Below are 177,951 nucleotides of genomic sequence, written 5' to 3'. Positions count from 1 at the left end.
GGGTGTCATTGCAATACCTTATTGTGTTTATTTTTGATCTAAGCGAAACATAAAATGCAACAAGACACACAGAACGATGCTGCTTTAGCAATTGGTCAACGACTTGCGGAAATCAGAAACGGCAAAAGCCAAGGCGCCTTTGCGGAAGAACTAGGCATTCACAAAAATTCGCTTGGTCACTACGAACGCGGAAACAGAGTTCCCGACGCAGCGGTATTGTTGAAGCTTGTAGAAATGGGATTCAGTGCTAACTGGGTTTTAACCGGCGAGGGAACCAAAGACGCCAAAGGATCTGGGGAAGCTTTAACCCAAGACATCGAAAAACTCAGAAAGCTAGATGAGGAATTTGCGCTGATACCTGGTTACAACGTGCAGGTTGCAGCTGGTCACGGCTCCCTCGCAGAGGACGAATCACCAACTAGGGAATTGGCGTTTAGACGAAAGTGGCTCCGATACCGGGGACTTCATGAGCAGGACCTAGCGCTGGTATTTGCCAAGGGTGACTCAATGGAGCCCACGATTTCAGATAATGAAACTGTAATGGTGAATACCAGTGAAAAAAAGCTTCGCGATGGACATATTTATGTCATTCGGAACGGAGACCACTTGCTCGTTAAGAGAATTCAAACGTTGTGGAATGACGGCGTACAGTTACTTAGTGACAACAAAGAATATCCACCGCAAGAAATTTCAAGTTCTAATCTAGAAAATCTTGAAGTAATTGGGAAAGTGGTTTGGGTAGGTAAGGATTTATAAAATGAAAAATAAACCGAACACAAAAACGAGCAGCCAAAAAAACATATTAGAGAATTTTAGATTAAATGTTCAGATATTATCTTTTTTGGGACTTGGAATTGTTCTAATACTTCTTGGAAGTAACGCCCCGGAAATACATAACTTTATTGTAAATGATCTTGGAATAAACAAAAATTCTAGTCTTTCAGAGCTAATAGAAAGCTATCTGGGGGAGGCTAAATGGGTAGGATGGACCATATTACTCAGCTCCATTATTGTTTATTTTATAGCTGCAAGCATAGAGAAATTTTTCCATACAAAAATTTCACCAATCGTCACAACACATGTAGACAGGCTTTCTGAAGAATTAAATGAAGTCGGCACCAATACACGAAGACTGCTCAGCGCCAAACTATTAGACAACTTAATATCAGCGTCTCCAAGAGATGAGATAAGGTCAAAACTGAAACTTATCCATGAAAGAGCATATGGTCCGCATTGCGCACATGAGCTAGGTTTATATTCAGCAGTCTCAGAAAAGCTTTCACCATTCCTTGAGCCAGAGACACCTCATCGCTCAGACTATCATCAAACCGTTACGGTAATGGAGAATGGGAAGGACAGCATTATTTGGCACGAAGTGTGCAGCTATAAGATACACACCATTTGCCTAGAACCCGGCTATGAAAATAACGAAGAAGAAGATAGCTCGACGCCTGAACCAAAGTGCATTAAACACAACGTTAAGTTTTCTTCGATTGTTAAGGTTGCAGAGCTATCATTCGATGGAGACAACCCAAAGTATCAACTCTCAATTTCAGTCGACCACGAAGAAGTTTTTAATTCTTTAAAGCACCTATACCTAGACGGAAAAACCGTTAAATTAAAAGCTGAAGCTGATGGAATATCAGTTACTCACAAAGGAAGCACTCTTGAAATAAGGCTCAACAAGGAACATACAATCGACAAACCATGGACAGACATTGAGATAAAGGAAACGTCGACCATTTACGATGATTATTTTATAAGTAGCAGAAATGAACCTACATGTGGCGCAAAAATAACAATGAATCTTCCGGATAATTGGAGTTTTGAGCTGATTAGATTTGGGCACTCGGAAGACTGGACTATCCACCAACACCCTACTAACACCTTATCTGCTTGGACAACAAAATGGCTGATGCCAGGAATAACTTTCTTCTGTAAATGGCAACGCCCCGAGGGACAGCAACTTGAATTGGTCGATGAAGGAAGCGCCGAGGCCGAGACTCAAGGTTGAAAAATTAAACTCAGGCAATAAAAAAGGGAGGCAAAGCCTCCCTTTTTCTACATAAGACACCGATCAGTTGTCAGTCACCTTATCTAGAGTGCATTTGTTATCTGTAACTTTTAACAACGCAAACTTATTGTCGGTAACTTTCATAACAATCTCCACGTTTTAGTGTCTATCGAGTGCATCCGTTCTTTCTTCAAACAATAGAACTCGTAACTATGAAAGTCAACGAATTGCACTCAATTTTTAGACCATAGCACCAAAATGTAAGCTTCTATGACTACGAAACTGGGCCAATCATTGTACAGAAACCTCAAAATGTACTCAACCTAAAACCCCACTTTTCCAATCACCGGACTCAACCGGAGAGCAATCAACCAAAACAGTAAAGTATAACTCACTGTTTTAACAGGGTTAATAACCGAAACTTCCTCTAAATAGTACGTACTACCCTGAAAAGCAGATCACAAAAAGAGCACTTCACCTCCCGGATAGATGCAGACTCTATCTAAGTTGCTGTACGCCGGAGCGATAGGGCGCCCAACTTGATAGCTTGCTAGGCAAGCAAGCAAGCAAGCAAATACCATACAAGTCTTTGAAGAGTTTAAAACTATAGCAAGAGAAACGCCCAATCCAGTCGTAAATGCTCTCACCTTCCGATCCGCGATTTCAATCCGGCTCGATTCGTTCCGCTTGGCCTGTTTGTTCTAGGGTCGCGGGTGATTTTATGGACTCTACCAAGAGTGGTTGCCGGATTCGGGTTTTGAGTAAGTCCTGGAATGGGTCTGTGTTGGTCAGGCTTGGGTCCAGCCACATGTCGAAGTCTTCACTGTTGAGCATGAGCGGTATGCTTTTCGGGTGGATGTGGCTGAACCTGGGGTGTGGTGGCAGGGTGATGATGGTGAACGACGGTACCACTTCTTCCTGGTAGTCCCACAGCTCATACAGGCCGGCAAAAGCGATGGCGCTTTCGGCCGGGTGGATGTTGTAGCACTGCTTGTGGCCTTTCTCACCTGTCCATTCATGGAAGCCGCTGGCCGGTATGATGGCCCGCTGGCTGTGAAAGCGTTTTTTCCAGAGTGGGCTGGTGCCCAGGCTGCCCGATCGGGCGTTGAAGGTGCTGTACTTTGGCGAGGGGCGGTAGCCGGTGCCGTCTGGTTTGCGTTCTATGAGCAGTGACCAGATGGCGTCCTGCAGGGTGCGGCCCTGGTGGGTTTCGTAGACGATCTGGGCTTTGGCTCCGGGGGCGATGTTAACGCGGGGCTCTATCCGGAGCGGGATGCCGAGTTCATCCAGGAGGCCCTGGACTAAGGGGTCGTCGGATACGTTGAATCGGCCGCACATGAAAACCTCCGTATCAGGTTATCACTTCCGCAAGCACTCCCAAGCCCGCTTACTGGAGACCTCTCGCCTTTCTGCTCTCCAACGGTTGCCCTGGGAGTTAGAGTAACCTCCGGCACGCAAGCGGTTATCAATCCATTCAATACGATCCTTGTAGCGCTTGCAAACGGCGGCCTTGCGCTTTTGATCCTGCTTCTTCTGAGCATTCGCCCTGGCGCGACTGGACGAAGATGAACTACGCCGCTCCCCTTGGCCAAGACGCTCTATCGCCCTCTGAGCGCCAACATTACTCCCCATTGGAACAATCGTCATACCAGGAGGGATGACTCGCTTGGCACGCTCATCTGACCTTGAGTCCGAGTAATGAGTCACCCCATTTTCGTCCACCCACTTGTACATGGCTTGAGCCTGGGCAGTTAAAGGGGCTGTGCTTAGAAGGTACAACAAGCAAATAAAGCTTCTGCGAAGAAACATCATCCACTCCTTTGAATGTTACCTAGCAAGCTTAACGAATCTGTCGCTAAAGTGGTAACAAAAGCAGCTGCTCAAAAGTGTCCACAAAGTGTCAACGCAACTGTGTTTTTGAGTGGTTATTTGTGGAATGCCGTTTTTGTAAGCGGCTGTTTTATGGAGCATTGTGGTTTTCTGTGGGCGTGAAAATAGGTGCGGCATCGGGTTCAATTCCCGCCGTCTCCACCACCTTGCAAGAGAAAAGCCCCTGATTTCAGGGGCTTTTTTCGTTTCTGGATTCCTGTTTTTTCGATTGTTGCCAACATTTTGCCAACATAGGGCCATGTTTGATGGCATCCTTTAAGTGATCCGGTGCCAAATGCGCATAGCGCATAGTCATATTGATGGTTGAATGACCCAGGATCTTTTGTAACGTCAGAATATCCCCACCGTTCATTACAAAGTGACTAGCAAAGGTATGCCTAAGAACATGGGCAGCCTGCCCCTTGGGCAACTGAATACCTGACTTAACCAAAGCACGGCGAAATGCAGAAAGGGAAAAACTGAACTGACCATACTCCTTTAAATGCACCTGGATCTCCGCGAACAGTTCCGAGCTAACCGGCACGCTCCTGGACTTACCGCTTTTCGTGTTCACAAAGGTCAACTTGCCTTTCTGAACGTGTCGGGGCAGCAAATTCTCAGCCTCGCCCCAACGGGCTCCAGTAGCAAGGCAGATTCTTGTCAACAAATGGACGTGCGGGTTCTGACTGAACCCCTCAATTGTTTCCAACAGCAGGCCGATCTGCTCTGTGGTTAACCAAGATAGCTCGATCTCATCCAGCCGGATCATCTGGATATTCCGGAGCGGGTTATCAAAGTCAGTTTCACCCAGTCGTTGCAGCTCGTTATAGACAGCGTTCAGGTAACCAAGGTGGTTGTTCAACGTCTTCTCACTTGTACCTTCCTGGAGCTTATAAGACCGATAAGCCAAGAATTCAGATGGGCGGAGATTACGGGCTACCGGATTTCCTAACCAGGCAGCCATTGAATCCAGGCATCGCTTACGCCGCTCGCCATCTTTCAGGTGAACACCTTTGGCATTGAACCAGAGCCGCACCAACTCTATCAGTCGCCGGTTGTCTTTCTTGGATGGGTTCCAGTCTTTGGTTTTCTCTTTCTGGCCCAGAATATATGCCTCAAAGCGCCTTGCTTCGATCTTGCTAGCGAACCGTTTTCGAATACGACGAGAACCACGTCCATCGAGGAGTACGTCTACCTGCCATCGTCCCGATGGTAGCTTTTTGATCATGCCGCCACCTTCGTTAACAGTCGTCGTTTCGTGAGTCCGTCCTGGACGAGCTGGAACAGCTCGTTTTCGTAGATCTCCCGTCGTCGGTAGTAATTACACAAGTCCTCCCAGAGTCCGGATTTCTTGAGGCAATCCCAAGCCTGTCGGGCGTTGAATCGGTTGCGTGCATAGATGCTCAGGAGATTGCCGAACGCGAGAGATACGTTCTTTTCGTTGCCGCAACCGGGTTCCTTTTTTGCGCGTTTGTACATGAGATCCGGGGCTGTGTAGCCAAAGCCGATATCGTCCCGCAGTTTCGTCCAGATGGGGTGCACCCACTCGCGTTTGACTTCGTAGCGGTTGGATTTCAGAGCGTATTGCCACAGGCCAGTCAGGTGCGGTACCGCATCCATGTAGGTGTAAATCGGTTTCATGCCACTGGTGCCCTGGGAGATCTCGTTGACGATCCGGTGATGAAAGCGGATTTCCAAACGCCAGACGGGCTTTTCAGGGTCATAACAGGTATCCGGGAAGGTATGTTCATTCACTGCGCATTCCCAGATGGATTCCATGAAGGCGCGCTTGTCGCTGACGTCAATTTCTTTGGACTTGTCGTACAGGCAGACCTGCAGGCTGTTGGCTTTTCCGAAAGTGTAGGTCTCACCCCGTCCGTTGATGGTACTGCCATCCAGACCTTTGAAGATGAGGTCACTCAGGCCGTTGTGGACGCTGATGGTTTTGGCGCGGGTGACGAAGTGTTGCGCAAAGTCCTGGGGCGGTTCCCAGCCCTGAAAATCCACCGCGAGGTGTAGCGCAATGCCAACGGGTTTGATGCCTTTGAGGAAGAACATGCCCCACTCTGCCAGTTCGTCATGTATCTGCTGGCTGGAACGCTCATAAAGCCATCTGGGGGAGGTTTCGATTTTGAGGTGGGTGCCGGGGTTCTCTGCATCGGCATAGAAGCTCTGCAGGAGGATGGTTAGCCCATATTCCCGGTTCTGCAGGATGTATTTGAAGCCACCGCGTCTACCGGACTGGACTTTGAACTCTACCCCTTTGACCGTGATAGTAGCGTCATAGCTTTCATTATAGGCTTCGACGATCTGGGCCAGCGGTTCCGGTTTCAGACGTCCCTCGAACAGTTGGCGCACGGTGTCCACGCCAGTCCAGAGGACATCCACGCCTTGTAAATTGATTTGTTGACCCTCAGGCCCGATGAACAGGTCCCCTTTGCCTGTTTCACCAGTTGTAATGTCGAGTCTCTCAAAATCTTTGATTTTCATCTGTGGCTCACTGTGGGTCTGTGTGTTCCAAAATCGACTTCCGTCGTTTTCTATGAGACGTGTTACAGGGACGTCTCTCGCCTGCCGGCGGCGTGTGGCTGGGGCAAGCCTTCCACCCACACGCCACCGCCGGCCCTCCGCTGGTCATGGGGCTTAAAACTTCAATGCCTGGGTTTCTGCACGGATCTGGAGGGCTTGCAGGGTGCGTTCGTGCGCACTGCTGGACTGCGTGTTTTCCGCGCCCTGGTTGTTACCTGCCCGAGCAACTTGGCTCGGTTCCCGGGTCGGGTCCCAATACCCGTTAGCCACTATCTGGCGGCACTGATCCTCTGGAACGTCCAGGGGCGTGGCTTGCTGGGTATAGCACCGGCATTGGCGGGTTTTCTCGCGTAGGAGGCACTGTGGCCTAGGGAAGTCGCGCACTTCATACACGTCATCATAGGCCGGTGCAGAGTGCGGGATGCCTTTGACCCTGGGTGACCACCGTTCCAGGTACTGTTCCCGTGTGATGGGCCCCTCTGCCTGGCGTTTCGGGGCCGGGCTGAACGTGGTGACCGCTTTCTGTATCGGGCTTTCTTCTGAGGGCTTCTGGGAGGCGCTGCCGAATCCGGTTATGGCGGTATAAAACAGGGTGCCGGTCACGAGGACCATTCCGAGCAGTCCCCAGACGAGCCAGGGGATTTTGCGTTTATGGGTGTGTACTTCGGCGCTCTTGTAGAGGCCATAAAGTTTCTTGTTAAAGCGTTTCCGGGTTTTCGTCGCGGCTTTCTGAGCAAAGTAGTCGTTGGGGTCGTCCGCGCATTCCTGGAAGGTGAAGCGAGTGGCAGACTGGAGACCGAATTGACGCTTGAAGTGGAAGTGCTGGCCAACGAGGCGCCTCACTTTAGTGTCGATCAGTTTGGGGTGCTGGGTGATCAGTACGAGGTCGATGCCCAAGTGCCGGTGGGTGTTCAGCTGCCGGATATGCTCGGGCACTTTGCTGCCGAATTTCTCTGGTGGGAACAGGTCCTGGCATTCGTCCAGGATGATGACGGACCCATGGGGCAAGTCATACCAGGCTTTCGCCTGTTCCAGGTCGAGGGTTTGCCAACCAAGGGCTTTGCCGGGTTCAAGCAACGTGATGTTGTAGACGTAGACCGCCCGTTCCTGGAAGGCGGGATCATTCAACACCAGGTCGATGGCGTTGAGCGTTTTGGAGGCTCCGGGGGTGCCGGTGATAAGAGTTATCATGGGCAAAGCTCCAGCGTGTCCAGATATGTGACGGTGTCAATCATGCCCTGGGCGTAGGCCAGCTCGGCAACAACCCAGCACAGCAGGACGGTGGGGGCGACGTCGGTCACCAGCCACCACGCGATGTTTTCAAGTCGGTGTCGAAGTTTCATGGTCACGCCTCGAAGGGTCCGGGTTTTTTCCAGACGGGTTTGCGCAGTCGATCCCCGGTTCCGGCGTTCTTCAGGACCAGCGCCGCTGCAAAGGCTGCAAACAAGATTTTGATACCCTGAGGAAATCCGGCGATGGCGAGAATCTGATACAGCTCGGTACCGAGGTTGTTGAAGCGGTCAAAGATGAACTGTTCCGCTTGCTCAACGCCCAGGGAGAGGCCTACATAGGTCACAAACCCGAGGCCGATGGCTCTCATAAGCTTGCTGACCACCCAGGGGATGGCAGATACGATGATGGCCCAGATAAACTGAATCAGTGGCATGGGTTCTCCTTATGCGGTCAGTGTGCGAGCGATGGCCATGCCACCGATGAAGGTGAACAGAAACAGAACCAGGGGGTTGAGTTCTTCGGCCAATTCACAGAAGGGGTCGTATTGCAGCTGGTAGGTGCCGAGACTTAACCGGAGTTCACGGGGCTGTGGGCACTGGCCCTGGGCGGGATTGGATACGTTGGTCCAGTCACCGAGTTTTTCCGCCACGTTGATTTCGCCAAGGTCATCGGTCAGGTCGAGGCTTTCATCCCCCAGATTCCCCACACCCTGGGTGTTCTGGTTGAGGAAGCCTTCGGCTTTTTCGCTGGCCTCGTGGATCAGGCACCGGTTTTCCCAGACTTCACGGACAATGCCGCACTGGATGGCGTCGCCGCTGCAGGTAGGAGGGCTTTCACAGGCGTTGGAGCCGTACTCGCCCTGGTCTTCTTCGCCGTCGCCATCCCCGGTACCACCTCCACCACCGCCGCCATTTCCATCACCGTCACCAGACCCATCACCGCCCGATCCGTCCCCATTACCGCTTCCAGATCCATCGCCTTCACCTTCGCCACCACCACCGCTTTCGGATTGGTTACCACCCTGTCCATCAGGGCCTTTGGTGCCCGCATCTAATCCATCCGTCGGGGTGCTGGATGGAACACAAACGTTAGTGCCATTAACTTGCCCATAGGTGGTGCCGGTGGGGCAGCTGCCGCCGTCCTGTTTATCCATGTCCAGGCAGTTGCCCTTGCTATCTTTGACATCGCACTGTTCTGGGGGATTTTCGTAGTCAGCAGGATCTTCAGACGTCCAGGGTTGGCCAAGCCCTGTGCACTCCTGAGCGTCATACATGGACGTTTGACCATCCAATTTTGAGAAGTTAATGCCACAGGTGTAAGCACAGCTGTTCACGTTGTAGACGCCAGCACCACCACCCACCGCACCGCCGGAACTCATGATTGAACCGCCGGGTATGGTGTCTGTTTTACAATCGGGCGGGATTCCGCAAACCATCTGGCCGCTAAGTGGATCTTCATAAAGCGTATTTGGAGGCTCACACTCTGGCGGTGGGTCGTAATTCCAAGCTGCACCAGTCTGTTCCACGCCCAAATTGTTACGGATAACCTCAACAATAGCGGGCTGTCCATTGGAGAGTTGATCCACGCAGGAAAAGGTATAACTAGGGTGCGACTGTTTAGGGGCAATGTAGTTTTGACATGCGGTGAGAGCTTCTGATTTAGTTCGGGCGCTGGCCTCAAAAGAGACCAAGCAGAGAAAAAGAAGAAAGGTTCGTTGCAGAGTGAATCGCATAGAGCCACCAATAAAAAAGGGCCGCATAAAACGCCTACCCAGTCGCCACCCACAAACAAGCAATAAGAGCCAACAAGGCCAGGTAATACGGATCATTGAAGAACACACCGGTTTTCTCCCTGTCATGATCAAAAAAGGCGGGCCGTGGCCCGCCCTTCTGGGTGTGGTTGCCCGCTTCGGATTAACCGAAGAAGGTGGCCTTTACCCATTTAATGCCCACTGCGATAACGGCCAGGCCGATCAGGGCACCGCCTACCAGGGTGATATCAGCACCCACGGCGTCCATATCGGTCTGAAAATCCGTGGGCAGGATCGACGCCTGTGCGGTGAGGGTTGCGCCAGTCGCCACGATGGCTGTTCCCACTTTGGCGGCGGTGCGGCCAAAACGGCTACGGGCCATTGCCCAGGCTTTGCCGTCCGGTTCTTTCTGCATGTCGATGATGCGGGACATGGTGGTTTCCTCTCTGGATTGAGTTCAGGTATTAAACATGCGGCGGATGAGGCGAACCCCAAACGCCACCACAAACCACATCACGAAGGTCCCAGACAGGTCGCTGAACTCCTCACGTGACATGGTGAACGCCTCCCGGTATTGGGTGGCGAACTCGGCGACCTGGACGACTTGCCATGAGCCACTGCACTGGGGGGTGCCGCCGCTTTGGCTGATCAATCCGTCGCAGGTCAGAATTTCCATCGTTAATGAGCCCTCAAGCTGATGTTCCCAGCGCATGGCACCGGTATGTGGAGCTTTTGGGCTTTCACCTGGTTGGCCTTCCTCTCCTTCCTGGAAGGCAGTTCGGCGTAACAGGCTTTGCAGGGCTGCTGGAGCACGCCACGGCTGCTGTAAAAGAACTCGCTGTCTTCCGGCCAGTAATCACCGCATTTGCTGCAGCGCCGTTCTTTTCCCAGTTCGGTGTGGATGGTCTTGGCAGCCATGCTTTTTACTCCTCAACAACCTGAGCCGGGCAGCCGTGCTGTTCCAGGTATTTGACGACGTCCTCCTCAAGGTCGTGAGTGATGTAGAGCGCTCCCAAAAGGAAGCTCAACACCATGAACAGGGCGATAAGAACGGACCGGTCAAACACGGAATACACGGTGCCCTACTCCTTTACGCGGTCGGTTTCTTGGTTTGGTCCTGGGGTTTCAGTTCCAGGGCTTTGAACGTGATCTTGCCGCCCTGGCCGGCTTTCATCTGGGCTTTCACGGTGAACATGGCTGGCAGGCGGTCGGCGTGGTTGCGCAGTTGGTCGATGTGCTTGTAGTCGCAGGCGATTTTCATCACTTCGTTGCCTACGCGGTTTTCGTCGTCGGCTTCTGCAGGGGCATAGGCCCACAAGGAGCCCCCTTTGTTGCCGTCGATGTCGTAGCGGGTAGCGCCGATAACCATCAGGTGAAGGTAGTTTTCCATGGTTTCTGTCCTCTTGGTTTCGTTTGGGTGTTGCTGTTTTTTCGGTTGTGTTGTCCGGCTGGGCCGGGGGTTTAATTCAGTCGTTTCTAGCGTTGAGGATCAGGACAACGAGAAGTCCTATCCCGACGCCAATCAGGTATTCAGTCATGGGTTGCGACCCCTTCGGGGCGGGCTCTACTCGCAAAGCTCCTGGCCACTAAGGTGGCCACCCTTACGGGTAACGATCCCTCTCGCCTGCCGCGCTCCGCTTGCCTCCTGTGCTCATGACTCGGAATCAAGGGGCGGCCGTCCTCCCCCGGCACCCTCACCACTCTTTCGGCGCACTGTGGGTCACTCAGTGACCGCCACAAGGCCAGGGGGCCACGGGCCCTGGCGCTGCGCGCCAGCCTTGCAGCGCTCACTGAGCGCCCCCCTTTTTGTGCGCGAGTGGTGACGATGACGGGGGCGGACTCGATGGCTCTTCAAGGGGGGCTTGAGGCCCAAAATTCGGGCACCCGGCCTCTAACCAACTGCGTAGGACGTTGCCTCCCAAGGTCCACAGGTCGGTGCCTCGGTGGATGGCTTCCTGTTGTAGTTGCAGGTAGATGGAGGACGGGGCGCTGACGTAGAAACGGCGCTCTTTGTCTTCCACCTGGTCTTTTCTCGGCGGTATGTAGCTCATCAAAGGGTCTCCGTGACGTTGGGTAAGTCCAGTTGGCCGCAGTCCCACGCGTCCCTCAGTTGGATGAGGCGGTCAAACGCCGGGCTGTGGTAGCCGCTGGCTTCCAGCTCCTGAATCAGAGCGTCGGTAAAGCCTGCTTTGCAGCGGGCTATGTAGTCGCACGGGTAGTCGGTGCGTACTTCCTGCAGGTGGCTCAACCTCTGCAGGAGGGTGGATAAAAGGCCTTCCAGGGTCGCTGGGGTGAGTGCAGAGGACGGGCGCGGGCCCTGGAAGGCAAAACTGGCTGCTTTGGTGGTCGGTGACAGGGTCATGCCGTGCCCTGGCTTCTGATATCGGGTCTTGATCATTGGATGCTGGCCTCCATCCGGACGGTGTGCATGAACGGGCTGATGGCGCGGGTCTGTGCGTAGGTGACGAAGGCGGATTCGGCCAGCTTGGCGTAGGCACAGAGCACGTTATCCAGCTGTTCAAAGGCGGCCGTCATGCCCTGGATCTTGATCAGGCAGTCGAAAGCGGTTTCCCGGTCGCCGTTGTCCAGCAGCTGCACGGCCACGTTAAACAGGGTGCGGACCTGGTGCTTTTTGAGTTCGCGAATAGAGGACGTCATGCGGCAGCCCTCAGTGCGTTGCAGGCCTGACCAACCGCCCAGGTGTTGAAGTCGCGGGTGTCTTCTTGCAGCAGGAATTCACTCCAGACATTGCTCAGGCGGATGCCGTACCAAAACAGGTCGGAGTCAATGCTCCGATAACGACGGGTCATCTCGGAAACCTGGCTGGCGCGGTCGATGGCCAATTCATAGTCGCCAACGCTCCAGGCGTCGCAGGCTTGCTGAAAGCGCTGACGCAGGTGGGTTTGCTTCTGGTTGTGAACGGCTGGTGTCATTGCCAGTCCTCCTGCTCCAGTGCGCGCTGCGACAGGGCGGCGATGTTCACCATCCGCACGCGGCCAATCTTGAGTGACGGCAGGTGGCCCTTTTCGATCTGGCCCCTTACCTGCCCTTCCGTGAGCCCGGTGAGCTGGGCGTAACGCTCCTGGCTCATCACCGGTGTGGCTATCAGAATGATCTGTTTTTGCTCGTCCACTGTTTTGCACTCTGCTACACTGATTTACACACAAAACGACACCGAAACAGAACACTTTCGTGTGTCAACGAGACCAATATAACACTTTAGGGTGTCATTGCAATACCTTATTGTGTTTATTTTTGATCTAAGCGAAACATAAAATGCAACAAGACACACAGAACGATGCTGCTTTAGCAATTGGTCAACGACTTGCGGAAATCAGAAACGGCAAAAGCCAAGGCGCCTTTGCGGAAGAACTAGGCATTCACAAAAATTCGCTTGGTCACTACGAACGCGGAAACAGAGTTCCCGACGCAGCGGTATTGTTGAAGCTTGTAGAAATGGGATTCAGTGCTAACTGGGTTTTAACCGGCGAGGGAACCAAAGACGCCAAAGGATCTGGGGAAGCTTTAACCCAAGACATCGAAAAACTCAGAAAGCTAGATGAGGAATTTGCGCTGATACCTGGTTACAACGTGCAGGTTGCAGCTGGTCACGGCTCCCTCGCAGAGGACGAATCACCAACTAGGGAATTGGCGTTTAGACGAAAGTGGCTCCGATACCGGGGACTTCATGAGCAGGACCTAGCGCTGGTATTTGCCAAGGGTGACTCAATGGAGCCCACGATTTCAGATAATGAAACTGTAATGGTGAATACCAGTGAAAAAAAGCTTCGCGATGGACATATTTATGTCATTCGGAACGGAGACCACTTGCTCGTTAAGAGAATTCAAACGTTGTGGAATGACGGCGTACAGTTACTTAGTGACAACAAAGAATATCCACCGCAAGAAATTTCAAGTTCTAATCTAGAAAATCTTGAAGTAATTGGGAAAGTGGTTTGGGTAGGTAAGGATTTATAAAATGAAAAATAAACCGAACACAAAAACGAGCAGCCAAAAAAACATATTAGAGAATTTTAGATTAAATGTTCAGATATTATCTTTTTTGGGACTTGGAATTGTTCTAATACTTCTTGGAAGTAACGCCCCGGAAATACATAACTTTATTGTAAATGATCTTGGAATAAACAAAAATTCTAGTCTTTCAGAGCTAATAGAAAGCTATCTGGGGGAGGCTAAATGGGTAGGATGGACCATATTACTCAGCTCCATTATTGTTTATTTTATAGCTGCAAGCATAGAGAAATTTTTCCATACAAAAATTTCACCAATCGTCACAACACATGTAGACAGGCTTTCTGAAGAATTAAATGAAGTCGGCACCAATACACGAAGACTGCTCAGCGCCAAACTATTAGACAACTTAATATCAGCGTCTCCAAGAGATGAGATAAGGTCAAAACTGAAACTTATCCATGAAAGAGCATATGGTCCGCATTGCGCACATGAGCTAGGTTTATATTCAGCAGTCTCAGAAAAGCTTTCACCATTCCTTGAGCCAGAGACACCTCATCGCTCAGACTATCATCAAACCGTTACGGTAATGGAGAATGGGAAGGACAGCATTATTTGGCACGAAGTGTGCAGCTATAAGATACACACCATTTGCCTAGAACCCGGCTATGAAAATAACGAAGAAGAAGATAGCTCGACGCCTGAACCAAAGTGCATTAAACACAACGTTAAGTTTTCTTCGATTGTTAAGGTTGCAGAGCTATCATTCGATGGAGACAACCCAAAGTATCAACTCTCAATTTCAGTCGACCACGAAGAAGTTTTTAATTCTTTAAAGCACCTATACCTAGACGGAAAAACCGTTAAATTAAAAGCTGAAGCTGATGGAATATCAGTTACTCACAAAGGAAGCACTCTTGAAATAAGGCTCAACAAGGAACATACAATCGACAAACCATGGACAGACATTGAGATAAAGGAAACGTCGACCATTTACGATGATTATTTTATAAGTAGCAGAAATGAACCTACATGTGGCGCAAAAATAACAATGAATCTTCCGGATAATTGGAGTTTTGAGCTGATTAGATTTGGGCACTCGGAAGACTGGACTATCCACCAACACCCTACTAACACCTTATCTGCTTGGACAACAAAATGGCTGATGCCAGGAATAACTTTCTTCTGTAAATGGCAACGCCCCGAGGGACAGCAACTTGAATTGGTCGATGAAGGAAGCGCCGAGGCCGAGACTCAAGGTTGAAAAATTAAACTCAGGCAATAAAAAAGGGAGGCAAAGCCTCCCTTTTTCTACATAAGACACCGATCAGTTGTCAGTCACCTTATCTAGAGTGCATTTGTTATCTGTAACTTTTAACAACGCAAACTTATTGTCGGTAACTTTCATAACAATCTCCACGTTTTAGTGTCTATCGAGTGCATCCGTTCTTTCTTCAAACAATAGAACTCGTAACTATGAAAGTCAACGAATTGCACTCAATTTTTAGACCATAGCACCAAAATGTAAGCTTCTATGACTACGAAACTGGGCCAATCATTGTACAGAAACCTCAAAATGTACTCAACCTAAAACCCCACTTTTCCAATCACCGGACTCAACCGGAGAGCAATCAACCAAAACAGTAAAGTATAACTCACTGTTTTAACAGGGTTAATAACCGAAACTTCCTCTAAATAGTACGTACTACCCTGAAAAGCAGATCACAAAAAGAGCACTTCACCTCCCGGATAGATGCAGACTCTATCTAAGTTGCTGTACGCCGGAGCGATAGGGCGCCCAACTTGATAGCTTGCTAGGCAAGCAAGCAAGCAAGCAAATACCATACAAGTCTTTGAAGAGTTTAAAACTATAGCAAGAGAAACGCCCAATCCAGTCGTAAATGCTCTCACCTTCCGATCCGCGATTTCAATCCGGCTCGATTCGTTCCGCTTGGCCTGTTTGTTCTAGGGTCGCGGGTGATTTTATGGACTCTACCAAGAGTGGTTGCCGGATTCGGGTTTTGAGTAAGTCCTGGAATGGGTCTGTGTTGGTCAGGCTTGGGTCCAGCCACATGTCGAAGTCTTCACTGTTGAGCATGAGCGGTATGCTTTTCGGGTGGATGTGGCTGAACCTGGGGTGTGGTGGCAGGGTGATGATGGTGAACGACGGTACCACTTCTTCCTGGTAGTCCCACAGCTCATACAGGCCGGCAAAAGCGATGGCGCTTTCGGCCGGGTGGATGTTGTAGCACTGCTTGTGGCCTTTCTCACCTGTCCATTCATGGAAGCCGCTGGCCGGTATGATGGCCCGCTGGCTGTGAAAGCGTTTTTTCCAGAGTGGGCTGGTGCCCAGGCTGCCCGATCGGGCGTTGAAGGTGCTGTACTTTGGCGAGGGGCGGTAGCCGGTGCCGTCTGGTTTGCGTTCTATGAGCAGTGACCAGATGGCGTCCTGCAGGGTGCGGCCCTGGTGGGTTTCGTAGACGATCTGGGCTTTGGCTCCGGGGGCGATGTTAACGCGGGGCTCTATCCGGAGCGGGATGCCGAGTTCATCCAGGAGGCCCTGGACTAAGGGGTCGTCGGATACGTTGAATCGGCCGCACATGAAAACCTCCGTATCAGGTTATCACTTCCGCAAGCACTCCCAAGCCCGCTTACTGGAGACCTCTCGCCTTTCTGCTCTCCAACGGTTGCCCTGGGAGTTAGAGTAACCTCCGGCACGCAAGCGGTTATCAATCCATTCAATACGATCCTTGTAGCGCTTGCAAACGGCGGCCTTGCGCTTTTGATCCTGCTTCTTCTGAGCATTCGCCCTGGCGCGACTGGACGAAGATGAACTACGCCGCTCCCCTTGGCCAAGACGCTCTATCGCCCTCTGAGCGCCAACATTACTCCCCATTGGAACAATCGTCATACCAGGAGGGATGACTCGCTTGGCACGCTCATCTGACCTTGAGTCCGAGTAATGAGTCACCCCATTTTCGTCCACCCACTTGTACATGGCTTGAGCCTGGGCAGTTAAAGGGGCTGTGCTTAGAAGGTACAACAAGCAAATAAAGCTTCTGCGAAGAAACATCATCCACTCCTTTGAATGTTACCTAGCAAGCTTAACGAATCTGTCGCTAAAGTGGTAACAAAAGCAGCTGCTCAAAAGTGTCCACAAAGTGTCAACGCAACTGTGTTTTTGAGTGGTTATTTGTGGAATGCCGTTTTTGTAAGCGGCTGTTTTATGGAGCATTGTGGTTTTCTGTGGGCGTGAAAATAGGTGCGGCATCGGGTTCAATTCCCGCCGTCTCCACCACCTTGCAAGAGAAAAGCCCCTGATTTCAGGGGCTTTTTTCGTTTCTAATTTTGAAAAAATTGCTAACGTGTCGACCAAGTGTCAACGCAACTATTTAACCGCCTTGCCGGAATCCTCAGAAGAACTCGCAGACAGCAGCCTTTTTAGTTGCTGAGTATTTTCCCAAGTCATGACGCAGAGTAAAGAGAAGGCTGAAAAAAATAGTGACTGCAGTGCGAGCCCAAATCCTACTGATATCCAAAACGGATCAGCCTGCTTTTCAGCAGAGTAAGGGCCTTCAACAAAGCCAAGCTTCGCTATAACAACAATTCCAGCCACCAGACCCAAAAAACCGAAAATGTAGGCGATGAACTTAACAAAACCTGGAATAGTGCTCTTTGCGGGATCTTTTGTTGCTGCATCGGAGGAATCGCCGTAGCCTTTTTTAATATGTCCTTCTCCCGCTCCAGCCGATTACAGCGGGCTTCCAGCTCTTGGATACGGCGTTGCTCCGGGGTTAGGGCCTTGCCCTTCAGGGTGATCCCTTCGCGCTCATCCGTTAGCTGCTGAACCCATCGCCGGAGGACGCTTTCCCCCACTCCCAGGGACGTACTCGCTTGGGCAATGGTGTAATCTTGATCCAGCACCAGGCTGGCTGCTTCCTGCTTGAATTAAGGGGTAAAGGAACGTCGCTTTCTGGTCATCAGACACCTCGTTGATGGTGGCAATATTACCACCTACGTTGGTGTCCAGAATCATTGAACCACTACACTTGCCCACGGTTCTGACATTATTTTTTCAGAACGAGGAAACGCTGGGTGGGTAATCAAACTAAATGTAGGACGACCTACATCACTCTTGAATTCCTCGGCAAAGCTCAGCACATTTCTACCGCCTTGAAAGCCAGCCAAATAGCCAACCAGCCTTTCGTGCAAGCTCAGCTTGAGTACGTTTATTTCATCGACTTGGGCTTCGCTCATGATTCATCCCCCAGTAAACCCTGCCATGGATCATCTGAAAGACTTTTCTTTGCATCTTCTTTTGCGGTTTTTTTCGCCTGGGACACATGCGCTTTGCCTGGCTCGGAACTCTCCTGTTCAAGCAGCGCCATAACAGCGCCAAGCTTTTCCTTTGGTATGAGCATTAGTTCGCTATTCAGGCCCTTCGCGATCAACTCCAAGGTGTCGAGCCTAGGGTTTCCTTTGGACTCCAGGCGCTGATATTGCTGACGAGATACGCCTACACGCAACATCATGTCGCTCTGTTTGAGGCCGAGTGTCAGTCGCCGCTGCTTTATTTGGTGGAGTATCGAATTCATCATAGTAAACACATATGTTGCTTTTACGGCCAATAGCAACACATTAGTTGCTCGAGACTCAAAAGGCAACTTATTCGTTGCTTTTACATGGTTCACCACACCAGAAGTAGAAAAAGCAACGCAAGTGTTGCTTTTGGGTTGTTTGCGGGAGGCCATGAACGCTTGTAGCAGGAAGGGTTGCAAGCTATTTAGGGCATTTGCAGGCAAGGGTTTGGCTCAGGTGAAAGCGCCGGGTTAATGGACCAATTCAGTTCCCGTTTTGGGAGTTGAATCCGCGTCCTCCAGCACCACCACCTTGCAAGAGACTTTTCTTTGCGTCTTTTCCGCTCCCTTGATCTCCACACCCGCGGCACCATAACAACAGTACGCAACACTCCCAATCCGTGGAAAAGGAAGTCCAACGATGAACCAGCCAGACGATCCGGAGAGCCTGACTGAACTGATTAGCCGCATTCGGGCAACAACGAGGGATCAGGACCGGGTATCCGTTGGCGACCTGATGGCGGCGGTCGGAGAGCGCTCTTTTGGCCCTTTGGTGCTCCTTGCAGGCTTGATCACCGTGGCACCGTTAATCGGAGACATTCCGGGGGTGCCCACAATTCTTGGGCTTCTGGTGTTGCTCACACTGGGCCAATTGCTGTGCCAGCGGAGGTCCATCTGGATTCCTCGTCGGATGGCGGAACGAGGCGTGGCCAAAGAAAAGTTGCTCACAGGCCTTCGTTGGGCCGACAAGCCTGCCGCATGGATCGACCGCTGGACGAAGCGGCGCTTTTCCTGGCTGGTAACCGGCCTTGGTCAGTATTTGATGGCCCTGGTTTGTATGGCGGTTGCGGCAGCCATGCCGTTGATGGAGCTGATCCCCTTCAGTGCCAACGGAGGCGGGCTATCCCTGATGGCGTTCGGGCTCGCAATCGTGGCCCGGGATGGTTTGCTGGCTCTTCTGGCCGTGGCAGCCACCTGCGGAACCGGTTGGGTGGTACTGACGAATCTCCCATGGTGAGCCAGCGACACCCAAACCTGTCACCAAATGATACAAAGCGGATAACGATTGGCGCACTGCAAAACTGCTACTATTGCAACAACACCTTTGGTCGCGGGAACCCACCCGCACCGCGCCTTTGGCGCTCCGTTCAATACCCCAGCCTCTTAATGGAGCCTGGTTCCGTTGCAGGGATCGTTCTATGTCCAGCAAAGCAAAACAGTCCCAGAAACTCTTGCTGTTCCGACTGTTCGGCTCTCGGTTATTTGGCATTGGCACCCTGAAGATCCGGGAGATTCTCCCGTTTCAGCGCCTGACAAAGCTTCCGCACAGCCATCATGCGGTGATTGGGACAGCCACTTTTCGTGGAGCTGCGGTGCCGGTCATCGATATGTCTGCGGCGGTGGGCTATCCGGCGCTAACGCGGGAAGAGCAGGAGAAGGCTTCCATTATCGTTACCGACATCCAGCGACAGGAAATCGGTTTTCTGGTACGCGGTGTTCAGCAAATCATCGAAACAGACTGGAAAAGCGTTATGCCCCCGCCCAAGGCGCTGGGCAGCAACGCGTTTATTACCGGTCTGCTGGACGTAGAGGGCGATATTATCCAGTTGCTGGATGTTGAGCTGCTGCTAGCCCGAGTCTACCCGGAATCCCTCGAAACCGAAGAGGTCACACTCTCGGATGTACAGAGTGAAACCCTCCGCTCGCTCAACATTCTGCTGGTCGACGACTCCAGGGTTGCCCGCAAGCAACTGTGCGATGTTCTGGACAGCAAAGGCATCGGATACCAAGTGACTGAGAGCGGAGACCAGGCCTTGCAGATGCTAATGCAGGAACACGAACAGGGTCACCCCATCGACATTCTGGTCAGCGACATTGAAATGCCGGGGCTGGATGGCTATGAACTGGCGTTCAACCTACGGGACAACGCCCAAGTGAAACAACCTTACATCATCCTGCACACCTCACTGAACAGCGAGATGAGCCTCAGCTACGCCAACCAGGTCGGGGCCAATGAGGCCCTGACCAAGTTTGATGCCGAGGAACTTTTGCAGGCGATGCTTCGTGGTGCCAAACAGGCGAAATAAGCTGCGCCACCCCGCTCGCTCCCCGGCTTACTGAGCCGGCAGCTCGAATTTGTCCGGGTCGTTGAACAAATGCGCCCCTGCATCCAGCCATTCAGCAATCAGACGCAGCTCGGCCTGAGTGAGCATGCCCTTGTGGCTTTGCCGGATCTCAGCAGTTTCTGCGGTCTCGACCTCGTATTCGTCGTCATCCGGATCGCTATCAAACAGGCTGAAAAACCTCGCGCTGGCGATGGCGCCACGGGCGCTCATCAGCCGCCGGGAAAAACACACCCCCGGGTCTGGCAAGACCGTCATGTCACCCTGAATCCCTTCCGGGCATTCAGCTTCCAGATTCGTCTTGTCTACTTCGACCCACTCACCGGATGCTGTCTCCCGGATGTAGTAGTCGGGCTCAAACAACTCAACGTAGGATTCAAGGCGGCGCCCGTCCCAGGAGGCATTGCCGCTACCCAGAAGCAGGTTGGTGCTGGCTCCGCCGCCACCTACACCATCCGGGCAGGATTTACCCTCAGCGGCCCGGTGACAGTTCTGGCAAGACGTCACTACGTTCCGGTTCGGGTCCACTCGACAGGCATCCCAGATCGGCTGGATGTGTTCCTGGTAATTGATCGTCGCCTTGCAATCCGCCGTCCAGTTAGTGAGACAGCCCGGATCGGTGACCGGCGCCGGCGTGTTCAATCCGTCATAGCGCACTTCAAAGGCGAGTAAGGGATCGGGAGGGTTGCTCCAGAAATCCTCATAAGACACCCGGTCAGCCCAGGTAGCCTGCAGCTCCCGGAGGGAATCCACCAGCGCCTGGGCCATGGTGTCTTTCCACGCCACCGCCCGGATCTTCGGGTTGGCATTCGGGAATGGCATACCATCGCCCGGAGCCCCCGGATTGGCAGACGCCAGCTCAACATCCGTGCGGGCATGCGGAATATCAACTTCCGGGTCATGACAACCGTAACACTTGAGCTTTTCACCCTCTTCCAGCCGCAATGGCTGTGGGTGCTGCATCAGATAGTTATAGTTGTAATCTGGCCGGGCAATCAGGTCCACGCGCTTACCGTACTTGTTCACCACCTCGAAGCTGAAGTTGGTGTCGGCGGGCACCTTCACCAACGCTGAGCCATCCGGCTCAACCATGGCATATGACAACACGTCGTAAAGCGTGCGGTTGCCTGAACCTACCAGAGGCGTCAGCCCCAAGGGCGGCAACGGTCCTTCCGCCGGGTTCAGAATCTCGTTGGTCAGGATGGACTGCTCCAGCTCTGGGGGTATCTGGCGAGTCCCCACTACCCGGATAAACCGTTCCGAGCGGTCATCTGGCCGGGTTTGGCCCGGATCGCGACGTGTCTCGATCCCGCCGTCGTACAGGGCGGCCATATCGGCCCCATCCATGTCGTAGATACTTCGGATTTCGAACAGTGCGGTGTTGTCTTCCAGTTGCAGGTCGTGCCGCTCACCGGTATAGGGCTTAGCCAGTTCGTTGGCATCTGCAATCGCGATGTCGGTATAGAGCGCCCGCTCGTGACCACGAACCACTGGGAGCCGGGTGTTCTGCTGCGGGTCCACCATCCAGATGCCGTACTGCGGATCTCCCAGATCCTGAGTCGTTGCGCTGCCTTCACAGGGCAAGCTGGTATCGCCATCAGAGGTCAGGCACTGGGCCCAGCTGGCCAGTAACCGGCCGCTGCCATCGTTGTAGGGGCCTACCGCGCTGTACCATCCATTAGGAGACACCTGTCTTGGGTAAAAATTAACGAGGCCTGGTGTCATGGATTCTTCTGCCTCGCCGATCACGCTTTCATCTACAGGCTGGTCCACGGCAAAGAACAGTTTGCTGTTGATCTTGACGACATCACCACCGTAGACCGGGTTGTAGATATGGCGCATCGTCGTCAGCAGATTACCGTCATCCAGGGGGATAGGGTCCATGTAATGGATGAACGACGCATCGGAGAACTCTTCGCTCAGGCTTCCGAAGTAGCGATGCACATTTCCGCCCGCCGGAGTAATCCGGTACAGACTCAGCACATCTTCCACAAACACCCGCTCGTCTTCCGTCTCACCGGCCAGAGACGCACCGCACTTATCGTCTTCGGTCCAGTCTTTTGGATCTTCAAGCCCGGGAGGGAATCCATTGCCGTTGCCCTGCCCATAACCGCCCCCGTGGGGGTGCTGGTTAAAGTTGGGGTCGTCGATGTTGTCCAGGGTACAATCCGTCAACGTCTCATAGAGTCGTCCGAAGCGGATAAAAACCACGTGGCCGTCGTTCATGGTGCTCGGCTCTATGTCGTGGAACTCACCGAAGGTAATCTGCACCAGTTCGCTGCCATCCGGTTTAACGGAATGCAGCAGAGAGGCCGGCTCCTTGAAGTCTTCCAGATACTCCCTCAGGTCCAGAGTCTGCCAGTCACCCCGGGAGTGCTGACGACTGGAGGAAAAGACAATACGCCCCTCGTTGGTGTAGGTGGGGTTGGTGTCGTGCCCCGAATTCGCCACCAGATCGTCTTTGAAAATCCGGCGTACCTTACCCGTTGCAAAGGTGTATTCAAAAATATTCCAGGTAAAGTTTGTCTGGCTGCCAGCAGGGCCATGTGCCGCAAACACCATGCGTTCACCATCCGGAGACACATCCAGGTCCTTGACGTCGTAGGCGCCGCCGAAATAGCCGGCCAACGCGTGGTGCTCGCCGGAGTTCAGGGCTATCCGGTCGCGCACCATCAGCCGGGCTCCGGGCTCAAACGCGTAGGGCGCGCGCGGGTCCAGAGGTGGCCGGATGTTGATCGTCGCGGTTTCCCCCATCTCCGGGTAGTCCCGGACCACATAGGCAAATGGCCGGTCAGACAGGATCTCCTCCTGCCCATCGCTGATCTTGCCTTCAAAACATCCGGTCAGCCCCGTCATACTGAGGCCAACCAAAGCTATGAGGCGCATTCCGCTGCGTAATCTGATCATGATGTGTTTCTCCTACCCGAACACCTGATGTGCCAGGCCCGTCAACACGAGCCCGGCACCATCATCAACCAGGCATGAAATCGAACTTGTAATTCACCGGGGTGGCGGCCACGTCTTCCGGACCAAACGAGATCATCTGGATACGCGCCAGCAGTTTCAGTTCCAGGCGCTGATCCCCGAGCTGGCTGTCCACCAGATTAATGCTGGAAATACTGCCGTCCGGTTCGATCACGATGTGGAAAACAAACTTGCCCTGCAGGCCGGGATCGCTACGCAACGCCCGGTTGTAGAGCGCGTAGATGGCCCCCTTGTGCTGCTCAAAAGTACGGCGAATAGACTCCATGTCCCGACCACCCGCCACCGTCGAGCGGTGTGAGCCGCCGCTGCCACTGGCACCGCTGCCACCACCGCCAGAGCCACTGCCAATCGGGCTTTCAACCGCGGTTGAGCCCTTGCCTGCCAGTTGCGTGCCCGAGCCGGTATCGTTCATCACCGAGCTGTTCACACCACCACTGGTTTTCGTGGCAGAGGTTGCCCCCAGTACCGACCGGGCCGCTTTCGCCGCAGCCCCGGTTTTCACGTTGGTGTTCTGAGCCTGTAGCTTGGCCACATCCAGCGAGCTGCGCAGAGACGACAACTCCTTGGAAAAGGCTGCAACCCCCATCGTGGACACCTTGTCTCTTGCCTTCTTCACTTCTTTGGCCGGGGCTGGCTCCGGGACGGCTTTTTTCACCTCGGTGGGCTCCGTTTTCTGCTCCTGTTTCACCGGCTCAGGCGGCGGTGGTGGCGGAGGCACCACCTTGCGCTGCTCAATCAGAACCTTCGCAAGCGTAGGCGGAATCCGTTCTTTTTCTTCCCGCTCAATCTCCGGCAAAGGCAGCCATGGAAAAACGACCGCCAGAAGCATCAGCAGCAGTAACAGTCGCTTAAGGATGCGTTTGAAGCGGCCGTCTTCCTCGCGACTGGCGTCCCAGGGCAGAGCAAAATCAACGGGTGTTGTGGTTATCGCAGTCATCAAACCCTCCTGTTATGCGCCACTGCTGCTGGCAACCCGGGAAACTGCCATGGAGAGATCACGATAGTCTGCCTTTGCGCAGGTCAGCATCACCCGCTTCAACAACTCGTACGGAATCTCCTGGTCCCCCAGAACGGTCACCGCACGGCCCAGGCTTTTCTCCCGTTCGGTCAGCTCCGTGCGCTTACTGGCCAGAAAGGTCAACTCTTCCATCAGGCCATCAATCAGCCCATTGGACGTGATCACTTCGTTGATGGTCGCAACCGGGCGGCCATCCACCAGAATGTCCTCTTCCGTGATCGTCACCACAGTGGTTTCTTTCGGCCGCTCTTCAGCCGTGGAATCCGGAAGCACCACGTCGTTCACTTTGATCAGCTGGTTGCTGCCAGAGTTAAGCAGCAGGAAGAACACCAGGATCGTAAAGATGTCCATCAGCGAGACCAGATTCAGCTTGGCCGGCTTCATGAAGGTCTTGGCGCTGCCCTGCAGGCCAAACGATGTCATCTGTTCACTCATGACTTACCTCCCTTAGCCGGTGCATCGCCCAGAGAAATGTCCGGGAACAGCTGCACTTCCACCACATCGGCCACCACCACGGTCTTCGCGACTCGCAACGTATCCATCGTGGACACCAGAGCCTGGTAGGTCACACCGGGTTCGGACAACAGCAGTGCATCGCTCTTGGCAATGCTCTTGGCCGCCAACTGACGCTTAATGTCCTGAAGCACCGTCGACAGGGTCCTGAAGTCGTGACGCGACTCTTCGCCCTCTTCCTCTGGTTCAAGCTGGTCAATCCGCTTCACCAAACGGCCACTGGGAAAATAGACCTCGATTCCGGATTCCCTGACCACCACTTCCAACTGCCGGTTTTCTTCGGCACTGGCCGTCTGGGCGCCAGTCAGGTCGGGCAGGTTGAGTTCCAGAATAGAGATATGGTTAAACACCATGCTCATCAGCAAAACCGGCACCAGCACAATCATCAGATTCATGAAGGCCGTTATGTCGATGTCTGCTTCTTCCAGCTCTCTTCGTTTTACAAACATATCGAATTACCCGCTGTGATCAGGCGTCCGAAGCGCGCGTGTTAACAGAGCTGCGATTGCTCCGAACAATGGTGTTCAGCGCCTTAACGCCCGCCATTTCAATGCTTTCGACAATTTCCAGGGTCTTGCTCTGCAACAGAGAGTGGATCAGGAGCAGCGGAATAGCGGCAATCAGACCGAAAGCGGTGGTGTTCATGGCCACCGAGATGGACTGCGACAACAGGGTCGCCTTATCGGCCGGATCGGCATTGGCAACCGCGGTAAAGGCGGCGATCAGACCAATGATGGTGCCAAGCAGCCCCAACAGCGTGGAGACATTCGCCAGGATCGACAGATAGTTCGTGCGCTTGGCTAGCCGTGGAATGCTCTCCATCACACCTTCCTGCATGGCGGCATGAATGTCATCACGACGGGGCGAAGCACGCATGGTGTCCAGGCCAACCGCAATCAGTCGGGCGATGGCAGAAGAACCGGACTCTGCGGCCTTCTCTGCCTGCTCAAACTTGTTCTCATTCATCAGCGGCAGCAACTCACTGTAGGCCGCCCGGTTGCTGCGGTACGCCCGCTTCAGGAACAACCAGCGTTCAACGGCAATCGCCAGACCGATGATCAGTACCAAGGCAATGGGGAACATGAAGGCGCCGCCTTCCTGAAAAAAAGAAACAATGCTTGTGTAGACATTCATGGGTGGTTCTCCAGACAGTTCTGTTCTTGGTTCGTCAGTTGGGGTCTTGCCCTGAGACCCCAACCGGGTCCTCGAGGGAAAGTTCGTCGTAGAAGCGCATGGATCGGGCGTGCACGTCCCGATCCACCACTTCAAATACCCGCCCGGATACAGACGTAATCGAGCGGTACAGGTTTTCGGGGCCCTCCGGCGGCTTCCAGGGGATGAAGTAACTCACCGACGGCTGCTCTTTATCACCTACAAACGTACTTTCGAGATCGACGGCCTCTTCGGCACCTGCAGCGATAGCGAATAAACCGGTCAGCGTCAGCGCAGCAAGCTGGCGTGTGATGTGATCAGACATGTCCTAGCCCTGTTCTTTCGATGAATCGGAGGAAGCCTGTGGGCCTTCACTCTGGGCAGTCTGGCCCGCCGGGGCATCCGGCAATTCCGGAACAGAGGGCGGGTTATCAATGAAGCTGGTCTCAATGCCGGTACGGCGACGGATCTCGATCAACCAGTCCGCAACCCGCACATCGTCCTCTCCCCGAAGGAAGTGGTAGGCCTCATAATGGGGTTGAGCCTGCTCCGGCTGATTCATGTAAAGGTCATAGAGAATGGCCAGGTTGAGGTGCGCCTCCGGAAAGTCCTTCCACTGCTCCAGAGCCGCGAGATAGGCCGCCCTTGCGCGGGCGAATTCGCCCTGGCGCCGCTCAAAGACCGCCTGTTCCAGGTAGGCGTTCACATTGGACGGGTTAACAGCCAACGCTTTCTGATAGTACTCACGAGCTTTCTCCGGCTTTTCCCGTCGCTCGGCCAGCGCCGCCAGCTTCACCCAGGGCCCGGACAGTCCGGGATAAGCCTTGGTCATGGCCCAGAACCCCTTACGAGCCATACGGAAATCACCCGATGCCATCAACGCCTGGGCATCGAGAAATGCCGCCCGCGCTTCCGCCGCCACCGGGGCAGCTTCCCGGGTGTATGGATTCGGCGACGGCACATAGGGAATCTTTTGGCCCTGGGCGCTGTAGGCCTGTTTCGGGAGATAGGCTTTGCCGTCACCCCTCACAGTGTTGAGGTGTTCTTCCGATGCCCCTGAGTTCACCCCGTCGGTTGCCGTGTCAGCGGGGCTCATCGGAAGCACCGCTCCACATCCGGAGAGAACCATCAACGTCAGCAAGACTGAGGAACGAAACGCGTTACCGGATACCATCGCCATAAGCCACCTCAACTTCCTGCTTGTCGAACCGGGCTGGGTTCAGCTTGGCCATTGCCTCAAAGCTGCGCTCGATCCATGGATTAAATGTGCCGCTCCATGAGCGCTCGATATTGGCCTGATGAACTTCAATCGCCAGGTCTTCAAATGGAATGGCTTCCTCTTCCAGAACCAGTTCGTACTGCATGGCTTCCAACTGACTGAGCCCCCCCGGTCGCGGTGCATCCATCAATTCACGGGCGAACTGGCCGTAGAGGTCTGCAATATTGAAGGTCGCCCGGGTGGTCTGATCCATCACGCCATACGCAGCGGCTTTCTGGTATCGATCAAGTGCGTTCTTCAGCTTCTCGTTCTTGCGTGGGATGCTGCTGTTTAATGGGTGTTTCAGGCGCACGCGATCAAATTCAATCCGCCAGTAGTCCCCATATTTGTTGTTCGCCCAGGCGGCCAGCCACTGCGAACGCTCGGTTTTCCAGTCATCCGGCGCTTTGTTGTGGCCATCAATCACCCGACGCAACCAATACAGATGGCGGTGATAATCCTCCATCCGCTCATAAAGGTCCGCCACGTGATAACGGGCTTCCATCCGGGTATCAAACGGCTCTTCGTAATCGAAGGCCCATTTCTTGAAATAGGCCAGAGCCTGCGCGTCATCACCCGCTTTCTCGAACAGCTCCGCGGCCAGGAACAGAGCATCCCGGCGGACATCCGCACGTTGGTCGGTGCGATAAAGCTGCTCGTACTCGGTCGCTGCCTGCAGCCATTGCTCATCCTGTTCATAAGCCCAGGCAATCTTCTGGGACAGGTCCGTAGCCAACTTGTGGTGAGGGAACCGTCGACGCAACTCAAGCATTTCCGCAAGCGCCGGGTCCCACTCCTCCAGCGTCATCAAATGCGTTGCTGCATCAAACTGGGCGATCACCCGGACATCGGTGTCTGGAGCCACGGTTTTAATCCGCAAGAACTGATCGACCGCCCCCTGAAGATCAGACACCGCCAACGCCTGCTCGCCCTGCTTGTAGATGGTGACCGCCATGCGCTCTGTAACGGCTTGATGATCCGCATCGCGGATATCGATGTACTGCAGCTGGCTCCGGTAGCCGTTCTCCGCCGCAGCGAAGTCGCCCAGCTCATACTGGCTGTGTGCAATCACCCCCCAGGCGGTACGATTGAGTTCCCGGTCCACCGCCCCGGTGCCACTGACAATGCCCGTCGCCACCTCCAGCGCCTTCTCATAGCGCCCAAGGGCAAACAGCTCTTCCGAGATTTTTGCCAGCACAGCACCCGAACGCTCATCATCCCGGAAGGTCTGAACAAAGCGCAGCTGGCTTTCCACCCCTTTGCTGCGCCAGTCACGAAGGCGATCGCTGTTCTCCCCGGTGCTGCCCATGAGCCGTTCGGCTTCTTTCTGATAGGCAATGATGGCGGCATAACCGGAATCTGCGCCGAACTCCGGGTTCCTGAACTCATAGGCCGTGCGCTCGTAGTGAGTAATGGCCGTTGAGTAATCACCACCGTCAAACGCGGCTTCGGCGCGCATGTACACCATTTCCGGCACTTTCGGATCGTTCGGGAAGGTTTCCTCAAACTCACCGTAGAACTGGGCTGCCTTCAGGAAGCTGGTCAGTCGATGAGCCTCAGTGGCTGCCACCGCACCGTTTTTCAACGAACCATCGGCAAGCTCCCGGGTCAGGCGCTGCCCCGTCGCATGGTAATGACGCGCCAGTTCATCAATGTAGAGTTTCAGGTTCGGGATGACTTTCGCCTTGAGATCCGCAGGCTTGCTTTGCCAGAACTCAGAGCCCACGCCATAGCGACGCACGTAGTTCTCCTTCTCCGGAAGCACCTGCTGCGAGAACTCGCCGTCGACGTAGGCCCGGATCATCTCGGCGTGCATTTCCGGCGCGCGCTCAGAATCCGGATTCTGAGCAACGAAAGCCCGGAACGAGGAGGCCGAATCTTCGTATCGTTCCTTTTCGAGATAATGCTGACCCAGACTGGAGTACAGGATCCAGGTGTACTTTCCTGCCTCCGGACGGTTGGCGAACATCGCATCGATCTTGCTGGCGCCACCGGCATAGGCCAGGCCGACACTCATGATGCGTAAGGTGTCATCCACCAGCGACCGGTTGACCTTGTCCAGAGCTTCCACTTTGCCATCCCCTGGTACCAGGCGATCCAGTACCCGGGAAAACGACAACAGGCTCTGGTCATAGTCCGACAATTTGTACTGCGACCAGCCCAGCAAGTACCAGGAATTATTCAGGAACGGCGATTCGTCCCCGATGGCAACCACAGCACGGTAAGCCTGTTCCGCCTCTTCGTATTCTTCATGACGGAAGTGGATATCGCCCTTGCGGAAATAGACCTCCGCCAGGCGCTTTGAATGGGGGTGCTGAATGATAAAGTCTTCCAGCACCACCTTGGCATCCTGGTCCCGGCCATCGAGATCATAGGCTTTGGCCAACTGATACATGGCCTCCGCGTTACGCTCAGAATCCGGATACTTGCTCAGCAACTGGTGGTAGGCCGAAATCGCCTCAGGGAAGTACCCGTCGTCACCGGGCAGAGCCCCACGCAACTGGTCGTAATCGCCTTCGAGCATATGAACGCTGGCAATGCGGCGTTCGATCTGTTCATACAAGCGCCGGTCTTCGATGGTTTTCAGCAGTTCCTGATACTCGCGCCGGACATCCTCGTGCATCACCCTGGGCAGTGGAACATCCTCCAGCGGGCTCCGATCCTTCTGAAGACCGGCAATCGTAGACGGCCCCTGGAATGCCCCACAGCCACTGACCAGAACCCCGAACAACAGAAGACTAGATCGCTTCATCATGATCGCCCTCCTGCCCGGCCCCGGTGCCTGCCGCTGCGTCATCCTCAGGTTCGAGCGTTTGCAGCGATCGGTCCAGAATGCGCACCTTCGCCAGTTGTGCCTCAACCTGATATTGCTCAAGCCGGCCCTGATGAATATTGAGTTCAGTGGTTACCAAGGCCAGCATCACGTCCTCCAGGCGTTTTATCAGCCCGTCGGTCCGGACAAGCTCTGCCGCCACTGAAGCCATCATTCCGTTCACTTCCTGTTCAAAATAAGCATTACTGGAAAGGCTTTTACTGCCCTGAAGCGCCGACAAAGCGGCTTCAGCCCGCGCCAACTCGAAGTTCAGGTCGTCTTGCAGCCAGGCGAGTTTTTCCCGCTCATCAGCCGGCTGCGCGGCCAACTGTTCCGCCAAACGCTGGCGCTCCTGCTGCAGAACCGCCATCCGGCTCTGTATCTCAAAAAGACGATCCTCCTGGCTGGCGCCATCGCGCTTGCCCACCCGGGCCGCCAGAATCGTGCTGAAATCCGAGCGGCGGTTTTGCCAACGCTTGAGGTTGTTACGGATGGCATACAGATCTCTCAGGTCTTTAAGAACCGACTGAAAGGTGTGCTCAGACATCAGCTCAACCAGAAAAGGAGAAAGGCGATTCACCGCTACCGATGGCGCTTGTCCAAACCAGTCGCTTTGATCGAGGACGTCCTCGAGATTGCGAACGAAGAGCTCAAGCACATCGGCCTGGGCCAGAGTTTCCCGGGCCTCTGTCAGTTGCCTGAGGGTATGGCGGAACCGATGGTCTGCGTTAATAAAGCCCCTGGCTGCCCGGCCCTCCAGCCCAAGACGCTCATACACATGCGGCCGCAGCAGAATGGCTTCCTGCACCTCCGGCAAAGCTACCGACCGGCTTGTCAGCACATCCAGCGGAGCCAGCGCCTGTCGATAGTCGCCCGCATTGATGGCCAGCCAGCTCGCCCCCAACAGCCCCCGATTGGAGTAGGCTCCACGGGTATTGATATTCGCGAGCTGCAGCCCCGCGTTCGGCATGTCATCGTGGCTGGCATAGAGATGCGCCAGCGCCATCCGGGCACGATCAGCCAGTCGCTGCCGTTCCGCAGAGCCATCGTCGAAAGCCAGAACGCGTTCCAGAGACTCAACGGCGTCCGCCGTTCGCCCCTGCCGTTCCAGCGATATCGCAAGGTTGAAGTAAAAATAAGGCGCAAAGGGGCTGCCAGGCTGAATGCTTTCCGCTACGTTTTTTCCGGCGTCAAGATAGCCCAGCTTCACATTGACCAGCGCCGCCAGATACCGATATTCAGCATCCACCTGAGCTGGCATCCTGCCCTGAATCTGATTGAGGTTTCGGGCCGCGGTTGCCGTCTCCCCTCTCAGGTACTGCATCTTGCCAAGGTAGAACCTCGCCCGGTTGCGCACCGGCTCGCTCAGGTTGCTGTCAGCCAGCCGGTCAAAAATACCCTCGGCCTGCTCGTCCAACCCATAGGACAAACTCACCCCACCCTTAAGCAGCTCGGGATACGTTCCATGGTTGGCAATACCGCCGTGCTCTTCAGCCCAGGCGTACTCCACCAGGGTTTCGAAGTAATTCTGCTGAAAATACTGGAACAGAACGGCACCGTATTTCAGGTCCCGAGCTTCGGTTTCATCGCCTTTGGCCGTGGTGGCAAGGGGCAACATCAGCACCACCAACACCCAAAGACATCGTATCTGCGAGGAAGACCACCGGAGCCACATGCCTTACCACTCCCGAACCGAAAACTCAGGCTGCTGACGCGCCTCAGAATCCGCAATCGCAAGCTCGACAAACTTGGGCCCCTGGGTCTTGGTGAACTTCAGGCTGCTGCCGCGTTTGTATTCACGCCCGTTTGGACCCAGGCCCACAAAAAACGCAGACAACGTGTGCTGCCCCGGGCTCAGGTTACCGAGGTAGATCTGATGCTTACCGCCACGGGCTAACGCCTGACGCTCTTCGCGGCTGTACAGATAACTGGTCACCACCTCGTTATCCAGGCGCACCTCGACCCCTTCCAGCGCAAAGTACTGGCCAACGTTCAGCGACACGAACACGTGGAAACGGGTATTTGCCGGGAACAGCAGATCCTCCTCCAGCACCCGAAGATCTCTGTTCAGACTGACCACCGTCTGCTTAAGTGACTGGATATCCCGGGACAGTTCATTCACCGCCCGCCGGGCCTGCTCACGACTTTCACGAACCGAGAACGGCGTCTCGATGATCCGCTCAAGAGCAGCCCCGATTTCAGCACCGGCTTTGTGCTCAGCGCTCTCCGCTTCGTCGGCTTTCACCTGCCCGACAACCAGCACAACACACGTCAACAGCCAAGCCATCCACCCTCGAGAAAACACACCGGGGAAGCCGCTTGTTCCATTTTTCTTTTGAAACGCCACCATCCTGCTCCTTCACCGGCCACCGACCAAGGGGACCGACGAGTCTGTTGAACATTCAGGGGACTGACTTTTGGGGCGTCTGACTCATGCTTGCCGGCTCTTTTCAGTGGCCGTTCTTAAAAGCGGTCAGATTCATTTTTTGGATGATTCAAACGTCAAATATTGTTAAATACGCTAGCACAGGTTCTCAATTCTGAAACATACCTTTTGACGCCAGCTTCAATTTATGAGCACTCCATCTCAAAAACACGAAGCGACAGTTGCCTAACGACGAACCTCCCCCCAAAGTTCCCAAGATTTTTAAATTTTTCATAAAAAACATCTGGTTACATTGATTAACATGATTTTACATTTGAGGTGGACTCTCCTTGCTCTGGCCGTTTCAGCAACGAGCCCGGCATTGCAGGCAGACGAACAGGCGCCAACCCTTGAAGTGGCCGACCCGTACATCGAGGTGCACACGGCACCCGGCCGGGGCTACCCGATCTTTCACGTGATCGAGAAAGGGGAAGAGGTCGAGCTGCTGAAACGCAAAACCAACTGGTACAAGGTGCGCGCAGCCTCCGGAGAGACCGGCTGGACCAAAGCAACACAACTTGGCCGAACTCTGGAACCAACAGGGCTTCCGGCAGACCTGCCGGAAATCGGCCACGGCCAGTATCTTGAGTCCAGCTGGCGGGTTGGGTTTACCGCCGGCCAGCTGGAGCAATCACCCAGCTTCAGCCTGACCGTTGGCTACCGCCCCCTGACATGGCTGGGGGCAGAACTGGAGGCGGGCAAAATTTATAACCAGTCAGTCACCAGTGATTACTATGGCGCCAATCTGATCATCGAGCCGCTGCACGGAATGGCCCTGACCCCCTACGCCCTCGCCGGCGTCAGCCAGTTTTCCTTTGATGCACGCCAAAAGGTTCTGCTCAGTGAGCTCGGCGATGCCGATGGCATCACCTTCGGCGGCGGTATGGGCTACTACGTGGGGCGCAACTTTCTTATCCGTGCCGAGTACCGGGTGTACTCGGTCTCGTCCAATTCTGACAGCACAGGTTTAAACGAATGGAAAATAGGGCTGAACACTTTCTTCTGAAGACGCGCCGGCTTATCGCTCACCGTCGCTTACTGGCCGCCAGCGCGCTCTCTCTGGCCTGCCTCTCGCCCGCCCAGGCAGAAGAGCCCGCCACACACGCCCCGGTGCAGGTGATTGAACCCGACATCAGCCCACGCAGTATCAGCGAAGCGGATCTTGATACCGAGTTCTTCGAGGTGGGCGCCTTTGCCGGCGTGCTGTCCATTGACAACTTCAGCACCGAACCGCTCTACGGCATCAGCGCGGCCTTTCACGCCACGGAAGACTTCTTTCTGCAGTTTAACTTTGGCATGAGCGAAGCCGGGTTAACGTCCTTCGAGGAACTCAGCGGCTCCAATGTCAGACTGCTGACAAGCGAGGATCGGGACTACAGCTACTATGACTTTCTGGTGGGCTACAACATCTTTCCGGGCGAGATCTTTTTCAGTGATTCACTGACGTTCAATTCGGCGTTTTACATTGTGGGCGGGGTCGGGAACACGGAGTTTGGCGGCGAAAGCAACTTCACCACCACTCTGGGTACCGGCTTCCGGATTGTATTGCTGGACTGGCTGACGGTGCACATCGACTTCAGGGATCACATGTTCAACAGCGACCTGATCCGCGAATCTCAACTGACCCACAACATTGAGCTGTCTTCCGGTATCACGCTGTTCTTCTGACTCAGAAACACGATCACAGCCCTCTGAAAAGCGGGCTGTGATCGTGTTCAGATCAGGAATCGAGACCCAGCTTCAACGTCGACAGGGTTCGGGCGCGAACCGCGTCCAACAGCTCAGCATCGTCGACCAGCGATTGGCCATAGGAGGGCACCAGCGCCTTCATACGAGCCTGCCACTGTTCGGAGCGGATCTTCTCAGGGAAGCAGCGTTCCAGCACATCGATCATCGCATTGGCAGCAGTAGAGGCGCCCGGAGAAGCCCCCAGCAAGGCAGCCAGCGTGCCATCTTTGGCAGCCACAATCTCGGTGCCAAACTCCAGCTTGCCGCCCCCTTCTTCCGTCTGCTTGATGATCTGCACTCGCTGGCCGGCCATCTGCAGCTTCCAATCACCTTCCTGAGCATCCGGGAAGAAGTTCCGCAGAGAGTTCACCCGGTCAGCATGAGACTGGAATACCTCACCAATCAGGTAACGCGTCAGATCCATATTGCTCTTGCTAACCGACAGCATCGGGCGAAGGTTCGTGGCCCGCACAGAGCCAATCAGATCAAACACCGAACCCTGCTTGAGAAAACGCGTGGTAAAACCGGCAAACGGCCCAAACAACAAAGCCGGCTCCCCGTTTATGATGCGGGTATCCAAATGCGGAACCGACATGGGAGGCGCTCCGATAGGCGCCTTGCCATACACCTTGGAGTGATGCTTCTGGACAATGTCCGGCTTCTGGCACACCAGCCACTGCCCGCTGACCGGGAATCCACCGTAGCCACGAGCCTCATCAATCCCGGACTTCTGCAACAGAGGCAATGCCCCACCACCAGCGCCGAGGAATACAAATCCAGCTTCCAGCTTGGTCAACTCACCCGTTTTCTGATTCTTGACCCTGAGCTTCCAACGGCCATTATCCCGCTGATCGATGTAGTGCACGGGGCTGCTGAGCATCAACTCAAAGTTTGGCTGAGTTTCCAGCCATTTGACCATACTGCGGGTCAGGGAACCGAAGTCGACATCAGAACCGTGCTTGATTCGGGTTGCGGCCACCCGCTGCATGGGATCCCGATGGTGTACCACCAGAGGCATCCAGGCTTCCAGCTCCTCCGGGTTTTCGGTGTATTCCATCTCCCGGAACAGGTGATGTGCGCTCAACCGCTCGTAACGACGCTTGAGGAAAGCCACGTCCTTTTCCCCCCAGACAAAACTCTGGTGCGGGGTACGGTTAATAAACGAAGAAGGCTCAGGCAGGATGCCCTGCTCAACCAGGTACGACCAGAACTGCAACGAAACCTCAAACTGGGCATTGATCTTAAGCGCCCGCTCAATCGCAACATCGCCATCGTCGGTTTCGGGGGTGTAATTCAACTCACAGTACCCGGCGTGACCGGTCCCTGCGTTGTTCCATCCGTCTGTGCTCTCATGGGCAACGTGGTCAAGACGTTCCAGCATGACGATGTCCAGGGACGGGTCCAGCTGCCTGAGCATCATGCCGAGGGTGGCGCTCATGACGCCCCCACCGACCAGCACTATATCTGCCTGTCTAACGGCCATTGGTTTTCACCCTAGCTTAGTGTTGAAGCTTGCTGCCACTTCACGATCAGCAAAGTGGCCTTTCGGAAGCCGAATTGGCGCGAGGTAGACGGCGCTACCGAGAGCTTCCGGTCTGAAATTGAGAGCAATTATCCCGATTTTCGCTGAAAGAATAAATTGCGATTATCAATTGATGCGTGTCGACTGCGGGCACTACTGATACGGCTGGCCTGAAAAACGCGTGCCTTGGCACGGCGCCCGTCCTTTTATCATTTTTCCGAGATTGTCTCGCGTTTTGTTAACAATATCAGCGCCACTTTAGTCTGATACCCGACTATCCGGCCGACGGATCACCCCCAGACGCTGTGTCTGACGCATTGCGTTGCTGACCCACGCCCACTTTATACGGTATCTTGTGCGCCGGATATCCGGCACCGATGAGTCAAGAGGTGCCCCCACGCTAATCTGGTTGAGGTTTTACTATGTTAATGGCAATCGGCGCCGTTATTGCCGGTCTTATTCTGCTGGTCTGGAGTGCAGACAAGTTTGTCGATGGTGCCGCCGCGACGGCGAAGCATCTGGGAATGCCTACGCTGCTGATCGGGATGGTCATCATCGGCTTTGGCACCTCGGCACCAGAGCTGGCCGTTTCTGCTATGGCCGCCTCCGACGGCAATCCGGGGCTGGCTCTTGGCAACGGCTATGGTTCCAACATCACCAACATCGCCCTGATTGTCGGCCTCACGGCCCTGATCGCTCCGATTGCCGTGCACTCTCAGGTCATACGGAAAGAACTCCCGCTGTTGGTCGTGCTCACCCTGATTGCAGGCGCCCAACTGATTGACGGCGAGCTGAGCCGGCTGGATGGCTGGGTGCTGCTCGCGGTGTTTGCCGCCGTAATGGGCTGGTCTATCTATCAGGGGTTTCAGGGCAAAGACAACGATCCTCTGGGCGGAGAGACCGAAGCGGAGATCATCGCTCACCCGATGCCAATGAAAACGGCTTTGATATGGCTCGTGGTCGGGCTGGTCCTGCTGGTTGTCAGCTCCCGCCTGCTGGTCTGGGGCGCCGTATCCATTGCGCAAAGCCTTGGCGTCAGCGATCTGGTTATCGGCCTGACCGTTGTCGCGATTGGCACCTCCCTGCCAGAACTGGCCTCTGCCATCGCGGCCGTAAAGAAAAACGAACACGACCTGATTCTGGGCAACATTCTCGGGTCTGGGATTTTCAACACCCTGGCAGTGGTCGGGCTTGCCGCCGTCATCCAGCCTCTTTCGGTTGCTCCGGAGGTGCTCTACCGGGACTGGACCCTGATGCTTGGCCTGACCCTGGCGCTTCTGGTCATGGGCTTTGGCCTGACGGGCTGGCGAAAGCTGATATCCAGAGTGGATGGCACCCTGCTGCTCACCACGTACGTCGCCTATACCGGGTATTTGCTGTGGACGGTGGTTGGACCCACCGCCTGATGCGGTAACGGCGAAGCCGATTATTCGGCCTCGCCGTTACCCAGCAACTCAATCAGGTTGCTGCGGACCTCGTCCATCAGCTGCCCGAGGTCTTCCCTGGTTTTTCCTGCCGTATCAACGGGGTTCCCCACACGGACATCTACAGGCTGCCCCAGGTTAATCTGCCAGGTTCGGGCAGGCAGCACCCGATGAATGCCCCGGATGGCTACCGGAACGATCACCGCCTGAGTTTCAAGGGCCAGGTGAAAACAGCCTTTCTTGAACGGCAAAAGCTGACCATCCGGTGAACGCGTCCCCTCAGGAGCCGCCCACAGCACAATACCACTCTCCATCATCTGCCGCGCCTTCTCCAGATCTCTGACCGCACGAGTCCGGTGCGCCCGGTCCACAGACGGAAACTCTGCAGCGCGCATGGCCTGGCCAAGCAACGGGATACGGAACAGCTCCTTTTTTGCCAGCATGCGAATAGACCCTGGAAGCGACACGAAACTGACCGGAATGTCGTAATGGCTGGCGTGAGTGCACATGATGATATACCGGCGGCCATCATTAAAATCCGGCACCTGCCCCCGGACACTCAGACTGGCACGCACCAGCCGCAACAGGGCCGCCGACCATTCGCGACAATATTTGTCGACAATCGAGCGATTCAGTTGTCCAAACAAGGCGCGCACTAAAACCAGCAGCGAGTAAAGCGCGGTAAGCCCTACAGAGCCCACCACTACGCCCGCCCGGCGCAGCAGAGTGGCTGATTCAGTAAGAGGGCTCAGATTCAGTCGCTTCATCGTTGATTACCTTATGAGCATCCCGGCCTGACATTCGGGGGCCGGATAACGTCTCCGGATTATAGCGACTTGGCCTGCCCCTGAATAATACCGCCACATTTGATCAATTATTGAACAGGCGCTATAGATAATTAGGTTGTACATGCGCAAACCCGTTTGCGCCCCGGCCCTCCGTGAACAAGATCAACGACAGGAGACCGAACATGACCAAACTCAAAAACCAACTGCAATCGCCGGGATCGGTCGCCCCTGATAATCTCTCCCGGCGACGAATTCTGATCGGCAGCGCAGGGGCCATGGCAGCTGTCAGCCTGCTGGGGTTCAGTCGGCTGGGAACCGCCGAAGAACCCAAATCCCTTCCGGATTACGCCGCCTGGAAAGAACGCAGCGCCCTGATCGTGCACAGCGCCAACACGATGGAAACCCAGCGGGGGGCCATCGGCAGTGGCGTCATTACCCCCAGTGATCGCCTGTTTGTGCGTAATAACCTGCCACCCCCACCCGCCAGCGTAACCATGGATCCCGACGCGTGGGAAATCCGGTTCGAAGGGGTGAACAACCCGAAAACAATGACAGTCGGGGAACTCAAATCGATGGGGGTCACCACCGTTGCAGCGGTACTGCAGTGTTCCGGCAATGGCCGTGCCTTCTTTCCTCACGGCGCCAGTGGCACCCAGTGGTCTGTCGGTGCGGCCGGGTGCGTCATGTGGACAGGCGTACCCCTTCGGGATGTCATCCAGGCCCTTGGAGGCGCGGTTGACGGCGCCCGCTATGTCACCGGGGCCGGAGGAGAAACCCTGCCGGACGGGCTAGACCCGGCATCCATTATGGTGGAGCGATCCATTCCCACCCGGGCGCTGGACAGCGCCATGCTCGCGTGGGCGCTCAACGATGAGCCCCTGCCACGAACCCATGGCGGCCCGCTACGACTGGTCGTGCCGGGCTACTATGGTGTCAACAATGTCAAATACGTGAAGAAAATAGCGATGACCGACAAGCAGACCGGAGCCAAGATTCAGGCCTCCGGTTATCGGGTACGGGACGTTGGCATGAAGGGCGCCCCGGACCAGCCCTCCATGTGGGAGATGAACGTGAAGTCGTGGGTGACGGCGCCACTGCAATCCAGTCAACCGGGGCGCAACCTGATTTACGGCGTTGCCTTGGGAGGTGCCGTAGGCCTGAAGGCCGTCGAGGTCTCCATCGACGGTGGCAAAACCTGGAAAACCGCCCGGTTTCTGGGGCCGGATCTGGGCCCGTATGCCTGGCGGCCGTTTGTTCTGGCAACCGATCTGCCCTCTGGAAGCTACCGGATTGTCAGTCGCGCAACCGATGTGAACGGCAACCGCCAGCCAGAAGGTCGCGTCGATAACGAGCGTGGTTATGGACACAATGGGTGGAGCGACCACGGAGTAACGGTCGCCGTTGGCTGATTCGCCGCGGGCGGCGCACGGATGCCTGCCGCCCGCACTTCATGGTGCGGGCATCATGAGAACAATGCGTCTGATCATCGTCGCCGGGGGGCTGACGTTTGCCTCCACCGTGCCTGCGGGCGACAACATGGGGCGCCAGGTTTTCACCGAACTGGCTCAGCCCTCCTGCACCTTATGCCATACCCTGGCCGATGCTGACGCTGCAGGCACCATCGGCCCGAATCTGGATGAGCTGCAACCTGACCGTGAACGGATTGTGCGGGCCGTCACCAGTGGCGTGGGCGTGATGCCTTCATTTGAGGCCTCACTGACCGCCGCTGAGATTCAGGCGGTCGCCGATTACGTTGCCTCCGTTACCCGGCAGCCCAGATAACCCAAGCAACGCCCGCCCGTTTCACTCAGCGCCATGAAACTCCATGGCAATGGAGTTCAGACAATACCGCTGTCCGGTGGGAGGAGGCCCATCGGGAAAGACATGCCCCAGATGACTGTCGCAGCGCGGGCAACGAATCTCGGTACGAGTCATACCCAGGCTGCTGTCCTCCAGATACCGGATGTGGTCAGGATCAAAAGGCTGGAAGAAGCTGGGCCAGCCCGTGCCCGAGTCAAACTTGGAGTCCGAACTGAACAGAGGCAGATCGCACAGCCGGCAATGGTAGGTGCCGGCCATTTTGTTATCCAGCAAGGTGCCACAGAACGGGCGTTCCGTCCCGTGGTCAAGCAATACCCGGCGCTCCTCAGAGGACAGTTGTCCGGCCAGGGTTTCAATCTTTTCCGGAGTTAACGGCGTCAGGTCGTAACCTGCTGCAGATACACTCATTGTTGCCTCCTCAGGCCTGGTCTGGGTCGTCGTTACGGTATTCCGATTTCAGGCGGTCTGGCCAGGTGCTGGCCAGTTTCTCCATCTTCGGCGCGGCAACCGCCATAATGTAGGGCTGCCAGGGGTTCCGGGCGGCGAAGTTCTGGTGATGCTCTTCGGCCGGGAAAAATGCTTCCAGAGGCTCCAGAGTCGTGACGATAGGGTGTTCATACACGCCGGCGGCGTCCAACTGCCGGATATACCCGCTGGCTACCGCCTTCTGATCCGGGCTTTCATAGAAAATCGCCGAGCGGTATTGAGTACCCACATCATTCCCCTGCCGGTTCAGCTGAGTCGGATCATGAGCAACGGAGAAAAACAGCTTCAACAGTTGGCCGAAGCTGACCACGGCGGGATTGTAGCGCACCTCCACCACTTCAGCATGGCCCGTCTGCCCGCTGCAGACCGCGTCATAATTGGCCGTTTCAGCCGCGCCCCCGGCATACCCCGAAGCCGCCTGGGTCACGCCATCAACGGCCAGGAAAACCGCTTCCACACACCAGAAACAACCACCGGCGATGACAAGCCGGGCATCGTTACCCTCCTCTGGCAAGTCCTGCTCCGGATCGGGAAAGCGACTCCGGGGCACACTCAGGCCGGGCAGATTACAGGCATCAGGCATGGGATACTCCATTCTCGGGACGTCATCGTGTAATTTCTGATTGTGGCGCTTCAACCACAAAAAGCCAAATCGCCCGCGGTAATTTGCACAACCCAAGGCAGCAACCATAATAAAGACAGGAGTCACCGATAAGACTCCGCTCGGCATCAGGGATATCAGAATGACCGCAAGGGTTCGCGTACCGGAAGATCAGGAGGAGTTGCTCTATTATCGCCTGAGTCTCAGGCTGGGGCCCGTGCACGCCCGGCAAAGACTGGGTATAGAACGGGAAACCGAAGCCCGGGTATTCGGTCGTGACAAGCGCTCCTTTCACCTTGAGAACCTGACCAACGCCCCGGGCCTGATACGTTTCTGCCTGAAGGCCGTCGGTCTGCTAGGCCGGGCCCAGGCCAACAGCCTCAGGCTGAATACCGTGAACAACACCTTCGTGCTGCCAGATCTTCCGGTAGCATTTGAGGGCTTTCGCATTCTTCACCTCACCGATCTCCACGTTGACATGGATGAGCAGAATCTTCAGGCGGTGATCCGTGCGATCTCGCCTCTGGATTACGATCTGTGTGTCCTGACCGGCGACTACCGGCAACGCACCTGGGGCCCGATCGACAACGCTCTGGACGGCATGGCCAGGCTTCGCGACGCCATTCACGGCGACGCCTGTGCAGTTCTTGGCAATCACGACAGTGTGCGCATGGTGCCCGCCCTGGAAGACATGGGGTATCGGCTATTAATGAACGAAATGATCCCCCTGGAGCGCGGCGAAAGCCGACTCTATCTTGCCGGAGTGGACGATGCGCATTACTACAAAGTCCACAATCTGCACCGGGCCGGTGACGACATCCCCACAGGCGGAATCAGCCTTCTTCTGAGCCACACCCCCGAGATATGGCGCGAGGCCGCCCACGCCGGCTACGACCTGTTTCTCTGTGGCCATACTCACGGGGGGCAGATCTGCCTGCCCGGCGGCATTCCTCTGACTCTGGATTCGGACTGCCCAAGAAAGCTGGGCCGGGGCCTCTGGCAGGTAAACGGCATGCAGGGATACACATCTCCCGGCGCAGGCACTTCAGTCCTGAATGTGCGCCTCAACTGCCCCCCGGAAGTGACCGTTCACACGCTCACCCGAGGGCCAGCGGGCTGACGTCAGTGAGGCTGTTTGCGAATACCCAGGCGGAAAAACAGGGGGGAAAACAACATATTCGATAACGCGAACAACAGCGCTACAGCCAGCGCTTCCCAAAGCGGCAGTTCCAGCCAGTACCAGGCCAGCGCCATGGGCAATAACGCTTCCGGAAGCTGATCAAGCCAGACCGCCCGGGCGCTGGAGGCCAGCCCCATCCGGCGTTTGATAAAGCTGCTGACCATGTCGCCCAACAACGCCAGAAAGCCGAAGAATGCGCCGAACAGCCAGCCCAACCCAGTCCAAAAGGCAAACAGCGCACAGGTGACTACCCCGGAAAACAGGCCTCGCCAGGTCTTGCTTGACCCAAGCAGAGGTCTGCCGTCCATCCACAGCCTGCCGCCATCAATCGGACAGTTACCCCGATGATGCAGCATCCTCGCCACCACCACCGGAGACCCGTTCGCCAGCACAAGCATTACATACAACTCAAGAGACAGCAGCACCCTCGCCCCCTCATTTCACAGTCGACCCGTCAGGTCAGGCCTCCCCGTGTCAGCTTCAGCGGGTCCATCAGTTCCTCAAGCCGTCGCCGGCTCAACCCGCTTCGCTCTTCGGCAACCTCGATAACCGGTCGTCCGGTACGATACGCTTCCTTGGCAATATCCGCCGCCAGCGCGTACCCGATTTCCGGATTCAACGCGGTAACCAATACAGGATTACGACCAACGCCATGGTCCAGATTGCTGGCATTCACGGTAAAGCCTTTCAAGGCCTTATCTGCCAACAAACCCGTGGCGCTGGTCAACAGATGGATCATATCCAGCAGATTGGCCCCCACCAGGGGCAGCATCACATTCAACTGAAAGTTACCGGACTGCCCGGCTATGGCAACGGCAGTGTCCAGCCCCATCACCTGAGTACAGACCATGGCGACAGATTCCGGCACAACCGGATTCACCTTGCCAGGCATAATGCTACTGCCCGGCTGCAAAGCGGGCAGACTGATTTCCGCAAGCCCATGAATCGGCCCACTGTTCATCCAACGCAAATCGTTGGCGATCTTGGTCAGCACTACCGCAACACCGCGTAACTGGGCCGACAACGCGACAGGCGCATCCACCGCGCTCTGGCCAACAAACTTGTGCTCCATGGATCGGAACGGGTAGCCCGTGTTGTTCTTCAGAAACTTCACGAATTGTCCGGCAAACTCGGAAGCCGCATTAACGCCGGTGCCGACCGCCGTCCCACCCTGGGGCAGAAAAGCCAGATCCGCCATGGCGGTCTCCAGTCGCCGCTCCGCCGCCGCGATCTGTTCACGCCAGGTTCGAAGTTCCTGCCCCAGAGTGACCGGCATGGCGTCCATCAGGTGGGTGCGTCCGGTCTTCACCTGGCTCGATAATTCGGCTTCCCGGCCGTAGATCACACCGCGCAGGTGAGACAGGGCCGGCAAAAGCTGCGTTTTCACCGACAACAACGAACTGACGTGAATCGCCGTTGGAATCACATCATTGGAACTCTGGCTCATGTTTACGTGGTCATTGGGATGCACATCACGGCCTTGCTGACGAGCCAGCGCTGCGATCACCTCATTCACATTCATGTTGGTGCTGGTGCCGGAACCCGTCTGATACCGATCGACCGGGAACTGGTCGGCAAACTCGCCGTTCAGTAGCCTCTGGCAGGCGTCGCAAACCGCATCCCGCAGCTCCGGGGCCAACAGTCCCAGCGAGGCATTGGCCTGGGCCGCGGCGCGCTTAACCTGAACCACGGAAGAAATAAACGCCGGAGGCATGGGATGCCCGCTCACCGGAAAATTGTCCACCGCTCGCTGCGTCTGAGCCCCCCAAAGCGCCTCTTTCGGCACCCGAACCTCACCAAGGCTATCTTTCTCGGTTCTGAACTCAGTCACTGCCCTCTCCTTTTAAATGGTGCTTGACGCTTCCCCCAACACGACATCAGGTGTCGTTGTTGCGGGACCTCAACCGGACATGGTCGCAGATGCCGGTCACTTGCTCAAAGTTCAGAATGAGAGTTTGAACCGTGTTGGTGTAGGTATCGTGAAGGTGAAACTTGAACCGGCTCTGTTTCTCGCCCTGAAGAAAGGCATCGTACTGCCGGACCAGCTCTCTCACATCGCCACCGGAATCCCGGGTCCAGGTCGCATTAAACGGCCCCAGCACAGCCCCTCCGGCAAGGCAGATCGTTACCTCATGATTGGTCAGATTATTCTCTTGAGTTGTCATCTCGCCTACCTCCTGATCACTAGAACTAAGTGTAGTCGTTCCCTCAAGGCAGGGGAGGCGATGATTACAGAGCGGTCAGAACGATGATGAGGCGACCAGACTGGTTAACAAAGCCCGGAGCCGGTTTGGCTTGACCGGTTTGTTGAGTACGGGCAGATACTGGGCCCGGAGCAATGCCCGGGTCTCGTCACTTCGGTCGGCGGTGATAATCGCACTGGGCAGATCCATCCCCAGATACTTGCGCACACCGTGAATGGCATCAAACCCGGTCTGGCCATGGTCCAGGTGGTAATCCGCCAGCACCGCCTGCGGTGTCAGCTGTTCTTCCTTCAGGGTGGCCAGCGCATGTTCACGACTGTATGCCGCCACAACACGGCAGCCCCAGCGTTCGAGCAGCATCTGCATGCTCTCAAGCACCGCCGGTTCGTTATCGATCACCAGCACCACAGCCCCCCCAAACCCTTTGTCCAGTGACTCAGGCATTGAGGGGCGAGCAAATGCCTGAAACGTGGGGACGGAAGCTCTGGGCAACACCAGGCGAAAGCGTGATCCCCGCCCCGGCCGAGAGGCTACTTCGATCCGGTAACCAAGAACCCGAACCATGCGTTCAACAATGGCCAGCCCCAGCCCAACCCCTTGCCGTCCCCCGCTCCCCTCAGGCAGGATCTGATGAAACTCAGTGAATATGTCGTCCAGCTTGGCCGAATCGATACCCACACCGGTATCCCACACTTCGAGGCGAACCTCGTTCTCCCAGACACGCACCGCCAGCATCACTCCCCCCGTCCGGGTGTAACGGAAGGCATTACTCATGAGATTTCGGAGGATGCGGGTCAGCATGCGCTGATCCGTGTGCACCATGGCAGGCGCTGACCGGACCCGAAATGCCAGGCCGGCGTTTACCGCCACGGCCTCAAATTCCGCCCCAAGCCCCCGAGCCATCTCATCAATATCGGTGTAGATCAGATCCGGCTTCATCGCCTGCTGATCGAGTTTGGAGATGTCGAGGAGGTCGGCAAGCAGGTCCTCTGCCCCTTCCAGAGCCCGGTGCGCCTGCCGGACCATTCGGCTTTCCTGGTCTGGCAACTCACTGTCCTGAAGGGCAGAAATCATCAGGCGGGCGGCATTCAGCGGCTGGAGTAAATCGTGGCTGGCGGCCGCCAGATATTTATCCTTGCTCCGGTTTGCCTCTTTCGCGGCGTCCACTGCCACCACCAGTTCCTGCTCAACCTTTTCACGCTCTTCAATCTGGTACCGAAGATCAACATTAGCGTTCTGCAGGGCTTCCGTGCGCTCTTCCACCCGTTGTTCCAGCTCCGCGTTCAGTTGCTCCAGCTTCTCCCGGGCCTGAACCCGATCCGTAATATCGGCAACAAACGCCTCCACCACCTCTGGCCCCAGATCAGGCCGGCGGAGCATGGTCACTGCCACATGCACCGGGGTTTGATCGGCACGACGAAAGCGGGTTTCACGCGCACTGAGACTGCCATAATCCAGCAGCTCCTGGCGGATAACATCAAACTCAGCGGCACTGAAAAACAACTGTTCCCGAAGCCGGATCAGCCGTTGCTGAAGCTGTTCCGGGGTCTGGTAACCGCAAATACGGGCCATGGCCGGATTGCAGGCCAACAGGCCACCACGAAGGTTCGCCTGGAAAATACCGTGCAACGCGTTCTCAAACAGCCATTTGTAGCGGTTTCGTTCCTGTTCCAGTTCGTCGATTCGTTCCTGCAACGCCGGGTAATAATTCTTGCGGACCGACTGGCTCCCAAGGCCGAGGAGATCGCCAATCCCGTACCCGCTGTCAGAAGGCTTCTTCATACACCACCTGAACATCCCGAAGCGACGACTTCCTTGGGTTGGTCAGTATGCAGGGGTCCTTCAATGCATAACCGGAAAGGTGAGGAATGTCGGACGTCGTAACCCCCAGCTCCTTGAGCCGTGCTTCCAGCCCGACCGTTTTCTTGAGGGTAATGATCCGCGCCATAAGGTGTTTCTTGACCTGAAGATTGGTCATCCCCCGGGTGTCGATGTCCATGGCCTCGGCCACGCGCCGGAACCGGTCCTCCGCGAACGGGAAGTTGTAGGCAACGACGTGCTCCAGCAACAGAGCATTGCAAAGTCCGTGGGGCAGATCCAGAAAACCACCCAGACTGTGAGACATGGCATGGACGGCTCCGAGAATGGCGTTGGAGAACGCCAGACCAGCCTGCATGGAAGCCAGCATGATCTGCTCACGCAGCCGGGGGTCTGATGGGTTCGCGACCAGAGGCTCAAGGTTTCGGTTGATCAGGCGAATCGCTTCCAGAGCATGGGTATCCGTTAACGGTCCGCACCCGGTAGAAACAAAAGCCTCAATGGCATGCACCAGAGCATCCACGCCCGTGCAAGCCGTCAGGTATGACCCCATCGTTTCTGTAACTTCCGGGTCAATCAGCGAGACATCCGGCACCACGGCTTTGCTGATGATCGAAAACTTGAACCGCCGATTCGGGTCGGAAATGATGGCAAACTGGGAAACATCCGCCGATGTTCCGGCGGTGGTGGGGATCAGGATCATGGGCGGTGGCGGATTGACAATGGTATCCACCCCCTCGAATTCCAGAATGCTACGCCCGTGAGTGGCCACAATCCCGATCCCTTTGGCGCAGTCCATGGGGCTGCCTCCGCCAATGGCAACAATCACGTCACACTCGTTGGCCTGATACTGATCAGCCCCCGCCATAACCTCATCCACCTTCGGGTTCGGGGAAATGGCAGTAAAGGTCGTGCACTCGAGGCCCGCGCCTCTCAGCAACCCTTCAATTTCGCCAACCCAGCCCGCGGCTTCAACGCCAGGGTCTGAAACCAGAAACACATGCCGGGCACCCAAATTACTGGCAAAGTTGGCCACCGAACGGCGAGAACCGGCCCCGAACACGATTTCCGGGGAGACAAACTTTCGCAATGAAGAAATGTCGTAACTCATGAGGGGCCTGGCACATCAGATTGTTGTTATAGGAGTAACTGACATACTACCCCAACTTGCCGAACGCTTCATCGACCTTTTGGCTAACCTCCGTCACCCTGAGGCCAGGCGATGATAAAAACGCCAGAGTGACTCAAGAACCAGCGTCTGATGCTCCAGCGAGCGGAAACCGTGCCCTTCCTCATCAAACCACACCAGTTCCGCAGACTGACCCGCTCGCTTCATGGCATCGACCATGGTTCGGGTCTGCTGCGGGACTACCACCGGATCCTGCCCTCCCTGAAAGAACAACCCGGGGCACGAAATACTGCTCGCAAGGCGCGCGGGTGTCCGTGAGTGCCAATAACGCCCTTCCGGGCCTGGCGGCCCCAACAGCCAGTCCAGATACCCCGATTCGAAACGATGAGTCGCAGCCTTCAGTCGCAGCGGGTCAGTCACCCCAAACAAGCTGGCCAACCCCCGTATCCGGTGATCCGTCCGGGTTGCCGCCATCAACGCGGTATACCCGCCGGAGCTCCGCCCCTGAATAAACACACGATGCGGATCAATCAGCCCCTTTGCCGCAAACGCCTCTTTCATACGCATCATGTCAGCCACATCGGCCCGCCCCCACTGGCCAGCCAGCGCCTGACGGAAAGCCCGGCCAAAACCGGTACTGCCGGTGTAGTTCACCTCTGCAACCGCAAAGCCCCGCTGACACCAGAACTGGGTCTGGGCATTGAAAGTGGCGTAGGCTGCAGAGGTGGGCCCCCCGTGCGCCACGAGGATAAGCGGCGGGGCCTTACGGGATTGTTCCGGGTGGTACAGGAACGCTTGCAGCCCATGCGGGTGGTGGTCGTCTGGCGGCAGTACCAACGATTCCGGCCAGACGCAGGGGGCGCCCGACAGCGGTGATGGCGCGGCCGCCAGCGCGCCCGCCCGCCCGGTCGCCAGATCAATCCGGAGGACGCTGTCCCCCTGATCCGGCCCGCGGGCAATACAAACCAGTTCGTTGTCCCGTACCACCAGGTGACGAAAATCACTGCAGGTCCCGGCGACCCTCAGGTGCCGCCCGAGACGTTCGAGCCACAACTGCCCCCAGCCCTGGACATAACGTACGCGGGCCCAGCCGCCATCCGGCAACGGACAAGCATGCCGCTCCGCCAGTTGCCAGGGTGCATTGGCATGATCGGCACTCTCAGCCTGCTCCGGCTGCCAGCGTAAAACCCCTTGATCCGGCACAACCCGGACGGGCTGCCACCAGCCCCGGTGATCCGACAGCGCCCAAAGCTGCTCGCAGACAAACTGTGGCTGCTGCACCGAGCCGCCCCCTGGCGGGGCCCCGGTCATTCGCCCGATCAGTTCCCCCGCATTGTTGAACCGGGCACAACACAGCTGAGACTGGTCCCACGGCATGTGAGGCAATTGCCAGGTGACCCAGGCCACCTGATCGTTCCGGCTGATGACCGGAGCCCCATAGAAATCAAAGCGGTCATCAAGGACCGCAACGTCACCCTGGCAGCCAACGGCCACCAGGGCCTGGTGCCCCTGAGTTTCACGAACCGCCAGCCAGCGCCGGCGGCGGGGGTCTGCAACGACCCCTCCCCAGGCCACCCCGGGAACGTCCACCAGGCACGTTCTCCGCCCCTGAGTCAGGTCCATCATCCACAGGCTCTGATCATCAGCAACCCAGCAGATAAGCCCCGGCATGACCGCATAAGACCCGCCACCGTACCCATTCAGTCGACTGCGCACACTGGCGCCGGTATTCAGCTGCCGCGTACCCGCCGCATCCGACTGCCACAGACCCACGTTCCCCGTTTCTGGCTCGGAGGCCAGCCAGAAGACCGCGCGACCACAGGCCTGGAGTTCTGAAAATTGCCGGGCCTGAAGGCAGGCGTCCCTGGCCGAGAGCGGCTCAGCTACGGCAGATAACACGAGAGTTCCGGGCGTTGCGAAAGATCAGTTCCTCAAGGCCCGTGGTCGCGTGGTCGGCCGCCGTCCGGGCTGCCAGAATCCGGTCATGGTGAGGCGACTTCCCACAAACCGGGTCAGCATTGTCCGCGTTGCCGGTCAGCAGATAGGCCTGACAGCGGCAGCCGCCAAAGTCTTTGCCCTTCTCGTCGCAGGACCGACAGGGTTCAGGCATCCACTGATCGCCCCGGTAGTGGTTGAACCCTGGGCTTCGGTACCAGATGTCTTCCAGCGACTGCTCCGTCACATTCGGGAAGTCAATCGGTAACAGTCGGGCACTGTGGCATGGCAGCGCGGTGCCATCCGGCGCAACGGTGAGAAACAGACTCCCCCATCCGTTCATGCACGCCTTCGGGCGCTCTTCGTAATAATCCGGCGTCACAAAAATAACTTTCATCGGGTGCTCACGGCTGAGCAAATCAGACCGGTACCGGTTTACCGTGGCTTCGGCCTCAACAAGCTGCGCCTTTGAGGGCATCAGCCCTTCCCGGTTGGCAAACGCCCAACCGTAATACTGGCAGGTAGCCAGCTCGACATAATCCGCTCCGAGGTTTTCACACAGAGCCAGAATGTCCGCCATCTGATGAATGTTGTGGCGGTGGATTACGAAATTGAGCACCATCGGATAACCCGCGTCTTTCACGGCCCGGGCCATAGCGAGTTTCTGATCAAACGCCTTCCGGGAACCGGCTACCGCGTTGTTCAGCTCGGGGTCTGAAGCCTGAAAGCTGACCTGGATGTGATCCAGTCCAGCGTCCGCGAACGCCTGAACCTTGGCTTCGGTCAACCCCAGCCCGGACGTAATCAGGTTGGTGTAGTAACCCAGCTCCCGGGCACCGGCGATCAGCTCTGGCAGGTCTGTGCGCACCAACGGTTCACCGCCGGAGAAGCCAAGCTGGGCGGCCCCCATGGCACGTCCCTGACGGAGGACATCGAGCCATTGCTCAGTTGACAGTTCCCGGTCCTGATCCGCGTAATCCAGCGGGTTGGAGCAGTAAGGGCACTGAAGCGGGCAGCGATACGTGAGTTCGGCCAACAGCCACAGGGGTGGGCCAACCCCATCCTGTGCGCCGTTCATGGCCATTCAATCCAGTGTTGACGGGTGGCCTCAGTCAGGAATTCGTCGACATCGCCGGCCAGGGAACCGGCCTCCGGGAACTGCCGCTCCAGGGACTCAATGATCTCTGCCCGGCTCCGGGCCCCGTTGACTTCCGCCAGAATGGCCCCTGCGCTGCCATTCAGCCGGACCATCCCTTCCGGATAGAGCAGAACGTGGCTCTGCTGGGCGGGCTCCCACTGAAAACGGAAGCCTCGACGCAATCGTGGAATGTTCGACATCTCGGTCTCCTCACACCCCACGGTGCCATACCTGCTGGTCTGTAACCGTGTGGTACGGCGGGGTGTTGTGCACATAAGCCATGGTCATGGCATCCAGCATGCTCCACAGGATGTCCAGTTTGAACTGTAGTATCTCAAAAGCCCTCTGTTGCTGGGCTGTTGAGGTAAAGTGATCAAGGGTAATGTCCAGACCATGCTCAACATCCCGGCGGGCCTCAGACAAGCGCTTGCGGAAATAGCGATACCCTTCAGCTTCAATCCAGGGGTAGTGGTCCGGCCAGCTGTCCAGCCGGGACTGGTGAATCTCCGGGGCAAACAGTTCCGTCAGAGACGAGCAGGCAGCCTCCTGCCAGGACACCCGGCGGGCAAAATTGAGATAGGCATCAACCGCAAAGCGCACACCGGGCAGCACGTGACGCTGGTCAATCACTTCCTCCCGGCTAAGCCCGACCGCCTCGGCCAGCAACAGCCAGGCTTCGATTCCACCGGCGTCATCGTCATGGCCGTCATGATCCAGAATACGCTGAAGCCATAACCGACGAACCGTCGCATCCGGGCAGTTGGCCATGATCGCGGCGTCTTTCTGCGGGATATTGATCTGATAGTAATAGCGATTGGCCACCCAGCCACGAATTTGCTGCGGTGAGCAAGCGCCGCTGTACATGGCACGATGGAACGGGTGATGGATATGGTAATAGGCGCCTTTCGCACGCAGCGCCTTTTCGAAGTCGTCCCGGTTCAGGGGCAGATTGGCTTTGGCGTTCATGACCGTTCTCACAGATGAATGTGCATGCCATCCCACGACACTTCTATACCGTGCTCAGCCAGCTCGGCGCGCTCCGGCGAATCTTCGTCGAGGATCGGGTTCGTGTTGTTGATATGAATGAGAATCTTGCGGGCCGCTGGCAGCGTATCCAGCAGCTCGATCATGCCTCCCTGGCCGGCCTGGGCCAGATGCCCCATCTGCTGCCCGGTTTTGGTTCCGACTTCCTGACGAATCATTTCATCGTCGTGCCAGACGGTGCCATCCACCAACAGCACATCGGCTTTGGCCATCCAGGCCTTGATACGCTCATCCGGTTGCCCCAACCCCGGCGCGTAAAGCAGAGTCTGGTTGCTGGCAGCATCCCGAATAAAGATCCCGATGTTATCGCCAGGATGCGGCTGATCACGGCGCGGTGAATATGGCGGCGCATTACTCAGAAGCGGAATCGCCGTGAATTCCAGCGAGGGGGCACTTGGTATCCGGAACGCGTGCGCTTCGTCAGGCTCAATGGCACACCAGTTCAGCCCTCCGTTCCAGTGCCGGAGCATATCAAACAGCGGGAAACCGGTACTCAGATCCCCATGCACCTGAGGCGTACACCAGACATCCAGTGGTAACCCCTCCCGAAGGGACAACAGCCCCGTAGTGTGATCCACCTGACTGTCCATCAGGACAATGGCTGAGATGCCGGTATCCCGGAGCGCCCGGGCGGGCTGTAGGGCTGGAAAATCCATCAGTTGGGAGCGGATGTCAGGCGAAGCGTTGAACAACACCCAGCGCTCGCCATCATCACTGACCGCGATGGACGACTGGGTGCGGGCACGGGCATTCAGCGTGCCCATACGAAAGCCGGAACAGTTGCGGCAATTGCAGTTCCACTGCGGAAAACCACCGCCTGCACCCGACCCCAGAATACGAATCTGCATGGGGACCTCCGGAACAGAAAACAAACAGCCAGCCCGGAGGCTGGCTGTTCAGTGTTCAGCGATTTGCGAAGTACATAGTGACTTCAAAACCGATGCGCAGGTCTTCATAAGCTGGTTTGGTCCACATGATGCTCACCTCTTGTCATGATTGTTAGTGCTTGGCATTTATGGGCACCGCAGGCAACGGCCCACGATGACTTTTATGCTAATCACAGCGGCAGCGCCCCCATATGGTACTTTGGAACCGTTTTTGGCCGCCTGAAAGTAGCAGGCCTTTGGCCCGGAGGTTGAATTGAGCGAAGGCCGCTGCTCTCTAACATGAGAAAGATACAATAATAAAGTCAGGAGACGTCTCATGCTTCGGCGCCTGTTGTTCATGGTTTTGCTGGCATGGCCGCTGTCTGGTTACAGCTCAGAACTGCCCGATGAAACCCGGGAAGTCATCCAGGCACTGTTTCCATCCGCGACCGTCATTGAAAACAAACTGCCCGATCTTCCGGTGTATCCGGTGTACCAGTTGCAGGAACTGCTGGGCTACGCCTACCTCTCCACCGACTTCACCCGACTGCCGGGGTTTGCCGGCAAACCGATCACTATGATGATCGGGCTGGACACCAAAGGCCGGTTCACCGGCGTCAAGGTGCTGCATCACCATGAGCCCGTGTTTCTGCATGGACTGGGCGAAGAACCTCTGACGGAGTTTGTGGCCCAGTACGAAGGGCGATCCCTGACCGAACAGATCATTGTTCAGGCTTCCAGTCGATCAGCCCGGAATGCTACCGACAACCAGGTGTATTTTGACGGCGTCAGCAAGGCAACCGTCTCGGTGCTGATCATCAACGACACCGTGCTGTCGTCTGCCCTTCAGGTCGCCCGAAACAAACTTGCCGGTTTCGCCCAGGCCGCTCCCACCAAAGCCAGACAGGACTTCTATGAGCCTCTGAGCTGGCAACAGCTACTCGACAGAGGCTACCTTCTGAAAGCCCGGCTGTCGGCTGCTGACGTTGAGGACAAACTCGGGCGCCCGCTTTCCGACTACCCCGTAGATCTCGAGCCGCTGCCAGGCGAACCGTTCACCGAGATCTATTTCGCCTACATGAACGCCCCCATGGTCGGGCGGAATCTGCTTGGCGACCAACGCTACCAGGCCTTCATGGAGCGTCTGAATGGCCGTGGAAAAGTAATGATGCTGATGTCCCGGGGGACATTCCCCCACGTAAGCGCGGACTTTGTGCCCGGCAGCACACCCAGCCGGATCGGGCTCCACCAGGGCCAGCTTGCCATTGAAATGCGGGATCTGAACTGGCTTGAGCCCGGGCAAGCCATCGCCGCCTCCGGGGCCCCGCCCCTCGAGATCATGAACCTGTTTCGGGTCGGCGGAAATGCCGGACTCAACCCCGGGTCAGAATCCACGTTTCACCTGGATATTTCTCTCCCCAGGAACCACCTTGTGACCGACAACGCCCGATTCACCGTCCCTGTGCGCTTCTCAGACGACCTGTTCGAGGCGGTGGAGGTACAGCCCGGACACCAGAGTAACAGAGAGCCGATGTGGGTGGGGCTATGGAAGGAACGGTGGTGGCAAATCGGCGTTCTGGTCGCAAGCCTGACGCTACTCACGATTGTCTTTGCCCGACAGAAAACGCTCACCCGCCACCCGAAACTGGTTCATCGATTCCGTTGGGGGTTTCTGCTGTTCACGCTGTTTTTCATCGGCTTTTATGCCCAGGGACAGCTGTCTGTGGTGAACATCTACACCCTGTTCCTGGCCCTCTGGGATGACTTTTCGCTAAACGTGTTTCTGCTGGACCCGGTCATTTTCATCCTCTGGTGCTACACCTTTGTCACCTTGTTTATCTGGGGGCGAGGGCTGTTTTGCGGCTGGCTCTGCCCGTTCGGAGCACTTCAGGAAATGACCTCCTGGCTTGGCCAGCGGCTGGGACTACGCCAGGTTAAGGTTCCGGAGCGCTGGCACCGTCGGCTCATCCTGCTGAAGTACCCGATACTGGCCGGGTTGGTGGCAACCGCTTTCTACTCCCTGACCCTGGCTGAACAACTGGCCGAAGTGGAGCCGTTCAAAACCAGCATTACTCTGTATTTTGTACGTTACTGGCCCTTCGTTATCTATGCCCTCGGCCTGCTAGCCATTGGCCTGTTCATTCACAAGTTTTACTGTCGTTATCTGTGTCCTCTCGGAGCAGGGCTGGCCATTCTTGGGCGTTTCCGCCTGTTTAGCTGGCTAGAGAGGGTCAAACGATGCGGGCAGCCATGCCAGCATTGCAAGAATGAGTGCGGCATCAATGCCATCCGCAAGGATGGCCGGGTGGATTACGACGAGTGTATCCAGTGCCTGGAGTGTGTGGTCATTCTCCGCGACCAGAACCAGTGTGTGGACGCCATTGTTCAAAATAAGCAACGGCAGAAACAGACCCGGATTCTGGCCACGGACGCAGCCGGGGCATGAAGCCCCGGCGCTCATCGGCCCAGCGAATAGAACTCAGGGTTTGCCCGCATGCTGGTGGCATTCGCCATACGATTGGACAAGCCAAAAAATGCCGTGATACCCACGATATCCCAGGCATCTTCATCGGTAAATCCGTGGGCGTGCAATCGCGCGTAGTCGTCATCACTCACCGCGTACGCAGATTGTGAGACTTTCACGGCGAAATCCAGCATGGCTTTCTGCCGATCTGTAATATCCGCTTTCCGGTAGTTCACAGCCACCTGATCGGCAATCAGCGGGTTCTTCTCCCGAATCCGCAGAATCGCTCCGTGGGCCACCACACAATACTGGCATTGATTCAGGTTGCTGGTGGCCACCACAATCATTTCGCGCTCGCCCTTGGAGAGCCCGCTGTCTTTTTCCATCAACGCGTCGTGATACGCAAAGAAGGCCCGGAACTCATCCGGGCGATGAGCCAGAGCCAGGAACACATTCGGGATGAACCCCGATTTCTCCTGCACCCTCAGTATCCGATCCCGGATATCCTCAGGCAATGCATTCAGGTCTGGCACCGGGAACCGGCTTATGGGCTGCTCTTTCAATTCTGACATACAGCGTCCTCTGTCTTATTGTTGGTTGGTAAACACCGGCATCAACCGGCGACCGGAATAACGATGCGCCCCCGAAGCTTGCCATCCATCAACTGACCGGCGGCCTCAATGGCGTCCTCAAACGCTACCTCAGTGATCATGCTATCCAGCAAATCGGGCGAGAGATCCTCAGACAACCGCTTCCAGGCGTAAAGACGATCCGCCTTGGGCGCCATCACACTGTCCACACCGCACAGGGTTACACCTCTCAGAATGAATGGGGCAACCGTGGCCGGGAAATCCATGCCGGCCGCAAGGCCACAGGCGGCGACAACGCCTCCATACTTCATCCCGGCACAGACGTTCGCCAGCACCTGACCTCCGGCAACATCAATGGCGCCCGCCCAGGTCTCACGGGCTAAGGGTTTACCCGGCCCGCTCAGCTCAGCACGGTCCAGAATCTGCCTGGCGCCGAGCGACTTCAGGTAGGCCGCTTCTTCCGACCGCCCCGTCACCGCTGTGACGGAATAACCCAGCTTGGCCAGAATCGCGATCGCAACACTACCCACACCACCCGTTGCCCCGGTGACCAGAATGTCACCGGAATCCGGCGTTACTCCGTGTTTCTCCAGAGCGATCACGCACAACATCGCGGTGTATCCCGCCGTGCCAATGGCCATGGCCTGGCGAGGGGTGAACGGCGCCTGAAGGGGAATCAGCCAGTCCCCCGACAACCGGGCCTTCTGAGCCAGCCCTCCCCAGTGCTTCTCTCCGACGCCCCAACCGTTCAGCACCACCTGATCCCCGGCACTGAAGGCCGGATTGGTGGACTCTGTGACCGTCCCCGACAGATCAATGCCCGGAACCATGGGGTAGGATTTGGCAATCGGCGCCCGGCCGGTAATGGCCAGGGCATCCTTATAGTTCAACGTGCTGTAGGCCACCTCAACCGTTACATCACCTTCTGGCAACTGAGCTTCATCGACCGATGCCAGGGAAACCTGCTGATCCCCCCGGCTGCCTTCCATCAGAATAGCTTTGAACATAAACCCTCCGGTCATCCGTCTACATGAATTGAACTGCTTGCATCAGGCGCGCACGAGCGCCATGAAACCTTGGGCGAACTGGCCCAGTGGCCGAGAGGACTGCTCCAGTTTTGCCCTAAGTACCGCACCTTCCCAGCCGATCCAGAAGAACCGGGCCTGCAGTTGAGTCTCTGCGTGAGCCGGGATCTCTCCCGCCTGCCGCGCCTCATCCAGCACCCGGGCAACCCGGGTTTCCCAGTCCACAAACGTCTCACGCAGCAGCACCCGAAAACTCTCAGGCAACGCGCTCATCTCCTGCCCCAGATTGCCAATCAGGCAACCACGCCGATACCCATACTTCTCCATTCCGGCTTTCGCGCCTTCAACGAATGCGTCGATGCGCGCCAGAGGGCTCAGAGAGGCATCCGAAAAGGAGCGCTCCAGCTTGCGAGCAAAGAAACGCCCATAAGCCTCGATCAGGTCACGACCAAACGCTTCTTTGTTCTCAAAGTAATGGTAGAAGGACCCCTTTGGCACACCGGCACGGCGCAGAATTTCATCCAGCCCGGTATAGCAATAGCCTTTCTCCGTCAGCACGGCCAGGCCCGCGTCAATCAGAGCCTGACGCGTGTCCTGGTATCCGGCGCCCTGATGCTTCGGAGGGCGACCGCGTTTGCGTTTTACCGTTTTTTCGTCCATCACCTCGCCCTATTTAGACCAGTCGTCTACAAAAACATAAAGCAACTTTAGACCACTCGTCTAGAAAAAACAAACAGGCACAAAAAAAGGCCCTGGGAGGGGCCTAAGGAGAGTGGTAGAACATCCCGCGCTCCGTGAGGAGCAACCCGGCAAGTACCGGGCTCAACAGATGCACGGTCCCTGTGCGGTCACACGAAAAGGGGCTCGTGTGGGGAGCCCCCGACGCTTGCAGATCAGAAGAATCCGAGCGGGTTGGTGTCGTAGCTCACCAGCAGGTTCTTGGTTTGCTGGTAGTGATCCAGAGCCATCTTGTGGGTTTCACGCCCCACACCCGAACGCTTATAACCACCAAACGCGGCGTGAGCCGGGTAGGCGTGATAGCAGTTCATCCAGACCCGACCGGCCTGGATCGCCCGGCCCATGCGATACGCACGGTTGGTATCCCGCGTCCAGACGCCAGCGCCCAGACCAAATTCCGTATCATTGGCGATGGCCAGCGCTTCTTCTTCGGTTTTAAAAGTGGTCACACCCACCACTGGCCCGAAGATTTCCTCCTGGAAGACGCGCATTTTGTTATCGCCTTTGAACAGGGTCGGCTGGATGTAGAAACCGTTGTTGAACTCGTCATCCAGGTGTTCCCGGTCACCGCCGGCCAGAACAACCGCACCTTCCTGCTTGCCAATTTCCATGTACGACATGATCTTGTCGAACTGTTCCTTCGATGCCTGAGCGCCAACCTGAACTTCGGTATCCAGCGGGTTACCGCGCTTGATGGCCTTGGTGCGCTCGACCACCTTCTGCATGAACGCTTCAAACATGTCTTCCTGAACCAGTGCACGGGACGGACAGGTGCAGACCTCGCCCTGGTTGAAGAAGGCCAGAACCAGACCTTCAACGCACTTGTCGATGAATTCCGGCTCGGCTTTCATGACATCGGAGAAGTAGATGTTCGGCGACTTGCCTCCCAGCTCAACGGTGGACGGAATGATGTTCTCAGCCGCACATTTCAGGATGTGAGAACCCACCGGAGTCGATCCGGTGAAGGCAATCTTCGCGATGCGTTTGCTGGTCGCCAGCGCCTGACCGGCCTCAATGCCATACCCGTTAACAATATTGAGAACACCCGGCGGCAGAAGATCACCGATGATCTCCATCAGCACCAGAATGCTGGCCGGCGTCTGCTCCGCAGGCTTGAGCACAGTACAGTTACCGGCAGCCAGACAGGGGCCCAGTTTCCAGGCGGCCATCAGCAGCGGGAAGTTCCAGGGAATAATCTGACCAACGACACCCAGCGGCTCATGGAAGTGATAGGCCACGGTGTTGTGGTCAATTTCACCCATATGACCTTCCTGGGCCCGGATACAGCCAGCAAAGTAGCGGAAGTGGTCTGCCGCCAGCGGGATGTCCGCATTCAGGGTTTCACGAACCGCCTTGCCGTTATCCCAGGTCTCGGCCACAGCCAGTTTTTCCAGGTTGGCTTCAATGCGGTCGGCAATTTTCAGGAGGATGTTAGAGCGCTCGGTGGGGGAGGTCTTGCCCCATGCCGGTGCGGCCTTGTGTGCAGCGTCCAGTGCCAGTTCAATGTCTTCCGCCGTCGAACGGGGAATCTCACAAAAAGCCTCGCCGGTGACAGGCGTGATGTTCTCGAAATACTGGCCCTTAACCGGTGCTACCCATTCGCCGCCAATGTAATTTTCGTAGCGGGATTTGAAAGAAACAACGGAACCTTCCTTTCCTGGTTGTGCGTAGATCATGACATTGACCTCATTGTTGTGTTTGTCGCTTGCCAACGCGGCCTTTCGCGTTTACCTATTCAATGTAGTCGTCAAACCAGGATTGGTGAATGATCCCATGGGGGTGAAAAACTCATCCCTTGGTAGTAAATGGCGGGGCGATCATGACGGGGGAATGACAAGAGGGGGGCACGGGGCTCCGCAACGAGCCCCGCGTCAGTCTGAAGCAGGTTATCCAGTGCTCAGACGTTCCTGAGATCCTTACGAAGAATCTTGCCCACATTGGACTTGGGCAGCTCATCCAGAACCCGAATTTCCTTGGGTACTTTGTAACTGGCCAGACTCTGACGGCAGTGACGGATCAGCGCCTCCTCATCAATGTCCGCACCAGCCACCGGGGCCACAAACAACCGGATGCGTTCTCCGGTTTTTTCATCAGGTACACCAACGCAGGCCGCTTCGCTGACCGACGGTAACTCGGTAGCCACGGCCTCCACTTCATTGGGATACACGTTAAAGCCCGACACGAGAATCATGTCTTTCTTACGGTCAACAATCTCGAACTGCCCGTCCGGGTGCATAACGGCCACATCGCCGGTCTTGAAGAATCCGTCGCGGGTGAACGTGGCTTCACTTTCCTGTACCCGGTTCCAGTATCCTTTCATTACCTGCGGCCCACGGGCGCACAATTCCCCTGGCGTTCCGACCGGGACTTCCTGCTCGTTCTCATCAATCACCCTGACTTCGGTTGACGGCACCGGGTAGCCCACGGTTCCGCTGAAACTTTCCTGCCCCATCAGGTTCAGGGTCAGAATCGGCGCCGTTTCCGACAGGCCAAAACCTTCGACAATATGAGCGCCGGTGCGCGCCTTCCAGGCTTCAGAGGTACTCGGGAAAATCTTGGAGCCACCGCCAAAGGCGACTTTATAGCGGGACAGATCAATGTCCTTGAACAGCGGATGCTTGGTCATTCCCGCGTATAAGGTATTCACGCCACCAATCACCGAGAACCCGGAATCCTTGATGGCGCCCAGGTAGGCATCCATATCCCGGGGGTTGGGAATCAGGATGGATTTTGAGCCAATGGCTGCATACGCAACGTAAATCATCAGGCCGAAAATGTGATACATCGGCAGAGCGAGCACCACCACTTCATCTCCGGGTGCGTTGGCCGCCGGTATGAAGCTGCGGAACTGCAACGTATTGGCAATCAGGTTTCGATGGGTCAGCGTGGCACCTTTGGACGGGCCCGTTGTGCCACCGGTGTACTGAAGAAACAGAACATCGTCTCCGGACAGAGGTACGTTTTCAGGCTGTTTTCCGGCGTACTGTTCAAGCAGGTCCGCCAGCGGGGTATGCTGGCCGAGCTCAGCCGAAATATCTCCTCCCGGAATGGCAAGCCCTGCACCGTCGCCCGGATTAACAGTGATGACTTGGGCAATTGACGTATTGTCACGGATAGCGGCCAGCGAGGGCGCTGATCCGGAGTAAATGAGGATGGTCTCTGCGCCCGAATCGTTGAGCTGATGCTCCAGTTCCCTCGGCGTATACAGAGGGTTCACGTTAACCTGAATGGCCCCGGTTTTCAGCACCGCCAGCAGGGCGATGGGATACGCGAAAATATTGGGCAGCATCACTGCAATGCGGTCACCCTTTCTTACGCCATACTGGCTTTGTAACGCACATGCCAAAGCGTCAGACTCTTTGTCCAGCTCCCGGTAGGTCAGGGATTTTCCAAAACACTCCAACGCCACATGTCCGGGAAACTTCTGTACAGCATCCTCAAACAGGCCAAGAACAGACGGGTAGGCATCTGCGTTAATGGTGTGGGGTACATCACTGGGGTAGGAATCAAGCCAGGGTTTCATGTTTATTCCTGTAGGGTTTTATAAGTTGTTATGCCAATGGCCGGTGACGGCCATTTTGAATCCTCGCGCACCCCACAACCACAAACCTGATAGAAGGCGCCCAAAACTTGATAATTTGCGACAATAAAGACCAGAGACAATGAATAACTTTGCACCTGACGCCAGACCTTGATTACTTGCGCCAACCCAGACAGACTGGGCGCATAACAACACCAAGCACCAGACCGAGAACATGAACGGAACCAACCTTTCCAGAGCCTCCACCCTGACGAAGCTCGACGAATTCTGTAGCAGATATCAACTGGACTACCGGGAGGCGCTGGCCCAGGCGGGCCTGCCTCAGGATACACTGACGCAGCCGGACAACCTGATTCCCTACTCCCGGATGGCCCAGCTTCTGGAGATCTGTGCCCGGGAATCCGGCAACCCCCTGTTCGGACTGGAGTACGGTGCCTTTCAGGGTACCGCTGTCTTCGGAAGACTCCTTTATCTGTTCAAAAACGCCAATACGGTGGGCGGTTCGCTGAGCGAGCTCACCCACTACTACCACCTGCATTCCAGCGCGGCCGAGGTCGCCACCTCTGTGGAAGAGGGCATGGCCGTTCTCACCTATGAGCCGGCCCTGGAGGATGGCGTCCCCAGCCGTCAGATCGTTGAACTGGCAATCGGGGTTGGCAAGTCACTCATGAAAATGCTGATGGGGTCGTGCTGGAAACCTTCCGGCGTTCACTTCAGGCATGGTGCCGGCAGCCCCGCTCATACCTATGCCCGGATCCTCGGCGTAACTCCCCAGTTCAACAGCACAAGCAATGGCTGGGTATTCGACGCCCAGTTGCTGAACCTGCCCCTGAGCGATTCCGACCCTGAGCTGCACGCACTCATACGGGAACATCTGGAAAAGATGGACGCACTCACCGTACGAGAGCTGCCGGATTATGTCCGGCGCCTGATGCGGAGCTTCCTGCCCAATGGCCAGGCCACCATTGAGCTCATCGCCGACTACATGATGCTCAGCCCTCGATCACTTCAGCGATACCTTGCACAGGAAAACACCTCCTTCCAGAAACTTTTGAATGAAACCCGCCAGAGTATGGCCGAGCGTTACCTGAAGGAGTCAACCATCAGTCTGACCCAGCTGTCTGGCATTCTGGGCTACTCGGATCTCGCCGCATTTTCACGGGCCTTCCAGCGGTGGTATGGGGCAAGTCCACGCCAATGGCGCAAAGAACGCGGCATTGCCGCTCGCCCGAGACTGCTGCCCCCACGCAGAAGGACGCCCGCCTGGCTGACCTGACCCGGCAAGATCCATTAATCCAGTGTGCGGATATACGCTTCCAGCGCCTCCGGTGAAGACAACGTAATCCGCCCGTAATCCAGGGTAACGAACCCCATCGTTTCAAGTTCCCTGATGCGGGCATGCACACCCTGCCGGGTCATTCCCATCATGTTGGCAAGCTGCTCACGCGTGAGCCGGATGGTCACCGCCCCACCAGAATGAGCCCCCTGAATATCCGCCAGAAACAAAAGCCGTCGGCCAATGCGCGCCACCACCCCCCGCAGCGCATCGTCTTCGATAATGGACATGGCCGACCAGAGCCGTCGGCTGACCAGATCCAGAGCCCGCGGATAACTCTCCGGGTATTTCGCCATCAACTGGCGGAACCCCTCACCGGGCAACTCCAGAATGACCACCTCCTCATGGGCCGTGACACCGAACACACGAGGCATTCCGGGAGAAAAGACCGTATCGCCAAACCAGGACCCGGCATTGAAGATGATCAAGGTGGCCTCTCGCCCCGCCGCGTTCACCGATGTGATACGTACCGTGCCACTGGCAATCACACAGAGCGTGGATTGCATTGAGCCCCGGTCATAGATCGGATCTCCGGCCCGGAATCGCCGGATTCTGGTCATCGCGGCCACCTCCCGGAAGGCCGCTTCCGGGAACCCCTCCAACAACAGACAGGACCTCATCACCGCCCGAACATCGGGTATCGACATTGATCACCTCGGGAACTCAAAGACAATGGAACACCACTAAATGTAAACGATTTGACAGTCTGTTGGCCATTGATCGTCCTAGACTCGGAACCGATCCATTCCAACAACAATCGGATTCCCCGAGGTTATGAGCATGTCTGCACCATTGAACATTCCGTCGAAGCAATCTCAGGTCAGTGCGCAAGAGTGGCAACTCCGCGTTGACCTTGCGGCCGCCTACCGTCTGATCGCAATGTACGGATGGGATGACCTGATCTTCACCCATATTTCAGTTCGCATTCCCGGCCCGGAACATCACTTTCTGATTAACCCTTACGGCATGATGTTCGATGAGATCACGGCCTCCAGCCTGGTTCGGATTGACCAGCACGGAAACAAACTCAATCCCGATGACTTTGATGTAAACCCCGCCGGCTTCACCATTCACAGCGCCGTGCATTCCGTTCGGGAAGACGCCGCCTGCGTCATGCATACCCACACCACCGAAGGTGTCGCGGTCTCAACCCAGAAGCACGGTCTGCTGCCGCTGTCCCAGCAGAGCCTGTTCCCGCTGTCGAACCTTGCCTACCATGATTACGAGGGCGTGGCCCTGCGCGAAGATGAAAAAGCCCGTCTGCAGGCAGACCTTGGCACCAACAACTTCATGATTCTGCGGAATCACGGCTTGCTGACCACCGGCACCAGCGTCGCTGAGGCGTTTCTGGGCATGTACATCCTGCAAAGAGCCTGTGAAATCCAGCTTCAGGCCATGGCTTCAGGAGATACCCTTGTCCACATTCCGGATGACATCCTGAGCACCATTCAGGCCCAGGCCAAACAGGTAACCAAAGGGATGGGGGGGCAACTGGCCTGGCCCGGCCTGCTGCGAAAACTCGACCGCACAGACCCGGGCTTCCGGAACTGATCAGGAGAACAATCATGAACCAGAGCACCATGCCCAAAGCACAGTTTCATCACATGAAAGACGGCACCGCCGAGGACTGGCACCTCATCGCCAAACAGTTCGGTGAGTTTGCCCGGGAACTGCCAGACCGCATTCTGGATCACCTGCGCCTTCTGGACGGTGACTTCGGCGGTTTTCCCGTTGACAGACTGACCCATTGCCTGCAAACCGCCACACTGGCGCACCGGGATGGCAAAGACGACGAGTATGTGGTCTGCGCCCTGCTCCACGACATCGGGGACACGCTCGGCAGCTACAATCACGCCGATGTGGCCGCGGTTTTGCTGGAGCCGTTTGTCAGCGAAGCCAATCACTGGATGATCAAGCACCATGCGATTTTCCAGGGCTATTACTTTTTTCACTACCTCGGTATGGACCGCGATAAGCGCAATCACTACCGGGATCATCCCCATTTCAAACGTACCGTCGAGTTCGTCAGCAAGTACGACTCGCCAGCGTTCGATCCGGATGCAGAGACGCTGCCTCTGGATTACTTTGAGCCCATGGTCCGGAAGGTGTTTGCCAAGCCGGTCCGGTCGCTCTATAAAGATGCCGAGTCAGCCATGGAGTAACCTCAGGCCCGGCAGGCAAAAAAAAGGTCGCCCGGGGGCGACCTTTTTTCACGCAGTGCAGATCAGTTACTAGCCAACCGGTCTTTGGGCAACTTGAACGTCCAGACCATACCGCCCTGGTTGAAGTCCTTGACCACCTTGGCAACTTCGCCACCCCAGAGTGGCACCGCGCCGCCCCAGCCGGAAGCCACGGAAACGTACTGCTCGCCATCCATGGTCCAGGTTACCGGAGTGCCCACAACACCGGAGCCGGTATTGAAGCGGTAGAGTTCTTCACCGGTTTTCGCATCAAATGCTTTCAGGTGGCCTTCAGGGGTACCGGTAAAGACCAGCCCACCCGCCGTGGCCATCACACCACCCCACAATGGCGCGGTGTTCTCATAACGCCAGACTTCCTTACCGGTTTTCGGGTCCATAGCCCGAAGCACACCGATGTAATCCTCATTGGCCGGCTTGATGGTAAAACCAGCACCAAGGAACGCCGCGCCCTTCTTGTAAGAGACCGGTTCGTTCCAGATATCCATGGACCACTCATTCGAAGGCACGTAGAACAGGCCTGTCTGCTGGCTATAGGCCATAGGCATCCAGTTCTTGCCGCCCAGGAACGCGGGCTGTGCAACCACCGTCTCGCCTTTTTTGCCATCCATATCTGCAGGATTACCCGGGCGCCCACCGTCGGCGTATATTGGCCGGCCGGTTTCAGGGTCCAGCCCCTTGGCCCAGGTGATCTTGTCGACGAACGGGAAACCGCGAATGAAATCACCGTTTTCACGGTTCAGAACGTAAAAGAAGCCGTTACGATCTGCCGTCGCCGCCGCCTTAACGGTTTTACCCTTTTCTTTGTAATCGAAGGAGATCAGCTCGTTAACACCATCATAATCCCAGCCGTCGTTCGGGGTGGTCTGGAAGTGCCATTTGATGCTGCCATCATCCGGATCAATCGCCAGCCGGGATGACGAGAACAGGTTGTCACCCGGGCGCAAATGCGAGTTCCAGGGTGCCGGGTTACCAGTGCCGAAGAACAGCGAATCGGTATCCGCGTCGTAGGTTCCGCCAAGCCATGTGGCAGCACCACCGTTTTTCCACATTTCACCGGGCCAGGTTACTCCGGCCTTACCTCCGGAAATGCCGTTCTCAATTTTTTTGCCGTCTTTGTACACGTAGCCCATGTGGCCTTCCACCGTCGGACGGGTCCAGACCAGGTCACCGGTGTTCGCATCGTAGGCTTCCACCTTACCGACAATCCCGAATTCACCCCCGGAAACGCCGGTAATTACTTTACCCCTGACGATGATCGGCGCCGCCGTGATGGCATAACCCGCCTGGTAATCGGCGACTTTCTTGATCCATACCGGCTTGCCAGTGTCTTTGTTCAGGGCAACCAGCTTGGCGTCCAGAGTCCCGAAGATCACCTTGTCACCGTAGATGGCTGCACCCCGGTTGACCACGTCGCAGCAAGGCATGATGCCATCTGGCAAACGGGCATCGTACTGCCAGATTTCCTCGCCTGTCCGGGCGTCTACGGCATAGATACGGGAGTAGGATGCTGTCACGTACATGACCCCATCCTTGACCAGCGGCTGAGACTCCTGGCCACGCATTTTTTCACTGCCAAATGAGAAAGCCCAGGCCGGCTGCAGGTAGCGCACGTTGCGGGTGTTCAGATCTTCCAGCGTACTGTAGCGCTGGCCCTGGGTTCCCATGCCGTAACTGACGATATCTTCCGGCGTTTTGTGGTCGTTGATGATGTCTTCGTCGGTTACCGCATAGGCCCCGTAGGATACGGCCATCGCCAGGGCACTGGCTGCGATGCGAATACCGAACTTGTTAGTTCTCATGGTTGCGCTCTCCAAGTCTCTTGTTTTCGGTTTCTCGGCGAACCGGGAACTTTTCCCGCCTCTGGAGAGATTCTTTGCCCTGAGACGAAAAGCAACAATTGCCCCGCAGCACAGGTTTTCTCATCACTTGGTATTACTACCCGAAAAAAGCCCGCCATTGGCGGGCTTTCCTGCTACCGGCTGCCCTCTGCCCGGGCAATAGCCTCCTCATCCAGAAAGTTCCGATAGTACCCCGGCACACTGTAACGAAGATTCAGGCCGGCCATGAGTTCGTTCATTTCACCACTTTTAACCAGCTTGTCGACAATGGCTTCCAGGGCATACCCCAACTGGCGGTGCGTGTGTTTAATGGCCAGTCCCACATCCCACACCTGTTTGCCAATACCCGGAAAACCATTACTCGCGGCCCGGAACTTCGAGTTCTCCGCTTTCGCCAGTTCATGGTCAATTTCCGACCGCATGCCCATCACCGCACTGACCTCGCCGCTTCTCATCGCCCGAAACGCATCCTCAACGCTTTTAAAATGACGCACCTGCTCGCGCATTCGCCCAGCCAGTGCCGACGTCAGATAAAAATCCGGAAGGGTATCGATCTCTACACCAATCCGGTTGTATTGAAAAACAGCCACGGTCTCGACCGAATCCAGCCGGGCCGGATCGAAGGCGATCTGCCAGGTTTCCTGCTGGTAAGGCCCAAACAACACCACCTGTTCGTTGATGTACTCGCCGGTTGAGTCCTGCATATAGGCATAAGTTTTATCGTAAGGTACCCGCAACATCACATCCGCGAGCCGTCGCTTGGCCAGATAATGGCCTTTCCAGACGTTGTTCCTCAGGTCATCCCCAAGATTCTCATCCGGCACAATCCAGTGAACCTTGAACTCAACCCCCATCTCCTGGGCGATTCTCCGGCCAAGCGCCACATCAACCCCCATCGGCTCGCCATCCACCTCGTAGGAATAGGGGGGGAAATCCTGATACATCCCGACCTTCAGGTAACCGGATTCCAGAATAATGTCGTAGGTCCGGTCCGCTGGCCGGTTTAGCAGACGATCTCCGTCGTCCACCTCCTGGGCGATAACGATCTGGGTAAACAACAGCAGTGCAAGAACGCGCGCGAGTCTTCTCATTGTTTTTCTCCCAACGACGACGGGCCGGCACAAGGCCAGCCCAAATCATTCATTCTCAACACGATAGGTGAGTCATCACTCCGGCTTGGGCAGTGATTCCACATAGCTCCGGATCGCCCACATGGCATTCTGGTCCAGCGTGTTTTTCCAGGAAGGCATGCCGCGATCCGTCCCATTGCGAACGCGGTTGATGAAGTACTCATCGTCCCACTCAGTGAGTTCCCGCAAGTCGGGTGTCAGCCCGCCAGACATGGCACGAATTCCGTGACAACCGGCACAGTTACCGGCGTAGGCGCTTTCGCCGATCTCAACGGCCTGGCTATTCATCTCGCCAAACTCATTGCCTTCCCGGAACGGATTCTCCATCCGCACCTCATCTCCGAGCGTCGGCAGGTTGCCCGTATCCACTTCCTGTGGTGTAACGTTCCCGTGCGCAAACACCAGCCCGGCCAGGCCAAGCATGGACGCAGTCACCAGTGCTTTGAGTGAAAAGGACATCGCCATTGTTGTTACCTCTGTTATTGAATTCCCCTTGGTTGGCTATTGGATTTATCGGTTGCCAACGTTCTGCCTTCCAGTCTAAAAACCCCCACTGCCAGACCGAATGCCACTTTGGGGGTTTTGGCTTAGTTCCTTGGTAGTAGACGCTGAGAGCGAAGGCCAAAGCATGAGACACAGGCTCGCCCACCCAAAACGCGCCGGTTATCATAAAGAAAGCAACCAACCGGGAAGTTTTCCCGGTTTTTCGAGACTTTTTCCCGATCTCCGCGCGACTTTTTCCGTCGCTACTTCTCCTTACCCGGGCCAATACTCGGGGGCGTCGATGCCATGAGCAAGACGATGGTTACAACAAAAACCAAGGGGAAAACTATGAACATCAGAACTCGCAAACACCCGCTGCTGCGGGGCATAGGTCTGGCCCTGGCGCTGGGGTCTACGGCCGGAATGGTCAGCCTGGCCCACGCCAAAGACGTCACCTGGGAAGACATCGCCAATGACGCCCAAACACCTGAAAACGTGCTCGGCTATGGCATTGGCCCCAAGGCCCAGCGTTACAGCCCGATGACCACCATCAACCGGGATAACGTGGAGCGCCTGGTACCGGCCTGGTCTTTCTCCTTTGGCGATGAAAAACAGCGGGGGCAGGAGTCCCAGGCGCTGGTTCATGACGGTGTCATCTACGTGACCGGTTCTTACTCCCGTCTGTTTGCTCTGGATGCGAAAAGCGGGGAACTTCTCTGGGAATACAACCATCGCCTGCCGGAAGGTATCCGCCCTTGCTGCGACGTGGTCAACCGCGGGGCAGCCATCTTTGGTGACAAGGTATTCTTTGGCACTCTGGATGCGGGCATCGTTGCCCTCAACAAGGATACCGGGAAGATTGCGTGGCGTGAGAAGTTTGGCGACCACGAAGCGGGCTACACAATGACCGGCGCCCCAACTCTGGTGAAAGACCAGAAAACCGGTAAGGTTCTGCTGATTCACGGTTCCTCTGGCGATGAGTTCGGGGTGGTCGGCAAGTTGTTCGCCCGCGACCCGGATACTGGCAAGGAAGTCTGGATGCGGCCATTTGTCGAAGGCCACTACGGCCGCCTCAACGGTGAGAAGAGCACACCCACTGGCGACCCCCGGGCACCCAGCTGGCCAGACGATCCGAACACCGAAACCGGCAAGGTCGAGGCCTGGAGCCACGGCGGTGGCGCCCCCTGGCAGAGCGCCAGCTTTGATGCCGAGACCAACACCATCATCATCGGCGCTGGCAACCCGGCGCCCTGGAACACCTGGAAACGCACATCCCCTGGCGGTGATCCCGCGGACTACGACAACCTCTATACCTCTGGCCAGGTTGGTGTTGACCCGACAACCGGCGAAGTGAAGTGGTTCTATCAGCACACACCGAACGATGCCTGGGACTTCTCCGGCAATAACGAACTGGTGCTGTTCGAATACGATGAAAATGGAAAAACCGTGAAGGCCACCGCCCACGCAGACCGAAACGGGTTCTTCTACGTGGTGGACCGGGAAAACGGCAAGTTCAAGAAAGGCTTTCCGTTCGTAGACAACATCACCTGGGCCACAGGCATCGGTGAAGATGGCCGCCCAATGGAAGTGGAAGGGCAGCGTCCACCACCCGTTCCTGAGGGCGAAACCCGCGGCGAGTCCGTTGAGGTTTCACCACCGTTCCTGGGCGGTAAGAACTGGAACCCGATGGCCTACAGCCAGGATACCGGCCTGTTCTATGTACCGGCCAACCACTGGAAAGAAGACTACTGGACAGAAGAAGTCACCTACAAGAAAGGGGCGGCTTATCTGGGCCAGGGCTTCCGGATCAAACGCATGTACGACGATCACGTCGGCATCCTGCGCGCCATGAACCCCATCACCGGCGACATCGAGTGGGAACACAAAGAGAAAATGCCACTCTGGGCGGGCGTGCTTGCAACCAAAGGTGGCCTGGTGTTTACCGGTACCGGCAACGGGTACCTCAAAGCCTTTGATGCCGAGACCGGCGAGGAGCTCTGGAAGTTCCAGACCGGCTCCGGAATCATCTCCTCCCCGATTACCTGGGAGATGGACGGTGAACAGTACATTGGCGTGGCCTCCGGCTATGGCGGTGCGGTTCCACTCTGGGGAGGCGACATGGCAGAGCTGACCAAACCGATTTCTCAGGGTGGGTCATTCTGGGTCTTCAAGATGCCTTCCTGGGCACAAGCTTCGCGCTGAGTTTCCGCCGGACTGGGCCTGGCGCATCGCCGGGCCCCTTTTTACCACCCCTACTTCCGGAGTCCCCTATGAAACCTGTCGTTACTGCATCAATGCTGATGTTCCTGAACCCGGCCCTGGCCGCGGACTACATGGCCGGCGAGGACCAGACACCGGTAATCAATGGCTGCACACTGGAGCGGGAAGCCGACTGTGCCGGTGCCGACCTCAGAGGCGCCAACCTGTCCAACCTGGACCTGCGATCCGCCAATTTCCAGGGGGCTAATCTGTCCGGAGCCAATCTGAGCCACACCAGCCTCCGGGGCGCCAACCTTGATGGCGCTAACCTCGACAACGTCACCGGATTTCGGGCACAGCTCTACCGGGCGAGCCTGCGGGGCGCCTCCGTTCGGAATGCCCGCTTGCAGGGAATGCAGGCAGAATATCTGTTCGCCCAAGGCGCTGACTTCACTGGCAGCGATCTGACCGGCGCCAATTTCGATTTTTCACGGTTTTCCGGCACCACCCTCCGGAACACCAATCTGTCCTACAGCAGTTTCGAGATTGCCTGGCTCCCCAAAGCCAATCTTGAGGGAGCCAACCTGACCGGCGCCAATCTGCAGGAGGCCAAAATGGGGCTGGCAAACCTGGCAAACGCGGACCTTTCCGGAACCCGCATTCACTACGCCACATTTGAGGGCACCCACATGGAAGGGTGCACGGCCTGCCCGTTCGACTGGTGAATCAGAGGCGGGCTCAGACCCGCCTGCTCTCCTCAAGCTGACCATAACGAATCAGCCCGGCATCCACCGCCAGGTGTATCAGTTCAACGGAAGAAGCCACCTGCAACTTACTTTTGAGCCCTGCCAGATGGTTTGACACGGTTTTGTTACTCACGCACAGGCGCTTGGCAATGCCTGTCACACTCTCACCACGAACGTACATCAACAGCACCTCCATTTCCCGCTGGGTCATGTCTTTGAGCCGGTGATCCACCGGTCGTTCGCGATTCATCGCCAGGCGAGTGGCAATCGGGTGCTCAATGTAGGGCTGCCCGGCAGCGACCCGCTTCACCGCTTCCGCCAACTCCTCCGGCGCGCAGCTCTTTGAGACAAACCCCAGGCCGCCGACATCCAGAGCCTGGCGCACCATAGGCAGTTCATCGTGCATGGTGAAAAACAGAATAGCGGCACCACGCCAACGCTGGCGAATACGGCGGCCGACTTCCAACCCGGAGATGTCCGGCAAGCCAACATCCAGCAACACGACGTCTGGGCGCAGCTCACCGTATCGTGCTACTGCTTCCTGCCCGTTTTCAATCTCGGTAATCGCCACCGCAGGAAGCAACGACCGCAGGAGATTGGCAATGCCCTGGCGGACCACCTGATGGTCATCCACAATCATCAACTTCATATTACCCCTCCCGTGGTTACAGCCAGACCGGGCAGTGGCACCGCCAGCCTGACCCGTGTCCCTTCCCCAAGACGACTCAGAATCTGAAACTCTCCGCCCAGGCAGCGAGCCCTCTCACGCATGGAGCGCACCCCCAGGCCAGCATTTCCGGGCAGGCTATCACTGCCCACCCCATCGTCCCGGACTTCAACACTCAAGGCCTGATCAACACTGGCCACCGACAGAGTCGCCTGCGACGCCTGAGCATGTCGCGAGACATTGTTCAGCGCTTCCTGCAGAAAACGGTAGAGATGCGTTTGCTGCTCCCCGCTGAACGCCGGTAACTGCTCATCCATCGACAAGTGGCATTCCAGACCGCTGAGTTGCTGCCATTGTTCCGCCAGATGACGGATCGCACTGGCAAGCCCTAACTGCTCCATCACCAGAGGATGCAGGTCCTGCAGCAGGTGACGAAAATGTTTCTGAACCGTCTCACAGTGCCCGGCAAGATCCCGGACCCGGTTTTTCTGCGCCTCTCCCAGCTCCGGATCGTAAAGCAGGCTAAGGGACTGGGCCCGGATTCCGGTCAGGTACTGGCCCAGATCGTCGTGCAGAACCCGGGCAATCTGCTCTCGCTCCCGATCCTGTAACTGCAGAAGTTCGTTCAGCAGCCGACCAACCGTTTGCTGCTCGCGCTCCAATGCCTCCGCCATGGAGTTGAACCGCCACACCAGAGCGTCAAGCTCGCGCTCTGGCCGGGGCTGGAGACGTGACGTCAATTGCCCCTCAGAGACATCTTTCATGGCCTCAGCCACTGTCGACAGCGTTCGGAGACCGCTGCGCACCATCGCATACAGGGCGACAAAACAAAGCGTCATACCAACCGCGTAGGCCAGTGACACAAGCACAAACCCTTCCCAGATTTCCTCAATTTCATCGGCCGGATCTACCTGCCAGCCGTTCACCACAAAACGCTCCGGCTCCCCGGCCATCAACGCAGAAAACCAGCCGGGAACGCCTGGCACCCGGCCATTGACGCCGTCCGCCACAGGTTTTAAATGGCGCACCCCGGACACCACTGAGGCCAGCAGGGTCGAGGGCTCCCCCAGCGAAGAAGCCAGGCCCGCAACGCCTGCCATTTCACGTGCAACGTCGTGTCTTGCCTGTTGCAGATACAGGAGCGCTCCCAGCAGGTAAACCACCACAAACACGGCCAGCATCGACAGGGAAATTTTCCGGTATACCGTCATTCTTGTTGTCTCGTCGTCGTTTCCGGTCTCGGTCTGACCATGCTAAAGCCGCCAGCTCCCACCGGAATAGTTCTTTAGTACCGGCACTTTCCTACTTTCTGAATATTCCCGGGAATTGTTCCCTTCACTAAGCTGGAATCACAACAATAAATCGGAGACCGTCATGCCTTTGTTATCCCGGATGGCCTTTGCATCTCTGCTCTCGATGAGCGCTGCGGGTTCCCTCCACGCCAACACGGTGGATGTGCAGATCGGCTACCTTCAATGGGGTCCCGACCAGGGCCCGGTGCTGTCCAACGTCATTCCCGAACCGGAAGACGCCGGGCTTCGGGGCGCCGAACTGGCCATTGAAGACAACAGCACAACCGGCAAATTTCTGGGTCACCGGTACTCGCTCCAGGCCGAAGTCTCGGATTCTGAGGCCGCCGCACTCGCGGCCTTCGAAACGTTGCAGCAAAACGGAACCAACCTGTTCGTGGTGAACGTACCCGCAAGCACGCTTCAGGCAATGGCAAACAAAGCAGAGGATCAGACCCTGATTTTCAACGCTGGCGCCAAGGACGATGCGCTGCGTACCGGGCAGTGCCACGTTAACCTGCTGCACACCACTCCCAGCTACGCCATGCTCACCGACGCCCTTGGCCAATGGCTGAACCAGCGACGCTGGAAAGAGGTATTCCTGATCACCGGCCCCACCGGGGAGGACAAAGCCTGGGCCGATGCCTTCCGCCGTTCCGCCAAACGCTTTGGACTGGACATTGTTCAGGACAAGCCCTGGACCTTTGATGCCGATCTGCGCCGGACCGCCGCCAAGGAGCTGCCAGCTTTTACCCAGGCCAGAGATTACGACGCGGTGGTGGTTGCCGACGTCCGCGGCGATTTTGGTGAATACGTGCCCTTCAACACCTGGCTGCCACGGCCGGTGGTTGGCACCCAGGGAATGACGCCTGTGACCTGGCATCGGGTGGTTGAAAGCTGGGGTGCGGCACAACTTCAGAACCGATTCCGCGAGCTCGCTAACCGCAACATGAACAGCGAAGACTATGCTGCCTGGGCCGCGATCCGCGCCATTGGTACGGCCGTTACCGCGCTCAGTAGTGCGAGTACCGACACCATTCGCCCTTACCTGTTCAGCGACAAGTTCCAGCTTGCCGCCTTCAAAGGCCGCAAGCTCACCTTTCGGGAATGGAATGGCCAGCTCCGGCAGCCCATTCCCCTGGTTCACCCCAGAGGGCTGGTGGCACGAGCCCCGTTCGAAGGCTTCCTGCACCCCAACACGGATATGGACACCCTCGGCTTCGACAGGCCGGAAAGCCAATGCCGGATCAACGACTGAGCCCGAGGCTCAGCCCGTTTAAAAACAAAAAGGAGTTACCTGATGAAATCGCTGTTCAAGCAGACCGCCCTGGCCGCCATGATCGGCCTGTCGACACCCGCGCTGGCCAGCCTGGCGTATGTCTCCAACGAGAAGGACAACACGTTGTCGATCATCGACACCGACACTCACGAAGTGGTGGAAACCATTGATGTCGGCCAGCGGCCCCGGGGCATTCTGCTCTCAAAGGACTACACCAAACTGTACATCTGCGCCAGCGATGACGACACGGTGCAGGTGTTTGACCTTGCCACCCGCAAGATTGTCGACACCCTGCCTTCAGGCGAAGATCCGGAGCAGTTCGCCCTGCACCCGAACAACAAACACCTGTACATCGCCAATGAAGACGACGCCATCGTGACGGTGGTCGATGTGGAAACCAAAGACGTGCTGGCCCAGATCGACGTGGGCATTGAGCCGGAAGGCATGGCGGTGAGCCCCGACGGAAAGTGGGCAGTGAACACCTCCGAGACCACCAGCATGCTGCACTGGATCAATACCGAGACCTTTGAAATCGAGAAAAACATTGTGGTGGGCCAGCGCCCGCGCCATGTGGAGTTCAGCAAAGACAGCAAGATTGCGTGGGCTTCTGCCGAGATCGGGGGGACTGTCCACATCATTGATGTGGATAATCTGGAACAGATTCACGAGATGACCTTCAAGGTGCCCGGTGTAAACCAGGACCGGGTCCAGCCCGTCGGCATCGAGCTGACGTCTGACGGCAAATACGCTTTCGTCGCTCTGGGCCCCTCCAACCATGTGGCTGTTGTCGATGCCAAAACGTATGAGGTGCTGGACTACCTGCTGGTGGGCGCCCGGGTCTGGCAACTGGATCTCGATAAGGATGAGAAGCACCTGTACACCACCAACGGTGTGTCCGGCGATGTCTCGATCATCGACATCAACGATATGAAGGTGATCAAATCCATCAAGGTTGGCCGCTACCCCTGGGGGGTGGTCATCGATCCGACTTCATGACCGTCGAAGCCGGTAACCTCAGCTTTCGCTACGGCGACAAGCCCGTATTGCGGGAGGTCAGCTTCGCGCTGACCTCCGGCCGCTTTCACGCGCTGCTGGGCCCCAACGGGGCGGGCAAGTCCACCCTGTTCGGCCTGCTGACCCGACTGCTCGCCCTGCAACAGGGGGATATCCGGCTGGCTGGCCAGTCACTCCGGAAACAACCCGCCGAGGCCATGCGAAAGATCGGCGTTGTGTTCCAGCAGAATGCGCTGGATCTGGACCTGACCGTGCGCCAGAACCTTCAGTACCACGCGGCCTTACATGGGTTATCCCGACGGGAAGCCCGGGAGCGGGGTGACCGCGAACTGGCCCGGTTCAGCTTGCTGGAGCGTGCCAACGACGCCGTGCGCACACTCAACGGCGGCCATCGTCGTCGGGTGGAAATCGCCCGCGCGCTACTTCACAACCCCTCCCTGTTGCTGCTGGATGAACCGACGGTGGGTCTGGACGTTGCCAGTCGCAAGGCACTGAATGATCACGTCCGCACCCTGTGCGAATCGGAGGGGCTTACCGTCCTCTGGGCAACGCACCTGATTGAAGAGGTGCGGCAGGACGACCGGGTGCTGATCCTCCATCAGGGTCAACTGCTGGCCAATGGCGACGGACACTCCATCTGCGAAGCCGAGGGCACGTCAACACTGGCAGAAACCTTCCATTCCCTGACGGGAGCCGGGGCCTCATGAAACCCGCACATTACTGGCACTGCCTTATCGGTATACAGACCCGGGAGTGGCTGCGCTTCTGGCAGCAACGCACCCGGTTTGCCAGCGCTCTGGTCCGCCCCCTGTTGTGGCTGGTTGTATTCGCTGCCGGCTTCCGGGCGGTACTGGGTATTTCCATCATTCCACCCTATGAGACTTACATTACCTACGAGACCTACATTGCGCCTGGGCTGTGCGGCATGATCATCTTGTTCAACAGCATGCAGGGCGCGCTCTCGATGGTGTACGACCGGGAGCTGGGCAGCATGCGGGTTCTGTTAATGAGCCCCCTGCCCAGGCCCTTTCTGCTGGTTACCAAACTGTTCGCCATGGGCGTGGTGTCCATCGGCCAGGTGTACGTATTCCTCTTGATGGCCTTGCTGGTGGATGTGGAACCACCTCTGTGGGGCTACCTGGCCGTCTTGCCGGCGCTGATCCTGAGCAGCCTGATGCTCGGTGCTCTTGGCCTGCTCATTGCCACTTGGATCAAACAACTGGAAAACTTCGCCGGAGTGATGAACTTTGTCATCTTCCCGATGTTTTTCATGTCCTCTGCACTGTATCCCTTGTGGCGCATGAACGAAGCCAGCCCCTGGCTGTACTGGATCTGCCAGTTCAATCCGTTCACCCATGCGGTAGAAGCCATCCGGTTCTCGCTGTATCTGGAGTGGAACCCTATGGCCTACGGCATCACCACGGCCGTGACGGTGGTACTGGCGTTACTGGCTACCGCCGGATTTCGCCCGCAGCGCACGAAGATTCTGGGCAGCAAGCCCACGTAAAGCCAAAAACCAGATCAGCGCCATGGCCAGGGTCACGACGACAATCGTTGGCCCGGCTGGCACGTCCCAGACCACCGAACAACCAATCGCCGCCAGATGCCCGGCAATCGCACAGCAGACGGCCAGAGCTGGCCGCTCCCCCAAACACGCTCCCAGAATCAAAGGAGTTATAATCAGCGTGGCAAACACCACATAGATGCCCGCCAACGAAACCGAATAGGTCACCGCCACTGCGAACACAGGCAGAAAGGCAACGCCGCTCATCCACGCGGAGCGCCAGCGTCCCAGCATCCAAACCAGGGTCGCAAGCATGGCGGTAGCCACCACCACAGGCCGGCCGGCCCAGAGCAGATCACCCGACGCCGCTCTCTGCAGCGCCTGAGCGCCATGGGGATCACCACTGACCAGCAACACCGCAAAACTCGCCCCAACGACATAAAGAAGACCAATCCACGCTTCTTTAGCCTCTCCCAGCCGCCGGAAGATCAGATGTACGACCCCGGACGCCAGCAACGCAAAGATCAGGCTGCTCAGCGGCGCACCAGCCAGGGCATAGGCCGGCAGCAATGCCAGGCCAGCCAGAGTGCCGAGCGACGCCCACTGGGCAATGGCCAGATCCGCGAAGATCACCCCCCGGGCAATCACCTGATAGCCCAACGGAACCAGCAGCAGGCAGAGCATCGCACTGCCCACTGCCGGCAGGATCAACCATTCATAGGCGTTCATGGGGTGGCTCCGGATTCACCCAGCTCAATCTGTCGGAGGATCCCGGTAATCAACCCACCCAGGGTTTCCGTCGGCGCCGTGCCAGTAACCGTTCCCGGCACAACCAGCACCGGCAGCCCGGTGTGCTCCGCCAGCCACTCCGCAGGCTGCGGGTCCTGGTGGCTGGCTATCAGGATGGCCCGCGCGCCCGCAAGCTCCGGCTTTTCAAGCAACTGGCTCAGGTGCCGGGCACTCGGTGGCAGCCCTGGTTTCGGTTCCAGGTCGGCGGCAATACCCAGGCCCAGCCATCGCAACAGGTAATTGAAACTGGCGTGCTGCACCACCACTGTCTGGCCCTGAAAGTCCTGTGCGCGGTCCCGCCACCCCGCGCGCAGTTGGTTCCAGTGCCCGCGCCAACGAATGTACCGGCCCAGAATGTCCGCGGACGATTCTGGCGCAAGCTCCCCAAGACGCTCTGCCAGCGCGCCGGCAATCTCCGGCAACTCATCCGGCGACAGATGCACATGCGGGTTACCTTCCGGATGAACATCCCCCATGCTGCGATCCACATGCTCATGAGGTGCGTGCAGCCGGGCGTGATCCGCCGCAAAAAACAACCCAGGGCGCCCGCGCTGTATTGCCGGATTGGCCGCTCGCTCCAGCAGCATCGGTAACCAGCCGGCTTCCAGCGACGCGCCGGTGCAGACCGCAAGATCTGCACGCCTGGCCGCCGCGATCAGGCTGGGCCGCGCTTCAATGTAATGAGGGTCCTGCAGGTAGCTGGTGGCCGTGGTCACTTTGGCGTCTGGTACCAGCTCACGAACCAGCGCCGCCCACTCGGGCTCACACGTAAACACGGTGAGCCGGGCCTGCACCGGGAGTGCCGCCAGCACAAGCAGGATCGTCAGGAGCCCCTTTCTGTAGATCATCTCAGAAACCATGGGCACCGTGTGCTCCCAGAGACATCACGTACTGCACCATCACCGTGTTGTCGGCATTGCTAAAGCCGGTTGCATCCTGATGCGTGTACTGCAACCGCACCGTGGAAAAATGCGAACGAGACCAGGAGAGCATCACATCGGTCTCCTCCAGCGTCTGGCCGTGAAAGTGGTCGCCATGAGCTTCCAGCAGGTCTGCCTCACCATAACGAAGCCCCGCCGACCATTGCGGTGCAAACTGATACACGCCGGAGATGTACCAGCCTTTGTGGGTGTCATCAGAGTCTGCGAACGAATTCAGTTCATCCGCGTACAGGTACTCCCCACTGAGCGTCAGTTGCTGTTGTCGGGTGTTACCGTCCGGAGCCCACTTCCACACCAGATCCGCAATATAGAGGTTTTCACCGGTGTAACCCGCACCATGGCTGTGATCGTGTCCATCCCCGTGATCATGACCATGATCGTGGCTGCCGTCGCCGGTATCGGCGTCTTTTGCGTGGCGATTACGGAGCCACGACAGCCCCAGCTGCCAGCTTTGTGACAATGAGATATCCCCACCAAACCGGGTATTGACCGTATAGACACCAATGTCCTCATCGCCTTCCGTCATCTGGTCGCCACTGAAAGCTTCTGCGCCCAACTGCCAGAAAAAAGGCGCTGGCAGCAGCATATTCACCCGCGCACCGGTATCGTAGTAATGACTCCCCAGAAGCGCGCGATACGCGGCAGGGCGTTCGACAAAGTCGTCCTCATGTAAATGGCGACCGTTGAGATAACCTACCTGCGACAAGAACCGGCCAGCCCGGACGCTCAGAGCCAGCGGCAGCCCGTTGGTCTGCAGATAAGCTTCCTCAACCAACACCTCCGTCTCACCGTGGTGCTCTTCAAACACCGCCGTCAAACGGCCAGAGAACAGGTCATCAATCGGTGAGGACAATGACAATTCGGTATGGCCAAGGCCGAAGCCCTGATCGCGATGAGACAAGGCGGTTTCATTCTGTTTGTAGTAACCATCCAGCGTGACGCTGACATCCGGGTTCAGTTCGCTGGCACTGGCATTCACCGCCACCGCGGCGAGCACCGATGGCAGCCAGAACCTGAGAGATCGGGTTTGCATAACAACTCCAGTCGAGAGACGTCGACAGGGCCAGGCGTTGATCCGCCCGACCCTGGTCTTGGCAAGGGTTTCAATCAACACACAACTCAGTGTTCGTGCTCATGGTTGTGGCCGGAGTCCGTCAGCCCCAGCCAGGCCAGCGATGACGCCGGGAAACCGACATCCAGGGTGCGAACAACACGACCCTCGGTTGTGTCTACCTCAATAACGGCCTGATTGGGAGCATCCGTCACGTACAGCCGGTCCTGACTGGCAGACGGGGTAAGCGCCGGTTTGGAAGAGGCTTCTGTCAGCGGTGCCACGACGGAAACCGTCGATACCAGAGCCCAGCCATTGGCCGGATCAAACAGACGCAGGGCGCCATCATCACCCAGCACATAGAACACCTCGCCGTGGGTGGTGAACCCCTGGGCTATGCGACCAACAGAGCCGCCCAGATCCAGCTCGGTGTATGGCTGGGCCGGTGACTCAGCGTCGATAACGAATAACTGATCGCCAGCAATGCCCACCAATGCCTCAACATCGTGATTGGCCACCAGCGTGCCAATTCGTGCGCCATCGGGCAGCCCTTCGGGGTTAGCGAACTTACGGGCGGGGTAACCCGCTTCATCCAGATCAATCACCAGCACTCCATCGCTGCAGCCGAAAGCAAGCTCATGGCTGTTGGCAGCCGCCCCGTGGAGTTTCGGGCAGGGTTCGCTATAACGCGCCTCAAACTCAAAACGAGTGCCGTCCAGGTGATAGCGTTCCACCGCCGCTGGCAGCGTGGTGTCGGTGATGGAAGCATCGCGATACGTCACGAACAGGTGCCCGTCAATCAACTTTGCGACGCCATGCATGCTGTTCTCCAGATCCAGGCTGGCAACCGCGTCGCCATTGCCCAGACTGGCATCGGAAAATGCAGTGACTTTGGACCGGGCCGCATCACCACCATCAAAGAAGACCACTCCGTGTGCCTCGCCCGGCGAGTAATGAGTTGGACGATGATCGTTGAGCGTCAGCGCCAGCAGGCTTGGGGTCTCGGCGTAATCGTGCATGTGGTCGCCGTGATCCTCGGTATACAGGCCACCATCCACGAAAGACACCCGGTCATCCGCCCGCTGAATGGCAACCGCATAACGGTACCCAGGCGAGGCGACAAGAGTCGGTGCCGCCCCGCTCAGAGCCAGGCTCGACAGCACGTCCCCGTGATCGAGATCCACAACCTTGATCGCCGAGGAATCCGCATCATACAGCGCCAGTCGCCCCGCGCTCTCGATGTCGGTGTGGTCATGGCCATCGGCTGAATCACTTGAACTGCTGGAACCGCCACAGGCGGCCAACAGGCCGGCCGAGACCAACAGAATCGACACCGCCAGCGGACGGCGGGATTGAGCGAACATCCTCATACACAACTCCTTTATATGTTATAACATTTCAACAAATGCAACTCGGGAAAGCCTGCTCCCTGGGGCCAGCCCTATCCACGGCACCCAGATAACTCACTTTTAACATTTTTACCGGCCAGAAATGTTATGTTATAACATAATCAATGTAAAGCCGCCGCGAAGGCAGGCTTCCATCCAACAGGAGCAAGACCATGACACACCCAGCCCCCCGCCTGCCTGTGACGGTGCTCTCCGGTTTTCTTGGCGCCGGAAAAACCACCGTTCTCAACCACATCCTCAATAACCGGGAGGGCAAACGCGTGGCCGTGATCGTGAACGACATGAGCGAAGTGAACATTGATGCTACCCAGGTTCAGCAGGAAGTCAGCCTCAATCGTGCTGAAGAAAAACTGGTGAAAATGAGCAACGGCTGCATCTGCTGCACACTCCGGGAAGACCTCCTGCTGGAAGTGCGCCAGCTCGCCTCAGAGGGGCGTTTTGATTGTCTGGTGATTGAATCCACGGGCATTTCAGAGCCTCTGCCAGTTGCAGAGACATTTACCTTTGCTGACGAGGATGGCGTGAGCCTCGCCGATGTCGCCCGGCTGGATACCATGGTGACGATCGTCGATGCCGTGAACTTTCTGAACGACTACGAAGAGGCCCGCTCCCTGCCGGAAACCGGCGAGAGCCTTGGCGAAGAAGATGAACGCAGCGTCTCAGATCTTCTCGTGGACCAGGTTGAATTCAGCGACATTCTACTGATCAGCAAAACAGACCTGATCTCCCCCGATCAACTGGATCGCTTAAAAGGCATTCTCCGCAGCCTGAACACCGAAGCCGACATAATCCCGATCCGACAGGGGGCGGTGCCCGTCGACAAAGTTCTGAACACCGGCCGTTTCAGCTTTGAACGCGCCCAGCAAGCCCCGGGCTGGCTCAAGGAAATGCGAGGAGAACACATTCCGGAAACCGAGGAATATGGTATCTCCAGCTTCGTCTATCGGGCCCGCCGCCCTTTTCACCCGGCCAAGTTTCACGACTTCCTGCATCAGGGCGTATCCGCGGGTAAACTGATACGGTCAAAAGGATACTTCTGGCTCGCCACAAGACCGGAGTTTGCCGGGCACTGGAGCCAGGCCGGCGGTATCGCCAGGCACGGCGTTGCAGGCATGTTCTGGAAAGCCGTACCTGAGGAAAACTGGCCCCAGGACCCGGACTACCGAAAAGCGATCATGGAAAGCTGGGTGGAACCGTTCGGGGATATGCGTCAGGAACTGGTGTTCATCGGCCAGAACCTTGATCCGGTGCACCTTTCCCGACAACTGGATGAATGCCTGCTGGATGAACAGCAATTTCTAGCCGGGAAGACCTTCTGGCAGACGCTCAACGATCCTTTTCCGTCCTGGGATTAATGGTCACAGACAAAGCCAAACAGGGATCTGACAGCTTGCCCGGCGGGTCATAGAGTCTGGACAACCTCCCGGGCAACGCACTAAGGTAGCAGCCTGATCAGGAGCCCCCGGAAAATGAAACCACCGAAAACGTTTACAGCCCGCCATAAAGTCCTGTCTGCCATGGCAGTGATCTCCCTTTTGGCTGCGGGCCTGCTGCCATTGCAAACGTCGTCAGCCCTGACCGAACCTTCGTCCTCCAAGGCCGAGCCGCAGACGGCCAACGCCTCGCCCGGGCCGGAAATTCCGGGCCTATCAGCCGAATCTATCCATGATACTGGGGAGCCCGCCTCGGACACCGCCCGAGAGATAGAGGTCCGGGAAGGCGATACGCTGAGCGAAATCTTCCAGGCAAACGGGGCGCCCCTGAGCGATCTGCACCGCATTATGGAAGCCGATGCAGAGTTCCTTGCCCTGGAAACGCTGAAACCCGGCACCCGGCTCTCTCTGCATTTTAATCAGGAAAACCGGTTTTCAAAGCTGACGCTCCACCTTGATCCCGCCAGGGAGGTGGTTTATCTGAAACGGGAAGACGGTTCGTTCGAGCACCAGCAATATGAAGCCGACACCCGATGGGTGACAGAAGTCATCCGCGGAAGAGTGGACGGCAGTTTCTACGCGTCCGCCATCCAGGCAGGCCTGAATCGCGCTCAGATCCAGCTGATTGACCAACTCCTCGGCAACCAGCTGAATTTTCGTAAAGACCTGCGAGTGGGCGATGAATTCCGCGTGATCGTCGGACATGAAATGGCCGGAGAAACCAGCACGAACAATACCCGACTGCAGGCGGTTACTCTCCATCGGGCCTCGAAAACCCATTATGCTTTTCGATTCCACGATGGAAACTACTACGATGAGGATGGCAACAGTGTATCGCCGGCTTTCCTGCGCTGGCCAACGTCCAAGCGTTATCGAGTCAGCTCGCCGTTCAACAAAAACCGGCTGCACCCCGTCACAGGGCGCCGCCGGCCTCATAATGGCGTGGATCTGGCCACTCCCTCCGGGACACCGGTTCTCAGCACCGGCGACGGCATCGTCCGGAGAGTGGGCAATCATCCCTATGCCGGACGCTATATCGACATTGATCACGGAGGGGCGCACACGACCCGCTACCTTCACCTGAACAAGGTTCTGGTAAGATCCGGTGCACAGATTCAACGCGGGCAAAAAATCGCCCTGTCCGGAAACACCGGGCGAAGCACCGGCCCTCACCTCCACTTCGAGTTCCACATCAAGGGCCAGCCTGTTGACCCGCTCACCGCCGACATCCCAACCGCTGCGGCGATTCCCAAAGCCGAGCTTGCCGCTTTCCAGCGCAAGGTGGACGAGCAACTGGTGGTCATGAAATACGCCGGCAGCCGATCGGAACTTCTGGTGTCCAAGGCGCCGTCCCTGTTTGACCAGAACACGGCCCGGGTCAGACAGCCTTTGCTACGCCACGCAACCGACTCATCAACGCGCTAGTGCTGGCCTGAGAATGGACAGCGCCGTCCCACCGCAGACGGGCCGGCCTGCCCTCCAGATACCACAGGCGATTTGCCAGAGCGGCGGCGTCGTTACCATCGTGAGTCACACAGATCATGGCCATCCCCGGCCGATCCGAAAGGATGGCCGAAATCCGTGCTTTCAACTCACCCACTATCACCGGATCCAGGGACGCAAAGGGCTCATCCAGTAGCAACAGGTCTGGCTTTACCGCCAGGCAGCGGGCAAGCGCTGCCCGCCTGGTCATACCCAACGACAACTGGTCGGGCAGGTAGTGGCCGTAACCGGATAACCCCACCTGAGACAAAAGCCGTTCGGCCTCTCGCTCACTGGCCCCTGCCAGTTTCAGGTTGGCGTTGAGCGTGCGCCATGGCAAAAGCCGATGCTCCTGAAACAGGTAACCCACCCGGAGCCGGTCGCGGCCGAGAATGGACTCCTCCGCCATGGAGTGGTCCAATCCCGCAATGGCGTTCAACAACGTTGTTTTGCCGGTACCGGACGGCCCCAACAGACAGATTCGGTCCCCCGGTGCTACGGATGCCTGGATGTCCCCCAAAATCGAATGCCCAGACGCCTCCCGCCGGATCCGTATCTCAAGCATGGGCCACCTCCCGCTGACGCCAGCGGGACGCCCGCCTCTCCAGTGGTTGCAGTAACGCCAGTTCAATCAGTTGCACGACGGCCACAAAGGCAAGACTGTAGGCCAGAATCGCAGCTACATCGAACACCTGAAACGCCAGGTGTAACTGAAAGCCAACGCCATTGGAGCGCCCCAACAACTCAACCACCAGAACAATCTTCCAGATCAGTGCCAGCCCGCCCCGGGTCGCCGCCATCAGATACGGAAACAACTGGGGCGCCCAAACCTCCGTTAACCGTTGCCAGCGACTGAATCTGTACACGGTCGCCATTTCCTCAAGCCGGTGATCAAGGCTTCTCGCGCCCTCACGAATCGTCACCGCGACGTTAGGCACCTTGTTAATCACCACCGCCATTACCGCAGCCACTTCCACCAGCCCAAACCACACGTACATCAGAATAATCGTAACCAGCGCTGGCAAGTTGAGCAGCAGAACCAACAAAGGATCAAACAGCGCGTTGGCTCTGAGGGATCGCCCCATCACCAGGCCAATGACCGTTCCCAGCCCCATAGCCAAGACAAAAGCCACCAGCACACGCGCCAACGTCGCCCCCAAGTGTCGCCAAAGCTCACCGGATGCAGACTCCTGCATAAGCGTTTCAAGCACTGTCATCGGTGATGGCAGCAACGAGGAGTTCAAACCCTGGGCAATCACCGCCCAAAGCAGGAGCAGAGTGGGCAGAACAACCCAGTAACTCCAGACGGGCGGACGCTCAGATCGGCGCCTCACGGCTGCCACCGATAGAAAAGCTCATCGCGCATCAGCGCAGTCGGGGCTGCCCCGGTCAGCACCAACAGGCGTTTCAGGTCTGCGATACGCCTATCCGTCTGCACATCCGGAAAACCATCCAAAAACCCCTGCCTGAGCGCATCGAACGCTCCTTCGCCAGGGTTTCCCATCAGCTGACGTAGCCTTTGCCAGGCCGCCCGGTCTGTTGCAAGCCCGCTTTTGGCCTGGGCCAACGAGTTGGCAAACCGGTCTACCAACGCCGCGTGCTGGATGGCCCAAGCCTCCGGAAAGACATACCCCAGCACGGGCAACCGACGGTCCAGCCCCAGCGTCGCCAGCAAATCCTCCATCTCGAATGCCGAGCGCCAGCCACCCTCTCCACGCAGACGTGCCGCGAAGTGCCAATAGGTGACAATCGCATCCAGCTGCCCCCGTCTGAGGGCCTGCCCCAGCAACGGAGGGGCGGCGAACTGAATGGTGGAAGACGCAGACAGGTCCAGGCCTTGCTGCTCAGCCACTTTCCGCAGCAAAATCCATCCCTTACTGCTGGGCCCTCCGGCAATACCAATGCGCCGGCCGACAAGGTCGGAGACCGTCCGAATATCAGAGGTCTCGGCCACCATGACGTCACCAAGCTGCGAAGAGAAAGGCAGGTAGAGATAAGGCGAGCCAGCCTGAAAACGGGATTGCACCCACAAGAGATCGGCCACAGCTGCATTGGCCGAACCCGAGGCAACAGCCAGCCGGGAGGCCGGCAGATTCGCCACCGGCATCAGCTTCAGATGATACCCGTTGGCCTCATCCAGGCCCCGGCTTACAAGGTAATCAAGTTCCCAGTGCGCGGTGCCATACTGCAGAACGCTAACGGACAATACCGGGGCGTCGTCCTGCTCGGCCTCAGCCAGCAAAGGCAGAATCAACATCAGCCACATCAACCCGCAACCACGCCACCTCGCGGATGAGAGGCATCGGGTAACTCGCGGTGCTTTGGTTCGTTGTTGGCTCATCCCCCAACAATACGAACCCGGTTCCAGCGCAAGAATACTACTTTGGTGCCTGTTTTTTGGTGCGATGGTCTCATTCAACCCGAGACCAACATCGCGTGTAATGAGACCATCACAATAATAAACAGAGAGTCCAACCCCGATCCGGGCGCTCTCTGCACAGGAGGCCGCCATGCTGAACGAGCCCGATGCCGCACTCTCTTCAGAAAACCGCTATCATGACTCAGAGTCCAACCCTGACAACAACCAGACGGAATCATCCATGGAGCCGGTTTACAAGATCCTGATTGCCGATGATCATCCACTGTTCCGCGAAGCCATCAGCAGCGTAATTGCCTCAGGTTTTGAAGGCAGCGAGATTCTGGAAACGGATGATCTGGACAGCGCTCTGGAAATCACCCGCGACAACGACGACCTGGACCTGATCCTGCTGGACCTGAACATGCCCGGCATGCACGGCCTGAACGGACTGATCTCGCTCAGAAACGAAGCCCCCACCATTCCCGTAGTCATCGTCTCCGCAGAGGAAGACAAGCAGGTGGTGCTTCAGGCGATCACCTACGGTGCCTGCGGTTTCATCACCAAGTCGTCCCCACGCGCCCAAATGACCGAAGCCATCCAGCAGATCCTGAATGGCAATGTCTACCTGCCGTCAGACATCATCCGGACCGGTAAGGAAAGCAGCCAGCGACGGGTTCGGAGCGATGAGAACCCGATTTCACCCGAACTGCTGAACTCCCTGACCCGGCGACAACTGCTGGTTCTGGAGCGAATGGCGAAGGGCGAATCCAACAAGCAGATTGCCTACAACCTGAACATCGCCGAAACCACTGTTAAAGCGCACGTCTCCGCAATCTTGCGAAAACTCGGCGTCCACAACCGGGTACAGGCTATCCTGTCGGCCGGTGATGTGGACTTCAATCAGTACCTGAAACGCTGACCCCCGGGGACCCGACAGGCCGGGCTGCCAGAGGTCACCGGCCCGGTTCCCGGCTCAACGCCGGATGACGTGGGTCAGAACACTTCTCAGTTTCAACGGCTTCACCGGTTTGTTCATCAGCAGGTATCCGAGTTCCCGGATATGCTGCTTCAGCTCATTCGAATAATTGGCCGTGATCATCAACACCGGGGCCGGCTGTGAGCGCTGCCCATTGATAACAGCAACCGCATCAACGCCGTTCTCATCATTGTCGAGATGGTAGTCCGCCAGAATCAGGTCCACCGGCGCCGTCGCCACCGCAACCCGGGAAGCAAGGTCTTCGGCCGAGACCGCGGTCACCACACGGCAATCCCAGCCTTCCAGCAACGTTTTCATGCCCTGGCAGATAGCCAGATCATTATCGATCACCCAGACCCGGGCACCGGAGAGCCCATTGTCCGGGGAGCCAGGCACCTCGTTGTGGGGCAACGGCAGAGACGGCTGCAATTCACCCAGCGGCACCCGGACACTGAAGACCGAGCCCTTCCCTTCCACCGAAGAAACCGCCACGTCGTGCCCCAGCATGCGCGCAATCTTGTCCACAATCGCCAGCCCCAGCCCCAGTCCCTTATCAGCCTGAGCGCCTTTGGGCCGGATGCGTTTGAACTCCTGAAAGATTTCCGTCAGCTTGTCCCCGGGAATGCCCGGGCCGGTGTCCCAGACCTGCAGAAGCACATGATCAGACTGTCGGCGGCACCCGAGCAGAATCCGGCCCTGGCCCGTATAACGAATGGCGTTGGTCAGGAAATTTCGTAAGATCCGGGCGAGCAGTTGTGAGTCTGAGCGAACCACGGCCGACGACGGCACAAAATCCAGGCGCAGGCCTTCAGCCAATGCCATCTGCCGGAATTCCCTGGCAATGTTATTCAACAGGTCCCGAAGATCGAAAGCCGTCACATCCGGCGTAATCACCCCGGCATCCAGTTTCGAGATATCCACCAGAGTGCCCAGCAGGTTTTCAACGTCATCCAGCGAGGTGCTGACCGAGCGCACCAACCCTTCCGCCTTGGGTCCAAAGCTCTGTTCCAGCAACGCGCTGGTGAACAGACGGGCCGCATTCAGCGGCTGCAAAAGATCGTGGCTGACCGCCGCCAGAAACTTGGTTTTCGACAAGTTGGCCTGCTCTGCCTCCCCTTTCGCTTCCCTCAATCGGGCCTCTACCGCAGAACGCTCGGCAATCTCCTGCCGCAGCTGCTGATTAAGCCCCGTCAGAGCCGCCGTGCGCTCACGAACCCGGTGCTCCAGGTCATCGTAGGCACGCTCCAGTGCTATGGCAGTTTTCCGGCGCTCCGTGATGTCCCGGATCAAGACGAAAAACCCGGTTACCTCTCCCGTTTCGTCACGGTTGGGCACATAGGAGCGCAGCATGTAACGCTGATCCCCCCGCTCTCCGGTCTCTTCAAACTCAAACGTGACGCTGTGGCCATCGAGAACTTCCAGAATCTGGGGCAGCAGGCGCTGATAGAAATCATCAGAGTGCACATCCTCCAGATGTTTGCCCAGAGGCGACACTCCGTTACGCCCGTACCATGCCTGATAGACCTTGTTGCAGAACTGAACCGTCAGGTCTGCTCCCACATAGGCAATCAGAGCCGGTACATGGTCCGTGACCACACGAATCCAGCGCTCGCTCTCTTCCAGTGCTTTTATACGGCGGGCCATTTCGCTGTTTTTGACATCGGTAATATCGGAATAGAGCACCACCCGACCACCCTCGCGGGTGGTGCGTTCCGTCATTTGCACCCACCGGCCATTCGACAGGAGGAACACCGCTCCCTCCGCCTCTTCATGGCTGTGTTCTTCAACAATCAGCCCGGAGCTGACGGCCAGGGCCTTAACCGTCTCGATGTGCGCACCCGGCGTCGGCACCGGCACGCCCGCATGACGCCAGTAGCTTCGAAAACGACTGTTGGTCTGGATCAGACGATGATCACGGTCAAACAGGACAAAGCCGTCGGCAATGCTTTCAATTGCATCGCTCAATCGCTGTCTTGACGTTTCCGCCTCTTCCCTGGCCCGGCTGAGAGCTTTGTTGCTCGCCTTGAGTTCATCCATGGCAAGATTCAGCGCCTCCGTGCGCTCCCGGACCTGCTCCGCAAGAATGACCGAGTGTTCGAAGGCCGCATACGGGGCAGGCTTGTGGCTTGCACCGGATTCCACCCGCACAATCAGGGCATCCCGGATACTTCTCAGCCGCTGGTTCTCAGCCTCAAGCTCCGCGATCCTGGCATCCTTGTCGGTACCGGCTTTTAGACCTGTCAGATCAGGTGCTGGGTTCAGGCTGGCCAATGACCACCCCCGTGAAGGTCTGATTGATGTGCATTCCGTTGAACTGTTCGCCATAGGTATTAAAGCCCACAACCTTATGCCTCCTGAGGAAATCCGAAACGGCGTCCACCTGCCCGGTCAACTCCGCTTCAAGGCGCCGAAGGAAACAGTCACAGGCCAGCGTCACCAGCGGCTTGCCAACCACGCGTTCAGAGGCTTCGATCTGAGCCCGGACACTCTCCAGCAGAGACCCCGGACTCATCGCCGTCATGACAATGCCGGTTTCAACGGCACAATAAAACGTGAGGCTGCCATCGGCGTTGACCCGCTGGATGGAGCGGACAAAATAGTTCCCGCCGACCCGCACTCCCAGAGGCTGCAGGGCGAACACCCGCCGATCCAGCTCTTCAACCGGCACCCCAACGGTTCGTGCATAGACATCCGCGGCTGGTTCGGCGTTCAGCTCAAAAACCGTCCGGCTCTCGGAGCAGGCTCGGGTAACCACCAGCTTTTCACTCTGTTCGCGCATGTGGTGGGTCGAAAACACACGGAAATCCAGTGGCGTATTCACCAGCATCACTGTGGCGGCCGCGCTGTGAAACTGACCATCGTAGAAGACATGAGTATCCGCCAGGCGCTCATCATCACCGGCAGACCCACCAAACTGAGGAATGGTACCCAGCGCCGCATTCAGAGTGGCCAGCACCAATTCTTCCCGGCTCGACAGGCCGTCCAGCATCGTGATAGCAAACGTATTGCCCTTGACCGGGGCCAGCCGTGCTTCGCGGCAGGTGGTCAGCAACCCGTCGATCACCTGCTGCGCATCCTGCAGGGTGAAACTTTCCAGCTCATTGATCAGGGCACAATCAATGGCAAAGTAACGGGCATCAAACCCCAGCGCACTGATGCAGCCCCGGCCATACCCGTGCTCGGTGATCTCACCAGCGGACGTGCACCCATACACCCGGGTATCAGGAAACTCCGCCTGCAACGCCGGGCCCAGCCGTTCCAGGTCAAACTCAACGGAGCAGAAAAAGAGAACACACCCCAGGTGGTCATGCTGAAGCTGCCGGGCCAGTTCCGCTGCCGCCAGTTCCGGCTCCCGGACACTGGCACTGGCAACCCGGACTGCGGTTCCTGGGTTGTCTGAATTCATGGGTACAGCCCTCGGACGACTCGGTACAACTGTCGATTCTACGCCGATGCTGTTGGAGGAAAATGCGACTTCGGTGCTTTTTATTGGCGCGCCAAATGGGTGATAACTCATTGATTATAAAACCTCGGAATCAATGACCGGCAACGAGGCCTGGTTTTGGCGCAAACAAACCGGCACTTTAGTCTGAGACGATCACCGCAGAGGGAGCAGGCTCTGACTCTGCGATGACGCCAAGGGTTGAATCAGAACATGACAATCGCGCCAACAGCGAGCGTATCAGCGTCGGCCGCGCGTGTACCCGAAGACTTGATCTCCTGCTCAAACATGTTGTATTCAGCGACAAGTTTGAAGTTGCTGTTCACGTCATGGAACACGGCAAACGAGGTGTTCTCGGTTTCAAAATCCCCCTGATCCGAGTCGGTCTCGCCGTATGACACCACAAACCGGTTGGCGCCCAGGGTGTAGGAACCCTGAACCAGATAGCCATCAGCATCTTCTTCAGACGCAAGGGCCCCATCACTGATCAGCACAGGCACATCACCTTCTGAAGTGAACCCCGTCGCCGTGACCGAGAAGCCAGCCACGGATGCCTTCAGACCATACCCCAGGCCCTGGCTGTCGATTTCTGTGGTGGAGTTTTCGGAACTCTGGTGACGACCATTCAGCCAGGCCGTCAGAGCCACGCCCTGCAGATCGGTACTGTAGGTCAGCTCTGCCTCAAAGCGAGGCGCTGACTGCTCGGAATCTGCCCCGGGCGTGGTATCCGCAGGCTCAAAGATACCGGCTGCGACTTTAAACCCTGACAAATCCGGAGAACGGTAGGTAATCTGCGCGGAAGGGTTCGGGTACGGATAGCCCGTCCGGATATTTCCGAAGGACACCCCGGTTGCTGCACCAGGAGAACCAAATCCCATCAACAACTCATCCAGAAAAATATTGGACCGGGCGTAAAGGCCAAAATCCTTACCAATCAATACCTGACCAAAGTCGCCATCCACCGTGGCATACAACTGACGGACATCGATGCTGGTATCGGTTGGAGACTGTAGGCTGTCGTTAATGGTCGTCCAGAACGAAGACCGGCCACCCAGCGTCAGCTCTCCCATTTCCTTGCTGAAGTTGAACCCGATGGTGTTGGGAAGAAAGCCCATTTTCACATCCGAGTTCCGAACGTCACTCACCTTGTCATCACGATTCACGTAGAACGCATTGAAGTAACCGTCAACGGAGAAACTGGTTCCATCCTCGTTATACACCTCAACAGCCGCCTGAGCCCCGGCACTGCCCCCCATGATGACCGCCACGGCAAACGCCAACCCCGACCTTTTAACGTTGTTTTTCATACTTCCCCCGGTTGTTATTTGAAATCTGGGATAAAGGGCTCCGGACAACTCCGCGAACCCCATGGCGCAATCTGAGCGCCTGAAGTTCATGGTCAGCCAATGAAAAGGAAGGGAGTATTAGTCGTGAGAGCAGATTGCCTGCTCATTTAGGAGGCACTGGATATCAAACTTTGGGACTACGACCGGCCCGGAAACTGGTCAAGCTCGTTAAGACAGTCGTCAAGAAACGCCGAGGGGTCGGGCAAAACCGATTCATCCGCCACCACCCCAAACTGCACCTGGCCGCCGTAACTGACGATACTGACCCCCAGCCCGATATCGCCGGCCTGGGGTACCCAGAACATCTGTTCGGTAATGGCACAACCGGCGAGATACCGGGTTTCCGGGGTCCCTGGCACATTGGACACCACCGCTGAGGCTTTGCGGAAGAAGAGATCGGCCAGAGGCCTCCGGCCGGGTTCCGGAATCAACGAGGCGCAACTCGTCAGCCCCCAGGCCAGCCCGGGTTGCCAGCTTTTTTTCAGTTTCCGGGTCTCGTGCTTGACCCGGAACAAACGTTCCAGAGCACTGTGACCATCCACCGGCAAAGGAACAAACACCGTGCCAAAGCAATTCCCCAGAGCCCCATCCTCCGGCTGAACCCCCTCCGGTAACTGGGCACGAATATCCACAGGAACCGCCGCATGGAGAACGGCGTCCTCCAATTGCTCCGGCGTCATCCCAAGACGAGGCTTGACCGCAGCCGCCACACAGGCCAGCAGCACGTCATTGATGGTCGTACGGGTCGCCCGGGCAATGTCACGAAAATGCGCCAGAGGAACGGGCGGTGACCACCGGCAGTTTCGTCGCCCCAACAGCGGGCGCTTCAGATCGGATGGTGTGTCATCGGGCGAAACAAGCAACTCGCTGATGTCATGAACCAGACGCGTGCCGGTTTCAAACACCTTGCCCACACGCCCTTTTCCCGGGGGCTCAGGGTCATCCGTCGAGCCAGAGACCACCGGAGCAACCTCGGCCACACAAGCTTCCAGCCAGGCCTGGGCGGAGGAGAACCAGCGTCCCAGTTCAGGCGCCTCCCGGGCACCATAAACCGCGGGGTACTGACGAGGGGAGGCCGGGCACAGTTGATCGAACACCCCCAGCAATGACAGGCCATCGGCATAACAGTGGTGCAACCTCAGCAATAATGCGGCGCCACCACGGGCATTCGGCGCCAGCCAGAACTTCCAGCGGGGGCGGTACAGCGGAAGAGGCTCATTCAGGCGCTCAGACACCCAATTCTGCAACTCCCCCGGCTCAAACCGGTCAAGTGCCACATCCAGGTGTTTTGGTGGAGCAAAGGTCGGGTCTTTCTCCCAATACCAGGCTGGAGCACGCCAGACCGGTCGGCACCGAAAACGCTCCCAGGCCAGCCAGTACACCTCCAGAAACTCCCGGAAGCGCCCGGGGGTCAGGCCATCGACCCGAAGCATAATGGTAATGGTCATGGGATTGTCGGGCCGTTCCAGAGCCAGCCAGGCTGAATCCGAAGGCAGCATGAGATGCGATTGCTCCTGGCTCAAACCTGATATTCCCCGATCAATAACGCGCCCTTCTTTTAAAAAACCAATCCGGCATTGTGCCAGAGTCCGGATAACGGCTCCATCCTTCAGCATGAGCGCTGCGTTACAAAAAGCTACACGTCAGCAAAGGTTCAAACCTATACTGGGTATATGACCCGGTGCGATGGTTATATATGCCTGTCAGGCACCGAGCAATTGGCCCCAGAACACCATTTTCAAGGGCACTGGTGCCACTTAACCCGTTCGGCATTCACGGTAAAAATGTCACACCGGCTCTGCCAGACCAACAACACAATGAAAGCGGCCGGGAGGAGATGAGTCATGAAAGCCAGTCATGTTCGCAAACTGATCAAGCCGATCGAAAACGCCTATTCCGAAATGTTCTCCGGCCGGGTCTACCGGGTTGGTAAGGGCGCCGTCTCCGTTCGCAACCACAGCGGTTCAGCTCAGCACACCGTCATCGGCGTCCATGGCTTTCTCGAAAACCATTGCTATTTCACTCAGGCCTACGACGGCCCGAACACCGAACTGATCTTACTGACCTGCAGCAATTATCACGTACCGGTGAATGGCGTGACGCCCGAAACCCCGGACTGGGAAGTCCCCATAAAGCACCTGGAAGGGACCATCGAATACGATGCCTGCCTGCTCAATCAGGCGCTTCAGAATCTGCCCACGACAGAGCGCATACGGGTGCATGGCCACTCCCGGGGCGGGGCGGTTATTCTCGAGGCCATCCGCCAATGGCCGGAATTGTACGAGCGTGCCGAAATCGTGCTGGAAGCCCCGGTATTGCCCCAGGGCAAACTGCATGCACTGGTAACCACCCTGCTGGAGCCCGTTAGCCATGGCATGTGGCCATGGCTGATTCGCCTGATCAACAGCGCGCCTCAGTCCGCTTATGGCCAGACCTTTTTTGGTAAGATGAACCCGCGTAAACGGCAACTACTGAGCAAGCTGTTTTACGCCACCAAAGACCACCTGACCATCGTACGGAACATCGAGAACATCATGGACTGGATGGCCCGCACAGACACCGCGGTCTACCGCCATGTCCGCCACGGCACCTTCCTGATCCCCGCCACCGACCGTATTCTGGACCGCCAGGCCATGCTGGCCAGCGCCCGGACCAGCCCAACCACCATGCGCATCGTGGAAACCGAGGCTCCAAGCCATTTCATCACGCTGGACAGCAAAGAGTGGGTGCCCGGCCTGGAAACCCTGGGCTCCGTGGCCCAGGGTTAAAACAAATCATCCACTGGCAGGTGCGCCAGGCTCCCGGCTCCGATAGACTGGCGCTTTTTTCCGCCCGGTTGATGGGAGCATTGAATGTATCGTGAGCGGCTGGTTGCCACGGATGTGCACACAGAGAACGCCCGCCGGCTGAAGCGCCTGCTTCTGGAGTATCACGATTTCCGCCAACACAAGGCTTCACACCCGCTGCAGCCAGTCGCCCACCGAATCGCCGACTGGCAGGCAGAACGACTGAAGCACACTCATCAGGACCTTTACCGCCACCCCGGCTATCACACCGGGCTGGAATTCCTGCTGACCGATTTATACGCCCCCGCCGGTATGACCCGCCGCGACGACAACATCGACCGGGTGTTCCCCAAGATGGTGAAATGGCTGCCCGACCATTTAATCGGCACCTTTGCCGGTCTGGTCGAACTGAATCTGATTACCCAGAGCCTGGACCTGGAACTGGCGGAATGGCTGGGCGAACACAATCTGCCGGCCACCCAACTGAGTGAGGCACAATACTGCCAAGCCTACCGGGCCAGCAACCAGCTGCCCATTCGCCAGCGGCAACTCGCTCTGGTGGCTGAAACCGGGCAGGAACTGGACCGCTACGTTCGCAACCGGACCCTGGGCTGGCTGTTGTCGATGACCCGCGGCCCGGCCGACATGGCCGATCTGGGTGATCTGCACAGTTTCCTGCACCGGGGGTACACTGCTTTCCGGAAAATGGATCGGGTCGATGCCCTGATCAACCGCCTGATCAGGCGCGAGCAACAAGTCATGGAGAACATCCTGGCGGGCCATCCTGAGCCTTTCGCGCTGCCAGATGACCTCTAGCACTCCGCCGGGTGAATGCCCTCCAAACCGGGCACGGGCTCAGGCCGTGATGATCTGATCCAGCTGGGAATGGATCTCCTGCTCGATACGGGCCTTGAATGGCCGCAGCATCAACCCGAGTTCCAGCCGGATGTGCAAGTCATCCTCGGAAAGATCCAGCTGCCCCTTAACGCCGCTGCGTTTGAATTTCAGCAGGTCACCTTCCCACTGGTAGTGAACATCAAACTGTTTGGACAGGTCTTTCGCCAGCGTTTCGGCCGCCTGGCGGGCGTGTTCTTTGTCCAGAGAATGGGCACGATGGATATCAATGACAGACATGGGTCAGTTTTCTCAGTGATTTGGAAACGGTTTTACAGTGTAAGCCGGCAATAAACTTGTAGCCAAGACCCCAACGGTTAGAATACGGGGTTCAGATTCTCACAGGACCACTTCTCATGAGCGAGCAGCAAGCACCGGGTAGCCAAGGCAACGGCCAGGACGACGTTACCCACTTCGGTTTCCGGAACGTGCCCAAAAGCCAGAAGGCTGGTCAAGTGGCCGAGGTTTTTCACAGCGTCGCCGGTAAATACGACCTCATGAACGACCTCATGTCCATGGGTATTCACCGCCTCTGGAAGCGTTTCACCATTGAGCTGAGCGGCGTTCGCCCGGGGCATCAGGTGCTGGACATTGCCGGTGGCACCGGCGATCTGACCATGAAATTTTCGGATCTGGTCGGCCCCGCCGGCCGGGTGGTCCTGGCCGACATCAACGCCTCCATGTTGCAGGTCGGCCGCAGCCGGCTGACCGACCGGGGCTACGCAGGCAACATTGAATACGTTCAGGCCGATGCCGAGCACCTGCCATTTCCGGACAACAGCTTCCAGGCCGTCTCTATCGCCTTCGGCCTGCGCAACGTTACCGACAAAGACCAGGCTCTGAGAGACATGGCCCGGGTACTGAAGCCCGGTGGAAAACTGATGGTGCTTGAGTTCTCCAAGCCAGCCAACCCCCTGTTGAGCAAAGCCTACGACATGTACTCATTCAGCGCCTTGCCAATGATGGGACAGTTGATTGCCGGCGACAGTGAAAGCTACAAATACCTGGCCGAGTCCATCCGCATGCACCCGGATCAGGACACCCTGAAAGCCATGATGGAAGACGCGGGACTGGTGAACTGCAAGTACTACAACATGACCGGCGGTATTGTTGCTCTGCACGTGGGAATCAAACCCTGATGTTTCCAGGCCCGACCCTGCTGTCCGCCATCGGCGCCATCCTTGAAGGCGCCCTGAACCGGGCACTGGCACTCGACCCGGCAGGCCGACGCGCCTTGCTGGACGCCCTTGGCGGGCCGGTACAAGTATCCATCACCGCACCGTTAACCATGGCCTGGACGCTGGCCCGACTCGGCGAACAGGTACAGGTCAGCAGCCAGCCTGCCGACCAGCCAGCACTCATCATTACCGGGCGCCCCATGGCGCTGGCTGCACTTGCTCTGGGTGACGACCGGGTGTTTGCAGATGAACGCCTGACGGTCACAGGCGATACCGCCCTGGCACACCAGCTGCAACGGGCCCTGAGCCAGCTTCAGCCAGACTGGGAAGCCGCCATGGCCCGCCACATTGGCGATGTGCCCGCGCACTTTCTGGGCCGCCGCCTTCGTCAGGCAGTCTCATGGAGCCGCCAGGCGGCCAGTACCATGAACGCCAATGTGGAGGAATACCTTCACGAGGAAAGCCGCACCCTGCCCGGCCGACGTGAACTGGAAGCGACGTTTCAGGACATCGACCAACTGAACCTTCGCACCGAACGTCTTGAGGCAAGGCTCAATCAACTCGCCGCGCCCGACAGCACCAACGATACGGAGACCCTGTGACCCGCCTGCGACGCCTGTTCCGAATTGCCTGGGTATTCTGCCGGTATCGGCTGGACACCTTCCTACCCCTGTCGGAACTGCCTGCGCCTCTGAAAGTTTTCTTCATGCTGGCGCCCTGGCACCTGTTTCCACAGCCCAAGCTGAGCCGGGGCGACCGTTTGCGCCTGGCCCTTGAAGAACTGGGGCCGGTGTTTGTAAAGTTCGGGCAGATTCTGTCCACCCGCCGGGATCTGCTTCCCGACGACATGGCCGAATCCCTGAAACAATTGCAGGACCGTGTTCCTCCGTTTCCCAGCGAGCAGGCGCGGAGCATTATCGAGACATCCCTAGGGGCTCCGGTCTCAGACCTGTTTGCGGAATTCAGCCCGGACCCAATGGCCTCCGCCTCCGTCGCACAGGTCCACGCCGCCACGCTGCCCAATGGGCAAAATGTGGTGGTTAAAGTCCTGCGCCCCGGCATCGAAAAAGTCATCCGCCAGGACATCGGGCTGATGTATCTGATGGCCGGACTGCTGGAAAAATACTGGTCAGAAGGCAAGCGACTGCACCCCGTCGAGGTGGTGGAAGACTACGACTCCACCATCCACGACGAGCTGGATCTGCAACGGGAGGCTGCCAATGCCAGCCAGTTGCGCCGGAATTTCGAGAACTCTCCGCTGATCTACATCCCCTTTATCGACTGGGACTACACCCGCAAGTCAGTGCTGGTGATGGAGCGCATTCATGGCGTCCCCATCGCCGATGTCCCTGCCCTGACAGCGGCCGGGGTCAACATGAAGGTGCTGGCCGAGAAAGGGGTGGAAATTTTCTTCACCCAGGTCTTCCGGGACAGCTTCTTTCACGCTGACATGCACCCTGGCAACATCTTTGTGGATGTCAGTAATCCCGCAGACCCGAAATACATCGCCATCGATTTCGGGATCGTTGGCACCCTGGCGCCCGACGACCAGAGCTACCTTGCCCGAAACCTGCTGGCGTTCTTTCGTCGGGATTACCGCCAGGTGGCGCAACTGCATATCCAGTCTGGCTGGGTCCCCCCGGACACCCGCATTAACGAATTCGAGGCTGCCATCCGGACGGTGTGTGAGCCCATCTTTGAGCGCCCGCTGAAGGACATTTCGTTCGGACACTTCCTGTTGCGCCTGTTCCAGACGGCCCGCCGATTCAACATGGAAGTGCAGCCACAACTGGTGCTGTTACAGAAAACCCTGCTCAACGTGGAAGGGCTTGGCCGCCAGCTGTATCCGGACCTGGACTTATGGAGCACGGCCCAGCCCTTCCTGGAAGACTGGATGCGCAAGAGAATCGGGCCATCCGGACTGATCAAATCGCTGCAAAGCCATCTGCCCTCCTGGCTTGAACAGTCTCCGGAAATGCCGCAACTTATCCACGACGCCCTGCTGCAATTGCGCGCCAGCGGACCAACCGAAGCGCAGAACCAGGCTTCGCTGGCCCTGATGAAACAGCAGCAACTGCGCAGTGAGCGCCGCTGGCGGCGGGGTTTCATTGCCGCCGCCCTGGCGAGTGTGGCCCTGTTAGGCAGCCAGCCTCACGCCATTCAGTGGGCCTCAGATCTGCCGGTCTGGAGCTGGGTCTTGCTTGCCGGCGCCACAGGCATCATGCTTCGGGGCAGCCGTTGAATAATCAAGGAATCAGGATTCATAAAAATGCAAGACTCCCCCGCTAACGTCGTACAGCCTGACTGGCTCGACGACATTCAATGGACCGAAGACGGCTTGGTACCGGCCATAGCCCAGGATGCCGACAATGGCGATATTCTGATGATGGCCTGGATGAACCGGGAATCACTCAGGCTCACCGTCGAGGAACGCCAGGCGGTCTATTGGTCCCGGTCCCGGGGCAAACTCTGGCGCAAGGGCGAAAGCTCCGGGCACCAGCAGGTGCTTCGGGATATCCGGCTCGACTGCGACGCAGACGTGGTTCTGCTGAAAGTGGAACAAAAAGGCGGTATTGCCTGCCATACTGGCCGGAGGAGTTGCTTTTACCGGACCCTGAAAGATGGCCAGTGGGTCAGCGCTGAACCGGTCCTCAAGGACCCCGACAGCATTTACGGCAACAACTGAGGAGCAGTCACCGTGAGCGATGTACTGGAGCGCCTGGCACAGGTGCTGGAAGCCCGAAAGGAAGCCGACCCGAGCACCTCCTATGTGGCCAGCCTGCACGCCAAGGGGCTGAACAAGATTCTGGAGAAAGTCGGCGAGGAATGCACGGAAACCCTGCTGGCGGCGAAGGATGCCGAACACTCCGGCAACACCCGGGAGCTGGTGTACGAAACTGCAGACCTCTGGTTCCATAGCCTGGTGATGCTGTCCCAGCTGGGGCTGGGCCCCCAGGACATTCTGGATGAGCTGGCCAGCCGGTTCGACCTGTCAGGCCTTGAAGAGAAAGCGTCCCGCAATCCTTGAAGGAATACCCCAAAGGGGTATTTCCGCAAGCGGTGTCGGTTGACGTACAATGTCATGCAACAGCAACATCTGAACGAGGACCCCTCATGGGTATCAGTATCTGGCAACTTCTAATCGTACTCGGCATTGTCATTCTGTTATTCGGAACCAAGAAACTGCGCAATATCGGCAGCGATCTGGGTGGTGCCATTCGTGGATTCAAGAAATCCATGAGCGATGAGGAAGAAAAGTCTGCCGAGCAGCAGCCGCTGGAAAAACAGAACGCCGAGCAAGCTGCTCAGGCGGACGAGAAATCCAGAGAGAAACAAGGCTGAGCACCCCCTGAATGTTCGACATCGGCTTTCTTGAGCTGCTGATCTGCGGCGTGATTGCATTGCTCGTGCTCGGCCCTGAGCGCCTGCCCACGGCTGCGCGGGCAGCAGGCCGCTGGATTGGCGGCGCCCGGCGGATGGTCGGCCAGTTCACCAGTGAACTGGACCGCCAACTGAAGGCCGAGGAACTGAGGGAAGAACTTCGTAAAGCCGGCGATGTCGGCCTGGATGATGTGGAAAAAACCGTACGGGGCGCGCTTGATGAGGCCAAAAAGTACGAGCACATGATTCTGCCGGACGATCAGGCCCGGAAAACCCGGCCGGCACCCGCAACTCGTCGGGTTACGCTCCCGGACGCCTCCGACGGCGATCCGGAGCCAAAGCAGCAGGCCGCCGGTACGGAAACGGAAGCAGGTAGCACTCCGGCCGCCGGCGAGTCCTTACCGACCAGTCCTTCGGATAAGCGTTCATGAGCTCCACCCCGCACAGCCAGCAGACCTCGCCCCCTGAACAGCAGGAAATGCCTCTTATCGAGCACCTGCTGGAACTGCGCAACCGGCTCCTGAAAATGGTGCTGGCGGTCGTCATCTGCTTCGCCGCAATCTACCCCTTTGCCAACGAACTCTATCTGCTGCTGTCCCAGCCTCTGCGTGACCTTCTGCCCGAGGGGCAGACCATGATCGCCACCGATATCACCTCGCCGTTCTTCGCGCCGCTAAAACTGGCGCTGGTGCTGGCGGTGTTTGTGGCTATCCCGGTCATTCTCTATCAGCTCTGGAGCTTTATCGCACCCGGGCTTTATGCCCATGAAAAACGCCTGGCGTTCCCCTTGCTGTTTACCTCCGTGCTGCTGTTCTATGCGGGCGCAGCGTTTGCGTATTTCGTGGTCTTTCCACTGGTGTTCGGCTTTTTTACCGCCATCGGCCCCGACGGCATCGTGGAGTTGCCCGACATCAGCAGCTACCTGAACTTTGTTCTCAAAATGTTCTTCGCGTTCGGTGTGGCGTTCGAAATCCCCATCGCAACCGTTCTGCTGATCCTGACCGGCGCCACCACCCCACAAGACCTGGCCTCAAAGCGCCCTTACGTTGTGGTGGCCTGCTTCGTCATCGGTATGATGCTGACCCCTCCAGACATCATCTCCCAGACACTGCTGGCCGTCCCCATGTGGATTCTGTTCGAATTCGGCATCATCTTTGGCCGGCTGGCACATCGGGGCAAGGGCGCTGAGGACGAGCCGGAAGCCTGATGAATCTGGCCCTGCTGTTTGAGGAAGACTTTGTCGCGCCTGACCGGGTACGCATTCGGGGGCGCCGGCTGGACCACCTGAAAACCGTACTCAAAGCCGACAAAGGCCACAGGATTCCCGTGGGCAAAGTAAACGGCCTGATGGGTCATGGTGAGGTCCTTTCCCTGACGGCCACCGACGCGGAGCTTCAGGTAACGCTGGACCAACCACCCCCACCGGCGCTGCCGTTGACTCTGATTCTGGCCATGCCCAGGCCCAAGATGTTTCGAAGGGTACTGCAAACCTGCGCGTCTCTGGGCGTGAAGGATCTCTGGCTGATCAACAGCTACAAAGTGGAAAAAAGCTTCTGGCAAACGCCATGGCTCTCGGAGGACAACCTGCGAGACAACCTCACGCTGGGCCTTGAGCAGTCCAAAGACACCATGATGCCCCGAGTGCATACCCGAAAGCTGTTCAAACCCTTCGTCGAAGATGAGCTCCCAGCCCTGCTAACCGGCAAACGCGCTCTGGTGGCACACCCGGGCATGGCCGCGCCCTGCCCGTCTCATCTGAAGACACCGGCAGCCCTGTGTATTGGCCCGGAGGGCGGCTTTACCGATTACGAGGTACGGAAGCTGGAGGAGGCCGGCTGCCAAAGCGTGCATCTGGGGCCGCGCATCCTCCGGGTGGAAACCGCCGTGCCCGTGCTGATCAGCCGGTTGTTTGACGCCTGCCTGTAACCTCCCGCCCCCGGCAATCCGGAGCCGAACCGGAATCAGGCCTTCCGGCCTTGCCACACCTTGGTCAGCGGCGTGATCACCGCCACCAGAAGCCCGCCCGCCAGCAAGCCAAACATTCCATCCCCCAACGTGGTAACCAGCACCGCTGGCACCGAAGAAAGCATCTCGGCCAGATGATGAATGGCGCCGTAGACGGAGGGAATACCATGGGTCAGGATGCCACCACCCACCAGGAACATGGCAATGGTGCCCAGTACCGACAACGTTTTCATCATCCAGGGCGCCAGCCAGAGAATGCCTCTCCCCAGTTTCCGGGCCAGCGCTCCGGTTTTCTGGCTCAGGTACAACCCCGCATCATCAAGCTTCACAATACCAGCAACCAGGCCGTAGACACCCACAGTCACCATCAGCGCCACCACCGTCAGCACCGCAAACTGAAGCCCAAAGCTCTTCTCTGCCACGGTGCCAAGGGTAATCGCGATGATTTCCGCGGAGAGGATGAAGTCGGTCCTTACCGCCCCTTTGATCTTGTCCTTTTCAATCGTCTTCAGATCGACTTCCGGCTGCTTCAGAGCCTCACGCAGTTCATGCCGGTGCTTCTGATCCTGTTCCTTGTGCAAAAATTTATGGACCAGTTTCTCAAAGCCCTCGTAACACAGGAATCCGCCCCCCAGCATCAGTAAAGGGGTGATCAGCCAGGGCATAAAAAAGCTGATGGCCAACGCGGCCGGGACCAGAATCGCCTTATTTAGCAATGAACCTTTTGCCACTGCCCAGACCACCGGTATTTCCCGCGCCGGGCGAACCCCCGTCACCTGCTGCGCATTAAGCGCCAGGTCGTCTCCGAGCACCCCCGCGGTTTTCTTGGTGGCGGCTTTCGTCATCACCGCTACGTCATCCAGAACAGCAGCGATATCATCGATTAGCACGAGCAGGCTGGAGCCGGCCATAAACAGTTCCTTTACGGGTTGTAGGAGATGGAACCGAGTTTACGGAAACCGCTGGCCTGAAAAAAGTTCCGGGCGCCAAGAATGAGAAAAGCGCTAGCGTTTTATCCCCATGGCTTCGGCTGCAACCCGGTTTTTCAATGGCGCCAGCCTGTCCAGCCATCGCATCCCCGTATTCCGCAACCAGCGAACCGGAAGCTCATCTCTTGCAAAGAGTTGCCGGAACCCTTCCATTGCCGCCATCATAGTCAGGTTCTCGCCTTTTCGACGGCGCTGGTAACGTGCCAGCACCAACGGATCGGCAGGCGCCAACTTCCTGGCTTTCGCCCGCGCCAGTTCATCCAGCAACGCCGAGACATCGCCATATCCCAGGTTGGCACCCTGCCCTGCCAACGGGTGGATGGTATGGGCCGCATCACCAATCAGGACCAGCCCCTCGGCGACATAATCCTTGGCATGACGCTGGCGCAGAGGAAAGGAAAACCGTGCCGAAACAGCCTCAACACGGCCAAGCTGACGTTCGATCGCGCTCTCAAGTTCAAGGCGAAAGGCCTCGGGCTGCAGTTCCATTAAGCGGCGAGCCTCCCCAGTATCCTGGGACCAGACAATGGAACAGAAATGCTCATCACCGGACTCGTTCAATAATGGCAGAAATGCCAACGGCCCCGTCTGGGAAAATCGCTGCCAGGCGGTGTACTGGTGCGGCTGCGCCGTGCGGACGGTGCAAACGATGGCATGCTGGTCGTAATCCCACTCCCGGGTGGCCAGGCCGGCCCACTGACGCAAACGGGACAGGGCACCATCGGCGCCTACCACCAACGTTGCCCTCAGGGTGCGTCCATCGTCCAGCTGAACCCCTGCCGCCGGGTGCCAGCCCTGAACCCGAACACCATCAATCAGAGCCACGTCACTGTCGGCCAACTCCGAAAACAGAGCCCGGACAACCGAACGGTTCTCAACAATGGTACCGAGTGAGTCGGCGTGAAGTTCCGCCGCATCAAAGCGTATCCGGCCGGTGCCATCAGCGTCCCAAACCGTCATTCTGCGGTAGCCACAGTGCCGGCTTGCCTGTACATGGCGCCAGGCCCCAAGCTGCTCTAGCAGGCGCTGGCTGGCCAGTGAGATTGCACTGACGCGGGGCTCAAAGTCATCAACGTTGTCCGCTACGCCAACCGGCGCTGTCAGGTCTGACAGGGTGGCTCCTTCCACCAGCCCCGTCTTCCAGCCCTGCCGGGCCAGGCCCAGAGCCAGAGCAGAGCCAACCATCCCGCCACCAACCACAAGCACATCAAAACGGTCGGTCTCCCGCGACTTATTCGTCATGTTCACCTGCCTTAGCCAAAAGAGCCTGAGACGGAACCTGGGGTTTGCGACCACCGGTGCCCATCGCTTTGCGAGCAAACCAACGCTTGGCACCAGGCATCAGATCCAACCCCACCAGACCAACATCCCGGGCCGCCGCTACCGGCGACAACGGCTGACCAAAAATCCGGATCAGAGAATCTGAAAACTGAACCGTCTGCTGCCAGTCCTCCCGGTGCAGTTGCTGGTAGCGGCCCAACACCGCCAGATCTCCGATGGGAAGCCCTTCATCCACCGCGCGACGAAACTGTTCCACCAGCGTCATCAATCCCCTCAACGCCAGGTTGAACCCCTGCCCCGCCACCGGGTGCAATGCATGGGCGGCATTGCCCACAAGCGCAACGCCCGGGCGTACCGGTTCAGCGACCGTGGTAAGTTTTAAGGGATAGTGGTGGCACTGGCCTATGCGGGTAAAGCGCCCGAGACGCCAACCAAAACGCGCCTGCAGTTTCTGGCACTTCTGTTCATCAGATAACGACAGTATGTCGCTCAGCTCTGTGTCCGACAGCGTCCAGACCAACGCCGACTCATGCCCCGCCCGAGCCGGGGAACCATGAGGCAGCAGGGCCATCGGGCCAGCCTCGGTAAACCGCTCGTAAGCGGTAAAGCCATGACTATCGCTGGTGGAAACGTTGGCAATGAGCGCATTCTGGCCATAATCCTCAGTCCGCGCGATAAACCCCAGTTTTTCCCGCAACCCGGAACGGCCACCATCGGCAATCACCAGGCAGCGAGCGTTGACTTCGTGTGGTTCATTTCCCCGCTGAATGGCCACCCGAACGCCCCCGGACACAGGCGTCATATCAACCACTTCCGCCGGCGCCAACCAGTTCACGCTGGTGCCCATCAAGGCCCGCATCAGGGATAACCCCATCCAGCGATTGTCAGCAACGTACCCCAGCGCCTCCTGATCATGCTCATGGGCATGCAGACGGGTCGCCCCGAAACGCCCCCGGTCCGACACATGAATATGACGTATCGGCGTGGCATGTTCAGACAAGCCCGGCCAAAGGTCCAACGCATCGAAAATCCGTCGGGAGCCCCACGCCAGCGCCGTGGAGCGGGCGTCATAGCTGGGCTGGTAATCCGCTGGCAAGGCATCCGGCGACAACGGAAAAGCTTCAACCACTGTCACTGACAGCTCAGGCACAAAACGGGCAAGCGCCAGGGCCAGGGTCGCACCCGCCAAACCACCCCCCGCAATCAGCAGGTCTGTATCCAACCGGTTTGTATTCACAAGGTCAGTCCGCCATCAGGGCTTCGATCTCGGCAACGGTTTTCGGCACACCTTCCGTCAGGTTCCGGCAGCCATCTTTGGTCACCACCACATCGTCTTCAATACGAATCCCGATGCCGCGCCAGCGCGGATCTACGCTGGTGTTATCCGGCGCCACATAGAGGCCCGGCTCAACCGTCAACACCATGCCCGGCTCCAACACCCGCCAGGCATCGCCCACCCGGTAATCACCAACGTCGTGTACATCCATTCCAAGCCAGTGCCCGGTCCGGTGCATGAAGAACGGTTTGTAGGCTTCGCTGGCCAGCGCGTCGTCCAGCGTGCCAGACAGCAAGCCGAGGTCAATCAATCCCTGGGTCAGCACCTTTAAAGCGGCTTCATGGGGCTGATTCCAGTGATTGTCCGGTCGTATAGCCTCAATGGCAGCGTGCTGGGCCGCCAGAACCACTTCGTACAACGCTTTCTGTTCCGGACTGAATTTGCCACTGACCGGGAACGTCCGGGTAATGTCCGAGGCGTAACACTCCAGCTCGCAGCCGGCATCAATCAACACCAGATCGCCTTCTTTCAGTGGGGCGCTGTTTTCTATGTAATGGAGGATACAACCGTTTGCGCCACTCCCGACGATGGAAGGGTAAGCGGTGGACCGGGCGCCGTGCTCCATAAAGGTGTGTATCAGCTCCGCCTCAAGGCTGTATTCGTAACCACCAAGGCGGGCCCGTTTCATGGCCCGACAATGCGCCTCGGCACTGATCTGACCCGCTTTGGCCATGACTTTGATTTCCGAAGCACTTTTGTACAGGCGCATGTCATGCAGCAAGTGCTCCAGAGCCACCAGTTCACCGGGCGGATGTGCCCCCGACCGGACTTTGCTGCGGATCACTTTAAGCCAGTCCATCACACGGGTATCGAACGCGGGGTCTTTACCCAGCGGGTAATACACCCGGCTACGCCCTTCGATCATACCCGGCAGGATGTCATCGATATCAGCAATCGGAAACGCATCATCCAGCCCAAACCGCTCTATCGCCCCTTCCGGCCCGGCAAGAAATCCGTCCCAGAGCTCTTTCTCCGGATTGCGCTCCTTACAGAACAGGACGGCTTCGCCATGTTCCCGGCCCGGAATCAATGCCAGCACCGCTTCCGGCTCGCCAAAGCCTGTGAGGTACTGGAAGTCACTGTCCTGTCGGAACGGGTGCAGGACATCCCGGTTACGAACCCGCTCCGGCGCTGCCGGCAGAATCGCAATGCTGTCCGGTGCCATCCGGTCCATCAATCTGCGGCGGCGCTCTGCAAACTCTTTAAGAGGAATGGTTACGGCCATGCTAGCTCCTGGTCAGTGCAGGGTTGGCTTATCGGCAGCCGGCTTCTCCGGCTCGTTGAACTCGGTGAAAACAGCCAGAGCCCCAAGACGCACGTATTCGGTAATTTCAAGCAGTTGCTGCTCGCTTTCGTCATCAGACTCTTCATCTTCCGACAGCTGGCTGATGGCCACCAGATCTTCGATCAATTCCCGGATTTCCTCCGGGGCCTGGCCAAGGGAGGCACCAGCCTCCAGAGCCATACCTTCAAGAAACCCGCGGACCCACGCCACCAGAGCTTCAAGCCGCTGCTCTATCGCGTAATCGTCGTCGGGCAGCAAGGGCTGGAAAGACAGGTCTGTCGACTGCAACTGATTCAGCGTGTTGCCGTAAGCACAATGCATGAAGGGCGCTAGATCCTCAGACTCTGCCGCTGCTTCATCGGCCAGCCCCATATGCTCACACACCATCGCCAACCACCGGGGCTCGTCAATGCGGGCACCCGCAGCAAGCTGGCCACACAGCACACCATGCAGTTCCGAGGGGTGGCTGAACGCTTTGTGGGCCGTAAACAGGTTGGCCCAGCGCTCGAATTCAGCCGCACGGGCGGCAGAGTTATCGGTTTCAGACATGAAGCTGCGTTTCCTTCGGTCAGTACAATCGGCATTCAGGCGCTCGCAGGAACGGCGCCCCAATAAATACCGTATCCTAGCATTCTGGGAAAATCCTGGCACGAATGACCACCCAGGGGTTGCTTTTCTCTTCACTCAACACAAAAATGTTATAACGTACCAACAACGCACAGGTGTACCCATGCCCCTCAAGCACTCCGTCGCCCACCCACTCTTTACCGCCATCGCCGCGCTGTTATCGCTCCACGCCACTGCCTCCGACAACCCCGGTGCCCACCAGCACGGCTTTGCCGAGTTGCAGATTGCCATTGAAGACAACCGGGCAGACATCCTACTGCTCTCCCCGGCCTACAATCTTCTGGGCTTTGAACACCAACCTCGAACCAGCGGGCAACACCAGCAGCTGCAGGCTCTGAACCAATGGGCGACAACGACTCCGTTGCTGAACACTCCAGAAAACACCTGCCGGATAACAGGCGCCAGTTTTCAAGGCGACTCGTCTCAGGATGCCGGGAACGGGCACTCACACCACGACCATGCACATCACGACAACGGCCACAGCGACCTCGAAATCACTCAATCGCTGATCTGCGAGGGCCTGACCGGCCATAGAACACTCACAACCCCGCTTACGGCGCAGTTCCCGGCGCTTGAGCAGCTGAAAATTCAGTGGGTTGGCACCAGCGGTCAGGGCGCCACGCGCCTTGAGCGAGGCCAGTCACAATTCGACATTAACCACTAACAGGCTATTCGGTGTAAGGTTCCACCGATTCCGCTGCCATCGAGTATGAAGACGTGGCCAGATCGCTCTCGGTTCGCTCAACCACCAGGGTCCCATCTATCCAGACCGGGTTGTACAAGGCATCCAGCGTGAAGCCTGCCGGGTACTTCACATGAATGATCTGGTTCGGCGGCGGGGGCGGCACATGAATGCAGGCCCCGTAATAGGGCACAAGGAAGAACTCGAGAATACGCATGTCATCGGTCGCCTTCAGAGGGACAACAAAGCCAGGAATACGCCCCTCGACGTTGGCCATCTCCGGCACCACCCGGCCAGTCATGATTTCATCGGGCAGCAGGACCGGGCCATCCCCGTCATGTTCGATCTCTGGCATGTTTTCAAGCAGGGCGAGGTCTTCAGCTGGCATCAGTTCCAGCCAGTCAATTTCTCTCGTTTCGGCTTTGGCCGCCGATGACAGAAGCAACACAACCCAGAACCCCAAGCGGGCCACCCATTTTCGGGACAGAACATCAGTGAACATCAACTCGGGCTCTCCGATAAACCAACGATCAACAGGCACCATCATACCGCGGCAGACACGAGACGGATATGAACACCAAGACAGTACAAACATCTGACGCACTCGATGGCGGTTCACTGGCCATCCAGAGTAAAAACGTGCGGTTCTGCTGGCCCGGACAGGCCAGTGAGCTGACCTTCCCGGATATCCACCTGCCCAGGGCCCAACACCTGTTCCTGCATGGGCCCAGCGGAACCGGAAAAAGCACGTTGCTTGGGTTACTGGCCGGCCTGCAAGCTCCGGCTTCTGGCCGAATTGACCTGCTTGGACGAAACCTGGGGGACATGAGAGCAGGCCAACGGGACCGGTTTCGGGCGGACCACATCGGGGTAATTTTCCAGCAATTCAATCTTGTGCCTTACCTGAGCGCCCTGGACAACGCCATCCTGCCCTGTCGGCTGTCGCCCCTGCGCCAAACTCGGGCGGGCCAGGCCCCCGAGAACACTGCCCGCGAGCTGCTGAAACAGCTGGCGGTCCCGGAAGAGCACTGGCATCGGAATGTAACCAAGCTGTCGATTGGCCAGCAGCAACGGGTGGCGGCGGCGCGGGCACTGATGGGCAATCCCGAAATCATTCTCGCCGACGAACCCACCTCCGCTCTGGATGCCAACAACCGGGACCGTTTTCTGGACCTCCTGCTTACCCTGGCTGCGCGCCACAACAGTTCCGTTGTCTTTGTCAGCCATGATCAAGCCCTGGCAGGCCACTTTCACAACCAAATGACACTGGAGGCCGACTCATGAACAAAGCACGCCTCATTCTGTCTCTCGCCACCGCCAGTCTTTGGTACCGGCGCCGGGTACTCACTCTGGTCTGCCTGACTCTGACACTGAGCGTGACCCTGCTGCTCGGCATTCAGTATCTCCGCACTGAGATACGCCAGTCGTTTACCAGCACCATCAGCGGCACGGACCTTATCGTCGGCGCCCGCAGTGGCCAGTTGAATCTGCTGCTTTACACCCTGTTTCATATCGGGGATGCCACCAACAACATCCGCTGGTCCACTTACCAGTCAATGGCTGAGGACAGCCGTATTGACTGGTTGATCCCCATCTCACTGGGCGACAGTTACCGCGGCTACCGGGTTGTCAGCACCAACGACCAGTTTCTGGCCCATTTCCAGTATGGCAGTGGAAAGCCCCTCACACTCACCAATGGACACTGGTTCCAGGACCTGTTCGACGTTGTAATTGGCGCCGGCGTGGCCCGCGACCTCGGACACACCCTTTACGATCCTCTGGTGCTGTCCCATGGTGGTGGGCGAACGAGCTTTTCCAAACATGGGGATCTGCCCTTCCGGGTATCCGGGATACTCGCGCCCACGGGAACCCCTGTCGATCGCGCGGTGTATATCAGCCTTGAGGCCATGGAAGCGATGCACGTAGGCTGGGAGTCTGGAGTCGCCATCCCTGGCCGGACGCTTTCGGCCGACAAGGCCCGCGAGCGGAATTTCACGCCGGAGGCCATTACCGCGGTGTTCATTGGTCTGGATCGACCGATCCTCACGTTTCAGCTCCAACGAGAACTGAACCAGCATTCAACCGAGCCCCTTTCCGCAATCCTCCCGGGTGTCGCCCTGAGCGAGCTCTGGCGAATGATGGGGCAGTTTGAGAACGCCCTGCTCGGCATCAGCGGTTTTGTCGTGCTGACCAGTCTGGTTGGACTGATTGCCGTGCTCCTTACCCTGCAAGCCCAGCGACGCCGGGAAGTGGCCGTGTTACGGGCAACGGGGGCCTCTCCGGGACTGATCGCCGCACTGTATACCATTGAGTGCGTGGGGCTTGCAGTGGCCAGCTGTGGACTGGCCCTTATTCTTGGCGCCGGCGCCGTCTCAGGCTTCGGGCCCTGGTTGCTGGAGCACTACGGGCTTCAGGTTCAGCTTCGCCCTCTGCGTGAGGAGGAATGGCTGCTTCTCGGCGCGGTGCCGCTGGCTTCGCTGGCAGTCTCCGCCATTCCTGCCCTGAATACCTGGCGGGCCAGCCGTCGCCAAGGCTTTGGCAGTCCGGAGCCAGACTGAGCTGACGCAGAAAGTGACACACCTCACGACAGGCACGCCATGACAATGCGGTAAATTGACCGGTCTGGCGTGCGCACTTATAGTAACTCTCAACAAAATCACCTACGTTGGGCAGGTCATGGAACAGTCCGAAGTACAGGCATTAGCGGACAAGCTGGACAAGCTGATCAAGCGCTGCGAGAAGCTGGAGAAAGACAACGCCCTGCTGAGGGAACTTCAGGACGACTGGAACCGGGAACGGGCCCAGCTGATGCACAAGAACGATCTTGCCAAAAACAAGATCGAAGCCATGATCGGCCGCCTGCGCGCACTGGAGCACCACTGATGTCAAAAACCCCAACCACCGTGGAAGTCAGGATTCTTGACAAGGAATACCTGGTGGCCTGCCCTCAGGAAGAGCAGGAAGCCTTGCTGCGCGCGGCCCGGCACCTGGACACCAAGATGCGGGAGATCCGGTCCAGCGGCAAGGTATTCGGTACCGAGCGTATCGCGGTTATGGCAGCCCTGAACATCACCCACGCGCTGCTGGAAAGGGATACCATGTCAGATGCGACCAGCAGCCTCCTTCGAGCCATGGACAGCCGGCTGGATGAAGCGCTGGGAGAGCCCTCAGGCAACGAATCCTGAAAGAATCGGGAATCGGGCTTGCAATCCGCCCCGGCCCTGCCCGTATAATGGGATCAACTTCCTGGGCTGTTCGCTGGTCGGGTACGTCCTCGAGCCGATACGCAATACCCAGGTGGCTACTTCAGGACATTGTGAGCATGTCCCCCACGGGGGAAAGCCTAATATGTCACAGCGGCCACCGACCTTGAACTTCTGGGTTCAAGGGCCACATCCGATAACGGCAGCCCGGGAAGCTTTTCTTACTCTTCGCTCAACCTCTGTATCCTGAGCCTGATCAACGCATCCAGCGCCTCAGCATTACCGTGACGCCGCTCAAACTCCAGCTCTGACCAGACAGAACCGTCTTCCTTTGCCAGGTTCAGGCGCTTCTCATACAGGACATCCCATTGGTCCAGATACTGATAGGCCCGCCCCGCGTCACGCGCAACCAGCTCTCCCCGGTCGTACAACAGCCCGAGAAACGCAAGTGCTGCCAGATTCTGCTCTTCTGCAGCTAACTCTAACAGCTGGAGGATACGATCGGTCTGGGCGGCAGCATCAGGCTGGCCCACCAGATAGAGCGCCTGCCGGTACCTTGCCTGTGACACCAGTGACTTCAGGTCTGAGGGAATCTCAGACCCAGGCATTCCCACAAACAGCTCCCGTGCGCGCGCAGCACTGTCTGCCCGGCCATCCCGATCAAGCACTCTCGCCAGCAGCAACCCTGCCCGCAAGTGGCCTTGATCGGCCGCCCGTTGCAGCCATCTCACGGCATCAACAAGACTGGGGGCTACGCCTTCAACACCTCTGACATACACGGCACCCAACTTATAGGCAGCTTCCGCATCTCCCCCCGATGCCATCCCTTCCAGCAGCTTAACCGCGCGAAGAGATGACTCGTCCGCCAACCCAGGCATACCGGACAGATAGATATCGGCCAACCCGTGCCTGGCCCGGTCATCATCCGGGGCAATCCGCTCCAACTGCTCCACCGCCCGAAGGACCAGCTTTGGCTGCCCATCCGGTGGATTCATGTACATACGGGCAAGCCACAAGCGGGCTTCCGGCTCCCCCTGATCCGCCGCACGGCGCAGCCAGTCCAGCGCTTCGTCATAGTGGTTCTCGCCAGCATGCCCGGCCACTGCCAGCTCAACGCCCATGGCCAACTGAGCTTTAGCATCCCCTTGCCTGGCCGCGGTTTCAAGCCAACCCCAGGCTTTGTCCGGATCATGCCACGGCGATGTCGGCGCATTATAGATCCGGGCCAAATGAAACTGGGCCCGGGCATTACCGATGTCTGCAGCATAACGATACCAGTTGGCCCGCGCCTCAAAGCCACCATCAACCACCGCGGGGTAAAGTCTCGCCAGATAGTCCAGGCGCTGTAAATCCGTCTCCGGGGGCTTCACCCGCCAGATCTGATCAGCAATTCCCTGAATCTCAAGACCTTCGTCATCCACACACCCCCGCTCAGGCACGATAGCCCGGGTATCTTCCCGGCAGTAATCCGCAAACGCCCGATGGCGAAATAGCTGCCCGGCGTCGCCATAATCTGAAATTTCTGCCGCAACCCGGGCCGCCCGCCCCTTATCCTGAGGTACGCCATCCCCCACCCAATACATCATGGTAAGGTCAGCCAGCGCCCGGGAGTATCCAGAAGCCTGCAGCAACGTCATCGCCTTGCCGGGATCCAGCGTTACCCCTTCCCCATGACGGTACATTTCAGCCAGAAGATGGAGCGCTTCCCGCCGGTCCGCTGCATCAACCCTGTCAGCAACACGTCCGAGCCAATGGGCCGCCTCCTGCTGACGTTTCTCCCCCCCCAACCCGAGATAAAGCAACCGGGACAATTCATACATCGCACGCGCCTGTTCATAGGGCTCTGTCTCACCCGACAGGTATCGCTGGTACGCTTCCCGGGCAACTATGTAGTCTGCCTGGACCAACGCACGCCTGCCCTCCACATAGGTCTCCTGCGGGTTTGCGGCACAGCCGGAAAGAGCCGCGACCAGCCCCAGAACAGCCACAACATGGAGACGACGGAGCAAATGACAGGAGGGCATATCAGGATTCCTCAGAGATCAGCGAGCAAGTACCCTACCACGGTTTTAACGCCGGCCTTTTGATATGGTACAAACTACGCTGATGTCATCATGGACAGAGGCCAGACAACAGGACGCTGCAACCTTGACCCACATGCCTAACGACAATGCATTCGACTCCGGGCTTGACCAGCCATCTCGCCAGGCACTGAGAAAAACACTTCGGCAGCAACGCCGGGGCCTGAGCTATGAAGAACAGGCACAGGCTTCCGAGCGCCTGGCCCTCAATCTGCTGAAACTTCCGGAGATGCACCGGTCCCGGCACATCGGGGTCTATCTGGCCAACGACGGTGAAATTGACCCAGCCCTGTACATCGATCTGGGCCGACGCAAAGGCCTGAATTTTTATCTTCCGGTACTGCACCCGGTCTACCCGGGCAAGCTGGTTTTCAGCCCCTACCGTGAGGGCGCCCTGTTAACCGCAAACCGCTTTGGCATTCCTGAACCGGCATTCTCCGAGGCACGGCGAAGACCCGCCTGGGCATTAGATGCAGTGCTGTTTCCGCTGGTAGGTTTTGATGAGATGGGGGGCCGGCTTGGGATGGGGGGCGGCTTTTATGATCGAACCTTCGCGTTTAGCCGGTTAAGACCCGGCATGGCTCCCAAGCTGATCGGCCTGGCACACGATTTTCAATGCGTTGAACGTCTGCCCACAGAACCCTGGGATGTGCCTTTGCACGGAGTGGTGACAGACAGGCGCTGTTATCGCTTCAGATCCTGACTGGCGACGAAGCCATAATCAACCACGGAAGCTTCCCGATTGTCGCGCGTGTCTTCAGAAGCCTGAATGGACGTAAAACCGGTGATCACAAGGCCGACAGCAAAAATGAGCACGATGGCACGGATGATGTCAGGCTTGCTCCCCATTTCGTGTATTCCCGTTATCGTTCGTTTAATTGGCAGGAAAATCAGATGACTATTACTGATTTACAGAATTAGACGAAAGACTAACACGTAACTCCGATTTTACAATTTTTGACAGATTACAGTTGCGTAAGGATGAGATAAACCCGCGGGACAGGGTACACATCCCCACCCACGGGCCAACCAGGCACCAGCTGCTGTGACCTTACCGGGCCTTGCCGTTACCGGCCCCCAGGAACAGGCGATAGGCTTCGTTATCAGTCATGTTTTCATAACGGAATCCCACCTTATCGAGCATCTTCTCAAAATCCGCGACTTCACCTTCCTCAACCTGTGCGCCCAGCAAAACCCGGCTGTAAGCCGCACCGTGGTTTCGGTAGTGGAACATGGAGATATTCCAACGCGTGCCCAGTGACATCAGGAACTTCAGCAGCGCGCCCGGGCGCTCCGGGAACTCGAACTGGAAAACCTTTTCGTTGGTGATGGTAGGCGCGTGGCCACCCACCATATGGCGAAGATGCTGCTTGGCCAGATCACTTTCGGTCAGGTCGATCACCGAATACCCCGTTTCGCGAAGTTCCTGAACAAGCTCATCGCGGCCCTGGCCACCGGCCTGTATCTGGATGCCGACAAAAATGACCGCTTCCTGCTGGTCGGCATACCGATAGTTGAATTCGGTAATGCTGCGCTTGTGCAAAGCGTTGATAAAGGTTTTAAACGCCCCGGGTTTTTCCGGAATGGTCACTGCCAGAATCGCTTCCCGCTTTTCTCCGATCTCGGTGCGTTCAGAGATATAACGCAGGCGATCGAAATTCATATTGGCGCCACTGAGCACTCCGACCAGGTTCTCGCCTTCCACCTGCTCGCGCTCGATGTACTTCTTGATGCCGGCCACAGAAAGCGCCCCGGCGGGTTCTGCAATCGAACGCGTATCCTCGAACACATCCTTGATGGCCGCACAGATCTCATCGGTAGACACCGTGATGACTTCATCCACCGCGTCTTTACAGATGTTCCAGGGCTCCTCCCCGATCTGCTTCACGGCCACGCCATCGGCAAAGATACCGACCTCATCCAGAATTACCCGTTCGCCAGCGGCCAGGGCCGCCTGCAGACAGTTGGAGTCTTCCGGTTCAACGCCAATCACCCGGATGTCAGGGCGCAGATATTTGATGTAGGCCGCCATCCCGGCAATCAATCCTCCACCACCCACCGGGATAAACACCGCATGCAGGGGCTGGGAAAACTGCCACATCATTTCCATGGCGACGGTTCCCTGTCCCGCAATGACATCCGGGTCATCGTATGGGGGGATGTAGGTATAACCGTGTTTCTGGATCAACTCCTGCGCGTGGGCAGCCGCCTCGTCAAAAGCGTCGCCTTTAAGCACCACTTTGGCTCCACGCTCACGCACCGATCGCACTTTGATATCCGGCGTGGTCTGAGGCATCACAATGATCGCCTTAATGCCAAGCTGCTTCGCAGACATGGCCACACCCTGGGCATGGTTGCCCGCCGATGCACAGATCACTCCTTTGGCTTTCTGCTCTTCGGACAGCTGAGCCAACCGGTTGTATGCGCCGCGAATCTTGAAAGAAAACACCGGCTGAAGGTCTTCACGCTTGAGCATAATATGGTTGCCAAAGCGCCTGGACAGACTACGGGCTTCAGTAAGCGGTGTTTCGACGGCCACGTCGTAGACGCGCGCATCGAGGATCTTCTTGATATAGCGTTGCGGCATGATGGTTCCGGTTGCTGGTGGAGGTTCAGGAAAAACCCACAGTGTAGAAAGTTTGCACGCTTGTCGTCTATAAGGAGAATTGCCGCGAGCGTATAATAGTCTCAAATTCAACATCATTACCCGGAGCCCTTCCAATGACCCAGGACGAACTGAAACAAGCCGTAGCCCAAGCTGCGGTGGACTACATTGCCCCTCATCTGGAACGGAGCAGTATTGTGGGCGTGGGTACTGGCAGTACCGCCAACTTCTTCATCGACTGCCTGGCAAAGTACAGAAACGACTTCGACGGCGCCGTCGCCAGCTCCGAAGCCACGGCTGATCGCCTCAAGCAACACGGCATCCCGGTCTACGACCTCAACGCCGTCGATGGCATTGAGTTTTACGTTGACGGCGCCGACGAAACCAACGAACACCTGGAGTTGATCAAAGGCGGCGGCGGCGCCCTGACCCGTGAAAAAATCGTCGCCGCGGTAGCCAAGACCTTTATCTGCATTGCAGATGAATCCAAGAAAGTCGGCATCCTGGGTGAATTTCCGCTCCCCGTGGAAGTGATCCCCATGGCCCGAAGCCACGTCGGCAGAGAGATTGTAAAACTCGGGGGCGATCCGGTTTATCGGGACGGCTTTGTCACTGACAACGGCAACATCATCATCGACATACACAACATGGACATCTCCCGCCCGCTGGTGGTGGAAGAGAAACTCAATAACATTGTCGGTGTCGTCACCAACGGACTGTTTGCACGTCGCGCTGCCGACCTGCTGCTGCTTGGCACCAGCAACGGCGTTCAGAGCATTCCCCGAAAAGGCTCGTAAGACGCCCACCGAAACTGCCCCGAAGCTGGCCATCGAGGCCAGCTTTTTTAGTTTCCAGCAAAACAAAAACCAAGCGCTTGCTTGGTGGCGGAAATTGCGCGACACTCCCCTCATCCAACAAAAAACACACAGGGAGCCATGCCGTGTCTGCATACTTCAACGAGACCCACGAACAGGTGCGCCAGACCGCTCGCAAGTTCATTCAGTCCCACGTCCTGCCACACATTGACAACTGGGAAGAGGCTGGCGAATTTCCCCGGGACATCTACCGGAAAGCCGGAGAAGCCGGACTTCTGGGCATTGGCTTTCCCGAAGCCCTCGGAGGCATCGGGGACAACGACATTTTCCTGAAAGTCGCGGTTTCTGAAGAACTGATGCGCTCCACTTCCGGCGGCTTTGTTGCCAGTATCGGCTCCCTCGACATCGGGCTGCCGCCGGTCGCAAAGTGGGCCAGACAGGAGGTCCGTGAACAGATCGTTCCGCCAGTGCTGCGGGGGGAAAAAATCGCCGCGCTGGCCGTCACCGAGCCCGGAGGCGGTTCCGATGTCGCCAGCCTGAAAACCCGAGCGGTACGCGATGGAGACCATTACATCGTCAATGGCAGCAAAACCTTTATCACCAGCGGCACTCGCGCCGACCATTACACCGTTGCGGTGCGCACTGGCGGCGAGGGCCATGCCGGCATCAGCCTGCTACTGATCGACCGGGACACTCCAGGCTTCTCCACCGGTAAGAAGCTGCGCAAAATGGGCTGGTGGGCCAGCGATACCGCAGAACTGTTTTTTGAAGACTGCCGGGTACCCGCCAACCGCCTGATCGGTGCCGAGAATGCCGGTTTTATCGCCATTATGAGCAACTTCCTGGCGGAACGACTGAGCCTGTCTGTCATGGCCTACATGACCGCCCAACTGGCCTACGAGGCTGCGCTGGACTACACCCGGCAGCGCCAGGCATTTGGTCGCGCGGTGGCGGGCTTTCAGGTCACCCGGCACAAGCTCGTGGACATGGCCACCCAGATCGACATCGCCCGGGAATACACTTATCGCTGTGCAGCCCTCATGCAAGCAGGCAAAAACCCCATCACACAAGTGGCCATGGCCAAAAACTTTTCCGTAGATGTTTGCGAAAAGGTCACCCGCGAGGCCGTGCAACTGTTCGGCGGCATGGGGTATATGCGCGAGTCGGTAGTTGAGCGCCTGTACCGGGATGCCAAGATCCTGTCCATTGGTGGCGGCACCACCGAAATCATGAAAGAACTCATCGCAAAACAGATCCGGCTTTAAGCCGGATCTGTTTTGGCTTCGCTTTTCAACCGATGCGGTATCCTAAATATCCACCCGCAATTGAGCCCAGAATCGCCAGTACCGGCACTGTGAAAACAACAGCATTCAGATTGCCGCCAAAAAAATCACCGGGCCTTTTCAGCGAGAAAAGACTGTTAAGCGTATCGATGACCACCGGCGTCAATCCAACGAGCCATCCAACCACCGCCCCAATAACCAAACCGAAAACAATTCCGATGAACGCCAAAAACCACTGCATCACACCCAATCCTTGTCAAAGCGAAAATATGTGAGACCCATTACCTCTTCACATCCAGCATGCCATAGGGGCGCTCACGTACGCCCTTGAGCAACCCAACGATAACGTCTGTGCCTTTCATCGGCGCCATCTCCGGGTAGTCTTTCATTTCGATCGCCCCTTCGATTTCAAAGTGGCCGTGGCGGAAGCTGTTCACCTCACCATCCGTGGCAACCCAGCGGAATTCCCGCTCAGTCTCGCTGTACTTGCCATCGCTGATGAACAGGCGGCCCTTTCGACCAGCGACGGTCATTTTACTGGAAGTCAGGAAAGACAACATGCCTGTGTTGCGACTCTTCTCGTCTTTCAACTCGGCCTCACTCTGGTAGGTGCCGGCCATGAGCACAAAACGGGAACGTTTTCCGTTATAGAACTCCATCGCGTAGCCTTCCCGTTCCGGTGTCACGGTGTTCACCACCACAAACTCCCGGTCCAGACACACCCCAGGTTTGTTATGGGGCCAGGGCTGGTACTCCAGGGCGTTTGCCCGCTCCTGCATTTGGGTCAAGCGTTCGTAGTAGATGGCTTTGTAATCGGCTTCATCCCGAGGAACATTTCCCAGTGCGCCCTGCCCCTGAATGGCAATGGCAGCTTTTGCGGGCGGAAAGTCCTTTAGAAAATGTGTTTCGAACTTGTGACTGCGATCAGGCTTCTCTCGCATCCCTGGAATTTTTCGTCTGTCTGCGTAGTAAACCAAGGTTTTGAGGCAACAGGATCTGGAACTCCCCCATCACCAGATCCCGGACGCATCCTGCTTGTACCGACCCGGATAATCGAAATGTTCATAGTTCGGATGCTGTTTGGAGAGGTCCGGAGCCACTTCCTGGCGATCCAACCCGTAGGCGGGATTGGTGAAGGTATAATCCTTCATGGCGACCCCGGCAACACTGACACGGTCCAGCGTATCGAAGGCGAATACGCTGGACTGCCTGGAGCTGCCTCCTGCCGTTGAATTATAGAGCGAGGACGGCAGTGATAGCGCCTCGCGGTGGTGGTCCGCCAGGATCAGCTCGGTGCCATCGGAGCCATGTTCAGCACGATAGTGCCAGCCTTCCTCCGCTGCGAGCCGCTGGATAAATGCCAGATCCGATTCCCGGTACTGAACACAATATTCCCGCTCTTCCGGTGCTCGTAACAGATTGAAACGGGTGTTGGTGACGCCATTTTCTTCCAGCAGGTTTCGGATAATCTGTTCCGGGCTCTGATGCTGGGAGATCCGGCTGTTACGGCCTAGTCCCAGCCGCCAGAGGGGGGAACGCACCGTGAGGTAATAACAGGTTCTGCGATGGCCCGCCGAGCCACGGCCAAACTCCGCAACCACTCCGCGAAACTGACGCAACAACTCGCCATCCCGGAAAATACTCAACTCAGCTTCCTGCTCAAGCAAATCGGTGGCCGTTATACCCGACTGCCGACTGAATGCGGTGATGGTCAGAGAAAAAACCTCAGACAACATCTCCCGCGATTCAAATTCAAAAACGGTAAAGAGATCGACCTGTTGTTCACCAATCGACAAGGTGAACTGAAGTCCTTTTCCAATGTGCATTGCGCGCATCCCTTGCTTGATTCATGGTTTCCCTGTTGGGCCATCACCCCGTGATTCCGCAACCACCATAGCGATCAAAAACCAACCGAAACTAGCACCTGACCAAAATAAAACAACCCCTTACAACATTGCATTTCGTTTAAAAATTTGCAGACCAAGGTTTAGTTTCGAACCGCCCGAGACTCCCGTATAATTACGCCCACTTTTTCAACGCAGTTAAACGAACCCCCACCTATCAGGAAGGATCGCACATGCAATTCGACAACATCCCCGCGGGCAAGAATCCGCCAGAAGACATCTATGTTGCCATCGAAATCCCGGCCAACAGTTCACCGGTCAAGTATGAGCTCGATAAAGACATGGGCGCGCTGCTGGTTGACCGCTTCATGGCCACGCCGATGTTCTACCCGGCTAACTACGGCTTTATTCCTCACACCCTGGCCGACGACGGCGACCCACTGGACGTACTGGTTGTCACGCCTTACCCCGTTCAGGCGGGTTCTGTGATTCGCTGCCGTCCGGTTGGCGTACTGAACATGGAAGACGAAGCCGGCGGTGATGCCAAGCTGGTAGCCGTTCCACACGACAAGCTGACCCAGACCTACCACAACATTCGCGAAATCGAAGACCTGCCGGAACTTCTGCGTGATCAGATCCGCCACTTCTTCGAAAACTACAAAACTCTTGAGCCAGGCAAGTGGGTGAAGGTTCAGGGCTGGGACAACGCAGCGGCCGCCAAGCAGGCCATTGTTGACGCCGTAAACGCGTACAAAGGCTGATAACCCAAGACGTAAAAAAACCGGATCATCGAGAGATGATCCGGTTTTTTTTGCCTTTCCCACAGTCCGGGGTTACCCCCGGGACAACAGATCCCGCATATCGCTGATCGCCGCGTTGGCCCGGGACAGGTATGCCGCCATCGTCAGTGAGTGGTTGGCTAACACCCCGAAACCACTACCATTGAGAATAACCGGGCTCCACATTGCAGTCTGAGTCCCTTCCAGCTCAATGATAATCTGCTTAACACTGGCCATGGCATTCTTGTCCTGCAGGACTTTCCGGAAATCCACCTCCACGGCTTTAAAGATGTGCAACAATGCCCAGGCGCTTCCCCGCGCCTCATAAAACACATCATCAATTTCCGTCCAGGCGGTTTTCACATCCTCGCCGCTGGCCTCTTCCGCCAGGGGATCGTCCGGGTCCAGGTTCGCCACCGCTTCAGACACCGAGGCCTTGCCGACACTTTCACTCAGGGTGCGGGAAAGACTCCCCAGCCGCGTCTCCAGGTCTGCCAGCCAGTTATTCAGGTTGTCGGCCCGCGCAAAGAACTGAGCATCGGCGTGCGCCGGGTCAGACAAGCGGTTCAGATAACGTTTGAGCGCATTGATCCCCCGGCGATATTCATTTTCAGTTGAGGGGATCGCCCAGCTTTCATTGTCAAAGTGAAATTGCGGTTCGACGATGGTCAGGTCCGGGTCCTCCGCCGACTGGCTCTGGGAACGACTGATGTCTTTGCGCATAGCGCGGGACAGATCCCTTAGCTGCACCAGAGCGCCATATTCCCAGCTCGGCATATTGTCCAGCCACAGGCCTGGTGGAAAAATGTCGTTGGACAGATAACCTCCGGGCTTGTCCAGAAGCGTCTCAGCAATGCGAATCATGGTCGCCGTCGTGGCAAACCCGGTCACAGGTTCACGGTCCATGGAACTGGCCAGTGTGCGGGTATGATCGCGTACCGAGAAAGTGTCCGGCTCACTGCTCCAATAGATACCAAGAACCATGGCAACCAGCAGGTACACACCCAGCACGGCAAGCACAAATTTACCGATCACACCGCTGCCGCCGGTGTAATCCTGCACGTCGTCTTTTTTGTCCCTGAAGTACTGTCTGATTTTGCCAGGCATAAGTCTCCTGATCTCCTGTTAATTACGTGTCTGCAGCATACGGCCTGCCCAGATGGTAGCCCATGGCGCCATCAATACCCAGTTTACAGAGTACCGAGTATTCCGCCGCCGTTTCCACTCCCGTCGCGTACACTTTAACGCCACGGCTGTGGGCGATACCTATCACGGACTCTAGCCAGAACCGGTTTTCATCGTGCCGGTCAATGTCGTGGATGAAGCTGTTATCAAGACGTACCGCCCTGAACGGCAAGCGCTTGAGGTAGCTGAAAGGGACGCCTCCCACACCAAAACGGTCTACCAACACCGGCACCTTCAACCTCACCAGCTTCCGGACCAGCGACGTGACAACCTTCCGATGATGGCTAATGGTCACTTCCGCTATACCAACCCAGAGTCGTCCTGCTGTGCTGCCAGCCCGGGCCAGCATCGTTAACAGGTCTTCCTGAAAAGCAACATCCGCGACAGAGCTGATACCCAGCGACACCGCCAGCCTGCGCCCCGGATGACGAGCAAGGTACTCCAAAGCCTGAGCAATCAACATTCGATCAATGTCTGCAACCAGGCCAAGGCGCTCAGCCATCGGTACAAAAAGCCCGGCCTTCAGTGACCCCTCCGGCGTATCGATACGTGAGAACACCTGGTAGTGGACCAACTCTTGATCAACGTCGTGGACCATTGGCTGCAACCAGAGCGACAACTTATTCTGGCGGACGGCCTGGGTAATGATGCTGCGCCAGGTATCTGTATTGTGATGGTTTTCGACACCCGTATCAGACAAGAGGCTGCAGGACCGGTCGTATTGCTGAGCCGCCCGGAGCGCCTCATCCGCCGCCGCCAGCAACGACCGGGCACCAGCACCAGGCGTTGCCACCGCCAGCCCGGCATGCACCAGAACCTCCAGTTGAGCCGCCTGCCCTGTATAGATGGCATCCAGCTCCCGCACCAGCTCCTCTGCCCAGATTCGGACGTCGGCCGCCGAAGCGCCCGGAACAAACACTGCAAACTCAGCGCCGGTCCGGCGACCGGCAAACGATTCCGCATGCTGATCCACAAAGGCCCGGATACCAGATGCAATTTCGTTTAACAGACGGTCTCCCTGCTCTCGCCCGAACGTCTGGTTGTAGTCGATAAAGCTGGCCAACTGAATCATCACCAATACACCCGGCGCTGACTTTTCTTCCGACTCCACCTCAACCTTCAGGCGCTGATCGAAAGCACTCCGGCTCGCCAGCCCGGTCACCGAGTCTTCATTGTTGACTTTTCGGAGGTGCTGGATCAGTTTGCCCTGCCCTTCGAACAACTGCCCAAGGTCATCAGCCATCTGATTCATGGCCTCGGTCACCCGGTTGAGTTCACGGGTAGAGCGGACCCTCACCCGCTTCCGGAAATCCCGACGCCCGAGCGCCCGAGCCTGAGATTCCAGCGCCTTCAGCGGCCCAAGCGCCCGCCGGAGCAACAAGTACAGCCCAAGCAGCCCGAGAACCGCGATCACCCCAGCCGCCAGCACCAGCCCCAGCGTAATCCGCCACAAGTCATCGTAGGCCCGGCCAGGGTGGCTCACCACACGGACCTTACCCAACCGGCTCCAGCCTCTGACCACCTCAGCTTCGGCCACCGGCAGTGGCAGGCGAGCCAGTGTTACAAACCAGTCTGGCGCTTTACTGGCCGCCAATGGCATTCGCCGGCCAGCAATCACTTCCCCTTCATGCCCCAGATACTCCACCACCAGATAACGTCCGCTGTCGAAAACTGCATCTATCAGGGAGGCAGCGGCCACCGGGTCCGTCCCATCAATGGCATTTGACAGAGAGAGCCCTGTTGCCGTTGCGCCGTCCTGAGCGTGTGCAGACAGCTGATCGGCAACGTACTCCCGGAAGTAGCCATAGCTGGTGACAAAGGCCGCCACCAGCGTCACGGTCAGCAGACTGCCACCAAACAACAGCAGTAAGCCCTGCAGCGTAGTCTCGCCCTGCTGCCTTCTTGTTGCGTCTTTCATGAGCCTCCGTGCCATCACGTCAGGACTCCGTCAGAGAAATAGATATCAGGTTGCCTGTGATCCGGGCCGCAGAGTTGACAAACATTTACACAGCGCAACCTACGCCGACAACATTAAACACTATAGACTCTACACAAGGACCATAAAGCCTCTGTATAACTCATAAATGGCAAAATTTCGCGCAGACGGATACCGCGATCAACAATTGGACAGACAGGTCGGAACACCATGAACGACGAAAGCCAGAAAGAGAAACTCCGGCAGCATTTTGCCCGCCGTGTGACCACCCAGGCTCGGGTGGTCCTTGATACCTGGCAGAAGATTCAGGACGACCGCACTCAGGCGCCCGCACACCGTGATGAACTTATTGCCGCAGCCGACAAGCTGGTTCGTTACGCCCGGCGCTTCGAGATGGAAAGTCACGCCGCCTCAGGCGAGCAGATCCTCACCCTGTTAACCGACTGGCACCAGGACAGCGCGCTGGATGAGCCCATGGCCAAAGCCCTGGAAGAGGCCACCGAAAGTCTGCGCCTTTCGACACAACGCCGCACAGACCGGGACACCTCGAGCGCTCCCCAGCAGTATCGGCGTACGCCGGTCTACATTGCCCTGTCGAACGAAGAGATGGCGTCTCGGCTGATCCGGCAACTGGAATTCTTTGGTTTTCGCGCATCAGCCTTCAACGCACCCGCCGATCTGATCGAAGCCTGCGGGCTCAGCAAACCCGAAACCATCCTGATGGACGTCAACTTCGGGGGAAACAACGCTGGCATTGCCACCGTTGAGCAGCTTCAGGAGCAGCACGACACTCCAATTCCCATCATCTTCGTCAGCGATGAAGATGGATCCATTGAGACCCGGTTGCGGGCATCCCGTTGCGGTGGAGAAGAGTTCTTCTATCCGGCGGTCGACCCCGGCCAGCTGATTGAGAAAATTGAAACCTACACCCACGGCAATACGGTTGAACCCTACAAGGTCCTGGTACTGGATGATTCTCGCGCCCAGGCCAAATACATGGAAACGGTCCTGAAAAAAGCGGGCATGACGGCCCATATCATTACCGATCCGATGCAGATCATTCATGCCCTGGAGGCCTTTTCACCGGAAATCATTATCCTCGACATGTACATGCCGGGCTGTACCGGCATGGAGATTGCGCGAGTCATCCGACAACAGGACCGGTTCCACAGCGTCCCCATAATCTACCTCTCCGCTGAAGAAGATGTCAGCAAACAGCTTCATGCCATGAGCCTGGGCGGCGACGACTTCCTGACCAAGCCCATCGACCCGAAACACCTGATCGCAACCCTTCACAACCGGGGGCGCCGTGCACGCTCTCTGCTGGCACTGATGATCCGCGACAGCCTGACAGGCCTGTTCAATCATACCCACACGCTGCACTTACTGGAGCAGGAGATCGTCCGGGCCCGGCAGAAAGAGCAGCCCATGTGCTTCGCCATGATCGACATCGACTACTTCAAGAAGGTAAACGATACCTTTGGTCACCCTATCGGCGACCGTATACTGCGCAGCCTGTCGATGTTTCTGAAACAACGCCTCCGGAAAACCGACCATATTGGCCGATACGGCGGAGAAGAGTTTGCCATCATCCTGCCCAATACCCGCCCAAGCGACGCCCGGAACGTGCTGAACGAAATCCGGGAACGGTTCTCGGAACTGACCCAGCAGGCCGGTGACCGTGAATTCAACGTCACCTTTAGTTGCGGCATTGCCGGATGGCAAGGCGAATCCGCACAGGCTCTGTGTGAACGTGCAGACCGAGCCCTGTACACCTCCAAAGAACATGGCCGGAACTGCGTCACACTGTCTGATACCTGACCGCCGGGGCCGGTTAATACCGCCGGCCAATGAAACCAATGTCGAATACCGACATTCTCCGCCATGATCAACAATGATTGTGATCAACGAAATGTCATCGCGTGACAGCGGGTTGCTGTGTAACCTTTTCGGAACAACGGACGACCGGCAGGATTGTCAAAAAGTGTTGATCCGGAGATAACAAGCACGCACCATTGAGGTAACGTGCCGTTATCTTCGGCGATCCTGTTCAAATACATCAAGGCAGACAGAACGATGTCGACCATTCTTGTGCTTCATGGCCCCAACCTCAATATGCTCGGCACTCGCGAGCCTGAGATCTATGGCCACGAGACACTGGCCGATATAGATGACCGCCTGCACAACAAGGCGGCTGAAAAAGGCCATCATCTGCTACACCTGCAGTCAAACGCGGAATATGAATTGATAGAGAGAGTGCATGAAGCCAGGGCTGAAGGGGTCGATTTCATGATCATCAACCCGGCCGCCTTCACCCACACCAGCGTAGCCCTTCGGGATGCGGTGCTGGCGTCGGGAATCCCCTTTATCGAAGTGCACCTCTCGAATGTGCATGCCCGGGAGCCTTTCCGGCAGCACTCCTATTTTTCAGATATCGCTGAAGGCGTTATCTGTGGGTTGGGCAGCCAGGGCTACGATCTGGCCCTTCAGGCTGCCCTGCAACGAATTCACCGATAGAACACAGAAACGGGACTGGAACAGCTATGGATATTCGCAAAATCAAGAAACTCATTGAGCTACTTGAGGAATCTGACGTCGAAGAACTGGAGATTCAGGAAGGTGACGACTCCGTTCGTATCTCCCGTCGTCGCGAACAAGCCGCAGGCGGACATTACGTCAGCCACTACGCCGCCCCAGCCCCCCAGGCGCCTGCGCCGGTGGCTGATACCGCTCCGGCACCGGAAGCCTCTGCTCCGGCCGCTCCCAAGGGCCACTCGGTCAAGTCGCCGATGGTTGGTACTTTCTACCGGGCGCCCTCTCCTACGGCCAGCGCATTTGTTGAAGTAGGCCAGACCGTGAATGCCGGCGACGTGATCTGCATTGTTGAAGCCATGAAAATGATGAACCAGATCGAAGCCGACAAAGCCGGCACCGTTACCGAAATTCTGGTCGAAAATGGCCAGCCGGTTGAGTTTGACCAGCCCCTGGTCGTCATTTCCTGAATTCGGTGATTGTAAGCCATGGCCATGTTAGAAAAAGTTCTGATCGCAAACCGCGGTGAAATTGCCCTGCGCATTCTCCGTGCCTGCAAGGAGCTGGGCATCAAAACGGTTGCCGTGCACTCGCAGGTGGACCGCGACCTGATGCACGTTCGTCTTGCAGACGAAACTGTCTGCATTGGTCCGAACAGCCCAACAGACAGCTACCTGAACATCCCCACCATCATCAGTGCCGCTGAGGTGACCGACTCCGTCGGCATCCACCCGGGCTACGGATTCCTGGCGGAGAACGCAGATTTCGCCGAGCAGGTCGAAAAAAGCGGCTTCCGCTTTATCGGCCCCCGGGCAGAAACCATTCGCCTGATGGGCAACAAAGTCTCCGCCATCGAGGCGATGAAAAAAGCCGGCGTTCCGACCGTTCCCGGCTCCGACGGCCCGTTGACGGACGATGATGAGCGCACACTCAAGGTGGCCCGGCAGATCGGCTATCCGGTGATGATCAAAGCCGCCTCCGGTGGCGGCGGCCGGGGCATGCAGGTTGTGCACTCCGAAGCTGCCCTGCTGAAAGCCGTCCAGATCACCCAGACCGAAGCCAAAAACGCCTTCGGCGACCCGACGGTGTATCTGGAGAAGTTCCTGGAAACTCCACGCCACGTGGAAGTTCAGGTGCTGGCCGACATGCACGGCAACGTGATCCACCTCGGTGACAGGGACTGCTCCATGCAGCGTCGCAACCAGAAGGTGATCGAAGAGGCCCCGGCACCCAACATCAATCATGAATCCCGGGAACGCACCCTCAAAGCGTGCGTCGATGCCTGCAAGGAAATTGGCTACGTGGGTGCTGGCACCTTCGAATTCCTTTATCAGGACGGCGAGTTCTACTTCATCGAAATGAACACCCGAGTCCAGGTGGAGCATCCGGTTTCCGAGATGGTGACCGGCGTTGACATTGTCCGGGAGCAGCTGCGGATTGCCAGCGGTTTGCCTTTAGAATACAGCCAGGACGAGATCCACATTTCCGGCCATGCCATTGAATGCCGGATCAACGCCGAAGATCCACAAACCTTTGTGCCCAGCCCCGGCAAAGTGACTCATTTCCATGCGCCAGGAGGCAATGGCATCCGGGTCGATTCTCACCTGTACAGCGGCTACACGGTACCGCCGTACTACGATTCGCTGGTGGCCAAACTGATCACCTGGGGAGACGACCGGAACGTGGCTCGCCGGCGCATGAAGAACGCGCTGGATGAAATGCTGGTTGAAGGTATCAAGACCAACCAGCCCCTGCATCGAAAACTGGTACGCGATGGTGGCTTTAAACAGGTAGACTTCACCATCCACTACCTAGAGAAACTGATGCGGGATTAACCATGCCCTGGATACAACTCCAGATTCCAGCTGATCCGGAAACTGCGGATCAGCTGGAGGATCTGTTAATGGAAATGGGGGCTGACGCCGTTTCCATGGAAGACGCCGCCGACCAGCCCCTGTACGAGCCCGACCCGGGCACAACCCCCCTCTGGAGCCAGACCACCGTCACCGGCCTGTTCCAGTCTGATCGCAACATCGAACAGCTGTGTGCCGACATCCGGGATGCCTGGCACCAGCAAACCCAGCAGTCCCTGGCGGACATTGATGTCACCCTTGTCGAGGACAAAGACTGGGAGCGCGCCTGGATGGACGATTTCCATCCCCTGCAGTTCGGTGAGCGGCTGTGGATTGTGCCTAGCTGGCATCAGCCACCGAACCCCGATGCGGCCAACCTGATGCTAGACCCGGGGCTCGCATTTGGCACCGGCACCCACCCCACGACAGCCCTGTGTCTGGAGTGGCTCGATGGTCAGGATGTGGCCGGTAAGCAAATCACCGATTATGGGTGCGGATCCGGCATACTGGGCCTGGCTGCCCTGCTGCTTGGGGCCGGCCATGTGACCGGGGTCGACACCGATCCCCAGGCTCTGGAGGCCAGCCGCGACAACGCCCGGCGCAACGGCGTAGAAGACAGCCGTCTGAACCTGTATCTGCCCGGCAACGATCCAGACGTCCAGGCCGACATCATGCTTGCCAACATACTGGCCCAGCCTCTGATTGGCCTCGCCCCGCGACTGGCAGAACTAACCCGGGCCGGCGGCCATCTCGTACTCTCTGGCATCCTGTTCAATCAGGCCCGGGAAGTCATGGACGCCTACGAGCCCTGGTTCATCATGGACGAGCCCGAACAGAAGGAAGACTGGATACGCCTCACAGGACGGCGCAAGGACGGATGACGACACAGGCGTTTATGTCTAAACTGCCTCCATCGTATTGATCGACCAGAGATCGAGCTTTCAGGAACGAAGCATGACCCAGAGCAGCCTGCAGACCCAATGCCCCAACTGTGAAACCCGCTTCCGGGTGTCCGACGAACAACTGAGCGTCGCCCGGGGCAAGGTTCGCTGCGGAAACTGCATGAAAATCTTCAATGCGGTGGAACACCAGGTCACCTCGGGTAAAGACCAAAACGCCGGGCCGTCGGCAACCGCCGATACCCCCCAGCCAACCCCGCCTCATCGCTTCGAGGATGAGGAAGAGCTGATCTTCGCCGACAATCCCGAGGAGGATGCCTCCGAGGGGCGTTATGCGGGCACCCGGCTGACGTTTTCAGACGACGAGCTCAGTGACAGCTTCCGGAACTTTGACGAGCCCGAAGACAGCCGTTACGGCGAGGAAGAACTGGCCACCGAGAAACACGGTGTCGACGAAAGCTGGGCGGAGGCAATGCTCAACGATGACGAACCGGACACACCGGCATCGCCGGAGACACCGGAAGCCGGCCTGACAGCCACGCCCGGGCAGGAAGCTGCGCCGTCACCGGAGACAGAAAGCCTGGTCGCTCCAGTCTCTGGCCTCACCGAAGCCAACAGCCCCCTCGCCGACGAAGACGCCCCGCCGGAGCCGGAGCCGGAACCAGCAGTAGCCGACGATCTGAGCCTGGCAGACGATGATCGCGTTGGGGACCCGATTGCCAGCCGCACTCGAAAAGACAGCCCCCCCGATAACCTCTACCATGACCTGAGGCGCGACCCGGTCTCGGTTGGGAACGGGCGGAGCCGTCTACGGACAGCCTTGTGGACATTGACCGTTCTGGCACTTCTGGGCGTTTTGGTTGCGCAGGTCACCTGGTATCAGTTCGACCGTCTCGCTGCCATCCCCCAACTGCGACCACTGTACGCGAAAGCCTGCGAGTTTGCGGGCTGTGAGCTCAAACCCCTCGTTAACGTGGAGGCCATCCAGAGCCGGAAACTAGTGGTCCGCACCGACCCCACCAATCGGGATCAGTTGATCGTTGACGCCGTCATTCTTAACCGGGCAGGGTTTGAACAGCCGTTCCCGGCCATTGCTCTGACGTTCTCCAACCTCAATGGTGACGTGGTAGCCCAAAGTACCTTCACGCCTGAGGAGTATCTTGCCGGCGATGCCGCCAGCCTCAAGGCCATGCCGGTGGAAACGCCCGTCAGGATCGCCATCCAGATTCGAGACCCAGGGCGAGATGCCGTCAACTACAACCTGAGCTTCCGCCCCTGGCTGCCCTGATCGTCACCAAAGGTTTCAGGGGCGACAGTTGACAGAGTAAAAGTCAACCAGAAAGCACGAAAAATAATCAGTTTTTTAACGCTTTCTCCCCTTCAATCGGCTTGCCCCCAGCGGTATCATTACCGCCCTTCGGAGACCGGAGCGGTCAGATTTTGAACAACCGCTCCCTTCCGAATCTTGCTTAACCCGCTGTGACACGGACTCAGATCATGCTGCCAACGGCAAAAATCGGGCCGTACACCTTGCCCAACCCGCTCATTGTTGCACCCATGGCCGGTGTAACGGACCGCCCCTTCCGACAACTTTGTCGGCGCATGGGGGCCGGCCTGGCGGTTTCGGAGATGGTCATAGCGGACAGCAAGCTCTGGCATACGCGCAAGTCCCAGACTCGTCTGAATCATGACGGCGAACCCGAGCCGCGCTCGGTTCAGATCGCCGGTGGCGATCCCGAGATGCTGGCGGATGCGGCCCGGCAAAATGCCGGGTTCGGAGCACAGATCATCGACATCAATATGGGATGCCCGGCGAAAAAAGTCTGCAACAAAGCCGCCGGCTCGGCCCTCATGAAAGATGAAAAACTGGTGCGGCAGATTCTGGAAGCCGTAGTGAACGCGGTGGACATCCCCGTCACCCTCAAGATGCGCACCGGCTGGGACAGAGACAATCGCAACGCACCTGTGATCGCCAGGATGGCGGAAGACGCAGGCATCCAGGCACTGGCCGTACACGGCCGTACCCGCGCAGATAAATACAACGGCGACGCGGAGTACGACACCATTGCCGAAGTCAAAGCCAGCGTCGGCATTCCCGTGTTTGCCAATGGCGACATTACAACGCCGGAAAAGGCCCGGCGGGTACTGGCTCATACCGGAGCAGACGGATTGCTGATCGGCCGCGGCGCTCAGGGCCGCCCCTGGATCTTCCGGGAGATTCTTCACTACCTGGAGACGGGCGAACATCTGCCCGTCCCTCCGGTAGATGAGGTAGAACGGATCCTCGCCGGGCACCTGGAAGAACTTCATGAGTTCTACGGTGAATTGATGGGCGTGCGTATCGCCAGAAAACACGTGGGCTGGTATCTGCAGTCCCACGATGACAGCAAACAGTTCCGCAAACGCTTCAACGCCATCGACGATGCGCGTGAGCAGAAAGATAGCATCGCACAGTATTTTGCAGGCTTACGAAATGGAGAGGTATTCGCAGCATGACCGCTGAGACTTTGGCAAATCAATCCCTTAGCACCCCGGCCAACGATGATCTGCATCAGTTGCACACGGTAAATAACAGTGGCACCAGCGTCACCCTGCGTGACAGCGTAGAGGTTGCCCTGAAGAATTACTTTGAGCAGCTTGATGGAGCCCCGGTAACCGACGTTTACCAACTGGTGCTGTCTGAAGTGGAAGCCCCGCTGCTGGAGCAGGTAATGAAGTACACCCGCAACAATCAGACAAAAGCGTCAACCATGCTTGGGCTCAATCGCGGCACCCTGCGCAAGAAACTTAAGCAGTACGGTCTGCTATAATCTGACCTGACTCCCAACAGGGCCTCCCGGATGCGTTCGCGAGGCCCTTGTTATTTGCATTCCGGCTTACCCGAACAGCGAAGAAAGTGACTCATGGCAAATCAGGAAAACACCCCCGTCCGTCGCGCTCTGATCAGCGTGAGTGATAAAACAGGCATCGTCGATTTCGGCCGTGCCCTCACCGAACGCGGCGTTGAGCTGCTATCCACAGGCGGGACCTTCCGCCTGCTCAAGGAAAACAAGGTCCCGGTCACCGAAGTGTCCGACTACACCGGTTTCCCGGAAATGATGGATGGCCGGGTAAAAACCCTGCACCCGAAGATTCACGGGGGCATTCTGGGCCGCCGAGGCACCGACGATGCCGTCATGGCCCAGCATGACATCAATCCCATCGACATGGTGGTGGTGAACCTCTACCCGTTTGAAGACACTGTCGCCAACCCGGATTGCGATCTGGCGACAGCCATTGAGAACATCGACATCGGTGGCCCCACAATGGTCCGCGCCGCCGCCAAGAACCACAACGACGTTGCGATTGTGGTGAATGCCTCCGACTACACGCGCGTTTTGCAAGAGCTGGAAGAGAACCAGGGGCAGTTGTCCTACAACACCCGCTTTGACCTTGCGGTCAAAGCTTTTGAGCACACAGCCGGTTACGACGGCGCTATTGCCAACTACCTCGGCGGCCGCACTCCGGACAACGACAATGCCGACTTCCCCCGGACCTTTAACGCCCAGTTCGTCAAGGTTCAGGATATGCGCTATGGCGAAAACCCGCACCAGCGCGCCGCCTTCTATGCCGAACGCAACCCGAAAGAGGCCTGTGTCGCTACCGCCACGCAACTGCAAGGCAAGGAGCTGAGCTACAACAACGTCGCCGACACCGATGCCGCACTGGAGTGCGTGAAGCCCTTTGCGGATCCGGCCTGTGTCATTGTCAAACACGCCAACCCCTGCGGTGTGGCCATCGGTGCGGACATCCTGCAAGCCTACGACCTGGCGTTTGCCACAGACCCCACTTCCGCATTCGGGGGCATCATTGCCTTTAACCGTGAACTGGACGCCGCCACCGCCAAAGCCATTGTGGATCGCCAGTTTGTGGAAGTGATCATCGCACCAAGCGTTTCCGCAGAAGCCGTGGACATTGTCGCCGCCAAGAAGAACGTGCGCCTGCTGGCCTGTGGTGAATTCGATGGCCAGCGTGCCCAGACCATGGACTACAAGCGAGTCACCGGCGGACTGCTGGTACAGGACCGAGACCTGGGCATGGTCGCCATGGAAGACGTTAAAGTGGTGACAGAGCGCCAGCCAACCGAACAGGAACTGAACGACTTGCTGTTCGCCTGGGAAGTTGCCAAGTACGTCAAATCCAACGCCATCGTCTATGCCAAAGCAGGCCGCACCATCGGCGTGGGCGCAGGCCAGATGAGCCGCGTTTACAGCGCCAGGATTGCCGGTATCAAAGCCGCAGACGAAAATCTGGAAGTGAAAGGCTCGGTGATGGCCTCGGATGCCTTCTTCCCGTTCCGCGACGGTATTGACGCGGCAGCAGACGCCGGCATCACCGCGGTGATCCAGCCAGGCGGCTCCATGCGCGATCAGGAAGTGATCGATGCCGCCAACGAACACGGCATCGCTATGGTCTTCACCGGCATGCGCCATTTCCGTCACTGATTGACGTATTTTCAGGAGCACAACATGAACATTCTGGTAATTGGCAGTGGTGGGCGCGAACACGCCCTGGCATGGAAAGCCGCTCAATCTCCCCTGGCCGAAAAAGTGTTTGTGGCACCGGGCAATGCCGGCACCGCCAGGGAAGCCAACCTGGAAAACGTCAGCTTGGACGTTATGGACCTGGACGGTCTGGCCAACTTTGCCGAGCAGAACAACGTAGGCCTGACCATCGTCGGCCCGGAAGCCCCGCTGGTCGCCGGGGTGGTGGACAAATTCGAGGAGCGCGGTTTGCGCATCTTCGGCCCCAGTGCGGGTGCTGCCCAACTGGAGGGCTCCAAAGCCTTTACCAAAGATTTCCTGGCCCGCCAGAAGATCCCCACCGCCGACTACGCCAACTTCACCGATGTCGCTGAAGCCCTCGCCTACGTGCGCGAAAAAGGCGCGCCGATTGTGGTCAAGGCCGACGGTCTCGCCGCCGGCAAAGGCGTGATCGTGGCCATGACCCTGGCCGAAGCCGAAGACGCCATCCGTGACATGCTCGCAGGTAATGCGTTTGGCGCTGCTGGCAGCCGCGTGGTGGTGGAAGAATTCCTGGACGGCGAAGAAGCCTCCTTCATCGTCATGGTCGATGGCAAGAACGTTCTGGCCATGGCCACCTCCCAGGATCACAAGCGGGTTGGCGATGGCGATACCGGGCCCAATACCGGTGGCATGGGCGCCTATTCACCGGCCCCCGTCGTGACGTCAGAAGTACACCAGCGCATCATGGACGAGGTAATTTACCCCACCGTAAACGGCATGGCAGCCGAGGGGCACCCTTACAAAGGCTTTCTGTATGCCGGCCTGATGATCGACACCAACGGCACCCCCAAGGTAATCGAGTTCAACTGCCGCTTTGGTGACCCGGAGACCCAGCCGATCATGCTCCGCATGAAATCAGACTTGGTGGGCCTGTGCCAGGCCGCCGTGGATGGCAAGCTTGACCAGTGTGAGTCCGAGTGGGACGAGCGCGCTTCGGTCGGTATCGTTCTGGCTGCCGGTGGCTACCCGGCCAGTTACGATAAGGGCGATGTGATCTCTGGCCTGCCGGACAGTGAAATCCAGGGTGAAAAAGTGTTCCATGCAGGAACCAGCCTGGATGGCGACAACGTGGTCACGGCCGGTGGCCGGGTGCTTTGCGCCACCGCACTGGGCAGCACCGTAACGGAAGCCCAGCAACGGGCCTATGAGCTGGCCAGGAAAATCAGCTGGAACGGCATGTTCTATCGCAATGACATTGCCTACCGGGCCATTGCCAGGGAACAGAACTGAGCCCTGGAAATACCCCGCAGCAACGTCAGCCCGGTCATTGACCGGGCTTTTTCATGGGGTACGGTTAACCTACGACACCAGCCACAACGAAAAGGAGCTCTGTGTGCGTCACACACCCCTGAATATCTTCCTGCTGCTGATCATCACCGTCCTGCTCAGCGCCTGCTCCCGTCAGACCATTTACGAACATGCCATTGGCTGGGAGCGCTCGGGGGCCGGCCTGGAAGCTGCACAGATCACCGTTGGCAATCTGAACATTGCCTACCTTCGCAGCAAAGAACCCGTCGAAGGTGACAACCTGGTGCTGATTCACGGTTTCGGTGCCAATAAGGACAACTGGACCCGACTGGCCCGCGAGCTCAAAGGCGAATACAACATCTATGCGCTTGACCTGCCAGGCCATGGCGACAGCAGCAAACCGCTGGACATTGGCTACCGGTTTGAGGATCAGGTTCGCTATGTTCACCAAACCCTGGCCCGGCTGGGAATAGAACAGTTCCATATGATGGGCAATTCCATGGGAGGTGCCATCACCGCGGTGTACGCGGCCACGCACCCGGAACAGGTGCAAACGGCGGTACTGTTCGATCCGGCTGGTATTTTCGAGTACGAAAGCGAACTGGTCGAACTGGTTATGAAAGGCGACAACCCCCTGATCCCAAAAGAAGAGGGGGACTTTGACCGCCTGCTGGACTTCGCTCTGGAGCAACGTCCGTTCATGCCCTGGCCCATTCTCGGCGTGATGGAAGAGAACGCCATTGCCAACCGAGACGTCAACGAAGTCATTTTCCGCGCCATCCGGGACACCGGTTTTGAACCGGCGTTCCGCAACACCATCACCAACATACAGGCTCCGGTGCTGGTGGTCTGGGGCAAGCTCGACCGTGTGATCAACTACCGCAACGCCGATGTCTTCGTTGAGGCCATCCCCAATGCCCGGAAAGCCCTGCTGGATGGAATTGGCCATGCCCCCATGGTGGAAGCGCCGGGGAAATCGGCCGAACGGTTCAGGAGGTTTCTGGCGGAACAGCAACCCTGAGATCATCCGCTACTACAGCTGAATGCAAAAAACAGGTAGTCTTCGAGGCTTTACTGCCCGTTTTCAGAAGATTTGCCCATGCCTGAAGCTATCTGGATCAGTTTTGCCTTTGTTGTCGGCCTTCTTGTCAAAGGGATCGGTCTGCCGCCACTGGTCGGTTACCTGGCAGCCGGGTTCGTGCTCAGTTTTCTGTCGGCAACCACGGCCATTACGGCGGAGCCCACCGAGGTGCTGGCCCACATCGCCCATCTTGGTGTGCTTCTGCTCCTGTTCACCGTAGGCCTGAAGCTCAAATTGCGCTCTATTGTCAGCCCTGAGGTCATCGGCGGCAGCCTGCTGCACTTTGCAATTACATGCGTGGTCTTTGCGCCAGGCCTTTACCTGTTGTTTGACCTGGACTGGGTCACCGCCCTGATGCTGGCCATTGCCCTGTCGTTTTCCAGCACCGTACTGGTGGCCAAAGTTCTGGAAAGCAAACGGGAACTGCGAGCCTTTCATGGCCGGGTGGCCATTGGCATCCTGATCATGCAAGACCTGATCGCCCTGGTGGTCATGAGCCTGGCGGCCGGCAAAACGCCGTCTGAATGGGCGATCATCGTGTTTGGCCTGCCATTGCTCCGCCCCCTGCTCTACAAACTGCTGGACGCCAGCGGCCATGACGAGCTTCTGGTGTTACTGGGGCTACTGCTGGCTCTGGTTATCGGTGGTCTGGGTTTTGAAGCGGTGGGCCTGAGCTCCGAGCTGGGCGCTCTGGTGTTCGGCGCGATGCTGGCCAACCACCCGCGCTCTCAGGAACTGGCGAAATCTCTCTGGAGCATCAAGGAAGTCTTTCTGGTCGGTTTCTTCCTGCAGATCGGCATTGATGGCCTGCCAGACCAGAAGGCCCTGACATTTGCCGTCATTGCAGCCTTGTTACTGCCGCTGAAAGGCATCCTGTTCTATTTCCTGCTGCTTGGCTTCCGCTTGCGGGCCCGCAGCAGCTTCCTGACCTCACTGTCTCTCACCAACTACAGCGAATTCGGGCTGATCGTAGCCAGTGTCGCGCTCCCGCAATGGCTGGTCCCTCTGGCCATCACCGTGTCGCTGTCCTTTGTGTTTTCAGCCCCCCTGAACCGCTTTGCCCACAGCATTTACGAACGGGTTGCGCACAAGATAGGGAAGTTCGAGAGCCACAAACGCCACCCGGACGAGCAGCCCATCTCCCTGGGGGACACACGCGTCCTCATCATGGGCATGGGTAGAACTGGCACTGCAGCTTACGACAGGCTCGCCTCGAACGATTTCCGCATCATGGGCCTGGATTCTGACCCGGCCAAGGCCGAAAAACATCAGAAGGAAGGGCGAAATGTGGTCTTTGCAGACGCGGAAGACACAACGTTCTGGGAAGGTTTGCACATGCCTGAACTGAATTCGGTAGTGCTGGCGATGAGCGATATAGAAGGCAAGCTCATTGCCACACGAATGCTCAGAAAACTGGGGTTCAGCGGCTACATCGTGGCACACACCATGTATGAGGACGAAGCCACCAAAATCCGCGAGGCGGGTGCAAACGACGCCTACCTCACCATGAATGAAACCGGCGTTGCCCTTGCCAGCCACCTTATGGACAAGTCAGGGCTTCAGGAAGAGCAGGTCCGGAATCCGGTATAAACGTCTCGACGGAATGGCAGATACGCCTGCCGGTAGGTACCGCGGATCAGGCTGGAAGACGTCGCGCAACTCCCACCCCGGGTAACCTTGTGGGTGGCAAACTGCAGGGTCGACATAAACGGGTACATGTCGACCCGGAACCCGTCGTACGGCAGAAATTCATTACTGGTCCACTCCCAGACGGAGCCTATCATCTGGCGGCAGCCAAAAGGGCTGTCGCCCGCCGGATAATCCGACACCGGATGACGGGCCATCGCCCGGGCATCCATGTCCGCCCGTAAGGCATCCGGGGCTGCGTTACCCCAGGGGTAACGACGGAACGGCTCACCGGGACGGTTACCCAGTGCCGCCACCTCCCATTCATACTCCGTCGGCAACCGCCGCCCCGCCCAGCGACAAAACGCTTCAGCCTCCCAGTAACAGACGTGAGTAACCGGTGCCTCTGGCTCCGGAGCCCACCACTGATCGAACACCCGCTCCTGCCACTGGCCCTCGTGCCAACGCCAGTACAAAGGGTGCACCGGAGTACGTAGCATTGGTTCAGCCACCCCATAAACCAGGCTCACATCCTGCTCCGTTGCCAGCCACTTACGCCCCCCGAAAGACCAGAGTTCAGGCCGCTTGTAGCCTTCATCGTCAATAAAGGCCATAAACGCCCGGTTGGTGACCAGCGTGCGGCTGATCGAAAATGCCGGCAGGTTCACCTCAAAGCGGGGCTTCTCGGCATCAAACGCAAAGTCCTCGGCCGCAAACCGCTCCGACGCTCCCGGCATCCCGATCACCCAACGCCCGGCAGGAATGTCTGCATCGCCAGTCACGCCCTCCCCTGGCGCCAAACGGTTGCACGGTTCGGTGACAGGTGCCGGATATCCCACCGCCTGCCGGCACCAGATCAGCGATTCGATGTGCATGTTCTGATGGTAGATGGCGTAACGGTACAGGTAACGGTCGTTATCTGTCAGAGTGTTGTTCTGAATCCGGGCAGCCACCCGGTCGTAGATGGTGTTGAAATACCGGAGCGTCGCCTCCCGCCCAGGAAAGAGATCCCGGCGCCAGCGATCCCGGTGCTCCACATGAAAAGAATCCCAGAGATCATCCATGGCAGGATCGTAGCTGGGCGTCCCATCCAGAAGATGCAGCACAAACACTTCGTAGAAGAACGCCGAATGACCCATTTCCCATAGCGGCGGATTGACGCCGGGATGGTAGGGCACGTCGAGCTGGTCTTCGGTCAGCAAACCGATCAGCGCTTCAGTCCGGCTTCTGGCCAATTCCAGATCTGCCAGCAACTCACGTTTTTCGCTCTCAATCACCATAGCCGATGTACTCGTTGTCTCTGCTCGCCCTAGAGTAACAAAGAAAAAACCGCCGGGGCACAGGCCCACGGCGGTTGACGTTCTCTCCATACGAGCGGTAATTAAGAGCAGCCCCCTTAAGCGGCTTTTTTACGCCCCTGACGCCACTCGGCCAGATCTTCAATCAGCTTATAGAACAATGGTACGAAGAACAGCGCCAGAGTACTGGCCACCAGCATCCCGCCAACAACCACGGTACCGATTTCCTGTCGGCTGACCGCACCGGCACCACTACTGAACGCCAGCGGCAGCGACCCGACAATAAACGTCATCGCGGTCATCATGATGGCCCGGAAGCGCTGACGGGCTGCGGTACTGGCCGCTTCAAACGAGCTCATGCCCGCTTGCCGGTTCTGGGCCGCAAATTCCACGATAAGGATGGCGTTCTTCGCCGCCAGGCCGATCAGGACGAGTAGCCCCACCTGGAAGTAAATGTCGTTGGGGAAGCCGCGCAACAACGACGCCAAGGCTGCCCCGAAAACACCAAACGGAACCGCCGTCGCAACCGCCACCGGCAACCCCCAACGCTCATATTGCGCCGCCAGGATCAGGAACACCAACAACAGGCCCATTCCAAACGCCATGGTGCCTGAGTCGGCCGAATCCTGAAGCTGATAGGCTTCACCGGTCCAGCCCAGCAGGGTGTTCCGATCAAACTGCTGGTCGGCCACTTCCTGCAACGCGGCCAGAGCCTCACCCGTTGTATGGCCGGGCGTGGGGTCAGCCAGCAGCTTGGCAGACGGATACACGTTAAAGCGGTTCAGGATATCCGGCCCGCTTACCCGCTCCAGGTCCACCAGAGAACTCAGCGGAATCATCTCACCATAGGTGGAGCGGACAAAAACCTTCCTTAAATCATCCGGATGGCTGCGGAACTCGCCTTCAGACTGGAGGGTCACCTGCCAGTTTCGGCCCTGGAGGGTAAAGTCGTTCACATACAACCCACCAAAGGTACTCTGCATCGTGGTAAAGATCTGGTCCACCGGCACACCCGCCGCCTGAGCCTTTTCCCGGTCCACTAACGCCTGGTAGCGTGGTATGCCGGTGTCGAGGGTCACCCGGACGTTGGTCAGCTCCGGACGCTGGTTGGCCGCCTGTGTGAAACGGTCGGCCATCGCTTTGATTTCTGCGGGCGTCCGGCCACCACGGGCCTGGATGTAACCCTCCACCCCGCCAGTCGTCGACAGGCCCTGAATGGGAGGCGGAGTGAAGGCAATCACAAATGCTTCAGGCATGCCAAATCCGATGCCCATTATCTTATTGGCGATATCCGCAGCCCCCTGACCTTCGCCTTCGCGTTCCGCCCAATCTTCCAGAGTGACAAAAGCCACGCCACTATTGGTGCGCAGCGCGCTGGAAATAATGTCGAAGCCAGCAAAAGCAACCACATCCTTCACTTCCGGCAACTGGAGCATCTTCTGCGCCAGCTCATCCCGGGTCACTTCCGTGCGGCTTAGCGATGAGGTAGCCGGCAGTGCGTACGCCGTAAGCACAAAGCCCTGATCTTCCTGAGGCACCAGGCCAGATGGCATTTTGTTCAGCAGAACCACCGTTCCGCCGATCATGGCGGCAAACAGCAATACACCAACGACGGCGTGGCGAAGCAACCAGTCCACCACCGCTGAGAATCCGTTGGTGAGCTTGTCGAAACCGGCATCAAACCAGCGGAACACCGTCATTTGCTTGCCCTCGTGCCCCAGCAACAGGGCGCACATGGCAGGCGTCAACGTCAGGGCCACCACCCCGGAGATCACTACCGACACCGCAATGGTGATGGCAAACTGCCGGTACAATTCACCACTGAGCCCGCCCAGGAAGGCAACCGGCGCAAACACGGCCACCAACACCAGTGTGGAGGCTACTACCGCTCCGGACACCTGACCCACGGTCTTCACCGCCGCGTCGTAGGGCGACATGCCGTCTTCTTTAATCAGACGCTCGGCGTTTTCCATGATGATAATGGCGTTATCCACCACCACACCGATCGCAAGAATCAGCCCGAACAACGTCAGCAGGTTCACGGAGAAACCCATGGCCTGCATTCCCGCGAAGGTGCCGACCAGAGATACCGGGATGGCAATCAACGGAATCAGTGTGGCGTTGAAGTGCTGAAGGAACAGGAACGTCACCACAACCACCAGCAACACGGCCACAATAAAGGTGGAAACCACTTCCTGGATGGAAATGTCGATAAAGCGCGTGGTGTCGTAGGGCACGTTGTATTCCAGCCCCTCCGGGAAGCGAGCCGAAATTTCCTTCATCGCTTCATTCACCGCGTCTGCGGCATCCAGCGCATTCGCGCCAGGCTGCAGATAAACCCCCATGGGGACGGTGGCCCCGCCGTTGTAGACAGCGGCAAAGTCGTAGTTCTGAGCACCCAGCTCAATCCTCGCAACATCTTTCAGGCGCAGGGACGCCCCCTGATCGTTACTGCGAAGGATCACTTCGCCAAACTCTTCCGGCGTGGTCAAGCGGCCCGGTGCTGAAACGCTGAACGTAAAAGCCTGTCCTTTCGGCGCTGGCTCTGCGCCCACCCGGCCTGCGGCAAACTGGGCATTCTGGGCCCTCAGTGCCGCTGCAACATCGGACGGCGTCAATTCGTACTGGGCGAGCTTGTCCGGCCGCAGCCAGACGCGCATGGAATAATCCTGAGCACCAAAGAGCGACGCATCACCAATTCCGGGCAACCGCACCAGCTCATCCAGAACGTTCAGCAGGGCGTAGTTGGAAATTTCAACCACATCCATGGAGTTGTCCGGCGAGGACAGAGTAATCACCTGCAGGATGGAGGTAGAGCGCGATTCGACCTTGAGGCCCTGATCGCGAACGCTCTGGGGCAAGCGGGCAACCGCCTGCTGCACCCGGTTGTTCACGTTAATGGTTGCCTGGTCCGGATCGGTGCCAATTTCAAAAGAGATGGTCACCCGGAAACTGCCCGAATCCGTGGCACTGGACTCCATGTAAATCATGTCGTCCACGCCGTTAATCTCCTGCTCAAGCGGCGCGACCACCGAATCGGAAATGACATCCGCGCTGGCACCCGGGAAACGACCATCCACAACAACCTGTGGCGGCACCACGTTGGGGTACTGTTCTACGGGCAGGCCTAATAGAGCCAGAGCTCCGCCCAGCGTAATAATAATGGAAACAACCGACGCAAAAATCGGCCGGTCAATGAAGGTCCGAAGCATCAGTTGCCCCCCTTCTCGTTCTCCGGGTTCGCCACCTGTACTGGCGCGCCATCACGAAGGTTGGTCAGGCCACTGACGATATAACGATCACCCGGCTGCAGACCCTCAAGCAGAATCTGCCGACCATCACTGACCGGGCCGAGCTCAACCTGACGCACCCGGGCTTTGCTGTCTTCATCAACCACATAGACGACAGGCCCGTTCGGCCCCTGAGCAACGGCTCGTTCCGGAACGGTAATAACGCCCTCGAAGCTCTGCAGCTCAACCCTGACACGCACAAACTGGCCGGGAACGATCAGGCGTTCCGGGTTCGGGAAGACCGCACGGGCAGACACCGTGCCGGTTCTCGGGTCCAGAGTGGACGCGGTAAAATCGATGCGACCATCGCGGTCATATTCACTGCCGTCGGCCAGCATCAGGCGCGCCGATACATTCTGTTCCTCGTCGTCATACACCATGCCTTCCCGTGCAGCCCGACGAATGCTGGCATCGTTCTCCGGCAGGGCGAACCGAACGTGCACAGGGTCCAGCTGAACAATCGTCGTCAGCAGAGTGCCAGTGTCAATCAAACTGCCCTCGGGAAAATCCTCCAGACTGGTCACACCACTGATTGGCGCCTTGACCTCGGTGTAGCCCAGGTTCAGTTCTGCCTGGGTCACTCCGGCATTGGCCACGGCCAGGTTTGCCTCCGCCAGCTCCAGGGCAGACTGTGCCGAATCCCGTTCACGCTCACTGACCGCCTTGCGCTCAAACAGGGAGGCAATCCGCTTCCACTCCCGCTCAGCCTGCTGCACGTCGGCTTCAGCCACCTGCCGCTGCGCCCGCGCACGCTGCAAAGCGGCGGCGGCTGGCTTGCGGTCGATACGGAACAGTGCGTCACCTTCACGCACCATTTGCCCTTCCTCGTACAGCCGCTCTTCAAGGATGCCACTGATGCGCGCCCGGACTTCAACCTCACGGGCACCACGAACCCGCCCCGCATAGTCCTGGCGAACCGTCACATCGGTTTGCTCAGCCTGCTGCACCACAACAGCCGCTGGCGGCATACCACCACCAGCCTGCTGGGCACCACCCTCCTCACTGCTGCAGCCAGCCATAAACAGCAAAGCCGATAAACTTGCGAGGAACAGCCCCTTACGGGGAGTGTGTCGATGATACATTCCAACTGGCATGGCGTGATCTCCTGAACACCGAATCAAAGCTTGCATTGAATAAGGCCGTGGCCGGGCGGCACAACCCCAGCATAATCATAGAGAAGACTGGGCAAGATACATTCATCCATGTATGTATGTAAACCGCCTTCCGCTATACTTAAGTACTTATCCCCAGACGGCCTCTGGAAAACCCTCCACCCCTGAACAGCGCTACTGGAAACCGGAACTGTTTATTATGGCGAGAAAGACCAAAGCCGAAGCCGAAGCAACCCGAGAATCCATCCTGGATGCTGCTGAGAGCGTCTTCACAGACAAAGGCGTCGCGCGAGCCTCGCTTGAGGAAATCGCCCGCACTGCCGGCGTTACCCGTGGTGCCGTTTATTGGCATTTCCGAAATAAAAAAGACATTCTGGACGCGATGCTCAACCGGGTGCGCGGGCCACTGGCAGAGATGCTGGATGAATCAGCAACCAGCGACGACACACTGGCCAACCTGAAGCACCTCTGCGTTGTCGCACTCAGCAAACTGGCGGAGGACGAACAGTATTTCCGCGTGTATTACATTCTGTTCCATCGCAACGAGTCCGACCAGGCGCTGAACAAACATCTAGAGTTGGCTGATGAAGGCATCAGTTTCGTGACAACACTGCTGAGCAGGCCGGAAAACCGCCGACAACTGCGCCCGGGCCTGTCCCCGGAACTGGCGGCCTATCTTCTGCACACCCAGATGCTCGGCCTGTTTTTCGAATGGCTGGCCAAACCTGAGCGCTGGCCCCTGGCCAGCATTGCCCCCATACTGGTAGAGACAATCTTTCGCGGTATCCTCAGCAATGACTAACCGGACACTCCTGAATCTTTTACTGCTGGTCGTTCTGCTTCCGCTGGCGTCTGGCTGCGCCCTGCCTGCTCTTGAACACAAGGCTGAGCACACCGCGATCACTCCTGACACCTCTGCGAAAACCCCACTGGGGCTGGCCCTGGCTCCCCTGCTGGAGGCCCAACCGTCCTTTTCCGGCGTCTACCCGCTTGCCCTCGCAGAAGATGCCTTCATTGCCAGAATGCTGCTGACCACCGTCGCCGACAAATCCATCGATGCTCAATATTACATCTGGCATCGGGACATCACCGGCCTGCTGCTCCTGGATGCGCTCAAAGAAGCGGCCGACCGCGGCGTCCGGGTCCGCCTTCTGGTCGACGACAACGGCATCAGCGGCCTGGATGATCTGTTCGTTGCCCTGGCCAGGCATCCGAATTTCCACATCCGGCTGTTCAACCCCTTTGTGGTCCGGTCACCAAAGTGGCTCGGGTACATCACCGATTTCTCACGCCTCAACCGACGCATGCACAACAAATCCTTCATCGTCGACAACCAGGCCGCGATTGTCGGTGGCCGAAACATCGGTGACGAGTATTTCGGTGCCACTGAGGGGCTGCTGTTCTCCGACCTGGATGTCATGGCGGTCGGCCCGGTGGTGAACGAGGCCTCCAACGACTTTGACCGTTACTGGAATCATGACCTGAGCTACCCGGCCCAGTCCATCGCCGGGGCCACCAACGAGCGACCGGAAACACTGCTGGCGGGACTGCGGGCAGAACACGACCCGCAACGCCAGAAACAGTATCTGGACGCGCTGAAATCCTCGGCGTTTCTGGAACAGATGATTCGCGGCGATCTGCAGCTGCACTGGTCCCATACCCGCATGGTCAGCGACGATCCGGACAAGATTCTCAGTGAAGCGCCGAAGGAAGCCCTGCTCAGCCAGCAACTCGGAAAAATCCTGGGCCACCCCCAGCGATCCCTGACCCTGATTTCCCCCTATTTCGTCCCCACTCAGGCAGGCGTTGAATATTTTCAACGACTGGCAGCACAAGGGGTCCGAGTCAGAATTCTGACCAATTCACTGGAAGCCACAGACGTCGCCGCCGTGCACTCGGGCTACGCTCGCTACCGGAAGCCCCTGATAAAGGCAGGCATTGAACTCTACGAGATGCGCAAACAAGGTAACCTGGAGCATGAAAGCTCCGGATCCGCCGGTCCTTTTGGCAGCTCCGGATCAAGCCTGCACGCGAAAACGTTTATTGTGGACGAGGAAACCGTCTTTGTCGGGTCGTTCAACTTTGACCCCCGATCCCTAAACCTCAATACCGAACTGGGTTTCGTGATCGACAACGCCCACCTCGCCAGCCTAATGAAAACCCAGATTTCCGGGCTACTTCCCGTGGAAAGTTATCAGGTGCGACTGGATAGCCAGGGCAAACTGTATTGGGTAGAACAGAACGGGCACCAGAAAACCATCCACAACGCCGACCCATACAGCCCCGCGCCCCGGCGCTTCATGGTGTGGCTGCTGTCCCTGTTACCACTGGAATCGATGCTGTAATCAGCCCCAGAGCCACAAGATGGCAGGCACCGCCGTTGCCGTCACCACAACAGACAACGGCAGCCCCAAAAGCCAGTAGTCTCCGAAGCGATAGCCTGCTGGCTCCATAACCAGCGCGTTGGACTGGTGTCCGATCGGGGTCAGAAAAGCACAGGACGCACCAATAGCAACCGCCATCAGCGTAGCGTCGGAGGCCAGACCAAGCTCCCCGGAAACCCCCAGAGCGATGGGCGCTACCAGAATGGCCGCGGCGGCATTGTTCACGACATTCGACAACAACATGGTGCCTACAAGGATAATGGTCAGCACCAGCCAGGGGGCCTGCCCCTCACTGACCGAGAGAATCTGGCGGGCAATCGAGTCCGCCCCACCGCTGGTTTCCAGCGCCACACCCACCGGAATCATCGCCGCCAGCAGCACGATCACAGACCAGTCAATCGCTTCATAAGCGTCACTGGCCTCCAGCAGCCCTGATATCACCATCGCCACCGCACAGGCAACCAGCGCAACCGGAGGCGAGGCCCACCCGGCCACAATGCTGACAATGGCCACGGCGAACAAGCCAGCAGAAAGGCCCAGCTGTTTTTGTCGGCCAAACGCCAGCCCCCGCTCAGCCAGAGGCAGGCATCCCAAGGCCTGAAGACTGCCCGACAAGCTTTCTTCAAACCCCTGCACCAACAGGATATCGCCCGATCGGAACCGGATGTCTGCCAGCCGTTGCTTTAACCGATGCCCCTGCCGGGCAACGGCCACCACATTGACACTGTAGCGTTCCCGCAAGTTCAGTCGGTTTGCGGTTCGCCCCACCAACGGCGACCCCGGTGTCACGACGGCCTCCGCCAGACGCACGTCCCCCGCCACCAGGGCATCCTCTCCCGGCTTCTGGCCGCCCCCATCCTTTTCCGGACACTCCCCGGCCGACTCTTCGACAGGAACACCGGACGCCAGCACCAACCCGGTTTCGTCCACAAACTCGCTCAGACTCTCGGTGTCTGCCTCAACCAGCAGCACGTCATCCGCCCGGAGGATCGTGAACGTGGAAGGCGCGGGCATGGTCTTCCCACCTCGAACCAGCGACAACACAATGAGGTTCTTCTGGCTGTCACCTGCAGTCAGCAGGTGATGCAGGGTGTCGCCCTCATAGCCGGACCCCTCCGGCAGCTTCAGCTCGGTCAGATAGTCTCCGACGCTAAACAGCTTTTCACCCGCCGATGGGTCGTCCCGTTTCGGAGTCAGGCGCCATCCGGCCAGGCCGATAAAGGCGACACCAGCGACCGTGACGGCCAGGCCAACCGGGGCAAAATCAAACAGACCAAAGGCCCCGGCCTCACGATAGCTGGCAATAATAATGTTCGGAGGCGTGCCTATCAGGGTTATGGTTCCGCCCAGAAGTGAGCCAAAGGCCAGCGGCATCAATAACAGAGAGGGCGAGCGCCCTGCCTCCCTGGACATCCAGATGGCGACCGGCATCAGCAATGCCAGAGCCCCGACATTGTTGATAAACGCCGAGCAGACGGCGACCACCAGTGTCAGAGTGACCACCTGAGCCACCGCGTTATGGCCAACCCGGGCCAGCAGTTTCGCCACCTCATCCACCACGCCACCGTTGACCAGCCCCTGACTGATCACCAGTACCGCTGCCACCGTAATCACCGCCGGGTGTCCGAAACCAGAGAATACACTCTCCACTGGCACCAATCCCGTAACCGCCACCGCCAGCAACGCCAGCATGGCAACGACGTCGAACCTTACCCGATTCCAGATAAACGCCGCCAGGGTGAGTAAAAGCACGGTAAACACAATCCATTGGTCAGAAAACATGAGACCTCTCAGCGTCTATTGTTTCACCGTCCAGAACATTGACAGATCGACTCACCTGTTCCCGGCTGAACCAGAATCTGTTAACAACGACTTTAAACAGCCTGTGTAAAAAAACAAAACCCCACATGGCATAAACCATGTGGGGTTTCTGGCGGGCAGGCGCCAAAGCACCTGCCAGACAAGCCTGAACCGGTCGATTAACCGAACTGGTTCATGGTGTTGTCTTTACCACCGGCCTTCAGAGCCGCTTCACCAGCGAAGAACTCTTTATGGTCATCACCGATGTTGGAACCGGCCATGTCCTGGTGCTTCACAGTAGCGATGCCCTGACGGATTTCCTGACGCTGTACGCCAGCAACGTAGGCCAGCATGCCTTCGTCACCGAAGTAGCCCTTCGCCAGGTTGTCGGTAGACAGGGCAGCAGTGTGGTACGTCGGCAGAGTGATCAGGTGGTGGAACACACCGGCTTCACGGGACGCATCACGCTGGAAGTTACGGCACCACTCGTCAGCCAGCTGACCCAGCTCAGTGTTGTCGTACTCGGCGCTCATCAGCTTGGCGCGGTCGTAGGCAGATACGTCTTTGCCTTCTTCCTGCATGGCATCGAATACCTGCTGACGGAAGTTCAGAGTCCAGTTGAAGGACGGGCTGTTGTTGTAAACCAGCTTGGCATCGGGTACCACTTCCTTGATGCGGTTAACCATAGCAGCGATCTGACCAACGTGCGGCTTCTCGGTTTCGATCCACAGCATGTCGGCGCCATTCTGCAGGCTGGTGATGCAGTCCAGAACCACGCGATCTTCACCAGAACCCGGCTTGAACTGGAACAGGCCAGAAGCCAGACGCTTCGGCTTCAGCAGCTTGCCGTTGGACTTGATGACAACGTCGCCGTTCTCGATCTGGGACGCATCTTCAATGTACTCGCCATCAATGAAGCTGTTGTACTGGTCGCCCAGGTCACCCGGCTCGTTGGTTACAGCGATCTGCTTGGTCAGGCCAGCACCCAGAGAGTCGGTACGGGCAACGATAACACCGTCGTCAACACCCAGTTCCAGGAACGCCAGACGAACCGCGTTGATCTTGGACAGGAAGTCAGCGTGCGGAACGGTTACTTTACCGTCCTGGTGACCACACTGCTTCTCGTCAGATACCTGGTTTTCGATCTGGATACAGCAGGCACCGGCTTCGATCATTTTCTTGGCCAGCAGGTAAGTAGCTTCGTCGTTACCGAAACCGGCGTCGATGTCGGCAATGATCGGAACAACGTGAGTTTCATGGTTGTCGATCTGCTTGATCAGCTCTTCGGCTTTGGCAGTGTCGCCTGCCTGCTCAGCTTCGTCCAGAGCACGGAACAGGTGGTTCAGTTCCCAGGCGTCGGCCTGACGCAGGAAGGTGTACAGCTCTTCGATCAGACCAGAAACGGCAGTCTTTTCGTGCATGGACTGGTCAGGCAGCGGACCAAAATCAGAACGCAGAGCAGCAACCATCCAGCCAGACAGGTACAGGTAACGACGCTTGGTGCTACCGAAGTGCTTCTTGATAGAGATCAGCTTCTGCTGACCGATGAAGCCATGCCAGCAACCCAGAGACTGAGTGTACTGGGAAGAATCCTTGTCGTAGTTCGCCATGTCTTCGCGCATGATCTTGGCAGTGTACTTGGCGATGTCCAGACCAGTCTTGAACTTGTTCTGGGCGCGCATACGGGCCGCGTGCTTCGGGTTGATGGCGTTCCAGGTGGGGTTCTGCTTCACGAGGGAAGCGATTTGGTCAACGTCTTGTGCGTAAGGCATGGTCTCTGTCCTTTCTACGTTTGTGTTCAAAAGGTGCGGTGCTGCTGCCAGGCAGCCTCCGTCGTCAGCTCCCTGCCCAGAAAGACCGGCAAGCGCTGACGTTGGGCGTAACTTTAGTGCTTTCTGATTTATAATTGAAATTTATATGGTGTATTCCCGGCATTTTTCTCATGAATACCAGAAGCCGACCTCTTCAGGTGCGGCACATCACCACCAGTTGATCGTCCGGCTGCAGATCAAGATACGTATCGCGCGGCGGATTCATTTGCACATGACGACCCCGGTCATCAGCACGGCCCCGAAAAACGCCGAGGGCAATCTCACCTCGGTCCGCCACAATTTTCTCGAGCAACTGAAAATCGGCACTGGCTGGCAATGGGTAATCCTGGGGATCTCTGAACTGGATTTCCGCACCGCCCACCGTAAACAGCTCATCCAGCACCACCCGGAGCTCCCGACGCAGAGCCACCTGGGCCAGAACATGGCTCAGAATCATCGGGCTGATCAGCATCTCACTCTTATGCCCATACAGCAGGTGACGGTTGTCCGGATCACTCAATTCCATAATGACCTGAGGCCGCCTGGTGGCCGACGCAAGCACATCTTCCAGCTGCAGATAACCCACCATCGCGCGGGCATCGGCCTCTTCGCCTGACCCAAGACGATCGCTGCTCAACAGGATCACGGTGTCGTATCCGGCAGGATCAAGACGACGGAGATCGTCCTCCACCATGTAATCCGCCTCCAGCAGGCGCCCACGGACTCTGGCCAGGTTCACTCCATAGCGATTCATCGCCCGCTCACGCTCTTCAAGCGGAATCGCCGACACCAGATCCAGCTCAAAATCGCGCTGGGGATAACTGGCGAACTCCGCCGCCAGTGTCGGCACCCGGCGGTTCCACCCCAGAACCAGCACCCGGTGCGGCTCGGACGACGAAGACACCGGCGGGAGGCTCTGAGCAGGCTCACGCACCAGTTCCGGCATTGGCAAAGCTTTGGGATCAAACGCCGTGTGATCATATTCCCGGGCGAGAAGCACGACACGATCTTCAGCCCGAACCACAGTCCCGGGATCGGCCAGCAGGTTAACCTGCCAGCCTTTGCCCGGCGCCGGGTGTAACAGCCCCAGAACAACCGCATGGGGCCTCTGACTGGCAACCTGAGACAGGGTAAGACCTTCGGCCGTTTCACCCCCCCGGACAAAAACTTCGTTGCCCTCTCCCGCTGTCAGCAGCTCGTTATAGACTTCCGACAGATTCGGGTGCAGGACATTCTGCACCATCAGCCGGCTGATGGTGGCGTCCCCAGCCACCACTTCCACAGCCCCCGGATAGGCCCGCTCCACCACTGGCAACTTGCGCATGTCCTGAATTTCGGCCACAACGTAGGGTACCGGAGCATTGAAATGCCTTGCCTGGGCGGCAATCGAGAGTAGCGCCTTAACGGTCTCCACATCCGACGTTACCAGACTGCCGGCTTCGTGAATCTGGCTGGGCACAATGACCGCCGCGGCATCCAGGCAGGCTACCCGGTGCAGCGCCTCTGGCTGAATGGCTGAGCCGCTGCGCAGAATGACTTCCCTGGCCCGCCGGCCAACCCCCGGCTCGCTGAGCAGCTCATGCAGTTGCTCCGCGCCGGCTTCCTCCGCCAGCAGCACCAGTCGCAATCGCTGAGCATCATGCTTTTCCAGAAACCGGGCCATCCGCCCGGACGAGCCAAAAAGCTCGGCGACCAGAGGGGGGGTCTGAGCGGTCCACCCCAGAACCACAATATGGTTCTTCAGGGTAACCGGAGTCAGCCCCCGTTCAAGCTCTTCCATCTTGGCAATCAGCCAGCGGGTCAGAATCGCGACCAGCGTGCCCATGAACACCACGTACCCGGAGATAGTCAGAAGGGTCGAGACAACGCGTTGCCAGGTGCCGACATCATCCCCCAGGTAACCCGGGTCCGTCAGCCGGAGAAACGCCCACCAAACCGCGGCCCCGGCATCTTCAAACTCACCTGCCTGAGGCAGCACCACCAGCAGCCCACCCACCAGAGAGATGAGGGCAATGAAGCCTCCCACCACCAGTAACTGGAAGCCCGCACCTTTCACCAACTGGCGCTCAACAACGAACTTTACTCGGTCGACAATCCGGAATGGCAGCATGGCAGCCCCTCAAGCGATCTTTGCGGGCCAGTTTATCTCAGTTTTCAGGGTTCGCCAGAGCGGACTGCCGTCAGCGCTTCATCCAGGGTTGGGTAGAAACGGCTGACACCGGGCTCCGGTTTGAGCCCTGCACGCGCCAGGGTACGCAGAGGCTGAAATTGCAGGTCGGCCAGGACCAGTCCCGTGTTCGTTTCCCGACAGCTTGCAATCAGCTTATTCAGGGCCGACACCCCCCCGGCATCCAGCACCGTCACACCATCCAGATACAACACCAGCCCCCTGGCTTGCGTCGACAATGCGGCCAATTCGCCAAATATCCGGTCCGCCGCAGCAAAGAACAGCGGGCCGTTTACCTTGAAGACCTGCCAGCCCTCTGGCACGCCAACCTGCCGGACCCGTTTACTCTCCGTGATATCGGTCACCCGGGTCATCTGGGCCATCTCTCTCATGAACAGCACCGCCGCCAATAACACACCCGTGGTGATGGCAATTACCATATCCAGCATGACGGTGAGCCCAAAACAGGCCAGAAACACCAGAATGTCGCTTCGGGGCGCGGTTTTCAGCAGATGCAGCGCTTTGGGAGCCTCACTCATATTCCAGGCCACGACCATCAACAAAGCGGCCATAGCCGGCATCGGCAAGAATGCCAGCACACCGGCAAGCAGAACCAACGCCAGAAGAACCACCACCGCATGGATCATCGCAGACACCGGCGACTCTGCACCCGCCCGGTAGTTAGCCGCAGAACGCGCAATGGCGGCGGTGGCGGTAATGCCGCCAAAAAAGGGCACCACGATATTGCCAATTCCCTGGCCCATCAGTTCACTGTTAGCGCTGTGCCGCTTGCCAGTCATCCCATCCAGAACCACCGCGCACAACAACGATTCAATCGCCCCCAGCATGGCAATGGCAAAAGCTGCGGGAATCAGTTCCCGGAACAGTTCCCAGGACAATCCAATGGGCAACCCGTCCGCTCCGGCCCGCTGCCAGGGCCAGGCAAACTCCGGCAGGAAAGGGGGGATCCCGGCGCCCGTACCGCCTCCTGGCAGCAGATAACTGAACCGGGAACCTATCGTCTCAATCCCGGCACCCTGAGAATTCAGCCAGAACGCCAACAGGCTACCAACGATTACCGCAGGCAAATGGGGAGGCACCGGTGTTTTCAATCGCGGCCAGAGCAGCATGATCGCCAGGGTTACCAGCGCTACCAGTGTGCTCATCGCATCCAGCGCTGGCATCTGCTGGGCCAGAACGCCTAGTTTTTCCCAATAATGCTCCGGCATGGCGGGTACCAGCAGCCCAAAGAAATCCTTCACCTGCAGCGTGGCGATCACCACTGCAATGCCGCCGGTAAACCCCAGGGTGACGGATTCGGGGATATACTCAATGAAGCGCCCCAGGCGCATCCAGGCCATGGCGACCAACAACACACCGGACATCAGGGTGGCCAGCAGCAATCCACCCAGCCCGTAACTCTGAGCGATGGGGTAAAGAATCACCACAAAGGCGGCGGTAGGGCCAGAAATGCTGTAGCGGCTTCCACCAAACAGGGCAATCAGGAAACCGGCAATGATGGCAGTATACAAACCATACTGAGGCGCAACCCCAGAGGCGATGGCCAGCGCCATTGCCAGGGGAATGGCGATGATGCCAACGGTTACACCGGCCATCAGGTCTTTCAGGAATCGCCGGCCGTTATATGGTTCGGCGACGCAGGCCTCGCGCACAGCGTGGGCCATACGCAGAGAAAAAAGGTGGGCGCGATGGGGCATGAACAGATTCTCTCCGGCCGGGCATTTAGTTACATTATATGCTCATCACCTGTACACTCAATGTTAATCTGATTAACATGCCAACTTAAACACTGCTTTACTGACCCTTTTGCAAGAGCCTGAGCACCATGGAAAACCGCACCGCCCGGCTAACCCTGCTGATTGACCCCGACAAGAAGAAAGTCTTCGAGGCACTCTGCAAGCAGGAAGACGTGACACCCTCACAGAAAGTACGCCAGTTCATCCGCGAGTTTGTGGAAGAACGGCTTGGCCCGGACTGGCGCGACAACGTTGACTCTGAAAACAACTGACCAACGGAGCGCATCATCGGCATGAAACCGTTCTTTTCCAGCCTTTTGCTCTCGTTTACCGTCATCATCGGGATGCCCGGGTGCACAACCCTGCAGCCCTCCCGGATGCCCGGACAAGAGGCGCCAAGCAGCCAGTACGAGGCTGCGATTGTCGATGCCCTTACCGGCCAGAGCCTGTCCGTTCCCGAACTGGCCCGGCAGTTAAACGACGCCGATGTCGTTGTCGTCGGTGAATATCACGGACACCATGCGTCTCACCTGTTGCAGGCCAGACTCCAACAGGCTCTGTTCCGGCAGAATGCCCGACAGATCCTGAGCATGGAGCAATTCAATCTGGACCATCAGGCCGACGTGGAGGCCTACCTCGCGGGCCGGACCGGTGAAACCGAACTCATTCAGGATGCCAATGCCTGGGAGAACTACGCGGGCTCGTATCGGCCTCTGGTTGAGTTCGCCCGCCAGAATCAGCTGCCTGTCATTGCCGCTAATGCACCCGCAGACATCGTTCGCTGCGTCGGACGCCTGGGCAAAGAGTACCTGACCACCCTTCCTGCCAATCAGCGAACCACCCTTCCGGCACAGGCGTTCTGGGGCAGCCCGGAATATCAGGAAAAGTTCACATCCACCCTGAGTGGCAGCCATGGTGATGCCCCCGAGGAACTCTCCGGGCACCTGCTCAACACGTATCAGGCTCAACTGCTGAGAGACAACACCATGGCTCACAGAATCCTGTTGGCACGAGAGGAATCCCCCGGCCATCAGGTTCTGCATACCACCGGCACTTTTCACAGCGAGCAACGGCTCGGTACCGTCGAAGCCCTGAAACACCGCGCACCCGAGCTGACAATCGCCGTTGTCTCACCGGTGGAGTGGCCTTCCACAGAACCAGACATGCGATTGGCCGATCATCGTCACAGAGGGGACTACCTGTATTTTATCCAGCCCCGCCCCCCCGAGTTCCGCAATCCGGACCGCGAACGGCAAGCTATGCAGGAGCGCTTCAGCCGGCATCGCAACGTCTCCTGCGAGTAGCGCTGGCCACCGCGGTTCTGGTTGACTCGCCAACCAGACCGGATACTCTTGCCTGACCCGGTTTTTTCGAGACATTGCATAGAACTGATCTGACCCGATACCAGGACGCTGTCCCGCACCACAAGGAGTCATGCATGAAAGTTGTATCTGCCCTGATCATCGGCTTGTGCGCCATCGTCGCCGCCTCACTGCTCAGTGATGGACTGACGGGGCTGCGCACCGCCGACCGTTATGTCACCGTAAAAGGCGTGGCTGAACGGGAAGTACAGGCCGACCTCGCCCTCTGGCCTCTGCGATTTGTGGCCACCGGAGCCTCACTGGATGAAGCCCAGAACAAGGCCCGGAACAGCCGGGAAGCCATCATGGCGTTTCTCAAACTGCAGGCGATTGACGAATCATCGGTGGAGCTGCAGCGGCTGGATGTCACCGATACACGCGCCAACCCATACTCCGGCAACAACAACGAGCAGCAATACATCATCAACCAGAGTCTGATGATTCGAAGCACCGACATTGACCGTATTCGCCAGGCAGCCCAGAACGTGAGCGAGCTGGTGGATTCAGGCGTGGTGCTGTCGTCGGATTATGGCCCCAGCGGCCCGACCTACCTGTTCAGCGGGTTAAACGAGATCAAACCCGCCATGATTGCCGAAGCTACGGCAGCCGCCAGAGAATCCGCCCAGCAGTTCGCCCGGGATGCCGAGGCTGAACTTGGTGGTCTGCGCCGGGCCAATCAGGGCGTGTTCCAGATTCTGGCCCGGGATCAGGCTCCAGGTGTCTCCGAGCAGCAACAGCCGGTGAAAACCGTCAGGGTTGTATCCACGTTTGACTACTATCTGAAGTAACGGGCTACTGAGTGGCCACCATCTCATCGGTGACCTGATATTCCCCGGCCAGCCAGCGCAGAATTTCGTGGGCGGCCGGGTGATCGTAGGCATCGTACGTATGGATCAGCGCCTGCTTTTTCTCGTCGCTGATACGGGCCAGCCCGGCGTCCTGCAGCGTCAGAAGATCGCTGTGCACCTGAGCAGCAAACTCCGCCCCAAGCACCTCTCTGGCAGCGTGCAAAAAGGCCTGCCCGTATTGATAGTCCGGCCCCTGGCGATAAGATTCCGCCAGCGTAATAGCCGGGATGGTTGTCAGAACCGGCTGCAGAGCCGGGTTGATCGCATGGCCGGCAAGATAGGCCGCATTGCCTGCAGGCCGCCCCGTTACCCCCCGAAGGTGTAAATGCCGGGACATCCGGTCACCGTCATTCACCGGGTAGTTATCCCACAGCAGGGGTTTGCGCCCCAGCCTCTGACTTACCCGCTTGAGGTGGCCAGGAGAGATCTCCCGTGAGCAGACCTCTTCCCCTGTCCAGAACACCCGGACACTTCGGTCGAGCCCGGCGCCCAGAGTTTCCAGATAGTCTGCCGGGCGCGGCCCGAACACCCGGTCGAGCACCGGATCGTCCGAATAGTACGTTGGGCAGACACTGATCTGTTCGGCGCGGGTATTGTTCTGCACCCACTGAATGATGTTGACTTGCGTCTGGGCCAGATCCGGCGTCTGCGGGTGCATGTCATCAAACAGAATCGCCAACTCCTGAATACCCAGTCGGTCCAGAGCCTTCAGTTTTCGGGCCAGCGCTTCACGGGCAGGTTCATCGAACTGGTTGAAGATCTCGAATGGGCTTAAGCCAACGCCAAAACGCACACCTTCCCGCCGGCAGAATCCGGCAAAGCTGGTCAGCGCCTCAGCCTGCTCCGGTGGGTAGGGTTCCTGCCAGCGACGACGAAGATAGGGGTCCGCCTTCGGGGCATAGAGATAGAAGCCATAACCATGGGGAACCAGAGACGCCACCAGTTGCCGGCGCTCTTCCCAGCTCCAAAGCGGGCCATAGAATCCCTCGATAATACCCAACGCTACCGTCATTGCCCTGTCGCTCCTTCTCTGTCATTCAGCCTCGCATCATACAACGGAACCGCTCTCTTCATGACGGGACCGTCAGCTACCGGCAAGTAAATGGTATGGTTAAATCGTAGCCGCTGATCACAAAACCCGCCTAGAATGGATGCTCGTCTGTCACACATCGGTTCACGGAGCGCACCCTTCATGTCTGGTGGTCAAACCCGACTACAAGCCCTGGATGCACTGCGGGGCATCGCCGCCCTGAGCGTGGTGCTGTTCCATTACTTACCCTACTACGACAAACTCTACGGCCACAGTTTCGACAGCCCATCTTTTCTCAGCTTTGGGCGCTACGGCGTTCACCTGTTCTTTATCCTGAGCGGCTTCGTGATCTTCATGACACTGGAACGAACCCGCACTGCCGGCTGGTTTGGGCTGGCCCGGGCCTTTCGGCTGTTACCTGCGCTTTGGGCGGGGATCGCCCTCACCTGGATGACGGTCCAGATTCTCGGGCCAGATGACCGTATGGTGAGTCTGGGTACGGCACTGCTTAATGTCACCCTGCTGCATGAGTACCTGGGGCACCCTCATGTGGACGGCGCTTACTGGAGCCTGGTCATTGAAGCAACGTTCTACCTGTGGATCGCGTTGCTGTTCTACGGTCTTGGAAACTGGCAGCGCATGCGGCCCGCACTCTGGGGCTGGGCACTGCTGAGCTACGCCGCCGTGATCTGGTCAAAAACCCTGCCGGACGGGCTCGGATTTCTGCTCAAGGATCTCCTGTTTACCCGCTACGCCCCCCTTTTCATCAGCGGTATGCTGATCTACCGCTGGCATCATCACGGCCGCCCACAGGTGTCTGACATGGCCTTACTGGCCTTGACCGTCGGCCATTGCCTGATTGCCTACAAGGCCCCTTACAACCTGTTTGTCCTGGGCTGCTATGGCGTTTTTGTGCTGGCGGTTGCCGGCCACCTGAATGCCCTTGCCCGGCCTGGCCTGCTCTGGCTGGGCAGCATTTCTTACACGCTTTATCTGGTACACCAGAACATTGGCTACGGCGTGATTGACCTGGCCTACAAGGCCGGACTGCCAGGCATGGCCGGTGTCTTGATGGCTCTGGCCGTTGCTATAGGTCTCGCTTCAGCCCTGCACTATGGTGTTGAGAAGCCGGCCCTGAGAGCCTTCCGGCAATGGCGGAAGCGCTCTGAAAGCTCAGCCGAAGTTCCGCGGGCAGCGTCCCGACAGGCCGAAAATATTGACTAAACTGAACACTCACACACCCCGTAACTGCCCTATCCAATGAGAGGTCGCCGATGGACATCAAAACCTTCGCAGATCTGATCGACTGGACCCGTCAACTCCATGCCCATCTCGCCCGATGCCTGCAGGCATCGGCACAGAAAAACCAGAGTGAGCGTGCCAGTGCCCTTCTGGACTACATCAGTACCCACGAATCCCTTCTGGAACGAGCCGTAGCAGAGTATGAGAAACAGGCAGACAAGAACGTCATGCAGACCCGCCTATACGACTACGGCGTCCACAAACCCATCGAGAGGAACAGCGCCTGCGACAACCGCTACAACACACTGGACTTCGACAGCATTGCCCGGGACATTTTCAGTTTTCACGATCAGGTGATGGCGCTGTATGACGCTTTGATCGGCAAAGCCGAGATTCCGGAAGCCAAATCCCTGCTGGTAGATCTCCGATCTCTGGAGCAACACGAGGCGATGCGGATGGCCAGCCAGATAGGCCGAATGAACGATCTCTGACCTTAGACCTATGTCGTAAAACCCGCATTTTTTTGCTGCAGCGGCCCCGCAATAGTTGATAACCTGAACTACACTTCCTAGCCAAGGCCCCCACAAGGGGCCTGACTCTACTACTACAACAACTACAAGAGGTCAGAAGAGCAATGAAGATCCGTTCTGTTCTTTCAGCGGCGGTACTCGCCGTGGCAACCACCTTTGCCGCAGCACAGGCACTCGCCCAAGACAAGTTCACGCTCCGCCTGGCGGAGACCTGGGGGCCAAACTTCCCCATCTTCGGTGACACCACCAAACGCTTTGCGGAAACCGTCAATAAGATGTCTGATGGCCGGCTGACCGTCCGCATCGACTCGGCCAACAAACACAAGGCACCACTGGGTGTCTTCGACATGGTCAAAGCAGGCCAGTATGACATGGGGCACTCCGCCTCCTACTACTGGAAAGGCAAAGTCCCGGAAACCCTGTTCTTCACCAGCATGCCATTCGGTATGAATGCCATGGAACAGTACGCCTGGTTTTACCATGGCGGCGGCATGGAACTGATGCAGGAAGTGTACGGGCCTCACAACATGCTCTCTTTCCCCGGGGGCAACACCGGCGTTCAGATGGGCGGTTGGTTTCGTAAAGAAATCAAATCACTGGATGACCTGAAAGGCCTGAAAATGCGTATTCCCGGCTTCGCCGGCGAGGTCTTCGCCGAAGTCGGCGTTAACCCGACCAACATAGCCCCGGGCGAGCTGTATACCGCGCTTGAGCGTAACACCATCGATGCGGTGGAATGGGTTGGTCCGGCACTGGATTTGCGCCTTGGCTTCCAACAGATTGCCGACTACTACTACACCGGCTGGCACGAGCCGGCTACCGAGCTGCAGTTCCTGATCAACAAGCGAGTCTGGGACCGGCTCCCGGCCGACCTTCAGGAAATCATGCGGGTGGCAATGCGCACCGCCTCTTATGACATGCTGGTGCATTCCCAGCACGCCAATGCGGAAGCCTGGGCCAACATCAAGCAGGAATACCCGAACGTCCAGATCAAACGTTTCCCAGACGATATCTTCCAGGCCATGTATGAGGCCAACAAAAAGCTGCTGAAAGAAGCCGCGTCGGAGAGTGAAATGGCGGCAAAAATCATCGACTCACAGCAGAACTATCTGGAACAGAGCCGGGCCTATTCCGATATCTCAGAGCGTGCTTACCTCAACACCATGGCCGAAGTCGAGTAAACTCAACCGTCATGCAGAAAGCAGACCGGGATCGCTCTTCTCAGTGATCCCGGTTTTTTCATTTTCACCTTCAAGACATGCCGCGACGCGGAGGATGACGTTCCATGCGCTGGATTATCCGACTCGACGAGGGCCTTGCCTGGCTCTCCAGACTTTGTGGCTGGATCGCCTGCCTGGCCATGATCCTGATGGCCGCTAACGTGTTCTATGACGTAGTTGCCCGCTACGCCTTCAATGATGTATCCATCGCCCTGCAGGAAATGGAGTGGCACCTTTATTCGGTGGTGTTTCTGCTCGGTATACCCTACGCGCTGCGCACCGATGGTCACGTGCGGGTAGATGTGTTCTACACCAACTGGAGCCAGAAGCGTAAAGCCTGGACCAACCTGATTGGCGCCATTCTGTTTGTTATCCCCTTCGCCTACCTGATCGCCAACTACGGCTACAGTTATGCCGTAGACGCCTACCAGATGGGCGAAGGCAGTGGTGACCCCGGCGGGCTGCCACATCGTTGGGTGATCAAATCCGTGATCCCGGTCAGCGCGTTCTTTATGGGAACAGCCGGCCTCAACATGGTGACCTATGCCATCCGCGTGCTGGCCGGAGACAGGCAATACGAAGGCGAACACAGCGCAGGAGGCCTGGCATGATCGGCATGACTATGTTCGGCGTGGCTCTGGTCATGCTGATGTTCGGCTTTCCGGTGGCCTTCACCTTTGGCGGTGTCGCCCTGTTTTTCGGCATCTATGCCGAAGGAATGGACCTGTTTGCATTCATGCCGTTCCGGATTATGAGCGTGATGCAAAACACCGTCTTGATGGCCGTTCCCCTGTTCATTTTCATGGGCGTGGTTCTGCAACGGACCCGGCTGGCAGAACAACTGCTGACCTCCATGGGCCGCCTGTTTGGCGGGCTGCCTGGAGGCCTGGCCATCTCAACGATTCTGGTTGGCGCTCTGCTGGCGGCTTCCACAGGCGTTGTCGGTGCCAGCGTGGTGGCGATGGGGCTGATTTCCCTGCCGGTCATGCTCGCCCATAAATACGACAAGCGTCTCGCCACCGGCACCATCTGTGCTTCCGGCACGCTGGGGCAGATCGTACCGCCGTCCATCATCCTGATCATTCTGGGGGACGTTCTTGGCCTGCCGGTCGGCGACCTGTTCAAGGCCGCCGTTATGCCGGGCGTGGTCCTGATCGGGCTGTACATTCTCTACATTCTGATCCTGACCCGGTTCAAACCCGAAACCGCCCCGGCCATGCCTGCCGACGATTCCATCAGCCGGGGCAAGGAAATCCGGGATGCCCTGCTGGCAATCATCCCTCCGCTGGCCCTGATTGTGGTGGTGCTTGGTTCCATCTTCACCGGTATTGCCACCCCCACCGAATCTTCTGCCCTGGGTGGCGTCGGCGCTGTCGTCCTGGCGCTGATTTACCGTCAGTTTTCCTTCAAGATGGTCTGGGGTGCCGCCAAAGATACCGTGAGTGTCACCGCCATGGTCTTTGCCATTCTGATTGGCGCCACGGCCTTCTCCATGGTCTTCAGCTACACCGGGGGCGACTATCTTCTGGAAGAATGGCTGATGATGCTGCCCGGCGAGCAATGGGGGTTCATCATCCTGGCCATGCTGGTCATCCTGATACTGGGCTTTTTCATCGATTTTGTTGAGATTTCCTTCATCATTGTGCCGATCCTCGCTCCGGTAGCCGAGGCCATGGGCATCAACATGCTCTGGTTTGCGATTCTGATTGCCATGAACCTGCAAACCAGTTTTCTCACCCCACCCTTCGGGTTCTCACTGTTCTACCTTAAAGGCGTGGCACCACCCGATGTACGGACCACTGATATCTATAAGGGCATCTTGCCTTTCATCCTGATCCAGATTCTGGTGCTGGCCCTGATTGTCATCTTCCCGGAATGGTTTGGTATGAGCGCAACCTACTGACCGATCATCACTGACCGACAGGCGGCACGGGCTATCGCCCGTGCCGCCTTCTCAACCTCACCCCCTTCTCTCCCGGCAACCTGACAAACGCTGATCATTTTCTATACTGAGTCACAAGACGCGACTCTCAGTTCAGCTTTCGGGATTCTGCACGGACACCACGAATTACGGGAGAGAGCATTCCATGGCACAGAGTAGCGCCCCCAAACCGCCACTTCCGGATAAGGAGCAACTTCAGGCCAACATCCTTCGCCTGCCCCTGGAGCACCGCTCTCCTGACCGAGAGCCTCACAGTTACGAGCGCTGGCTGATTAACAAGCTGATGCGCATGGCGGGATCGCCTCCGATCCGCTTTCAGCTCTGGAATGGTGATGTGATTGAGCCAGACAGCGTTGAGCCCCGCTTCACGCTGTACCTGACAGACCCCAAAGCGCTCTATTCACTGGTTGCCAACCCGAACCTGGCCTTCGGTGACCTCTATGCCGCAGGCCGTCTGGAAATCGACGGTGATTTACCGGAACTGATGGAAAGCCTGTACCGGGCCATTCATTCAGCCCGCCAGAAATGGCCGCGCTGGCTTGATGCTCTGTGGCGCAATCACAACCCGAGACCAACCGGCATTTCCGAAGCCAAAGAGAACATTCACCATCATTACGATCTGGGCAACGACTTCTATCGGTTATGGCTCGACCAGGCCGAAATGCAATATACCTGCGCCTATTACGAGCAGGCCGACAACACGCTGGAGCAAGCCCAGCTCGCCAAGCTTGAACACGTTTGCCGGAAACTCCGGCTAAAACCCGGAATGACCGTGGCAGAAGCCGGCTGCGGCTGGGGCGGACTGGCCCGCTATATGGCCCGCAACTACGGTGTTACCGTGCACGCCTACAACATTTCCCGGGAACAGGTGCGCTATGCACGGGCCGAAGCCGAGCGGCAGGGGCTGGAGCATCTGGTCACCTATGTGGAAGACGACTACCGCAACATTCGGGGCCAATTCGATGCCTTTGTCTCTGTCGGTATGCTCGAACATGTGGGCAAAGACCATTACCCCGCTCTGTCCGCTCTTATCTCAAACTGCCTGAAACCCGGAGGCCTTGCCTTGCTGCACAGTATTGGCCGAAACCGGCCCATGCTCATGAATGCCTGGATTGAAAAACGGATTTTTCCGGGCGCCTATCCCCCAAGCATCAGTGAATTTCTTCAGATCTGTGAGTACGGAGACTTTTCGGTGCTGGATGTCGAAAACCTGAGGTTGCACTATGCCCAGACGCTGACCCACTGGCTGGATAATTTCACGGCAAGTCAGAGCCAGATCACCGACCTGTACGACGAACACTTCACCCGGGCCTGGCGGCTGTATCTTGCCGGCTCCATTGCGGCCTTCCGGACTGGCTCACTGCAACTGTTTCAGGTGGTGTTTACCCATGGAGACAACAATCAGTTACCTCAAAGCCGCCAGGACCTTTATACCTTCCCGGCGACGCCAGAGGGTATCTGATGGAGTACTACGATCTCATTATCGTCGGGGCCGGGCCTGCCGGTTCAACCCTGGCCAGAGCCCTGCATCGCTCCGGAAAACGGGTTCTGATTCTCGATAAACAGGCTTTCCCCAGGGATAAAACCTGCGCAGGCTGGGTCACGCCCGCGGTGATGGAGAGCCTGGGCATCAATCCCGCGGAATACGAAAAAGGCCGTACGCTCCAGCCTATCCGGCGATTCAGAATCGGCATGATGGGCCAGCCGGCGGTTGAGAACGATCACGGGCATGTCGTCAGCTATGGCATTCGTCGCTGCGAATTTGATCACTATCTGCTCGACCAGGTGAATTGCGAAAAACAGCTGGCAACGCAGGTCCGGTCCATTGAACACCGCTATGGCAACTGGGAACTCAATGGCCAATGGCAAACGCCCCTGCTTGTCGGCGCGGGCGGCCATTTCTGCCCCGTTGCCCGGTTACTCGGAGACGGCCCGGGGAAGCACGAAACCGTGGTTTCGGCCAAGGAAGTCGAGTTCCGGATGACTCCGGCACAAGCGCAGGCCTGTGCTGCCCGGGGTGATACGCCGGAACTCTGGTTCTGCCAGGATCTCAAAGGCTATGCCTGGGTGTTTCGCAAAGGCCGTTTCCTGAACATCGGGTTGGGCCGGGAAGACAATCACCGCCTGTCAGATCACCTGCAGGCATTTGTCGAAGACATGACACTGGCTGGCCGCATTCCGTCCGATCTGCCAAAGCGCTTCAAGGGCCACGCCTACCTGTTGTATGGCCACGCCAATCGCCCACTGGTAGACGAGGGGGTTCTGTTAATTGGTGATGCAGCCGGTCTGGCCTACACCCAGAGCGGGGAAGGCATCCGCCCGGCCATAGAGTCCGCGCTCCTCGCGGCAGAGGTTATCCAGAGCGCACCGGATTACTCGGCCCTGGCGCTCCAGCGCTACGGTGAGCGCATCGCCGCCCGCTTCGGCACTCGCGCCAATGATCAGGAGCAAGGACGGGAGATACCAGAGTGGCTCAGGCTACCTATCGCCAGCACTCTGATGCGCTCACATTGGTTCACCCGAAAGGTAATTACCGAAAAATGGTTTCTGCACCAGGAGGTGCCGCCGCTGGACAGAGCTGTGTAAATACACAAAAGCCGGGCAAGTTTGCCCGGCTTTTGTGTTTCCTGAACCAACCTTGCAGTCGGTTCAGTTCAGCATAGACGCTGCTTAGAACTTAACGCGCATACCGGCCAGGAAGCCCATGTCGGCGTCGTCACCAGAGTCGTCTTCAATGTCGCTCTGAGCAATCTCAGCGAATACGCTCACGTTCTTCGCTTCCGGGAACTTGTAAGTTACGTTGGCGTACCACTCAGTGATATCGTCCTGATCGTCTTCATCTTTGTTGCCCATACCCAGAGCAACGTCTGTGGTCGGTGCAACGGCAAAGACAGCGGCAACGTTGTACTGAGTGGTTTCAACGTCGTCGTCATCCGTTGAGCTGTAATCGGCGGCCAGGTTCATGAAGCCGAAGTCGTAGGAAGCACTGATACCCCAGGTGTCAGCCGACTCAGCCGCACCCGCTGCGCGGGACTGCTGATAAGCCGCAGCCAGCTCCAGACCTACCACTTCAGTGGCAACAAACACATCGTAGTATTCGCCGTCTTCGTCAGAAGCGTCCATTTCGTGGGAAGCTGCGATGTAAACGTTCTCCAGCTCGATATCAACACGGATCGTGTCGTCACCGGCAGTCTCAACACCGTCAAAGCGGTCTTCGTCGATGGTTTCAATTTCGTAGGCTTCTTCGATACCGAACTCATCACCCGCAAAGTTCTGCTTACCGAAGGAGAAAGAGGTCACACCGTACTTCAGACCAACAAAAGCCTCTTCCAGGTTGCTGGCGTCTTGCTTACCTTCAGCGGCTTTCTTGTAACCAACGTCCAAACGACCAAAAGCGGTCAGGTCGTTACCCAGATCGTAAGCAACGTAGTTTTTCAGCTCCAGATCGTCGTACTCGACCTCGGCGCGCTCATCAAAGCCAGTTGCCTGACGGAACTGAACCTGAAAGTCACCGTTAAGCTTGTAGGTAAATCCGTCTTTCTCGTATACAGTCGCAGCGTTTACAGAACCTGCGGCCATAGTAGACACAGCAACAGCCAGAAGAAGCTTCTTCATTTTTGGAACTCCACTTTCAGTTTGGTTTGGTGTTTATCGGTTGCTGGAATCAACCCAGCTGTCCCACTCTTTTCGAGTTTGTTCGTCAGCTTTCAGATACCAGTAGCGCAGCATCCTGCTGACCATTTCCTGATCCGGATCGACTTGCGAATCCAGCAACAACCCGTCCTGGTTGGTTCTCAGCTCCGAGCTGGCAGTCGCCGGGAAAGCAACCACCGCCGCTGCGGCGCCTGAACGGTTATAGGCCGCCAGCTCCCGCGAATAATCTCGCACCAGCTGAAAACCCTCTTTCTCAAGAACATCGACCGTGAACGCCACTGACTGGCCCTCGCGATCTTTCAACTGCCAGTTGCCCTGTTCGTTAAAGGCATCCATCTCACGCCGGGTCCGAATGTCGGGGGCACTCAGAACCAGGTCAGCGTTTTCTGCGGTAAACCGGATAACAAAGGCGTCGCTGGTCTCCAGCGTTTCTTCCCGTTTCATTTCCGTCGTGCACTCCAGCACCAACTGGCGGGTGCCGTCAGCCAGAGTCAGACTCTGGCCAGAAGACGCGGTCTGCTCGCTTCCGAGTACCGCCTGCACGTTAACGCAGGGGCCGAGGGTGAGCTGCACCTCTGCCAGGGCCGGCAAAGGCATCAAAGCAATCATCAAACTGGTTATGCGGGTAAATCTCGTCACGCTCTAAATCCAATAAGTGGTCACCAGCAAATTCTGCGAGCAGGCTAACCACTGAATGTTAAAAACAGGTTTCACCCAATCTATTGAACGCCAGGGTGTTAAAAATGCCGGGCAAGCCCGGCAAAGGCGTTAACTCAATTGAGAGGCCACTATGGAGGGGGAGTATGACAGAGCTATTACAGAAAAGTATGAATGGAATTTTTTAATACCTGAAATGAAAAACCGCACCATAGGTGCGGTTTTCCGGTCCATCAGAAGGACGCTGATCACCTTTCCATAACGTCAACACGATAAAGGGTGGTGGTGCCGCTGACTTCGTTTCCCACGACCAGGATAGGCTGGCCATTCGGGCTCTCTTCGGCCCGGATGAACGCCATACCTTCCGGGCCCAAATCACCGGCTTTTCCAGACTCAACGTCCGCTTGTCCGGCACTAAAATCCCGATGATTCAGGTACTGCACAAACCGGGGGTGCTGAGGGTTCGTCACGTTGTACACCATGATGCCACCAACACGCTCCAGACCAATGAACGCATACTGCTGGCCTTTAATTTCTCCAACGGTGATCGCTTCTGGCTCCGGCCCTTTGTCGTCAGACCGGTTATCCGCACCATTTTCATCGTTGTTGGCGTTGAATCCATCCGGAATCAACCGAGCGGTTATCCGCTCAAAATCGTTGCCAGAGTCGAACACCTGCTGCCCCTGATCGTTCCAGATTGAGAAGGACCGGGCTCCGTAGCTGTACAGTTCTCCAAAGACACACGCCTCCTCAATGTTCGTCGCCGGATTGCTCGGGTTGCAGTCGTTTGACACGCCCAGAGTTGAGGTGACCTTCAGACGACCAAGATTGGCGTTGGCCTGCAGTTCTCTGCGTTCAGCTTCGGTACCGAACGCGTCACTCAGCTGCAGATCCTTCACCCGGAACTCTTCACTGAAACCGTCGTAATCCCGGGAATCCCCTTCATTCGCGGTCACGTAGTAGGTCTTGCCACTGTATTCGTAGCTTGCGATGGCATCTGGCAGGTACATGCCTTTCACCGGCCAGTTACGGAGATGGATTCCACCATCCTTGTTACTGGCATCCAGCTCGTTTCCTGGCAGCCGGTGGTCCTTGAAACCCAGCGGAAGCACATCCAGAATCCGGGCGTTGTCGATATCCAGCACCGCGACAGCATTGTTCTCCTGCAGGGTAATCCAGGCCCTGGAATTGTCCAAAGACACCGCTATGTACTCGGGCTCAAAATCCTGTGCTGCGGATGCTCCTGGCCCGAAAATCCGGATTCCTGACGCACGCAGAACCTCTTCCTGCCCATTGTAGTCACGAAAATCAGCGGTCATTACCGTGGCTCCGTCAATGCCGTTAGCCAGGCTGATCACACTGACCGAACCTTCCGGATCTCTGGAATAATCGTCACTCGGCTCACCTTCGTTGGCCACCAGTACTTTCTTGCCGTCACGGGTAAACGTTACCATGTCCGGAAGCGCTCCCACTGTAACGGCCCCGGCCCTGGACAAGTCCGAAGCGCGATAGAACACCACCTTGCCGTTGTCCTGTCTGACCTCCGCTTCAATGGCAACCGCCACCCACTCGCCGTATACCGCAACGCTGTTCGCCGTTGCACCTTCCTCGCTGGCATCCAGGGTAGCAACCAGTATGGGCGCCTCCGGGTTGCGGATATCCAGCACGTCCACCGTGGCGGCATTGGCATTCACCACGAACAAACGCTGATTAACCGCATCATGCGCAACAATTTCCGCCGCGCTCTCATCGAACACATCACCCTCGGGCGCATAACGGCCCAAAACCTTCATTTCGACAAGATCAGCGTCGCCATCCGCAACCAGAGCGTCGGCCCCGGTTGCACAAGCAGTAAGGCCACTCATGGCGGTGAGAATGGCGGTGGTCAGGAGCGCACGTTGGGAAATCATGTTTACCTCGGGCAAGTGTCGACGTTGCGTGAATGCCGACTCAAGTTATGGCAAACAGATGACAGAAGCGGGTCAGAAAAAAGACAAGTTAAAGACGCCGAAACAAAAATGGCGGCTCAGGGAGCCGCCACGTCTGGTCTCAGGATCTGGCCGGGGTCACTGGCCAAGATAACTGCGATACATCCAGACCGTTTTTTCCTGCTGAGAGATGTAGTCGCTCATCAAGGCGACCGTACCCTCATCGTCTGCCTCACCGGCCAGGCTGAGCAGCTCGCGCTGTTTGGCAATCAATTTGCCGAAACTTTCAACGATGTTACCAACCGCTTCCTTGCCATCAGACACGTCTTTGCGCTCGGGCACTTCAGACTTCTCAATGTACGTACTGTAGGCATGGGCCGGGCGGTGCCCCAGAGTCAGGATCCGCTCAGCCACCTCGTCCACCTTAAGCAGGAGATCGTCATACAACTCTTCGAACTTGGCGTGCAACTCAAAGAAGTTCTCACCTTTGATGTTCCAGTGGTAGCCACGCACATTCATGTAAAAAATCTGATAACTGGACAGCAGTTCGTTCAGGACCTCTGCCAGCTTCTGGGTTTTATCTGTATCGAGACCAATAAAGTTCTTACCCATTATGAACCTCCTGATTCGTTTTCGGGCTTTACCTTTCCATCACTGTATGCCAGTTCCGCATCGAGACGGAAGTGAAGTTATTCAATCTCTCTAATAGCAGAAACTCATGTCGGAAACGGAATATCCATAGCTATACCCTATCATAAAACACGACACCCTCTATTTGAAAACAATTCTCGTTTAATCTTTAATAAAGGCATATCTGATTGAAATGGAGCTACCCTCATGAGTGCGCTGAAACTGTTTGTTCATCACCACAGTTCGAACGGTGATTCGTCGTTTCTCAAAACCATCACCTTCGCCATTACCCACTTTACGGTCGCCTTCAGTGTTGCTTACCTGCTGACCGGGGACTTGCTGATTGGCAGCCTGATTGCGATGGTCGAGCCCGCTATCAACACCGTTGCTTACTTCTTCCATGAAAAGATATGGGCACGGCATCAGCAGAATGCAACCACCAACGCCATGGATTTCCGTCACAAAGCGCTCTAACACGTTGTCCCCCGTCAACTTCCGGGGGACACGCCTTATACCCCCGGGCCACAATCCATACAGCCCTCGCCGGGCTTCTGCCCCATCCGAAGCTTGTTGCTCAGGTCTTTTAAGGCGGTTCGCACGCCTTCCTCAATGACCGGGTGATAGAAGGGCATCTCCAGCATTTCCCCCACCGTCATTCGTTTCTGGACACACCAAGCCAGCAAGTGGGCCACATGCTCTGCGGCGGGGCCAAACATCTGAGCCCCCAGGAACAGGCCGCTGCCGTGCTCACCATATACCCGGAGCAACCCACGGTTCTTCCCGATCACCTTGCTTCGGCCCTGATCCTCGAAAGATACTTCACCAACCGCAAAGCAGGTGTGGCATCGTTCTTCCACCTGATGGATATTCAGGCCGACCGCAGCAATCTGGGGGTCTGTAAACACAACCGCCAGCGGTGTTTTCCGCTGTCCGGCCCGGACGTCCGGCCAGGAGGCCGCATTATCACCGGCAATCCGGCCTTCATCCGCCGCTTCGTGGAGCAAAGGCCTATCATTGTTCACATCTCCGGCCATAAAAATATGGCTTTCACCGCATCGCAGCGTGTAAGGATCAAACAACGGCATCCCCCGGTCATCCAGCTCCAGGCCCGCATTCTGAATGTCGAGGTGATCGATATTCGGTCGCCGGCCGGTAGCTGCCAGCAGGTAGTCAAACGTATCCAGATACTCCATGCCTCCTTCTGCCCACGTGATACGCACCCCGTCCCTGGCTCGTTCAATACGGCGGGTTTCTGCTTTCGCGCTGACAGCAAACTCCTCGGAGAAGGTTCTCAATGCACAATCCCGGACTTTTTCATCCTGAATGCCAGCGAGGCCACCACTAACGCCGAACAGGCGCACCCGGACACCGAGCCGCGCCAGAGCCTGCCCTAACTCTGCCCCAATCACACCGGGGCCAAAAACCGCGACCGACGACGGCAGATCGGTCCACTCAAACACGTCATCATTCACCACCAGGCGGTCTTTCGCTTCCTTGAGGATTCCGGGGATGTTGGGGCGTGAGCCGGTGGCAATAATGATACGGTCGGCGGTTACCTCCGTATGATCGCCCACCACCAGCCGGTGGCTATCTACAAATCGCGCATGCCCCAGCAACCGGTGCGCCTCTGGTAGCGATTCCATGGAACGCACAACGGGGGCCACAAAACGATCCCGCTCTTTTCGAACCCGGGCCATAACGCGCGTGCCGTCGACCCGAACCTCCCCGGGCAACACACCAAAACCGTCAGCCCCCCGAACCTGATGCGCGACTTCCGCAGCGGCAATCAGCAGCTTGCTGGGCATGCAGCCCACTCTGGCACAGGTGGTGCCGTATTGTTTCCCCTCAATCAACACAATCCGATCGGTCGCTTTACGAGCACGCTGGTAGGCGACCATCCCGGCAGTGCCCGCTCCGATGACCGCAACATCCACCTTTCGCTTGTCCATCCTGCCTCCTTGAGACTGTCTGAAATTTCAGGCGCTTCGGGCTATCAAAGTAACGGAGCCTTTCGGTAAAGTATAGAAAGCTCAGTTTCCATGGGTGGAGAACCGACGGCAAAAACAACCATCACCGTCTTCCCAAACTGAGTACAGGTATCCATCATTCGGAGATGTCGTGTGCAGAACTACTGGCTGGAATTTCTGACCGTTGCCCTGGTTCATTTGCTGGCAGTCGCCAGCCCCGGGCCGGACTTTGCGGTGGTGCTGCGACAAGCCCTCACCCAGTCGCAGCGCAATGCCCTGCTGACGGCCGCCGGCATCGGCATCGGTATTCTTCTGCACGTTGGTTATTCATTGCTGGGTATCGGCCTGATCATCCAGCAATCGGTCATGCTTTTCACCATTCTAAAGGTGATTGGTGCAATCTATCTGCTGTACATTGCCTGGCATTGCCTTCGGGCGCGAGCCGGAGGCCTTCATGTCCAGACCAACGGTGGCTCGCCACAAACAGGCTGGGCGGCGTTCAGGCTCGGATTTCTGACCAATGCCCTGAACCCCAAGGCGACCCTGTTTTTCGTCTCGCTGTTTTCAGTGGTGATCAAACCCGACACACCCGTCGGCCTGCAGGCCGCTTACGGCCTTTACATGGCTCTGGCCACCGGGCTCTGGTTTGCTCTGGTGTCGGTGTTCTTTACCCACCCCCGTGTCCGCCGGGGATTTAACCGCTTCGGACATTGGCTCGACCGGGCCATGGGGGGCATTCTGGTACTACTGGCCGGACAGCTCCTGCTGTCTACAGTGAGCGGATCAGAGCCTCCGTCTGCTCCCAGCCCAGGCACGGATCGGTAATGGAACACCCGTAAATCAGATCGGCTCCGTCGTCCTGCCGGCCGAATTCCAGGAAGCTCTCCAGCATCAGCCCCTTGATGCTGCTGTTGCCGTTCCGCTTCTGCGCCATGACCTCCTGGGCAATCACCACTTGCCGCTCCGCCTGCTTGCAGGCGTTATCATGGCTGCAATCCACCATCACGGCGGTTGATACGCTGGCTTTTTCCAGATCGGCGATCGCCTTGGCGATACTCAGCTCGTCGTAATTGGTGACACCGCGGCCACCGCGCAGCACCAGATGGGTATCCGGGTTCCCCGCCGTGGAAATCATTGCCGGGGCACCGCCGTGGGAAATCCCCATGTGATGATGCGGATGTGCCGCTGATTTCATGGCATTGGCGGCCACAGCAATCCCCCCGTCGGTTCCGTTTTTGAAGCCGGTTGGCATTGGCAAGCCACTGACCATTTCCCGGTGAATCTGGGACTCCGTGGTGCGGGCACCAATGGCCGTCCAACTTACCAGGTCGCCCAGGTAATCCATCATGAACGGACTCAGGGCTTCCGTTGCCAATGGCAGGCCAAGTTCGGACAGGGCCAGCAAGAGACGGCGAGAGCGCTCCAGGCCAAGCTTAAGATTGCCATCCCCGGTACGCTCCGGGTCGTACAACATGCCCTTCCAACCGACGGTTGTCCGGGGCTTTTCCAGATAGGCGCGCATCACAATGAGGAAACGGTCACTGACGTCGTCTGCCAGGGATTTCAGACGAGTCGCGTAATCCAGGGCTGCCTGTTCATCGTGAATGGAACAAGGCCCCATGACGATCAGAGTACGGTCATCCTGACCATGCAATACTGCCCGGATCTGATCACGGTAACCGGCAATGGCCCGAACCAGGCGTTCATCGGCAGGAAACTGCTGCCGCAACTCGGCGGCCGTAGGCAGCCTGGCTTCCTGGCGATGCTGGCAGGCGCTTGAGGGTTGCGCATCCAGTGTTTCAGATTTCAGCGGCATGTTCATGTCTGTTTTCCCGTTTCCCTGTGTCAGAATCAAAAAAGCCCCGGCTGGGCTACCAGTCGGGGCTTTTTTGAGTCCGGTGGCAGCCTGGGTTGCTTGCCGGGCTGCCTTCCTCGTTGTGTTCGGTCGATGAAGATCTTATGGGCGGCCCGGGCTCTGGCTAAAATAAAAGCCATAACCAAACCACCAAAAATACACAGCAGACCCTGCGGCCTTCAGTTTTTCACCGAAAGCTTTCAGAACATTCAATTGACAGGCTGTGTGTAAGGTCTTCATGCTTTTCACTATATACCCACGGTTTTCACGATGGCAACCCGCAATCGCATTATTTTTCAGCGGGATCGCTCATCCTGGCTCTGGAGGCCTTGATGCAAACCCGTCAGCAGCGCATGAATTTCCGATCACTGAGCACTCTGATCCTGACTCTGTTAGTACTTTCCACCCCGGCCCGGGCTCAGCCCGAAGCCCGGGTTTACCAACTGAACAATCGGACCGCCGAGGACATCGCCACTCAGGTTCGTGAGCTTTACCAGCAAGCGCCGGTCTCAGTGACCGCAAGGGGCCAGCAACTGATGGTGCGAGGTGATGCGGCATTACTGGACGAAATCGGAATGCTGGTGGAATCCATGGACGTCCCCCCCATTCAGATGCGCATCAGCGTGCGTTATCGGCAGGATATCGGGGGCAAACAATCCGGGGGCGGGGTTCGTCTCTCGGGGAATTCTGCCAGTGCTGGTGCTACGCACCGCACCATCAGCACCAACTCTGCCAAAGAGCGCCAGTTGATTGTCCAGGATGGGTTGTCAGCCCACATCACCTCTGGCAACGTGCGGACACTTCCGTTCGCTATACAGGGTGGACGACATCCCGCCGCCATTCTGCAGCAGGTCGAAACCCGCAGCGGATTTGTGGTAAGCCCCCGGGCTATTTCCGACCAGGCCGTCGAACTCAGCATTGTGTCGTTTGAAGAAGATCCGGCCGCCCTCCCTGGCTATGAGACCGAAGCTCTGATGACCGTTCGCCGCGTCGCGCCTGGAGAGTGGGTCAGCCTGGGAGGAACCCGCACGACAATGAGTCAGGAGCAGCAGGGCATCAGTTATCGGGTGAATGGCAACCACTCAGAAAACCAGACGATCGATGTGAAAGTGGACATATTGCACTAATCAGACCTTGCCTCACCGCCCCAGCAGCACGTCCCGGGCTTCATTGAGCTTGGCGGCCAGATAGTCGTTGCCACCTCGGTCAGGGTGAACTTTCAGCATCAATCGCCGATGGGCCGCCACCACCTCTTCAGAGCTGCACCCTGGCTGCACCCCCAGTATATCGCAGGCCTCCCGCTCGCTCATGGCTCCGGCAGGAGCAGCATGGGCCTGCTGCTGGCCCTGCCCGGCCCCACGCTCTTCCGTCGCCCCCAGGGCTCGCCGAAGCCAGGGCAGGTGTCTGAACAGCACGGGCAGCTTTCGGATCAGTGGAATCAGGGCAGCAATGCCCGCGGTGAGCACGTGCACTCGCCCGGTCAGCACCATAAAGAGCAGCAGCGCCCCACCGGCGACCAGCACCACTTTCCAGATCGCCGCTTTTTGCCCCTCCGGCGACAGCGCGCCCCATTTTTTCAGGATCACGAACACGGCCGCCGTCAGGGCAAGTCCGAGAATCAGTTGCATCTTATTTCATACCCTCTCGCGATGCGGGTGTCACCGCCATGAATCCACAATATATAGCGTTTGTCGAATGCAAACGGGTGACAAATAGAAACAGCTTTTGTAGCATCCTATGCGCTAAATCGAAATGATGCTCTATTACATTGTCCCCGATCCCTGATTTGCACGGAGAGCTGCCAGCCTTCCCTACCGGGCGACGCTATCAGATTCAGGAAATTTACTCCCAGGAACAGACTTATGCGCACTGCTTCCCGTTTCGTCATCGTCCTTATCTTCCTCGGCGTCGTGCTCGGTGGAATTTTTGGCTACAAGTTTTACCAGTTCGGACAGATGAAAGAAATGATGTCACAGCCGCAGCCACCGGCCATCATTTCAGTCACCAGATCCACCATCGAAAACTGGCAGCCGGCCATCAAGGCTGTTGGCAGTGTCGAAGCCATTAACGGGATCGAAGTCGCCAATGAGGTGCCGGGGGTGATCGAGAGCATCGGTTTTGAATCTGGCGATACGGTTCGCAAAGGCGATGTGCTGGTCCGTCTGGACGCGGCTATTGATGAAGCTGCACTGCGCACGCGGCGGGCGGAAGCACAACTGGCCGAACAGGAGTTCAAGCGGGTCTCGGATCTGTTGCCTAAGCGCGCGGTTTCCCAGTCCCAGTATGACGAATCCAAAGCCAACTTTGATGCGGCCAGAGCCCGCGTCAACGAAGCCGAAGCACAACTGAACAAGAAAGTCATCCGGGCTCCCTTCGACGGCAAGCTCGGCATTCGAATGGTGGACCAGGGACAATACATCGGAACCGGTACCCCGATCGTCGAGATCAACATGCTCGACCCGATCTACGTGGACTACACCCTGTCAGAGAAGTTCCTGCCCAATGTTAATCAGGGCTACCCGGTTTCTGTGACCGTCGCCGCCGTGCCAGACAAGACCTTCGAGGGCGAAGTCAGTGCCATTAACACCTCGGTGAGCCCGGAAACCCGGACCGTGCGCATGCGCGCAACCCTGAACAACAAAGAAAACCTGCTACGGCCAGGCATGTTCGCCACCATTCAGACAGGTCAGCCCGAAGACAACCGGGTGGTCACCCTGCCTCGCACCGCAGTGTCTTACAACACCTATGGCAACTTCGTCTATGTCGTGAAAGAAAACGATCAAGGCGAACTGATCGCTCACAGGCAGACCATAACCACTGGCGAAGTCCGCAATGGCCGGACCGCCGTATTGTCTGGTCTGGAAGAAGGCGAAACGGTTGTTGCCAAAGGCCTCTTGAGGCTTCGGGCGGGACAACGTGTTCAGATCCAGGACGAATCCGGCCAGGAGGCGTCTGAGTAATGAAATTCACCGACATTTTTGTCCACCGGCCGGTCCTGGCCACAGTGGTCAGCCTGCTGATCCTGTTGGTCGGCGCCCGGGCGGCCATGGAGATGGAAATCCGCCAGTACCCCGAACTGGAAAGCACCACCGTAACTGTGACTACGGCGTACCCTGGCGCCAGCTCAGACCTGATCAAGGGTTTTATTACAACGCCCCTGCAACAAGCTATTGCTGAAGCCAGCGGTATTGACTACCTGACCTCAACCAGCTCCCAAAGCGTCTCCACCATCCAGGCCAAAATGGTGCTGAACTACGACGCCAACGATGCGCTGGCGGAAATCCAGGCCAAGGTAGCCAGTCAGCGGAACGTGCTGCCATCAGAGGCTGAAGACCCGGTCATCACCTCCACCACGGGCGACAGCACCGCACTGATGTACATTGCCTTCTACAGTACCGAGCTGGATGTCCCACAGATTACCGATTACCTGACCCGGGTTGTGCAGCCAAAACTTCAGGCGCTTGCCGGCGTCAGTAAAGCCGAACTTCTGGGCCGGACCTTTGCGCTTCGGGTATGGCTCGATCCCGAGCGTCTGGCTGCCGTTGACATGACCCCCGTTGAGGTAGCCGCCAAACTGAGGGCTAACAACTATCAGGCCGCCGTTGGCAAAACCCGTGGCAAATACACAGAGGTCAGCCTTACCAGCGATACCGACATCGCAGATCCGGAGGCGTTTCGCAACCTGGTGGTGAAGCAGGCCAACGGCTCTCTGATCCGGCTACAGGACATTGCCCGGGTGGAGCTAGGGTCTGAAACTTACGATAGTCTGGCACTCTACAAAGGTCAGCCCGCTACCTATGTCGCCATTGAGCTGGCACCGGGCGCCAACCCGCTGACGGTAGCCGGTCTGGTGAAAACCGAATTGCCGGATATCGAAAGCCAGCTGCCCAGTGGTCTGAATGTTCGACTGGCTTACGACGCTTCCGACTTTATCGAAGACTCCATCAACGAAGTGATCCGGACGCTGCTCGAAGCAATGATCATCGTACTGGTGGTGGTTTTCCTCTGTCTGGGTTCAGTCCGGGCGTCCATCGTGCCTTCGGTCGCCGTGCCTTTGTCGCTGATCGGGGGTGCCTTCATCATGCTGATGTTCGGGTTCTCCCTGAACCTGCTGACCCTGTTGTCTATGGTCCTGGCCATCGGACTGGTGGTGGATGACGCCATCATCATGGTGGAAAACGTCCACCGACACATCGAACAGGGTGAATCCCGTTTTGATGCGGCCATCCATGGAGCCCGGGAAATGGCTACCCCCATCATCGCCATGACCACCACTCTGGTTGCGGTGTATGCCCCGATCGGATTTATGGGCGGGCTGGTTGGATCACTGTTCACCGAGTTTGCGTTCACCCTGGCGGGCACCGTGGTGATCTCAGGGGTTGTCGCGCTCACGCTGTCCCCCATGCTGTCCGGCAAGGTTCTGAAGCCCCACGGCAATCCGGGCCGGTTCGAGCAGATTGTGGAAAAAACCTTTAACGGGCTTGCTAATGGTTACAAGGCTGCTCTGACCTCGTTGATGCAGACAAAATCCGTGGTGGTGTTCTTTGCCTTTGTCGTCCTCGGTTCCATCTACTTCATGGTGATGATGAGCCAGAACGAACTGGCCCCCACGGAAGATCAGGGCATCCTGTTCTACCAGGGGCTCGGGCCAGAAACCTCCACTCTGGACTACCTCTACGATCACGGGCAGGAAGTGCAGAACAGAATGTCGGATGTGCCCGGCTACAGCGAAGACTTCATGATTCTTGGCATCACCAGCCCGAATGCGGTGTTCGGTGGTTTCAAGCTTGCGCCGTGGAGTGAGCGGGAGATCAGCCAGTTTGAGGTCCAGCCTTTACTGGACGCCGAGCTGAAACAGGTAACCGGGCTCCAGACCGCCGTCTTCCCTGCCCCGGCATTGCCTGGCTCCGGTGGCGGCCTGCCGTTCCAGTTCGTCATCACCACCGGTGGCAGCTATGAACAACTGGACCAGGTTGCCGATGAGCTGCTGGGCAAAGCCATGCAAAGTGGCAACTTCATGTTCCTGAAAAAATCCATCAACTTCGACAAGCCGGTGACCCGCATCAATGTGGACCGTGATCGCGTGGCCGACCTTGGTCTGTCGATGCAGGATGTCGGCCAGTCTCTGGCGAGTATGCTCAGTGGTGGCTACATCAACCGGTTCAATATGGAAGGCCGTTCATACCAGGTCATCCCTCAGGTTGATGACAACTTCCGCCCAAGCAAAGAAGCCCTGCAGGACTACTATATCCGGGCCGGCAATGGCGAACTGGTACCTCTGTCCAGCGTGGTCAGCTTTACCGAAGAAGTCGAGCCATCCAACCGGACCCAGTTCAACCAGCAGAACTCTCTGACGCTGGAAGGTGTTGTGATGCCAGGCGTTGCTGCAGGCACTGCCATGGACTTCATGGAGCAGACAGCCAGTGAGTCGTTCCCTCTGGGCTTCAGCTACGACTACACCGGCGAAACACGTCAACTGGCAACGCAGGGCAGTGCACTGATGGTGACCTTCTTCCTGTCCTTGCTGGTGATCTACCTGGTGCTGGCCGCCCAGTTTGAAAGCTGGCGCGACCCGATCATCATTCTTGTGTCGGTCCCGATGTCGGTCGCCGGCGCCATGGCGTTCATCGTGCTGGGCTTTGCATCGATGAACATCTATACCCAGGTGGGGCTGATTACTCTGATCGGGGTAGTGTCGAAAAACGGCATCCTGATCGTGGAATTCGCCAATCAGCTGCAGAAAGAACGGGGGCTCAACAAGGTCGATGCGGTTATCGAAGCGGCTGCCATCCGCTTGCGACCAATCATCATGACTTCCCTGGCACTGATCTTCGCCATGGTGCCATTGCTGATCGCCATCGGTCCCGGCGCGGAGAGCCGGTTTGCCATCGGTCTGACCATCGTTGCTGGCCTTGGTATCGGCACCCTGTTTACGGTGTTCGTGTTACCAGCGTTCTACATTCTGCTGGCTCGTGATCATCACGGAGCCGCCTCGGATGAGTACGGTGATGAGAAGAGCGTAACGGCCGGCAATCACTAAACCGGCCAGCAACAAATCAAAGCCCGGCATGCTGCGTGCCGGGCTTTTTCGTCTCAGGAATGAATCATCCCGTCCGGGACACCGGCTGTCAGCTCGACCGCCTGCAAACGCCGTCGCCACTGCACCGTTTCACTGGGCAGTTCTCCGAAATGCTCCCGGTAAAGCGCCGCAAATCGCCCAAGGTGGGAGAATCCTTCATCGGCGGCATACCATGAAATGTGGGGCACATCGCATTGGCAATCCACCAGGCGGCGGCGCACCCGAACCAGACGGCAGCGCTGATAGAAACGGTAGGGCGTCATG

174 protein-coding genes, 1 other RNA gene and 1 pseudogene (1 of these 176 only partly in view) are annotated in these 177,951 nt (G+C 57.5%); 75 read left to right on the top strand and 101 right to left on the bottom strand.

What is annotated here, in order from left to right; genetic code table 11:
* Positions 1–54: 54 nt before the first annotated feature.
* Entirely contained in the window at positions 55–756 is a 702-nt protein-coding gene (locus K325_RS0113870) for an XRE family transcriptional regulator (RefSeq protein WP_029654858.1), read from the top strand.
* Position 757: 1 nt separating this feature from the next.
* Positions 758–2,014 carry a hypothetical protein gene (locus tag K325_RS0113865; RefSeq protein WP_029654857.1) on the top strand — a complete coding sequence of 419 codons (1,257 nt, stop codon included), beginning with the start codon at positions 758–760 and terminating at the stop codon, positions 2,012–2,014.
* 663 nt (positions 2,015–2,677) lie between these two features.
* On the opposite strand, the gene K325_RS0113860 is transcribed toward K325_RS0113865, so the two are convergent.
* The 18 genes from K325_RS0113860 to K325_RS0113775 all read right to left on the bottom strand — a co-directional run bounded on the left by K325_RS0113860 (position 2,678) and on the right by K325_RS0113775 (position 12,528).
* Positions 2,678–3,352, bottom strand: a complete 675-nt coding sequence (locus K325_RS0113860) for an SOS response-associated peptidase (protein WP_029654856.1) — start codon at positions 3,350–3,352, stop codon at positions 2,678–2,680.
* 21 nt (positions 3,353–3,373) lie between these two features.
* Positions 3,374–3,823 (bottom strand): DUF4124 domain-containing protein, encoded by a 450-nt coding sequence (locus tag K325_RS18925; protein ID WP_029654855.1) that lies wholly within the window; start codon positions 3,821–3,823, stop codon positions 3,374–3,376.
* A gap of 250 nt (positions 3,824–4,073) precedes the next feature.
* Entirely contained in the window at positions 4,074–5,111 is a 1,038-nt protein-coding gene (locus K325_RS0113850) for a phage integrase (RefSeq protein WP_051146655.1), read from the bottom strand.
* Entirely contained in the window at positions 5,108–6,373 is a 1,266-nt protein-coding gene (locus K325_RS0113845) for a hypothetical protein (protein WP_029654869.1), read from the bottom strand. Before K325_RS0113845 ends, K325_RS0113850 begins: the two co-directional genes overlap by 4 nt.
* A 153-nt stretch (positions 6,374–6,526) precedes the next feature.
* Positions 6,527–7,603, bottom strand: a complete 1,077-nt coding sequence (locus K325_RS0113840; RefSeq protein ID WP_051146654.1) for a zonular occludens toxin domain-containing protein — start codon at positions 7,601–7,603, stop codon at positions 6,527–6,529.
* Positions 7,600–7,755 carry a hypothetical protein gene (locus tag K325_RS18595; RefSeq protein WP_156836602.1) on the bottom strand — a complete coding sequence of 52 codons (156 nt, stop codon included), beginning with the start codon at positions 7,753–7,755 and terminating at the stop codon, positions 7,600–7,602. Before K325_RS18595 ends, K325_RS0113840 begins: the two co-directional genes overlap by 4 nt.
* A gap of 2 nt (positions 7,756–7,757) precedes the next feature.
* Positions 7,758–8,078: a DUF2523 family protein gene (locus K325_RS0113830; protein WP_029654867.1), complete on the bottom strand. Its 321-nt coding sequence runs from the start codon at positions 8,076–8,078 to the stop codon at positions 7,758–7,760.
* A 9-nt stretch (positions 8,079–8,087) separates the two neighbouring features.
* Positions 8,088–9,023, bottom strand: coding sequence for a virulence factor TspB C-terminal domain-related protein (locus K325_RS18590; RefSeq protein ID WP_029654866.1), 936 nt, complete (start codon positions 9,021–9,023; stop codon positions 8,088–8,090).
* 535 nt (positions 9,024–9,558) lie between these two features.
* The gene (locus tag K325_RS18080; protein ID WP_036193566.1) at positions 9,559–9,828 is read right to left on the bottom strand and encodes a major capsid protein; all 270 of its coding nucleotides are present in this window, start codon (positions 9,826–9,828) and stop codon (positions 9,559–9,561) included.
* Positions 9,829–9,852: 24 nt separating this feature from the next.
* Positions 9,853–10,071, bottom strand: coding sequence for a hypothetical protein (locus tag K325_RS0113815; RefSeq protein ID WP_029654865.1), 219 nt, complete (start codon positions 10,069–10,071; stop codon positions 9,853–9,855).
* Positions 10,072–10,073: 2 nt separating this feature from the next.
* Complete coding sequence (locus tag K325_RS18075; protein WP_036193564.1) at positions 10,074–10,313, bottom strand: hypothetical protein; 240 nt, start codon at positions 10,311–10,313, stop codon at positions 10,074–10,076.
* A 5-nt stretch (positions 10,314–10,318) separates the two neighbouring features.
* Positions 10,319–10,471, bottom strand: a complete 153-nt coding sequence (locus K325_RS18585; protein WP_156836601.1) for a hypothetical protein — start codon at positions 10,469–10,471, stop codon at positions 10,319–10,321.
* 14 nt (positions 10,472–10,485) lie between these two features.
* Positions 10,486–10,785 (bottom strand): hypothetical protein, encoded by a 300-nt coding sequence (locus tag K325_RS0113800; RefSeq protein ID WP_029654864.1) that lies wholly within the window; start codon positions 10,783–10,785, stop codon positions 10,486–10,488.
* Positions 10,786–11,182: 397 nt separating this feature from the next.
* On the bottom strand, positions 11,183–11,446 hold the full coding sequence (locus tag K325_RS0113795) for a hypothetical protein (RefSeq protein ID WP_029654863.1): 264 nt from the start codon (positions 11,444–11,446) through the stop codon (positions 11,183–11,185).
* Entirely contained in the window at positions 11,446–11,793 is a 348-nt protein-coding gene (locus K325_RS0113790; RefSeq protein WP_029654862.1) for a hypothetical protein, read from the bottom strand. Before K325_RS0113790 ends, K325_RS0113795 begins: the two co-directional genes overlap by 1 nt.
* Positions 11,790–12,053 (bottom strand): hypothetical protein, encoded by a 264-nt coding sequence (locus K325_RS0113785; RefSeq protein WP_029654861.1) that lies wholly within the window; start codon positions 12,051–12,053, stop codon positions 11,790–11,792. The genes K325_RS0113790 and K325_RS0113785 overlap by 4 nt, the downstream gene beginning before the upstream one ends.
* On the bottom strand, positions 12,050–12,328 hold the full coding sequence (locus tag K325_RS0113780; RefSeq protein ID WP_029654860.1) for a hypothetical protein: 279 nt from the start codon (positions 12,326–12,328) through the stop codon (positions 12,050–12,052). Before K325_RS0113780 ends, K325_RS0113785 begins: the two co-directional genes overlap by 4 nt.
* Positions 12,325–12,528 carry a hypothetical protein gene (locus K325_RS0113775; protein WP_029654859.1) on the bottom strand — a complete coding sequence of 68 codons (204 nt, stop codon included), beginning with the start codon at positions 12,526–12,528 and terminating at the stop codon, positions 12,325–12,327. Before K325_RS0113775 ends, K325_RS0113780 begins: the two co-directional genes overlap by 4 nt.
* A 143-nt stretch (positions 12,529–12,671) precedes the next feature.
* Between K325_RS0113775 and K325_RS0113770 the strand changes: the two genes are divergently transcribed.
* Both K325_RS0113770 and K325_RS0113765 read left to right on the top strand, forming a co-directional pair.
* Positions 12,672–13,373 carry an XRE family transcriptional regulator gene (locus K325_RS0113770; RefSeq protein WP_029654858.1) on the top strand — a complete coding sequence of 234 codons (702 nt, stop codon included), beginning with the start codon at positions 12,672–12,674 and terminating at the stop codon, positions 13,371–13,373.
* Position 13,374: 1 nt separating this feature from the next.
* Positions 13,375–14,631: a hypothetical protein gene (locus K325_RS0113765; RefSeq protein WP_029654857.1), complete on the top strand. Its 1,257-nt coding sequence runs from the start codon at positions 13,375–13,377 to the stop codon at positions 14,629–14,631.
* Positions 14,632–15,294: 663 nt separating this feature from the next.
* Here the strand turns inward: K325_RS0113765 and K325_RS0113760 are convergent.
* The 5 genes and pseudogenes from K325_RS0113760 to K325_RS18805 form a co-directional block, all read right to left on the bottom strand.
* Positions 15,295–15,969: an SOS response-associated peptidase gene (locus tag K325_RS0113760; RefSeq protein WP_029654856.1), complete on the bottom strand. Its 675-nt coding sequence runs from the start codon at positions 15,967–15,969 to the stop codon at positions 15,295–15,297.
* Positions 15,970–15,990: 21 nt separating this feature from the next.
* Positions 15,991–16,440, bottom strand: a complete 450-nt coding sequence (locus K325_RS18920) for a DUF4124 domain-containing protein (RefSeq protein WP_029654855.1) — start codon at positions 16,438–16,440, stop codon at positions 15,991–15,993.
* 644 nt (positions 16,441–17,084) lie between these two features.
* Positions 17,085–17,348: pseudogene (locus tag K325_RS18070) on the bottom strand (transposase); the annotation flags it as partial.
* A 51-nt stretch (positions 17,349–17,399) separates the two neighbouring features.
* The gene (locus K325_RS0113745) at positions 17,400–17,624 is read right to left on the bottom strand and encodes a hypothetical protein (protein ID WP_029654854.1); all 225 of its coding nucleotides are present in this window, start codon (positions 17,622–17,624) and stop codon (positions 17,400–17,402) included.
* Positions 17,621–18,169: a helix-turn-helix transcriptional regulator gene (locus K325_RS18805; protein WP_228128455.1), complete on the bottom strand. Its 549-nt coding sequence runs from the start codon at positions 18,167–18,169 to the stop codon at positions 17,621–17,623. Before K325_RS18805 ends, K325_RS0113745 begins: the two co-directional genes overlap by 4 nt.
* 196 nt (positions 18,170–18,365) lie before the next feature.
* Here K325_RS18805 and K325_RS0113735 point away from each other — a divergent pair, with 196 nt between their 5' ends.
* Both K325_RS0113735 and K325_RS0113730 read left to right on the top strand, forming a co-directional pair.
* Positions 18,366–18,962 (top strand): exopolysaccharide biosynthesis protein, encoded by a 597-nt coding sequence (locus tag K325_RS0113735; protein WP_029654852.1) that lies wholly within the window; start codon positions 18,366–18,368, stop codon positions 18,960–18,962.
* A 181-nt stretch (positions 18,963–19,143) separates the two neighbouring features.
* Positions 19,144–20,031, top strand: a complete 888-nt coding sequence (locus K325_RS0113730; protein WP_029654851.1) for a chemotaxis protein — start codon at positions 19,144–19,146, stop codon at positions 20,029–20,031.
* Positions 20,032–20,058: 27 nt separating this feature from the next.
* Here K325_RS0113730 and K325_RS0113725 read toward each other — a convergent pair whose 3' ends face one another.
* The 10 genes from K325_RS0113725 to K325_RS0113680 form a co-directional block, all read right to left on the bottom strand.
* Complete coding sequence (locus K325_RS0113725; protein ID WP_156836600.1) at positions 20,059–22,974, bottom strand: PD40 domain-containing protein; 2,916 nt, start codon at positions 22,972–22,974, stop codon at positions 20,059–20,061.
* A 64-nt stretch (positions 22,975–23,038) separates the two neighbouring features.
* The gene (locus K325_RS18280; protein WP_029654849.1) at positions 23,039–23,989 is read right to left on the bottom strand and encodes an AgmX/PglI C-terminal domain-containing protein; all 951 of its coding nucleotides are present in this window, start codon (positions 23,987–23,989) and stop codon (positions 23,039–23,041) included.
* A gap of 12 nt (positions 23,990–24,001) precedes the next feature.
* Entirely contained in the window at positions 24,002–24,505 is a 504-nt protein-coding gene (locus tag K325_RS0113715) for an ExbD/TolR family protein (protein WP_029654848.1), read from the bottom strand.
* Positions 24,502–25,032, bottom strand: coding sequence for an ExbD/TolR family protein (locus K325_RS0113710; protein ID WP_029654847.1), 531 nt, complete (start codon positions 25,030–25,032; stop codon positions 24,502–24,504). The genes K325_RS0113715 and K325_RS0113710 overlap by 4 nt, the downstream gene beginning before the upstream one ends.
* Positions 25,033–25,051: 19 nt before the next feature.
* A complete protein-coding gene (locus tag K325_RS0113705; protein WP_029654846.1) occupies positions 25,052–25,717 on the bottom strand; it encodes a MotA/TolQ/ExbB proton channel family protein in 666 nt (221 codons plus the stop codon).
* Between the two features lie 34 nt (positions 25,718–25,751).
* The gene (locus K325_RS18055; protein WP_051146653.1) at positions 25,752–26,060 is read right to left on the bottom strand and encodes a hypothetical protein; all 309 of its coding nucleotides are present in this window, start codon (positions 26,058–26,060) and stop codon (positions 25,752–25,754) included.
* A gap of 3 nt (positions 26,061–26,063) precedes the next feature.
* Positions 26,064–26,915: a tetratricopeptide repeat protein gene (locus K325_RS0113695; protein ID WP_051146652.1), complete on the bottom strand. Its 852-nt coding sequence runs from the start codon at positions 26,913–26,915 to the stop codon at positions 26,064–26,066.
* On the bottom strand, positions 26,896–29,748 hold the full coding sequence (locus tag K325_RS0113690) for a tetratricopeptide repeat protein (protein ID WP_029654843.1): 2,853 nt from the start codon (positions 29,746–29,748) through the stop codon (positions 26,896–26,898). Before K325_RS0113690 ends, K325_RS0113695 begins: the two co-directional genes overlap by 20 nt.
* A complete protein-coding gene (locus K325_RS0113685; RefSeq protein WP_156836599.1) occupies positions 29,732–31,429 on the bottom strand; it encodes a tetratricopeptide repeat protein in 1,698 nt (565 codons plus the stop codon). The genes K325_RS0113690 and K325_RS0113685 overlap by 17 nt, the downstream gene beginning before the upstream one ends.
* A 54-nt stretch (positions 31,430–31,483) precedes the next feature.
* Positions 31,484–32,092 (bottom strand): hypothetical protein, encoded by a 609-nt coding sequence (locus tag K325_RS0113680; protein WP_029654841.1) that lies wholly within the window; start codon positions 32,090–32,092, stop codon positions 31,484–31,486.
* A gap of 412 nt (positions 32,093–32,504) precedes the next feature.
* On the opposite strand from K325_RS0113680, the gene K325_RS0113675 reads away from it, so the two are divergent.
* Together K325_RS0113675 and K325_RS0113670 are read left to right on the top strand one after the other, a co-directional pair.
* Entirely contained in the window at positions 32,505–33,236 is a 732-nt protein-coding gene (locus tag K325_RS0113675; protein WP_029654840.1) for an SH3 domain-containing protein, read from the top strand.
* Positions 33,206–33,898, top strand: coding sequence for an outer membrane beta-barrel domain-containing protein (locus K325_RS0113670; protein ID WP_084694239.1), 693 nt, complete (start codon positions 33,206–33,208; stop codon positions 33,896–33,898). Before K325_RS0113675 ends, K325_RS0113670 begins: the two co-directional genes overlap by 31 nt.
* Positions 33,899–33,950: 52 nt before the next feature.
* On the opposite strand, the gene mqo is transcribed toward K325_RS0113670, so the two are convergent.
* Positions 33,951–35,441 carry a malate dehydrogenase (quinone) gene (gene mqo, locus K325_RS0113665; protein ID WP_029654838.1) on the bottom strand — a complete coding sequence of 497 codons (1,491 nt, stop codon included), beginning with the start codon at positions 35,439–35,441 and terminating at the stop codon, positions 33,951–33,953.
* Positions 35,442–35,902: 461 nt separating this feature from the next.
* Between mqo and K325_RS0113660 the strand changes: the two genes are divergently transcribed.
* A complete protein-coding gene (locus K325_RS0113660; RefSeq protein WP_029654837.1) occupies positions 35,903–36,886 on the top strand; it encodes a calcium/sodium antiporter in 984 nt (327 codons plus the stop codon).
* A 20-nt stretch (positions 36,887–36,906) separates the two neighbouring features.
* Here the strand turns inward: K325_RS0113660 and K325_RS0113655 are convergent, their stop codons facing one another.
* Complete coding sequence (locus K325_RS0113655) at positions 36,907–37,671, bottom strand: lysophospholipid acyltransferase family protein (protein WP_029654836.1); 765 nt, start codon at positions 37,669–37,671, stop codon at positions 36,907–36,909.
* A gap of 203 nt (positions 37,672–37,874) precedes the next feature.
* Between K325_RS0113655 and sorT the strand changes: the two genes are divergently transcribed.
* Positions 37,875–39,101 carry a SorT family sulfite dehydrogenase catalytic subunit gene (gene sorT / locus K325_RS0113650; protein ID WP_051146650.1) on the top strand — a complete coding sequence of 409 codons (1,227 nt, stop codon included), beginning with the start codon at positions 37,875–37,877 and terminating at the stop codon, positions 39,099–39,101.
* A 55-nt stretch (positions 39,102–39,156) separates the two neighbouring features.
* A complete protein-coding gene (gene sorU, locus K325_RS0113645) occupies positions 39,157–39,474 on the top strand; it encodes a SorU family sulfite dehydrogenase c-type cytochrome subunit (RefSeq protein ID WP_029654833.1) in 318 nt (105 codons plus the stop codon).
* 21 nt (positions 39,475–39,495) lie between these two features.
* Here sorU and msrB read toward each other — a convergent pair whose 3' ends face one another.
* Complete coding sequence (gene msrB, locus K325_RS0113640) at positions 39,496–39,921, bottom strand: peptide-methionine (R)-S-oxide reductase MsrB (protein WP_029654832.1); 426 nt, start codon at positions 39,919–39,921, stop codon at positions 39,496–39,498.
* Between the two features lie 10 nt (positions 39,922–39,931).
* Positions 39,932–40,582 carry a peptide-methionine (S)-S-oxide reductase MsrA gene (msrA, locus tag K325_RS0113635; RefSeq protein ID WP_029654831.1) on the bottom strand — a complete coding sequence of 217 codons (651 nt, stop codon included), beginning with the start codon at positions 40,580–40,582 and terminating at the stop codon, positions 39,932–39,934.
* A 160-nt stretch (positions 40,583–40,742) separates the two neighbouring features.
* Here msrA and K325_RS0113630 point away from each other — a divergent pair, with 160 nt between their 5' ends.
* Positions 40,743–41,720, top strand: a complete 978-nt coding sequence (locus tag K325_RS0113630; RefSeq protein ID WP_029654830.1) for a metallophosphoesterase — start codon at positions 40,743–40,745, stop codon at positions 41,718–41,720.
* 2 nt (positions 41,721–41,722) lie between these two features.
* Here the strand turns inward: K325_RS0113630 and K325_RS0113625 are convergent, their stop codons facing one another.
* The 11 genes from K325_RS0113625 to pqqA form a co-directional block, all read right to left on the bottom strand.
* Positions 41,723–42,205 carry a CDP-archaeol synthase gene (locus K325_RS0113625; RefSeq protein WP_029654829.1) on the bottom strand — a complete coding sequence of 161 codons (483 nt, stop codon included), beginning with the start codon at positions 42,203–42,205 and terminating at the stop codon, positions 41,723–41,725.
* 29 nt (positions 42,206–42,234) lie between these two features.
* Complete coding sequence (locus tag K325_RS0113620) at positions 42,235–43,611, bottom strand: class II fumarate hydratase (RefSeq protein WP_029654828.1); 1,377 nt, start codon at positions 43,609–43,611, stop codon at positions 42,235–42,237.
* Between the two features lie 46 nt (positions 43,612–43,657).
* Entirely contained in the window at positions 43,658–43,945 is a 288-nt protein-coding gene (locus tag K325_RS0113615; RefSeq protein WP_029654827.1) for a hypothetical protein, read from the bottom strand.
* A gap of 75 nt (positions 43,946–44,020) precedes the next feature.
* Positions 44,021–45,766, bottom strand: a complete 1,746-nt coding sequence (locus K325_RS0113610) for a PAS domain-containing hybrid sensor histidine kinase/response regulator (RefSeq protein ID WP_029654826.1) — start codon at positions 45,764–45,766, stop codon at positions 44,021–44,023.
* Positions 45,750–46,913: an alcohol dehydrogenase-like regulatory protein ErcA gene (ercA, locus tag K325_RS0113605; protein ID WP_029654825.1), complete on the bottom strand. Its 1,164-nt coding sequence runs from the start codon at positions 46,911–46,913 to the stop codon at positions 45,750–45,752. Before ercA ends, K325_RS0113610 begins: the two co-directional genes overlap by 17 nt.
* A gap of 93 nt (positions 46,914–47,006) precedes the next feature.
* Positions 47,007–48,830, bottom strand: coding sequence for an alpha/beta hydrolase family protein (locus K325_RS0113600; RefSeq protein WP_084694238.1), 1,824 nt, complete (start codon positions 48,828–48,830; stop codon positions 47,007–47,009).
* Complete coding sequence (gene pqqE, locus K325_RS0113595) at positions 48,811–49,950, bottom strand: pyrroloquinoline quinone biosynthesis protein PqqE (protein WP_029654823.1); 1,140 nt, start codon at positions 49,948–49,950, stop codon at positions 48,811–48,813. Before pqqE ends, K325_RS0113600 begins: the two co-directional genes overlap by 20 nt.
* Entirely contained in the window at positions 49,941–50,204 is a 264-nt protein-coding gene (gene pqqD, locus K325_RS0113590) for a pyrroloquinoline quinone biosynthesis peptide chaperone PqqD (protein ID WP_029654822.1), read from the bottom strand. The genes pqqE and pqqD overlap by 10 nt, the downstream gene beginning before the upstream one ends.
* Before the next feature lie 10 nt (positions 50,205–50,214).
* Positions 50,215–50,970: a pyrroloquinoline-quinone synthase PqqC gene (pqqC, locus tag K325_RS0113585; protein WP_029654821.1), complete on the bottom strand. Its 756-nt coding sequence runs from the start codon at positions 50,968–50,970 to the stop codon at positions 50,215–50,217.
* 8 nt (positions 50,971–50,978) lie between these two features.
* Positions 50,979–51,896: a pyrroloquinoline quinone biosynthesis protein PqqB gene (pqqB, locus tag K325_RS0113580; RefSeq protein WP_029654820.1), complete on the bottom strand. Its 918-nt coding sequence runs from the start codon at positions 51,894–51,896 to the stop codon at positions 50,979–50,981.
* A gap of 55 nt (positions 51,897–51,951) precedes the next feature.
* Positions 51,952–52,023, bottom strand: coding sequence for a pyrroloquinoline quinone precursor peptide PqqA (gene pqqA / locus K325_RS18410; RefSeq protein ID WP_007153157.1), 72 nt, complete (start codon positions 52,021–52,023; stop codon positions 51,952–51,954).
* Positions 52,024–52,251: 228 nt separating this feature from the next.
* Between pqqA and K325_RS0113575 the strand changes: the two genes are divergently transcribed.
* The gene (locus K325_RS0113575) at positions 52,252–54,360 is read left to right on the top strand and encodes a NosR/NirI family protein (RefSeq protein ID WP_029654819.1); all 2,109 of its coding nucleotides are present in this window, start codon (positions 52,252–52,254) and stop codon (positions 54,358–54,360) included.
* Between the two features lie 11 nt (positions 54,361–54,371).
* Here K325_RS0113575 and K325_RS0113570 read toward each other — a convergent pair whose 3' ends face one another.
* From K325_RS0113570 to K325_RS0113550, 5 genes are all read right to left on the bottom strand, one after another.
* Complete coding sequence (locus tag K325_RS0113570; RefSeq protein ID WP_029654818.1) at positions 54,372–54,950, bottom strand: peroxidase-related enzyme; 579 nt, start codon at positions 54,948–54,950, stop codon at positions 54,372–54,374.
* Positions 54,951–54,991: 41 nt separating this feature from the next.
* Positions 54,992–55,975 (bottom strand): acrylyl-CoA reductase (NADPH), encoded by a 984-nt coding sequence (gene acuI / locus K325_RS0113565; RefSeq protein ID WP_029654817.1) that lies wholly within the window; start codon positions 55,973–55,975, stop codon positions 54,992–54,994.
* 42 nt (positions 55,976–56,017) lie between these two features.
* A complete protein-coding gene (acuR, locus tag K325_RS0113560; protein WP_029654816.1) occupies positions 56,018–56,653 on the bottom strand; it encodes an acrylate utilization transcriptional regulator AcuR in 636 nt (211 codons plus the stop codon).
* Positions 56,654–56,886: 233 nt separating this feature from the next.
* Positions 56,887–58,407, bottom strand: coding sequence for an acetaldehyde dehydrogenase ExaC (gene exaC, locus K325_RS0113555; protein WP_029654815.1), 1,521 nt, complete (start codon positions 58,405–58,407; stop codon positions 56,887–56,889).
* Between the two features lie 221 nt (positions 58,408–58,628).
* A complete protein-coding gene (locus K325_RS0113550) occupies positions 58,629–60,254 on the bottom strand; it encodes an AMP-binding protein (RefSeq protein ID WP_029654814.1) in 1,626 nt (541 codons plus the stop codon).
* Positions 60,255–60,486: 232 nt separating this feature from the next.
* On the opposite strand from K325_RS0113550, the gene K325_RS0113545 reads away from it, so the two are divergent.
* Positions 60,487–61,548, top strand: a complete 1,062-nt coding sequence (locus tag K325_RS0113545; protein WP_029654813.1) for an AraC family transcriptional regulator — start codon at positions 60,487–60,489, stop codon at positions 61,546–61,548.
* A 14-nt stretch (positions 61,549–61,562) separates the two neighbouring features.
* Here K325_RS0113545 and K325_RS0113540 read toward each other — a convergent pair whose 3' ends face one another.
* Positions 61,563–62,255, bottom strand: a complete 693-nt coding sequence (locus K325_RS0113540; RefSeq protein WP_036193556.1) for a Crp/Fnr family transcriptional regulator — start codon at positions 62,253–62,255, stop codon at positions 61,563–61,565.
* A 133-nt stretch (positions 62,256–62,388) separates the two neighbouring features.
* Between K325_RS0113540 and K325_RS0113535 the strand changes: the two genes are divergently transcribed.
* Together K325_RS0113535 and K325_RS0113530 are read left to right on the top strand one after the other, a co-directional pair.
* Positions 62,389–63,159, top strand: a complete 771-nt coding sequence (locus K325_RS0113535; protein WP_156836597.1) for a class II aldolase/adducin family protein — start codon at positions 62,389–62,391, stop codon at positions 63,157–63,159.
* Positions 63,160–63,173: 14 nt separating this feature from the next.
* Complete coding sequence (locus K325_RS0113530) at positions 63,174–63,770, top strand: HD domain-containing protein (RefSeq protein WP_029654810.1); 597 nt, start codon at positions 63,174–63,176, stop codon at positions 63,768–63,770.
* Between the two features lie 62 nt (positions 63,771–63,832).
* On the opposite strand, the gene K325_RS0113525 is transcribed toward K325_RS0113530, so the two are convergent.
* The 3 genes from K325_RS0113525 to pedF form a co-directional block, all read right to left on the bottom strand.
* The gene (locus tag K325_RS0113525; protein ID WP_029654809.1) at positions 63,833–65,608 is read right to left on the bottom strand and encodes a PQQ-dependent methanol/ethanol family dehydrogenase; all 1,776 of its coding nucleotides are present in this window, start codon (positions 65,606–65,608) and stop codon (positions 63,833–63,835) included.
* 173 nt (positions 65,609–65,781) lie between these two features.
* Complete coding sequence (locus K325_RS0113520; RefSeq protein ID WP_036193553.1) at positions 65,782–66,738, bottom strand: substrate-binding periplasmic protein; 957 nt, start codon at positions 66,736–66,738, stop codon at positions 65,782–65,784.
* A 75-nt stretch (positions 66,739–66,813) separates the two neighbouring features.
* Positions 66,814–67,242 carry a cytochrome c-550 PedF gene (gene pedF, locus K325_RS0113515; protein WP_029654807.1) on the bottom strand — a complete coding sequence of 143 codons (429 nt, stop codon included), beginning with the start codon at positions 67,240–67,242 and terminating at the stop codon, positions 66,814–66,816.
* Positions 67,243–67,608: 366 nt separating this feature from the next.
* On the opposite strand from pedF, the gene K325_RS0113510 reads away from it, so the two are divergent.
* Positions 67,609–69,462: a methanol/ethanol family PQQ-dependent dehydrogenase gene (locus K325_RS0113510; RefSeq protein ID WP_051146649.1), complete on the top strand. Its 1,854-nt coding sequence runs from the start codon at positions 67,609–67,611 to the stop codon at positions 69,460–69,462.
* A gap of 68 nt (positions 69,463–69,530) precedes the next feature.
* Entirely contained in the window at positions 69,531–70,184 is a 654-nt protein-coding gene (locus K325_RS0113505; RefSeq protein WP_029654805.1) for a pentapeptide repeat-containing protein, read from the top strand.
* 13 nt (positions 70,185–70,197) lie between these two features.
* Here the strand turns inward: K325_RS0113505 and K325_RS0113500 are convergent, their stop codons facing one another.
* Together K325_RS0113500 and K325_RS0113495 are read right to left on the bottom strand one after the other, a co-directional pair.
* A complete protein-coding gene (locus K325_RS0113500) occupies positions 70,198–70,854 on the bottom strand; it encodes a response regulator (RefSeq protein ID WP_029654804.1) in 657 nt (218 codons plus the stop codon).
* Positions 70,851–72,083, bottom strand: a complete 1,233-nt coding sequence (locus K325_RS0113495; protein WP_029654803.1) for a sensor histidine kinase — start codon at positions 72,081–72,083, stop codon at positions 70,851–70,853. Before K325_RS0113495 ends, K325_RS0113500 begins: the two co-directional genes overlap by 4 nt.
* A 163-nt stretch (positions 72,084–72,246) precedes the next feature.
* Here K325_RS0113495 and K325_RS0113490 point away from each other — a divergent pair, with 163 nt between their 5' ends.
* The 4 genes from K325_RS0113490 to K325_RS0113475 are packed head-to-tail and all read left to right on the top strand — an operon-like array spanning position 72,247 to position 75,961.
* Positions 72,247–73,419, top strand: coding sequence for an ABC transporter substrate-binding protein (locus K325_RS0113490; protein ID WP_029654802.1), 1,173 nt, complete (start codon positions 72,247–72,249; stop codon positions 73,417–73,419).
* 42 nt (positions 73,420–73,461) lie between these two features.
* Positions 73,462–74,436 carry a YVTN family beta-propeller repeat protein gene (locus K325_RS0113485; protein ID WP_029654801.1) on the top strand — a complete coding sequence of 325 codons (975 nt, stop codon included), beginning with the start codon at positions 73,462–73,464 and terminating at the stop codon, positions 74,434–74,436.
* Positions 74,433–75,161, top strand: coding sequence for an ABC transporter ATP-binding protein (locus K325_RS0113480; protein WP_029654800.1), 729 nt, complete (start codon positions 74,433–74,435; stop codon positions 75,159–75,161). The genes K325_RS0113485 and K325_RS0113480 overlap by 4 nt, the downstream gene beginning before the upstream one ends.
* Positions 75,158–75,961 carry an ABC transporter permease gene (locus K325_RS0113475; RefSeq protein WP_029654799.1) on the top strand — a complete coding sequence of 268 codons (804 nt, stop codon included), beginning with the start codon at positions 75,158–75,160 and terminating at the stop codon, positions 75,959–75,961. The genes K325_RS0113480 and K325_RS0113475 overlap by 4 nt, the downstream gene beginning before the upstream one ends.
* Here K325_RS0113475 and K325_RS0113470 read toward each other — a convergent pair.
* From K325_RS0113470 to K325_RS0113455, 4 genes are all read right to left on the bottom strand, one after another.
* On the bottom strand, positions 75,899–76,687 hold the full coding sequence (locus K325_RS0113470; protein ID WP_029654798.1) for an ABC transporter permease family protein: 789 nt from the start codon (positions 76,685–76,687) through the stop codon (positions 75,899–75,901). The two genes, K325_RS0113475 and K325_RS0113470, sit on opposite strands and share 63 nt — an antisense overlap.
* Entirely contained in the window at positions 76,684–77,595 is a 912-nt protein-coding gene (locus K325_RS0113465) for a metal ABC transporter substrate-binding protein (protein WP_029654797.1), read from the bottom strand. The genes K325_RS0113470 and K325_RS0113465 overlap by 4 nt, the downstream gene beginning before the upstream one ends.
* Position 77,596: 1 nt before the next feature.
* Positions 77,597–78,721, bottom strand: coding sequence for a hypothetical protein (locus K325_RS0113460; protein ID WP_029654796.1), 1,125 nt, complete (start codon positions 78,719–78,721; stop codon positions 77,597–77,599).
* 86 nt (positions 78,722–78,807) lie between these two features.
* Positions 78,808–80,109, bottom strand: a complete 1,302-nt coding sequence (locus tag K325_RS0113455) for a hypothetical protein (protein WP_228128454.1) — start codon at positions 80,107–80,109, stop codon at positions 78,808–78,810.
* A 191-nt stretch (positions 80,110–80,300) separates the two neighbouring features.
* Between K325_RS0113455 and zigA the strand changes: the two genes are divergently transcribed.
* On the top strand, positions 80,301–81,503 hold the full coding sequence (zigA, locus tag K325_RS0113450) for a zinc metallochaperone GTPase ZigA (protein ID WP_029654794.1): 1,203 nt from the start codon (positions 80,301–80,303) through the stop codon (positions 81,501–81,503).
* 114 nt (positions 81,504–81,617) lie between these two features.
* Positions 81,618–83,006, top strand: coding sequence for a peptidoglycan DD-metalloendopeptidase family protein (locus K325_RS0113445; RefSeq protein ID WP_051146648.1), 1,389 nt, complete (start codon positions 81,618–81,620; stop codon positions 83,004–83,006).
* On the opposite strand, the gene K325_RS0113440 is transcribed toward K325_RS0113445, so the two are convergent.
* The 3 genes from K325_RS0113440 to K325_RS0113430 are packed head-to-tail and all read right to left on the bottom strand — an operon-like array spanning position 82,960 to position 85,320.
* A complete protein-coding gene (locus K325_RS0113440; protein WP_029654792.1) occupies positions 82,960–83,628 on the bottom strand; it encodes an ATP-binding cassette domain-containing protein in 669 nt (222 codons plus the stop codon). The two genes, K325_RS0113445 and K325_RS0113440, sit on opposite strands and share 47 nt — an antisense overlap.
* The gene (locus K325_RS0113435; RefSeq protein WP_211218157.1) at positions 83,621–84,334 is read right to left on the bottom strand and encodes an ABC transporter permease; all 714 of its coding nucleotides are present in this window, start codon (positions 84,332–84,334) and stop codon (positions 83,621–83,623) included. The genes K325_RS0113440 and K325_RS0113435 overlap by 8 nt, the downstream gene beginning before the upstream one ends.
* A gap of 59 nt (positions 84,335–84,393) precedes the next feature.
* Positions 84,394–85,320 (bottom strand): ABC transporter substrate-binding protein, encoded by a 927-nt coding sequence (locus K325_RS0113430; protein ID WP_228128453.1) that lies wholly within the window; start codon positions 85,318–85,320, stop codon positions 84,394–84,396.
* A gap of 343 nt (positions 85,321–85,663) precedes the next feature.
* Here K325_RS0113430 and K325_RS0113425 point away from each other — a divergent pair, with 343 nt between their 5' ends.
* A complete protein-coding gene (locus K325_RS0113425) occupies positions 85,664–86,341 on the top strand; it encodes a response regulator (RefSeq protein ID WP_029654789.1) in 678 nt (225 codons plus the stop codon).
* 54 nt (positions 86,342–86,395) lie between these two features.
* Here the strand turns inward: K325_RS0113425 and K325_RS0113420 are convergent, their stop codons facing one another.
* The 4 genes from K325_RS0113420 to K325_RS0113405 form a co-directional block, all read right to left on the bottom strand.
* Entirely contained in the window at positions 86,396–88,669 is a 2,274-nt protein-coding gene (locus tag K325_RS0113420; protein ID WP_036193546.1) for a hybrid sensor histidine kinase/response regulator, read from the bottom strand.
* Positions 88,644–89,804, bottom strand: coding sequence for a nitric oxide-sensing protein NosP (gene nosP / locus K325_RS0113415; RefSeq protein ID WP_029654787.1), 1,161 nt, complete (start codon positions 89,802–89,804; stop codon positions 88,644–88,646). Before nosP ends, K325_RS0113420 begins: the two co-directional genes overlap by 26 nt.
* A 242-nt stretch (positions 89,805–90,046) precedes the next feature.
* A complete protein-coding gene (locus K325_RS0113410) occupies positions 90,047–91,147 on the bottom strand; it encodes a porin (protein ID WP_029654786.1) in 1,101 nt (366 codons plus the stop codon).
* A 176-nt stretch (positions 91,148–91,323) separates the two neighbouring features.
* Complete coding sequence (locus K325_RS0113405; RefSeq protein WP_084694234.1) at positions 91,324–92,685, bottom strand: WS/DGAT domain-containing protein; 1,362 nt, start codon at positions 92,683–92,685, stop codon at positions 91,324–91,326.
* 345 nt (positions 92,686–93,030) lie between these two features.
* Here K325_RS0113405 and K325_RS0113400 point away from each other — a divergent pair, with 345 nt between their 5' ends.
* The gene (locus tag K325_RS0113400) at positions 93,031–93,954 is read left to right on the top strand and encodes an alpha/beta hydrolase (protein WP_029654784.1); all 924 of its coding nucleotides are present in this window, start codon (positions 93,031–93,033) and stop codon (positions 93,952–93,954) included.
* A gap of 84 nt (positions 93,955–94,038) precedes the next feature.
* Entirely contained in the window at positions 94,039–94,788 is a 750-nt protein-coding gene (locus tag K325_RS0113395; RefSeq protein WP_029654783.1) for a DUF8198 family protein, read from the top strand.
* Between the two features lie 39 nt (positions 94,789–94,827).
* Here the strand turns inward: K325_RS0113395 and K325_RS0113390 are convergent, their stop codons facing one another.
* The gene (locus K325_RS0113390; RefSeq protein WP_029654782.1) at positions 94,828–95,106 is read right to left on the bottom strand and encodes a polyhydroxyalkanoic acid system family protein; all 279 of its coding nucleotides are present in this window, start codon (positions 95,104–95,106) and stop codon (positions 94,828–94,830) included.
* 116 nt (positions 95,107–95,222) lie between these two features.
* On the opposite strand from K325_RS0113390, the gene ubiE reads away from it, so the two are divergent.
* The 9 genes from ubiE to K325_RS0113345 all read left to right on the top strand — a co-directional run bounded on the left by ubiE (position 95,223) and on the right by K325_RS0113345 (position 101,351).
* The gene (gene ubiE / locus K325_RS0113385; protein WP_029654781.1) at positions 95,223–96,005 is read left to right on the top strand and encodes a bifunctional demethylmenaquinone methyltransferase/2-methoxy-6-polyprenyl-1,4-benzoquinol methylase UbiE; all 783 of its coding nucleotides are present in this window, start codon (positions 95,223–95,225) and stop codon (positions 96,003–96,005) included.
* Positions 96,005–96,646 (top strand): ubiquinone biosynthesis accessory factor UbiJ, encoded by a 642-nt coding sequence (locus K325_RS0113380; RefSeq protein WP_029654780.1) that lies wholly within the window; start codon positions 96,005–96,007, stop codon positions 96,644–96,646. The genes ubiE and K325_RS0113380 overlap by 1 nt, the downstream gene beginning before the upstream one ends.
* Positions 96,643–98,286, top strand: a complete 1,644-nt coding sequence (gene ubiB / locus K325_RS0113375; protein WP_029654779.1) for a ubiquinone biosynthesis regulatory protein kinase UbiB — start codon at positions 96,643–96,645, stop codon at positions 98,284–98,286. The genes K325_RS0113380 and ubiB overlap by 4 nt, the downstream gene beginning before the upstream one ends.
* A 27-nt stretch (positions 98,287–98,313) precedes the next feature.
* Positions 98,314–98,730 carry a phosphoribosyl-AMP cyclohydrolase gene (gene hisI / locus K325_RS0113370; protein ID WP_029654778.1) on the top strand — a complete coding sequence of 139 codons (417 nt, stop codon included), beginning with the start codon at positions 98,314–98,316 and terminating at the stop codon, positions 98,728–98,730.
* Between the two features lie 12 nt (positions 98,731–98,742).
* Entirely contained in the window at positions 98,743–99,072 is a 330-nt protein-coding gene (locus K325_RS0113365) for a phosphoribosyl-ATP diphosphatase (RefSeq protein ID WP_029654777.1), read from the top strand.
* Between the two features lie 86 nt (positions 99,073–99,158).
* Positions 99,159–99,386, top strand: coding sequence for a Sec-independent protein translocase subunit TatA (gene tatA / locus K325_RS0113360; protein WP_029654776.1), 228 nt, complete (start codon positions 99,159–99,161; stop codon positions 99,384–99,386).
* 11 nt (positions 99,387–99,397) lie between these two features.
* Entirely contained in the window at positions 99,398–99,856 is a 459-nt protein-coding gene (gene tatB / locus K325_RS0113355) for a Sec-independent protein translocase protein TatB (protein ID WP_029654775.1), read from the top strand.
* Positions 99,853–100,632 carry a twin-arginine translocase subunit TatC gene (tatC, locus tag K325_RS0113350; protein WP_029654774.1) on the top strand — a complete coding sequence of 260 codons (780 nt, stop codon included), beginning with the start codon at positions 99,853–99,855 and terminating at the stop codon, positions 100,630–100,632. The genes tatB and tatC overlap by 4 nt, the downstream gene beginning before the upstream one ends.
* Positions 100,632–101,351, top strand: coding sequence for a 16S rRNA (uracil(1498)-N(3))-methyltransferase (locus K325_RS0113345; RefSeq protein ID WP_029654773.1), 720 nt, complete (start codon positions 100,632–100,634; stop codon positions 101,349–101,351). Before tatC ends, K325_RS0113345 begins: the two co-directional genes overlap by 1 nt.
* A 35-nt stretch (positions 101,352–101,386) precedes the next feature.
* Here K325_RS0113345 and K325_RS0113340 read toward each other — a convergent pair whose 3' ends face one another.
* The 5 genes from K325_RS0113340 to K325_RS0113320 all read right to left on the bottom strand — a co-directional run bounded on the left by K325_RS0113340 (position 101,387) and on the right by K325_RS0113320 (position 106,830).
* Positions 101,387–102,301 carry a DUF808 domain-containing protein gene (locus tag K325_RS0113340; RefSeq protein ID WP_029654772.1) on the bottom strand — a complete coding sequence of 305 codons (915 nt, stop codon included), beginning with the start codon at positions 102,299–102,301 and terminating at the stop codon, positions 101,387–101,389.
* Positions 102,302–102,394: 93 nt separating this feature from the next.
* Positions 102,395–103,621: a UbiH/UbiF/VisC/COQ6 family ubiquinone biosynthesis hydroxylase gene (locus tag K325_RS0113335; RefSeq protein WP_029654771.1), complete on the bottom strand. Its 1,227-nt coding sequence runs from the start codon at positions 103,619–103,621 to the stop codon at positions 102,395–102,397.
* Positions 103,611–104,897 (bottom strand): 2-octaprenyl-6-methoxyphenyl hydroxylase, encoded by a 1,287-nt coding sequence (ubiH, locus tag K325_RS0113330; protein WP_029654770.1) that lies wholly within the window; start codon positions 104,895–104,897, stop codon positions 103,611–103,613. Before ubiH ends, K325_RS0113335 begins: the two co-directional genes overlap by 11 nt.
* Positions 104,898–104,901: 4 nt before the next feature.
* Positions 104,902–106,221: a Xaa-Pro aminopeptidase gene (gene pepP, locus K325_RS0113325; protein WP_029654769.1), complete on the bottom strand. Its 1,320-nt coding sequence runs from the start codon at positions 106,219–106,221 to the stop codon at positions 104,902–104,904.
* Positions 106,222–106,233: 12 nt separating this feature from the next.
* On the bottom strand, positions 106,234–106,830 hold the full coding sequence (locus K325_RS0113320; protein ID WP_029654768.1) for a UPF0149 family protein: 597 nt from the start codon (positions 106,828–106,830) through the stop codon (positions 106,234–106,236).
* A 181-nt stretch (positions 106,831–107,011) separates the two neighbouring features.
* Here K325_RS0113320 and K325_RS0113315 point away from each other — a divergent pair, with 181 nt between their 5' ends.
* Positions 107,012–107,572: a ZrgA family zinc uptake protein gene (locus K325_RS0113315; protein WP_029654767.1), complete on the top strand. Its 561-nt coding sequence runs from the start codon at positions 107,012–107,014 to the stop codon at positions 107,570–107,572.
* 4 nt (positions 107,573–107,576) lie between these two features.
* On the opposite strand, the gene K325_RS0113310 is transcribed toward K325_RS0113315, so the two are convergent.
* Positions 107,577–108,092: a DUF3299 domain-containing protein gene (locus K325_RS0113310; RefSeq protein WP_029654766.1), complete on the bottom strand. Its 516-nt coding sequence runs from the start codon at positions 108,090–108,092 to the stop codon at positions 107,577–107,579.
* A gap of 68 nt (positions 108,093–108,160) precedes the next feature.
* Between K325_RS0113310 and K325_RS0113305 the strand changes: the two genes are divergently transcribed.
* From K325_RS0113305 to ssrS, 5 genes are all read left to right on the top strand, one after another.
* Entirely contained in the window at positions 108,161–108,874 is a 714-nt protein-coding gene (locus K325_RS0113305) for an ATP-binding cassette domain-containing protein (RefSeq protein WP_036193544.1), read from the top strand.
* Positions 108,871–110,148 carry an ABC transporter permease gene (locus tag K325_RS0113300; protein WP_029654764.1) on the top strand — a complete coding sequence of 426 codons (1,278 nt, stop codon included), beginning with the start codon at positions 108,871–108,873 and terminating at the stop codon, positions 110,146–110,148. The genes K325_RS0113305 and K325_RS0113300 overlap by 4 nt, the downstream gene beginning before the upstream one ends.
* Before the next feature lie 118 nt (positions 110,149–110,266).
* Positions 110,267–110,473, top strand: a complete 207-nt coding sequence (locus K325_RS0113295; protein WP_029654763.1) for a TIGR02449 family protein — start codon at positions 110,267–110,269, stop codon at positions 110,471–110,473.
* Positions 110,473–110,775, top strand: a complete 303-nt coding sequence (locus K325_RS0113290) for a cell division protein ZapA (RefSeq protein WP_029654762.1) — start codon at positions 110,473–110,475, stop codon at positions 110,773–110,775. Before K325_RS0113295 ends, K325_RS0113290 begins: the two co-directional genes overlap by 1 nt.
* Before the next feature lie 55 nt (positions 110,776–110,830).
* Positions 110,831–111,011: non-coding RNA, 6S RNA (gene ssrS, locus K325_RS18405), on the top strand.
* Positions 111,012–111,014: 3 nt separating this feature from the next.
* Here the strand turns inward: ssrS and K325_RS0113285 are convergent.
* Positions 111,015–112,817, bottom strand: coding sequence for a tetratricopeptide repeat protein (locus K325_RS0113285; protein ID WP_029654761.1), 1,803 nt, complete (start codon positions 112,815–112,817; stop codon positions 111,015–111,017).
* A 133-nt stretch (positions 112,818–112,950) separates the two neighbouring features.
* Between K325_RS0113285 and K325_RS0113280 the strand changes: the two genes are divergently transcribed.
* Positions 112,951–113,577, top strand: coding sequence for a 5-formyltetrahydrofolate cyclo-ligase (locus K325_RS0113280; RefSeq protein ID WP_029654760.1), 627 nt, complete (start codon positions 112,951–112,953; stop codon positions 113,575–113,577).
* On the opposite strand, the gene K325_RS18705 is transcribed toward K325_RS0113280, so the two are convergent.
* Both K325_RS18705 and ilvA read right to left on the bottom strand, forming a co-directional pair.
* A complete protein-coding gene (locus K325_RS18705; RefSeq protein WP_169441799.1) occupies positions 113,559–113,723 on the bottom strand; it encodes a hypothetical protein in 165 nt (54 codons plus the stop codon). The two genes, K325_RS0113280 and K325_RS18705, sit on opposite strands and share 19 nt — an antisense overlap.
* Before the next feature lie 202 nt (positions 113,724–113,925).
* Positions 113,926–115,461: a threonine ammonia-lyase, biosynthetic gene (gene ilvA / locus K325_RS0113270; protein ID WP_029654759.1), complete on the bottom strand. Its 1,536-nt coding sequence runs from the start codon at positions 115,459–115,461 to the stop codon at positions 113,926–113,928.
* A gap of 134 nt (positions 115,462–115,595) precedes the next feature.
* On the opposite strand from ilvA, the gene rpiA reads away from it, so the two are divergent.
* Together rpiA and K325_RS0113260 are read left to right on the top strand one after the other, a co-directional pair.
* Complete coding sequence (gene rpiA, locus K325_RS0113265) at positions 115,596–116,276, top strand: ribose-5-phosphate isomerase RpiA (protein ID WP_029654758.1); 681 nt, start codon at positions 115,596–115,598, stop codon at positions 116,274–116,276.
* 143 nt (positions 116,277–116,419) lie between these two features.
* Complete coding sequence (locus K325_RS0113260) at positions 116,420–117,559, top strand: acyl-CoA dehydrogenase family protein (protein ID WP_029654757.1); 1,140 nt, start codon at positions 116,420–116,422, stop codon at positions 117,557–117,559.
* 25 nt (positions 117,560–117,584) lie between these two features.
* Here K325_RS0113260 and K325_RS0113255 read toward each other — a convergent pair whose 3' ends face one another.
* The 3 genes from K325_RS0113255 to tssI form a co-directional block, all read right to left on the bottom strand.
* Positions 117,585–117,818 (bottom strand): hypothetical protein, encoded by a 234-nt coding sequence (locus K325_RS0113255; RefSeq protein ID WP_029654756.1) that lies wholly within the window; start codon positions 117,816–117,818, stop codon positions 117,585–117,587.
* 40 nt (positions 117,819–117,858) lie between these two features.
* Positions 117,859–118,518 carry a hypothetical protein gene (locus K325_RS0113250; RefSeq protein ID WP_029654755.1) on the bottom strand — a complete coding sequence of 220 codons (660 nt, stop codon included), beginning with the start codon at positions 118,516–118,518 and terminating at the stop codon, positions 117,859–117,861.
* A gap of 69 nt (positions 118,519–118,587) precedes the next feature.
* A complete protein-coding gene (tssI, locus tag K325_RS0113245) occupies positions 118,588–119,403 on the bottom strand; it encodes a type VI secretion system tip protein TssI/VgrG (RefSeq protein ID WP_029654754.1) in 816 nt (271 codons plus the stop codon).
* A gap of 251 nt (positions 119,404–119,654) precedes the next feature.
* On the opposite strand from tssI, the gene ppa reads away from it, so the two are divergent.
* Positions 119,655–120,182 (top strand): inorganic diphosphatase, encoded by a 528-nt coding sequence (gene ppa / locus K325_RS0113240; RefSeq protein ID WP_029654753.1) that lies wholly within the window; start codon positions 119,655–119,657, stop codon positions 120,180–120,182.
* A 72-nt stretch (positions 120,183–120,254) separates the two neighbouring features.
* Here the strand turns inward: ppa and K325_RS0113235 are convergent, their stop codons facing one another.
* Entirely contained in the window at positions 120,255–121,307 is a 1,053-nt protein-coding gene (locus K325_RS0113235) for a DUF2333 family protein (protein ID WP_029654752.1), read from the bottom strand.
* Between the two features lie 22 nt (positions 121,308–121,329).
* Positions 121,330–123,303 (bottom strand): bifunctional diguanylate cyclase/phosphodiesterase, encoded by a 1,974-nt coding sequence (locus K325_RS0113230; protein ID WP_420835449.1) that lies wholly within the window; start codon positions 123,301–123,303, stop codon positions 121,330–121,332.
* A 228-nt stretch (positions 123,304–123,531) separates the two neighbouring features.
* Here K325_RS0113230 and K325_RS0113225 point away from each other — a divergent pair, with 228 nt between their 5' ends.
* The 12 genes from K325_RS0113225 to K325_RS0113170 all read left to right on the top strand — a co-directional run bounded on the left by K325_RS0113225 (position 123,532) and on the right by K325_RS0113170 (position 137,089).
* Positions 123,532–125,142: a diguanylate cyclase gene (locus K325_RS0113225; RefSeq protein WP_029654750.1), complete on the top strand. Its 1,611-nt coding sequence runs from the start codon at positions 123,532–123,534 to the stop codon at positions 125,140–125,142.
* A 255-nt stretch (positions 125,143–125,397) separates the two neighbouring features.
* Positions 125,398–125,838, top strand: a complete 441-nt coding sequence (gene aroQ, locus K325_RS0113220; protein ID WP_029654749.1) for a type II 3-dehydroquinate dehydratase — start codon at positions 125,398–125,400, stop codon at positions 125,836–125,838.
* A 26-nt stretch (positions 125,839–125,864) separates the two neighbouring features.
* Positions 125,865–126,323 carry an acetyl-CoA carboxylase biotin carboxyl carrier protein gene (gene accB, locus K325_RS0113215; protein WP_029654748.1) on the top strand — a complete coding sequence of 153 codons (459 nt, stop codon included), beginning with the start codon at positions 125,865–125,867 and terminating at the stop codon, positions 126,321–126,323.
* Between the two features lie 18 nt (positions 126,324–126,341).
* A complete protein-coding gene (gene accC / locus K325_RS0113210; RefSeq protein WP_029654747.1) occupies positions 126,342–127,688 on the top strand; it encodes an acetyl-CoA carboxylase biotin carboxylase subunit in 1,347 nt (448 codons plus the stop codon).
* Between the two features lie 2 nt (positions 127,689–127,690).
* Positions 127,691–128,587, top strand: coding sequence for a 50S ribosomal protein L11 methyltransferase (gene prmA, locus K325_RS0113205; protein WP_029654746.1), 897 nt, complete (start codon positions 127,691–127,693; stop codon positions 128,585–128,587).
* A 73-nt stretch (positions 128,588–128,660) separates the two neighbouring features.
* Entirely contained in the window at positions 128,661–129,893 is a 1,233-nt protein-coding gene (locus K325_RS0113200) for a DUF3426 domain-containing protein (protein WP_029654745.1), read from the top strand.
* Between the two features lie 209 nt (positions 129,894–130,102).
* Positions 130,103–131,101: a tRNA dihydrouridine synthase DusB gene (gene dusB / locus K325_RS0113195; RefSeq protein ID WP_029654744.1), complete on the top strand. Its 999-nt coding sequence runs from the start codon at positions 130,103–130,105 to the stop codon at positions 131,099–131,101.
* Complete coding sequence (gene fis / locus K325_RS0113190) at positions 131,098–131,415, top strand: DNA-binding transcriptional regulator Fis (protein ID WP_029654743.1); 318 nt, start codon at positions 131,098–131,100, stop codon at positions 131,413–131,415. Before dusB ends, fis begins: the two co-directional genes overlap by 4 nt.
* A gap of 93 nt (positions 131,416–131,508) precedes the next feature.
* Positions 131,509–133,089 (top strand): bifunctional phosphoribosylaminoimidazolecarboxamide formyltransferase/IMP cyclohydrolase, encoded by a 1,581-nt coding sequence (purH, locus tag K325_RS0113185; protein WP_029654742.1) that lies wholly within the window; start codon positions 131,509–131,511, stop codon positions 133,087–133,089.
* Positions 133,090–133,113: 24 nt separating this feature from the next.
* Complete coding sequence (purD, locus tag K325_RS0113180; protein ID WP_029654741.1) at positions 133,114–134,400, top strand: phosphoribosylamine--glycine ligase; 1,287 nt, start codon at positions 133,114–133,116, stop codon at positions 134,398–134,400.
* Positions 134,401–134,503: 103 nt separating this feature from the next.
* Entirely contained in the window at positions 134,504–135,439 is a 936-nt protein-coding gene (locus tag K325_RS0113175; protein WP_029654740.1) for an alpha/beta fold hydrolase, read from the top strand.
* Positions 135,440–135,517: 78 nt separating this feature from the next.
* Positions 135,518–137,089 carry a cation:proton antiporter family protein gene (locus tag K325_RS0113170; protein WP_029654739.1) on the top strand — a complete coding sequence of 524 codons (1,572 nt, stop codon included), beginning with the start codon at positions 135,518–135,520 and terminating at the stop codon, positions 137,087–137,089.
* Here K325_RS0113170 and K325_RS0113165 read toward each other — a convergent pair.
* From K325_RS0113165 to K325_RS0113155, 3 genes are all read right to left on the bottom strand, one after another.
* A complete protein-coding gene (locus K325_RS0113165) occupies positions 137,059–138,405 on the bottom strand; it encodes an SUMF1/EgtB/PvdO family nonheme iron enzyme (protein ID WP_029654738.1) in 1,347 nt (448 codons plus the stop codon). The genes K325_RS0113170 and K325_RS0113165 overlap by 31 nt on opposite strands.
* A 116-nt stretch (positions 138,406–138,521) precedes the next feature.
* Entirely contained in the window at positions 138,522–141,635 is a 3,114-nt protein-coding gene (locus K325_RS0113160) for an efflux RND transporter permease subunit (RefSeq protein ID WP_029654737.1), read from the bottom strand.
* The gene (locus K325_RS0113155; RefSeq protein WP_029654736.1) at positions 141,635–142,807 is read right to left on the bottom strand and encodes an efflux RND transporter periplasmic adaptor subunit; all 1,173 of its coding nucleotides are present in this window, start codon (positions 142,805–142,807) and stop codon (positions 141,635–141,637) included. The genes K325_RS0113160 and K325_RS0113155 overlap by 1 nt, the downstream gene beginning before the upstream one ends.
* A gap of 217 nt (positions 142,808–143,024) precedes the next feature.
* Here K325_RS0113155 and K325_RS0113150 point away from each other — a divergent pair, with 217 nt between their 5' ends.
* The gene (locus K325_RS0113150) at positions 143,025–143,627 is read left to right on the top strand and encodes a TetR family transcriptional regulator (RefSeq protein ID WP_029654735.1); all 603 of its coding nucleotides are present in this window, start codon (positions 143,025–143,027) and stop codon (positions 143,625–143,627) included.
* Positions 143,620–145,170 carry a phospholipase D family protein gene (locus K325_RS0113145; RefSeq protein ID WP_029654734.1) on the top strand — a complete coding sequence of 517 codons (1,551 nt, stop codon included), beginning with the start codon at positions 143,620–143,622 and terminating at the stop codon, positions 145,168–145,170. Before K325_RS0113150 ends, K325_RS0113145 begins: the two co-directional genes overlap by 8 nt.
* Here K325_RS0113145 and K325_RS0113140 read toward each other — a convergent pair whose 3' ends face one another.
* The 4 genes from K325_RS0113140 to dauA form a co-directional block, all read right to left on the bottom strand.
* A complete protein-coding gene (locus tag K325_RS0113140; RefSeq protein WP_029654733.1) occupies positions 145,171–146,991 on the bottom strand; it encodes an SLC13 family permease in 1,821 nt (606 codons plus the stop codon).
* Between the two features lie 197 nt (positions 146,992–147,188).
* A complete protein-coding gene (locus tag K325_RS0113130) occupies positions 147,189–148,781 on the bottom strand; it encodes an isocitrate lyase (RefSeq protein WP_029654732.1) in 1,593 nt (530 codons plus the stop codon).
* 193 nt (positions 148,782–148,974) lie between these two features.
* Complete coding sequence (locus tag K325_RS0113125) at positions 148,975–150,930, bottom strand: CASTOR/POLLUX-related putative ion channel (RefSeq protein WP_029654731.1); 1,956 nt, start codon at positions 150,928–150,930, stop codon at positions 148,975–148,977.
* 44 nt (positions 150,931–150,974) lie between these two features.
* Positions 150,975–152,705, bottom strand: a complete 1,731-nt coding sequence (dauA, locus tag K325_RS0113120) for a C4-dicarboxylic acid transporter DauA (RefSeq protein WP_029654730.1) — start codon at positions 152,703–152,705, stop codon at positions 150,975–150,977.
* 128 nt (positions 152,706–152,833) lie between these two features.
* Here dauA and K325_RS0113115 point away from each other — a divergent pair, with 128 nt between their 5' ends.
* The 3 genes from K325_RS0113115 to K325_RS0113105 all read left to right on the top strand — a co-directional run bounded on the left by K325_RS0113115 (position 152,834) and on the right by K325_RS0113105 (position 154,893).
* Positions 152,834–153,016 carry a hypothetical protein gene (locus tag K325_RS0113115; RefSeq protein ID WP_029654729.1) on the top strand — a complete coding sequence of 61 codons (183 nt, stop codon included), beginning with the start codon at positions 152,834–152,836 and terminating at the stop codon, positions 153,014–153,016.
* A gap of 21 nt (positions 153,017–153,037) precedes the next feature.
* Complete coding sequence (locus K325_RS0113110; protein WP_029654728.1) at positions 153,038–154,048, top strand: ChaN family lipoprotein; 1,011 nt, start codon at positions 153,038–153,040, stop codon at positions 154,046–154,048.
* Between the two features lie 134 nt (positions 154,049–154,182).
* The gene (locus K325_RS0113105; RefSeq protein WP_029654727.1) at positions 154,183–154,893 is read left to right on the top strand and encodes an SIMPL domain-containing protein; all 711 of its coding nucleotides are present in this window, start codon (positions 154,183–154,185) and stop codon (positions 154,891–154,893) included.
* Positions 154,894–154,897: 4 nt separating this feature from the next.
* Here K325_RS0113105 and K325_RS0113100 read toward each other — a convergent pair whose 3' ends face one another.
* Positions 154,898–155,965 carry a beta-N-acetylglucosaminidase domain-containing protein gene (locus K325_RS0113100; RefSeq protein ID WP_029654726.1) on the bottom strand — a complete coding sequence of 356 codons (1,068 nt, stop codon included), beginning with the start codon at positions 155,963–155,965 and terminating at the stop codon, positions 154,898–154,900.
* 180 nt (positions 155,966–156,145) lie between these two features.
* On the opposite strand from K325_RS0113100, the gene K325_RS0113095 reads away from it, so the two are divergent.
* From K325_RS0113095 to K325_RS0113065, 7 genes are all read left to right on the top strand, one after another.
* Positions 156,146–157,207, top strand: a complete 1,062-nt coding sequence (locus tag K325_RS0113095) for an acyltransferase family protein (RefSeq protein WP_029654725.1) — start codon at positions 156,146–156,148, stop codon at positions 157,205–157,207.
* 50 nt (positions 157,208–157,257) lie between these two features.
* Positions 157,258–157,716: a hypothetical protein gene (locus tag K325_RS0113090; protein WP_029654724.1), complete on the top strand. Its 459-nt coding sequence runs from the start codon at positions 157,258–157,260 to the stop codon at positions 157,714–157,716.
* Positions 157,717–157,859: 143 nt separating this feature from the next.
* Complete coding sequence (locus tag K325_RS0113085) at positions 157,860–158,936, top strand: TRAP transporter substrate-binding protein (RefSeq protein WP_036193540.1); 1,077 nt, start codon at positions 157,860–157,862, stop codon at positions 158,934–158,936.
* A gap of 104 nt (positions 158,937–159,040) precedes the next feature.
* Positions 159,041–159,586: a TRAP transporter small permease subunit gene (locus tag K325_RS0113080; protein ID WP_029654722.1), complete on the top strand. Its 546-nt coding sequence runs from the start codon at positions 159,041–159,043 to the stop codon at positions 159,584–159,586.
* Positions 159,583–160,878, top strand: a complete 1,296-nt coding sequence (locus K325_RS0113075; RefSeq protein ID WP_029654721.1) for a TRAP transporter large permease — start codon at positions 159,583–159,585, stop codon at positions 160,876–160,878. The genes K325_RS0113080 and K325_RS0113075 overlap by 4 nt, the downstream gene beginning before the upstream one ends.
* Positions 160,879–161,062: 184 nt before the next feature.
* Positions 161,063–162,379: an SAM-dependent methyltransferase gene (locus tag K325_RS0113070; protein WP_029654720.1), complete on the top strand. Its 1,317-nt coding sequence runs from the start codon at positions 161,063–161,065 to the stop codon at positions 162,377–162,379.
* On the top strand, positions 162,379–163,503 hold the full coding sequence (locus K325_RS0113065; RefSeq protein WP_029654719.1) for an NAD(P)/FAD-dependent oxidoreductase: 1,125 nt from the start codon (positions 162,379–162,381) through the stop codon (positions 163,501–163,503). Before K325_RS0113070 ends, K325_RS0113065 begins: the two co-directional genes overlap by 1 nt.
* Positions 163,504–163,587: 84 nt before the next feature.
* Here the strand turns inward: K325_RS0113065 and K325_RS0113060 are convergent, their stop codons facing one another.
* The 4 genes from K325_RS0113060 to K325_RS0113045 form a co-directional block, all read right to left on the bottom strand.
* Positions 163,588–164,532: a porin gene (locus K325_RS0113060; RefSeq protein ID WP_029654718.1), complete on the bottom strand. Its 945-nt coding sequence runs from the start codon at positions 164,530–164,532 to the stop codon at positions 163,588–163,590.
* 33 nt (positions 164,533–164,565) lie between these two features.
* Positions 164,566–165,210 carry a YccT family protein gene (locus tag K325_RS0113055; protein WP_228128452.1) on the bottom strand — a complete coding sequence of 215 codons (645 nt, stop codon included), beginning with the start codon at positions 165,208–165,210 and terminating at the stop codon, positions 164,566–164,568.
* A 266-nt stretch (positions 165,211–165,476) separates the two neighbouring features.
* Positions 165,477–167,138 carry a choice-of-anchor I family protein gene (locus K325_RS0113050; protein ID WP_029654716.1) on the bottom strand — a complete coding sequence of 554 codons (1,662 nt, stop codon included), beginning with the start codon at positions 167,136–167,138 and terminating at the stop codon, positions 165,477–165,479.
* A gap of 156 nt (positions 167,139–167,294) precedes the next feature.
* Complete coding sequence (locus tag K325_RS0113045; RefSeq protein ID WP_029654715.1) at positions 167,295–167,768, bottom strand: Dps family protein; 474 nt, start codon at positions 167,766–167,768, stop codon at positions 167,295–167,297.
* Positions 167,769–167,993: 225 nt separating this feature from the next.
* Between K325_RS0113045 and K325_RS18050 the strand changes: the two genes are divergently transcribed.
* Positions 167,994–168,260 (top strand): DUF2061 domain-containing protein, encoded by a 267-nt coding sequence (locus tag K325_RS18050; protein ID WP_029654714.1) that lies wholly within the window; start codon positions 167,994–167,996, stop codon positions 168,258–168,260.
* A gap of 35 nt (positions 168,261–168,295) precedes the next feature.
* Here the strand turns inward: K325_RS18050 and K325_RS0113035 are convergent, their stop codons facing one another.
* Positions 168,296–169,735 (bottom strand): dihydrolipoyl dehydrogenase, encoded by a 1,440-nt coding sequence (locus K325_RS0113035; protein WP_029654713.1) that lies wholly within the window; start codon positions 169,733–169,735, stop codon positions 168,296–168,298.
* A gap of 171 nt (positions 169,736–169,906) precedes the next feature.
* Between K325_RS0113035 and K325_RS0113030 the strand changes: the two genes are divergently transcribed.
* Positions 169,907–170,578 carry a LysE family translocator gene (locus tag K325_RS0113030; protein WP_029654712.1) on the top strand — a complete coding sequence of 224 codons (672 nt, stop codon included), beginning with the start codon at positions 169,907–169,909 and terminating at the stop codon, positions 170,576–170,578.
* Here K325_RS0113030 and K325_RS0113025 read toward each other — a convergent pair.
* Entirely contained in the window at positions 170,523–171,575 is a 1,053-nt protein-coding gene (locus tag K325_RS0113025; RefSeq protein WP_029654711.1) for a 3-deoxy-7-phosphoheptulonate synthase, read from the bottom strand. The genes K325_RS0113030 and K325_RS0113025 overlap by 56 nt on opposite strands.
* 365 nt (positions 171,576–171,940) lie before the next feature.
* Here K325_RS0113025 and K325_RS0113020 point away from each other — a divergent pair, with 365 nt between their 5' ends.
* Positions 171,941–172,735 (top strand): secretin N-terminal domain-containing protein, encoded by a 795-nt coding sequence (locus K325_RS0113020; protein ID WP_051146647.1) that lies wholly within the window; start codon positions 171,941–171,943, stop codon positions 172,733–172,735.
* A 12-nt stretch (positions 172,736–172,747) separates the two neighbouring features.
* On the opposite strand, the gene K325_RS0113015 is transcribed toward K325_RS0113020, so the two are convergent.
* Positions 172,748–173,236 carry a DnaJ domain-containing protein gene (locus K325_RS0113015; protein WP_029654709.1) on the bottom strand — a complete coding sequence of 163 codons (489 nt, stop codon included), beginning with the start codon at positions 173,234–173,236 and terminating at the stop codon, positions 172,748–172,750.
* A gap of 234 nt (positions 173,237–173,470) precedes the next feature.
* Between K325_RS0113015 and K325_RS0113010 the strand changes: the two genes are divergently transcribed.
* Positions 173,471–174,568 (top strand): efflux RND transporter periplasmic adaptor subunit, encoded by a 1,098-nt coding sequence (locus tag K325_RS0113010; protein WP_029654708.1) that lies wholly within the window; start codon positions 173,471–173,473, stop codon positions 174,566–174,568.
* A complete protein-coding gene (locus K325_RS0113005) occupies positions 174,568–177,648 on the top strand; it encodes an efflux RND transporter permease subunit (protein WP_029654707.1) in 3,081 nt (1,026 codons plus the stop codon). Before K325_RS0113010 ends, K325_RS0113005 begins: the two co-directional genes overlap by 1 nt.
* A 53-nt stretch (positions 177,649–177,701) precedes the next feature.
* Here K325_RS0113005 and K325_RS0113000 read toward each other — a convergent pair whose 3' ends face one another.
* Positions 177,702–177,951: the final stretch of an AraC family transcriptional regulator gene (locus K325_RS0113000; protein ID WP_029654706.1), read on the bottom strand. Its footprint extends 716 nt past the window's final position; only the last 250 of its 966 coding nucleotides appear in the window; its start codon lies beyond the right edge, outside the window; the stop codon is at positions 177,702–177,704.

Source organism: Marinobacter daepoensis DSM 16072 (assembly GCF_000421165.1).
Lineage (GTDB): Bacteria > Pseudomonadota > Gammaproteobacteria > Pseudomonadales > Oleiphilaceae > Marinobacter > Marinobacter daepoensis.
Note: the sequence above shows the minus strand (reverse complement) of the source record. Positions and strands in the feature narration are given on the sequence as shown.

What these genes read in the sequence shown, in the direction of transcription:
- K325_RS0113150 (WP_029654735.1), top strand. Translation starts at nt 143,025, where the DNA reads ATGGCGAGAAAGACCAAAGCCGAAGCCGAAGCAACCCGAGAATCCATC.
- K325_RS18050 (WP_029654714.1), top strand. Translation starts at nt 167,994, where the DNA reads ATGAGTGCGCTGAAACTGTTTGTTCATCACCACAGTTCGAACGGTGAT.
- K325_RS0113760 (WP_029654856.1), bottom strand. Translation starts at nt 15,969, where the DNA reads ATGTGCGGCCGATTCAACGTATCCGACGACCCCTTAGTCCAGGGCCTC.
- pqqD (WP_029654822.1), bottom strand. Translation starts at nt 50,204, where the DNA reads ATGTCGAACATTCCACGATTGCGTCGAGGCTTCCGTTTTCAGTGGGAG.
- K325_RS0113380 (WP_029654780.1), top strand. Translation starts at nt 96,005, where the DNA reads ATGTTTCCAGGCCCGACCCTGCTGTCCGCCATCGGCGCCATCCTTGAA.
- K325_RS0113530 (WP_029654810.1), top strand. Translation starts at nt 63,174, where the DNA reads ATGAACCAGAGCACCATGCCCAAAGCACAGTTTCATCACATGAAAGAC.
- ilvA (WP_029654759.1), bottom strand. Translation starts at nt 115,461, where the DNA reads ATGCCGCAACGCTATATCAAGAAGATCCTCGATGCGCGCGTCTACGAC.
- K325_RS0113830 (WP_029654867.1), bottom strand. Translation starts at nt 8,078, where the DNA reads ATGCCACTGATTCAGTTTATCTGGGCCATCATCGTATCTGCCATCCCC.
- nosP (WP_029654787.1), bottom strand. Translation starts at nt 89,804, where the DNA reads ATGAATTCAGACAACCCAGGAACCGCAGTCCGGGTTGCCAGTGCCAGT.
- K325_RS0113125 (WP_029654731.1), bottom strand. Translation starts at nt 150,930, where the DNA reads ATGCTGCCATTCCGGATTGTCGACCGAGTAAAGTTCGTTGTTGAGCGC.
- tssI (WP_029654754.1), bottom strand. Translation starts at nt 119,403, where the DNA reads ATGCACATTGGAAAAGGACTTCAGTTCACCTTGTCGATTGGTGAACAA.
- K325_RS0113200 (WP_029654745.1), top strand. Translation starts at nt 128,661, where the DNA reads ATGACCCAGAGCAGCCTGCAGACCCAATGCCCCAACTGTGAAACCCGC.
- K325_RS0113315 (WP_029654767.1), top strand. Translation starts at nt 107,012, where the DNA reads ATGCCCCTCAAGCACTCCGTCGCCCACCCACTCTTTACCGCCATCGCC.
- K325_RS0113395 (WP_029654783.1), top strand. Translation starts at nt 94,039, where the DNA reads ATGTATCGTGAGCGGCTGGTTGCCACGGATGTGCACACAGAGAACGCC.
- K325_RS0113745 (WP_029654854.1), bottom strand. Translation starts at nt 17,624, where the DNA reads ATGAGCGAAGCCCAAGTCGATGAAATAAACGTACTCAAGCTGAGCTTG.
- K325_RS0113690 (WP_029654843.1), bottom strand. Translation starts at nt 29,748, where the DNA reads ATGATGAAGCGATCTAGTCTTCTGTTGTTCGGGGTTCTGGTCAGTGGC.
- pqqE (WP_029654823.1), bottom strand. Translation starts at nt 49,950, where the DNA reads ATGGCCATGAACGGCGCACAGGATGGGGTTGGCCCACCCCTGTGGCTG.
- sorU (WP_029654833.1), top strand. Translation starts at nt 39,157, where the DNA reads ATGAGAACAATGCGTCTGATCATCGTCGCCGGGGGGCTGACGTTTGCC.
- K325_RS0113225 (WP_029654750.1), top strand. Translation starts at nt 123,532, where the DNA reads ATGAACGACGAAAGCCAGAAAGAGAAACTCCGGCAGCATTTTGCCCGC.
- K325_RS0113730 (WP_029654851.1), top strand. Translation starts at nt 19,144, where the DNA reads ATGTCCAGCAAAGCAAAACAGTCCCAGAAACTCTTGCTGTTCCGACTG.
- acuR (WP_029654816.1), bottom strand. Translation starts at nt 56,653, where the DNA reads ATGGACGAAAAAACGGTAAAACGCAAACGCGGTCGCCCTCCGAAGCAT.
- K325_RS0113570 (WP_029654818.1), bottom strand. Translation starts at nt 54,950, where the DNA reads ATGTCAGAATTGAAAGAGCAGCCCATAAGCCGGTTCCCGGTGCCAGAC.
- K325_RS0113300 (WP_029654764.1), top strand. Translation starts at nt 108,871, where the DNA reads ATGAACAAAGCACGCCTCATTCTGTCTCTCGCCACCGCCAGTCTTTGG.
- K325_RS0113105 (WP_029654727.1), top strand. Translation starts at nt 154,183, where the DNA reads ATGAAAGTTGTATCTGCCCTGATCATCGGCTTGTGCGCCATCGTCGCC.
- K325_RS0113510 (WP_051146649.1), top strand. Translation starts at nt 67,609, where the DNA reads ATGAACATCAGAACTCGCAAACACCCGCTGCTGCGGGGCATAGGTCTG.
- K325_RS18925 (WP_029654855.1), bottom strand. Translation starts at nt 3,823, where the DNA reads ATGTTTCTTCGCAGAAGCTTTATTTGCTTGTTGTACCTTCTAAGCACA.
- K325_RS0113660 (WP_029654837.1), top strand. Translation starts at nt 35,903, where the DNA reads ATGTTAATGGCAATCGGCGCCGTTATTGCCGGTCTTATTCTGCTGGTC.
- K325_RS0113630 (WP_029654830.1), top strand. Translation starts at nt 40,743, where the DNA reads ATGACCGCAAGGGTTCGCGTACCGGAAGATCAGGAGGAGTTGCTCTAT.
- K325_RS0113705 (WP_029654846.1), bottom strand. Translation starts at nt 25,717, where the DNA reads ATGAATGTCTACACAAGCATTGTTTCTTTTTTTCAGGAAGGCGGCGCC.
- ercA (WP_029654825.1), bottom strand. Translation starts at nt 46,913, where the DNA reads ATGAGTTACGACATTTCTTCATTGCGAAAGTTTGTCTCCCCGGAAATC.
- K325_RS0113475 (WP_029654799.1), top strand. Translation starts at nt 75,158, where the DNA reads ATGAAACCCGCACATTACTGGCACTGCCTTATCGGTATACAGACCCGG.
- K325_RS0113390 (WP_029654782.1), bottom strand. Translation starts at nt 95,106, where the DNA reads ATGTCTGTCATTGATATCCATCGTGCCCATTCTCTGGACAAAGAACAC.
- K325_RS0113155 (WP_029654736.1), bottom strand. Translation starts at nt 142,807, where the DNA reads ATGCCAGTTGGAATGTATCATCGACACACTCCCCGTAAGGGGCTGTTC.
- K325_RS0113100 (WP_029654726.1), bottom strand. Translation starts at nt 155,965, where the DNA reads ATGACGGTAGCGTTGGGTATTATCGAGGGATTCTATGGCCCGCTTTGG.
- K325_RS0113525 (WP_029654809.1), bottom strand. Translation starts at nt 65,608, where the DNA reads ATGAGAACTAACAAGTTCGGTATTCGCATCGCAGCCAGTGCCCTGGCG.
- K325_RS18920 (WP_029654855.1), bottom strand. Translation starts at nt 16,440, where the DNA reads ATGTTTCTTCGCAGAAGCTTTATTTGCTTGTTGTACCTTCTAAGCACA.
- zigA (WP_029654794.1), top strand. Translation starts at nt 80,301, where the DNA reads ATGACACACCCAGCCCCCCGCCTGCCTGTGACGGTGCTCTCCGGTTTT.
- K325_RS0113545 (WP_029654813.1), top strand. Translation starts at nt 60,487, where the DNA reads ATGAACGGAACCAACCTTTCCAGAGCCTCCACCCTGACGAAGCTCGAC.
- K325_RS0113845 (WP_029654869.1), bottom strand. Translation starts at nt 6,373, where the DNA reads ATGAAAATCAAAGATTTTGAGAGACTCGACATTACAACTGGTGAAACA.
- K325_RS0113455 (WP_228128454.1), bottom strand. Translation starts at nt 80,109, where the DNA reads ATGAGGATGTTCGCTCAATCCCGCCGTCCGCTGGCGGTGTCGATTCTG.
- K325_RS0113440 (WP_029654792.1), bottom strand. Translation starts at nt 83,628, where the DNA reads ATGCTTGAGATACGGATCCGGCGGGAGGCGTCTGGGCATTCGATTTTG.
- K325_RS0113405 (WP_084694234.1), bottom strand. Translation starts at nt 92,685, where the DNA reads ATGCTGCCTTCGGATTCAGCCTGGCTGGCTCTGGAACGGCCCGACAAT.
- K325_RS18080 (WP_036193566.1), bottom strand. Translation starts at nt 9,828, where the DNA reads ATGTCCCGCATCATCGACATGCAGAAAGAACCGGACGGCAAAGCCTGG.
- K325_RS0113460 (WP_029654796.1), bottom strand. Translation starts at nt 78,721, where the DNA reads ATGCAAACCCGATCTCTCAGGTTCTGGCTGCCATCGGTGCTCGCCGCG.
- K325_RS0113490 (WP_029654802.1), top strand. Translation starts at nt 72,247, where the DNA reads ATGCCTTTGTTATCCCGGATGGCCTTTGCATCTCTGCTCTCGATGAGC.
- K325_RS0113250 (WP_029654755.1), bottom strand. Translation starts at nt 118,518, where the DNA reads ATGCGAGAGAAGCCTGATCGCAGTCACAAGTTCGAAACACATTTTCTA.
- K325_RS0113695 (WP_051146652.1), bottom strand. Translation starts at nt 26,915, where the DNA reads ATGGCGATGGTATCCGGTAACGCGTTTCGTTCCTCAGTCTTGCTGACG.
- K325_RS0113060 (WP_029654718.1), bottom strand. Translation starts at nt 164,532, where the DNA reads ATGAAGAAGCTTCTTCTGGCTGTTGCTGTGTCTACTATGGCCGCAGGT.
- K325_RS18075 (WP_036193564.1), bottom strand. Translation starts at nt 10,313, where the DNA reads ATGGCTGCCAAGACCATCCACACCGAACTGGGAAAAGAACGGCGCTGC.
- K325_RS0113680 (WP_029654841.1), bottom strand. Translation starts at nt 32,092, where the DNA reads ATGGCTTGGCTGTTGACGTGTGTTGTGCTGGTTGTCGGGCAGGTGAAA.
- K325_RS0113495 (WP_029654803.1), bottom strand. Translation starts at nt 72,083, where the DNA reads ATGACGGTATACCGGAAAATTTCCCTGTCGATGCTGGCCGTGTTTGTG.
- ubiE (WP_029654781.1), top strand. Translation starts at nt 95,223, where the DNA reads ATGAGCGAGCAGCAAGCACCGGGTAGCCAAGGCAACGGCCAGGACGAC.
- K325_RS0113400 (WP_029654784.1), top strand. Translation starts at nt 93,031, where the DNA reads ATGAAAGCCAGTCATGTTCGCAAACTGATCAAGCCGATCGAAAACGCC.
- dauA (WP_029654730.1), bottom strand. Translation starts at nt 152,705, where the DNA reads ATGCCCCATCGCGCCCACCTTTTTTCTCTGCGTATGGCCCACGCTGTG.
- sorT (WP_051146650.1), top strand. Translation starts at nt 37,875, where the DNA reads ATGACCAAACTCAAAAACCAACTGCAATCGCCGGGATCGGTCGCCCCT.
- accB (WP_029654748.1), top strand. Translation starts at nt 125,865, where the DNA reads ATGGATATTCGCAAAATCAAGAAACTCATTGAGCTACTTGAGGAATCT.
- K325_RS0113840 (WP_051146654.1), bottom strand. Translation starts at nt 7,603, where the DNA reads ATGATAACTCTTATCACCGGCACCCCCGGAGCCTCCAAAACGCTCAAC.
- purH (WP_029654742.1), top strand. Translation starts at nt 131,509, where the DNA reads ATGGCAAATCAGGAAAACACCCCCGTCCGTCGCGCTCTGATCAGCGTG.
- K325_RS0113035 (WP_029654713.1), bottom strand. Translation starts at nt 169,735, where the DNA reads ATGGACAAGCGAAAGGTGGATGTTGCGGTCATCGGAGCGGGCACTGCC.
- K325_RS0113025 (WP_029654711.1), bottom strand. Translation starts at nt 171,575, where the DNA reads ATGAACATGCCGCTGAAATCTGAAACACTGGATGCGCAACCCTCAAGC.
- K325_RS0113115 (WP_029654729.1), top strand. Translation starts at nt 152,834, where the DNA reads ATGGAAAACCGCACCGCCCGGCTAACCCTGCTGATTGACCCCGACAAG.
- mqo (WP_029654838.1), bottom strand. Translation starts at nt 35,441, where the DNA reads ATGGCCGTTAGACAGGCAGATATAGTGCTGGTCGGTGGGGGCGTCATG.
- K325_RS0113085 (WP_036193540.1), top strand. Translation starts at nt 157,860, where the DNA reads ATGAAGATCCGTTCTGTTCTTTCAGCGGCGGTACTCGCCGTGGCAACC.
- K325_RS0113715 (WP_029654848.1), bottom strand. Translation starts at nt 24,505, where the DNA reads ATGAGTGAACAGATGACATCGTTTGGCCTGCAGGGCAGCGCCAAGACC.
- K325_RS0113575 (WP_029654819.1), top strand. Translation starts at nt 52,252, where the DNA reads ATGCTTCGGCGCCTGTTGTTCATGGTTTTGCTGGCATGGCCGCTGTCT.
- K325_RS0113005 (WP_029654707.1), top strand. Translation starts at nt 174,568, where the DNA reads ATGAAATTCACCGACATTTTTGTCCACCGGCCGGTCCTGGCCACAGTG.
- K325_RS0113795 (WP_029654863.1), bottom strand. Translation starts at nt 11,446, where the DNA reads ATGAGCTACATACCGCCGAGAAAAGACCAGGTGGAAGACAAAGAGCGC.
- K325_RS0113130 (WP_029654732.1), bottom strand. Translation starts at nt 148,781, where the DNA reads ATGCCTTACGCACAAGACGTTGACCAAATCGCTTCCCTCGTGAAGCAG.
- K325_RS0113310 (WP_029654766.1), bottom strand. Translation starts at nt 108,092, where the DNA reads ATGTTCACTGATGTTCTGTCCCGAAAATGGGTGGCCCGCTTGGGGTTC.
- K325_RS0113065 (WP_029654719.1), top strand. Translation starts at nt 162,379, where the DNA reads ATGGAGTACTACGATCTCATTATCGTCGGGGCCGGGCCTGCCGGTTCA.
- K325_RS0113165 (WP_029654738.1), bottom strand. Translation starts at nt 138,405, where the DNA reads ATGGTGATTGAGAGCGAAAAACGTGAGTTGCTGGCAGATCTGGAATTG.
- K325_RS0113470 (WP_029654798.1), bottom strand. Translation starts at nt 76,687, where the DNA reads ATGAACGCCTATGAATGGTTGATCCTGCCGGCAGTGGGCAGTGCGATG.
- hisI (WP_029654778.1), top strand. Translation starts at nt 98,314, where the DNA reads ATGCAAGACTCCCCCGCTAACGTCGTACAGCCTGACTGGCTCGACGAC.
- K325_RS0113015 (WP_029654709.1), bottom strand. Translation starts at nt 173,236, where the DNA reads ATGCAACTGATTCTCGGACTTGCCCTGACGGCGGCCGTGTTCGTGATC.
- msrB (WP_029654832.1), bottom strand. Translation starts at nt 39,921, where the DNA reads ATGAGTGTATCTGCAGCAGGTTACGACCTGACGCCGTTAACTCCGGAA.
- K325_RS0113670 (WP_084694239.1), top strand. Translation starts at nt 33,206, where the DNA reads ATGGAAAATAGGGCTGAACACTTTCTTCTGAAGACGCGCCGGCTTATC.
- K325_RS18705 (WP_169441799.1), bottom strand. Translation starts at nt 113,723, where the DNA reads ATGGGGAGCAAGCCTGACATCATCCGTGCCATCGTGCTCATTTTTGCT.
- pqqB (WP_029654820.1), bottom strand. Translation starts at nt 51,896, where the DNA reads ATGCAGATTCGTATTCTGGGGTCGGGTGCAGGCGGTGGTTTTCCGCAG.
- aroQ (WP_029654749.1), top strand. Translation starts at nt 125,398, where the DNA reads ATGTCGACCATTCTTGTGCTTCATGGCCCCAACCTCAATATGCTCGGC.
- K325_RS0113725 (WP_156836600.1), bottom strand. Translation starts at nt 22,974, where the DNA reads ATGATCAGATTACGCAGCGGAATGCGCCTCATAGCTTTGGTTGGCCTC.
- K325_RS0113655 (WP_029654836.1), bottom strand. Translation starts at nt 37,671, where the DNA reads ATGAAGCGACTGAATCTGAGCCCTCTTACTGAATCAGCCACTCTGCTG.
- K325_RS0113465 (WP_029654797.1), bottom strand. Translation starts at nt 77,595, where the DNA reads ATGATCTACAGAAAGGGGCTCCTGACGATCCTGCTTGTGCTGGCGGCA.
- dusB (WP_029654744.1), top strand. Translation starts at nt 130,103, where the DNA reads ATGCTGCCAACGGCAAAAATCGGGCCGTACACCTTGCCCAACCCGCTC.
- K325_RS0113480 (WP_029654800.1), top strand. Translation starts at nt 74,433, where the DNA reads ATGACCGTCGAAGCCGGTAACCTCAGCTTTCGCTACGGCGACAAGCCC.
- K325_RS0113615 (WP_029654827.1), bottom strand. Translation starts at nt 43,945, where the DNA reads ATGACAACTCAAGAGAATAATCTGACCAATCATGAGGTAACGATCTGC.
- accC (WP_029654747.1), top strand. Translation starts at nt 126,342, where the DNA reads ATGGCCATGTTAGAAAAAGTTCTGATCGCAAACCGCGGTGAAATTGCC.
- K325_RS0113320 (WP_029654768.1), bottom strand. Translation starts at nt 106,830, where the DNA reads ATGTCTGAAACCGATAACTCTGCCGCCCGTGCGGCTGAATTCGAGCGC.
- K325_RS0113290 (WP_029654762.1), top strand. Translation starts at nt 110,473, where the DNA reads ATGTCAAAAACCCCAACCACCGTGGAAGTCAGGATTCTTGACAAGGAA.
- K325_RS0113090 (WP_029654724.1), top strand. Translation starts at nt 157,258, where the DNA reads ATGGACATCAAAACCTTCGCAGATCTGATCGACTGGACCCGTCAACTC.
- K325_RS0113445 (WP_051146648.1), top strand. Translation starts at nt 81,618, where the DNA reads ATGAAACCACCGAAAACGTTTACAGCCCGCCATAAAGTCCTGTCTGCC.
- tatB (WP_029654775.1), top strand. Translation starts at nt 99,398, where the DNA reads ATGTTCGACATCGGCTTTCTTGAGCTGCTGATCTGCGGCGTGATTGCA.
- K325_RS0113110 (WP_029654728.1), top strand. Translation starts at nt 153,038, where the DNA reads ATGAAACCGTTCTTTTCCAGCCTTTTGCTCTCGTTTACCGTCATCATC.
- K325_RS0113070 (WP_029654720.1), top strand. Translation starts at nt 161,063, where the DNA reads ATGGCACAGAGTAGCGCCCCCAAACCGCCACTTCCGGATAAGGAGCAA.
- tatA (WP_029654776.1), top strand. Translation starts at nt 99,159, where the DNA reads ATGGGTATCAGTATCTGGCAACTTCTAATCGTACTCGGCATTGTCATT.
- K325_RS18595 (WP_156836602.1), bottom strand. Translation starts at nt 7,755, where the DNA reads ATGAAACTTCGACACCGACTTGAAAACATCGCGTGGTGGCTGGTGACC.
- K325_RS0113430 (WP_228128453.1), bottom strand. Translation starts at nt 85,320, where the DNA reads ATGTTGATTCTGCCTTTGCTGGCTGAGGCCGAGCAGGACGACGCCCCG.
- K325_RS0113080 (WP_029654722.1), top strand. Translation starts at nt 159,041, where the DNA reads ATGCGCTGGATTATCCGACTCGACGAGGGCCTTGCCTGGCTCTCCAGA.
- K325_RS0113535 (WP_156836597.1), top strand. Translation starts at nt 62,389, where the DNA reads ATGTCTGCACCATTGAACATTCCGTCGAAGCAATCTCAGGTCAGTGCG.
- prmA (WP_029654746.1), top strand. Translation starts at nt 127,691, where the DNA reads ATGCCCTGGATACAACTCCAGATTCCAGCTGATCCGGAAACTGCGGAT.
- K325_RS18055 (WP_051146653.1), bottom strand. Translation starts at nt 26,060, where the DNA reads ATGTCTGATCACATCACACGCCAGCTTGCTGCGCTGACGCTGACCGGT.
- purD (WP_029654741.1), top strand. Translation starts at nt 133,114, where the DNA reads ATGAACATTCTGGTAATTGGCAGTGGTGGGCGCGAACACGCCCTGGCA.
- rpiA (WP_029654758.1), top strand. Translation starts at nt 115,596, where the DNA reads ATGACCCAGGACGAACTGAAACAAGCCGTAGCCCAAGCTGCGGTGGAC.
- K325_RS0113235 (WP_029654752.1), bottom strand. Translation starts at nt 121,307, where the DNA reads ATGCCTGGCAAAATCAGACAGTACTTCAGGGACAAAAAAGACGACGTG.
- K325_RS0113280 (WP_029654760.1), top strand. Translation starts at nt 112,951, where the DNA reads ATGCCTAACGACAATGCATTCGACTCCGGGCTTGACCAGCCATCTCGC.
- K325_RS0113145 (WP_029654734.1), top strand. Translation starts at nt 143,620, where the DNA reads ATGACTAACCGGACACTCCTGAATCTTTTACTGCTGGTCGTTCTGCTT.
- K325_RS0113505 (WP_029654805.1), top strand. Translation starts at nt 69,531, where the DNA reads ATGAAACCTGTCGTTACTGCATCAATGCTGATGTTCCTGAACCCGGCC.
- K325_RS0113850 (WP_051146655.1), bottom strand. Translation starts at nt 5,111, where the DNA reads ATGATCAAAAAGCTACCATCGGGACGATGGCAGGTAGACGTACTCCTC.
- K325_RS0113865 (WP_029654857.1), top strand. Translation starts at nt 758, where the DNA reads ATGAAAAATAAACCGAACACAAAAACGAGCAGCCAAAAAAACATATTA.
- K325_RS0113045 (WP_029654715.1), bottom strand. Translation starts at nt 167,768, where the DNA reads ATGGGTAAGAACTTTATTGGTCTCGATACAGATAAAACCCAGAAGCTG.
- ppa (WP_029654753.1), top strand. Translation starts at nt 119,655, where the DNA reads ATGCAATTCGACAACATCCCCGCGGGCAAGAATCCGCCAGAAGACATC.
- K325_RS0113710 (WP_029654847.1), bottom strand. Translation starts at nt 25,032, where the DNA reads ATGTTTGTAAAACGAAGAGAGCTGGAAGAAGCAGACATCGACATAACG.
- K325_RS0113295 (WP_029654763.1), top strand. Translation starts at nt 110,267, where the DNA reads ATGGAACAGTCCGAAGTACAGGCATTAGCGGACAAGCTGGACAAGCTG.
- K325_RS0113485 (WP_029654801.1), top strand. Translation starts at nt 73,462, where the DNA reads ATGAAATCGCTGTTCAAGCAGACCGCCCTGGCCGCCATGATCGGCCTG.
- K325_RS0113095 (WP_029654725.1), top strand. Translation starts at nt 156,146, where the DNA reads ATGTCTGGTGGTCAAACCCGACTACAAGCCCTGGATGCACTGCGGGGC.
- msrA (WP_029654831.1), bottom strand. Translation starts at nt 40,582, where the DNA reads ATGCCTGATGCCTGTAATCTGCCCGGCCTGAGTGTGCCCCGGAGTCGC.
- K325_RS0113500 (WP_029654804.1), bottom strand. Translation starts at nt 70,854, where the DNA reads ATGAAGTTGATGATTGTGGATGACCATCAGGTGGTCCGCCAGGGCATT.
- K325_RS0113285 (WP_029654761.1), bottom strand. Translation starts at nt 112,817, where the DNA reads ATGCCCTCCTGTCATTTGCTCCGTCGTCTCCATGTTGTGGCTGTTCTG.
- K325_RS0113340 (WP_029654772.1), bottom strand. Translation starts at nt 102,301, where the DNA reads ATGGCCGGCTCCAGCCTGCTCGTGCTAATCGATGATATCGCTGCTGTT.
- K325_RS0113520 (WP_036193553.1), bottom strand. Translation starts at nt 66,738, where the DNA reads ATGAGAAGACTCGCGCGCGTTCTTGCACTGCTGTTGTTTACCCAGATC.
- K325_RS0113010 (WP_029654708.1), top strand. Translation starts at nt 173,471, where the DNA reads ATGCGCACTGCTTCCCGTTTCGTCATCGTCCTTATCTTCCTCGGCGTC.
- K325_RS0113305 (WP_036193544.1), top strand. Translation starts at nt 108,161, where the DNA reads ATGAACACCAAGACAGTACAAACATCTGACGCACTCGATGGCGGTTCA.
- K325_RS0113550 (WP_029654814.1), bottom strand. Translation starts at nt 60,254, where the DNA reads ATGAAACCCTGGCTTGATTCCTACCCCAGTGATGTACCCCACACCATT.
- pepP (WP_029654769.1), bottom strand. Translation starts at nt 106,221, where the DNA reads ATGGCCGTAACCATTCCTCTTAAAGAGTTTGCAGAGCGCCGCCGCAGA.
- K325_RS0113785 (WP_029654861.1), bottom strand. Translation starts at nt 12,053, where the DNA reads ATGACGTCCTCTATTCGCGAACTCAAAAAGCACCAGGTCCGCACCCTG.
- K325_RS0113790 (WP_029654862.1), bottom strand. Translation starts at nt 11,793, where the DNA reads ATGATCAAGACCCGATATCAGAAGCCAGGGCACGGCATGACCCTGTCA.
- acuI (WP_029654817.1), bottom strand. Translation starts at nt 55,975, where the DNA reads ATGTTCAAAGCTATTCTGATGGAAGGCAGCCGGGGGGATCAGCAGGTT.
- K325_RS0113230 (WP_420835449.1), bottom strand. Translation starts at nt 123,303, where the DNA reads ATGAAAGACGCAACAAGAAGGCAGCAGGGCGAGACTACGCTGCAGGGC.
- K325_RS18280 (WP_029654849.1), bottom strand. Translation starts at nt 23,989, where the DNA reads ATGACTGCGATAACCACAACACCCGTTGATTTTGCTCTGCCCTGGGAC.
- K325_RS0113815 (WP_029654865.1), bottom strand. Translation starts at nt 10,071, where the DNA reads ATGGAAATTCTGACCTGCGACGGATTGATCAGCCAAAGCGGCGGCACC.
- K325_RS0113780 (WP_029654860.1), bottom strand. Translation starts at nt 12,328, where the DNA reads ATGACACCAGCCGTTCACAACCAGAAGCAAACCCACCTGCGTCAGCGC.
- fis (WP_029654743.1), top strand. Translation starts at nt 131,098, where the DNA reads ATGACCGCTGAGACTTTGGCAAATCAATCCCTTAGCACCCCGGCCAAC.
- pqqC (WP_029654821.1), bottom strand. Translation starts at nt 50,970, where the DNA reads ATGAACGCCAAAGCCAATCTGCCCCTGAACCGGGACGACTTCGAAAAG.
- K325_RS0113160 (WP_029654737.1), bottom strand. Translation starts at nt 141,635, where the DNA reads ATGCTTCGGACCTTCATTGACCGGCCGATTTTTGCGTCGGTTGTTTCC.
- pedF (WP_029654807.1), bottom strand. Translation starts at nt 67,242, where the DNA reads ATGGCGATGTCCTTTTCACTCAAAGCACTGGTGACTGCGTCCATGCTT.
- K325_RS0113860 (WP_029654856.1), bottom strand. Translation starts at nt 3,352, where the DNA reads ATGTGCGGCCGATTCAACGTATCCGACGACCCCTTAGTCCAGGGCCTC.
- K325_RS0113335 (WP_029654771.1), bottom strand. Translation starts at nt 103,621, where the DNA reads ATGACGAATAAGTCGCGGGAGACCGACCGTTTTGATGTGCTTGTGGTT.
- K325_RS0113075 (WP_029654721.1), top strand. Translation starts at nt 159,583, where the DNA reads ATGATCGGCATGACTATGTTCGGCGTGGCTCTGGTCATGCTGATGTTC.
- exaC (WP_029654815.1), bottom strand. Translation starts at nt 58,407, where the DNA reads ATGATCTACGCACAACCAGGAAAGGAAGGTTCCGTTGTTTCTTTCAAA.
- K325_RS0113020 (WP_051146647.1), top strand. Translation starts at nt 171,941, where the DNA reads ATGCAAACCCGTCAGCAGCGCATGAATTTCCGATCACTGAGCACTCTG.
- K325_RS0113540 (WP_036193556.1), bottom strand. Translation starts at nt 62,255, where the DNA reads ATGTCGATACCCGATGTTCGGGCGGTGATGAGGTCCTGTCTGTTGTTG.
- K325_RS0113170 (WP_029654739.1), top strand. Translation starts at nt 135,518, where the DNA reads ATGCCTGAAGCTATCTGGATCAGTTTTGCCTTTGTTGTCGGCCTTCTT.
- K325_RS0113050 (WP_029654716.1), bottom strand. Translation starts at nt 167,138, where the DNA reads ATGATTTCCCAACGTGCGCTCCTGACCACCGCCATTCTCACCGCCATG.
- K325_RS0113765 (WP_029654857.1), top strand. Translation starts at nt 13,375, where the DNA reads ATGAAAAATAAACCGAACACAAAAACGAGCAGCCAAAAAAACATATTA.
- K325_RS0113410 (WP_029654786.1), bottom strand. Translation starts at nt 91,147, where the DNA reads ATGAAAAACAACGTTAAAAGGTCGGGGTTGGCGTTTGCCGTGGCGGTC.
- K325_RS0113870 (WP_029654858.1), top strand. Translation starts at nt 55, where the DNA reads ATGCAACAAGACACACAGAACGATGCTGCTTTAGCAATTGGTCAACGA.
- K325_RS0113255 (WP_029654756.1), bottom strand. Translation starts at nt 117,818, where the DNA reads ATGCAGTGGTTTTTGGCGTTCATCGGAATTGTTTTCGGTTTGGTTATT.
- K325_RS0113800 (WP_029654864.1), bottom strand. Translation starts at nt 10,785, where the DNA reads ATGGAAAACTACCTTCACCTGATGGTTATCGGCGCTACCCGCTACGAC.
- tatC (WP_029654774.1), top strand. Translation starts at nt 99,853, where the DNA reads ATGAGCTCCACCCCGCACAGCCAGCAGACCTCGCCCCCTGAACAGCAG.
- K325_RS0113140 (WP_029654733.1), bottom strand. Translation starts at nt 146,991, where the DNA reads ATGTTTTCTGACCAATGGATTGTGTTTACCGTGCTTTTACTCACCCTG.
- K325_RS0113735 (WP_029654852.1), top strand. Translation starts at nt 18,366, where the DNA reads ATGAACCAGCCAGACGATCCGGAGAGCCTGACTGAACTGATTAGCCGC.
- K325_RS0113425 (WP_029654789.1), top strand. Translation starts at nt 85,664, where the DNA reads ATGGAGCCGGTTTACAAGATCCTGATTGCCGATGATCATCCACTGTTC.
- K325_RS0113345 (WP_029654773.1), top strand. Translation starts at nt 100,632, where the DNA reads ATGAATCTGGCCCTGCTGTTTGAGGAAGACTTTGTCGCGCCTGACCGG.
- K325_RS0113770 (WP_029654858.1), top strand. Translation starts at nt 12,672, where the DNA reads ATGCAACAAGACACACAGAACGATGCTGCTTTAGCAATTGGTCAACGA.
- K325_RS0113610 (WP_029654826.1), bottom strand. Translation starts at nt 45,766, where the DNA reads ATGAAGAAGCCTTCTGACAGCGGGTACGGGATTGGCGATCTCCTCGGC.
- K325_RS18590 (WP_029654866.1), bottom strand. Translation starts at nt 9,023, where the DNA reads ATGAGTTCCGGCGGTGCGGTGGGTGGTGGTGCTGGCGTCTACAACGTG.